Below are 227,804 nucleotides of genomic sequence, written 5' to 3'. Positions count from 1 at the left end.
TCACGCGTGTTCCCCCCGCTTTTCCCTGCTTGCTGAGTGCTTGACCCTGTTCCGCTGGACTTCGTCCCAGAGGCTGTAGGCATTGACGATGTCCCCCACGAGCCGGTGCCGGACGACGTCGGCGGCGTCCAGGACAGAGAAGTTGACGCCCTCTATGCCCTGCAGGATTTCCTCCACGATGCGCAGCCCCGACCGGGTGCCGAACGGCAGATCCACCTGGGTGACGTCCCCGGTGACCACCATTTTGGAGCCGAAACCGAGCCTCGTCAGGAACATCTTCATCTGCTCGGGCGTAGTGTTCTGAGCCTCGTCCAGGATGATAAAGGCGTCATTGAGGGTCCGTCCGCGCATGTAGGCCAGCGGTGCCACTTCGATGGTGCCGGCGGCCATCAGCCGCGGGATGGACTCCGGGTCCATCATGTCGTGGAGGGCGTCGTAGAGCGGACGCAGGTAAGGGTCGATCTTGTCGCTCAGCGTCCCCGGCAGGAAACCCAGCCGCTCCCCCGCCTCTACCGCCGGGCGGGTAAGGATGATGCGGCTGACCTCTTTTTGCTGCAGCGCCTGGACAGCTTTGGCCATGGCGAGGTAGGTCTTGCCCGTTCCGGCAGGGCCGATGCCGAAGATGACCGTGTTGGCATCGATGGAGTCGACATAGTTTTTTTGGTTCAGCGTTTTGGGACGGATGGTCCTGCCACGGCTGGAGAGGATGTCGTGGGTCAGCACGTCCACCGGGTTCTGCAGGGACTGGGTGCGCAGGAGCGCTGCGAGCTGCTGCAGGACAGCCGGGGTGATGACCGTGCCGCGGGCCACCAGCCCGCGGACTTCCTGGAGGAGCCGCATGATCCGGGGAACATCACTGCTGGGGCCGCTGATGGAAAGCTCGTTGCCGCGCGCATGGAAGTTGACGTCCGGAAACTGCTCCTCGATGAACCTCAAGGCCTCATCATGGCTGCCGAGGGATTGAACCATCTGGTCTGAGTTCTCGAAAAGGACAACTTCAGTGCGGATGCCGGGAAGGGAATGGGGAAATTCCCCCGGGCTGCCTTCGCCCGTGTTGAGCCGCCGCCTGCCGTTTGCTGATTCAGTCATGGTGCTGGCCCGCAGGCCCGTGGTCCCCTCGAAGTTCGGCATATGTTTTCGTTTGCTTCGCCGGCGGCCGCTGCACGGCGCCAAGTTCAGCGATCCATTTATCTTACGTCAGCAAGCACCGGGGGCGGATGACGCGCCGGTGTTGAAGTGCGGGAGCCCCGCGGCTCCCCGGCGGCGGACACGGACCGTCCGCTTGGCATGAGGGACGGTTTGTATCAACTTCATATCGGGCTCATATCGTTACCGTTGCAGTTGGGCGGGTACAGCCTAATCACCGCGCGGGCGCACCGGCGGCTGTGCCATGCTGGAAATCCAGCGTCTGCTGGGACACCAGGCCGTCAGGGGATCGGCCCGCCACGCCACGAAAGGACAAGGGCAAGGAAGTGCCGGAAACCTCTGCGCCCTCATGGGCTGGACGAATGGCGGGCCGGGTGCGCCCCGCCGTCCTGGCAGGAGTCCTCGTCCTCGTTCCGGTGCTGTCGGGCTGCACGGCCGAAGGGGGCCCGACGCCCTCCCGCTCGCTCGCCTCAGTGCCCGCCACGGGCGGCACCATGCCGGATGGTCCCGCCACCAGCGCGCCGCTGGAGACCACGCAGTCTTCGAACAAGGCCCCGGTGTACTGGATTGGCCGCAGCGGGGGCAACATCTTCCTGTACCGCGAGTTCCGGGACGTTCCGGAGCAGGAGAACCCGGTAACGCGTGCCCTGCGGGCCATGATGTCGGACAAGCCCCTTGACCCGGATTTCTTCACGCCGTGGCAGAACCCCGGCAAGCTCGCCACGTCGATCTCGGGCAAGGATGTCATCACCGTTGACGTCTCCGCGGACGCCTTCAATAGCAACCTCGACGCCGACATGGCCGCCCGCGCCATCCAGCAGCTGATCTATACGGCCACTGCGGCCGCCGCGAGTTCGGGGCTGATCGATACCGGACAGCAGATCCGCGTCCGGATCCTGGTGGACGGACACACGGACTATGTGGCATTCGGGCATGTGCAGCTGGGTGCCCTGATGACCCGCGCCGCCGGACTGGTGGCGCCGGTGTGGATCATCGATCCCCAGGAGGACGCGGAGGTACCCGGAGGCAGCATCAAGATCACCGGACGCAGCACCTCCCCCGGCAGCAAGCTGCACTGGCAGATCCTGCAAGCGGCGGACGGCGGCAGCAAGACACCTTTCCTGACCGGCGAGACCACCGCCGCAGCGGAGCAGGGGCAGGCGGGCGCCTTCACTCTCGCCCTCACCCTGCCTCCCGGCGATTACGAACTGCGGGTGGGGCAGGCCGGTTCCGGCGGCGAGCCGGACCGGAACGAGGACACGCGCACCTTTACGGTTCGCTAGCAGCCCACAGGCCCAGGACGTCGCTGGCAAGCACGACGGCGGCCGGGCCGGCCGTTGACGAGCGCAGGACATGGTGCCCCAGCAGGGCGGTAACGGCGCCCGCGCTGCAGAGCTTCGTTACTTCACGTGGGCTGATGCCGCCCTCGGGACCAACGATCAGCAAAACCTCCCGTGGGCCCTCGCTGCCGCGGCCAGGCCATGCTTCGAGGACGGAGCGCAGCGGCCGCACGGCGTCCTCGTGCAGGATCACCGCAAGGTCCGCCGCTTCTACGGCCGCGCGCAGCCCGGCGGACTCGACGGCGGGCCGGACATCCGGGATCCACGCCCGCCGCGCCTGCTTTGCCGCCGCGGCTACGGAGGACTGCCACTTGGCGTGGGCGCGGGCTGCCCGGTCGCCTTTCCACCGCACGATGGACCGTTCGGACTGCCACGGTATGACGGCATCAATGCCCAGTTCGGTGGCCGTTTCGATGGCCAGTTCATCCCGGTCACCCTTCGCCAGGGCCTGGACCAGCACCAGTCGGATGTCCGGGCGGGGTTCTGCCGCCACGGTTACGCACTCCACCTCAAGGCCGGAGGGCGCGGCCGAAACGACCTTCCCCGTCATGCGGGTGCCGGCGCCGTCGACAATGTCCACGGCCTCACCCGGTGAAAGCCGTTTGACGGTGACCGCGTGCCGCGCCTCCGGCCCTTCGAGGACGAACAGTCCACCGGGGACCAAGCCGTCCAGGGCGCCTGCGGCGGTGAAGAAGACGGGGTTGCTCACCGTTACAGGTTACCGAGCCGGTCCCGAAGCTTGGCGAACATGCCGCCACTGGCAGCGAGCTTGCCCTCGGTGATCTGTTCACCGCGCAGCTTGGCAAGCTGCCGCAGGAGGTCCTCCTGCTGGGAATCCAGTTTGGCCGGGGTGTCCACCTGGAGGTGGACCTTCAGGTCGCCGCGGCCGTACCCGCGCAGGTGGGTGACCCCAAGGCCGCGCAGGGTGATGATCTCCCCCGACTGGGTCCCGGGCTTGACGTCGATCTCCTGGGTGCCGTCGAACGTTTCCAGGCTGACGTCCGTGCCCAGGGCCGCGGCCGTCATGGGGATATGCAAGGTGGCGTGCAGGTCGTCGCCTTCCCTGACGTAGGTGGCGTCGTTATTGACGCGGATTTCCACGTAGAGGTCACCGGCGGGACCGCCGGCAGGGCCCGCTTCACCCTGCCCGGCGAGCTGGATGCGGGTTCCGGTGGCCACGCCGGCGGGAACCTTGATGGTCAGCGAACGGCGGCTGCGGATGCGGCCCTGGCCGCTGCATTCGTTGCACGGGTCCTTGATGACCGTGCCGAATCCTTCGCAGGTACCGCAGGGCGCTGCCGTCATGACCTGGCCCAGGATGGAGCGGACTGCCCGCTGCACCTGGCCACTGCCGCCGCAGATGTCGCAGCGCTCCGGCTGAGTTCCGGGGCGGCAGCAGGATCCGTCGCAGGTGGGACAGACAACCGCGGTATCCACTTCAAGCTTCTTGTTGACGCCGAACACCGCGTCCCGCAGGTCGATGCGGACACTGATCAGGGCGTCCTGGCCGCGGCGTACACGGGATGCCGGGCCGGACGTGCCGCCGGCACCGAAGAAGGTGTCGAAGATATCCTGGAAGGCAAAGCCCTGGCCCGCGTAGCCGGCTCCGCCGAATCCATTGTCCGTCCCGTTCTCGTTGCCCGTGGTGTCGTAGACACGGCGCTTCTGGGGGTCGGAGAGGACCTCATAGGCGTGAGTTACTGCCTTAAAGCGCTCCGCAGCGTCCGCACCGGGGTTTACGTCCGGGTGAAGGGTGCGGGCCAGCTTGCGGTAGGCCTTCTTGATCTCTTCTCCCGTCGCCTCCGGCGAGACTCCTAGGACGTCATAGTGGCTGCTCAAAGTTCGTATCTCTTCCTTGTTGTACTGCATGTACTGGGGCTGCCCGGCCTTAGCCGGCCACCGCAACAACCAGCGGCCGACATGACGGGGTCAGGGCCCCAGAATCCTGGAAAGGTAACGCGCCACGGCCCTCACCGCGGCCATGGTGGTGGGATAGTCCATCCTTGTGGGGCCGAGGATCCCTACTTTTGCGGCACTGTCCGGCCCGTAGCCGGTGGCCACAACGGAGGCCTCGGCGAGCCCGTCATACGGGTTTTCCCTCCCGATGCTGACGGCCACACCACGGTGGTCCTGGGCCATCTCGCTCAGCAGCCGCAGCATCACCACCTGCTCCTCCAGCGCCTCAAGCACCGGGCCGATGCTGAGCGGGAAGTCCACGTTGGACCTGGCGAGGTTGGCGGTCCCGGCCATCACCATCCGGTCCTCCCGGCTGCTTTGCGCCAACGCCTCAAGGCCATGGGCCAGCGCGTGGGCCGCCTGCCGCTGGGACGGGGCGGCAGCGGCGACGACGGCGGGAAGCGCCTGGCTGAGCTGGCTCAGCGGTGTGCCGGCCAGGGCCCCGAGGAAACGCGTGCGCAGGGCCGCCAGCACGTCGTCGCCAAGGTCCTGTCCGACGTCGATGACCCGTTGCTCCACTTTGCCGCTGTTGGCGATCAGGACCACGAGGACCTTGCGCGGGGCAAGCAGGACGAATTCGATGTGGCGGACCAGGGCCCTGCTCAGGTGGGGGTACTGGACTACGGCCACCTGGTTGGTGAGCTGTGCAAGCAGACGGACGGTGCGGTCCAGCACGTCGTCGAGGTCGTCAGACCCCTCAAGCAGTGACTGGATGGCGCGGCGCTCCGCGGCGGAGAGTGGCTTGACCGCCGAAATCTGGTCCACGAACAGCCGGTAGCCCTTGTCGGTGGGGATGCGGCCGGCGCTGGTATGCGGCGCCGTAATCAGGCCCTCATCCTCCAGGGCCGCCATGTCGTTGCGGATGGTGGCGCTGGAGACCCCAAGATGATGCCGCTCCACCAGGGCCTTGGAACCGACCGGCTCGCGGGAGTGGACGTAATCCTCCACGATGGCCCGCAGTACTTCCAGTTTGCGTGGCTCGCTCACTCTCCACCTCCATCCATGGTCCGGGGCCTCCGCCCCGCCTGCATGCTGCCACCAACAAGGGTTTAGCACTCGACATGCCTCAGTGCTAACAGTCTATTATGCCGCCGCGCGTTGTTAGCATTGGTACCGCTCCGGGCGAAATTCCGGTGCTCACTACCTAGCGCTAGGCGGATCACATCCATGGATTACCAGAACTGGGCCCCCCGGGACATGTCCGCGCCGGTCCGCGCGGAGCTGCCCGAAGTTCCTGTTGAACGCGGGATGGTGCTCGAGGACGTCCAGTCGGGCTGGGTGGGTGCCGTGACCCGCGTGGAGAAGTCTGGCGGCATGCACGTGGTGGCGTTGGAGGACCGGCGCGGCAAGTCCCGTTCCTTCCGGCTGGGCTTCGGGTTCCTCCTGGACGGCCAGGCCATCCGGCTGATGCCTCCGGCGCCGCGGGCCGCTGCGGGCGTGCCCGCAGGCAGGACGGCATCGGGATCGGTGCGGGTCGAAGGCCAGCGTGCCCAGGTGGCCAAGGCGAGCCGGATCTGGGTGGAGGGCAAACACGACGCCGAACTTGTGGAGAAAGTCTGGGGCGACGACCTCCGCGTGGAGGGCATCGTCGTCGAGCCCCTGCACGGCATCGACGACCTTGCCGCGGCGGTGGCCGACTTCCGCCCCGGGCCGGCCAGGCGCCTCGGCGTCCTGGTGGACCACCTGGTGCCCAATTCGAAGGAATCCCGCATCGCGGACGCAGTGATGGCCTCGCCCGGCGCCGCCGGGAACGTGCTGATTGTCGGCCACCCCTACGTCGATGTCTGGCAGGCGATCCGGCCGGCCGTCCTGGGGATCGACCGATGGCCCGCCGTCCCCCGCGGCCAGGACTGGAAGACCGGCATCCTGAAAGCCTTTGGCTGGCCCCATGCAACCAAGGAGGACGTCGGGCTCGGATGGCAGAAGCTGTTGGGCGCCGTCCGTACCTACGCAGACCTGGAGCCCTCGCTGCTCGGCAGGGTGGAGGAAGTGATCGACTTCCTCACCGTGCCCTGAAGGCCGGACGCCGCCCCAAGAGACAGTATTCTTGGTAGTAGTCAGCAAAACTTGCACCCCCGAAGGAAACAGACTGTGGCAGAAAACGCACGTGATCACAGGGACGGCCAGGGCCGTTCCGAGTACCATGGCGTGCCGGCCAACGCCCTGCCGCTCACGGCCAGTGAAGACCGCCAGTGGGCAACCCTGGCACACTTTGGCGGCATCCTGGGATGTGTTCCCGCACTGCTGATCTACCTGATCTTCCGGGACCGCGGCCCCTTCACCGCGCAGGAATCCAAAGAGGCCCTGAACTTCAGCCTGCCGCCCACCATCGCCGCGGTACTGGCCAACATCCTGGTGTTCGTTCCCGTGGTCGGCAACATCTTCGCCGTGATCGCCACGCTGATCTGGGTCGCCCTCACCTGCTTCTCGGTAGCGGCCGGCATCCATGTGAACCGCGGCCAGCCGCACCGCTACCCCTACAACCTGCGCTGGATCAAATGACCTCAAAAGACTTTGGGGCCCACACCCGCAGGGTTCCCTGACCGAGCTTGCGAGGTTAGGGGGCGGGTGGGGATTAGTCCGGCAGGATGCGCCGCACTACCGCGTCCGCGAGGAGCCTGCCCTTCAGTGTGAGGACCAGGCGGCCGCGGAACGCGGCAGCGGGTTCCACCAGTCCGTCGGCGATGAGGCCGGCCACCTCGTGCCGCCCCGCTGCGCTGAGCGCGGAGACCTCGAGTCCGGACTGCAGGCGCGCCTCAAGCATCACCCGTTCCAGCCGCCGGGTTTCCGGATCCAGGGTCTCCCTGCCGGCGGCCGGCGACAGCCCTTGGGACAGGCGGTTGGCGTAGGCGGAGGGGTGCTTGACGTTCCACCAGCGGACCCCGCCCACATGGGAATGCGCACCGGGGCCGATCCCCCACCAGTCGTCTCCCCGCCAGTAGGCGAGATTGTGGCGGCACGCCTGCTCCGGTGTGCGTGCCCAGTTGCTGACCTCGTACCAGCCCAGGCCGGCCTCGGCGATCAGCTGGTCGGCGAGCTCATACTTGTCGGCGTGGTCGTCGTCGTCAATGCCCGGGACCTCGCCCCGGCGCATCTGCGCCGCCAGCTTGGTGCCGTCTTCAACGATCAGCGCATAAGCGCTGATGTGGTCCGGCTGGTACGACAAAGCGGTTTCAAGCGAGCACCGCCAGTCAGCCAGGGACTCCCCCGGTGTCCCATAAATGAGGTCCAGGCTGACGGCGAGGCCCGCATCGCGTGCCCACTGGACCACCTGCGGCACCCGGCTTGGGGTGTGGGTCCGGTCCAGTACCTTGAGCACATGCGGGACTGCGGACTGCATGCCGAATGACACACGGGTGAAGCCCGCGTCCTTGAGGACGCCGAGGGATTCCGGCGTGACCGAATCAGGGTTGGCCTCGGTGGTGACCTCCGCCCCATCCTCGATGCCCCATTGGTCAATGGCGGACCGCAGGATCAGAGCGAGGTCGTCAGCAGGCAGCAGGGTGGGAGTGCCGCCGCCGAAGAACACCGTGCTGAGCTTCCGTTCCGGCACGCCTGAGGCCACGAGCACCTTGCCGGCCAGCTGCACCTCGGAAACAGCCGTCCGGGCATAGGCATCCTGGGAGGCGCCGCCGCCAAGCTCTGTAGCGGTGTAGGTATTGAAGTCGCAGTATCCGCAGCGGACAGCGCAGAACGGGATGTGGACATAGAGCCCGAACGCACGGTCCCCCGCACCGTCCGCTGCCTGCGGGGGCAGGATACCGTCCGGCGGGGCGGGGTCGCCGAGGGGCAGGGTGCTAGGCATCGCAGGGGCCTCCGGTGCATCCGGACGCGGTGTTCACTACTTCTTGGCCTTGTCCTTGGACTCGTCAGTGGTCAGGGCGGCGATGAAGGCTTCCTGGGGAACCTCCACCCGGCCCACCATCTTCATACGCTTCTTGCCTTCTTTTTGCTTCTCCAGCAGCTTCCGCTTACGGGAGATGTCACCGCCGTAGCACTTGGCCAGCACGTCCTTGCGGATGGCGCGGATGCTTTCGCGGGCGATGATCCGTGAGCCGATGGCGGCCTGGATGGGCACCTCGAACTGCTGGCGCGGAATGAGTTCGCGCAGCTTGCTGGTCATCATCACGCCGTAGGCGTACGCCTTGTCCTTGTGGGTGATGGCGCTGAAGGCGTCCACCTGTTCGCCTTGGAGCAGGATGTCCACCTTGACCAGGTCGGCCACCTGTTCGCCGTCGGCTTTCCAGTCCAGCGAGGCGTAGCCGCGCGTCTTGGACTTGAGGAGGTCGAAGAAATCGAAGACGATTTCCGCCAGCGGGATCCAGTAGCGCAGCTCCACCCGGTCCTCCGAAAGGTAGTCCATGCCCTTCATTTGGCCGCGGCGGCCCTGGCACAGCTCCATGATGGCGCCCACGAACTCATTGGGCGCCAGGATGGTGGCGGACACCATGGGTTCGCGGACTTCCTTGATCTTCCCGGCGGGGAATTCGCTCGGGTTGGTGACGGTCAGGACGCTCTTGTCCTCGAGGGTCACCTCATAGACCACGTTGGGGGCCGTGGAAATCAGGTCCAGGTTGAACTCGCGCTCCAGGCGTTCCCGGACGATCTCCAGGTGCAGCAGGCCCAGGAAGCCGACGCGGAAGCCAAAGCCCAGCGCGGCGGACGTCTCGGGCTCGTAGACCAGGGCGGCGTCGTTGAGCTTGAGCTTGTCCAGGGCGTCCCGCAGGACCGGGTAGTCCGTACCGTCCAGGGGGTAGAGGCCGGAGAACACCATCGGCTTGGGGTCCGCGTAGCCGCCCAGGGATTCCGACGCCGGCTTGGCCAGGTTCGTGACCGTGTCACCGACCTTGGACTGGCGCACGTCCTTCACACCCGTGATCAGGTAGCCCACCTCGCCGACGCCGAGCCCCTTGGACGGGGTGGGTTCCGGTGAGCTGACGCCGATCTCCAGGAGTTCGTGGGACGCCTTGGTGGACATCATCTGGATGCGTTCGCGGGGGTGCAGCATGCCGTCCACCACCCGCACGTAGGTCACCACGCCGCGGTAGGTGTCATAGACGGAGTCGAAGATCATGGCGCGGGCGGGTGCGTCAGCATCGCCGACCGGCGCGGGCAGGTCCGTGACGATCTTGTCCAGCAGGGCCTCAACCCCGACGCCGGTCTTGCCGGATACCAGGAGGACGTCCTCGGGGTTGCCGCCGATCAGGTTGGCAAGTTCCGCGGCGTACTTTTCCGGCTGCGCGGCAGGAAGGTCGATCTTGTTCAGCACCGGAATGATGGTGAGATCGTTTTCCATGGCGAGGTAGAGGTTGGCGAGAGTCTGGGCTTCGATGCCCTGGGCAGCATCCACCAGCAGGACCGCTCCCTCGCAGGCCGCCAGGGACCTGGACACTTCGTAGGTGAAGTCCACGTGGCCCGGGGTGTCGATCATGTTCAGTGCGTAGCTGACGCCGTCCACTTCCCAGGGCATGCGCACGGCCTGGGATTTGATGGTGATGCCGCGTTCGCGCTCGATGTCCATCCGGTCCAGGTACTGTGCCTTCATATCGCGTGCCTGCACCACTCCGGTGGACTGCAGCATGCGGTCGGCCAGGGTGGACTTGCCGTGGTCGATGTGCGCGATGATGCAGAAGTTCCGAATAATGGCCGGATCTGTCGCGGCGGGCACCGGTGCGGTGCGGGCCATGGGAGACACGCAGGGTCCTTACTGTTGGATTTTCCGCGGCCCTCCGCCACGCACCCCAAAGGGCGCCCGCGCATGAACCGCTTTTCTTCAACCTCCAGTGTCCCACGTCCTGGCCGCTTGCACCGCATCATCGGCCAGCACCGTCGGGTGGATGCCACGGCTATAGGCTGACGGGATGGCGATCAATCTGCGCACCCTGGGAAACGCCGTCCGGGCAGGCCTGCGGCTGCTGGCCAAGCCCGCTCGGCCGGAGACAGCATCCAAGGCCCGGCGGCCCTCATCCAGCACCTCCCCGCCCAGTCCCGCACCGTCCCGTCCTGCAACGTCCCCGGCCGGTTCCTCCTATCCCGGGGATTTCAGCGGCAGCGCCACCATCAGGTACGCGCCCAGGCCCGATGGTGATCCGGACCCGGGTGAAGTGGTGTGGACCTGGGTTCCGTACGAAGAGGACCACACCAGGGGCAAGGACCGCCCGGTGCTCATCGTGGGGCATAACGGCCCGTACCTGCTGGCGCTCATGCTCACCAGCAGGGACCGGGTTCCCGCTGCATCCACAAGCAGCGATTACGTCGACCTCGGCGCGGGCGGCTGGGACCGGCAGGACAGGCCCAGCGAGGTCCGGCTGGACCGCGTCCTGCAGATCCGGGCGGACAGCATCCGCCGCGAGGGGGCGGTGCTGGACCGGGAGCGGTTCGAAGCCGTCGCCGCCGGACTGCGCCGCCGACACGGCTGGACCGGCAGCCAGAATGGCCACGCACGCGGCTGACCTGCTATTCTTTACAGCTGTGTGTCCGTGCAGGTCGACGGTCACTGATGGTTGGCCGCCATAGGTATCCCCACGCCGCTCAGTCAAGGCCAGCCTGAAAGCCCTCTAGACCATTTCCGCATTACAAAGAGAGTTCACACGTGGCGAATATCAAGTCCCAGAAGAAGCGCATCCTGACCAACGAGAAGGCTCGCCTGCGCAACAACGCAGTCAAGTCCGAGCTGAAGACTGCCATCCGCGCCGTCAACACCGCCGTTGAGTCCGCTGACAAGGAAGCTGCTACTACTGCGCTCGTTGCTGCCAGCCGCAAGCTGGACAAGGCTGTCAGCAAGGGTGTTCTGCACAAGAACAACGCAGCGAACCGCAAGTCGGCGATCTCCAAGAAGGTCAACGCACTGTAAGGTTTCCAGTTCCCACGAACTGATGGATGTGGCCGGTACCCGCGGGTACCGGCCACACGCCTTTAAACCGTTCTTGAGGTTCCTGGGCGGGACTGCGCCGGTGGCTTACCTGCCCTGGACGGACATGGCGATCACCGTCACGGCGTGTTCGACGGCGTACACGGGGTCGCGGGAGAGCCCCTTCACCTGCGCGTCGGCTTCGGCCGTGGCCTGGATGGCGCGTACCAGGCCTTCGGGCGTCCAGCGGCGGACGTCCCGCTGCGCCTGCTCCACCAGCCAGGGCTGCATCCCGAGGTCCGCCGCGATCTGGGCGGAGGAACCGGATGCCCCGGCCACCCTTGCCACGGTCCGCAGCTTTGCCGCGAGGGCAGCCACCAGGGGGACCGGGTCTGCTCCTGTGGCGAGGGCGTGCCGAAGGGTGGACAACGCCAGAGGCGCGTTTCCCGCCATCGCCGCATCGGCCACCTTGAAGGCTGTGGCTTCGATCCGTCCCCCGTAGTACCGGTCCACCACTTCGGCAGTGACGGTGCTTCCGGCGTCCGCGATCAGTTGGCTGCAGGCGGCAGCGAGTTCCGAAAGATCGGCCCCTACTGCGTTGACCAGCGCCTGGACGGCGTCCTGGTTGATGCGCCGGCCCTCGGCCTTGAATTCTGCCATCACGAAGGCGGCTTTGTCGGAATCCTTCTTCAGGGGCTGGCAGTCGACCACCGGCCAACCGCCCTTCCTGATGGCGTCGAGGAGCTTCTTGCCCCGTGCTCCCCCCGCATGGCGGAGCACCACCACTGCGTCCGGCTCGGGATGCTGCAGGTAGTCCAGGGCATCGGCCAGGAAGGCATCGTTCATGCCTTCCACGGCCTCGATTTCGATCAGCTTGCTCTCGCCGAAAAGCGATGGGCTGACCCGCATGGCCAACGCTCCGGGTTCATACGCCGCGGCGTTGATCCGGCTGAGTTCCACGTCAGGCGCCGTTGTCCGGACCTGGGCCCGGACTTTGTCCATGGCGCGGATCCCCAGGTAGTCTTCCGGGCCGCTGACGAGCACCACGGCTGCGGGGACTACATCGCGCCAGGAGGCGGTATTCGACGCCGGGGCGCGGGTTGCCCGCTTTTGCGCGGCGGCCATCGCAGGGTCCTTTCGGAAGATTTAGTGGAGTATCCCAGCCTGCCATGTCCCGGGCCGCCGTCCAAGCTGCCGGGGCTGCCGGGGTCACGGGTGCTGGCAAGCCGGTCCTCCAGCAGCCCGATCCCCGCCTCAATCCATGCGTGGACAGCAAGGACCCGGGCAAGCGACCGGCGCGGCCGGGTGGCCGCCCAGAGCGCGGCAAACGTCAAGAGCGACAGGAGTGCCATGGAGAGCAGCCCAGGAACTCCTTCCGGCCATGGCAGCGACGAACCCGGCAGTTGTGCCGCAGCCCTGGCAGTGGCGGCTACCCCCGCGCTGAAAGTCCCCGCCACGGCTATCAGTGCGGCGGCAAGCCAGGGCAGCAGGACCACCAACGGAACTGCCGCAGTTCCGAGCAGGGTTACCGGCGCCACCAGCGGCGAAGCCACCACATTGGCCAGGAGGGCATACGTGGCAAATTGCGGTTGCAGGAGGACGATGACCGGGCCGCAGAGCAGCTGGGCCGAGAGCGGCACCGCAAGCGCGGCCGCCGCCCACCGGGGAACCGCCCCGGGAATCCAGGCGATGATCCGCCGCCCCAGGACGATGATCCCCAGCGTGGCCAGCACGGACAGCAGGAATCCGAAGCTGGCGCCGAGCGCGGGATCGGCCAGCAGGAGCCCAATGACCGCAAGGCACAGGAAGCTCAGGCCCCGCCCGGACCGGCCACCAGCCAGCGAGGCAACCCCTATGGCCCCCATCAGGGCGGCGCGCAGGACACTTGCGTCCGGACCTACCAGCACCACGAACAGCCCAAGCCCGCCGAGGGCAGCGGCGGCCGCCGGGGCGCGGGGCAACCGGCACCTCCGGCACGCGAGCAGCAATGCGCCCAGGACCAGGGAACAGTTGGCGCCGCTGACGGCCGTCAGATGCGTCATGCCTACAACCTTCATGGCACTTTCCAGCCCCTCGTCCAGTGCACTGGTGTCGCCGGTGACCATTCCGGGCAGAAGCCCCCGGGCGTCCGGGCCGAGGAAGGCTGCGGCGGCTACGAATCGGGCCCGCAGGTCGCTGGCGGCACCGTCGAGCCACGAACCGCCGCTGGCCTTGCCGGGTGCCGACGAGGCGGCAAGGGTCCCGGCTTCCGGGCTCCCGGGCCCGGCGTGGTGCAGCTTACCGGTGGCACGCAGGGTTTGCCCTGGCAGCACCGCGCCCCAGCCGCGGCCGCCCATGACCAGCAGCTGCGCCCGCGTGCGCACGAGCACGCCGCCAGTGGCCACTTCGCGGGTCCAGACCGGGACCGCCCACCGCTGGGCTGTACCACCGGGCCCGGGTAGAGCGCGCGGGCTGCCTGCCACTTCGACGACGGCAACGGCTGACTTGCCGGACGCTACTGCTTCGGCGAGGGGCCCATCCGACCTTTGGCTGGAGGCTGTTGCAGAATGGGCGGCGGCGGCAGCGGCCAGCGCGAGGGAAACGCCCACGGCCGCGGAAAAGCTTCGGCGCCGAATCCGCCGGCTTCCGGGCTGTGTTCCGGGGGCGACGGCGGGACGCGCCCTTCGTTTCCATCTGTATTTCGCGGCGACGGCCAGGAAGAGGCCGCCGAGGGCTGCCAGTATGCAGCACAGGGCGGCCAGGTCCTTGGGCGGCAGCCAAAGACCTGCCACGGAGGCACTCCACACCAGCACGGCCGGCAGGGCGAGCCGCAGGTCGGTGCGGCGCCGCGGACCGGGTTCAGTGGCTTCCTGCGCTTTGCCGCCCTCGGCGATCCGCTCCCGGATCTGTTCCTTGACCCGCGCCCGGTATCCCTGCACTACCTGTCGGGGACGTGTAGACAGGCCGAACATTCGTGGGGGCCCCGCCGCAGGTGCAGGAGACGGAGCTCCGGGAGATGCCGGCGTTCCTGAGGAAGCTGCTGTCCCGGACGAAGCTGGTTTTACTGTGGCTTGCGGAGCCTTGGACCCTGCGCCCCCACCCCGGACGGCGGACTCAATGTACCGGCCCCACGGGCTGTTATGGCCCTTGGGGGTGTTGGGTTTGGAACCCAGGATGGACCTCGCCTGCCCGCCATCCCTGCCCCTCCTGCCCGGTTGCGTTGCCACGGTGGCCGCCTTAGACCGTGACCAGCGGCAGTAACGCCTCAAGCATTTTGGGCCCCACGCCATCCACTGCGTCGAGCTCTTCGACGGTTTTGAACGCGCCGTGCTCCTTGCGCCAGTCAACGATCCGCTGGGCCAGCACCGGGCCGACTTTTGGCAGCGTGTCCAACTCGGAGGCGTCCGCGGTATTGAGGTTGATCTTTCCGCCCGCAGCGCCTGCTGGTCCCCCGGAGGAACCTGAGCCACCCGCCGCTGAGGCACCCGAGCCGGAGGGATCCGCCGCCGCGGGGTCCCCTTGCTGCGGGACATGGATCTTCTGGCCGTCCTCCACCACGAGCGCAAGGTTGAGCCGGTTCACGTCCGCGTCCGGCGTGGCACCACCGGCGGCCACGATGGCGTCGTTGATGCGGCTGCCCTGCTGCAACCGGATGACACCGGGCTTGGCCACGGCTCCGGCCACGTGGACCACGACCAGTGCAGCAGCCGGCGTGGGCTGCCCGGGACCAGGATCAGAGGGAGGTCCGCCGGCGTCCTCCCCGGGTGCGACGCCTCCGGGCGGGCCGCTGCTGTTTTCCGGGCTGACGCTGCCCAAGGGCAGGACTTTCGGGTCAGCCGCGCCGGCCTGCCACCAGAACCAGGCGCCAGCCGCCACCGCCAGGGCAGCCAGAAGCATGGCAGCGCGGAACCCCACCCGCCACCTCAGCGCAGGCGACCCACCCGATCCGCCTGCGGAGCCGGCACCGGTACCTGCTCCGTCCGGTTCCACGCCTCCCCCGTATTCGAAACCGCCAAGGGCCAGGCCCTCCTCCGGCGCACCGGCACTGGAATCCCCCAGTGCCGCCTGAAGCCGCTCCCTCGCATGCCGCGCCTGGCGACCTGCTGCTCGAGCATCCCGGCGTGACATGGCTCCACCGTAGGGAGACCTGAGGTCATCAGGGAGGCCCCGGAGGCCCTATGTGGAAAAGCGCGAGCCACCCGGCCCACGTCCCGGCTGCTGCCGCCCATCTCCCTCGCGGGTCAGGCCTGCCGCTGGGCGGCAGGATCGACGTGATGGCAGGTGCTACTGCTTCTTCGTCTCCTCGACAAACTGCTGCGCGATCTGCGACATCAGGTTCAGCGCCTCTTCCTCAGTTATCGCCGCCCCTGTGTTCGATCCCATGTCGTGGGACACCGTTCCGGCCAGGACGCGGAGCCCGACCCCAACACCATTTCCGTCAAAGGATTCCTTGGTCACGTAGGCCTTGTCCCCGATGTCCGGCCCAGGGAGGAGCTGGATCGTGAACGTCCGGGGCCCGTTGGCTGAGGGGATTGCCTGGTCAAACGTGGCGCAGCGAACCATCAGCTCCTGGCTGTAGTCAAAATCGGCTTTGACGAGCGCCTCCCTGGGAGCGCTTCGCGCATCGAAGACGATCATGCCGACTCCGTGTTCGCCCAGGGTGGAAATCTCGGCCAGCGCGAAGCCCATGGAGGGATCCAATAACGCCTCGTGCTGCCACGACCTGTGGAATACATTGCACTCAGCCGGTTCGGTGGGGCCCAGTATGGACGAAGGTGAAGCAGACGCTGGCGGCTGGGTCATTAGGGTATAAGACTTCCGGGCCATGGCGGTGTCCCCGACGCTTCCTCCGTGCGGTTCCAGCACTCTGCTGCTGAGTGCCATGAGCTCTTGGTCGGTGAAGACCTTCTGCGGCGTGGCGGTGGCCTCAGCTGACGGCGAGGTGGTGCCGCTGGCAGGTACGGGCGGGCTGGAATCGGTGCGTGACGCGGTGCCGCCCGGCGTCCCGGATCCGCACGCCGTGAGGATCAGCAGTCCCGCGGCCAACAACACGGCTTTGTCAAAAATGCCGGCACGCGTGGGCTTCCGCACGGCTCTCCCGGCTTGTCGATGCATCTGGATCCTCATCCGTTATGTGGGCCTTCCACGGCTTTTTGGGGCGGGATAGGCTGGCTCAGAAGTTAATCCCCCTAACCAGGGTGATGAACTGGTCTTTCGTCTGCTCTTCCGTGGGCCCGCTAGGCGAGATCAGGATCTGCGCGGTGAAGATGGCCATGTTCTGTCCACGGGCGACCATCAGCGACATGATCGTGACCGGTACATCGCTCGGTGGCCGCAGGGCTTTTGGTCCCCCGGGGTCTGACCGGACAATCAGGATGGCTTTGTCGCCAACACCTTCAATGCTTTCGCCGTCCGGCGGCAGGCCCCTTGAGAGCAGGGAAGCCCCGCCCTCATGGAACTCGATGGAGAACATCAGTGAGTCCGGTCCAGGCGTGCCCGGCGCGCCGAAGTGGTAACGGCAGTTGCCCTCACCCGGGAGGACCTGCGCCTGGGTTGTGGTGCCAAAGGCCTGCCGGAGCGCATCGGCACTGACCAGGGCACAGACGGGGCTGTTCGTAGAAGTCTTCGGACCGACAGGGGGCGCAGGCGGAACACGAAGTTCAGCCCCGTTGCCCCACCCGCCCTCCACAAGCGCCTGCGCAAGTGCCCGCGCCGTAGCGTCACCGTCAGGCACCGGGATTGCCGGGGACATGGGCGGCATGGCCACAACGCGCAGGTCGAGGGACTCGTTGCCCCGGACAGCCTTGAGCACCGTGTTTGCTGACGCCCCTCCGGCTTCTCCTTGGAACCATCCCGTCCACTGCATGCAGGCGAAGTCACCGAGGCCCTCCACAACAGAGCAGTCCGGTGTCTTTTTCGTTTCGTCGATCTCCGCCGCCGATGCGGGCGAGGTCAAGGAGACGCTGAGCGCAAGTACCTTGTCGGCCTTGCTCATGTAGCTGCACAAATACGCCGGGCTTCCCGGCGGCTTTCCACCCGTACCCATTTGAGCCAAGCCAGGATCAATTCTTGCAGCGATTTCCGGCGTGATCAGGTCACAGGCCGGACTGCCGGACCCGGCTGAGGCAGTTTGCTTTGGTCTGTTCGAGGAAGACTGCCCCGCTTCGGCGGAGGGCGGCCGTGTTGGTGACGAGGGCGCACCGCCTTGCCCGCAACCCCCGAGTAGAAGGGCAAGCGCTGCGCAAAGCACGAGACCTCGCCGAGGTGCGGGATTCCGGTCAGCGCACATTGCTTTCGCCTCGATTCGCTCAAAGCCGCCAACTACCCGACGGTACCGATGCGCTGATGCTATGGGCGTGGAGGATGCGTCAGAAGAGGCTAAGGACCCACGGAAAAGAAAACGACGTCAACTGCTGAAAACACCGCGAACGGCAACCTAAACACCGCCACCAAGGGGCGGCACCAAGCGAATGGCGAAAGCCTTAGCTGGAAAGGCCGGCGGCGTCCCAGGCAGGATCAGGGTGTTTACCCACGATGACGGCCAGGACTCCCAGCCCGGCATGGGCGGCCAGCACCGCGGGAAGGGAGCTGATCTGGGCGGGAGGGCAGTCAGGCAGAGCTGCCGCCAGCCTGGCGGCAAGGCCTTCCGCTTCGGCGCTGTTGCCGAAGTGGTGGACAGCCAGGCGCACGGACTGGCCTGGGAGCGGGGCAGCCTCCGCGGCGACGATCTCCTCAAGGCGCGCAACCGCCTTGGCTGCGGAACGCACCTTTTCCAGCGGAACTATCCGGCCGCCGTCGACCGCCAGCAGTGGCTTGATGGCAAGCATGGTGCCCAGCAGCGAGGCTGCCGCTCCGATCCGTCCGCCGCGGCGCAGCTGCTCCAGGCTGGGAACGTAGAAGTAGACCCTGGTCTGTGCTGCCTGGGCCCGGGCCGCAGCAGCAACCGTGGCAGCGTCGGCGCCGGCAAGGGCAGCCGACACGGCAGCCTGGACGGCCATGCCCTGTGCCATGCCTACGGTCTGGGAATCGACGACTTCCACCGGGATCCCGACTTTTGCGGCCCCAAGGCGTGCGGCGTCCGCCGTTCCGGACAGCCCGGAAGAGATATGCACCGATACGACAGCTTCGAAGCCCCGCCGTTCGGCGGCCCGGTACGCCTGCTCGAACTGTCCGGGCGACGGCCGGGACGTTTTCACCGCGGTCCCGGCGGCGAGGGCTACGGCGATGGTGTCCAGGATGTCGTCCTCACCCTCGCCGTAAATTTCCGATCCCACCATGACGGGCATGGGTACCACGGACAGCACGCCGTCGCCGGCAAGCCCGGCCAGCCATTCCGCCGGCAGGGCAGCCGCGGAGTCGGTCACCACGGCCGTGCGTACCTGGACCGGGGCGCGGGAGGTTTGCCGCAACGCGGCCACCCGTGCCCGGAACCACGCCCAGGCTGCGGCATTACTGTCTGGCAAAAGGGGCCTCCCGGATGTGGAGACCGGCCACCGGAGCAGGTCCGGTGGCCGGTGATTCCTTACTGCGAACCGGCTGCTAGGCCGGGACGATGTTCACCAGCTTAGGGGCCCGCACGATGACAGTCCGGATGCCGCGGCCGTCCAGGGCACGCTGCACGTTTTCTGAGGCCAGGGCCAGTTCGCGCAGCTCGTCCTCGGATACCTGCGGGGATACCTCCAGCCGGTCGCGGACCTTGCCCTGGACCTGGACCACGGCGGTGACCGTGTCCTGGACCAGCAGGGCCGGATCGTGCGCGGGCCAGCCCGCGTTGGCCACCGAGGCGGGGTGGCCCAGGATGCTCCACATGTCCTCGGCGGTGTAGGGCGCGAACAGGCTCAGGATGACGGCGACGGCCTCAACGGCTTCGCGGACGGCAGGGTCCGCCCCGCCGGCACCGGAGTCGATGGCCTTGCGGGTGGCGTTGACCAGCTCCATCAGCTTGGCCACCACCACGTTGAACTTGTTGGCGTCCAGGAGTTCGGCGGCATCGGCAATGGTGCGGTGCGTAACCGAGCGCAGGGCGCGGTCACCGGCGGCGAAGTCCGCCCCGGGGCCGCTGCTGACGTCCTGCGCCAGGCGCCAGGCGCGGGCCAGGAACTTGGCGGAGCCGGACGGGGAAACGTCGGCCCAGTCGACGTCGTCCTCGGGCGGGGAGGCGAAGATCATGGTCAGGCGGACGGCGTCCACACCGTACTTGTCCAGTTGTTCGCCGAGGTCCACGCCGTTGCCCAGCGACTTGCTCATGGCCTTGCCGCCGTTGAGCACCTGGCCCTGGTTCAGGAGGGCGCTGAACGGCTCGTTGGCCTCGATCATGCCGAGGTCGTTGATGACCTTTGTGAAGAACCGCGCGTAGAGCAGGTGCAGGATGGCGTGCTCTACACCGCCGACGTACTGGCCCACCGGCATCCAGTCGTTGATCTTCTGCGGATCGAAGGGGCCCTCGGTGTACTGGGGCGAGACGAAGCGCAGGAAGTACCAGGAGGAGTCCACGAAGGTGTCCATCGTGTCCGTATCCCGCTTTGCGGGGCCATGGCAGGAGGGGCACTCAACGTTGACCCAGGACTCCGCGGCTGCAAGCGGCGAGGTTCCCTTGGGCGCCAGGTCTTCGCCGCGCAGGTCCGACGGCAGCGTCACGGGAAGCTGCTCGTCGGGCACGGGCACTTCGCCGCAGGCGGGGCAGTGGATGATGGGGATCGGGGTGCCCCAGAAACGCTGGCGGCTCAGCAGCCAGTCCCGCAGCCGGAAGTTCACGAACTTCTCGCCGGTTCCCTGCCGCTCGAGCATCGCGATGGCGGCGGGGATCGCCTCAGCCTTGGGCAGGCCGTCCAGCTCGCCCGAGTTGATCAGGGTGCCCTCCCCCGCTGTCGCCGTGCCGGAGACTGCGGGGTCCTCTTCGCCGGTGTCCAGGACGGCGCGTACCGGCAGGTCGAACGTGCGGGCGAAGTCCAGGTCGCGCTGGTCGTGGGCGGGCACGGCCATGATGGCGCCCGTGCCGTAGTCCGCGAGCACGTAGTCGGCAGCCCAGACCGGCAGCTTCTCGCCGTTCAGCGGGTTGATGGCGTAGCGGCCGGTGAAGACACCGGTCTTTTCCCGCTCCGTGGACTGGCGCTCGATTTCCGACAGCGCCTTGACCTGCTCGCGGTACGCGTCCAGGGCTGCGGCGTGCTCATCGGTGACGAGTTCGACGGCGAGCGGCGCGTCGGCAGCCACCACGAAGAACGTTGCCCCGTACAGGGTGTCCGGGCGGGTGGTGAAGACCGTGACGTCCTTGGCCGGCTTGCCGCCGTCGGCCTCGATCACGAAGTTCACGTGCGCACCCTCGGACCGGCCGATCCAGTTCTTCTGCATGGCCAGGACGCGTTCGGGCCAGTGGCCGCGCAGCTGCTCCATGTCGTCCAGCAGCCGGTCGGCGTAGTCGGTGATCTTGAAGTACCACTGGTTCAGCGACTTCTTGGTGACAGTGGTTCCACAGCGCTCGCAGGCACCGTTGACGACCTGCTCGTTGGCGAGCACCGTCTGGTCCTTGGGGCACCAGTTGACCGGGGAGTTCTTCCGGTATGCCAGGCCCCGCTCGTAGAAGCGCTTGAACAGCCACTGCGTCCAGCGGTAGTACTCGGGGTCGGAGGTGTGCAGCCGGCGGGACCAGTCAGCCGAAATGGCGTACCGCTTGAAGGAGGCGGCCTGGGTGTCGATGTTGGCGTAGGTCCACTCGCTGGGGTGGGCGTTGCGCTTGATGGCTGCGTTTTCCGCGGGCAGGCCGAAGGAGTCCCAGCCGATGGGGTGCAGCACGTCGTACCCCTTTTGGCGCAGGTAGCGTGCCACCACGTCGCCCATGGCGAACGCCTCGGCGTGGCCCATGTGCAGGTCGCCGGACGGGTACGGGAACATGTCGAGCACGTAGCGGCGTTCCCGGGAGCCGTCGTCCACCGGCGTGAAGACCTTGAGGTCCTCCCACACCTGCGGCCATTTGGCTTCCATCGCGGCGAAACTGTAGGTGCCCTCTTCAGGCACTTCCGCCGACACTGTTGTTGCTGTTCCGGTCTCTGTCTCCGGCTGAACGCCCACTGCTGCCCTCTTCTGTTCTGTTACGGCATCTGTGCTGCCATAACGGCCTGATCCTCCTGCTGCGGGCCCGGCGGTATACCCCGGACACACAAAAGCCCCTCGCCATGGAGGGGCTGCCGCTCAGCTATCCGTAATCTGGGACGCCGGGCGGCTAGCTAAGCAGAAGGATCGCACGCATAAATCTACTTTAGCGCACCTGCACACCCCCTCAGCGTAAGTCGCAAACGAGCGGCTGAGGTGGGCGGGTGCACAAGAAGAGGGGCCGGTGACTCCCCGCCATGGTGTGGTGGGCACCGCGAAGCGGGCGGGCGGGAGTCACCGGCCCCTCTCAGGGCCAGCTACGGGCTACCGAACGTCCTCGTCGACCCAATCCATGGACTTGGTGACCGCCTTCTTCCAGAGCCGCAGCTGGCGGTCCTGTTCGGCCTGGTCCATCTGGGGTTCCCAGCGCTTGTCCTCGGACCAGTTGGCCGAGCACTCGCCCAGGTCCTTCCAGAAACCGACGGCGAGGCCTGCAGCGTAGGCGGCGCCCAGGGCCGTGGTTTCGATGACCTTCGGGCGGATCACCGGGACCCCGAGGATGTCCGCCTGGAACTGCATCAAGGCGTCGTTGGCGACCATGCCGCCGTCGACCTTCAGTTCGGTGAGCGGGACGCCGGAGTCCGCGTTGACGGCATCAAGCACCTCGCGGGTCTGGAAGGCGGTGGCTTCCAGCGCGGCCCGGGCGATGTGGTTCTTGTTGACGAAGCGGGTCAGGCCCACGATGGCACCGCGCGCGTCGGAGCGCCAGTAGGGGGCGAAGAGGCCGGAGAACGCCGGGACGATGTAGACGCCGCCGTTGTCCTTGACCGAGGCCGCCAGGGTCTCCACCTCCGGGGCGCTGCTGATCATGCCCAGGTTGTCACGCAGCCACTGGACGAGCGAGCCGGTGACGGCGATGGAGCCTTCCAGGGCGTAGTGGGGCTTGGCGTCGCCCAGCTTGTAGCCCACCGTGGTCAGCAGCCCGTTCTTCGAGTGGACGATCTCCTCACCGGTGTTGAAGATCAGGAAGCAGCCGGTGCCGTAGGTGTTCTTGGCCTCGCCCGCGTCGAAGGCGGCCTGGCCGAACGTGGCCGCCTGCTGGTCGCCCAGGATGCCCGCCACAGGCGTTTCCCGGAGCAGCTGCGAGCTGTGGACGGTGCCGTACACCTCGGAGGAGGACTTGATCTCCGGCATCATGCTGCGCGGCACGCCGAAGATGCCCAGGATCTCCTCGTCCCACTGCAGCGTGTCAAGGTCCATGAACAGGGTCCTGGAAGCGTTGGTGACGTCGGTGACGTGGACACCGCCGTCCACGCCGCCGGTCAGGTTCCACAGGACCCAGGCATCGGTGTTGCCGAAGACCAGGTCGCCTGCTTCTGCCTTCTCGCGCGCGCCGTCCACGTTGTCCAGGATCCATTTGATCTTGGTGCCGGAGAAGTAGGTCGCCAGCGGCAGGCCCACTTTTTGCTTGAAGCGGTCAGCGCCGCCGTCCTTTGACAGCTCGTCCACGATGTCCTGCGTCCGGGTGTCCTGCCAGACAATCGCGTTGTACACCGGCTTGCCAGTGGTCTTGTCCCACACCACGGCAGTTTCGCGCTGGTTGGTAATGCCGACGGCGGCAATGTCGTGCCGTGTCAGGTTTGCCTTCGACAGGGCCGAGCCGATGACCTCGCGGGTGTTGTTCCAGATCTCCGACGCGTCGTGTTCCACCCAGCCCGCCTGGGGGAAGATCTGCTCGTGTTCCATTTGGCCGGAGGAGACAATGGCGCCGCTGTGGTCGAAGATGATGGCGCGGGTGCTGGTGGTGCCCTGGTCGATGGCGATTACGTACTGGTTCATGATGACGTCCTTGTCTTGGTTGTTTGTCTGGTTGTGGTTCAGGCGGCTGCGGTGACGATGATCGGTGCGATCCTGGCAACAAGGCCGCCCAAGGCTCCGCCGACAAGCGGGCCGACCACCGGGATCCAGGAGTAGGCCCAGTCACTGGAGCCCTTGCCTTTGATGGGAAGTACTGCGTGGGCGATGCGCGGTCCGAGGTCACGGGCGGGGTTGATGGCGTAACCGGTGGGTCCGCCCAGCGAGACGCCAATGCCCACGACGAGCAGCGCTACCGCCAGCGGGCCGAGGCCCGAGGGGGTGCCGCCGAAAGTAAGGATGACGAAAACGAGGACGAAAGTGCCGATGATCTCGGTTATGAGGTTCCATGGGGTGGAGCGGATGGCGGGGCCGGTGGAGAAGGTTCCGAGTTTGCCGGCAGGTTCCGGTTCGTCATCGAAGTGCTGCTTGTACGCCAGCCAGCAGACGACCGCGCCGAGGAAGGCCCCCAGCAGTTCGCCGCCGAAGTAGGTCACGGTTGATGCGAAATCCACGGCGACGCCCGGGGCGTATTCGGGCTTGCCGTTGATCAGCAGGCCGAGGGTGACGGCGGGGTTCAGGTGTGCGCCCGACTTGGCGGCGACGAAGACACCCGCGAAGACGGCGATTCCCCACCCCCATGTGACCATCAGGAACCCACCGCTGTTGCCTTTTGTCCCCCTCAAGGCCACATTGGCAACGACGCCGCAACCCAGGAGGGTCAGCATGGCCGTGCCAAAGACTTCGGAGAGGAAGACTATTCCTAGAGACATCTTTGACTCCTTCTTTGTTTAGTTGTCGGTCCTCCGCGGGTGAAGGACCGTTGGCCGGGGACGCTGGTGCGCCCCGGCCCGCTGCCCGGCCTTAAGCGACCAGGCTGTGCGTTTCCACGCGGTGGAAACGCTGCAGCACGTCCTGGGCGTGCTTGATCTCAGCAGCGCGTGCTGCGGCGTCCCATTTGAGCGGGACGGACAGCACTTCTGCTACTTCGTTCAGGAGTTCGCCGGTGACGAGCCCCCGGAAGGCCAGGGAGGTGCGCCGGATGAACACATCCACCAGGTGCCCTACCTGTTCGTTCGCCGCCATGAACTCCAGTTCACGGACACTGAGTTCCCGGGTGGACCGCAGTGCCTGGTCGGGTTCGGCGTCGAGGTAGGCGATGACGTCTTCGGCCCTGGTTCCGTAGCGGGTGAGCAGCCCGGCGGTGCGGTCCGCGTCGCGCCCGTCAGCCATGTGCGCCTTGATCCATTTCTGTTCCGCCGCCTCGTCGGCCGGGAAGCCGGCGCCGCCGCCGATGGGGAGCTGGGCAGTGGACACCTTCCGCTGGACGCCGAGTTCTGCCAGGACTTCGTTGGTCAGGTGCTCGGCCAGCGCGCGGAAGGTGGTCCATTTGCCGCCCACGAGGCTCAGGACGACGGCGCCGCTTCCGTCGGGTGCCGGGCCCCGGCGTTCGATGCGGTAGTCGCGGGAGACGAAGCCGGGCTGGGTGGCGTCATGCCGGGGCAGGGGCCGGACACCGGAGAACGTGTAGACGATCTGGTCCCGGTCCACCGCGATGTTCGGGAACACGTGGCCGATCAGGTCAAAGAAGTAGTCGATCTCCTCGTCAGTGCAGACAGCATCGTGCCTCATGTCTGCGTCCACATCGGTGGTCCCCACCAGGACCCGGTCACCCATGGGGTAGATCAGGACGATGCGGCCGTCCGTGTGCTCGAAGAAGATCTCCCGCCCCCGGCAGGCTGCCAGGAGGCCGGGGTGGTCCAGCACGATGTGGGAACCCTTGGTGCCGCCCATGAAGGAGGAGGCAGCCCCCATGGCCTCATTCGTCAGATCCACCCATGCTCCGGTGGTGTTAACTATGATGTCGGCCGTGAAGTCGAACTCCCCGCCCGTCAGTTCGTCCCGGAGCCGAACGGTGCCGCCACGCCCCGTGCCCGCGTTGGGCTGCGGCGTCAAGGACTGCAGCGAGAGGTAGTTGCTCGCCCGGGCTGTGCTGGCCTGGCCCAGGCCTGCTGCCTCTGCCCGGCCTGCTTTTTCCCCGTCCTGCAGGACGTCGAGGGTCAGGCGCTCCGGGTTGTGGACGGATGCATCGAAGTAGGTGGCGGTGTATTTGACGTCGGGGCGCAGGGCGGGCAGTTCCTGGAGCGCGCGCTTGTGGGTCCGGAACTGGTGCCGGGGAACGGTCCCGCCGTCCCTGGAGAACGCGTCGTACAGGCTGAGCCCGACTTTGATGAGGAACGCGCCACGCTCCTTAGGCTTGCCCTGCTGCTTGTGGGTGAGGAACCGCAGCGGCGCGGACAGGATTCCCGAGAACGTGCTGAAGATGGGAATGGTGGTCTGCAGGGGTTTGACGTAGTGCGGGGCGATGCGCAGCAGGCGGTTGCGCTCCACCACGGACTCGCGGACCAGCCGGAACTCGCCGTTTTCCAGGTAGCGGATTCCGCCGTGGATCATGTGGGAGGAAGCGCCGCTTGCTCCCTGGCAGTAGTCACCGCGCTCCACCAGCGCAACGTCGACGCCCTGCAGTGCGAGGTCCCGGAAGGTGCCTACTCCGTTGATGCCGCCGCCGACCACCAGCACCTTCGCGTGCGGGCGGCGGCGCAGGTTGTGGACTGAAGAACGTTCGGTTCCGGATTCCGGCGCAGTGGTGGACGGTTGGACAGTTGGATCCTTGGGTCCCAAAACAACTCCCTTGGGGCTTTGTGTGATGCGGCCGCCTGTAGGGGCGCACCGCCGTTCTGCTCTATTGTTTGGAGTAATGGAAAATGGAGTCAAGCACTATGCACAAACGTGCAGGAAGGAATGATGATGGCACTTTCCCGGGACGCTGATGCGCTCCGAGCTGCACAGATGTATTACCTGCAGGACCTCACCATGGACGCCATCGCGCGCGAGCTGCGTACGTCCCGCTCCACCGTTTCGCGGCTGCTGTCCTCTGCGCGCGAGTCGGGCCTGGTGCAGATCCAGATCCGCAACCCGCTCGATACCGGGCCCGAACTGGAGGGGATGATCCGCCGCCGCTACAACGTGGATGTCCACGTTGTCCCGGTGATCGGCACGCTTAATGAAGCCGAGACTTTGGACCGCGTGGCAATGCAGGCGGCGCGGACCATCGGGCCGATCGTGGACTCAAGCGCCATCATCGGCGTCGCGTGGGGCTCCACCCTCAGCGCTGTCAGCCGGCACCTCACCAGGAAGATCACCCATGACAGCGTGATCGTCCAGCTGAACGGTGCAGGGAACATGCACACCACCGGCATCACCTACGCGAGCGACATCATGCGGCGGTTCGGAAACGCGTACGGTGCGCGGGTGGAACAGTTCCCGGTTCCGGCATTCTTCGACCATGCAGCCACCAAGACCGCCATGTGGAATGAACGCAGTGTGCAGCGGGTCCTCGAACTGCAGGCAAAGATGAGCATCGCCATCTTCGGCGTTGGCTCGGTGCACGCGGACTTTCCGAGCCACGTCTACGCCGGCGGCTACCTCGACGAGGAGGACCTGAACGCGCTGGCAAATTCGGATGTCGTGGGCGACGTCGCCACCGTGTTTTTCCGGGGTGACGGGTCCTCCGACGGCATTGTCCTGAACGAAAGGTCCACGGGCCCGGCGCTTTCCCAGCTCCGCCAGGTGCGGCGCAGGATCTGCGTGGTCTCGGGGGTTTCCAAGATCAACGGCCTGCGTGGTGCACTGGCGGCCCGGCTCGCCACAGACCTGATCGTGGACGAGGCCACCGCGCGGCGCCTGGTGGATTACGAAGGACTCACCAGCTGAAGTAGGTAGAGTCGTTCCCATGAGAACCTCTCCCCGGCTCAGCCTGAACAACGGCGTGCTGATCGACCAGCTCGGGTTCGGGCTGTACAAAGTGCCGCCCGCCGATGCCGAAGGACTCGTGGCCACGGCCCTCGCCGCCGGCTACCGCCATTTCGACACCGCCGCCATGTACGGCAACGAAACCGGCGTGGCACGCGGCATCAGCTCCCAGCTCGGCGACGGTACCGGCAGCGGCGGGTCCGGGGAACTCTTTCCCCCGCTGTCCCGGGAAGACGTGTTCATCACCACCAAGGTGTGGAACGACCACCACGGCTATGACGCCACCCTCCGGGCGTTCGATGACTCCATGGTCAACCTCGGCCTGGACTATGTGGACATGTACCTGATCCATTGGCCCTGCCCGCGGCGGGGCCTGTTTCCGGAAACCTACCGGGCCCTGGAAACGCTTTACCGGGAAGGCAGGGTCCGCGCCATCGGTGTCAGCAACTTCCAGCCGACCCACCTGGACCGGTTGCTGCAAAGCGCTGAAGTGGTCCCGGCCGTCAACCAGATCGAGCTCCACCCGTGGCTGCAGCAGGAGGAACTGCGGCGCAAGCATTCAGAGCTGGGAATCCGCACGGAAGCATGGAGTCCACTGGGCCGCGGCGAGGTCCTGGCCGACCCCGTGATCCAGGCCTGCGCCGGCGAGCACCGCAGGACCCCCGCCCAGGTCATCCTGCGCTGGCACATGCAGCTGGGAAACATCGCCATTCCCAAGGCAAGCTCCGAGGCCCGGATCCGGGAGAACCTCGATGTCTTCGGCTTCCAGCTTTCCGACCGTGACATGGCAGCCATCAATGCCCTGGACCGCGGACACCGCACCGGGTCCCACCCGGACAACGTCAACTAGGCGGGACCGTGAACACCTCGAAGCAGGCCGGCCCTGCCGCGCCCGCCTACTTGAGCGCCGACCTCGATGCCCGCACCTCCGCGTCCGAGGTAACCCTCGGCGGCGGCACCGTTGCCTACTGGACGTACGAACCGCTGGAGACCACGCCCCAGACCCGCACCATCCTGGTGGTCCACGGCTTCCGCGGCGACCACCACGGGCTCCTGCGCGTGGCCGACCACCTGCCCGAGATGCGGATCATCATGCCCGACCTTCCCGGTTTCGGCAGTTCGGATGCGTTTGGCCAGGACCAGCACTCGGTGGAGCGGTACGGCCAGTTCGTTGCGGACTTCATGGCAGCCCTGGACCTCGGGCCGGACACCGTGCTGCTCGGGCATTCGTTCGGCTCCATCGTGGCCGCGCACTTCGTGGCCAGCCATCCGGCAGCCGTGCATCCGCTCATCCTGGTCAACCCCATCGCCGCTCCGGCGCTTGAGGGGCCGAAAGGGGTAATGACGCGCCTGGCAGTGCTCTATTACCGGCTCGCCGCGCGCCTCCCCCGCGGGCTTGGCCTGGCGCTGCTGCGCAACCGGGTGATCGTCCGCGTCATGAGCGAAACCATGGCCAAGACGCGCGACCCGGCCCTCCGCGGCTTCATCCACGGCCAGCACCATGCCTACTTCAGTTCCTTCGCCGACCGCGACAGCCTGCTGGAGTCGTTCACCGCGTCAGTCAGCCACCACGTGGCTGAGGTGGCCGGGGAACTGAAGCTTCCCGTGCTGCTGATTGCCGGGGAAAAGGACGAGATCGCCACCCTCCCCGACCAGCACCGCCTCGCGGCGCTCCTGCCGGACGGCAACCTCAAGGTGATCCCCGGCGTCGGGCACCTCATCCACTACGAAACGCCGGAACCGGCCGCCGGCCACATCCGCAGCTTCCTGAAGGACCACCCCGCGTGAAGATCGTCATCGATGCACGTTTCACCCGCACCGACCACCATGACGGCATCAGCCGCTACGGAGCCAGCCTCATCGCCGCCGCGGCGAAGATTGCCGATGTCTCCATGCTGGTCTCGGACGAGCGGCAGCTCGCCCTGCTGCCGGACGTGCCGTACACGCTGATCAACAGCCCGCTTTCGCCACTCGAGCTGTTCGTGGCCCGCAAGGTCAACGCGCTGAAGCCGGACGTGGTGGTGTGCCCGATGCAAACCATGGGCACCTGGGGCCGGAAGTACGGGCTGGTGCTGACGCTGCACGACCTCATCTACTACGAGCACCCCGCTCCCCCAGGCTTCCTGCCGGCACCGGTCCGAGTGTTGTGGCGGCTTTACCACAAAGCGTTCTGGCCCCAGCGGCTGCTCCTGAACCGTGCCGATACCGTGGCCACCATCAGCCGCACCACCGAAGCCCTGATCGCCAAATACCGCCTGACCCGGCGTCCCGTGCGCATTATCGCCAACGCCCCCCAGCCTGCGCAGGAGCCGCGGCGGCCGGAAGCCGGCGCGGACAAGACAATTGTCTACATGGGCTCGTTCATGCCCTACAAGAACGTGGAAACCATGGTGGCCGGCATGTCCGGGCTGCCTGGCTACACCCTCCACCTCCTCAGCCGGATCACCCCGCAACGGCGGGCTGAGCTCGAAAAGATCGTCCCGGCCGGCGCGTCCGTGGTCTTCCACAACGGCGTCACCGATGAGCAGTATGACGCCCTGCTGCGACGGGCCACAGCACTTGTCAGCCTGTCACGCGCCGAGGGGTACGGCCTTCCCTTGGTGGAGGCTATGGCGCTGGGTACCCCCGTCATCGCCAGCGACATTCCGATCTTCCGCGAAGTGGGTGCGGACGCCGCCAGCTACGTTGATCCGTCATCCCCGGGGCAGTTTGCGGCCGCCGTGACTGCGCTCCAGGACGAGGCCCGGTGGCAGGACATCTCCCGCCGGTCAGTGGAGCGGGCCCGGGAGTTCAGCTGGGATGAGTCCGCCCGCCAGCTGGTCGACGTCGCGCACGAAATCATGGCGAAGCGGCGGCGCTAAGGGGTTTCCCCTAGAGCACGTCCACACCGTCCAGGCGCACCTGCACCGGTTCCGTGGTGCGCTTGGCGGCCACGGCTGCCCGGGTGGCCCGCAGGATACGGACGACGGCGGCCCCTTGGCTGTAGGGGAAGAACAGCAGGGTCCGGACATCCTCAGCCTGGCGCCGCCCGGAAGGGGGCCCGGCCAGGAGCAGGGGCGCGGGGCCGGCGCTGCGCACCACAAGGCCCGCTGTTCCAAGTTCGGCTTCCACGGCACCCGTGTAATGCTCGACGGCGGGGCGCGGCCCGGTGACGGACGCGATGCGGACTGCTGGTGGCAGCCCGAGCTCCGTCCGCAGCGCCAGTTCCCGCTCCGCGTAGCCCGCAGGGTCCCAGCGCAGCAAGGCACCCGTTGCGGCGGCGTCCGTTGCCGTGACCACCACCAGGCCGCCCTCCGGGCCAGGCCGTACCAGGGCGGCGGCGTTGAACCAGCGGCGCACCGTGTCCTCGGCCGCGCGCAGGGTTTCGCGGCGCAGCAGCGAGTCCCCGTCCAGCAGGAGTGCGGCCGCATAGCCGCCCTCGGCAACAGGTTCGGCACCGACCGTTGCCACCACCAGTGCCTTGCCGGATCCGACGCGGGCCTTCACCTGGTCCCCCGACGACGTGACGACAGTTGCGCCGGGGAAGGCGCGGCCGAGCTCTTCGGCCGTGCGCAGCACCCCCGTTGCTCCCTTCCGGAGCCGCTTAGCGCCGCAGTGGGTGCACCGCCAGTCGGGTGCCGGCGTGGAACACCACCGGCACTGGGGCGGAGCCGAGGTGCCGGCCAGCGCCAGGGGGCCCTGGCACGCATTGCACCGGGCGGGCTCACGGCAGGTGTCGCAGACCAGTGAAGGCGCGTAGCCGGCCCTGGCCACCTGGACCAGGACAGGGCCGCGGTCCAGCCCCTCCTTGGCAGCTTTCCAGGCCGCACCCGGCAGCCGGGCTATGGTTGCCAGCGGGTCCCGGCCCTGCTCGAAGCTGTCAGCGGTGTTCACCACCCGGGGAACTGTCGTGCGCAGTCCAGGACGGTCGGAGCCGATCGGGGCTGCCCAGCCTGCGTCGACCAGGCGCTGCACCTCGGTGCTGCGGGCGTGCCCTGCCAGGAGGCAGGCGGTGCCTTCCTGTTCGGCGCGCAGCAGCAGGACTTCCCGCGTGTGGGCGTACGGTGCGCGTTGCTCTATGTGGAGGTCGTCGCCGTCGTCCCAGCAGGCTACGAGCCCCAGGTCCTGCACCGGAGCGAATGCGGCCGACCGGGTGCCGATGGCGACTTTGGCGGTTCCGGACAGCAGCCGCAGGAAGTTCCGGTAGCGGGGCGTCGGCCCGTCGTCAGCGGCGAGCCTTGCCACCGCCTGCTCCGGCAGCAGCATTTTGAGTGCTTCCTCGAGCCGGTCAAGATCCCGGTAGTCCGGAACTACCAGCAGCGCGCCGCGGCCGGAAGCATGGGCAGCGGCGGCAGCTTCCGCCAGCAGCTGCGGCCAGCCGGCGGGGCCATAGCCCTGCAGGGGGTTGAGGACGGCCCGCGGCGATCCGCCGGCGGCCAGGTGCCGGAGGAAGGCAGGCCCGGCACGGTAGCCGGTCCATGCGGAAGCGGCGGCGTCAACGGCACGCGGATGCCCGCCTGCGTCTGTTGCTTCCGTCGCCCCGGGCGCGGCCAAAGGCATGTCCTTTTCCAGTTTCGCAACCCGCGGCGGGACGGCGAGGCGCAGGACGTCGCTGACCGTGCCGGCGTAGCGGGCCGCGACGGCCTCCGCTAGGTTGCGCACGGCGGGTGTGAGGACCGGCACCGGTGACACGACTTTCGCCAGCGGCACCAGCGCGTGGCCGGCGTCGGACTCCGCCAGCCGTTCGAGCAGGAATCCGCTGAGGTCCTGGCCGTTGAACTTGACCTTCACCCTGACGCCAGGCTGCGCGGCCTCGTCGAGGGCCGCCGGCACGGCATAGTCGAAGGGGCGGTCCAGATGGGGCAGCGACGACTCCACGAGCACCCGGGCAACCGGAAGGTGCGCGGCGGCGGCAACCCCACCTGCCACCGGGCGGGCCGGGAAGCCCTGCAGCAGGGACGGCTGGACGGCGCTTTCAGCAGCCACCGTGGTTACCTCCGTTCAGCTGCGGGGCGGACACAGACAGCCAAACACCAGGCACTGACATCGCAGCTGCCGCCTTGGGAAGGAGCAGGTCAGGCGTTGAAGTATGCCTTCAGGTCGTCCACCCGGTCCAGCCGCTCCCAGGTGAAGTCGGGCTCGTCCCTGCCGAAGTGGCCGTGCGCGGCCGTCTTGGCGTAAATCGGGCGCTTGAGGTCAAGGGCATCGATAATAGCCCGGGGCCGGAGGTCGAAGATTTCCGCGATGGCCGCACTGATCCGCGCCGGGTCCACCGTCTCGGTGCCGAAGGTCTCCACGTAGGTGCCGACGGGACGGGCCTGGCCGATGGCGTAGGCAATCTGGATCTCCGCGCGCTTGGCCAGTCCGGCCGCCACGACGTTCTTGGCAACCCAGCGCATGGCATAGGCGGCGGAGCGGTCCACCTTGGACGGATCCTTGCCGGAGAAGGCGCCGCCGCCGTGGCGGGCCATGCCGCCGTAGGTGTCGACGATGATCTTGCGGCCGGTCAGGCCGGCGTCCCCGACGGGGCCGCCGATGACGAACTCACCGGCAGGATTAAGGATGTTGGCGGCGCGCGAGATGTCCAGGTTCGCGGCGGCGAGCACCGGCCCGATGACGACGGCGGCGAGGTCCGCACGGAGCTGCTCCAGGCTGGCGCCTTCCGCATGCTGGCTGGAAATCACCACGGTCTCCACGGAGACGGGTACGTCCTTGTCGTAGCCCACGGTGACCTGGGTTTTGCCGTCCGGACGCAGGTACGGGAGCTGGCCGGTCTTGCGGACATCGGTGAGGCGCTCGGAGAGCCGGTGCGCCAGCCAGATGGGGGTCGGCATGTAGGACGGGGTCTCGTCGCTGGCATAGCCGAACATGAGGCCCTGGTCGCCCGCGCCCTGGAGGTCGTAATCGTCCTCCTGGCGGCCTTCGCGCGCTTCCAGCGAGTTGAAGACGCCGCCGGCGATGTCGTTGGACTGCTGGCCGATGGAGACGGACACACCGCAGCGGGCACCGTCGAAGCCGTTGGCTGAGGAGTCGTACCCGATCCCAAGGATAGTCTCGCGGACGATCTGTGGGATTTCGACGTAGGCGTCGGTAGTGACTTCGCCGGCCACGTGGACCAGGCCGGTGGTGGCCATGGTTTCGACGGCTACCCGGGATTCGGGGTCGGCAGCCAGCAAGGCATCCAGGATGGCGTCACTGATCTGGTCGCAGATCTTGTCCGGGTGGCCTTCGGTGACCGATTCGGACGTGAACAGCCGGAGCGCGGAGGGCGTAGCCCCATGGGTCTGGGGAAGGTGCAGCGGTAAAGTCACTCAACTACCTTACTGGTTGGAGTCCGTTCACCCGTCAGGGAGAAGTCTCTAGATGTCCCTGTGCTAAGTGAACGTGGCGGGAAACACTTGGGCCGGGGGCGGAACAGGATCAGTTCACTGACAGACGGTTCAGTTCAAGGCTGATGCGGCTGATGATGGCATCGGAGACCTCAGCCTTGGTTCCCGACGCTTCCTGTGGTTCGGAGCCGGCACGCGAGAGGATGACCACGGAATTGGAGTCCTGCCCGAAGACCTTGTCCGTTCCGACATGGTTGACCACCAGCAGGTCGCAGCCCTTGCGTTGCAGTTTGGCTTCGCCATAGGCCAGGACGTCGCCCTCGCTGTCGCCGGTCTCGGCCGCGAAGCCCACGATGAGCTGGCCGGCGGCGACGGCGGCCGGCTGGCTGTTGCGCCGTTCCACCAGCTCCTGCAGGATGTCGGGGTTCCGCACAAGGGTGATGACGGGATCGGCGGTGTCGTCCCGCTTCTTGATTTTGGTGTCCGACACATCGGCAGGCCTGAAGTCGGCGACGGCGGCGGACATGATGAAGACGTCCGAGTCCGCGGCGGCCTCAAGCGCGGCGGCGCGAAGCTGCAGGGCGGTTTCCACCCGCACCACTTCCACGCCGGATGGTGCGGGGACGTCCATGTGGGCTGCCAGCAGGCGGACGGTGGCGCCGGCGTTGCGCGCCGCTACAGCCAGGGCAACACCCTGCTTGCCTGAGGACCTGTTGCCAAGGAAACGGACGGGGTCCAGCGGCTCGCGGGTACCCCCGGCGCTGATGGTGACGGTGCGTCCGGCCAGCGGGAGCTGGTAATCGGTCCGGCCCTGGACCAGGGCCATGGCGGCTTCGAAGATTGCCTCGGGCTCGGGCAGCCTGCCCGGGCCGGAGTCGGCACCCGTCAGCCTGCCGGAAGCGGGTTCCAGGACTGCTGCCCCGCGGGTGCGAAGGGTTTCGACGTTGGCGCGGGTGGCAGGGTGCTGCCACATTTCCGTGTGCATCGCCGGCGCGAACAGCACAGGACCATGCGCCATCAGCAGGGTGTTGGTGAGAAGGTCGGCAGCCTGTCCGGTGGCGGCCTTGGCCAGGAGGTCGGCCGTGGCCGGCGCGACCACCACCAAATCTGCCTCGTGGCCCAGGCGGACGTGGTTGACCAGGTGGACGTCGTCGAAAACGCTGTTGCTGACCGGATTGCCGGAGAGGGCTTCCCAGGTGGCGGTGCCCACGAAGCGGGTGGACGCCTCCGTGGGGATGACCGTGACGTCATGGCCGGCTTCAGTAAAAAGCCGGAGGAGCGATGCCACCTTGTAGGCGGCGATCCCTCCCCCGACTCCGAGGACTATGCGCACGTGACCTCCGTCAACAGCGAGTCAGGTAAGCGGCAGGATTACTCTGCGGCTTCGATCGGCGTGGAAACCAGCTTGCCTTCGTTGATCTCGCGCAGGGCGATCGAGAGCGACTTTTCGTTCAGCTTGGTGTCAACCAGCGGGCCGACGTATTCGAAGAGGCCCTCGTGCAGCTGGGCGTAGTAGGCGTTGATCTGACGAGCACGCTTGGCACCGAAGATCACCAGGCCGTACTTGGAGTCGGCTGCCTCGAGCAGCGAGTCGATCGGCGGGTTGATGATGCCTTCAAGGTTCGTGGACACGAATTTCTCCAAATTCCTAGCGGGCTGACGGTTCCGGCAGGTGTGGATGCGGTGTCAGCCCCATGAGTGAAACAAGCTCGTCCGCTGCCCGGCGGACGTCGTCGTTGATGACGGTGTGGTCGAACTCCGGTTCAGCAGCAAGTTCAAGTTTAGCGGTTTCCAGCCGCCGCTGCTGTTCTTCGGGTGTTTCGGTGCCCCGGCCCACCAGCCGGCGGACCATTTCGTCCCAGCTGGGAGGGGCCAGGAAGACGAACTGGGCGTCCGGGACGGCAGCCTTGACCTGGCGTGCGCCCTGCAGGTCGATTTCCAGCAGCACCGACCGGCCTTCAGCAATGGCCCGGTTCACCGTGCTCTTGAGCGTGCCGTAGGTGTTCTGCCCGTGGACGACTGCCCACTCCAGGAGCTCGCCGTCGGCGATGAGCTGCTCGAACTCCTCCCTGGACTTGAAGAAATAGTGGACTCCGTCCACCTCGCCCGGCCGGGGTGCGCGGGTGGTGGCTGAAACGGAGAGCCAGACCTCGGGGTAGTTGTCACGGATGTAGGTGGACACGGTGCCTTTGCCAACAGCCGTCGGACCTGCGAGGACTGTCAGTCCCGGTTTCTTGCTCACGTATTCCTTTGCCGGAGGTTGGGAGGGCAGGCGCCTGGCCTGCCCTAATGCTCGTCTATAAAATCTACCAGCGCCCGGCGCTGGTGGACGCCCAGGCCCCGGACCCGGCGGGAGGCGGCGATCCCGAGCTGCTGCATGATGGCCGCCGCACGGACCTTTCCGATGCCCGGAAGGGCTTCCAGCAATTCGGAGACCCGCATCCGGGCCAGGGCGTCGTCCTGCAAGGCGGAGTTGATGATGTCCGCTGCGGACCTGTCGCCGTTCTTGAGGCTCTCCTTGGCTGCCGCCCGGGTGGCCCTGGCGGCAGCAGCCTTGCCCAGGGCCTCCGCCCGTTCCGACGCTGATAAAGGTCGCAGGACCATCAAGGACACCCCCGGGGATCGCCGGACTTGCTCCAAGGGCGGCCGCCCTTGGACCTGTCCTGAAACTACCCTCTGGTGCTGCCCGAATCAATGGATGGGGTGAAACGGGCAGCTATTGCCCGGCCAGCCCGTCGAGGGTCCGCCGGGCAGCTTCCCGCAGTTCCCGCAGGCCCGGGCCGGTCCGAAGGATGTCCCGGCTTGAGGTACCCAGGACTTGGGGATAGGCCGCACCGAAGGTGGCCCGCAGATCGGCGGGAGTGGCCCCTTGGGCGCCCAGCCCCGGCGCCAGGATGGGCCCATGGACCGCGGGCAGGTCGAGGCCGAGGTTTTTCAGGGCATCTCCCACGGTGGCGCCCACCACGAGGCCCACGGAGCCCAGGGATCCCGTGTAGCGGGAGTTCTCCGCCGCCGCGGCTGCGCAGATCCTGCGGGCCACGGAGTCAGCGCCTCCCACATGCTGCACGGACGCGCCCTCGGGGTTGGACGTCAGTGCCAGCACGAACACGCCGCGCCCGGTTTCCGCGGCGAGATCCAGCGCGGGCCGCAGCGATTCGAAGCCGAGGTAAGGGCTCAGCGTGACGGAGTCCGCCGCGAGCGGAGACTCATCCCGAAGCCACGCGTCTGCGTAGGCGGCCATGGTGGATCCGATGTCGCCGCGCTTGGCGTCGGCGATGGTGAGGACGGACTCGTCCCGGGCGCTGGCCAGCACCTCTTCCAGCACCGCCATTCCGGCAGAACCGTGGCGTTCGTAAAGTGCCACCTGGGGCTTCACGGCGGCAGCCAGCGAAGCCACTGCCTCCAGGACCGTCAGCGAGAATCGCCGAAGCCCCGCCGCGTCGTCGTCCAGCCCCCAGCTCTTCAAGAGCGCCGGGTGCGGGTCGATGCCGACGCAGAGCGGGCCGCGCGCTGCCATGGCCGCGCCGAGCCGGGAGCCGAACGGCTCCCGGCCGGGAGTGGAGACCTGCTCAGGCATGCTGCAGGGCCGCTTTCTGGGACTCGGCCAGCGCCGCGGCGTGCTCCTGCAGGCTGGTGACGGACCACTCGTACGTCCGCATGGCCTCGATGGCCTGGACCGCGGCATTGAACTCGGCCACCGTGGTGATGCACGGGATGCCGATGGACGTTGCCGCGGCACGCAGCTCATAGCCGTCGCTGCGCGCTTCGCCGCCGGAAGGCGTATTGAAGACCATGTCGATCTCGCCGGCCACGATCAGGTCGGCGATGGTGCCTTCGCCTTCGGCACTGCTGCCCTCGGCGACCTTCCGGACCGGTGTGGCCTGGATGCCGTTGCGGCGCAGGACATCGGCGGTGCCGCCGGTGGAGACGATCTCGAAGCCGAGGTCCGAGAGCCGCTTGACGCCCATGATCACGGAGCGCTTGTCCCGGTTGGCCACGGAGACGAAGACCTTGCCCTCGGTGGGCAGGGCGTTGTTGGCACCGGCTTGGCTCTTGGCGAAGGCGGTGTCGAAGTGCTTGTCAATGCCCATGACCTCGCCGGTGGAACGCATCTCGGGGCCGAGCAGCGAGTCCACCACCTTGCCTTCGAGGGTGCGGAACCGGCTGAACGGCAGCACTGCTTCCTTGACGGCCACAGGGGCGTCCAGCGGCAGGGTGGAGCCGTCACCGGTTTCCGGCAGCATCTTGTACGCGCTGCGCAGCTGGTTGATGGTCACGCCGGTGCCGATCAGGGCAGCGGCCTTGGCCATCTGGACACCGGTCGCCTTGGACACGAACGGTACGGTGCGGGAGGCGCGGGGGTTGGCCTCCAGGACGTAGAGGACGTCAGAGGCCAGCGCGAACTGGATGTTGATCAGGCCGCGCACGCCCACGCCCTCGGCAATGGCGCGGGTCGCCACTCGGACGCGTTCGACGACGTTGCTCCCCAGGGTGATGGGCGGCAGGACGCAGGCGGAGTCGCCGGAGTGGATGCCGGCTTCCTCGATGTGCTCCATGATGCCGCCCAGGTACAGGTCGGTGCCGTCGTAGAGGGCGTCGACGTCGATTTCGACGGCGTCCTCGAGGAACCGGTCGATCAGGACCGGATGGTCCGGGGTGATCTCGGTGGCGTTGGCGATGTAGCGGGACAGGTTGGGCTCGTCGTAGACGATCTCCATGCCGCGGCCGCCCAGCACGTAGGACGGGCGGACCAGCACCGGGTAGCCGATCTCGTCGGCGATCTTCTTGGCGTCCTCGAAGGACACGGCGGTGCCGTTCTTGGGCGAGACGAGGCCGGCCTTGTCCAGCACGCGGGAGAACGCGCCGCGGTGCTCGGCGAGGTCGATGGCTTCCGGAGAGGTGCCAAGGATGGGCACGCCGGCGTCGGCGAGCTGCTGGGCGAGCTTCAGCGGGGTCTGGCCGCCAAGCTGGACGAACACGCCCATGACGCCGCCGGTGCGTTCCTCGGCCGCGATGACCTCCAGCACGTCCTCAAGCGTCAGCGGCTCGAAGTACAGGCGGGTGGAGACGTCGTAGTCGGTGGAGACGGTCTCCGGGTTGCAGTTGACCATCACGGTCTCGTAGCCGGCCTTGCGCAAGGCCATGGAGGCGTGCACGCAGGAGTAGTCGAACTCGATGCCCTGGCCGATGCGGTTGGGTCCTGAGCCGAGGATCAGGATGGACGGCTTGGAGTGCAGCGCAACCTCGTCCTCCTCGTCGTATGCCGAATAGTGGTACGGGGTGTACGCGGCGAATTCGGCGGCACAGGTGTCCACGGTCTTGTAGACGGGACGGATGCCGAGGGCCTGGCGCACGCCACGGACCACTGCCTCGGAGTTGTGGGTCAGGGCGCCGATCTGTTCGTCGGAGAAGCCGTGGCGCTTGGCGCGCTTGAGCATGTCCGCAGTCAGGGCACCGGCCTCGCGGATCTCGCGGGAGACCTCGTTGAGGAGTTCGAGCTGGTCGAGGAACCAGGGGTCGATCTTGGTGGCTTCGAAGAGCTGCTCCACGGTGGCGCCGCCCAGCAGGGCACGCTGGACCTGGTGCAGGCGCTCGGTGGTGGGCCGCTTGGCCTTTTCGATCAGTTCGGCGACCTCCCACTCGGGGACGCTGCTAAAGTCCAGCTGCGAGCCCTTCTGCTCCAGGGACCGCAGGGCCTTCTGCAGTGCCTCCGTGAAGTTGCGGCCCATGGCCATCGCTTCGCCCACGGACTTCATGGTGGTGGTGAGGGTGTTGTCCGCAGCCGGGAACTTCTCGAACGCGAACCGCGGGACCTTGACCACCACGTAGTCGAGGGTGGGCTCGAAGGACGCAGGAGTCTTCTGGGTGATGTCGTTGGGGATCTCGTCCAGGGTGTAGCCCAGGGAGAGCTTGGTGGCGATCTTGGCAATGGCGAAGCCGGTGGCCTTCGATGCCAGCGCCGAGGAGCGGGAGACGCGCGGGTTCATCTCGATGACCACCACGCGGCCGGTCTTGGGATCGATGGCGAACTGGATGTTGCAGCCGCCGGTGTCCACGCCAACCTCGCGGATGACGGCGATGGCCACGTCGCGCAGCTTCTGGTACTCGCGGTCGGTGAGGGTCAGCGCCGGCGCCACCGTGATGGAGTCACCGGTGTGCACGCCGACGGGATCGAAGTTCTCGATGGAGCAGACGACAACCACGTTGTCGTTCTTGTCGCGCATCATCTCGAGCTCGTATTCCTTCCAGCCGAGGATGCTCTCTTCGAGCAGCACCTCGCTGGTGGGGCTGTACTGCAGGCCCTGGCCGACGATGCGGCGCAGGTCCTCTTCGTTGTAGGCCAGGCCGGAGCCCAGGCCGCCCATGGTGAAGGAGGGCCGGACCACCATGGGGTAGCCCAGGTCAGTGGCAGCTTTGAGGGCCTCGTCCATGGTGTGGATGATGTGGCTGCGGGCGGATTCGGCGCCGCAGCGCTCCACGACGCCCTTGAACTTCTCGCGGTCCTCGCCGAGTTCGATCGCGGCGATGTTCGCCCCGATCAGCTCCACGTTGTACTTCTCCAGCACGCCGTTCTTGTCCAGGGCGATGGCCGTGTTCAGTGCGGTCTGGCCGCCCAGCGTGGGCAGCACGGCGTCAGGGCGCTCCTTGGCGATGATTTTCTCCACCACCTCAGGGGTGATGGGCTCCACGTAGGTGGCGTCGGCGAACTCGGGGTCGGTCATGATGGTGGCCGGATTGGAGTTCACGAGGATGACGCGCAGGCCCTCCTCCTTGAGGACACGCAGGGCCTGGGTGCCGGAGTAGTCGAACTCGGCGGCCTGGCCGATGACGATCGGGCCGGAACCAATGACGAGGACGCTCTTGAGATCTGTACGTTTCGGCATTACTTCTTGTCCTCAGTCTTGTTGTCGGAATTTTTCGGCGTTGCCGATTCGGCGCCGGCGGAGTGGGCGGAGTCAACCGGATCCTTGGAGAGGTTGGCGGTGCGGCCGTCCCGCGTGCCTTCCATCAGGTCGATGAAGCGGTCGAAGAGGTACGCGGCATCGTGCGGGCCGGCGGCCGCCTCGGGGTGGTACTGCACGGAAAACGCGGGGATGTCCAGGCAGGCGAGGCCTTCCACGACGTCGTCGTTCAGGCTGACGTGGCTGACCTCCACCCGGCCGTAGCGTGACTCCGGAGCCTGGGTGGCGCCGTCGAGCGGTGCGTCCACGGCAAAGCCGTGGTTCTGGGAGGTGATTTCCACCTTGCCGGTACGCCGGTCCATGACCGGCTGGTTGATGCCGCGGTGGCCGTAGCGGAGCTTGTAGGTGCCAAAGCCCAGTGCGCGGCCCAGGATCTGGTTGCCGAAGCAGATGCCGAAGTACGGCAGCTTCTCGTCCAGGACTGAGCGCAGCAGCTTGACCTGCGCATCGGCGGTGGCGGGGTCGCCCGGGCCGTTGGACATGAAGAAGCCGTCCGGGTTCACTGCCTTGACGTCCTCGAGCGTGGCGGTGGCCGGCAGCACGTGGACGCGGACTCCGCGCTCGGCGAACCGGACGGGGGTCATGGCCTTGATGCCGAGGTCGATGGCCGCGATGCTGAAGCGGGGCTCTCCGTCCCAGCCGTGGTCCTTCGGTTCCACGACGTAGGCCTCGTCCACGCTGACTTCCTCCGCCAGGCGGGCGCCCTCCATGGGAGCGCTGGCCAGGACGGCGTCGAGCAGTTCCTTGTCCGTGGCCTCGGCGGCCCCACCGGAGAAGATGCCGGCCCGCATGGTCTTGTGTTCGCGCAGGTGCCGGGTGATGGCGCGGGTGTCCACGCCCTGGATACCCACGATTCCCTGCGCCACCAGCTCTTCGTCCAGGGAGCGCTCCGAGCGCCAGTTGGAGGGCCGGCGGGCGGCGTCCCGGACGATGTCGCCGGCCACCCAGATCCGCCGCGACTCGGCGTCTTCGCTGTTCACGCCGGTGTTGCCGATGTGCGGGGCCGTCTGGACCACCAGCTGGCGGGCGTAGGACGGGTCCGTGATGGTTTCCTGGTAGCCGGTCATACCGGTGGCGAAGACTGCCTCGCCGAGAGCGGTGCCGGTGGCTCCGTAGCTGGTCCCGCGGAAAATGCGCCCGTCTTCGAGGACCAGCGCTGCCGGGGTGGAGGTGGTTGCTGTCACTGTATTCGCTTTCACTGTCTTACTTTCCACTGGTGGCACCAGCCGCGGGGGCTGACGAAATCAATTCCTGAAGGGCCTGGTAGAGAACATCCTTGTCGGCGGCGCGGCGGGTGCGGAACCCGGTGTCCAGCGCGTGTGCGCCGAGCGTCCAGGCCAGCACCAGCAGGCCGTCCTTTTCCACGAACTTGCCCGCCATGCCGCTGTCCTGCCGGACGCCGGTAAGCGACGCAGCCGGAATGTAGAGGGCAGCCGCCCCCGACCGGTCGTACATGACGCCGTGCGGGTAGACCGCAAGGGTTGCGTTGGTGCGGATACCGAGGCCGTGCACGGCGACCCGGTCGAGCCAGTCGCCGCCGGTGGTAGTGGCCACGTACTGCCCCTCGGCGACGGCGAGGGGCTCCCCGGGTGCCGCGGGCACCTGGGGCAGTTGTTCGACGTCGGACTGGCGCTTCAGGCGGTTGCGCCAGCCAGCCCACATCATCACCAGCACGACGGCGATGATCGCCGCGGTGACGACCGCAGAGAGAAGCTTGGTGTCCATCAGGCCGCGCCAGCCGGGGTTGCGGCGGCGTCGGGGTGCGGGGTGTTGAGGGCGCCGTCCAGGACCGTGGGGTGTCCCCGGAAGAACGTGGCAACGACCTTGCCGGGCAGTTCGCGGCCCTTGAACGGTGAGTTGCGGCCCATCGTTGCCATCCGGCTGGGGTCGACGGTCCAGCGTGCCGCCGGATCCACCAGGATGAGGTTGGCCGGTTCCCCGGCCTCGATCGGCCGGCCCTGGTCGGTGAGGCGGCCGATCCTGGCGGCGGTGGTGGACGTAACCCTGGCGAAGTCGGCCCAGGTCATCAGCCCGGTGTCGATCATGGCGTGCTGCACCACGGACAGGGCGGTTTCCAGCCCGGTCATGCCCATGGCGGCCTGCGCCCACTCGCATTCCTTGTGCTCGCTGGGGTGCGGCGCATGGTCGGTCCCCACCACGTCGATCGTCCCGTCCGCCAGGCCGGCGCGCAATGCCTGGACGTCGGCGTCGGTGCGCAGCGGCGGGTTGACCTTGAAGACGGGGTCGTAGCTGCGCACCAGGTCGTCGGTGAGGAGCAGGTGGTGGGGGGTGACCTCGGCGGTGACGTCGATGCCGCGTTCCTTGGCCCAGCGGATGATCTCCACGGAACCCGCCGTGGAGACGTGGCACACGTGCAGCCGCGAGCCGACGTGCTGTGCCAGCAGGACGTCGCGGGCGATGATGCTCTCTTCGGCGACAGCCGGCCAGCCGGTGAGGCCGAGGACCGCCGACACGTCGCCCTCATTCATCTGTGCGCCGGCGGTAAGGCGGGGCTCCTGCGCATGCTGGGCCACGACGCCGTCGAACGCCTTGACGTACTCCAGGGCGCGGCGCATCAGCACGGGATCGTGGACGCAGATGCCGTCGTCGGAGAACATCCGCACCCGGGCGCGGGAATCGGCCATGGCGCCCAGCTCAGCCAACTGCTCCCCTGCCAGGCCGACGGTGACGGCACCCACCGGGCGGACGTCCACCCAGCCTGCCGCCTGCCCAAGCGTGTAGACCTGCTCCACGACGCCGGCGGTGTCCGCTACCGGGGTGCTGTTGGCCATCGCGTGGACGGCAGTGTAGCCGCCCAGTGCAGCGGCCCGGGTGCCGGTCTCGACGGTCTCGGCGTCTTCACGGCCGGGTTCGCGGAGGTGGGTGTGGACGTCCACCATCCCTGGGAGCGCCACCAGGCCGGCGGCGTCGATGACAGTGGCGCCGTGGTCCTGCCCTTCAGGCGACAGTCCGGTACCGATCTCGGCGATGATGCCGTCGCGGATCAGCAGGTCAGCGGGGTCGCCGCCGAGGACAGCGGCGCCCTGGATCAGGTAGGTTCCGGTGTTCGCTGCCATCAGTTGCTCTCCTTGCTGGATTGGGCGGCGGCATAGGCCGGGGCCCGGTTAATGGCTGTTTCCCGGGTGTCCCCGGAGAGCAGCAGGTACAGTGCGGCCATCCGCACGGACACGCCGTTGCGGACCTGCGCCAGGACGGTGGACCGGGGTGAGTCGGCGGCCGCTGCGCTGATTTCCAGGCCACGGTTCATGGGCCCGGGGTGCATGATGATCGTATCCGTCATGCCGAGGTCATCGAGGGCCCGGAGCCTGTTGTCGTCGAAGCCCCACCGGCGTGAGTATTCCCGGGTGCTGGGGAAGAACGAGGCGTTCATGCGTTCGCCCTGGACGCGCAGCATCATCACGGCGTCCACTCCGTTGAAGAGCGTCTCGTCCAGGTTGTAGCTGACGCTGCAGGGCCATTTGTCGACGCCGACCGGCAGCAGGGTGGGCGGCGCCACCAGCGTGACCTCCGCGCCGAGGGTACGCAGCAGCCAGACGTTGGACCGGGCGACGCGCGAATGCAGGACGTCACCGGCGATGGCCACGCGCATGCCTTTCAGGTCCGTCCCCTCGGAGCCGGTCCCGGACAAGCGGGCCCAGTGCCGGCGCATGGTGAAGGCGTCCAGGAGGGCCTGCGTGGGGTGCTCGTGGGTACCGTCCCCGGCGTTGATGACGGCGGCGTCGATCCAGTCGGTCGCGGCGAGCCGGTGGGGTGCACCGGAGGCCCAGTGGCGGATGACGACGGCGTCCGCGCCCATGGCGGACAGCGTCTGGGCGGTGTCCTTGAGGGATTCGCCCTTGGATACCGACGAGCCCTTGGCAGCGAAGTTGATGACGTCGGCCGAGAGCCGCTTGGCCGCGGCTTCAAAGGAGATGCGGGTGCGGGTGGAGTCTTCGAAGAAAAGGTTGACGACCGTGCGTCCGCGCAGCGCCGGAAGCTTCTTCACTTCCCGCTCCCCCACCGCCGACATCTCCTCGGCGGTGTCCAGGATGCGAATGGCGTTCGAAAGGCTGAGGTCCTCGGTGGACAGGAGGTGTTTCATGCGCCGCCCTCAATCACGACTTCGTTGACGGGCGCCCCGCCGTCGGGGGTGTCCGTCTCTTCGAGCCGGACCCGGACCTTTTCGGCTGAGGAGGTGGGGAGGTTCTTCCCCACATGGTCCGCCCGGATGGGCAGTTCGCGGTGGCCGCGGTCTATCAGCACGGCGAGCCGCACAATGCGGGGGCGGCCGAGGTCCACGAGGGCGTCCAGGGCTGCGCGGATGGTGCGGCCGGAGTACAGGACGTCATCAATAAGCACCACCACTTTGTTGTCGATCCCGGTGCGGGGCAGCCGGGTGGGGTACGGCGGCCGGGTGCCCTGGTGGGAGAGGTCGTCGCGGAACATCGTGACGTCGAGCTGTCCGACAATGGCGGAGGCATCAACGGAGTTGTCTGCGGCGGCGATTTTCCGGGCCAGCCGGACCGCCAGCGGGTAGCCGCGGCGCGGGATCCCCAGCAGGACAAGGTCCCGGGAACCCTTGTTGGCCTCGAGGATCTCATGGGCGATACGAGTCAGGGCCCGGTCGATGTCCGCCTGGCTGAGGACAACCCTGGCTGGAACCGGTGCGCTGGTGACAGAAGTCAACGCTCGTCTCCCCTTTCCCCGCCTCACAGGACGGAATTAAAAAAGGATCATGTGCTGTTCAAAATTACCACACGGCCTGCGCCGTCCCGGCGGGTGGGCGATGCGTTGATGGTCACACCGGCACGTGCGCGCCGCTCGTTGGCCGGCGCCATCCTTGGAGCCATGCCGGAGCGCGCTTAGGCTTTCGGGTATGCCAACCTATCCCCAGCAGCCCCCGCCCGGAACACCCGACGATCCCTACCGGGGGCCGGGCGGTTATATTCCGGGCCGGGCCAACCCCAGCTGGATGGGCCATGTGCAGCCCGGCAACTACCGTGCGGCGCCCGGCCACCAGGGCAGCCCGGTGGCGCCCGTGGTTCCACCGCAGGTGCAGGGAAACCTCGTACGGGCCGCCCGGACCCGCGGCGGACTGGTGGGAGTGACGGTGGCCGGCAGCGCCCTGGCGTTCCTGAGCCTGTTCCTTGTAGTGCCGTTCCTCCTCTCCAACACGGGAGCGGCGGGTTTCCTGATTGGTTTCGTGGCCTCCTTGATCCCGTTGTCGGTGGTCCTGTTGGCGGTCCACATCATCGACCGGTGGGAGCCCGAGCCCAAGCGGCTGCTGTTCTTCGCGTTTACCTGGGGCGCGGCCGTGTCCGTGGCCGTGACCCTGCTGATCCAGCCGTTCTTCGTCATCGCCTTCCAGTTTTCGGATGTGCCCGACCTGCAGACCTACATGGCCACCGTCCAGGCTCCCGTCGTCGAGGAATTTGCCAAATCACTGGGCCTGCTGATCCTGCTCCTGGCCGCCCGAAGGCACTTCGACGGACCGGTGGACGGAGTGGTCTTTGCCTTCACCATCGCCGGTGGATTCGCCTTCACCGAAAACATCCTCTATTTCGGCAGGGCCATCGCCGAATCGTCCAGCCCGGCCAGCGACTTTGCCCAGGTATTCTTCCTCCGGGGCGTCATGTCGCCGTTCGCGCACGCAATCTTCACGGGCACCACCGGACTCATCATGGGGTTTGCCGCACGGCGCTGGCACACCGGCGCCTCCGTGGGAGCCTTCTTCGTGGGCCTGCTGCCCGCCATGTTCCTACACAACCGATGGAACAGCATGGGCCAGGGCTTCCTGTTGGATTACATCTTTGTCCAGGTGCCCATCTTCGTGCTGGCAGTGGGCGGCATCATCCTCCTGCGGGTGGCCGAAAAGCGCCTCACCCGCCAGCGGCTGCTGGAGTACTCCGCCGCAGGGTGGTTCACGCCTGCCGAAGTCCAACTCCTGGCCACCCGGGCGGGACGGCGGACCGCCCTGGCGTGGGCAGCCAACTCCGGCAGGAAGCGGCAGATGAAGGAATTCCTGAAGGCGGCGACTCACCTTGCCAACACCAGGCAGCGCATCCTGAGCGGACGCGACGTACCGTTGCACCAGGCCGAAGAGAGGCAACAGCTGCAGAGGATCGTCACGCTCCGCGAATCGGTGACGGCGTAAGCGGCTCCCCGGCCCCGGTCAGCCGCGCTTCCTGGTCTTGTTCGCGGGCCCGTGCCTTCAAGGCCCGGACTAGCGAACAACACTAGGTTCTACGGCGGCTGCACCATTAACGCAGGAAGGCCGCGCCCGGGTGGGGCGCGACCTTCATTGCTTGTGTCCAGGCAGCTATGCGAGCAGCGAGGGCTTCAGCTGCTGCAGGCGGCCCAGGAGGCCGTTGATGAACTGCGGGGACTCGTCCGTGGACAGTGTCTTGGCCAGCGCAACAGCCTCGCTGACCGCCACACCGTCGGGAACGTCGTCGTTGTACAGAAGCTCCCAGGTGCCGATGCGCAGGATGATCCGGTCCACCGACGGCATGCGCTCCAGGCTCCAGCCCTGTGAGTAGGTCTCGAGGAATTCGTCGATGGCAGCCTGCTGGGACAGCACGCCCTCGACGATTTCCACCGTGTAAGGGTTGACTACCTGGTCGGTCTTTTCCCGGCGTGCGCGAAGCACGTCGAACGCCGAAACGGAGCGCTGCTCCGCCTCGAAAAGAACATCCAGAGCCCTGCTGCGGGCTTTACCGCGGGCGCTCACTACTCGGTGACCCGGCCCAGGTAGCTGCCGTCGCGGGTGTCCACCTTGACCTTGGTGTTGTTCTCGATGAACAGCGGGACCTGGATCTCGTAACCCGTTTCCAGGGTGGCCGGCTTGGTGCCCGCGGAGGAGCGGTCGCCCTGCAGGCCCGGCTCGGTGTAGGTGATTTCGAGGACAACGCTCGGCGGCAGTTCGATGTAGAGGGGGGTGCCGTCGTGGATGGCGATGTTGACCATCTGGTTCTCGAGCATGAAGTTGGTGGCGTCGCCCACCGTCGCACCGGAGACGGTGATCTGGTCGTAGTCGGAAGTGTCCATGAACACGAAGTCCGCACCGTCCTGGTACAGGTACTGGTAGTCGCGGCGGTCCACAGTGGCCGTCTCGATCTTGAGGCCGGCGTTGAAGGTCTTGTCCACAACCTTCCCGGACATAACGTTGCGCATCTTCGTCCGGACAAAGGCGCCGCCCTTGCCGGGCTTGACGTGCTGGAATTCGATGATGTTCCAGAGCTGGCCCTCAAGCTTCAGGACCGTTCCGTTCTTGATGTCGTTAGTGGTTGCCACTGGTTTCCTCTGGTTTCCGTGTCTGGCCGTGCGGTCAGATGCTGTATGCCGGGCGGGCACGCCTGACGGCCTGCCTGCTCGTGTTTGTCAAAAATCGCGGGGTCGCAAAAATCCCACATCCATTCTACCGGCAAATGCCGGGTGCCCCTCACGGGTCCGTGCGACCCGCTTCAGCAGGCGAGCTCAAGGACGTCACGTGCCCGTTGAAGGGCCACGGTTGAGGAGTAGATCATCGCTGCGTCGGCTGATTGTGCCACGCGCAGGTCCAGGGAGCGGGTGAAGGATTCCACCGCCGCCGCAATCTGGCCGGCGGTGTACTGCGCCTTGCCGAGGAAGTGCAGTGCCACGGCCTCGCGGGGCGTGCCGTGCACTTCGGCGAGGAGCTGCCGGAACAGCTCAATGGCGCGGTCCGTGCGGTGCGTTACGCGCAGCACTTCGGCTTCGAAGACACGCAACCGGAACGATTCGGGATCCTTGAACCGGGCTTCGGCAAGCAATTCGGCGGCCTCCGAAGGGTGGCCCTCCACAAGCAAGACGAAAATGTGGTCCGCGGGGTCGGTGGAGGCGGCAAGGGCAGCGTGGCAGGCGTCCTCGTTGACCACCTGCGGCAGCAGGGTCTCGGGGTTGATGCGGATGCCCGGGAAACCTGCCTCCGGCCAGTCCGCTGTTCCGTTGATGTCGCCCTGCATCAGGAAGCGATCTCCTGGTAGGCCGCGAACAGCAGCGAGGTGTCCGGGACGTCCAGGATGCCCGGTTTGGCGATTCCGTCGAGCACCACGAACCGCAGCAGGTCCCCGCGGGACTTCTTGTCGCGGCGCATGCCGTCCAGCAGCCCCTGCCAGCGGTCCCGGCGGTAGGTGACCGGGAGCCCAAGTCCGTCCAGGATGCTGCGGTGCCGGTCGGCGTCGGCATCGCTGAGCCGGCCAACGCTGCGGGCGAGCTCGGCGGCGAACATCATGCCCACCGAGACGGCGGCGCCATGCCGCCAGGAGTAGCGCTCCACCAGTTCGATGGCGTGGCCCAGGGTGTGGCCGTAATTGAGGATCTCCCGCAGGCCCGATTCCTTCAGGTCTTCGGAGACCACCTTCGCCTTGACGGCAATGGCCCGCTCGATGAGTTCCCGCAGCACGTCCGAGCGGGGGTCCACCACGGCTGCGGTGTCCTTTTCGACCAGGTCAAGGATGGCGGGGTCGGCAATGAAGCCGCACTTGATGACCTCGGCCATGCCGGAGATGATCTCGTTCTTCGGCAGCGTGTCCAGGGTGTCCAGGTCTGCCAGCACGGCGGCCGGCGGGTGGAAGGAGCCCACCAGGTTCTTGCCTTCGGCAGTATTGATACCGGTCTTGCCGCCCACGGAGGCGTCCACCATGGCCAGGAGGCTGGTGGGCATGTGGATGACCTTGACGCCGCGCAGCCAGGTGGCCGCCACGAAGCCGGCGAGGTCGGTGACCGCTCCCCCGCCGACAGCAACGATGGCATCGGAGCGGGTGAAGTCGTTCTGGCCCAGGACCTGCCAGCAGAACGCCGCGACCTGGATGTGCTTGCCTTCCTCGGCGTCCGGAATTTCCGCAGTCAGCGAGGTGAAGCCTGCGGCCGCGAGTTCGTCGCGGACGGCGTCGCCGGTGAGGCGCAGCGCGCGGGGGTGGATCACCAGCACGCGGCGGACCCGCTCACCGAGCAGCGCGGGAAGTCCGTCCAGCAGGCCGCGCCCGACGACAACGTCGTAATTGTTGCCGGCGCCTTCGCCGTTCACTTTGATGACGGTTGATTGCGTGTTCACTTTTCAACTTCCTGTTTGGCAGCTGCGTGATGCCGCAGTGCTGCTTCCAGCCGTTCACCGAGCTCGGATATCGAGCCGTGGCGGACGTCCAGGGTGATGTCGGCGAGCCGCTCGTAGATGGGCCGCCGGGTGGCAAACATTGCTGTCCAGCGGGCCATCGCGTCACCGGCCAGGAGCGGACGGCCCGAGTTCCGGGCGATCCTGTCGGCCACGGTATCGGCGTCGCACTCCAGGTAGACCACGGTGCAGCGGCTGATCAGCTGCTGCGTCCCGGAATCGAGCACCGCCCCGCCACCCAGCGAGATGACGGTGGTTGTGCCCTGGGCCCCTTCGACGGCGTTGGCCACGGTCCGGGCCTCGATCTCCCTGAACGCGCGCTCACCGCGTCCGGCGAAGATGCCGGCAATGGAGCCGTGGCCCGAGACGATGACGCCGTCGGTGTCGATGAACGGGACCCCGAGCTGCTGCGCAAGCTGCTGGCCGATGGCTGACTTGCCGACGGCCATGGGACCGATCAGGACGATCGGCCGCCCGCAGGCGGGTCCGGTTTTGCTGCCGTGGAGCACTACTGCCCGATCGAGTCCAGGGATGCCGGGATGCTTTCCAGGTAGCCCTTGATGTTACGGGCGGTTTCCGTCACGGAGTCACCGCCGAACTTTTCCATGACAGCCTCGGCCAGGACCAGGGCCACCATGGCTTCGGCCACGACGCCGGCGGCCGGGACCGCGCAGACGTCGGAGCGCTGGTGGTGGGCCTTGGCCGGTTCGCCGGTGCTGACGTCGATGGTCCGCAGCGCCCGGGGAACGGTGGCAATGGGTTTCATGGCGGCGCGCACGCGCAGGACGTCACCGATGCTCATGCCGCCCTCGATGCCGCCGGCACGGTTGCTGGCGCGGACAATCCGGCCTTCGGCGTCGCGGACGATCTCGTCATGGGCGGCCGAACCACGGCGCGCTGCGGTCAGGAAGCCGTCGCCGACCTCCACACCCTTGATGGCCTGGATGCCCATCAGGGCTGCGGCGAGCCGGGCATCCAGCCGGCGGTCCCAGTGCACGTAGCTGCCCAGTCCCGGCGGGAGCCCGTAGGCGAGGACTTCCACCACGCCGCCGAGGGTTTCGCCCTCTTTGTGCGCGGCGTCCACTTCGGCCACCATGGCGTCGGAGGTTTCGCGGTCGAAGCAGCGCAGCGGGTCGGTGTCCAGGGCGATGACGTCAGACGGAACGGGCAGCGGCCGGCCCTCCGGAACGGTGACGCTGGCGATGGACACGGTGTGGCTGACAAGCTCGATGCCGAGGTGGTGGAGGAAGCGCGCGGCCACCGTGCCCAGGGCAACCCGGGTGGCGGTTTCGCGGGCGCTGGCCCGCTCCAGCACCGGACGCGCCTCGTCGAAGCCGTACTTCTGCATGCCGGTGAAGTCTGCGTGGCCGGGCCGGGGCCGGGTCAGCGGTGCGTTGCGGGCCTGGTCGGCGAGGAGTTCGGGGTCCACGGGGTCGGCAGACATGATCTGCTCCCATTTGGGCCATTCGGTGTTGCCCACCTGGATGGCAACGGGGCCGCCCTGGGTGCGGCCGTGCCGTACGCCGCCGGTGATGGTGACGACGTCCTGCTCGAATTTCATCCGGGCGCCGCGTCCGTATCCGAGCCGGCGGCGGGCCAGGGAGTCAGCGATGTGCCCGCTGGTGATTTCGACACCGGCGGGGACGCCCTCAATAATTCCCATCAGAGCCGGGCCATGGGATTCACCGGCAGTCAACCAACGCATAATTTCCATCCTGCCACGTAGGGCGGTCACAACGCCCGCCGGGCAAGGCCGACTGCGTCACACATCACATCTATGACAGCTGCGTTAACGTCTTCCCCACGCCGGGAGAAGAGGCGCACCTGCTCCACTGCCTGGTACAGCAGCATCTCAAGTCCGGGCACCACGCGGCCGCCGCCGGCCTGCCACACCGAGGCCAAGAGGCTGGGCCACGGGTCATACGCCACATCCAGCAGGACGCCCGGAGTCGGCGTCTTGAGCGCGGCGACTTCGGCGGCGAGTCCGTCTGCCGCGCGTGGCGGCAGGGTGGAAATAACGACGTCGGCTTCCGCTGTCGGGCGGGCGGCGGCGGCCAGGGGGCCGATTTCGAGGGCAACGCCCAGGCTCTCCGCTGCCGTGCGGACATCGGCCGTACGGGAAGCGTCGCGAACAAAGATCCTGACGCTGGTGGTCCCGAGTTCCCGCAAGGCCGCGACGGCTGACGCAGCAGTTCCCCCGCCACCCAGGATGACGGCAGATGGAGCCATCCGGGTACCGGCATGCCGAAGGGCGTTGACAATCCCGGCGACGTCCGTGTTGGAACCGACGGCGCGGGGACCGTTCGCAGTGTCCTCGAAAGACACCGTATTGACCACGCCCAGGGTCCGCGCCACTCCCCGCACTTCATCGACATGGTCCAGCATGGCCGTCTTCAGCGGCATGGTCACCGACAGCCCGCGCCAGCCGGGCTGGTTCCGGATCTGGCGCATGAAGGACGGCAGCAGTTCCTCGGTGACGTCGATGGCTGTGTAGCTGATACCGGCGTCCAGCCGCCCATACGCCGCAAGGTGCAGGGCCGGGGATTTCGAGTGGCTGATGGGATGGCCCAGGACGGCAGCCCGCAGGCTCATGTGCAGCGGCCCGCGTTGGCCTTGCACCAGGCGTTGTACTGCTCAACGTAGGCGTTGTGCTCGGCCAGCGTCTTGGCGAACTTGGTTTCCTTGGTGTCCAGGTTGATGGTCACCCAGTACAGGTAATCGTTGGACTTGGGCCTGGCGGCAGCGTCGATGGCAGTCTTGCCCGGCGATCCGATCGGTCCCGGCGGCAGGCCGGGGTTCGCATAGGTGTTGTACGGGTTCGATTTGTCCTGGCGCTGCTCATCCGTGAAGTTGAAGCTCCTGGTACCGAGGCCGTAGGTCACCGCGGAGTCCACCTGCAGGAAGCCGCCGGTCTGGTCGTTGGGCTTGAGCCGGTTGTAGATGGCCCCGGCGACGTCGCCGTAGTCGGCCTGGCCGCCTTCGGCCTGGACGATGCTTGCCACGATGACGGCCTCGTACTGTTTGGCGGGGTCGGTGATGCCCTGGGAGACCAGTTCGTCAACGGTGGCCTTGACCAGCGACTGGAGGATGTCCTTGGCGGGGGTCCCCAGTGGGAAGCGGTACTCGCCCGGGGCCAGGTAGCCCTCGAGGTTCTTGGCCTTGGCGGGCAGGCCAAACTGCGTGGGCTGGTCGCTGAGCGCCTGGAGTTGCTGTATGGACACCCCAGAGCCTTCGGAAATAGCCTGCAGGGACTCGCCGATGCGAAGACCGGCGCTGAGCGCAAAGTAAATGACCTTGGTCTTGTCCTTGCCGAGCAGCACGTTGACTGCGTCAGCGTTCTTCATCTCGGTCTTGAAGGTGTAGTCACCCGGCGACAAGGTTCCGCCGGAGGCGTGGAACGCCTGCAGGAACGTGTCCGCGTTGGCGATCACATGCTGGTTTTCCAGGTCTGTGGCGACCGAGCGGGTACCTTCCCCATTGTCCACCGTCACACGGACTTCACCCGTACCCGGACCCGGGTAGTCGGAGGGCTTGCCGCCGCCCAGGAGGGGCTTAAGGAACTGCGCGCCCACGGCCACGGCCGTGACGAAGACGGCCAGGGTGAGGAAGAGCGCCAGCAGTCGACGGCGGCGGCGGACCTTCTTGGATGGGCGGGGCACTGCCTGGGCTGCCGAAGAACCGGGGAGCAGATGGTGGCCTGCGTCGCTGTGGTCCGGCTCCGGGTGTGCGTCGTCGTGGTAGCCGGCGGGGGCATATGCCTGGTCATCGTGCACGTCTTCCTGGTAGTCGTGCCTGTCCGCGTAGTGGACGTCGTCGGCGTAGTTCGCGTCAGCCGCATACCGGTGTCCGGCCATCATTGGGACGGCCTGGGCAGCGTGCGGTTCGCCAGGGGCCGGGACCTCGTGGCCAGGATGCATGTCTTCGTGCTGCGGGCTGTCGACGCGGGGCCCGGCGGCGGGCTGTTCCTCCTGGATGGAGGGCGGCGCCTCGGGAGCCGCCGGAACGGTACCTGCGCCGGGAAGCGGGGCGAAGGAAGGCTCCGGTGCGGCAGAAGCAGCGGGCGGCGCCGCCGGCGGCGGAGGGACCTCGCCCGTTTCGTACGCCTGCGGGGGGACGGCGTCGTGGCCACCCGTGTTGAGGCTCTTCTCGCGCGCCCGAAGCTCCTTGCGGGTCAGCGGCCGCCCCAGCGCGGGGTCCACCGGACCGGAAGTGTCGTCAATGTTGGCAGGGCTCACTGTTGCCTTCCATTATCTGAAGATCGGGCCGTGTCCCCCGGGGTGCCGCGGACAGGCTCGTCCTTGGCGCTGACCCCCAGGTCCACGGCAGGGGGAGGCGGCGTCACGCGTGAGCCGACATCCGCTCCCCTGGCTTTCTGCATGTCGATGGCGTGCTGCAGGATACCCGCCGCCGCGACCTGATCAACTACTTTACGGTGGTTCCTGCTGCTCATGCCAGCTTCGTGCAGGTCGCGGTGCGCCGAGACGCTGCTGAGCCGCTCATCCACGAGGTTCACAGGGACCGCCAGGCCGCGGCCGGCAAGCTCAGCCGCAAGCAGTTCCGCGTAGTCCCTGGCCATGGTCGCGGAGGTCCGTTCCTCGCCCTTCATGGTCCGGGGCAGGCCCACAATGACCTGGACGGCGCCGAGTTCCTCCGCGAGCTTGGCGATGACGCGCACGTCGGAGTTTTTCCGGGCGTTCCGGTCAAGGGTTTTGTAAGGGGTTGCGAGGATCGCGTCGCGGTCGCAGATGGCCACCCCGACCCGGACGGTGCCGACGTCCACCCCCAGTTTGACGCCCTGGGGGTAGCCGCCGGCAGCAACAGCACTGGTCATGGCGGGTCTAGCGCCTTGAGATGGCGTCGACGACAGCGGCCAGGGCAGCGCCGACCTTCAGGGCGTCGGTTCCGCCGCCCTGGGCGACGTCGTCCTTGCCACCGCCGCCACCACCCAGGACACCGGCCGCAATACGCACCAGGGCGCCGGCCTTCACGCCGGCCTCACGGGCCGCCTCGTTGGTGGCTACGAGAATGAGCGGACGGTCGTTGGCGACGCCGGCGACGGCCACGGCAGCGGCCTGCGAACCGAGACGGTTCCGCAGGTCCAGCGCCAGGCCACGGAGGTTGTCCGCGCCACTGACCGTTCCGGCGTCGTGCGCGATGACGCGAACGCCTGCTGCGTCCGTGGCGGTGTCCACAAGCTGTCCGGCGGCTGCTGCCAGCTGTTCCTTGCGGAGCCGGTCGAGTTCCTTCTCGGTCGCCTTGAGCTTGGCCAGGGTGGCCGAAATCCTGTCGGCGAGCTGCCCGGACGGAACCTTAAGGAGGTCGGTCAGTTCGGTGACCAGCGCCCGCTCGGCTGCCAGGTGGCGGAAGGCTTCCATACCCACGAACGCCTCCACGCGCCGGTTGCCCGAGCCCACGGACTGCTCGCCCAGGAGCGAAAGGCTGCCGATCAGTGACGTGTTGGCCACGTGGGTTCCGCCGCACAGCTCACGGGACCAGGCGCCGTCGATCTCCACCACGCGTACTTCGCTGCCGTAGTTCTCGCCGAAGAGCGCCATGGCGCCCATGGCTTTGGCCTCGGCCAGCCCCATGATCTTGGTTTCCACCGTGTAGTTGTTGCGGATGGCCAGGTTGGAGACTTCCTCGATTTCGGATCGCGTCGCCGTGCTCAGGCCCTCGCCCCAGGCGAAGTCGAACCGCAGGTAGCCGGCCTTGTTGAAGGATCCGCGCTGGGTAGCTTCGGGTCCAAGGATCTGGTGCAGCGCGGCGTGCACGATGTGGGTTCCGGTGTGCGCCTGCTCGGCGGCATGGCGGCGTTCACGGTCGACGGCGGCGCGCACCAGGGAATCGGCCCCGATCTCGCCCTCGCGGACGATCGCCTTGTGCACGCTCAGGCCCTTGAGCGGGCGCTGGACGTCCAGGACCTCGACGACGAACCCGTCGCCGGTGATCAGGCCGGTGTCCGCGGCCTGGCCGCCGGCTTCGGCGTAGAACGGCGTCTCGGCCAGCACGAGCTCGATCTCGTCGCCGGTGGAGGCCTGCTGCACCTGACGCCCGCCGGTGAGCAGGCCGCGGACGCGGGACTCGCCGTCGAGTTCGGTGTAGCCGGTGAAGACTGTCTCACCCTGGGCCAGGATGTCCTGGAAGACGGTGAGGTCTGCGTGGCCGCCCTTCTTGGACTTGGCATCGGCCTGGGCACGCTGGCGCTGTTCCTGCATGAGGCTGCGGAAGGCGGCCTCATCCACTTTCAGCCCGGCCTCTTCGGCCATTTCCAGCGTGAGGTCGATCGGGAAGCCGTAGGTGTCGTGCAGCGTGAAGGCGTCGTCGCCGGACAGCGGCTTGCCCGCAGCCTTGGAAGCCACAACGGCTTCCTCCAGGCGTGCCGTTCCGGAGGCGATGGTACGCAGGAAGGCCTTCTCTTCGGCGTAGGCAATCCGGCTGATCCGGTCGAAGTCGGTTTCAACCACAGGGTAGACGCCCTTCATGGCGTCGCGGGAGGCGGGCAGCAGCTCCGGCAGGCAGGCCTGCTCGACGCCGAGGAGCCGCATGGCGCGGACAGCCCGGCGAATGAGGCGGCGCAGCACGTACCCGCGGCCCTCGTTGGACGGAACCACGCCGTCGGCGATCAGCATCAGCGCGGAGCGGATGTGGTCGGCCACGACGCGCATCCGGACATCATCGGTGTGGTGCGGGTCGTCGTCGGACTCCGCGGAGGTGTATTCCTTGCCGGACAGTTCGGCCGCCTTGTCGATCACGGGGCGGACCTGGTCGGTCTCGTACATGTTCTCGACGCCCTGCAGGATCATCGCAAGGCGTTCCATGCCCAGGCCGGTGTCGATGTTCTTCTTGGGCAGCTCACCCACGATGTCGAAGTCCACCTTGGAGCGGACGTTGTCGATCTGGTACTGCATGAACACGAGGTTCCAGATTTCGACATAGCGGTTGTCGTCGGCTTCCGGGCCGCCCTCGACGCCGTAGGCGGGACCACGGTCGTAGTAGATTTCCGAGCAGGGGCCGGCGGGGCCGGGCTGGCCCGTGGACCAGTAGTTGTCCGACTTGCCCATCTTCTGGATGCGGCTGGCGGGGACGCCGGTGTTCTTCAGCCAAAGGTCCCTGGCTTCGTCGTCCTCTTCGTACACGGTGACCCAGAGCCGCTCCGGCTCGAGGCCGTAGCCGCCGTCGTCAACGCCCTTGGTGAGCAGCTCCCAGGCGAACTTGATGGCGTCTTCCTTGAAGTAGTCGCCGAAGGAGAAGTTGCCGCACATCTGGAAGAACGTGCCGTGCCGGGCGGTCTTGCCCACTTCCTCGATATCGCCGGTGCGGATGCACTTCTGCACGCTGGTGGCGCGGGAGTACGGCGCCTCTTCGCGGGCCGTCAGGTAGGGGATGAACGGGACCATGCCGGCCACCGTGAACAGCAGCGAGGGGTCGCTGGAGACCAGTGAGGCGGAAGGAACCGCGGTGTGGCCTTTGCTGACAAAAAAGTCCACCCAGCGCTTGGTGATCTCCTGCGACTTCATGAGCTGTTTCTTACCCTTCGTGGTCCGCCCCGCCAGGCGGCGCGGAAAGTTCGTTCAGATGGCTGGTTCCTTGGGGTGGTCCCTGCCGTTTGGTTCTGGTGCGGGCCGGGCCCGCGGGTTCAGCGGCGGACTACGTCTGCCGCGTCGACGCCGAGGGCGCTGCGCAGGTCCGTTTCACGTTCGCGCATCCCCGCGCGGACGGCGTCGGCGAAGTCGTAGACCCCGTCGGCAAGCCTGCCCACGGCGCGGTTGAGGCCTTCCGGGCCGAGGCTGGACTGGGCTTGGGTCACTTTGCGGAAGGCGATGACACCGATGGCCACGCCGATTCCCATCCAGACAAGTCGTTTCATTCTCGTTCTTTCCGAATCTAGCGGCTGCGGCGCCCGGCTGCGGGCTTCCGGCGGTTGGCGAGGGCCGTGCGGACCCCGTAACTGAAAGCGGCGACCTTGATGAGCGGGGAACCGACCGTGGCGGCAACCAGGGAGGACAGGGCCGAAATGTTGGCGGACGCATCCGAGACATTGGATGCGATGCCGTCCACCTTCTTCAGCTGCTGGTTGGTGGTGGAGACGGTGGCGGTGACCTCGTCCATCAGGGGCGTGGCGCCGTCACTGATGGATTTGATGGCGGTGCGGACCTCGTCAAAGACCTTCCCCAGCTTCAGGATGGGCACCGCGAGCAGCAGCACCAGGAGTGCGAAGACTCCGGCAGCGATCAGGCCGGCAATATCGCCACCAGACATAGACGTTTCATCTCCTCGAAATTCTGTGGTTGGGTGCCATCGCGCGGGGCCCCGGAGGGGCGCGTTGCGCATATGTCCCCCAAGTACCTTACATACAAAGAAGCCCGCGGCGCTTGCCACGGGCTTCTTTGGATACGCTGCTGGGGTTTAGCGTGCGTAGAATTCGACGACGAGCTGCTCTTCGCAGGTCACCGGGATTTCGGAGCGCTTCGGGCGGCGGACCAGGCGGGCCTGGAGTGCCTCGAGCTTGACGTCCAGGTAGGCCGGAACGGCAGGCAGGACGTCGCGGTGGGCGCCGGCTGCGGCAACCTGGAGCGGGACCATGGTCTCGCTGCGGCTGTGGACGTGGACCAGCTGGCCCTCGCCGACGCGGAACGACGGACGGTCAACGCGGATGCCGTCAACCATGATGTGGCGGTGCACAACCAGCTGGCGGGCCTGGGCGATGGTGCGGGCGAAACCGGCACGCAGGACCAGGGCGTCAAGGCGCATTTCGAGCAGTTCGATGAGGTTTTCACCGGTCAGGCCCTTGGTGCGGCGGGCCTCTTCGAAGGCACGGGTCATCTGTGCTTCGCGGATGCCGTACTGGGCGCGCAGGCGCTGCTTTTCACGCAGGCGGACTGCGTAGTCGGAGTCCTGCTTCTTGCGGGCACGGCCATGCTCACCGGGGCCGTACGGGCGGCGCTCCATGTACTTGGCGGCCTTGGGGGTCAGAGCGATGCCGAGGGACCGCGAGAGGCGGGCCTGACGGCGAGCACGAGTGTTGTTAGCCACTTGTGTCCTTCCAATATCTGCGGTGTGTCAGTGTTACTGGCCTCCACGATGGAGAGCATCGGCCAACCGCTGCCTTTTGCTACTGGGCGCAGGGCATAACCTTCCCCACGTGAAAGTGGGGAGATTGTGCGTCCGAGCCTTGCCAGACGAAGATCCAGCCTACCACGGGCTCACTTGCCGCGGACAATCCTGCGCAGCCGCTCCAGCCGCTGGGCAATGTCGCGTTCGGCGCCGTTGCCGGTGGGCTGGTAGTAGTCGCGGCCCACGAGGTCATCCGGCGGGTATTGCTGGGTGGCGACGGCGTGGGGTGCGTCGTGGGCGTACTTGTAGCCCACGCCATGGCCCAGCTGCTTGGACCCGGGGTAGTGCGCATCGCGCAGGTGTGCGGGGATCCCGACGCCGAGTCCGGCCCTGACGTCCGCGATGGCCTTGTTGATGCCCATGTAGGCCGCGTTCGACTTTGGTGCCGTTGCCAGGTGGACCACCGCCTCGGCGAGGATGATCCGGCCCTCGGGCATCCCGATGAGCTGGACCGCCTGCGCCGCCGCGACGGCCGTTTGCAGGGCGCTGGGATCCGCCATGCCCACGTCCTCCGCCGCGGAAATGACGATCCGCCGGGCCACGAAGCGCGGGTCCTCCCCCGCCTCGAGCATGCGGGCGAGGTAGTGCAGCGCCGCGTCAACGTCCGAGCCCCTGATGGACTTGATGAAGGCACTGGCCACGTCATAGTGCTGGTCCCCGGCGCGGTCGTAGCGGACGGCCGCGACGTCCAGGGCGCGTTCGGTGTGGCGCAGGTCCACGGTGACCGGCTCTGCGGTGACCGGCTCCCCGGCCGCACCGTCCTCCCCTGCGGAACGTTCGACGTCGTCCGCGTCACCGAAAGCGACGCCGGCGGCGGCTTCCAGCGCAGTCAGGGCCCGGCGGGCGTCACCGCCGGACAACCGCACGAGGTGCTCCAGCGCTTCATCGCTAAGCTGCACCTTCCCGCCCAGGCCCCGGGGATCCGCCACGGCCCGCACCAGCAGGCCCTCGATGTCGGCGTCCGTCAGCGGCTTGAGCGTGAGGAGCAGGGAACGGGACAGCAGCGGCGACACCACCGAGAACGACGGGTTTTCGGTGGTGGCTGCCACCAGGACCACCCAGCGGTTTTCTACGCCGGGCAGCAGGGCGTCCTGCTGGGCCTTGTTGAAGCGGTGGATCTCGTCCAGGAACAGGACGGTGGTGGTCTTGTACAGGTCGCGGGCGGTGAGGGCATCATCCATGACGCGGCGCACGTCCTTAACGCCGGCGGTGATGGCGGACAGTTCCACGAACTTGCGCCCCGGTCCCCGGGCGATCACGTGAGCGAGCGTGGTCTTGCCGGTGCCGGGCGGCCCCCACAGGATCAGCGAACTGGGACCTGCCGGCCCCGCGGCATCGGCGCCTGCCGCCAGCTGGCGCAGCGGCGAACCCTGGCCCAGGAGGTGCTGCTGGCCCACCACTTCGTCCAGCGTGCGCGGCCGCATCCGCACGGCGAGCGGGCTGCGCGGCGCCTTGGCTCCGGTGCCCGCCCCGGGGCTGCCCGCGGCGACCGGACCATCGTCGTCGTCGTTGTCGGGGCCGTGCCCGAAGAGATCATCCACCTAGATAGGCTACTTCCATTGCCCACCTGCGCCGCCCGCGTTCCGCCACGGAAGGAATCCCCATGCCAACCCCTGCTGCCGCCGGCGGTACGCCGTCTGTCCGGACAACCTTCGTTTCCGGGCCCCGGCTGGCGGGCTGGGCCGAGCGGTTCGGGGCCGCCCACGGCGGCTACCGGCTGCAGGACGGCGACGACGGCCTCCACCTGGTGGCAGCCGACGGTGCCACGGCGCTGCTGCAGGCACCCTGGCCGGACGACGGCCGGCCCGGACGGGGCGCAGGCCCCCTGGAACGGCTCGCGGCCCTGGCCTCCCAGCCGCGGCGGGTCGGACTGCTGCTGGTGCGGCGCGGCGGCTACGGGATCGGTGTGGCCAGCGAGGGACTGCTGCTGGCGTCCAAGGCGGGCACCCGCTACGTGCAGTCACGAACTGCCGCGGGCGGCCAGTCCCAGCAGCGATTCGCCCGGCGCCGGTCCAACCAGGCGGACGCCCTGGTGGCCGCCGTGGCGGAACAGGCTGCGCAGGTGTTCCGCGCTGCCCCGTTCGAGTACGTGGTGCCCGGCGGCGACAGGACCCTGGCCGGCCTCGTCCTTGCGGACCCGGCCCTGCGGGAGTATGCCCGGCTCCCCCGCCTTGGCTACCTGGATGTGGCAGATCCCCGGGCCGCCGTTGTGAAGAAAGCCGCTGCGGACGCGTGCTCGGTGCGGGTCACGGTGACGGATCCGGCCGGGTAGGCGGCGCTTCTTCCTGCCGCTGCCGGGCGTCGTTCAGCAACCCGTCAGAGCGCGGGCGGGGACGCTCCTGCCTGTACCGGTAGCGCCCCGCTTCCGTGAACCCGGCAGTGGCATACAGGGCTTGCGCCGCGTGGTTGGGCGCCGTCACCAGCAGCCAGTAGCCGGACAGCCCCTGTTCCGCCCTGGCGTGCAGCAGGGCCCGCAACACGGCGGCGCCATGGCCCCGGCGGCGTGCCTCCGCCCGGGTGGCCATGCAGTACACACCCCCGTGGGCGCCATCGGCCGGAATGGCCAGGCGCCCGACGGCGGCCGGCAGCCCGTGCCCGTCGCGCACCAGTGCATAGATGGACGGACAGCCCAGCAGGATGTCCCGCGCCGTGGCCAGGGCGTCCGCACCGCTGCGTCCGTCCACCTCCCACCAGGCTTCCAGCCAGTCGGCAGACGGCTCCCGGGAGATTTCCACCCCAGCCTGCTCCGATGTTCCGGTCAACGGCCCGCGCGTCATGACGAGGGTTTCGGACTGCCAGGTAAAGCCCTCGGCATCAAGCAGGCCGTTGAGTGCGGCAGCGTGCTGCCCGTCGAAGACCTGGAAGATCACCGGCAGCCGCCGGCTGCGGTACCAGGACCGGGCTTCGCGGAGCTGGGCCTGCTGCAGGTCCGGATCCCCGCTTATGGTTCGCGGCCAGATGGAGTTGGCTCGCTGGGTCACGCCGCCGGCAGCCCGCAGCACCCACCCGCCGGCCTCGTGCCGGTCGAGGGCCGGCCACGCGGCGTCCATTGCGGTTTCCAGGTCCATCGGGGCGCGCTCCAGGGGCTGTGTTGCGGTCACGGACTGCTCCTTTTGGATCAGGGCCGTTAAACCCGGAGGCTCCCCGGTTGCACGGGGAGCCTCCAGGTGGCCGGGCCTGCTGCGGCCGTTCCCTGTACTGCTACTTGGTGTCTTCGGGCTTCTTGACTTCGGATTTCTTGACCTCGGGCTTTTTGGCCTCGGGCTTGAAGTCCACGCCGGCTTCCTTGCGCTGCTGCGGGGTGATGGGCGCCGGGGCCTCCGTCAGGGGGTCGTGGCCGCCACCGGACTTCGGGAAGGCGATGACGTCCCGGATGGACTCGACGCCCGCCAGCAGCGAGACCACGCGGTCCCAGCCGAAGGCGATACCGCCGTGCGGCGGGGCGCCGTACTTGAAGCCCTCAAGCAGGAAGCCGAACTTGGTCTGGGCGTCCTCCTTGTCCAGGCCCATCAGTTCGAAGACACGCTCCTGCACGTCCCGCTGGTGGATACGGATGGAGCCGCCGCCGATTTCGTTGCCGTTGCACACGATGTCGTAGGCGTAGGAGAGCGCCGATTCCGGGTCCTTGTCGAACGTGTCAAGGAATTCGGGCTTGGGCGAGGTGAAGGCGTGGTGCACCGCAGTCCACTGGCCTGCTCCCACGGCCACGTCGCCGGAGGCAACGGCGGCAGCTGCGGGCTCGAACATGGGCGCGTCGACCACCCAGCAGAATGCCCAGTCGGTGGGATCGATCAGGCCGGTGCGGTGGCCGATCTCCACGCGGGCCGCGCCGAGGAGGGCACGCGAAGGGGTCTTCTCGCCGGCGGCAAAGAAGATGCAGTCGCCGGGTTTTGCGCCCACGGCGTCGGCCAGGCCGGCGCGTTCGATGTCCGTGAGGTTCTTGGCGACCGGTCCGGCCAGCTCGCCGTCCTCCTTGTAGAGGACGTAGGCCAGGCCCTTGGCGCCGCGCTGCTTGGCCCATTCCTGCCAGGCATCCAGGGCGCGGCGTGCCTGGGAGGCGCCACCGGGCATGACGACGGCACCGACGTAGGGCGCCTTGAAGACGCCGAAGTTGGTGTCCTTGAAGAAGTCGGTCAGCTCGGTCAGCTCCTGGCCGAAGCGCAGGTCCGGCTTGTCCGAGCCGTACCGCGCCATGGCGTCGGCGTACGTGATCCGCTGGATGGGCGTGGGGATGTCGACGCCGATGAGCTGCCACACAGCCTTGACGATGTTTTCGCCGAGCCTGATGATGTCGTCCTGGTCCACGAAGCTGGCCTCGATGTCCAGCTGGGTGAATTCCGGCTGGCGGTCCGCGCGGAAGTCCTCGTCGCGGTAGCAGCGGGCGATCTGGTAGTACTTCTCGAAGCCGCCCACCTGCAGCAGCTGCTTGAACAGCTGCGGGGACTGCGGAAGGGCGTACCAGGAACCGGGCGCCAGGCGTGCCGGAACCAGGAAGTCACGGGCGCCTTCCGGGGTGGAACGGGTCAGCGTGGGCGTCTCAATCTCCACGAAGCCCTCGTGGTGGAGCAGTTCGCGGGCCACCCGGTTGGCCTCGGAACGCAGGCGAAGGTTCCGGCTGGGGCCGGGACGGCGGAGGTCCAGGTAGCGGTGCTTGAGCCGGGCTTCCTCGCCCACTTCGACGTGCTCGTCGATCTGGAACGGCAGCGGGTCCGAGGTGTTAAGGATGGTGACTTCCTCGGCGATGACCTCGATTTCGCCGGTGGCCAGGGCCGGGTTTTCGTTGCCTTCGGGCCGCTTGGACACTGTGCCCTTGACCTGCAGGACGTATTCGTTGCGCAGCCCGTGGAAGACCTCTTCCTCCCGCACCACCACCTGGGAGACGCCCGAGGCATCGCGCAGGTCCACGAAGGCCACACCACCGTGATCACGGCGGCGGCCCACCCAGCCGGCCAGGGTTACGGTTTGTCCAATGTGCTCGGAGCGAAGGGATCCGAGGTCATGTGTGCGCAGCACAGCACGCCTTTCTGCGGGGTAACAGCGGGAAGCTAACAGCGAAGTTCAATATGATCGTTCCAGGAACGATCCCGTCCGAGTTTACCCGTTGGAAGGGGACTGCCGCCGCATGAGCGCCCAGCAGCAGCTGCAACGACGGCTTGGTACGTTCGATGCCACCGCCATCGGCCTCGGTTCCATGCTGGGTGCCGGCGTCTTTGCCGTGTTCGCCCCGGCCGCCGGGCTGGCGGGGAACCTGCTGGTGCTCTCCGTTGCCATCGCCGGGGTGGTGGCGTACTGCAACGCAGTGGCGTCAGCCGCCCTTGCAGCGAAATACCCCACCAGCGGCGGAACCTACGTGTACGGCCGCAGGCAGCTGGGCGAGTGGCCGGGCTTTTTGGCCGGCTGGGGCTTCGTCACCGGCAAAACGGCCTCCTGCGCTGCGATGGCGCTGACGTTTGGCAACTACGTGGCACACGGCTTCGCAGTGCCCGTGGCAATCGCCGCCGTGCTGGCCCTCACCGGCGTCAACCTGATGGGGATCACACGGACCGCCCTGCTCACCCGCATCCTGCTGTGCATGGTCCTGGCCGCCCTGGTCTTCGTGGCCCTTGCCGCGGCACTCGGCCCGCATCCGGCAGCAGCGGAACCGGCCGGACCGGCAAACGGCGCCTGGGGCGTCCTCCCCGCCGCCGGGCTGATGTTCTTCGCCTTCGCCGGCTACGCACGGATTGCCACCCTTGGTGAAGAGGTCAAGGACCCTGCGCGTTCCATCCCCCGGGCCATCCTCGCCGCCCTGGCTGCGGCTTTCGCGATTTACCTGGCGCTCGCGCTGCTCCTGCTGAACCATCTTGGCGGAGCTCTGGCCACGACCGGCACACCTTTGCTGGACGCCGTCCTTCAGTCGCAGCTGGCCGGCGGATCACCGGTGGTGCAGGCAGGAGCCGCTGCCGCCTGCCTGGGCGCCCTCCTCGCGCTCATCACCGGAGTTGGGCGGACCACACTGGCCATGGCGCGGGAACGGGACCTGCCCGGCTTCCTCGCCAGGGTGGGCGGGCGGCACACGGTCCCGGTTGCCGCTGAATTGGCTGTGGCCGCCGTCGTCATCCTGCTCCTGCTGACGACCGACGTGATGACGGTGGTGGGTTTCTCAAGCTTCGGCGTGCTGGTCTACTACGCCGTGGCGAACGCCTCCGCGTTCACCCTCGTGGTCCGTCCCGGCTATGCGCCCCGCTGGCTGAACGCCGCCGGGTTTGTTGGTTGCGTGGTCCTGGCCTTCACACTGCCGCCCGCGCCGGTGCTGACCATGGCCGCGGTCCTGGCCGCCGGCGTTGCCGGGCGCTGGCTGGTGCTGCGTTTCAGGCAGCACCGGGCAGCCGCCTAAACTGCGGCCGCAGCCTGCTCAGTGGTCGCCACCTGCACGGTGAGGTCTTCCACCGGCGGCATCCAGGTCTCCGGGGCAGCCAGCACCTGCTCACCGGTACGGATGTCCTTGACCTGGTGCGTGCCGTCGTCGTCCGTGAACCAGACAAACGGAATGCCCCGCCGGTCCGCGAATTTGATCTGCTTGCCGAATTTGTCCGCCTTCGCCGCCACTTCCGTGGGGATGCCCCTGCTGCGCAGCAGGGCCGCCACGTCCTGGGCCGCGCCCCAGCTGTCATCGTGGGTCAGGGCCACCAGCACCGCAGTGGGAACCGACCGGGACGCCCTCGCCAGGTCCTGGCTGAGGATCCGGGACACCAGGCGGGTGACGCCGATGGAGAGCCCGACCCCGGGGAACTTCCGGTTGCCCTTCGATGCCAGGGCGTCATACCGGCCGCCGGAGCAAATCGAGCCAAGCTGTTCGTGGCCCACCAGCACCGTCTCCACCACGGTGCCCGTGTAGTAGTCCAGGCCGCGGGCAATGCTGAGGTCGGCCAGGACCTTGCCGGGGGCGCGCTGGACTGCGGCGTCGATGACCTGCTCGAGCTCGTCAAGGCCTTCGTCGAGAAGGTCGTCACTGACCCCCAGTGCCCGGACCTGTGCCACGAAAGAGGTGTCCTCGGTGCGGATTGCCGCCAGCTGGAGTGCCTTCTCCGCCTGCCCGTCGGTTGCGCCGAGTTCGGACTTGAGCAGCTCCGCCACCTTCGCGGGGCCGATCTTTTCGAGCTTATCGATGCTGCGCAGCACCCCGGCGGTGTCCTCAAGTCCAATGCCGCGGTAGAAGCCTTCAGCGAGTTTCCGGTTGTTGACCCGGAGCCGGAAGTCCGGGATGGGCAGCGCGCTGAGCGCTTCGGCGATCACCAGGGCGATCTCCACGTCGTAACGGAACGGCAGTTCGCCGTCACCCACCACGTCGATGTCGGCCTGGGTGAATTCACGGGCCCGGCCTTCCTGCGGCCGCTCGCCCCGCCAGACCTTCTGGATCTGGTAGCGGCGGAAGGGGAATGCAAGGTAGCCGGCGTTCTCCACGACGTACCGGGCGAAGGGGACGGTGAGGTCAAAGTGCAGGGCGAGTGCGTGCGGATCGGCCTTGCCGCCCTTGACCGGGTTGTCGCTGTCGTCCTCCTGGAGGCGGCTGAGTCCGTAAACTTCCTTGTCGATTTCGCCTTTGCGCAGCAACTGGCCCACTGTCTCCACGGCGCGGGTTTCGATCGAGGCGAACCCGTGCAGTTCAAAGACCCGGCGCAGGGTATCCAGCACATGCAGCTCCACCAGCCGCTCCTCGGGAAGCCACTCGGGGAATCCGGACAGGGAGGCGGTGCGTGCCATGGGGAAGGTTCTCCTTTGGGTGGAAAGGTGCGCTGGAGCTGCCGCGGCCGCCGTTGTCGGCGCCTTGGGGCTGCAGCCCGGCCAGTCATGCATAAACTATGTGCGGCAGCCAGTTTATGCGTCATCCGTGTGCATCTCTAATACGGCGGACCGGCGGATCCTGGCGGCCGATCACCTGCGCCTGGCTGCCTGCCCGGGCCATGCGCAGCCCGACGAGAAGGAGGACCCTTGGCGGCCAGTTCACGCAGTGCCCGCGAGACGAAACGGCGCATCCAGCAAATGGAGGCCAAGCGCGAGCTGCGGCGTGAGCAGGAGAAACGGCGCAAGCGCGACAACCTTGTGGCCGCCGGCGCCGGAACCGCCGCCGTGCTGCTCGCCGTCGTCCTTCAGCTCACAGCCTTTGCAGGGAACCCTACCGAGGACGAATACGCTGCCGCGCAGGCAGGCCTGACCGAGCCATCCGCCTCGGCAAGCCCTTCCGCCACTCCCTCCGCACAGGCCAGCAATGGACCCAACATCCCGGCCGCCGACACCGCGGCCGGGAAGACCTTCACTGGTGAGCTGCTCCTGAACGGCAGCCCGCTCGGCGTGGAGCTGGACGGGACCAAAGCTCCGCAGGCGGCCGCCGTCTTCAAATCCCTCAGCGACGAAGGCTACTTCAACGGCAAAACCTGCCACCGGCTGACCACTGCCGAAGCATTCGCCGTGCTGCAGTGCGGCTCCCCCGGCGGAGACGGCCAGGGCGACCCCAACTACACCTGGGGGCCGCTGGAGAACACCCCGGCCGACAACACCTATCCCGCCGGGACCATTGCCGTGGCCCGCACCGGAAATAACGCCTACGGAAACGGGACGCAGTTCTTCGTCGTCTACAAGGACACCGTCATCAGTCCCGACACGGCGGGCGGCTACACCGTGGTGGGCAAGGTGACCTCAGGCCTGGACGTGGTGTCCAACATTGCCGCCGCCGGCATCACCCCGGGCAGCAGCGACACGGACGGCGCGCCAAAACAACCAGTCACGATAGACTCGTTTTCTCTGAAGTAGGAAGCCGGGCCGCTTGCGGCCGGTGCAGAACCTGAGCAGTTCCCTCCAAGCGAAAGACTTTTAGCGGTGACAGACAGTCAGCAATCCGACGAAATAGCAACAGACCTGACCGAAACGGCGGCGCCGGCCGCTGACGGTGCAGGAATCGATGCCGCAGGCGCCCAGGAACCTGCAGCTCGGGAAGAGGCCGCCGCGGCGGAAACTCCGGCCCCGGAACCCGCTGCTGCCCCCGCGCCCGCTCCTGCTCCCGCACCGGGGCCGCGGCCGTCAGCGCCCTCCCCCGCAGCCTTCGCCTCCCGTCCCAAGCCTGCGGCTGCAGCGCCCGTTGCCGCCCCCGTACCCGCTGCGCCCAGCACCTCCGTCGCCGAGGCCGCAAAGTGGGCTCGCGTGGAGGGTGACGGCCACGTCTTCCTGAAGATCGACGACGGCGAGCACCTCGTGGGACAGTACCCCGGGGTCAGCGACGACGAGGCGCTGGCCTACTTCGCCAGGAAATATGACGACGTCCTGGCCCAGATCGTGCTCCTGGAACAGCGGGTCAGCTCCAAGGCGCCGAGCACGGACATGCAGAAGACCGTCACTCACCTGCGCGAACAGCTTGCCGAACGGAACATAGTGGGCGACCTCCGCGCCGCCGAGGCCCGGCTGGACAAGCTGGCCGGCCAGATCACCGAACTGGAGAAGGCCGAAAAGGCTGAGCACGACGCCGTGCGTGCCTCTGAACTTGCTGCCCGCGAGGCCATCGTGGCCGAGGCCGAACAGATCTCCGGCCAGGACCCCGCCCAAACGCAGTGGAAGACCTCCAGTGCCCGCATGAACGAGCTCTTCGAGAACTGGAAGGCCGCGCAGAAGAGCGGCGTCAGGCTCGGCCGCTCCAATGAAGACGCGCTCTGGAAGCGCTTCCGGGCTGCCCGCACCGTCTTTGACCGCCACCGCCGCGCATATTTCTCCCAGCTGGACAGCAACAACTCCGCTGCCAAGGCTGCGAAGGAAAAGCTGATCGCAGAGGCCGAAGCACTGTCCACGTCGACGGACTGGGGATTCGCCGCGGGCGAGTACCGCCGGCTCATGGACCAGTGGAAGGCATCACCGCGGGCCAGCCGCAAGGACGACGACGCCCTCTGGGCCCGGTTCCGCGCTGCCCAGGACGTGTTCTTCACGAACCGCCAGGCCGCCAACGACGAGATCGACCAGGAATACGCTGCCAACCTGACCGTCAAGGAGGCACTCCTCGTCGAGGCCAACGAAATCCTGCCGGTCAAGGACCTGGCCGCCGCCAAGAAGGCGCTGCAGTCCATCCGCGACCGCTGGGAAGAGGCCGGCAAGGTGCCGCGCGCCGATATGGGCCGCGTCGAGGCCGGCCTGCGGAAGGTTGAAGATGCCGTGCGCCACGCCGAGGAGGAGCAGTGGCAGCGGTCCAACCCGGAACGCAAAGCCCGCACCAACAGCGCGCTGTCGCAGCTGGAGTCCGCCATTGCGGGACTGCAGGAAGACCTCGCCAAGGCAGAGCAGAGCGGCGACCAGCGCAAGATCAAGGCAGCCCGTGAAGCCCTCGAAGCCCGCCAGGCCTGGCTGGACCAGATCCAGCGCTCAGCGAGCGAATTGGCGTAAGCTTCCTGCCCCTTAGGTGCGGCAACAGGCCCGGTTCCGGTTATCCACATAACCGGAACCGGGCCTGTTTCTGTTTACGGGATCCGCGGCAGGATGGGGTGATGGCAACACCCTCAGCTTCCCCCGCCGCCGGCGCGGGCAGGGGCCCGCATCCTTCCGCTTCCGGCGGTCCGGTAGCAGGACCCGGGGCTGCTCCTGCCCCGCGTTTTCCCGAGCTGTATGCGCCGGGCAGCCCCTTCGCCGGCCCTGAACTCCAGTCCCTCGCCGCTGACGGCCTGCTGGCCCGCTTCCACCAGCACGGCTACATCCTCCCCGGCCTTGGCGCCTCCCCGCAGCTGCGGGCGCGGGCGGCGGCGGGCGTGGTGCCGGCCGCCATCCGGCAGCGGGTTGTTGCCGGCCGGATGACCGCGGCCTGGATCTACGGTTGCGCGGCGGAACCCGACCGGCTGGCGCTGCTGGTGGATGCGAAGCGGAGAGTGTCAAGCCTGCGCAGCACCCGGGGCTGCACCCTGCATGAGGTGAGGCTCGGCCCGTTTGATGTGGTCAGTCTGGGCGGCCTGATGGTCTCCAGTCCCCTGCGGACGGCGTTGGACATCGCACTGCATGTCGAGCCGGAGCGGGCGGTGCCCGCCCTTACGGCATTGCTGTCACGACCGGAGCAGGATGTCCGCCTGCGCCTCCTGGTCAGGGCAATCGAGGCATCGCCGCGGATGCCGCACAAGCGGGCCGCCCTGGAGAAGCTCGGCGGGTTAGCTTCGGCGCTTGTTGCCGGTGGTGCGGTAGACGTCGAAGACGCCGTCGATCCGGCGGACGGCGCTGAGGACGTGGCTCAGGTACTTGGGATCGCCCATCTCGAAGGCAAACCGTGAAATCGCCACCCGGTCGGTGGAGGTGTGCACGCTGGCCGCCAGGATGTTGACGTGATTGTCCGAGAGGACACGCGTTACGTCGGACAGCAGCGATTTCCGGTCCAGTGCCTCCACCTGGATTTCCACCAGGAAGACGCTGGACTGCGTCGGCGCCCAGTCGACGTCCACGATCCGGTCCGGCTGGTCCTTCAGGTCCGAGATGTTGGTGCAGTCCGTTCGGTGCACCGAGACGCCCGACCCCCTGGTCACGAAGCCCAGGATCGGATCCGGCGGCACGGGAGTGCAGCAGCGGGCCAGCTTCACCCAGACGTCGCCCACGCCCCGGACGACAACGCCGGAATCGGAGAAGCGGGCCTTTGTGACCTGCGTGGGAATACTGACTTCGGCGACGTCATCGTCGGCGCTTTCGTTGGCGCCAAGGCTTTCGATCAGCTTTTCCATCACCGACTGGGCGGACGTGTGCCCGTCTCCCACGCCGGCGTAGAGCCCGGAGATGTCGGCGTACTTGAACTCTTCGGCGACGGCGGCCAGGGCTTCGTGGGTCATCAGGCGCTGCAGGGGCAGGTTCTGCTTGCGCATGGCGCGCGTCAGCAGTTCCTTGCCGCGGTCGATCGCCTCCTCGCGGCGCTCCTTGCTGAACCACTGGCGGATCTTGTTGCGCGCCCGGGCGCTCTTGACGAAGTGCTGCCAGTCCTGGCTCGGCCCGGCCCCCTCGGCTTTGGAGGTGAAGATCTCCACCCAATCGCCATGGTTCAGTTCGCTGTTGAGCGGGACCAGCTTGCCGTTGACCCGTGCGCCGATGGTGCGGTGCCCCACCTCGGTGTGCACGGCATAGGCGAAGTCCACGGGGGTGGACCCTGCCGGGAGCGCCATGACTTCACCCTTGGGTGTGAACACAAAGACTTCGCGGGCGTTGATCTCAAACCGGAGCGAATCGAGGAACTCGCCGGGATCCGAGGTTTCCTGCTGCCAGTCCACCAGGGAACGGAGCCATCCCATGTCACCGTCGCGGGGGCTTCCCGGGCCGACTGCGGTGCGGTTGGGCTGGTCCTTGTACTTCCAGTGCGCCGCCACGCCATATTCGGCGCGACGGTGCATTTCGTGGGTCCGGATCTGGATTTCCACAGGCTTGCCGCCGGGGCCAATCACCGTGGTGTGCAGGGACTGGTACATGTTGAACTTGGGCATCGCGATGTAGTCCTTGAACCTGCCGGGCAGCGGGTTCCAGCGCGAATGCATCGTTCCCAGGGCGGCGTAGCAGTCCCGGACGGAGTCCACCAGGACGCGGACGCCCATGAGGTCGTTGATGTCGTCGAAGTCCTTGTCGCGGACGATCATCTTTTGGTAGATGGAGTAGTAGTGCTTGGGCCTGCCCGTAATGGTGGCCTTGATGCGCGCGGCCCGCAGGTCCTCCGTGATCTGGTCGCGGATGACGGCCAGGCTCTTTTCCCGCTCCGGGGTCCGGTCCCCCACCATGCGGACGATCTCTTCATACACCTTGGGGTAGAGCGCGGCGAAGGACAGGTCCTCGAGTTCCCACTTGATGGTGTTCATGCCGAGCCTGTGGGCCAGCGGCGCGAAGATCTCCAGGGTTTCCCGGGCTTTGCGGGCTGAGGATTCGGGTGAGACGAAACGCCAGGTGCGGGCGTTGTGCAGGCGGTCCGCGAGCTTGATCATCAGCACACGGATGTCCTTGGCCATGGCGACGACCATCTTGCGGACGGTTTCGGACTGGGCTGCCTCACCGAAACTGACTTTGTCCAGCTTGGTCACGCCGTCCACCAGCATGGCGACTTCGGGTCCGAAGTCCCGCTTCAGGTCGGCCAGGGTGTAGGGGGTGTCTTCGACGGTGTCGTGCAGCAGTGCTGCTGCAAGCGTGGTGCCGCTGAGTCCAAGTTCGGCAAGGATGGTGGCCACGGCCACCGGGTGGGTGATGTAGGGGTCCCCGCTCTTGCGCTTCTGCCCGCGGTGGCTGCGCTCTGCCACATCGAAGGCGCGCTGGATGAGGTCGAAGTCCTCTTTGGGGTTATTGGCGCGGACCGTGCGGAGCAGTGGTTCAAGGATGGGAGAGTACGTGGCGGTGCCGCGCCCGGTCAGCCTGGCAAGGCGGGACCGGGTGCGTTCCCTGCGGCCGGGGAACGTGGGGCGTGTGCCCGAGTTGTCGACAGGGACCAGCGAACCGGAACGCGCGGACGACGCAACACCGGTTTGTGCACCGGCAGGACTGTTTACACCCTCTGCCGCTGGCGCCGACGCCGAACGTTCTTCCAATGAAGCACCCCTCACCACCGTTTTAATTACTCCAGTCTATTCCCCACGGCTGCGACTTTTGTAACCGGCTCAAATGCGACGAGGGACCGGCCCGCGCAGGATCTGCGTGGGCCGGCCCCTCCCGGAACAATACTGCCGGTGCTGCTGCACCGGCCCGGATCAGGCCTTCGCCGGCGCCGCGGGAGCCCCGCGTTCCGTGCTGCCTGCGCGGCGCTGCTGCACGCGCCTGGCCTGCTTGACCAGCTCCGGTTCGTTCTGCCGCAGCCAGGCGTACATCGGGGCGGCGACGAAGATCGTCGCCGCGGTACCGATGAGGATGCCCACGAACAGGGCCAGGGACAGGTCGCGCAGCGTACCGGCGCCCAGCAGGCCGGCACCGATGAAGAGGATGGCGCCAACCGGAAGGATGGCCACCATCATGGTGTTGATGGAGCGGACCAGCGTCTGGTTTACCGCAAGGTTGACCTCTTCACCGAAGGTGCGGCGGGTGGAGGCGTCAATCCCGGAGGTGTTTTCCCGGATCTTGTCGAACACCACCACGGTGTCATACAGCGAGTAGCTCAGGACGGTCAGGAAGCCGATGATGGCCGAGGGTGTCACCTCAAAGTCACTGAGGGCATAGACCCCCGCGGTGATGAACATCGTGACCGCCATGCCGGCAATCGCCGACAGGGACATCTTCCAGGTGCGGAAGTACAGGGCCATCAGCAAGGCTGCCAGGAGCACGAACACCACCAGGCCGATCAGTGCCTGCTTGGTCACGTCGGCTCCCCAGGTGGGACCGACGAACGTGGAAGTCACCTCGTTGTCCGTCACCCCATAGGCGCTGGTGAGGCCCTGCTTGATCCGGAGCGTCTCGTCGTCCGTGAGCTTGTCGGTCTGGATCCGCATGGTGTTCCCGGCGACGTTCGCCACACGGGGAACGCTGCCTTCCACGACGTCAGTGACGGCGTGCTCCCCCACCGTGGGATCGGTGGTCTTGACGTTTGAGACCGTGAATTCGGACCCGCCGCGGAACTCGATGCCGAGGTTGAAACCACCCTTGGCAATGGGCAGGAGGATGGACAGGGCCACCGCTACCGCGGCGATGATGAACCAGATCTTCTTGGCACCCACGAAATCGTAGGAGCGCTTTCCGGTGTAGAGCTCGTTGCCGAAGCTCGCGAAGCCTGACATTACTTGTTCTCCTTCGCAGAGGTTTTCGAAGAGCCTGCGAGCTGTTCCTGTTTCTCCGCCAGCCGCCGTTCGGCGATGGTCATCCGGCGCTCGGCTTCTGCCGCCGCTCCGGTGTTCTTCGCGCGGACTGCCACCGGCCGGTCCTCAGGCGTCCGGACGCGGCCGGCGCCACGGTACAGCGGGACAGCGCCCAGGCGCTCCGGGTCGAGGCCCGAGAACTTGTGGCCTTCCCCGAAGAACTTGGTGCGTGCCAGGAGCTGCAGCGTGGGGTGCGTGAACATGAACACGACGATGAGGTCGGCGATTGCGGTCAGGCCGAGGGTGAAGGCGAATCCGCGGACGTTGCCGACAGCCACGAAGTACAGGACCAGGGCGGCGAGCAGGTTGACGGCCTTGGATGCCAGGACCGTGCGCTTGGCACGCTTCCAACCGTTCTCGACGGCGGACACGAGCCCGCGCCCCTCACGGAGTTCATCGCGGATGCGCTCGAAGTAGACGATGAACGAGTCCGCGGTCTGGCCGATCGCGACGATGATGCCTGCGACACCGGCCAGGGACAGCCGGTAGTTTTCCGTCCAGCCGAGGATGGCGATGGCCAGGTACGTCAGGGCTCCTGCCACGACAAGCGACGCGATGGTGACGAAGCCCAGGGCGCGGTACTGGAACAGGGAGTAGACCACCACGAGCAGGAGGCCGATCAGGCCTGCCAACAGGCCCATGCGCAGCTGTTCGCCACCGAGGGTGGCTGAGATCTGCTGCTCGCTTTGGATGTCGAAGCTGATGGGAAGGGCGCCGAAGCGCAACTGGTCCGACAGGGCCTTCGCCGTCTGCTCGGTGAATCCGCCGGTGATCTGCGGACGTCCGTCGGTGATGACGGCCAGGGAACGCGGAGCGGAAATGACCTGGTCGTCCAGCACGATGGCGAACTGCGACTTGGGGTCGGTGCCGGACTCGCCGCCGGCAGCCACGTAGAACTGGTGCAGCCGCTCGGTGACCTCTTTGAACTTGGCTGTACCTTCGGCGTCGAACTGGATGTTGACGGCCCAGTCATTGGTGACCGCGCCCTGCGCACCCTGCTGCAGCTGGAAAGAGGACGTGACGATGTTGCTGCCCTTCACCTCCACCGGACCCAGGATGTACTTGATCGCCGGCGTCTTGGCGGTGGCGGGCTCGCAGGTGACCAGTGGCTTGGTGGGGTCTGAACGCTCTGGTTTCTCGGCGTCGGCGCTGTTGCAGTCAAGGGCCTCGAACTGCTTGTAGACGTCCGCGGTGATCCAGTTGGTGTCACTGCTGTTTGCCGGTTCGGCCGTCGGTTTGGGCAGCTGGTCCTCGGGTACCCGGGATTCGGCCGGCACCGCTGCGCCGTCGCCGTTCAGCAGGACGGGTCGGAAGTTCATGTCGGCGGATGCCTGGATCAGGTCACGGGTCTGCGCAGAAGGCGTACCGGGAAGGCTGACCACCACGTTGCGCCCGGACTGGGTGCTGATTTCGGCTTCGGCGACGCCGGAGCCGTCCACGCGCTGGCGGATGATCGCCACTGCCTGGTTGAGCTGTTCCTCGTTGATGTTCGACCCGCCCTCGACCTTCGGGGCCAGGATCATCTGGGTCCCGCCCTCGAGGTCAAGTGCCAGTTTGGGTGCCCAGCTGGCCTGTCCGGCAATTGTGCCCCCGGCCAGGACGGCCGTCAGCGCTGCCAGTAGTACACCAAGCCAGACCAGGACGCGCAGCCCTGGTTTCTTGCGGCCAGTTCGTGCCATTGTCGATCTTTCTCTTAGTCGCGGAGAAACCGCCGGTGCGGGTTGCAGCCCGCGCCGGCGGTTTTCCACAGCGGTAGAGGGTAAAAGGGGGGCAGCGGGCCTAGCTGTCCTTTTTGCCCTCGTCGTTGAGGCGCTTCAGGGTTTCCTCGGGAGTCTCGATTCCGGTGGCGGTGCTTCCGCTTTCCGGCGCGGTGAGAGAAGAGGCGTCATCGGGGACGGCCGGTGCGGCTGCCGCAGGCTCTGCCGCGGACTCGACGATCTTGGTGACGGCCTGGCGGTGGACGGTGGCGGTGTTGCCGGGGGAAAGCTCAAGGGTGACCTTGTTCTCGGCTTCGTCGATGTCCACGATCCGGCCGAACAGGCCGAAGCTGGTCATGACCTCCACGCCGGGACCGAACTTCGACTGGAGCTCCGCCTGCTGCTGCTGCGTCTTCTTGTTGCGGCGGAACATCATGAACATGAACACGCCCAGCATGACGAACAGGAGAATTGACATTAGATCCAAGGGGAATTCCATTCCTTTACGTGCCTGGCTGATTTTTCCGGCGGCGCCGGCTTCGTTTCGGCCGGGGCGGGACAGGCACGCAGGCAGGAGCCTGCCTTCCCCAGCAGCGGAAACGGCAGGGCCACCCGCGAAACAAAGACCCGAACGTGCCGAGCGTCATACCAGTCTAAAGGGAAAAGCTGAAGGGAGCCTGTTATTGGCTTCGCGGGGCCTGGCCCGCTCCTTCAGCGGCCTCTTCCCCGGGGTCGAAAAGGTCCAGCTGCTCCTGCGCGAAGACTCCGGCAGGGATTGCGTACCCCAGGTGCGTCCATGCGGGCGCCAAAGCGATGCGGCCGCGCGGGGTGCGGCCCAGCAGCCCCTCCCGGACCAGGAAGGGTTCCGCCACCGTTTCCACCGTTTCGGTCTCTTCGCCGACGGCAATCGCCAGGGTGGACAGCCCGACCGGACCGCCGCCGAACTTGGTGATGAGGGCGTCCAGGACTGCCCGGTCCAAGCGGTCGAGGCCCTTCTTGTCCACCTCATACATGTCCAATGCTGCCGAGGCCGACCGGGCATCGATCTGCTCCACTCCGTGTACCAGCGCCCAGTCCCGCACGCGGCGCAGGAGGCGGTTCGCGATACGGGGCGTGCCCCGGGAACGCCCGGCGATCTCGGCGAACCCGGCCGAATTCACTTTCAGGTCCAGCAGGCCGGCGGATCGCCGCAGGACCAGTTCGAGCTCCGGGACGGAGTAGAACTCCAGGTGCCCGGTGAAGCCGAACCGGTCGCGCAGCGGGCCGGGCAGCAGGCCTGCCCGCGTCGTGGCGCCCACCAGGGTGAAAGGGGGAAGCTCCAGCGGAATGGCTGTGGCCCCCGCCCCTTTGCCCACCACGATGTCGACCCGGAAGTCCTCCATGGCCATGTACAGCATTTCTTCGGCGGGCCGGGACATGCGGTGGATTTCGTCGAGGAACAGGACTTCGCCCTCGGACAGGGAGGAGAGGATGGCGGCGAGGTCGCCGGCGTGCTGGATGGCCGGTCCGCTGCTGAGCCGCAGCGGCGCGTTCATCTCCGCGGCCACGATCATGGCAAGGGTGGTCTTGCCCAGGCCGGGCGGGCCGGAAAACAGCACGTGGTCCGCGGTGCGCCCGCGCATTTTCGACGCCTGCAGGACCAGCGACAGCTGCTTGCGCACCCGGTGCTGTCCGACAAAGTCGTCCAGGTTCTTGGGGCGGAGGGCGGCCTCGATGGCGCGCTCCTCCGGCTCCTCCCCCGCGGTCACCAGTGACGGTTCAGCCACGGCTGCCTACGCGGTTGCCCGCACGGGCACCATCCTGGCCGAGCCACCGGAGCGTGGTCCGCAGGATCTCGGGAACGTTGCCGCGGAAGGACACCTCGGGTTCGTCCGCCAGGGCCTTGTCGATGCTGGACGAGGCGTCCTTCTCGGACCAGCCCAGGCTCGTCATCGCGGCCACCACCTGGGGCTTCCAGGCCGTCTCCGCGGACGTCGAGGCAGCCGCAGCGGCAGCGGTGCCGTGCGGGACGAGCTTTCCTGCCAGTTCCAGCACAATCCGGCCGGCCACCTTGGGACCGATTCCGGGCACCTTGGTGAAGGTCTTGCTGTCGCCGGTGTGGGCCGCCACGCGGATCGCTTCGGGATCGTGGACGGCCAGCACGGCAAGCGCCAGGCGCGGCCCAACCCCGCTCACACTCAGCAGGACCTCGAAAACCTCACGCTCGTCGTCGTCCGCGAAACCGAACAGCGTCAGTGAGTCCTCCCGGACAATCAGGGAGGTGAAGACCTTGCCCTCTTCGCCGATCCGCAGCCGGCTGAGGGTCTGCGGGGTGGCGTAAACGCTCATGCCCGCGCCGTTCAGGTCGATGACGGCCGTGGACAGGCCAACGTGGGCTACGGTTCCGCGAAGGAAACTGATCAAGGCCGGGCTCCCGATGTACCGCCGGCCCCATGGAGGGCCCGGCTATCCGAACATATCTACGAACACCCTAGCAACCGACAGGGGCATTCAGCGCGCGCGGCGCGCCTTGGCCTCTGCCTCGGCCCACGCGCGCTGGGCAGGCGTCAGGGATGAACTGCCCGGCCCGGTGGTGGCGACGGCTGCTCCGCTGCCCGCACGCCAGGCATGCGTGATGGCCAGGGCAAGCGCGTCCGCCGCGTCGGCGGGACGGGGCGGGGCATCCAGCCGGAGGATCTTGGTGACCAGCTTGGTCACTGCGTCCTTGTTGGACGAACCGCTCCCGGTGACCGCGGCCTTAACCTCCGACGGTGTGTGCAGCGCCACCGGAATTCCGCGGCGGGCCGCCGCGGCGATCACTACGCCGGACGCCTGGGCCACGCCCATCACGGTGCTGACGTTCAGCTGCGAGAAAACGCGCTCGACGGCGAGCACCTCGGGTTCGAAGCGGTCCAGCCATTCGTCGATGGCGGTGGCGATGACCAGCAGCCGCCGGTCCAGGGTTTCGTCCGGCGACGTGCCCACCACGCCGACCGCCACCATGGTGGCCCGCCGGTTCCGTTCAACGTCCACCACGCCAATACCGCACCGGGTCAGGCCGGGGTCAACCCCCAGGACACGGAGCGTCACAGGTTTCCCGCTCCGGTACGAGCCCGGGGCATGGGCCCGAAGGCCGGTTCAGCAGGCAAGGCCGGACATCACTCGGATTCCAGGGCTGCCTGGACCTCGTCGCTGAAGTCGGCGTTGCTGTAGACGTTCTGGACGTCGTCGAGCTCTTCCAGTGCATCGGCGAGCTTCATGAACTTGCGGGCACCCTCGACGTCAAGCTCCACCTGCATGGACGGGACGAATTCCACCTCGTCGGTGTCGTATTCGATGCCGGCTTCCTTGAGCGCTTCCCGGATGGCCGGCAGGTCGCCAGGCTCCGAGTGGATCTCGAAGGTTTCGCCGTTGTCCTTGACTTCCTCGGCGCCCGCGTCCAGGACGGCCATCAGGACGTCGTCCTCGCCCAGGCCGTTCTTGGGCAGGTTCACCACGCCCTTGCGGGTGAAGAGGTAGCTGACGGAACCCGGATCCGCGATGGTGCCGCCGTTGCGGGAGATGGCCAGGCGCACTTCGGATGCTGCCCGGTTCTTGTTGTCCGTGAGGCACTCGATCAGCAGGGCAGAGCCCTGGGGGCCGCGGGCCTCGTACATGATCTCGGTGTAGTCGATCACTTCACCGGTGAGGCCGGCGCCGCGCTTGATGGCTCGGTCGATGTTGTCGTTGGGGACCGAGGTCTTCTTGGCCTTGGTCACCGCCAGTTCCAGGCCGGGGTTGCCTGCGAGGTCCGGTCCGCCCATCCGGGCGGCAACTTCGATGTTCTTGATCAGCTTGGCGAACGACTTTGCACGCCTGGCGTCAATGACGGCTTTCTTGTGCTTGGTCGTCGCCCATTTGGAGTGGCCTGACATGCTTTACGCTTCTCCTCTGATCATTCGGATAAAAAGTTCGTGTACGCGTTTCTCGCCGGTCACTTCCGGATGGAAGGAGGTGGCCAGCAGCTGGCCCGAACGCACTGCGACAATTCTAGCCGCCCCGGGCAGCGGGACAGCGTGGGACGCGTGTTCGGGATCAGCCGGCTCCACCTGCGCGAGGACCTCCACGCCCGGCCCCACCCGCTCAACCCACGGGCCGCGGATGAAGACGGCGTGGACCGGCGCGACACCCGATTCCGTGGCGCTGAACTCAAGTCCCTTGAAATCCAGGTCCGTTTCGAAGGACTCGCGCTGGCGGCCAAAGGCGTTGCGGCGCACGGTGATGTCCAGCCCGCCGAAGGTCTGCTGCGGGGCGCCCGACAGGTCCGTCGCCGGATCTGCAATGTCCTGCGCGAGCAGGATCATGCCCGCGCAGGAGCCGAAAACCGGCAGGCCCTCATGGATGCGCTTGCGCAGCGGATCGGCGAGGTCGAAGGCGCGGGCCAGCTTGTCGATGGCCGTGGATTCGCCGCCGGGAATGATGAGCCCGTCGATTGCGTCCAGCTCCGCGGGCCGCCGCACTCCCACGGCCTGGGCACCCGTGGCCTCCGCCGCCCGGAGGTGTTCGCGGAAATCGCCCTGGAGTGCCAGGACGCCGATCCGCAGGCCTGAGCCCGGGCGTGCAGGAGCAGCTGAAGGGGAGTTCGTCATCTATCCAGCATACGTGCGGCATCGCCGCCCCGGGTCCGCCTGCCACGGCCCGGCAGGGGTTGCATGCCGTTGCTGGGATATATTCAAAACATGGTCTTCTTCAGTGTTCCGCTCGGCAAGCTGGTCCGCCGGGTGTCCCGGCTCCGGGGTGGCGGATCCGCCCTGCCCGGGCTGGTGGTTGAAAAAATCGACCCCGGCTTCATGCGGCGCACCCTCACCACGCTCCCCCACGGCGTGGCCGTAGTGAGCGGCACAAACGGCAAGACCACCACGACGAAAATGGTGGTGGAGCTGCTGGAGAGCCAGGGCCTGAAGGTCTTCACCAACCGCACCGGCAGCAACTTCACCAGGGGTGTGGCCGCGGCCCTCCTCGGCGAGGTGGACTGGCGCGGAAAACTTGATGCGGACGTCGCAGTCCTGGAACTTGATGAAGCCCACGCCGTGCACTTCGTCAACAGTGTCCCGCCACGGTACTGCCTGCTCCTGAACGTCCTCCGCGACCAGCTGGACCGGTTTGGTGAGATCGACAAGACCGCACAGCTGCTGCAGCATATCGCCGCCAAGACCACCGGCACGGTGGTCCTGAACCGCGAGGACCCGCGGGTGGCCAGGATCGCCGACACCCTCACCGGCCAGGAGGTCAAGTACTTCGGCCTCGACGAGTCCTTGCTCGGCACCTTCCCCAACGACGACGACCTGCGTGCCGCTCCCGGCAGCCCCGCCCCGGCGAACCTGCCGGAAAAGCCGCGGGCCGACGTCGTGCTCCGCAAAGTGGGCGCGGACAGCGCCGAGTTTGAGTACGACGGCGGCACGGTCACCACCCCGATGAAGCTGCGCGGCGTGTACAACATCTTCAACGCCGCGGCTGCGCTGACACTGGCGCGGAGCATTTGCGGCGCAGGCGCCGCCACCGCCGACCACGAGACCCTGCTCCAGGCCCTGTCGCAGGTGGCGCCGGCGTTCGGGCGCGGTGAGAGCCTCACGGTGGAGGGCCAGCCGCTGGACCTGGTACTGGTGAAGAACCCCAGCGGCTTCCGCCTGGGCCTGAAGTCCTTCCCCGCCGCCGGCTACGCCACCATGATTGCCATCAACGACAACTACGCCGACGGCCGGGACATGTCCTGGCTCTGGGACGTGGAATTCGATTCCCTGCGCGACGGCGGCGTTGACGTGCTGACCGGCTCACGGGCTTATGACATGGCGCTGCGGCTGCAGTACGACGACGTGCGGGTCGGCGCCGTGGAGCCGGAGATCGCACCAGCCTTGGCGGCTTTCATCCGGGAGGGCCAAGGCAAGCCGAAGCGGATCTTCTGCACCTACACCGCCATGCTGGCCATCCGCCGCGAACTGTCCAAGATCACCACCGTGGAGGTTGTCTCGTGAACCCGGCAGAAGCCGCTGCGGCTGAGCAGTCCAAGGGCACCCTCCGCGTGGTGCAGCTGTATCCGCGCGACATGAACATCTACGGCGACTGGGGCAACGCCCTGGTCCTGCAGCGAAGGATCGCCTGGCACGGCTATACGCCGGAACTGCTCGAGTACAACGTGGGCGACCCGTTCCCGGACAACGTGGACATCATTGTCGGCGGCGGCGGCCAGGACAGCGGTCAATTGGTGATCCAGGACGACCTGCAGGCACGGGCCGGCGTCCTGACGGATCTCGCCGAGAACGGCACCCCAATGCTGCTCATCTGCGGGCTGTACCAGCTCTTCGGCCGTTTCTTCAAGACCCGCACCGGCGCAGTCATCCCGGGGATCGGGGTTTTGGATGTGGAAACCCATGGCGGCGACGAGCGCCTGATCGGCAACGTCAAGGTGGCCACCTCCGAGTTCGGCGAAGTTCTTGGCTACGAGAACCACAGCGGGCAGACCACCCTGGGCAGCGGCGTGCGACCGCTGGGGACCACTGCCAAGGGGACCGGCAACAACAGCAACGACGGCCATGAGGGTGCCCGCTACCGGAACATCGTGGCCAGCTACCTGCACGGCTCGCTGCTGCCCAAGAACCCGGCCATTGCGGACTTCCTGATCCGGACCGCGGCCGAGCGCAGGTTTGGCAGCTTTACCCCCGGCACCCCCGACGACTCCTTCGCCGTCCTGGCGCGCGAACACGCTGCCAGGCGCCCGCGCTAAGAGCTGCTTCATCCGCGCGGGTCCGGCCAAAGAACTGCCAGCCAGCTAAACGCTCAGCGCCATTGGAAGTATTCGCGGTGGATATTGGCACGGCGGACGCCGGCGGCCCGGAAATCCTTCCGGAACTGCCGCAGCATGGCATCGGGGCCGCCCATGAACACCGACAGCCGGCGCGGATCAGTGCCCACCGCGGCCAGTATCCGCTCCGGTGTCAGCCGGCCGTCGACCTCCGTGTCCACCAGATGCACCTTCAGCCGGGGCTGCGTTCCGGCGACGGCGGCAATCTCTTCGGCGAAAGGCGAAGGTCCGGCGGATGTGACGAAGAAGTCGATGTTTTCCTGCACTTCCCCGTCCAGTGACCGCAGCCAGCTGAGGAACGGCGTGATTCCCACGCCGGCCGCGATCCAGACCTGGTCTGCCGTACCGCCGTGCCGGTCAAACCGCCCGTAGGGTCCGCCGACGACGGCCGGCATTCCCGTCTGGACGACGTCGGGAAGCTTCGTGGTGTGGTCACCCAGCGCCTTGACCGTGATCCCGATGGTGTCGCCGTGGGCGGCCCCCGACATGGAGAAGGGGTGCCGCTGCCAGCCATCCGCCGTCTCCAGGTAAACCATGGCGAATTGGCCCGGCTTGAATTTCAGCGGCTTGCCCAGGGGCCGGAGGGTGACCTCGACAAGGTCCGCCGCCAACGGACGCACTCCTGCCACCTGATAGTCATGGTGGGGCAGGAAATGCCGCGCGAGGAGTTCCCGGTAGGCATAGAACGCCAGCCCGGTGCCACCGATCGCGACGTAGCTCCAGCGCAGCCCGGGCACGGCGGCGAAGGAACTGGCATCCAGCAGGCCGTGCACGAACCCGGCCGCAACGAAGAGGCCGGTCAGGCGGTGGAAGCCGCGCCACCGCTCATAGCCGCCCAGCAGCCGTGCCGCCAATTGCAGGGGACGGGCTTGAAGTGCCGCAAGCACCAGGCGGCGGACGGGCGCGGGAAGCATGGTCCGCCAGCGGGGCAGGATGGCCCACACCACCAGGGCGGCCAGGCCGCTCGCCGCGATCACGGCGAGCGTCTTTCCGGCACTCGTTGCCGCCGGGTTGGCCGCAAGTTCGATATGCGGCAGCAGCAGCACCGTGGCCGTGATTGCAGCCCTCCGGTGCCAGATGGCCGCGTGGTCGATGCCGCCGAACAGTGGTTCCACGTGCGGGAGGGTGCTGATCAGGACCAGGGCGATCGAGAATAACAGGACCGATTCACCGCCGAAGAGCTGCCCCACGTGCCCCAGGAGCGGCTCCCCTGCCGGGCGCTCCAGGAACCAGAACACGCCGTACAGCGCAAAGAGGAACGCGATGGCGCCCGGCCCCATCCATCGGACGGGCACGCCCAGCAGGGCTGTCCTCGGCCGGGAACCGGCCCGCGAAATGTCCATGGTTCAAGGCTCCTTCGTGATCAGGAGTTCGTGGGCGCCGGCCGCGGCGGCCCCCATGGACTCCACAACACCCGCGGTGCGCTGGCGGGTTGCAGCGTCTGCTTCGGCGCCTGCACAGGGCCCCTGCGGCGTGTCCGAGGCGACGGAACACCATCTGTAGGGACCACGGACGATGACAGAGGGCGCCCAGGCCAGATCGCTCGCGGCCCATCTGCCGGTGGCGTCCTGGCTGAACTGGACGCGGACCAGGAGGCCTTCGTTGTTGACGACGTACCAGGGCGACAGTTCGGTGACGCCGTTGCCCAGGCCGTACACGATCCAGGCGTCCTTGTACTTCTCGATGGGCTGCACGGAATGGGTGTGGTGGCCATAGACCAGGTTGAACTGGCCGCTGTCCACCAGGGCGTGGGCCACGTCCTGCTGCTGGCCGTTGGGGGCACTGGAATATTCGTCGCCTGCGTGCATGACCCCCAGGACGATGTCCGCCCCCAGGCTCCGTGCCTTTGCGGCTTTGGCGATCATGGCAGCCGGGTCCAGCATGTCCACTTGCCAGGGGTGGTCCGGGGTCAGGCCGTTGAGTCCATAGGTTCCTTCAATGACGGCGACCTTGGCGGCCGGTGTCTGCAGGAGCAGGACGGACTGGGATTCGCTTTCCGTGCGGTAGGAGCCGGTGTGTTTCAGTCCGACGGCGTCCATCCGGTCCAGGGTGCGCAGCAGGCCGTCCGTACCGCGGTCGATGGTGTGGTTGCTGGCGGTTGTGCACGCCTGGTAGCCCACCTCCTTGGCGGCTGTGATGATCTGGGGCGGCACGTTAAAGGAAGGGTAGGCGGAGAAGGGGCCGTCCGGTCCCGCCACCGGCGTTTCCTGGTGGCAGATAGCGAGATCGCTGTTGTTGAGGTAGCGGCGCTGCCCTTCGAGGAGGGGAAGGAAGTCAAGGCCGGGCTTTCCCGCCGCGACTGCATCCTGCTGCGCCTGCTCCCACAGCTGGGCATGGACCAGCATGTCCCCGGTGACCATGACGGTGGTGCACCGGAGGGTTGGACAGGCCGGTCCCTTCCCCGGAGTCGGGGTGGGAGTGGGCGTGGGCGTGGGGGAAGGCAAGGGTGCCGGGGATCCAGTGGCGCCGGCCGCGGTGGCATCGTGTACTGCATACGTGCTGGAGTCCGGCCGTGACGACGCTGCCCCTTGTTCCGCGACGAGGCCGCAGCCTGCCAACGCGGCGCCGGAAGCAAGGCCCGCGGCACACGCCAGGCCCAGGACCGCCGCCCGGCCGCGCCTGAAAAGCCTGCCCGAAATGGTCCCCATAGCGGCAATTGTAGGGATGCTGCCTGGACCGTGGTGATATTTGCGGCAATTGAGAAGCGTGGCCTGCCGTGAAAGATTTACCCCATGACGAACCCCCTCCTTGCGGGCAGTCCGCTGCCCTATGGTCTGCCACCGTTCACTGCCCTCAAACCCGGCGACTACCGGGAAGCCATAGAAGCCGGACTGTCCGCACACCTGGACGAGATCCGGGCCATCACGGACAGTCCGGAGGCAGCCACTTTCGAGAACACGGCCCTGGCCATGGAACGCTCGGGACAGCTTTTGAACCGGGCATCGGCGGCGTTCTTCACCCTGGTCTCCGCCGATGCGTCCCAGGAAATCCGTGACCTCGAAACGGAACTGTCGCCGGTTTTCTCTGCCCACCAGGACGGGATCTACCTGAACTACGCCCTGTACGAGCGGTTCTCCGCCATTGACACCGCCGCCTGCGACCCGGAATCCGTCCGGCTGGTGGAGGACTACCTTAAGGAGTTCCGCCAGTCCGGCATCCAGCTCGACGCGGCCGGCCAGGAGCGGCTGCGTGCCATCAACGCAGAACTGGCCCGGCTTGGCACCGAGTTCGGCCAGCGGGTCAAGGAGGGCATGAAGTCCGCGGCACTGCTGGTCGGGGACGCCGCTGAACTGGCCGGGCTGACAGCCGACGACATCGCCGGCGCCGCGGAGGCCGCCCGCGCCGCCGGACATGACGGCCAGTTCCTGCTCACTCTGGTCCAGCCCGGCAACCAGCCTGCCCTGGCCGCGCTCGAAAACCGGGACGTCCGCCGTCGCCTGTTTGAAGCATCGGTGGCCAGGGGCAGCGATGGAGGCAGCCTCGACGTCCTGGACCTGGCAAGGACCATGGCCGCACTGCGGGCGGAGAAGGCCCAGTTGCTGGGTTTCGCCAACTACGCCGGGCTCGTCGTTGACCGCCAGACGGTGCCGGACTTCGAAGCGGTCCAGGCCATGCTGAACCGGATGGCGCCGGCAGCGATGCGCAACGCGGACGCCGAAGCTGCCGCGCTGGCAGAAGTCGCCGGCCACCGCCTGGAGCCCTGGGACTGGGCCTACTACTCGGCGAAAGTGCGCCGGGAGAAGTACGACGTCGACGAGCAGGCCCTGCGTCCCTACTTCGAGCTGGACCGGGTGATCACCGACGGAGTCTTCTTTGCAGCCACTTCCCTGTACGGCATTACCTTCCACCAGCGGCCAGACCTGCAGGCATACCATCCCGACGTGCGGATCTGGGAGGTCCGCGACGGGGACGGGACCGGGCTGGGACTGTTCCTCGGCGACTACTACGCCCGTGAATCGAAGCGGGGCGGTGCCTGGATGAACTCGCTGGTCGACCAGTCGGAGCTGCTGGGCACCCGGCCCGTCGTGATCAATACCCTCAACATCTCCAAGCCGGCCCCCGGTGAACCGACCCTCCTCACCCTGGACGAGCTGCGGACGTTGTTCCACGAGTTCGGGCATGCCCTGCACGGGCTGTTGTCCAGCGTGACCTATCCGCGGTTCTCGGGAACGGCGGTCCCCCGGGACTTCGTCGAGTACCCGTCGCAGGTGAACGAAATGTGGATCATGTGGCCGGAAATGCTCGCCAACTACGCGCGCCACCACGCCACCGAGGAGCTGCTGCCCCGGGACATCATCGACCGGCTTGAGGAGTCGCGGCTTTGGGGCGAAGGCTTCGCCACGACGGAATACCTGGGCGCAGCCCTGCTGGATCTCGCGTGGCACACGCTGGAACCGGACGGGGTACCGGACGACGCGCTCGCCTTCGAAGCCAAGGCCCTCGCCGCTGCAGGGATAGCCCACCCCCTCATCCCGCCCCGGTACCGGACCGGGTACTTCCAGCACATCTTCGCGGGTGCCGGATACGCTGCCGGCTACTACTCCTACATCTGGAGCGAGGTGCTGGACGCCGAAACCGTGGACTGGTTCAAGGAGAATGGCGGCTTCACCCGCGCCAACGGCAAACGGTTCCGGAAGGAACTGCTGTCCCGCGGCAACAGCAGGGACCCCCTGGAGTCCTTCAGGACCCTGAGGGGCCGCGACGCGGAGCTGGGCCCGCTGCTAAAGCGCCGCGGCCTCGACTAGCCCCCATCGAGGGCTCCGTAGACGCCGTTTTGAGCCTGGAAAGTCAAGTGGTGGTTGCAACGGTTAGGCTGCTGCGGCGAGGAGGAGTTCGTTGAATTTCTGCTTGGGGGTTGCGAGGCCGAGGGTGGGGCGTGGCCGGTTGTTGAGGCTGTCCTGAACCCGTTTGAGGTCCTTTGCCGTGTGGACGGACAGGTCCGTGCTTTTTGCGAACCAGTGCCGTAGGAGTCTGTTGGTGTTCTCGTTGGTACCTCGTTGCCAGGGCGAGTGGGGGTCGCAGAAGTAGACGTCCGCGTCGATCACTATCTGGATTTGGGCGTAGCGGGCCATCTCGATGCCGCGGTCGTAGGTCAGGGTTTTGCGCAGGTCCGCCGGCAGTTCCGCAAACGCGGTGATCATGGCTCTGGCGACCTCGTCTGCGCTGTGGCCGTTGGGCAGGTGCAGCAGCATGGTGTACCGGGTCGAGCGTTCAACACAGGTTCCGATCGCTGAGTTGCTGGCGACCGAACCAAGGATCAAGTCGCATTCCCAGTGTCCGGGTACGGCCCGGTCCGCGGCTTCGGCCGGGCGTTCGGAGATTTTCAGCGCGTCCTTGAACGGGCTGTTGTTCCGGCCCCGGCCGCGTCCGTCGCTGACCCGTTTGGCCCGGCCGGTGCTCAACTGCCGGTACAGGTCCTGGCGGACATGTCCACGGCCCTGGACGTAAATGGCCTGATAGATCGTCTCGTGGCTGATCTGCATCCTCTCATCGTCCGGGAAAGCACGGGCCAGAACCAGCGAGCACAGCTGCGGGGACCAGCCCTCGTCCATGGCGGACTCCACGAACCGGGCCAGCGGCTTATGGGCGAGTTTACGCTCCTTGGGCCGGCGGGCATTCTGCCCGGCCTTCAACTGCGCGACGTCGGACTGGTATGTGCCGTCCTCGCAGCAGTTCCGCCTGGCCTCGCGCCAGATCACCGATCGGTCCCGGCCCAGTTCCCTGCCGATCGCCGCGTAGGACCAGCCATCGCGCAGGCGGACCATGATCACCGCCCGTTCCGACAGGCTCAACCTGCCCGAGCCAGGGGCGCCGTCCGGAAACGGCGCCCCTACCGGTCCTCCACGTTTGCCTCTCGACATCTCCACAGGGCCCATCCTCCGGACCCAATGTCGCACCGTAGAGGACCACAGGCCCGACACGCGGCACGCCTCACTGATCGAGGCCCCTTGCCGCAAAAGCGCAAAGAACCCGTCCCTGACCGCATCCCCAAAAACGTACCCCGCCGGCATCGCAACACCCCTTCAACGGCTTCGTTGCAACGACCATATGAATCCGCCGCCTCCAAAAGGGCAGTTACGGAGCATTCGATGAGAAAAGAAAAAGAAACGGACGACGCCGGTCCCCCACCGAGAGAGGTGAGGAACCGGCGTCGTGACAAGCCAAGCAGGGCGACGAACGGTGCGGTCCGGCAGCGTGCGTAAAAGGGGCCCCGCGCCCCGGCCAGTGACAAAGCCGCCAACGGGGCGCGGGGAATAGCACGCAGAGGATCGCGCCGTTCGGCGCCCTACGGAGGGCGGAAGTTACCAGCCGCGCTCGGCCAGGCGGTGCGGCTGGGGGATCTCGTCGACGTTGATGCCCACCATGGCTTCGCCCAGGCCGCGGGAGGCCTTGGCGATGACGTCGGGGTCGTCGTAGAAGGTGGTGGCCTTCACGACGGCGGCGGCGCGCTGGGCGGGGTTGCCGGACTTGAAGATGCCGGAGCCGACGAACACGCCGTCGGCGCCGAGCTGCATCATCATCGCGGCGTCAGCGGGCGTGGCGATGCCGCCGGCGGTGAACAGGACCACCGGGAGCTTGCCGGCGGCGGCAACTTCCTTGACCAGTTCGTACGGGGCCTGCAGTTCCTTGGCCGCGACGTAGAGCTCGTCCTCGGGCAGCGCGGAGAGCTTGGCGATCTCGGCGCGGATCTGGCGCATGTGTCCCGTGGCGTTGGAGACGTCGCCGGTGCCGGCCTCGCCCTTGGACCGGATCATGGCCGCGCCCTCGTTGATGCGGCGCAGGGCCTCACCGAGGTTGGTGGCGCCACAGACGAAGGGGACCTTGAAGTTCCACTTGTCGATGTGGTTGACGTAGTCGGCCGGGGTCAGGACCTCGGACTCGTCGATGTAGTCGACGCCGAGGGACTGCAGGACCTGGGCCTCGACGAAGTGGCCGATGCGGGCCTTGGCCATGACCGGGATGGACACGGCGTCGATGATCTGGTCGATCATGTCGGGATCGGACATGCGGGACACGCCGCCCTGGGCGCGGATATCGGCAGGAACACGCTCCAGTGCCATGACGGCCACGGCACCGGCGTCTTCGGCGATGCGGGCCTGCTCGACGTTGACGACGTCCATGATGACGCCGCCCTTGAGCATCTCAGCCATGCCACGCTTCACGCGGCTGCTGCCCGTGACGCTGTTCGCGGACGAACCGGCCTCGTTGCTTACATCAGGTGTAGACACAAAAACCCCTATGGGTAGACAGATGATCTTCGCCGGGCATGCGGCGGCAACTGCCGGAGGTGCACGCACGGGTTGCCGGGTCCCTTGACCGGGCACTTATATACTAGTCCCCCGGCGCCCGGCCGGCTTAATCATGCTTAATCGGCGGGCGAAGGGGCCTGCAGCGACTGCCGCCGCACGGAAACCATGCGCTGCACCACGGTAACAAAACTGGCCAGGGCCAGCAGCACCAGCGTCACCAGCAGAACTGCCGGAGGCAGTCCAAGCCCGGTCAGGCCGGTGACCACCAGCACCGATACCAGCCGTTCTGCACGTTCTGCGATACCCACGTTGGCGCTGAAGCCTAGCGACTCGGCCTTGGCACGGGCGTACGAAACCACCATGCCCAGCACGAGGCAGAGCAGCGCCGCGACGGCGATGGTGCTGTTGGCCCCGCCGGTGAAGAACCAGATGGCCAGCCCGGCAAAGAGTGCACCGTCCGCGATCCGGTCCAGGGTGGAGTCCAGGAAGTTGCCCCACGGACTTTTCACGTCCTGCATCCTGGCCATGATGCCGTCCAGGACGTCGGAGAAAATGAAGGCCGTGATGAAGACGGTGCCCCAGAAGAGTTGGCCCAGCGGGTAGAACACAAGCGCGCCCGCTGCCACGCCCGCGGTACCCAGGATGGTTACCGCGTCGGGGGAAACGCCCATTCGGAGAAGCCACCGGGCCAGCGGGGTGAACAACGCGGTGAAGAAGCCGCGGGCATGCCTATTCAGCATCCGACTCCCCGGGCCAGGCGTCGGCCACCTGCTGGCGGACCTCGTCAAGGGTCTGGGTAATGGCCTTGGTCTGGGCGATGATGGGAAAGAAGTTCCCGTCGCCGCCCCACCGCGGAACGATGTGCTGGTGCAGGTGCCCTGCAATCCCGGCACCGCCCACCACGCCCTGGTTCATGCCCAGGTTGAACCCGCCAGGGTTCGAAACCTTCCGCAGGACCCGCATCGCAGTCTGGGTAAGGTCGGCAAATTCGGCGGTTTCCTCCAGTGTGAGGTCCGTATAGTCCGGAACATGCCGGTACGGGCAGACCAGCAGGTGCCCCGGATTGTACGGGAAGAGGTTCAGCACCACGTAGCAGGTTTTCCCGCGGTAGACGATGAGCGCTTCCTCGTCGCTGCGGGCGGGACCTACGCAGAACGGACAGTCGTCTTCGTTCTTGAACTGGTGCTGTCCGCCCTTGATATAGGCCATGCGGTGCGGAGTCCACAGGCGCTGGAAGGCGTCCGGGACACCGGCGAGGGCGAAGTCGTCGGTAACGCCGGCATCCCCTGGATACCCCGCGCCTGTGTTCTCCTGCACTGTCTGCTTCCGTTCCGCTAGCTGGTCCGGTTCCGGACGGCCTCGGTGATCCGCTTGACGGCTTCGGACACCGGCACGCCGTTGTCCTGGCTGCCGTCGCGGAACCGGAACGAAACGGCACCCGCCTCGGCATCGTCACCGCCGGCAATCAGCACGAACGGGATCTTGTCCTTGCTGGCGGTGCGGATCTTCTTGGGGAACCTGTCCGAGGAGGTGTCCACCTCGGCACGGATGCCGGCCGCCTTCAGCTGGTCGACGACGTCGAACATGTACTCATTGAAGGCCTCCGCCACGGGGATGCCCACCACCTGGACCGGTGCCAGCCACGCAGGGAAGGCGCCGGCGTAGTGCTCGGTGAGGACGCCCATGAACCGCTCCACGGACCCGAAGAGGGCGCGGTGGATCATGACGGGACGCTGGCGTGAGCCGTCCGCGGCCTGGAATTCCAGTTCGAAGCGCTCAGGCAGGTTGAAGTCCAGCTGGATGGTGGACATCTGCCAGGTACGTCCAAGCGCATCCTTGGCCTGGACGGAGATTTTGGGTCCGTAGAAGGCGGCTCCGCCCGGGTCCGGCACCAGCTCCAGCCCGGACTCCTGGGCCACCTCGGCCAGTGTCCTGGTGGCTTCCTCCCAGGCCGCGTCCTCGCCGACGTACTTTTCCGGGTCCTTGGTGGACAGTTCCAGGTAGAAGTCGTTCAGGCCGTAGTCCTTGAGCAGGTCCAGGACGAAGGTGAGGGTTTTGGTGAGCTCATCCTTCATCTGCTCGCGGGTGCAGTAGATGTGGGCGTCGTCCTGTGTCATGCCCCGCACGCGGGTCAGGCCGTGCACTACGCCGGACTTCTCGTAGCGGTAGACGGACCCGAACTCGAACAGGCGCAGGGGCAGTTCGCGGTAGGACCGGCCGCGGGAACGGAAGATGAGGTTGTGCATGGGGCAGTTCATCGGCTTCAGGTAGTAGTCCTGGCCGGGCTTGCGGACTGTGCCGTCCTCGTTGAGTTCGGCGTCCACGTGCATCGCGGGGAACATGCCCTCCTTGTACCAGTCCAGGTGTCCCGAGACCTCGTACAGGTGGCCCTTGGTGATGTGCGGTGTGTAGACGAACTCATAGCCGGCTTCAACGTGGCGCTGCCGGGAGTAGTCTTCCATTTCCTTGCGGATGATGCCGCCCTTGGGGTGGAAGACGGGGAGGCCGGAGCCCAGTTCGTCGGGGAAGGAGAACAGGTCCAGCTCGGAGCCAAGCTTGCGGTGGTCGCGGCGCTCGGCCTCGGCAATGCGTTCCTGGTAGGCCTTCAGGGCCTCCTTGGTGGGCCAGGCGATGCCGTAGATGCGCTGCAGCTGCTGGTTCTTCTGGTTGCCCAGCCAATAGGCCGACGACGAGCGCGTCAGGGCGAACGCGTTGGAGATCAGCTTGGTGTTGGGCAGGTGGGGGCCGCGGCAGAGGTCGCACCAGACGGTGGTGCCTTCCTTGCGCTCGACGTTGTCGTAAATGGTGATGTCGCCGGCGCCGACCTCGACGTTGACGCCCTCGCCGGCTTCGGCGGCGTCGTTCTTCCTGCCCAGCAGTTCGAGCTTGTAGGGCTCGTTCTTCATGGCCTCGCGGGCCTCGTCCTCGCTGACCACGCGGCGAACGAACTTCTGGTTCTGGTTGATGATCTTCTGCATCATCTTTTCGAGGGTCTTGAGGTCCTCGGGGGTGAAGGGCTCGGCGACGTCGAAATCGAAGTAGAAGCCGTCGGTGATGTAAGGGCCGATGCCCAGCTTGGCGTCGGGGCGCAGCTGCTGCACGGCCTGGGCCATGACGTGGGCCGTGGAGTGGCGCAGGACGTTCAGTCCGTCCGGGGAATCGATGGTGACGCCTTCCACCTCGGCGCCTTCGGGCAGTTCCTGGTCCAGGTCCTTCAGTTCACCGTTGACGCGGGCTACGACGACGTCGCGGCGCTCAAAGAAGAGTTCCGCACCGGTTGTCCCGGTAGTCACCTTGGTCTCTTCGCCATCGACGACGAGGGTGATCTGCTGGGCATCTGACACGGGTGTCTCCTATTCAAAGTTGAGGCTTCATAGCTTGTGGCATACGGGGACCACAGCCAGCCATCGTCAATGCTATCGGTTCACCCAAAGGCCGACCAACGCGGCACACGGGCGGCTCAGCCGTTGAAACCGGTAATGGCCAGGGTCCTGCTGATCCCGTCCAGGGGATGCGGACCATCAGGGGCAGGCGTGGGGACGGCATCAGGGAACGGCAGGGTTTCGGTCCTGCTGAGGTCCCATGCCATGCTCGCGCTGAGGCTGATGCCGCGCGGACCGGTCCTTCGGGTGGTCCCGCGGATCAGCAGGAGGCGGGTTCCGAACAGGAGCGGACCGGCACTTTCCTGGGCCTCATGGAAGAAGACGGAATCGACGCACCCTGTGCCGTCGTCGATGCTGATGAACACCACCCTCCTGCCTCCGCGCATCGGAGGTGTCTGGGTGGCCACACGCACCCCCGCCACCAGAACTTCGGTGCCATTGCGCAGGCTTAGGAGTTTGTCGGCAGTGGTGACGCCGAGCCTGTCCAGCAGGGGGCGGTGGCTGTCCATCAGGTGGGTGCTGACATCGACTGCCATCAGGTCGAGTTCGGCCCGGACATTGTCCACCAGGGTGGGTGCCGGCAGCCCCGGCTTGATGTTCCGCAGTTCGACATCGCCCAGGGGCAGGGACAGTTGGCCCTCCAGGACTTCCCTGCCTTTCCGGGTGCTGCTTGAAGACTGCAGCTTTTGCAGGTGCTGCACGAGGTCGGCACGGTTTGCGGGGCCACCTGCATTTCGGTGCAGGGAATCAAAGGCACCGAGCTGTGCCAGGCGCCGTATGCTGGGCTTGCTGAGCCTGGAGCGTTCCCGGAGGTCTGCCAGGGAGTCATAGGGCTGTCCGGCCACAATCCTCTTCAACTCCGCGGCGGACAGGCCATAGATGCCGTTGAGGCTGAGCCGGATCCCCAGCTTGCCAGGCGTCCGGACCGGACAGCACGCGTTCCACCCGGTATTCGGCTTTGCTGAGGTTGATGTCCAGCGGAAGGATGGGGATCTTCAACCTGCGGGCTTCCGAGACCAGCAGCCGCTTGGGGTACATCCCGGGGTCGTGCTCCCACAGGCCGGCGAGGAAGGCCTCGGGATGGTGGGCCTTAAGCCAGGCCGACTGGTAGGTGGGGACTGCGAAAGCAGCACCGTGGGCTTTACAGAAGCCGAAACTGGCGAAGGACTTCAAGGTCCCCCACACTTTGTCCACGACGTCGGGCGGGTACCCCTTGGCTTTCGCTTCACGCCTGAAGAATGCCTCTACGTGCGCTTCACCTGTTTCGCTGCTCAACGCCCTGCGGAACTCGTCGGCTTTCGCCAGTCCGCATCCCGTCATGATGTCGAAGGTCTTCAGGATCTGTTCGTGGAAGACCGTCACCCCGTGGGTTTCCTGCAGGACAGGCTTAAGGTCCGGGTGGGGGTACACCTCCGGGGCGAAGCCATGACGGTGTTCCAGGAAGGGACGCACCATGTCGGACTTCATGGGCCCGGGACGGAACAGCGAGATATCGATGATGAGGTCGTTAAATTCCCGGGGAGCCATCTTGCCGATGAGTTCACGTTGCCCGGGGGATTCGATCTGGAAGCAGCCGAGGGTATGCGTGCTCCTGATCAGTTCGTAGGTTGCTTCGTCGTCGAGGGGGACGGCGTTGAGGTCGATCCTCCCGTCGGCTGCAATATAGTCCGGGCCGGAACCGTCGGGACCGGGCTGGTGGCCGCCGGCCTCGACCACCTCCTTCTTGCCGGGATGGATCCGAATAATTTCCCGGACGGCAAAGGCCATGGCGCTTTGCATCCGGACACCCAGGACATCGAGCTTAAGCATGCCCATGGGATCCATGTCGTGCTTATCGAACTGGCTCATGGGCAGGCCCAGGCCGCTGGGCTGGACCGGGGTGCGGTCCAGCAGGGTGGCGTCACCCAGGATCACGCCGCAGGGATGCATGGAGATATGGCGCGGCAGGCGGTCCAGGCGCTCGGTCAGGTCCACCAAAAGATCCAGTTGCTGGTTCCCTTCGGCGTCGCGCTGCTCCACACGGCCGGCGAACTCCCGCAGCTCGGGTTTTTCCTGCAGCGCTTCCCGGAACTTTCGTGCGGAGAAGCGCCACAACTGTTTGGCAATCTCCCCCACCTCGCCGTCGTCCATGCCCAGGGCCATCCCGGCGTCGCGCACCGCTCCCCTGGCCCGGTACCCGTTCTGCATGCTCATGAGGGTGACCCGTTCGGAGCCGAAGCGTTCAAAGATCCGGTGGTAGACATTGTGTCGTTCTGCACTTTCGACATCGATGTCGATGTCGGGAAGCGTTGCGCGGTCATTGGAGAGGAAGCGTTCGAAGATGAGGTCGTGCTGCAGGGGGTTCACATGGCTGACCTCCATGAGGTAATTGACCAGGCTGGAGGCCCCGGATCCCCGTGCCGCTGCCCGGACCCCCATGTCCTGGATCATCCGCGACACCTCCGCCACGGTAAGGAAGTAGGAGGAGAAGCCCAGGTTGCTGATGATGCCCAGCTCGTGGTCCAGCCGGGACAGCATGGCGGTTTCGCCCGCGCCGGTGATTCCCGGGAACCGTTTGCCGATTCCTGCATGGCAGCGCTGGACCAGTTCAACGTGCGGGTCCTGGCTGATGCCTATGACTGAAGCCTCGGGCACCACCGGCTGTTTCCATCCCATGTCCGTGATGGGATCGATCCGGCAGAGATCGGCGAGCGCCTCGGTTTGGGCCATCAGCTGCTTGAGGTCTGCCGCGCCATAGCCGGCTGCGGAAATGATCTCCCTGCCAAGGCCCAGCATCTGGTCCGCGGTCTTCAGCCACCCCTGGCCGGTTGGCTGCAGGAGGGGCTCCACTGCCAGTTCCGGCAGGGACTTCAGGGTCCTTGCCGAGTCCAGGACGTCGGCAGTGGGCGCGCCGTCAGCCGCACAGTACCTCACGGCGTTGGTGAGGATCGCCGGCACATGGTGTTCCTCGGCGAGCCTCAGCATGCGGACTGCATGGGAAGTGCTGAAGGGTGATCCCGGTGCGCTGAGCTGCGAGACGATTTCGGCCACTATGGTCCCGCGTGGCATGGCGTCCAGCCATTGCTTGAACAGGGTCCTGGGCCGCAGGTACCTCCGGCCTCCCATGGCACGGCCGACGTCGGAATCAGGTCCCAGCAGGACAGCCAGCACCGGCTTGAGGGTGTGGGGGTCAAGGGTGCGGGATGCCAGTTCGGCGCGGGTGACTGCTGCCGGCACCGCTCCCCCGGCTTTTCCAGAGGTCCTGGCATGGGCATCGGACACCAGCCTGCAGAGGGCCCGGTACCCCGCGCCGTTGTTGTGCCCGCGGGCCAGCACCACCACCCGGCCTGCCACTTGGGTGCGGTGGTCGCCGTCGTCGTCAAAGACCGCAAGGTCCACCCCCACAATGGGGTCGATGCCCGCGGCCATGCATGCCTTGAGGTGCTTGATGGTGCCGTAGAGTCCGTCGCGGTCGGTGCAGGCTAGCGCCGTGGCACCGTCAGCGGCCGCTGCTGCTGCCAGCTCCTCCGGCCAGGAGACCCCATAGTGGGCGCTGAAGGCAGTGGAAACGTGAAGATGGGTGAAGCTCATGCTGTTCTGGTCAGGCAGTTCTGGGGCGCAGGCCGTCATGGATCCGCAGCAGCCGCCAGCGGCCACTGCGGATATGGCGCGTGAGGTCAAGGGTGAGGGGTTCATCAGCTGTAGCGGCGGAAGCCGGCAGCACCTGGACCCGCCAGATTTCGTGGTCCACCACTCCCGGACCGCCACCCAGGGGCGCCCGGGTGTCTTCCACCCACCATTGGCGCCGTTCATACCAGCGCAGGGGTTCGGCGCAGACCGTATAGTCCACCCCTGCCCAGGTAAGGGATTCCGGCTGCCCGGCGGCAGAACACACCACATCAACGGACTCGCTGAACATGCCCATGTGCACCTCCCCGGACGTACTCTTGCCGAACCTTCTATTCGAAGATGTGTTCGAATTGAATCAGTCTACGCCGGGCTGGAGGTTAAACCTAGGCAGGGGTGGACGGACCGTCCGCCAGGGAGCAGGATGATGGCATGGATACCGATGAAGCACTCCTGAAGCAGGCAAGCATCAAAACCCAGGACTCCACCCTTGTGGCCACGTTTGACATCGACGGGACAATTCCCGGCTCCGGCGCCTACGTGGTGGGGTTGATGGGGGCTGCACCGGACTATTCGTCGCAACGGCGACTATGCATCGAGTTCATGAACGGGAAGGCGATCGCCTGCTACTCGTTCAACCGGGACCAGGGAATCGAGGAAGACTACGATCTTTCAGGCGTGACCCATTCCGGTTCCACCATCACGGGCAGCTTTCCCCGGTCAGCCCTGAACGGACTCGGCAAGGGACATGTTCTGTCTGCCTTCAGCGAGGCCGACGGCCGGGAGTTCCAGCACGGAGTCCCGGTGGAGGAAGCGCTGTAGCCTCAGCTGCTTTCCTTGTGGATCCGCATTTCAAGTTCGATGAAAGCGGAGATCATGGCCCGGTAGGTCGATTCAACGATGTCCGGGTCGATGTCCTTTTTCTCCGCAGCTGACCGGACATTCTCGATGATCCGCTCCACGCGTCCGGGCGCCCGCACTTCGGCGTCGTCGCCCTTGAGCGTCCCGGCAATCCGGATCAGCCGTTCGCGGCGTGCGATGAGGGTGACAATCTGCTCGTCCACCTCGTCCACGGCGATCCGAACGGCAGCGAGCTGTTCCCTGTCGGCCCGGGCATCCCTATCGTTTCCTTGAATTGTCGCCATCATCTGACACTATCGAAGCATGGAGCCCAGAGTCGACTTTATCTCCCTCGGCGTCCGCAGCGTTTCCCGCTCGCGGGCCTTCTATGTTGACGGCCTTGGCTGGCCGGTGCACCGCGAAGTAGCCGATGAAGTCCTGTTCATCCAGGTGAACCATGGCCTGGTGCTGTCGCTGTGGGACGTGCGCCAGATGCGGGCCGAGGCCGGGGTCAGCCCGCCGGACGGGATTCCCCCCATCACCCTCAGCCACAATCTCTCCAGCGCCGCAGACGTGGACCGTGTGATGGAAGAGGCCGCCGAAGCCGGCGCCGCCATCATCGCGGAGCCGGTCACCCAGCCGTGGGGAGGCTATACGGGCTACTTTGCCGATCCGGACGGGTTCCGCTGGGAGGTCGCCTACAACCCCAACTGGACAGTGGACGACGCCGGCACGGTCACCGTGTGATGGCACGGGCCGCCATCGGCAGCGGCTGCTGGAACATGGCCTCCATTGGAACAGGGCTTCAACTAGAACAGGGCTTCAACCGGGCGGATCAGTTCAGGCCCGTTGTTGCGCACGTTGCCCACCTCTTTGCCCACTGAGTCCACCTGCCAGTCCGCGGCCGCGTCCTTGACTCCTGCCCGCACCAGGTCCACCAAAGCGGCGGCGTCGTCCGCCTGCGGATCCAGCCAGGCCTCCATCGTGGCTTTGTCCATGGGCAGCGGCACCCGGTCATGCAACGCCGTCAACTTTCCGAAAACCGTGGATTCCGTCCCTGGCGGCGGTGTGTCCGCCGTCAGGATGGACGTCGAGAGCAGCCAGCGTCCAGGCTCACCCTCGGGCACGGACGGGTCCTTCCACCATTCGTACAGGCCGGCGAAGACCAGGCCGTGGCCCTGCCCGGGATGCACGTAGTAGGGCTGCTTCGCCTTCCCGGGACCCTGTTTCCATTCGTAGTATCCATCAGCCGGCACGGCGCAGCGCCGGGACTGCGCTGCCTTCCGGAACGCCGGCTTCTCCAGTACTGTCTCGCTGCGGGCATTGATCATGCGCGAACCGATTCCGGGATCCTTGGCCCAGGACGGAACCAGACCCCAGCGGGCGACGTGCAACTGGCGGACTTCATGGTCGTCCTTGACCCGCTCCAGGACGATGGGGACGGCATCCGTGGGGGCCACATTCCAGGAGGGCGGAATGCTGACCTCGTCTTCCAGTTCGGCGTCGAATTCGGCCAGCAGATCCCCTACGGCCCGTGCCATTACGTAGCGTCCACACATGGCACCAGCATGCCACCGGCGCCACATACTGTCATGCAGGCGGCACACCGCGCCGCCGGGGACGGGGAATACGCCTGTGCACGCTACCGTTGACGGTAAGGAAACCTTTCAATCGACGCTAGGAGAGCCCTGTGGACTTCACTCCCGAATCCGGCACCATCACCATGTTCTCGACCACCTGGTGCGGCTACTGCAACCGGCTGAAGAAGCAGCTCGACGCCCAGGGCATCGGCTACACCGAGATCAACATCGAAGAGGTGGACGGTACCGCCGAACTCGTGGAGCAGCTCAACGGAGGCAACCGCACCGTCCCCACGGTCCTCTTCCCGGACGGCACGGCGGCCACCAACCCGTCGGCAGCCGAGGTCAGGGACCGGCTGGCCGCCTAAGCGCCTGCCGGGACTTTTCTGATGCGGGTCATGCCCCCAGGCTGCTGAATGGAGCAGATTCCAGGGTGGCATGGCCCGCATAGGTCTTAAGGAGGGCCTGCTCCACGTCATCCACGGCAAGGCCCGGCACGAGGTCGTTGGCGGCGCCGGCGGTGGCGGGGTCCCAGTCCAGCCCGAGTGCGGCGTAACTGTCCGTGAGCACTTTGCGGATTGGTGCAGAGTCTTCCACCACGATCACGGAGCTGAAGAGCCAGCCGCCGGAGACCACCCGCTGTGCGGTGCCCACAAGTTTCACGCGGCGTGAGCTGTCGGCGGGGTCGGTCCCGTGAACGCTGAACTCCCCGGGACAGTACTCCCCCGGGATTTCCCCTACGTCCGCCTGCACCCCCACGAGGCGCAGGGCCTGGGCGAACAGTTCGCCAAAGTAGCCGAACCGCGTCTTGGATCCGGCAATGGCGTCCGCGTCCGGCTCGATGTGGTCCACCACCAACGTTCCCTGATGGTACGCAGCGGCGCGTCCCCCGGCCCGGCGGACCAGTGGTTCGAAGCCGTCGTCGCGGCAGGCCTGGGCCGCGGCTTCAAATCCGGGCAGCCGGGTGTCCCGCTGGCCGAAGGCAACGGTCGGCTCCGGGCGGTACAGCCGCAGGGTGGGGCCGATCCCGCCGTTTTTTGCCCGCGCCAGCAGTTCCAGCCCGAATTCAAGGTCGCGGCCTGCGCCGAGGGACACGTCTTGCCGTACCACGGTCAAAGTGCGCGGCGCGTTCATGTGGCCAGTCCCGTTCCGGCGTCGTGCATCTTGCCTTGCTCCCTGTGTCCCGCGGTCAGTGCCAGTCCTGGCGGACGGCCACCCCTAGGTTACGCCGTGCCACTGCCTGTCCCTGACACGGCAGGGAAGCCTGCGGAGGTCAGTGCCGGCGGCCCACCCACAGCCCGTGGAGCAGCGGAAGCACAGACGCGATCATCAGCACGCTGCCCAGGACGGGGTCCGCGCCCCGGAGCACGGCACCTGAGACGAGGAGGGCGCCGAAGACCATGGCCGACGCCGAACGCCTGGCCACGCGGTCCAGCCGGGCCACCTGCCGCTCCAGCCGCGGGACCGCCAGGGGCAGCGATCCCTCTTCGAGCCGGGCAGCCAGGGCGTCCAGCCGCCCGGGCAGGCCGAGGGCTATTCCGGCGGCGTCCACCGCCTGCCGGGCAACATCCTGGACGAAGTTGCCGCGCTCGTCCCGCAGCAGCTGCGCCGCATAGGGTTCCACCGAATCCCACAGGTTGAACCGCTCGTCCAGCGAACTGCACACCCCGGAGGTCAGGGACATGGCGCGGATGATCAGCAGGAAGTTCTCCGGCAGCTGGAAGGGCAGCGAACGGACCACATCGCCGAACTCCACAGCGAAGTCACGGAATTCGCGCGGATCCACTTCGCGCAGTTCGGCGAAGCCCATCCCGCCGAAGCGGGCAAAGAGGTGTGTCATGGCGCGCTCGAGCTCCACGGTGTCCGCGGTGGGCACCAGCACGCCTACTTCCCGGATGGCGGCCACGAGTCCCTTGCCATCGCGGGCGGCGGCCGCAATCAGCAGTTTCCGCAGGCCTTTGCGTGTCGAGGCGGGAACTTCGCCCATCATGCCGAAGTCGATGAATGTCAGTTTCCACGGGCGCCCGTCGCCGCCGGCCGGGACAGGGGTGACGAAGATGTTGCCGGGGTGCGGGTCGGCGTGGAAGAAGCCGTTCGTGAACAGCTGGTCGAACATGACGGCCGCGAAGACGGGGGCCACCTCGGCGGGGTCGATTCCAATCGCCCGGAGCCCGGCCTTATCGGTGATCTTGACGGCCGTCACGTCCTCGAGGGTGAGGACCCGGCGGGTGCACCGCTCCCAGACGACGCCGGGCACGGCCACCTTGGCGTCCCGGGCAAAGTCCTCCGCGAACCGCTCGCAGTTGGCTGCCTCGTGCAGGTAGTCGATCTCCTCGAAGCTTGTCTGCGCGAATTCCTCCACGAGGGCGGGCACGTCGGCACGTTCGGCGACCACCCGGAACCGCTTGAGCCATCCGCCCACCCTGCGCAGGGCGGCGAGGTCGACGTCGACGATGGCGCCGATGCCTGGCCGCTGCACCTTCACCACCACCCTGTCCAGCCCGGTGTCCGCACCGTCGAGCGGATTGAGGCGGGCCAGGTGTGCCTGTCCGAGCGACGCTGCCGCGATCGGAACCTCCTCCAGGGCGGCAAAGACCTCTGCGAGGGGCGCGCCAAGTTCCTTCTCGGCCAGGCGCCGGATCTGCGAAAAGGGAACGGGCGGCACCTCGTCCTGCAGCCCTTCGAGCTCCTTGGTGATCTCGGGGGGAAGGACGTCGAGCCTGGAGGACAGGAACTGGCCCACCTTGATCATCAGGCCGCCAAGTTCCACGGCAAGGTCATGGAAACGCCGGGCGAACTGCCGCATCCTGCGCGAGCGGGTCCGTTCTGCAAGCCGGCCCAGCCCGGTCCTGGGGAGGAACAGCTCAAACCACCAGATGGCTGCCAGGTTCCAGGCGGCGAAGCGCAGGATGCGGCGGTAACGGGCACGGGTGCTTCCGGCCCGGACTTCTCCGTCCTGGCCGTCCCCGGCGCTGCTGTTTACGGCACCGCCATCTCCAGCGCCGGGCAGGGGCCCGCCGCGGTCCTGGACGCTTGGCGCCACCCGCGTCAGTTCCGCGCGAGGATCGCGTACATCCGGCGGCGCGCCTCATCGAGCACTGCCACCGCCTCCTGCACCTGCTCCGGCGAGCCCGTGCGCCCCACCTGGGCTGTAGCCTGGGCGAGCTCGACGGCGGCCCTGGGCAGGGAGCCCGAGCCGGCGGCCGCGGCGTCCCAGGGCGCGGGACCGTGATGGGCAGCTGCCTCTTCGCGGCCCGATTCCGTCAGGGAGTAGATTTTGCGGCCATTGGATTCCTCGGCCTTGATGGAACCTTCGTCGGCCAGGAGCTGCAGCGTGGGGTACACGGAACCCGCGCTGGGTTTCCAGGCGCCGCCGCTGCGGTCTTCGATCTCGCGGATAATCTGGTAGCCGTGCATGGGACGCTCCGCCAGCAGTGCCAGCACCGCCGCACGCACTTCACCTTTGCCTGCACGGGTGCTCCCGTGTTTTTCAAAGCGTGAGCGGAGCTCCTCGACGGCCTGCCACATGGCGTCGATGTTGTTGCCGCCGAATCCGCCTGCCGGGAATGAACCACGCATGGTGATCTCCTCTGTGAAACGCCAACGATATACAACGATACATCCGGCACGTTGCCTACCGCCTGCCTCCACGGACCTGCCCCGGACGGCCGTCCCCTGCGCGTTCACGGGGGCGCGGGCTGGTCAGGTCCTGCGGAGCGTCAGGATCTGCTCGGCCCGGCCGAAGGGCCCCTGACGGTCGTGCAGCACCGTTGAGGTGAGTCCGATCCCGTCGCGGCCGAACGAGACGGCGTTGTCCAGCCCCAGCCACTCGCCCCCTGGCCTGCGGTACATGTGGATCTGGAGGTCCAGGTTGGGAAAGGCGTAGCTGTCCTTGCCGGGCGGGACGCGGGCGGCGATGCCGTTTGCGGTGTCCACCAGGCCCATGAGCCGGGCTGTGTCGCCGCTGTCGGCCTGGTCCGTCAAGGGGTGCTCCGTGCGCAGCCACACCTTGCCTGCTCCCGGCCGGTGGCCTTCAGCCACCCGCATCTCCAGCGAACGGATAAAGCCGCCGGGCCAGACGGCGGAGCCGTCATACGGCTTGCATTCGTCGGGGCCCGGAATCGTCTGATCCTCGACGGCGGCCACGCCACTGGTGTCGCTGGTGACCATCCGCCACGCGGTGCCACGGATCGCCGTGCGGCCGCCGGCCACGAGTTCGGCCTGGACCAGTTCTATGGTCTTCCCGGGCCGAAGCGTGGTGGTCTCAATCTGGAATTCGCCCCCTGGAATCAGCCCCAGGATCTCGTAGCTGAGCCGGGCCATCCGCAGGTCTGCGCGCGGCTCGTGCCGCTCCAGGGCCTCGGCCATCAGTCCGGAGGCGGGAGCCATGTGCTGTTCGTGGGCATTCCAGGCGCCCTGGGCGTGGATGGTCGACCGGAAACGGCCGCCACCGAGCGCCTGGTAGTAAAAGTTGCCTTCGGCGAGTTCGGGCAGATCTGCAGTCAACGCTGGCCCCTTCAGGGATTTCGGTGAATTGGCCCTAACTCTATCCCGTGCCGGGACGGCACGCCGGGCAGCGGGCGAAATGTTGGGGTGTCCGTGCAGGCATCGGACTAGACTCAGGAACTGGTCCTGTCAGCAACCTCAAAAGAGGTATTTCATGCGCGTCATCAGCTACAACCTCCGCAAGCACAAGGCGAGCGGCGAACTTCTCGCCCTGGCACGGAATCACGACATCGATGCGCTCTGCCTCCAGGAGGTGGATGCCAGCGACCTGCCCGAGACGCTGGGCCCGTTGCACCTGGCAGACGTCACCAAGGGCAACCGGCTGGGCCTGGCCATCTATTACCGCACCAGCCGGTTCACCGCCCTGGACACGCAGTCCTTTGCGTTGAAGAAATCCATGCACGACCGCGTGCTGGCCCCCGCGCACGAGCGCCTCATCGGGACGCGTGTCATGGACAACGAGACCCAGCACGAACTGGTCATAGGCTCGTTCCACGCGGCGCCGCTCACTGCCTCCAACTCCCTGCGGCGCAAGCAGATCCATGCAGCGCACGCCGAACTGCTGAGCATGGGCAGGGGCTTGATGACGCTGATGGTAGGGGATTTCAACTACCCGTTCTTCACCAAGAACCTGGACATGCACATGAAGAACTCCGGGTACGCGCTCTCCCTCAGCAACCGCCGCACCTACACCCGCTACAAGGTGTTCAAGGGCCACTTCGACTTCGCCACCTCGCTGGGCCTGGACATCGCAAGCGTGGAAACACTTCCGCGCGGCAACTCCGACCACCTGCCCATCCTGGTGACGGCCGAATACGGCGAGGGGTACTAGGCCCGTCCGCCAAGTCGGTCCAAGAGGCCGGGCCAGGATGCCGCGAACCCTGGGTGGAGGTCCAGGCCGTCCACCTCGGACAGCGGAATCCACAGCAATGCGATGCTTTCCGGGTCGCTGATTACGGGGTCGAAGGATTCCCGTACCCGCACCACCACGGTGGTATAGGACCAGTAGCCGTGGTCCAGCACCGAGGTGAAGAGCACCTCCACGCTCTCCGATGGGACCGCAGCCTCTTCGTAGGCCTCGCGGAGTGCGCCGTCGACGGCTTCCTCGCCCTCGTGCAGCGCCCCGCCGGGCAGCCCCCAGGTTCCGCCGTTGTGGCTCCACACGGCGCGGTGCTGGAGGAGGACGCCCTTGGCGGGGTCGTACGCCAGGACACCGGCCGCGCCGAACCTGCCCCAGTAGCGGCCGCGGTCACCCTCCACCCAGGCATCACCCGGGTCGCGCGGACCTGTGCGCTGCGGAGGCCGTGAGGACGAAGCGGAGGCCGGAAAATGTTCCATTGCTCCAGTCTGACAGGTGCTTCCGGCTTACAGCGGAACTGCGTTACAGGGGCAATGCGCCGGCGGGACGTCAGGTACCGGCGGGTGTCAGGTTGCGTGGCCGCGTTCGACGGCGAAATCGCCGCCGGGGTACATGACAGTCTCGTGCCCGTCGTCGAAGCGGACAACATAGGGCGGGGCCCCGCCCTGGCCACGGACTTCCAGGATCACCCCGTGCCGGTCTGCGGATCCGACGGTCCGTCCGCGCACCACGATGCGGTCGCCTTGGGCTGCCTCCATGGCAATCACCTCCCAGCCCCCAGATTACGACTCGGCGGCCTGCGGGAACAGGGCAGGCATGGCAGGATTCCGGTATGCCGCTGAAACTGGTTTTTCTCGCCGACACCCACGTGCCCAAGCGCGCCAGGAACCTGCCGGAACGGGTGTGGGCCGCCGTCGAAAGCGCCGACGTGGTGTTCCATGCCGGCGACTGGGTGGAGCCGGCATTGCTGGATGAGTTCGAGGAACGCAGCACGTTGCTGCTGGGTGTCCACGGCAACAATGACGGCCCGGAACTGCGCCGGCGGCTCCCGGAGACGGCACGCATCACCCTGGACGGCGTCCGGTTTGCGATGGTCCACGAGACGGGGCCGGCCAGGGGCCGCGACCTGCGCTGCGAGTCGTTGTACCCGGACGCGGACGTCCTGGTGTTCGGACACAGCCACATCCCGTGGGACACCACCTCGCCCGGGGGGCTCCGGCTGCTGAATCCCGGCTCCCCCACCGACCGGCGCCGGCAGCCGGCCTGCACCTACATGGAAGCGGCCGTTGACGGCGGGCGGCTGGCGGAGGTCAGGCTGGTGGAGGTTCCCCGCGCCTGAGCGGGTTGGCAGGGGCGGCATGATTGCCTAGGTGTATTGACCACGGAGGTTAGGAACATGCGGCGTGGTTAGGTGACAAAAAGAAGACCTCCAAGTGGAGTGGGGCTTGTCTAAGAGTCCGATCCACAAGGAGGTCTTCAATGTCCCATGCTAACGCGCTTCTGACGCCGAAGGGACGGCTCCGGCTGGCCCGGTGCATCGTCGATGACGGGTGGCCGCTGCGCCGTGCTGCTGAGCGATTCCAGGTGTCCGTGACGACCGCAGCGCGGTGGGCGGCCCGTTACCGGGAGCACGGGGAGCACGGGATGGGTGATCGCTCCAGCCGGCCCATCAACTCCCCGCGTCGGACCTCCACGCGGCGGGAGCGGCGGATCGTCGCGATCAGGGTCAACCGGCGCTGGGGCCCGGCACGGATCGGCTATCTGCTGGGCATTCACCCCTCCACGGTGCACCGGGTGCTGTCCCGGTTTGGGCTGGCGAGGCTGGCGTGGATGGACCGGGCCACGGGCCGGGTGGTTCGCCGGTACGAGCACCACAGCCCCGGGGACCTGGTCCACGTCGACATCAAGAAACTTGGACGGATCCCTGACGGCGGCGGACACCGCAGTGTCGGCAGGGCCGCCGGAAACCGGAACAAGACCGGTACCGCGGCGAACCGGAGACCGGGTCACGCCTTCTTGCACAACGCCGTCGATGATCACTCCAGGCTCGCCTACACGGAGATCCTGACCGATGAGAAAAAGGACACTGCGGCCGGATTCTGGGAACGCGCCAATGCCTACTTCGAGTCCCACGGGATCACTGTCAAACGGGTCCTGACCGATAACGGATCCTGCTACCGCTCCTACGCATTCAAAGACGCTCTGGGCCCGGACATCAAGCACAAACGCACCCGACCCTACAGGCCTCAGACAAACGGCAAAGTCGAGCGCTACAACCGCACCATGCTCGACGAATGGGCCTACGCCCGTCCCTACGCCTCAGAGGCCGAGCGTGTTGCCGCTTTCGCCGACTGGCTCCATCATTACAATCATCATCGAGGCCACACCTCACTCAACGGTCAGCCACCGGCCAGCCGCGTCACCAACCTCTCAGGTCAATACACCTAGGCTGGGAAACATAAGCATGCTTAGTTTTTGTGCGCGATGAGGAGGACCGCATGACCGACCAGTACACGTTCCGCAACCCCGTGACCGCCTACGGGAAGATCTCCCCGCCAGAGCAGCACCAGCCCGAACCGGGCCTGGACGCGGAACTGGAGCCCAAGGCCGACCTGGGCGAAGAGACCTACCGCGGCACAGGGCGGCTGGAAGGCCGGCGCGCCATCATTACCGGGGCGGACTCCGGCATCGGGGCGGCAACGGCGATTGCCTTCGCCCGTGAGGGGTCCGACGTCGTCCTGTCCTACCTTCCGCAGGAAGAAGAAGACGCATCGCGGATCGCTGGAATCATCGAGGCCGCGGGACGCAAGGCGGTGAAAGTCCCCGGCGACCTCAAGGACGCTGCGGCCTGCAGGGACCTGGTGGACACCGCCGTGGCCGTCCTGGGCGGCGTGGATATCCTGGTCAACAACGCCGGCAAGCAGGTGGCCCAGAAGGACCTGCAGGACATCACTGACGAGCAGTTCGACCACACGCTGAAGACCAACGTCTACGCCATGTTCTGGCTGACCAAGGCTGCGGTGCCGCACATGCCTCCGGGCTCCACCATCATCAACACCACCTCGATCCAGGCGTACAACCCGTCACCCACGCTGGTGGACTACGCCACCACCAAGGCCAGCATCAACAACTTCACGAAGGGCCTTGCGCAGCAGCTGGCACCGAAGGGGATCCGGGTGAACGCGGTGGCTCCGGGCCCCATCTGGACCCCGCTGCAGGTGAGCAGCGGCCAGCCGAAGGAGGAACTGCCGGAGTTCGGGCAGTCCACTCCCCTGGGCCGGGCCGGGCAGCCCGCCGAACTGGCGCCTGCGTATGTCTTCCTCGCCTCGCCGGAGTCCAGCTACGTGGTGGGCGAAACGCTCAACGTCAACGGCGGCAGCCCCACGCCGTAGCAGTTGCCGCTATCCGGCAGCTTCCTGTTCGGCAAGCAGCGCGTCGGTGGCCTCGTCCGGCTGGCCGTCGAAGAACTGGGCCAGGACGGTCTTGAACACTGTTTCTCCGGGCGCCGCCCGGAGGAACAGTGTCATGGAGGACCGCAGTTTCTGCGCGTCGATGCCGCCCAGGATATCCTCGGCGGACCGGTCGGGGTGGTTGGTCAGTGCCTGCGCGCATTCGAGCAGCCGGGGGCCGAGGACGTCGTGGTCCAGGTACGCCCGGGCTTCGGCCAGCGACGCGATGGCATAGGTGCGGGACGTGGCACTGCGCCCCAGTCCGGCGATCTGCGGAAAGATGAACCACATCCAGTGGCCGGTCTTGTTGCCGACCTGCAGCTCCCCCAGCGCCTGTTCATAGGTTCCACCGCGGTTTTGGGCGGTGACAAAACGGTCGAGGTCAAACGGTTCGTTCATTGGATCTCCCAGGTGCGTTTCTCAGGGTCAGGTCCTTTTCAAGGGCGTCCGCGGCCGTCTGCAACTGCGGGTCCGGGTCTTCCCGCCACCTTGCCAGGACAACGTCGGCGCGCTGCCGTTCGCGTTCCCCCAGTCCGGCCAGCAGCGGCACCAGGACATGGGCGAGCATCGGTTCCGCCAGTTCCTGCGCCAGCGCGGTACGGAGGAACCCCTCAAGGCGGGTCAGGTCCGAATGCCTGAGGATGCGGACCTTTGACTGCAGCAGCACGACGGCGGCCAGGCGCCGCTCAAAAACGGGCCGGGCACCGGGTCTGGGCTGGCCCCAGAGCGCGGAAGCGAGCATGACCGTGCCGTCGTGGTCAAGGGCCTTGAATTTGCGCAAGGCATCGCGCACGGTACCGCGGACCGCCCCCACGGACGAGCCGTAGGAGGCAAGGGCCCCGCCCAGCCTGCTGCCGACGTCGTCCGCCCGGTACCAGGCGCCCTCGTTCTGGAGGGTCCGGTCGATGAACTCCGCCGCAGCAGCCACCGTATCCGTGGCACCGGTCATTGTCCCCGCCCCGCCGCGGCATGCCGGATGCAATAAGGGGTCCACGGCCGGGCTTCCAGCCGGCCCTCGGCGATGGGCTCCCCGCACACGGCACAGATACCGTAGGTGCCGGCGGCGATCCGGTCCAGGGCCGCCACCACCTGGTCCAGGCCCGTGGAACTCTGCTTCAGGAGGGCCGACGCCTGGGAGAGCTCAAAGGCAATCGTGGCGCCCTCGGGGTCGTGCTCGTCGTCGACGTTCGAGTCCTGGCGCGCCGAATTCGCCGCCGCGATATCTGCCCGGAGCGCGGGCAGCAACGCCGACCTCCGTTCCCGCTCCTGCTCGAGCAGCACCCGGAACCGTTCAACGTCTGGCATAGGGAAAGCCTAGCGCCCCCTCAGTAACAGTTCCCGGATACGAGTGGTTCCAGACGCCGCACGGGGAGTCATCGTTGGCACCGCCGTTACCGGTGATGCGCCGGGCACCGACGGGGGCCGGGCTGGCGCGGCTTCCGGGAGCCTTGATCCTGGTCACGGTGAGGGGCATAGTGCCGAAACTCACGTGGGTGCTTACCCGGCCTTGGCGGAGGTTGCTGCTGAAGAGTTACCAAACTATCCCAGGCACGCAGCAGCAGCAGGCCAAAGTGGGGCATCAAGACGATTGCTGAATTCGAGAGGACAGCATCGCATGTTATCCAAATGTGACAATTGGCCCGAGCGCGGGTTATGGTCGGATGGTGTCCCTCCCAGACGGGACATTCCCATCAGCTTGCCGAGCCCTGCCGCTGACCCGGGATTCGATCGTTTCCAGCTGGCAGGGACGGGGGAACCACATTTCCATGGCCTCTTGAGGCCTTGGGGTTAAGTCGAATAGCGCCTCCGTCCGTCGCGGGTGCTTTCGGCCGGGCATCTCCAGCCCGAACCCGACAGCTCACCCCGCAGGCATGGGAGAGGCGATCAACCGTGTCAAAAATTTCCAATGCAGCCCGTCACCGCGCGACTCCGGCCCGCTCAATTGTGCTCGAGGGCCTCGCCGCGACAGCAAAGTCCCAGGCCCGCTCGCTGGGCCGCCCGGCGCTCGCAGTGGCAGCAGCATCCGGTATTGCCTTCGGGGTCGGTGCGCCGGCCCACGCAGGTGTAACCGCCCCGGACACCACAGGGCAGACTAACGTCGAAGCCGCCGCCGCGCCCGCCGCGCAGGTGGCAGCACCGGCCGCCGCTGCCGCCACCGTCCACACGGTGGTCTCCGGCGATACCCTGGGCGCCATCGCGGCAGCCTACGGTGTTGGCCTGAACGACGTCCTGTCCGCCAACGGGCTGGGACTGTCCTCGATCATCTACCCGGGTGACCAGATCCAGATTCCGGGTGCCGGCTACGTTGCGGCAGCCCCGGCACCTGCTCCGGCACCCGCTGCCGCCCCGGCCCCCGTGACGGCGGCTGCGGCGTCCACCCCGGTGAACACCGGGATGAACATGTCCTACGCGTCGGCCACCCCGGCCTCCACCGGTACCGGTACGGGAGCCGCGATCCTCGCTTCGGCCTACGGCCAGCTGGGTGTCCAGCAGGACTGCACCGCCATGGTGGAGAAGGCCCTGCGCTCCGTGGGCAAGTCTGTGGGCGATCTGGCCCCCACCCAGTTCTTCCAGTACGGCAGTGTGGTGGGCAGCCCGGCCCCCGGTGACCTCATCATCACCTCCGGCCACGTTGGCGTGTACGCCGGCAACGGCCAGGTGGTCAGTGGCGGCGTCAACGGCTACACCACCGAGGTACACTCCATCAGCTGGCTCGGCGGCTACTCCGCGGTCCGCGTAGCCTAACCACCGCGCGGTTTAAAGAAGGGCGGCGGCCGGGACTCCCGGCCGCCGCCCTTCTGTGTTCAGGTCCCGCAGAAGGTCATGTAACTCCCGAAGTCTTCGGGCGCTCCCTCGGCGTAGCGTTCCAGCCCGGGCCGCTCGGTGAAGGGTTCAGTGACCGCTTCCAGCAGCCGGCGCAGGGGACCCAGGTCTCCCCCGGTGGCGGCCGCAAGGGCCTCTTCCACCAGGTGGTTGCGCGGAATGTACGCCGGGTTCACGCTGTCCATCAGCTCCTGGTCGGGACCCAGGGCCTGCCACCGCCCAACCCAGGCATCAAAGGCCGCCAGGTCAAGGACCATGCCGCGGGCGGGCCGGAGGTCGCCGCCGGCAGCCTTCCCGAGGTTCCGGAAGAACAGGGTGTAGTCGACGGGGCCATCCTTGAGGATGGCGATAGCCCCGTCCACCACGAATGAGGCTTCCTCATCGCCGGCCGCGGCCTCGGGAATGCCCAGCTTGGCCCTCATGCCGCTGGACCACGCGGCGCTGTATTGCCCGCGGAATGCTCCAAGCGCCTCCACCGCCGGCGTTACCGCCTTCTCCTGGTCCTCGTCGATCAGCGGCAGCATCGCCTCGGCCAGCCTGGCGAGATTCCATTCGGCAAGAACGGGCTGGTTGGCGTAGGCATAGCGTCCGCTGACGTCGATGGAACTGTAGACCGCACCAGGGTTGAACGCGTCCATGAAAGCGCACGGGCCGTAGTCGATCGTCTCCCCGGAGATGGTCATGTTGTCCGTGTTCATCACCCCGTGCACGAACCCGACCAGCATCCACCGGGCCACCAGGGAAGCCTGGGCCGAGACCACGGACCGGAACAGTTCCAGGTAGGGGTTTTCCGCCTCCGCAGCGCCCGGGTAATGGCGGGCAATGGCGTGGTCCGCCAACCTCCGCAGCAGGCCGGTATTCTCCGTTGCCCGCGCGTACTGGAAGCTGCCGACACGCAGGTGGCTTCCTGCCACCCTGGCCAGGACGGCCCCGGGCAGCATCCCGTCGCGCCGCACCTGCCGCCCGGTGGCCACGACGGCAAGGGAGCGGGTGGTGGGGATCCCGAGGGCATGCATGGCCTCGCTGACCAGGTACTCCCGCAGCATGGGCCCGACGACGGCACGGCCGTCCCCGGCGCGCGCGAACGGAGTGCGGCCGGAGCCTTTGAGGTGGATATCGCGAATGCGTCCGCTGCGGTCGGCCACCTCACCCAGCAACAGGGCGCGGCCGTCACCGAGCAGGGGCGAGTACCCGCCGAACTGGTGCCCGGCATACGCCTGTGCCACCGGTGTGGCACCCTCCGGGACATGGTTGCCCACCAGGAGCCGGACGCCTTCGCGGCTGCGGAGGTAGCCCGGGTCCAGGCCCAGATCATTGGCCAGCGCCTCGTTCAGCACCAGCAGTTCCGGAGCCGGGGCTTCCTCGGCCTGCCAGGGAACGGCGAGTTCGGCCAGTTCGCGGGCGAACTTGCCGTCGAGCGTGACCATCGATTCAGCTGCTGCCGTCATGTTACAACCCTATCTCCGTGGTTCGTCCTGGGGGGTGCGGGGCGTGAATCCGGACCGGACCGTAAATCCCGGCGCAGTGCGCCTCGGGGGAACGGCGATGCGCTGCAGGTCGTCCGCCGCCACCACCGCCACAGCGGGGGCGCGCGCCTTCGCCTGGGCCGCCAGCAGTGAGACGTCGTCGCCGTACCGCGCCGAGAAGTGCGTCAGCACCAGGATGCGCGCGTCCGCGGCCGCCGCCAACTGCCCCGCCTGCCCGGCGGTGAGGTGGCGGTATTGCTCAGCCAGCCCGCCGTCGTCGTCGCTGAACGTTGATTCCGTGACCAGCAGGTCCGCCCCGGAGGCGAGTTCGTCGGCGCCGGCGCAAGGCGCCGTGTCCATGATGAAGGCGAAGCGCTGGCCCGGCCGCGGAATGCTCACTTCCTCGAGCGGCACCCCCTCAAGGCTGCCCCCGCGCTGCAGCCGCCCGATGTCCGGGCCGGCGACGCCGGCGGCGCGAAGCCGCTCCGGCAGGAAAGTGCGGCCGTCCGGTTCGGTGAGCCGGTAACCGAACGTCTCGATCCGGTGCTTGAGTGGCCGGACCTCCAGGCCCTCGGCCACGGTTCCGGCTGAACCATGGGGGTGCAGCCGCAGGTCTACGCCTGGCGAACTGACGGAAAGAAGGGCCCGAACGATCTCCTCGCCGGCCGCCGGATAATGCAGGTGCACCGGGTGGGACACGCCGTCCAGGGCCATCCGCGACAGCACTCCCGGCAGGCCGAAACAGTGGTCGCCGTGCACGTGGGTCAGGCAGATCCTGGTGATCCGGGTGGCAGAGACGCCGGCGTGGATCATCTGTCGCTGGGTGCCTTCACCGGGGTCGAAGAGCAGTCCTTCTCCGTCCCAGCCCAGGAAGTAGCCGTTGTGGTTCCTGGCCCGCGTGGGCACCTGCGAGGCGGTGCCCAGGACCACCAGCTCACGCACCGGCCCGGTCCGCCTCCCCTCCGTGCAGCCCCTTGGCGTAGGCGGCCTGGCCGGCATGCTGGAGGCAGTCGGCAAGGATGCTCACCAGCCGCACCCCGTAGGTGACCGGTGGGTCCCAGTTCCTGTCGACAACGCGGTCAAGGTCGGCGTCCCGGAGCCCTGACAGGACGGTGGCTGTTTGCCGGTGCACGGCGTCGTAGTATTCCTGCAGGAGTTCCCGGGGCGCATGCACCGCGTCCACCTGGCCGCTGGTATGGCCATAGCCGGTGTCCTGCCGGGTGAGCGGCAGCCCGAAGCGGGACACGAAATCCTGCGCCGTCCAGACCTGTTCCAGCCCGGCAGCCGGAGCCACCTGCGCATCCTCCCCCCGGGCAAGGTGCCAGATTAGCCACGCGATGGAATTGCCGGTGCCCGCCGGCCGCCGCCGCAGGGCGGCCTCATCGAGGCCGTCGAGGGTTTGCGTTACCACTGCCTGGATCCGCCCGAAGGCGTCAGCCAGCAGTTCGTTGGTCTTCATGGCGTCTCCTCCCCTGCCTGCCGCGGCCGCGCCGGCTGGGCTGTCAGTGCTCCAGGTCCTCGGGTTCGAACTCGCTGAGCGGGGAGCCGCCGAAGTTCTCCTCGTCGTCGCTGCCGTCCGCTTCCAGGCCGGTGGGCACTTCGCCGAAGTCGACGTCTGCCGCTGCCTCTCCGAGCGCGGGCGCATCCGGCGGCACCTGCTCGTCGCCGGCTTCATACCGCGCCCGGGCGGTCTCATCACGGAGGGTTTGCTCACTAAGGAAGTCTTCCTCTTCGCCGGATACCGCTTCGTCCTGCAGCAGCGGGTCCTCCTGCCAGCGGTCCGGGTTGTTCTCCGCGGCCCCCGGGTAGCTGTCGGGCTCCCCCGATACCGGATCAAGTTCAAGGGAAGAGGCGGCACCGGGCGCCTGGTCGAGCAGCACGTCGTCTTCCTGGACTACTTCCAGTTGGTCGTCGGGGAGGTTCTGTTCAGTCATGATGGTGCCTTTCTCTTCGGAGGACATTAGTAAGCATACTGACGAATCGTGCCCCGTGGGAACCGCCCGGCGGCAAATTTGACCACACGGGGGCACCGGGCGGGCCGGACGCCCCTTGCCGGATTATCCAGTCCCGTGACTTTTGGCCCTACAGCGCCGCCGCGCCCGGAGCCAGTCTTGAAGGGCAGGACCACGGCATGGCTGGGCTGCGGTCCGGGCGCCTGGCGGCGCCCTGCTCATTACTGGAACTTTCGAAAAGATCAGGAAGTGCGGCCATGACAACCCGTAAACCAATCGCTGTGGCCACTAATGATTCGGCCCAGAGCCAGGCCGCGGTCCTCTGGGCGGCCGCCCGGGCCAAACGCGCCGGCCTGCCGCTGGTCCTCCTCCATGTCGTGGACGACCGCTGGGTAGCGGAGCCGTACCCCTGGTTCGGCACCCTCCAGGAAGTTGGCCAGGAACTCCTGCAGAAAGCTGCCGCCCGCCTGGACGGAGTTGAGCCGGCGGTCAGCACCGAACTCCTCACGGGCAGCGTGGGCGGATCATTGGCCAAGTACTCCAAAAGGACGTCGATGATGGTGGTCGGCTCCGGCAGCGGCCACCTCGGCGGCACGCTGGCCGACCGGGCGCTGCAGGTCGCCACGGGCGCGAAGGTCCCGGTCGCCGTCGTCGGAACCCAGGACCTTGAGGGCAGGACGGGCGTCGTGGTCGGCGTGGACGGGTCCCCCGAAGCAACCCAGGCCGTTGCGTTCGCCGCAGCGGAAGCGGACCGGGACGGCGACGAACTGACGGTTGTCTACGCCATCAGCGTCCCCAACCCCGTTATCGATGCCGGCCTGTCGACAGCCACCCTGGCAAGCCTGGCCGTCGATGAAGAACGGATTGTGCTCTCCGAAACCGTCGCCGGGCTCAAGGAGGACTACCCGGACCTCACGGTTCACCAGCGGCTCGAGACCGAGCGCGGACCGGTGGATGCGCTGGTGGATGCCGCCTCCGGTGCGCGGCTGCTGGTGGTGGGCAGCCGCGGCCGGGGCGCCTTCAAGCGCCTTCTCCTCGGTTCGACCGCCCACGGTGTCCTGAGGCACCTCCCCTGCCCCACCATCATCACCAGGACCGAGGCCGGCGTGAGCCAGATCTAGTACGCAGCGCTGCGCCCTGTCCCACCAGCTCCTCTTCCACGCCGAGTTTCCCAGGTGCAAGGAACCACACCATGAAAAAGCCCGCCGCCATCATCATGCTCATTCTCGGGATCCTGCTGGCTGTGCCGGGCCTGGCCGCCCTGGCGGGCGGTGCCGTGGCGTCAGCCGTGGGAGCCGCCCAGGGCGACGGGTACCTGACGTCCAGTACCAACCGCTTTTCCGTCAGCTCCTATGCAATCACGTCACCACGGATGGAGACTTTCCGCGAAGACGTGCCGGGCAGGGTTCCCTTCGACATCGGGACGCTGCGGTTGCGGGCGGAATCCGCATCACCGGGCAAGGAGGTGTTCATCGGCATCGGCCCGCAGGCGGACGTCGAGCGTTACCTCTCAGGCGTCCATCGTTCGGAGCTGCTCAATGCCTTCCGGCGAGGCGACCGTGCGGAGTACCGGGACATCCCCGGGGACACGCCCGCCACGCCGCCTGCCGGGCAGGGTTTCTGGACCACCTCGGTGTCAGGTCCGGGGCAGCAGGAGCTGACCTGGGACCTCGCGGCCGGCACCTGGGAAATCGTGGTGATGAACGCTGACGCCTCCTCCGGGGTGGACGTCCGGATGCAGGCCGGTTTCCGGTCCGAGCTGATCGGGCCGGCAGCCACCGGCCTGCTGGTGGGCGGAACCATCGCCCTCCTGATCGGGATCCCCCTGATTGTGTTCGGGGCCATGGGGCTCGGGCGGCACGCGGGTCCGCCGGCCAGGCCGCCAGCAGGCGGTCCCTACACCGGCAGCACCTACCCCGGAGGGCCCTACCAGGGCGGTCCGTATGCCAGCGGCGGCCCCTATCCCGGCAGTGCGTATCCCGGCAGTGCGTATCCAGGCAGCGCCCCTCCCGGCAGCCCCTACCCCGCCGGTCCGGCGGGGCCAGGGGCAACGCCGGCGGGAGCGGCCCCACCCGGTTCGCCCGGCGCTGCAGTGCCGCCCGGACCAATTCCACCCGGAGCAGTCCCGCCCGGAGCAATTCCACCCGGAGTTGTCCCGCCAGAATCCGTCCAGCCAGGAGCCGTCCCGCCCCCGCCCGGCAGCTTATCGGCTGACTACGCGCCCTACCCGGCACGGCTCCACGGGGAACTCGATCCCCGCCTCTCCCGCTGGATGTGGCTCGTGAAGTGGTTCCTGGCCATCCCGCATTTCATCATTCTGTTCTTCCTGTGGTTTGCATTCATCGTCACCACCATCGTGGCTGGCTTCGCCATCCTGTTCACCGGCCGGTATCCGCGGGCGCTGTTCGACTTCAACGTCGGCGTGCTCCGCTGGAACTGGCGGGTGGCCTTCTACGCCTATGCCGCCGTCGGTACTGACGTCTACCCGCCCTTCACCCTGGCCCGCACCAACTATCCGGCCGACTTCGAGGTGGACTACCCACAGCGTCTCTCCCGGGGCCTGGTCCTCATCAAGTGGTGGCTGCTCGCCATTCCGCACCTGCTCCTGGTGGCCGCTTGCGCAGGCACCACCTGGCGATGGGAAGCCGAACAGAACTTTTTTGGGACTACGTACGAGCGGGGCTCAGGCCTGTCGCTGCTGGGACTGCTGGTCCTGGTCGCGGCCGTTGCCCTGCTGTTTACGGGCCGGTACCTGCGCCCCCTGTTCGACCTGATCCTTGGGATCAACCGCTGGATCTACCGGGTCATCGTCTACACCGCGCTGATGCGCGACGAATACCCGCCGTTCCGGCTGGACCTGGGCGCCGCGGAGCCTCCCATGACCTTCGGCCCTAGCCCCGGCGGCCCTGGCCCGGCATGATTGCGGTGACCGGACCGGACAAACGAGGGAGCTGACATGAGTGTTGCCGGAGCACCAATTGCCCGGATCCTGGTGGGCGTGGATGGATCGGAGCCGTCAGTTGAGGCGCTTCGGCAGGCCCAGCGCTTTGCCACCTCCCTGGGTGCCAAGGTGGAAGCCATGGGCTGCTGGGAGTACCCGCAGATGTACGCCGGCTACGTCATGATGGGCATCGAGCACTTCGAAGAGGGGGCCAAGGCAATCCTCGATGAGGCGGTGAAGACGGCCTTCGGCGACGAAACGCCGGCGAACGTCACGGTCAGGCTGGTGCGCGGGCATCCCCGCGAGACACTCATCGAGGCCAGCCGCGACGCCGACATGATGGTGGTGGGACGCCGCGGGCACGGCGGATTCGGCGGCCTGCTGCTCGGCTCGGTCAGCTCGGCCCTCGTGGCCCACGCCCATTGCCCGGTGCTGGTGGTCCATACTCCCGAGAAAGCGCACAGGGCTTCCTGAGGAAGCCGTGGGCACCACCACCGGGACAGCGCGCCGGGGTCCGTAATGGCAGCGTCGGGCAAGGAAGTACGACGTCGGGCCGTCGCCGTCGTGGTGGTGCTCGCGTTGGCGCTCCTGGCCGCAGTCCTTGCCGTCCTGCTGCGGCCGGGCGGCGGCAGCCCGCCGCCGGCTTCGCCCACCGAACCGTCCTCACCGGGCCCCAGCGGCTCCGCCACGGTCACTGCGCCCCAGGAAACCGGGACGCCGGAGGCCGGCCAGACTCCGGTTGAGCCGCCCGTCACGGTACCTCCGGAGCCTCCGGCCACCGCAGAGCCGGCACCCGCCGCGCCCTTCCCCGGATCGCTGCTAGGCCAGGACCTCACCGTGATCCCCGGGGCGGGGCGTGTTGTTGCGCTGACGTTCGACGCGGGAGCGAACGCAGCGGGGCTGCCCAAAATCCTTTCCGCCCTGTCCACCAAAGGCGCCACGGGCACGTTCTTCCTGACCGGCAACTGGGCCGCCAACAATCCACAGGGCGTGGCGCAGATCGCGGCGGCCGGGCACCGGGTGGGAAACCACTCCATGACCCACCCCGGCTTCACCGGCCTCACCGACGGCGCCATTGCCGAACAGGTGCGCGGGGCGGAGCAGGCCATCCTTGCGGCGGGCGCGGATCCACGGCCGTTCCTCCGGTTCCCCTACGGCGAGCGTGACAGCCGGACCATCACGACAGTCAACGGCCTGGGCTACGTGGCGGTCCGGTGGACGGTGGACACGCTGGGCTGGAAGGGCACCAGCGGTGGCGCCAGCGTCCAGTCCGTGGTGGACAGGACCGTGGCGGGGCTGCAGCCAGGCGAAATCGTCCTGATGCACATCGGCTCCAATCCTGACGACGCCACGACGCTGGACGCCGACGCGCTGCCGCAGGCCATCGACCGGATCAGGGCCGCAGGTTACGGCTTCACCACCCTCGATGCCCTGCTGGGAAGCTGATCCCGGCACCATGGCGAAGATCAGGCAAACCAAGGCCGGCCAGGCAACCGCCGGCAGGCACCAGGGCCACAAGGGGCCGCGCCCTGGCGGTGCCGTGGCCGGCGATGCAGCACAAACCAACGCTCCGGAGCCCGCCCACCACGGGTTGCCTTTCCATGAAGTCGTCCTGCTGCTCGGAAGTGATGCCGTCCGCGGCCTGGACCAGGAACAGGTCAGCCAGCGACGGGCCCAGTTCGGCGAAAACGTGCTGCCGAGGTCCCGCAGCGGCAGCGTCCTGCGGAAGCTGGCGCGGCAGTTCAATAACCCGCTGGTCTATGTACTGCTGGCCGCCGCCACCGTCACCGCAATCCTGGGCGAGTTCCTGGACACCAGCGTCATCCTTGCGGTGGTCCTGGTCAACACACTGGTGGGGTTCATCCAGGAGGTGCGGGCGGAAGCGGCCCTGGATGCCCTTCATTCGCTGGTCCGCACCAAAGCCGTGGTGATGCGAAGCGGCAGCAGGCACCAGATCCCCTCGGAGGACCTGGTTCCCGGGGACCTCGTGCTGCTGGAAGCAGGCGACAAAGTACCGGCTGACCTGCGCCTGGTCCGGCTGTCCGCGTTGCGCGTGGACGAGTCCGCCCTGACCGGCGAATCGGAACCGGTGTCCAAGGACGAAGTGGTGCTTCCCCGGGCCACGCCGGTGGCTGACCGGAGGAACATGCTCTACAGCGGCACACTGGTGACCGCAGGCACCGGGGCGGGGATCGTCGTCGCCATCGGCGGCGAAACGGAGCTCGGCGAGATCCACCGGCTCATGGGGGCCGTCCAGCCTGTGGCCACGCCGCTGACGCAGAAGCTGGCACGGTTCAGCGGGACCCTGACGATTGCCATCCTGGCCTTGGCTGCCGTGGCCTTCCTCGCCGGGGTGGCACGCGGCGAGCAGCCTGCGCAGATGTTTACTGCCGCCGTCGCCCTCGCTGTGGGGGCGATCCCCGAAGGCCTTCCCGCCGCCGTCACGGTGACGCTGGCCATCGGCGTCCGCCGGATGGCCCGACGCCGGGCCGTGGTCCGCCGCCTGCCGGTGGTGGAGACCCTGGGGAGCACCACAGTGATCTGCTCGGACAAGACCGGCACCTTCACTGAAAACCAGATGACGGTCCGGGCAATCTGGACCCCGGAGCGCAGCTACCGGGTCACCGGTTCCGGATACGGCCCCGAGGGGCACATCCACCCCGCGGGCCAGCCGGAGAAGGGTGCCCAACCGGTGGCAACGGCCGACAACATGGCACTCTACTGGTCCCTCCTCGCCGGAGGCGCCTGCAACGACGCCAGCGTCTTCCCGGAGGGAACCACCTGGGGAGCCCGCGGCGACCCCACCGAGGCGGCAATGCTTGTGGCAGCGGGGAAAGGCGGTGTGGACGTTGCAGGGTTCCTGGCGGCGCGCCCCCGCCAGGCCGCCATGCCCTTCGCCTCCGAGCACCAGTTCATGGCCACGCTGCATCCGCCAGGTCCCCCGGACGGCCGCAGCATCGTCCTGGTCAAAGGCTCCGCGGAACGCGTCCTGGACCTCTGCGCGTTCCAGATGGACGCAACAGGCGGCACGGCACCGGTGCACCGCCACGCTGCACTCACTGCGGCACACGCGCTCGCGGACACCGGGCTGCGGGTGCTCGCCACAGCCATCCTGTACCTGCCCGTGCCAGGCAGCCCCCTGACCGCGACGGCTCTGCGCGGCAGGATGACCCTCACCGGACTCCAAGCGATGCTCGATCCCCCGCGTGAAGCGGCCGCCTCAGCTGTCCACGCCTGCCAGCGCGCCGGCGTCGCGGTGAAGATGATTACGGGTGACCATGTCCGGACTGCCATGACCATCGCCGCGGCCGTCGGCCTGGCTTCCGATCACGGCAACGGGACCGCCTTGACCGGCGCGGAGCTGGACGCCATCCCGGCTGACCGCTTGCCGGACGCCGTCGAACGTGCCACGGTGTTCGCCCGCGTTTCGCCGGAGCAGAAGCTCCGCCTCATCGGGGCGCTGCAGTCGCGCGGACACGTTGCTGCAATGACGGGCGACGGCGTGAACGACGCCCCGGCACTGCGGCAGGCGGACGTGGGAATCTCCATGGGACGTTCGGGAACGGACGTGGCCAAGGAGGCGGCGGACATCGTCCTGACCGATGACGACTTCGCCACGATCGAAGCAGCCGTCGAGGAAGGACGGAACGTCTTCGACAACCTGACCAAGTTCATCGTCTGGACCCTTCCCACCAACATGGCAGAAGGGCTGGTGATCCTGGTGGCCATCCTGGTGGGCGGGGCGCTGCCCATCCTGCCCACCCAGATCCTGTGGATCAACATGACCACTGCGGTGGCTCTCGGGTTGATGCTCGCTTTCGAGCCCAAGGAGCCGGGACTGATGTCCCGTCCGCCCAGGGCACCGGACCGTCCCCTCCTGACCTGGACCCTCACGCTCCGGATCCTGCTGGTTTCCGCCCTCATGGTTGCCGGAGCCTGGTGGCTCTTTGAACATGAACTCAGCGTTGGCGCGTCCGTTGCCGAAGCCCGGAGCGCCGCCTTGAACCTCTTCGTGGCCGTTGAAGTGTTCTACCTCTTCAGCTGCCGCTCCCTGTCCCGGCCGGCGTGGCGGATCGGGCCCTTCAGCAACCGGTGGGTGATCCTCGGCGTCCTGGTCCAGGCGGCCGCGCAGCTGGTCCTCACCTACACACCAGTAATGAACGACCTCTTCCACACTGCCCCGATCGACGGCGGAGCCTGGCTGCGCATCCTGGGCCTCGCAGTGCTCGCGTCCCTGGTCGTCGCGGTGGAGAAGCGCTTCCGGCGCCGCGGCTTCTAGCACCGCAGCCCCTGGCGCCTGAGCTTTCAAAGCCGGTGGCCCGGGGGCCGGTCCTCGGTGAGGAGGCGGACCAGGACCAGTCCGCTCACCAACCCCATGGCGACCGCCGCCCCCGCGCCGATGACGGCGGTCAGCCATGCCGCCTGCCCCGGCTCCCACAAGGGGGTGGCAACCGCCATGAAGACCGCCAGTCCCGCCGCCCAGGCGGCCGCGCTTCCGGCGATCCAGCGCCACGCCCGCGGCACATGGTGCCGCAGTTCGATCCATTGGGCCGACCCGATCGAGCCAAGCAACAGGACTGCTGCCAGCGCCCCGGCCGCAATCCGGGCCGGAACCGGCCAGTCCTGCCATGCCGGCCAGGCCGACGGCAGCAACCCGACAGCCCAGGCTACGGCGGCAGCAACGGACGTGAGCAGCACCCATCGGCGGGAGGCGAGGGCGGGCAGGCGGGTCCGCAGGAGCCGCACCTGGAACCAGCCCAGGACCGCCCCCTCGGCAAAGCCTGCCAGTACGAGGAGCAACGGCACGCCATCAGGCCAGGCGTTGGCCCGATGTACTCGGCGAGGACCGGGGCAAGGAAGCCCAGGCTCTCGCCAAGGGTGACCCACCCGATCCAACGGGCAAGGAAGCCCGTTCGGGGAAGCGCAGTGGCACGGGCCTTCCCCTTGTCCTCCATGGGCGTTCCTCCTGGTTCTCCTCCCCAGACTGGCGGAGCCGGCCGTACCGTGCCAGTGCCAAAAGCCCCCGCGGCGGCCGGCCAGACCCGGGGGTGGGTGCTTTGGAAGGGGGACCAATGGCTCTGCCGCGGTGGCCGCGCTCCTGCCGATACTGGAGTCAGCGGATGGCCGGCATCCGTTCTACAGTGACCGGAGGTCAGGGAAGTGTACGGCTGGAACGACGGCATGGGCCTGTGGGGCTATGTCCTGATGAGCATCAGCATGGTGGTGGTCTGGGGAGCTGTCATCACCGGCATCGTGCTGCTGGCCCGCTCGCTGCGGGCACCCTATCCGCACAACACCCAGTCCCCGTCGATGCGAACAGCGGAGGACCTACTCGGTGAGCGGTTTGCCCGCGGGGAAATCGACGTTGCGGAATACCAAAACAGGCTGGCAGTGCTGCGCGGCCAGCCAGGCAGCTAGCAACCACGGAATGGATATTGGGGGCAGTCGTGCCACTCTCGGAATTTGAGCGACGGGAGCTTGACAGCATCGCCCAGGGCCTGGAACAGGATGACCCCCGGCTCGCCGCGCTGCTCAACAGGAATGGTCCCCCGTCTTCGCTGCGGACCCGTCTGGGCCGCGGCCTGGTCTTTTTCATGGCCGGCCTCTGCGTCCTGGTATTGGGCCTGGTGATCCGGGCGCCCTTCATTGGGGTCACCGGATTCGCCGTGATGAGCGTGGCCGGCTACTGGGCAACAAAGGACCTCCGATGGCCGTTTGGGCGCTCCAAACGGCAGGTTCCACAACTGGAAGGCAACAACGAATGAATGCCGTACCGGCCACAGGAAAAGAGGCATCCAACGAGGCACGGGCGCTGAAGGCGGTGGAAACGCACCACGCCGATATGCTTCGGCAGCTGAACGGCATGGCCGGACTGCTGACAGAGGCCGTCGAGGGCGGAGACGCGAACGCCGAGCAGGGCACCCAGGCTGCGTTGCTGGACTGGTGCGACCGGGAACTGGTCCCCCATGCCCTCGCCGAGGAGGGCCCGCTGTACAGCGGGCCGCGCGGCAAGCCTGGTGCGAAGCTCCTGGTGGAGGGCATGCTCGCCGAGCACAAAGTCATCGTCGACCTGGTCGAGGAGCTCCGGACCTCCAGCGGGGTGGCCGCCGCCGTGGCGGCCGGGGCCATCCAGCGGATCTTCGCCCTGCACCTGGACAAGGAGAACCGCCTGCTGATGCCGTTCGTCGTCGAATCCCCGGATTTGTCGCTTGCCGACGCAGTGGCAGGACTCCACGAACTGGTGGGAGCAGACGAAGGGCAACGTGTCCATCACCACCACGACCACCGCGCGGAAGAGCACCGTCACCACGCACAGGGATAGCGGGCACAGGGTTAGCGGGCCTTCCTACGGCTGGCCTTCCTGCGGCCGTCCTTCTTCCGGGGCGTGGACCACCAGGACGGGACAGTGCGCATGGCTTACGCAGGCTGAACTCACCGAACCGGGGACGAAGCTCCCATGTCCCCGGCGACCCACAATGAGCAGCAGCGCATTGCGGCTGCCGTCGATCAACAGCGGGCTTGGTTTACCGCGCACCAGCCTGGGATGCACGAAGGCCGGCTGCTCGTCGAAGGCGTCTTTCAGGGCCTGCTGCAGCACCTGTTCCGCCGCGTATTTGAATCCTTCGATTCCGACGGCCAGGTAGACGCCGTAGCCTGCCGGGACGTCCCAGCACGCCCACGCTTCGACTCTCGCCGAGAGGGGTTCCGCCAATGCGCGGGCAACCCGGAGGGCGGCCACGGAAGCCTCTGACCCATCCACTCCCACGATAATTCTCGGGTGCGTTTCCGCGGCTGCCATCGCCATTTCCGTTCTCCCTCATGGTGCGGTCCGTCCCAGCGTGGACTGCCCGCGGCAAGCGGGGTAGGGCCAAAGGTCATCAGGGTGGCGGCGTTGCCCGCACCGGGCAGCCGGCTGCCCGCCACCTGCCGGCGGCCCCGGCCTGCGCGGGGCGCTGTGGACTTTGGTCCCTTCCCGCCGATCCGTCCGCAGGGAACAATGGGACTAGTCCCTCGAGGGGACTGCCCTTCCGCAAGAAGGGCCTGGTCCGATGTTGGGAGCATGAGGTGCAAAACCATGAAGCGGGGACCGAGCACGCAGCAGCTTCTTCCGGGGCGATGCGCGTGTTCATCCTCGATGACCACGAGCTGGTCCGGCAGGGGCTGAGGGACCTGCTGGAGGGTGAAGGGTTCCTGGTGGTTGGCGAGAGCGGCTCCGCCGCCGAGGCCACACGGCGCATCCCCGCACTGCAACCTGACATCGCCATCCTGGACGGGCGCCTTCCCGACGGCACGGGCATAGAAGTCTGCCGCGACGTTCGTTCCCTCGACCCCCGGCTGCGCTGCCTCATCCTGACCAGCTACGACGACGAACAGGCCCTTCGCGGTGCTGTCCTGGCCGGCGCATCCGGCTACATCCTGAAGCAGATCCGGAGCGATGACCTTCTGACCGGGATCCGCAGGGCCGCGGCCGGTGAGTCGTTGTTCGAGCCCGGGGTGGAGCAGCGGATCATCGAGGGCCTGTCCAGGGCCCCGGTTGACCCGCGCCTGGAGGCCCTCAGCGCGCAGGAAAAGAAGGTCCTCGCCTTGATCGGGAAGGGACTGACCAACCGGCAAATCGGTGACGACCTGTTCCTGGCGGAAAAGACCGTCAAGAACTATGTCTCGTCGATCCTGGCAAAACTTGGCTTTGAGCGCCGGACCCAGGCTGCGGTGTACGTCACCCGGAATGCCACGGATGAATCCTGACATCCAGGCTGGACCGTCCCGCCCCGATTAAGAGAGCCGCGCCGTCCACTGAACGGCGGTGCCTTTTCCGGGCGCGCTCTCGATGACGCAGGTGCCGCCCAGCAGCCCCGCCCGGTAGCGCATGTTTGCCAGGCCGCTGACCTCGGCAGGCTCCGTAAACCCCCGCCCGTTGTCGCTGATGAACAGCTGGACCAGGGTCCGGCCCACCGTGACGGCAACCTGGATCTCGTCGCCTCCGGAGTGCCTGAGGGCGTTGCTGAGCGCTTCCGAGACGACTGACAGCAAGTGGACGGCCACCTCTTCCGGGACCGAGTCCACGGGCCCGTCCAGCGCAACCTTGGGAGTGACAGCGTAGCTGCGGGAGTTCTCCCGGACTACCCGCAAAATCCGGCCCGTCAGGGCTTCCCGCTCCTCCTCCCCGGTCCGGAGGGAGTAGATCGTGTCCCGCAATTTGCGGATGGTGTCGTCCAGTTCCCTGGTGACCGCGCCGATCCGCTCGTGTGCCACGGGGTCCGGCGTGTAGCGCCGCAAGGTCTGGATGCTCAGGCCGGCGGCGAACAGCCGCTGGATGACAAGGTCGTGCAGGTCGCGGGCTATCCGCTCCCGGTCAGTGAAAAGGAGGTTCTGTTCCCGCAGCGCGTTGACGCGGGCCAGGTCCAGTGCCAGCCCGATCCGGCTCCCGAACGTGGCGCTGGATTCGACATCCGACTGGTTGAACACCGGGGCCCCCTGGGCACGCGCCACCAACAGCACGCCGTTGTCGCTGTTGCCGTGCCCGAGCGAAAACACCAGTACGGAACCAAGCTTCTTGGCCACCTCATCCTCGAACACCTGGCCCGGCTCGCGGACCACCAACGATTCGCCCGAATCAATGACAGAGGAGATCGTGGCGGAGACAGTGATCTCCTGCCCGGCCTGCAGGCCCTGTACCCCCAGGGAGGACTGGCAGCGGAGGACGCCCTCACCGGCCGGAACCGCCACCACCGCCAGCGCGGAATCCGAGACTTTCAACGCGGTTTCAGCAATCAGGTCGAATCCGTCCGCATCGCGGGGATGGGACGCCATGATCAGCCGGCTGCTCAGCTCCATGCCTGCTTCCAGCCATCTTTGCCGGCGGGCGCTGTCCTCGAAGAGGCGGGCATTCTGGATGGCGACTCCCGCCGCGGCAGCCAATGCCACGGCCAGGTCCTCGTCCTCCGGGGTGAAGTCCTTTCCGCCGAACTTCTCGGTGAGGTACAGGTTTCCAAACACCTCGTCGCGCACGCGTACCGGGACGCCCAGGAACGTCTTCATTGGCGGATGGTTCCGGGGGAAGCCGGAGGTGATGGGATGCCGGCCAAGATCGTGCAGGCGCAAAGGCTTCGGCTCCCGGATCAACAGGCCCAGGACGCCGTGTCCCGTCGGCAGGTCGCCGATGGAACGGATGCCCTCCTCATCGATACCCACGGTAATGAAGTGGCTGAGCCTGCGGTCCTCGCCAATGACGCCCAGGGCGCCATATTTTGCGCCCACCAACGCGCAGGCAGAGCGGACAAGGCGGTCAAGGACGGCTTCCAGGCTCAGGTCCTCGGCAAGGGCGACGACGGCGGCCAGCAGCCCGTTGATCCGTTCCTGGGTATCCAGGAGCTCGTCTCCCCGGACGGTCAAATCCCGCAGGAGGTCCTCAACCCTGTTCCTCATGGGAGAGTTCCACTGCCGCTCTGTGCCCACGCTCCACCTCCTGCGGCAAGCACCTGCGTCCTTGCAGGCCCCTGGCGCGATTCAAACGCCCGGAACGGAGTACGTCCCCGTTCCTGAATGCGCCTCCCCCGAGCACGAAGGCATGTCCTGGAACCATTCTAGAAGACCCCGGCGACGACAGACATAGCCGGGCCTGTTACGAATGCAATTCATCGGTCACGGGCGTTGTCACCGGCGGGACCTTCTTCCCTAGCCGCGGCTGCTTCCCAGCCCTAGGCTACGGCCATGAACACAGCAGCAACAGAACCCGGAATCCAGCATCTCGGCGTCCATGATTGTTGGAAATACCTTCGCTCCGCTTCCCTGTGCCGGGTGGCCTTTGCGGACGGTGAGACCGTGGAGAACTTCCCCGTCAATTACGTCCCCACCAACGGCACCTTGCTGATCCGGACGGGCGACAACACCAAGCTCGCCTCCCTTGCCGGCCGGAAATCCGTGGCAGTCGAGGCGGACGGGATGAACCAGTACGGGACCATCGCCTGGAGCGTCATCATCAAGGGCCACGCTGCTGTCGTCTCGGACGCGGAGGAAGTCCAGGACGCCATGGACGCCGGGCTCTCGCCGTGGCAACCCGGACAAAAGAACGTCCTGCTTCGGATCACACCGGAGGACATCAGCGGCCGGCGGTTTGTCATTGCGGCACCAACACACTGGTGGCCGCCCCGGGAGCCCACAGCCGACTAATCCTGCTGCGGGCAACTGCCCACCCCTCAAGCCTTCCAACCCCACCACCCGCCCCACCAGACCCACCAGACCCACAAGGATGGCCACCATGGCACCAAGCCAGCCCATCGCCGTCGGCATCACCGACTCGCCCGCCTCAAACGCCGCCCTGTACTGGGCAGCGGCCCGTGCCAACCGGCTCAAAGTGCCCTTGGCCGTACTGCATGTCCTGGATGACCGGTGGATGGCCGCTGAGGTACTGCCCTACGTCGAGGTGCTCCGCGAAAGGGGCCTGGACCTGCTCAAGGAGGTCGGCGAGAAGGCGCGCGCCGCCGAGCCGGGCCTTCAGGTCACGCTGGAACTGCTTGAAGGAGGGGTGGGAGCGGCACTGGGGGACTATTCCAGGAACGCGTCCATGCTGGTCCTGGGTACCAGCGGCCATTCCCGCGGGGCCTTGACCGACCGCGCCCTGCAGGCCGCTGCCACTGCCGAATGCCCGGTGGCGGTCATCGGCATCGGCCAGGAGGACGGGCGGGGGGTCTTCGTCGGCGTGGATGGATCGCGCGAGTCTACCCAGGCGGTTGCCTTTGCGGCGGCGGAGGCCGATGTCCTGGGTGAAGAACTAACGGTCCTCTACGCCTTCACCGGCCCCAACCGCTGGATCGCCGCAGGGCTCCCCTCCACCAGTTTCGCCGGCCACGTGGTTGAGGAAGAACAATTGGTGCTGTCCGAGACGCTGGCAGGCCTCCGCCAGGAGTACCCCGACCTTGTGGTCCACAGCGTCCTGGAGACAGTCCTGGAGCCCGCGGACGCCCTGGTCCGGGCGGCTGCCGGGGCGCGGCTGCTGGTCCTCGGCAGCCTGGGCAGGGGCGGGTTCGGGCGGCTCCTCCTCGGCTCGACAGCGCACGCGGTCCTGACCCAGCCCCCATGCCCCACCGTCATTACCCGCATGCACAAGAGCCAGCACAAGGAGTAACGGCGGAAGCTGTTGCTGGTCGCGCCATGTCCACAGCCGGGCAGAACAGAAGCGTCTCGGGCCCCGCCGCGGGCCATCGCGGGGCGCCCGAAGGCCTCTCCACGGCTGAAGTACTGGAACGGACCGACAGTGGGCAGGTCAACAGCGTTCCGGCAGCCACGAGCCGCAGCGTCTGGGACATCGTGCGGGCCAACGTCTTCACCCTGTTCAACGCCATCGTCGGCGGGAGTTTCCTCCTGCTGTTGGTGCTGGGCCAGTGGCGGGATGCCCTCTTTGGCCTGTCCGCCATCAGCAACGCGCTGATGGGCATCATCCAGGAGTACCGTGCCAAGCGTTCCCTCGATCAGTTGGCTATCCTGCACGCCGCGACATGCCGGGTCATCCGCAACGGTGCCAGGACAGAGATACCCTCGGGGGAACTGGTAGCGGATGACCTGGTGGTGCTGAGCGCAGGAGACGAGGTCACCGCGGACCTTCAGCTTCTGGACGGTGCTTTCCTCGAAGTGGACGAATCCCTGCTGACCGGGGAGTCGGAGCCCGTGCCCAAGCTGCCGGGCGCCGTGCTTCTCTCGGGCTCATTGGTCCTGGGAGGCACCGGCTACGCCCGGGTCCTGCGCGTCGGACCGGAGACGTTCGCCTCCGGGCTGGCGGCAGAAGCCAGGCGCTTTTCCCTGGTCACGTCGGAGATCCGCCGGGGCCTGGACAGGGTCTTCCGCGTGATCTCATGGCTGCTGCTGCCCACCGCCGCGCTGCTGGTGAATGCCCAGATGCTGGAACAGGGCGGGTGGTCGGCCGCCTTCACCACATGGAGGTGGGTTCCAGCGGCTGTGGGGACAATTGCGGGCATCATGGCCATGATCCCGCTCGGCCTGGTCCTGATGACCAGCGTGGCCTTCGCCGTGGGCGGCCTCCGGCTCGCCGGCCAGAAGGTCCTGGTCCAGGAACTTGCGGCCGTGGAGGTGCTGGCGAGGGTGGACGTCCTGTGCCTGGACAAGACGGGGACGCTCTCCTCCGGCCCCATCGAGTTTGACGCAGTCCATGGCACCGGAAGGCGCCCGGAGGACGGGTGGCGGGCTGCCGTGGAATGGTTCGGGGCGGCATCGGATGCCAGCAGCACAGCCGCCGCCATCGGTGCAGCATTCCCCACCACCGTTCCGCTCCCGGAGGTGGCATCCGTCCCGTTCTCATCGGCGCGCAAGTGGAGTTCCGTCACGTTCGGTCCCGAATCCGGGGCAGCCGGGACCTGGATCCTGGGGGCGCCGGACGCGGTGCTCGGCGGGTCCCCCGGCAGTTCGCGGGCACGCGCCCAGGCAGCGGCGCTCGCCTCAACCGGGCTCCGCACGCTGGCGCTGGCGCACATGCCGGCCCCCTGCCGCCTGGGGCCGCGGAATCCGGCTTGCCGGCGGACCTTTCCCCGGTGTTCCTCCTGACCTTCCGGGAGAGCATCAGGACGGACGCCCCCCGGACCCTCGACTACTTCCGGCGCCAGGGCGTCACCGTGAAAATCATTTCCGGCGATGATCCCCGGACTGTTTCGGCCCTGGCCCGCGGCCTGGGCTTCGGATCCGGTCCGGCCTACGATGCGAGGAACCTCCCCGAAGAGCCGCTCCTGCAGGATGGGATCGTGGAGTCCCAGGACCTCTTCGGCGGGGTCACGCCGTCGCAAAAGAGGGAACTGATCCAGTCATTGAAACGGCAGGGACACACCGTGGCCATGACCGGAGACGGGGTCAACGATGTCCTGGCACTCAAGGAGGCCGACCTGGGCATTGCCATGGATTCCGCGGCACCGGCAACCAAGGCCGTAGCCCGCCTCGTCCTCCTGGACGGGCGCTTCGACAGGTTGCCGGCAGTGGTTGACGAAGGGCGCCGGGCCATCAGCAACATCGAGCGGGTGTCCCTGGTTTTCCTTAGCAAGACGGTGTACGCAACGGTCATCTCGGTCATGGCCGGCATCCTGCTGCTGGCGTTCCCTTTCCTGCCCCGGCAACTGTCCGCCCTCGACGGCCTGACCATCGGCCTGCCGGCCTTCTTCCTGGCCCTGCAGCCGGGAGCGCGGCGTTATGAATCCGGCTTCCTCCGCCGCTCACTGGCTTTCGCCGTACCCGCCGGGATCTCTGCCGCGGCATGCGTACTGGCCGTCGCCGCCTACGCCCAGTCCTCGGGCGGGAGGGACACTGAAGAGGCCCAGTCGGCCTCCGCCGTGACCCTCGCGCTCGTGGCGGCATGGATCCTGGTGATCGCATCACGGCCCCTCACCACACCCAAGCTCCTGATCCTGGCCGGCATGTACGCGGGACTGGCCCTGCTCTTCACTGTCCCTTTGACCCAGGACTTCTTTCGCCTCGGACTTCCGCGTGCGGAACTCCTGGCCGTCGCCGTCGCAGCTGCCCTGGCGGGGTGCCTGGCCGTCGAAGCCGCCGCACATTTTGCCCGGCGGACAGGCGCCCGCACCGGCGGGAGCAGGCTGGGACCTTTGACTCTGGAACCTGCTTCCCGGGAAGCGGATGGTGGAACTGCCGGGCAACCCGATGATCCGGCGTCCAGATGAGCAGGAGGCAAGAATGACAGACCTGATGAAATGGTTCGACACCCGCCGCTCCCCCATGGATCTGATCGAAAGACTCTTCGAGGGCGAGACGGGGTCTTCCGCCATTCGGGTTGAAGAGATGGTGGATGGCAACACGCTGGTGGTGCGGGCCGAACTGCCCGGCATTGATCCCGACAAGGACGTGGACGTGACAGTCGCCGACGGCGTGCTGTCGATCAAGGCCGAGCGGCAGGAGAAGAAAGAGCATAAGGACAAGGACAGCTACAGGTCTGAATTCCGCTACGGCTCGTTCATGCGCCGGATCCCGCTGCCCAGCGGCGTCCAGCAGGACGACGTTTCCGCGTCCTACAAGGACGGCGTCCTGGAAGTCCGCGCCCCGATGCCGGACCAGGGGCAGGTGGCAGCTTCCGCAAAGATCCCCATCAGCAGGGGCTGAGGCCCACCAGCAGCCGACGGCGGTGCCTGGCCTGCGTGCAGGCCAGGCACTTTGCTGCCCCTGAAGTTTGGCTGCCCCTTGGCTTTGCTTGCCCGGGCGGCCGGGGCTCTGCCAGCTACCCTTTGGCGGCAGCCTCGGCGGCGGCGATGATGGGAAGGGTCTTCAGGAACGTGTCCGGGTTCAGCGACACCGAATCGATGCCCTGGGCCACCAGGAACTCGGCGAGGTCGGGGTGGTTGCTGGGCCCTTGCCCGCAGATGCCGATCTTGATACCGGCGGCGTGTGCCTTGCTGATTGCCTGGGCAATCATGGACGTGACGGCGGGGTCGCGTTCGTCGAACAGCCCAGCGAGTTCCTCCGAGTCGCGGTCCACGCCCAGCACCAGCTGCGTTAGGTCGTTGGAGCCGATGGAGAACCCGTCAAAGCGGCGCGCGAAGTCCTCCGCCAGGACCACGTTGGAGGGGATTTCGCACATCATGTACAGCTGCAGTCCCGCCGCGCCACGGACCAGGCCGTGTTCTTCCATCGCCTGGATGACCAGGTCGGCTTCATTGACGGTCCGGCAGAACGGGACCATGACGATGACGTTGGAAAAACCGATCTGCTCACGGACCCGCTTGAGGGCACGGCACTCGAGGGCGAACCCTTCCCGGTAATGGCCGCTGTAATACCGTGAAGCGCCGCGGAACCCCAGCATGGGGTTTTCTTCCGGGCGCTCAAAGTAGCTGCCGCCCACCAGGTGGCTGTATTCGTTGCTCTTGAAGTCGCTGAGCCGGACGATCACCGGCTTCGGGTGGAAGGGGGCTGCAATCTTCGCGATGCCGGTGGCAAGGACGTCGACGAAGTATTCCTGCGGGTCGCCATAACCGCTGGTGAGTTCCCGGATCAGCCCGGCCTCGCCGGGATCCGTGACCCGTTCCGGGTGGACCAGGGCCATGGGGTGGATACGGATGAGGTTGTTGATGATGAACTCCATCCGGGCCAGGCCTACGCCCGCCGCCGGAAGACGCCACCATTTGAAGGCAGCGGCCGGGCTGGCGATGTTGACCATGACGCCGGTGCGGGTGGCCGGAAGGGCCTGCATGTCCACGTCGTCCACCGAGTAGTCCAGCAGCCCCTCGTAGACGCGGCCTTCTTCCCCTTCAGCGCAGGACAAGGTGACCGGGCCGCCGTCGGACAGGACATCCGTTGCATTGCGCGTCCCGACGACGGCCGGCACCCCGAGTTCCCTGCTGACAATCGCCGCGTGGCTGGTGGGGCCGCCGTGGTCGGTGACGATGCCGGCAGCGCGTTTCATCACCGGAACCCAGTCCGGGTCCGTCATCCGGGTAACCAGCACGGAACCGTCGACAAAGGACTCGATGTCCTTCGCATCCGTGATCACGCACGCCTGCCCGCGGGCGATGGAATCGCCGATGGCGGCACCGGTTGCCAGTACCCGCCCCGTCCCTGCAAGCCGGTAGGTGCGGAAGGTGGAAATGTCCCGCCGGGCCTGGACCGTTTCCGGCCGTGCCTGCACCATGAACAGTTCGCCTGTCAGCCCGTCCTTTGCCCATTCCATGTCCATGGGGCGCCCATAGTGGTCCTCGACGGCCGCCGCCCAGCGCGCCAGGAGGACAATCTCCGGGTCCGCGAGCACCAGCGAGCGCCGTTCCCGTTCGCTGGTCTCAACCGTCCGGGTCCGGGCATCCCCGCCCTGGCTGTAGACCATCTTGCGCTCCTTGGCGCCCAGCTCCCGCTCGATGATGGGGCTGAACCGCTGGTCCGCCAGCAGGGGCTTGAACACCTGGTACTTGTCCGGGTTGATGGTTCCCTGGACCACCGTTTCCCCGAGCCCCCACGCCGCGCTGATCACCACCACCTGGGGAAAGCCGGACTCCGTGTCGATCGAGAACATCACGCCCGAAGCGCCCAGGTCCGAGCGCACCATCCGCTGCACGCCGACGGACAATGCAACGTCCAGGTGGTCGAACCCCTTTATCTCCCGGTAGCTGATGGCCCGGTCGGTGAAGAGCGAGGCGTAACAGCGCCGGCAGGCGTCCAAAACGGCGCGGCCGCCGGCAACGTTGAGGTAGGTTTCCTGCTGTCCGGCGAAGCTGGCGTCCGGCAGGTCCTCGGCCGTGGCGCTGCTGCGGACGGCAACGGCTGCCTGGTCCTGCCCGGCGCGTTGGCACAGTGCCCGGTAGTGCTCCTGGATGTCCTTTGCGGTGTCTTCGGGGAAACTGGCCTGCAGGAACAGTTCGCGGATGGCCGCCCCCGCCTGCCGCAGCGTGGAACGTCCCGCCCGGTAGTCCTCAATGCGGCTCCTAATGCCCGGCTCCAGGTTGTTGGCGTCGAGGAAGGCCCGGTAGGCGGTGGCGGTGGTGGCGAATCCCTCCGGAACCCGCACTCCGGCGGACCGCAGGGCACGGCTTAGCTCACCCAGGGAAGCGTTCTTCCCACCAACGGAGGGGATGTCAGCGATTCCGGTCTCTTCGATCCACGTGACGTGGACGCCGGCCAGCGATGTTTCGGCGGCTGAGGTCATGGCTCGATTCTGGCGTTCCCCGGCCTGGACACGGCAGAGTCTTAGGTCCCTGCCGCGCCCTGGCCGCGCCGGGCACGTCCCCGGATGGCTTTATGGGTCCAGTCCGCCAGCAACACCGCCGGCACGGCCAGCAGTGCCAGCAGCAGGCCCAGGGGCGGCGGCGGAGCCTGGCCCAGCAGGGCTGCGAGGTATGGCACGTACAGGCATACGGCAAGGATCCCCAGCTCGGCCAGCACAGCACTGGCGAGGAGCCTGTTCGTGCCCCAGCCAAGCCGCCAGGGCGGGACCGTGGCGCTCCGGCAGGCGTAGGCGTTGGCCAGCTGTCCCAGCACCACGGCAGTGAAGGCGGCACCTGATGCAGCCATCAGCAGGCCTGCCTCCGGGGCGGTGCCGCGGGTCCAGCCGCCCTCGGCAAGGACAGCGGAAAACACCGCCATCTCGATTGCCGCTTCTACCGGCCCAAGCACGCAGAACACCCTCACGATCAGCCGCCGGTCCATGAGGTGCCGCCGCTCGGCGCGACGGGCCAGGACATGTTTGGCGGGCGGCTCAGCGCCCAGGGCCAGGGCGGGAAGCAGGTCGGTGCCGATGTCCAGCGCCAGGATCTGCAGGACACCGAGGGCCAGCGGGAACCTGCCGCCGGACAGCGCCCAAATGACGAAGGGGGTCAGTTCCGCGACGTTGTCGGTGAGGTGGTAGGTCAGGAACCGGTGGATGTTCGAATAGGTGGCGCGGCCCTGTTCGATGGCCGAGACAATGGTGCCGAAATGGTCGTCGAGCAGGACAAGGTCCGCGGCTTCGCGCGCAACGTCGGTTCCACTCCGGCCCATGGCCACGCCGATATCCGCTTCACGCAGGGCCGGCCCGTCGTTGACGCCGTCGCCGGTCATGGCCACCACGTGCCCGCGGGCCTGCAGCGCCTTGGCCACGCGGAGCTTCTGCTCCGGGGACACCCGGCTGACCACCACCCCGTCACGGTCAAGGAGCGCACCCAGCAGTTGGTCGTCGTCGGGCAGGTCCGATCCCTCGTAAATGCGTTCCGGCGACCCTATCAGCCCAATCTGGCGGGCGATGGCTGCCGCAGTGGCGGGGTGGTCGCCGGTGATCATTGCGATCTTCAGGCCGGCCTGGCGGGCCGTCCGGATCACCTCGCCCACGTCCGGCCGGGGCGGATCCTGCAGCCCGATCAACCCCAGCAGCTCGAGGCCGGTTTCCAGGTCTCCCGCGGTGCTTGACTGCCACTCCCCGGATGGCCCCGCCAGCCGCCGTCGTGCCACCGCGATAACCCGCAGGCCGCGCGATGCCATCACCTCCACCTGTTCCTTTACGTGCCCGGGCACGGACCCGCACAGGGGAAGCACTGTCTCGGGAGCCCCCTTGCAGAAGAGCTCCGCCCCCATGACCACCGACTCGCGGCGCCGCACGGGGTCGAAAGGCAGGCGCCTGGCAGGCACCATGGTGGCTTCGGTGCCGGTCAGCCTGCGGGCGAGGACATCCATGGCCGCTTCCATCGGGTCCCCCTGGGCGTGCCATTGCCCGCCGCGCAGCTCGGCCCGGCCCTGGGAAGCCGCCCGGGCCGCCACTGCGGCCTCCGCGGCCTTTTCCGTGCCCTGCCCGTGGACCACGGCCACGGGGGCATATCCCTCCCCCGCGACCTGGACGGATCCTTCCGCCGTATAGACCTCGACGGCGTTCATCCGGTTCTGCGTCAGGGTCCCCGTTTTGTCAGTGCAGATGAAAGTGGTGGATCCCAGGGTCTCCACCGCCTCCAGGTTGCGCACCAGGGCGTCCCGGGAGGCCATCCGCTGGGCGCCCATCGCCAGTGACAGGGTGACGGTGGGCAGGAGCCCCTCAGGGACCAGCGCCACAGCAACGCCAATAGCGAAGAGGAACGAATCCCGCCACTGGAAGCCCACCAGCAGCGACACCAGGAAAAAGAGGCCGGCAATGGCCAGGGCCACCCCCGCGATGACCCTGACGATCCGGCGAAGTTCCAGGGACAGCGGCGTGGGAGGCGGCACCGCGCCGCTGGTCAGGGCCGCGATGCCGGCCAGCCGGGTCCCGGCGCCCGTCGCGGTCACGGCGGCTTCGGCCTCGCCATTGACCAGGAACGTGCCTCCCCACCCGGAGTCGCCGGCAGTTTTTGCCACCGGTTCGCTTTCTCCGGTGAGCATCGATTCGTCCACGGCACAGGCCGAGGCGGAGAGCATGGCAACATCGGCGGGGATGCGGTCACCGGCGGTGAGCAGCACGACGTCGCCCGTCACCAGTTCGCTGGCGTGCACTTTGCGGACCCGGCCGTCCCGGCGCACCACGACGTCGGCCGGCAGCAGTCCGCGCAGCCGGGCGGCTGCATGCTGGGCCCGCTCCTGCTGGATATGGGCAAAAACGCCGTTGACAATGACGACGACGATGATCGCCACAGCGAGCTGGGGCATGTTTGCGAGGAAGGCCAGCCCGGCGGCGCACCACAGCATCAGCGCGAAGAAGTGCGTCATCTCCCCCCAGAGCTTTCGCCACTGCGGGACCGGTTTCTCCGCCGGAAGCAGGTTGGGTCCCGACTCCTTCAGGAGTGCGGCCGCCCGCTCCGAGGTCAGGCCCTCGGCAGCCCTCACACGGCGTCCGCCTCCTGCCCCACCAACAGCACGGGGCACGCCGAATGCGCGGCGCATGCCTTGCTGACGGAGCCCATGGACGTTCCCAGCAGGCCGCCCTCGCCGTGCCTGCCAACCACCAGCATCTGGGCCCGTTTGCTTTCCTCCACCAGCACCTTCGCCGGTGGCCCGAACTTAACCGCAACTTCCATCTCTCCGGGCCGGTCCCCGGAGAATGCCCGGCCCAGGGCTTCCTCGACCAGGCGGCGGGCTGCGTCCTCCAGCCTCGCCGTGAACTGCCGGTCGGCGCCCTCAAGGCGGGACAGCACCAGGTAGTCCGGCATACCGACGCACGTGATCACCTCCAGCCGGGTGCCCAGCCGCGCCGCCAGCGTGCCCGCATACCGCAGGGCGGCGGAGGAGTATTCGGAACCATCGACACCGACGATCACGGGCTTCGGGGCTGTTTCTGCATTCATAGACACCACGTTCCCGGCCCGGGCAGGCCGGGGGAAGGGCCGAAAGTCATGCCCGGCCGGCTGTGTCAGGGTTTCCGGTCGCGCCGTGGAGTGCCCGAAGGCCATTCAGGATTGTTGCCAGGTCCACCAGTTCCTGCAGCAGGGCCCCGGTGACGGCAGGGATGTAGCCCGTCATGGCCACTGCCATCAGCCCGATGCTCAGTCCAATGCCCGTCCAGATGCTCACCAGTGCCACCGCGACGGTCCGCTTCCCGATGGCAACCGCCTGGGCGACCTTGGAAAGATCATCCAGCATCACCACCACGTCCGCGGATTCGCTGGCCGCTGTGGCGCCCTTGGCTCCCATCGCGATGCCCACGTCCGCTGCGGCCAGGACGGGTGCATCGTTCACCCCGTCACCGACCATCAGCACCGGCCGGTCCGCAATGGCCGCCACTGCCTGGACTTTGTCCTCCGGAAGGCACTCCGCCTGGACTGTGCCGATGCCGGCCTCCTCCGCAATGTGGGCAGCGGTCGCTTGGGCATCACCGGTCAGCAGCATCGTGTTCCGCACGCCAAGCCCCTGCAGCCGCGCGAGCGTGGCGACGGCGTCGTGGCGCAGCGGGTCCTTCATCACCAGGGCACCCGCGTACACCCCGTCGATCGCCACGTGCACGGCGAGCTGGCCGCTCTGGAGCGCCGAATCCCGGAAGCCCGTTGACACACTGCGCACAAGGCCCGCTTTGCCCACCACCACCCGGCGTCCACAGCACAGGGCCTCCACGCCCTGCGTTGCCGATTCGGTGGCGTTCTGGACGGGCAGCAGTTCGAGCCTGGCTGCTGCGGCGGCCTCGATGACGGAGGCTGCCAGGACATGCGAGGAATACTGCTCGGCGGACGCCGCGAGCTGCAGGATCCGCTCCGGACTGGCGGCGGCGCCCGCGCCGTCATCGCGTACCCGGATGTGGTCCAGGACGGGCCGCCCTGAGGTGAGGGTCCCGGTCTTGTCGAACACCGCTGTGCGCGCCCTGGCCAGTTGTTCCAGCGTCTTGGTGTTCTTGATGATGATGCCTTTGTGGGCGGCCTGGCTGGTGCCGGCGAGGAACGCCACGGGCGCCGCGATCAGGAGCGGGCAGGGGGTGGCCACCACCAGCACCTGCGCGAAGCGCAGCGGATCGCCGGCCAGGAACCAGGCGGTGCCTGCCATCGCGAAGGCGAGGAAGGTGAAGGGGACGGCATAGCGGTCGGCGAGCCGGACCACCGGGGCCCGGCTGCTGGAGGCCTCCTCCACCAGGGCGATGATGCGGCTGTACTGGGACTCCGCTGCCGTGGCAGTGGCCCGCATCCTGATGGCCGCCTCGCCGTTCACCGAGCCGCTGAGCAGAAGCTCTCCCCGGGACCGCTCCACGGGCAGGCTCTCCCCCGTCAAGGATGATTCGTCCAGGCTGGCGGAGCCGGACAGGAGCTCGCCGTCAACGGGTACCAGCTCGGAGGGGCGCACCACGAGCACATCCCCGGGGGCCACGTCGCCGATCGGGACGTCGTCGAGGACTGCGGCCGCGCTTTCGCGGTGCGCGAAGCGCGGGGCCCTGTCCAGCAGTGACCTCAATTCGCGGGCGGCACGGCCCTGGGCGAAGTTTTCCAGCGCTTCCCCGCCGGTGAGCATCAGGATGACGACCAGCGCGGCAAGGTACTCGCCTACCGCGATGGTGCTGGCAACGGCCATGAGGGCCAGCAGGTCTATCCCCCAGCGCCCCTCACGCAGGGCACGCACCATTTTCGGCACGCGCGCCAGCACCACCACGCCGGCATAGGCAGAACCGAGCACCCTCACCTGCGGTTCCAGGCCGGCCCGCAGCAACAGCAGCACGGCCAGCAACACCAGGCAGGTGAGCGCGACGACGGGATACAGCCGGATGAAGCGAACCAGCCGGTTCCCGGCGGGGAGTCCCGGTTCGCCGGTATCAGCAGCCGGGGCTGTCTTTCCGGGAGACACCCCGGGATGGGGCGCCTGCTTCCTCATCCCGGGCACCCGGGCCGGGAGCGGTCACGACGCATAACCCGAGCCTACGGCCCTGCCGTTTCCTGCGGTAGGGCACTTCGCCCTGCCGCCACCATGGGCGGGCGGTCATGACTTTCGGCCCTCCCGACAAGTCCCGGCAGGGCGCATCGTGGAGGGGAGCTACCTGGACATCGTCGATTTCCGGGAAAGGACCGACATGACAACGATTGTTTTGTACGACTCCGCCTACGGCAACACCCGGACCATTGCGGAGGAGGTGGCATCGCACCTGGGCGGCGCAGCCGCTGTTCCTGTGGACGGATTCGACGCCGGCGCGCTGCACCCGGGTGACCTCCTCGTCGTCGGCAGTCCCATCAACGGCTGGCGACCGACCCCGAAGATCAGCAAGGTGCTGGATGACCTGGCGGGACGGGGCTCGCGGGTGTGAAGGCGGCCGCCTTCGATACCAGGGTCAAGCTCTTCATCCACGGTGACGCCGCAGGGAAGATGACCAAGGCCCTCAAGAGTGCCGGCGCCAGCATCGTGGGCGGCCCCATGGCCTTCTACGTCAAGGGCAGCGAGGGCCCGCTGCTCAGCGGTGAGGTGGAGCGCGCCGCTGCCTGGGCCGCCGACCTCGAAGCAGCGCAGGCGGCGGAGCCCCGCGAGCCCGAACCTTGATGACCCGCCCCGACAGCCCGCCTCCCGCCATGCAGCCGTGGGCAGTGGAGCGGTTCTTCGAGGGCGCAGCACCCGCGTATGCGCTCTACCAGGCGGTGAAGCGGATGGCGGACAGCCTGGGGCCGATGGAAGTCCGTGTTTCCAAGAGCCAGGTGGCGTTCCGGCGCCGCCGGGGCTTCGCGTATCTCTGGCGCCCCGGCATGTACGTCAAGTCCACGGTCCCGCTTGTCCTGTCACTGCCCCTGCCGAGGAATACCGCGTCACCCCGCTTCAAGGAAACAGTCCAGCCGTCCCCGGGAATCTGGATGCACCACCTGGAGCTTCGGGACAGTTCCCAACTGGACGACGAGGTGCTCCAGTGGATGCGCGAAGCGTACGAAGCGGCCGGCTGACCTGCGACCCCTTCCGGCCGGCCCTGCCCTCTGCCCTCTGGAAATTAGAGTCCTAATGCCCTGTCGCAGGACGGGGTCATGGCTGAGCCTTGTGGGATGAATGGGAACAGCCAGGAGCCCCGAAGGATCCACCTGACCGGCCAGCCGGTTGCCGTGGTGCGTGAAATAGTCCGCATGGACTCACTCCCCGGCTTCTTCGAGCGGGCCTTCGGCGCCGTCATGGCCGCCGTCCAGACACAGGGCGCCAGCCCGGCCGGTCCGCCCTTTGCGCTGTACCGCGGCATGCCCACCGAAACTGTCGACGTGGAAGCGGGTTTTCCGGTCGCCGGGCACTTCACGGGGACGGATGACGTGGTGGCCGCGGCGCTTCCGGAAACCGATGCGTTCGAAGCGATCCACACCGGCCCCTATGACACGCTGACCGCTACTTACGACGCCATCAGGCAGCGCATGGAAGCCGACGGCGCCGTCCCTGCGGACGTGATGTGGGAGTACTACCTCAGTGATCCCCGGGAGCAGCCTGACCCGGCAACGTGGCAGACCAGGGTGGTCTGGCCGGTCGCTTGAGGCCCCTGCCCCGCCATTCATTGCACGCCATTCCATGAGTGGCATCTCCCGGTCTGTTATCCCCCCGACCCGGGCTTCCCCCGACGGAACCGTCCCGGCCCTATCGGGCGGGGCGGCGGGTGAATGTCAGCTCCCAGGGCTGTGTGCCGCGGCCCGTCTCAAGCCACCCGTCACGCGCTATCTCCCCGCGCAACTGCGCCAGGCCTGCCTCCAGGCCCGGCGCCCACTTCTCCTCAGGCGGGGTCGCGTTCAGCGGTGGCCCGGGAAATGTGTCGCTGGCATAAAGCCTGCGCCCCTCCGGAGTCCTGCCAACAAAGCGCAGCTGCGTCCTGCCGTACTGCGAGCCCAGGGTGTACAGGATGCGGGCCCACCATTTGCTGGAGGCGGCATCCTCAAGTTCTATGCGGAGTCGTTCCTCTGCCGCCATGTGTCTACCTCCGGAGTGCGGACTTTTGGACGGAGGCCCGTTGTCACGGCCCACTGCACTGCCAAGAGTAGGATCGCCGAACCGGTCCGCACCAGGGCCGAAGGTCGCCACCGGTGCACCGTGCGAAAGGAGCAGAAACAGGAAGGAGCAGAAGCAGGAAGGAGCACGGGACAAAGGGCACTACCGGGTGCGGTGGCGGGATGGAACAGTGCAGGCATGACCGGCCCAGGCACGACGGCTTCCGGCCCCTCAGCCCAGCATGGCGCACAGGGCTGGCAGCCTCTCTACCTCCTCGCAGGCGTGGGAGCGCTTCTCTTTGTCTTCCTCCTGGTGGCGGCGCTGGTGCTGGACCTTCTTGCCCCTCCCCCGGTCCATGGCGGCGAAGCCACCCTCCTCTTCATAGCCGACAACAAGCCGGGCTACGTGGCCGAGCAAATCCTGTGGATCCTGCCCAATATCCTTCCGGTACTGGTCTTCACGGCGCTTTTCGTGGCTCTCTTCACCGTCCAGAAGAGCCTCGCCCTCACAGCGCTGATCTTCGGCGGCCTGCCCTGGGCACTGCTGCTGGCCGTCCCGGTCAGCAGCCGGGGCTCACTGAACCTCGTCTACCTCAGCGACCGGTACGTCGCGGCGGCGACGGATGAAGAGCGGCAGGTCTATGCCACGGCCGCTGAGGCAATCATTGCCGAGAACAACACGCCGGCCATCGTGGGAGCCCTTTCCCCGGTGGGAATCCTGCTCGCGGGAGCAGCGATGCTCAAGGGGCACCAGGCTGATTTTCCGCGATTCCTGGCCTGGTTGGGCATCGCCACAGGAGTCCTGGGCGTCCTGTCCGAAGTCCTGCGGCAAGCGCTGCCGGAATTCTACGGGGGCTACGGGGTCCTCCTCTGGGCGTGGTTCGCCGCAACCGGAATCGCCCTGGTCCGGCTGTCCCGGTCAGCTCCCCTAACACCGGCCGGCCGGAGGATCAGGGACTTTGGTCCCTAATCCGCGGGACTGTCCTCTGGGACGGTGGATGGAGGCCGAAAAACGCACAGTGGCTGGGACTTGCGTGGCCTGCTGGACCGCTTGCGGACCACTGGAGCCTCCACATTCAGGGGAGGCGGGACGTTGAGGAGAACAAAGGCTTATGGCGGGTACGTTCGAACTGTTTGTCGATGAAGACGCGCAGATCCGTTTCCGGCTGGTTGCAGCCAACGGCAAGGTGCTGGCGGTGTCCGGGCAATTCAGCGATAAATGGGCGGCTGCCGCTGCCATCGAAGATGTCAGGGAGTGCGCGGGAATGGGCCTGATCGAGGACGTCGCCGCACCGCGTGCCGCGACACCGCCTAGCCTCGTCCTCGCCGCGGCACCAGGGCGCGACGTCCGGCGAGCACGCCCGGGCACCCTCGGATCCCGGGGTGCTGCCTAACCGCCGTTTCCGGGCGCGGTACCGGAAGGATTGTGCCCGTGCTGCATGCGGGAGGGCAGCGCTAGAAGCCCGAGGAACTGCCTGAGCCCGAGAAGCTTCCTCCGCTGCTCCCGTACCCGGTAGTACTTCCGCCCCCGCCCCGTGCCGAGTTGACGCTGCTGACCCCGGAATTGAGGCCCGAGTTAAAAGTGGCCACCGAGAAGAAATAGTAGGACGGATAGACCGTGCCCAGGATGCTCGGCTCGTAGGTCCGCTGCCGGCGGTGGTCCGCGCCTTCCTGGGCGCCCTCCATCTGTTCGCGCATCAGGCGCGCCTCCCGATCGTTTTTCGCGAACGCGTGAATGACGGTTTCGGCGTGCTCCTGCAACAGTACTGACAGCCGGGAACGGGCGTCATACAAATGGTCGAGGGCATCTTCCGGTGTCATCCGCCCCTCCGCCAGCTCGGCCGTCCAGCGTTCGATGTCACGCAGGCTGTGGTCGCGGAAGGAGCGCAGCGCGGTGGCCGTGGCCGAATCGCCCTGCCCATGCCGCTTCGCCAGCAGCTGCTCCAGGCCGGCGAGGTCGTTCCGGAAGGGCGCGAGCTGCCGGTCCCACGCCGTGGGCCAGGTCCCGGCCCGGTTCAGCAACGCGTTGCTGTCGGCTATGACGTCGTCGAGAGCGTCAAGCTCTGCGGCGGCATCGGCGTATTCCCGGACGAGTTTCAGGTTCTTGCGGCTGCCGAGCGATCGCCCGCCCAGCGCGTGTACGCGGTTGGACAGCTCGCTCGCGGCGTTGTAGCGGTTCAGGAATGAGCGGTGCTTCTCCAGCACCTGGTTGCCGTACTTCGACGATGCGGGGATGGTGCCGGCGTTCAGCTCCGTAACCTCCAGGTCCATGCTGACGTTGGCATAGCTGCGGTCTCCGCGTTCCAGCTGCTTGCGGCAGGAAGCCCTGGTCACGACCCGGACAATCACCCAGGCTGCGGCGCCCAGGGCGGCGAGGCCACCCGCCACCCAGGCGGTGACAACAAAGGCGGCGGAGCGGTACCACGGCTGGTTGATCAGTTCGGCTGCGCGCCGCACGCCGGCTATGGTTCCCTCGGTCCACTGGGCGTCGCGCAGCAGGTCCTTTGCCGCGTCCTGGATGTCGCTGCGCTGTTCGAGGGACACTTTCCGGTCTTCGCCCATGTAGGTGCCCACGTGGCGGCCGACGGGATCGAGCGCGAAGATGAACAGCCCGTCAGCCCATTTCTGCCCGTCCGGACTGATCCATTCCGGGTGTCGGGTCCTGGCGAACCTCAGCACCTCCTCGTTGAGGTTGTCCGCTTCCCGGCCGTTATAGGTGTAGACGACGACCCTGGTCGGTTCATGGAAGTCGAGCCGTTCAAGGGCGGGCACCAGCGAGTTCCGGTCAAGTACCCCTGCCGTGTCCTGGATGTCGACGCTGACCGGCGGAACGGCGAGCGCGACGGCGGCGCCGCCCAGCAGGAACGCCGTCAGCGCCAGGAAGATGGCAGCAACTCCGGCTACCGTTCTGCGGAACCTCACACCGCATTCCACCCGTTGTCGGAGGCCAGCACCACGCCATTGATGTTCGTACCGTCCCTGCTGAGCAGGAACGTGATTCCGGCAGCAAGTTCACCCGCTTCGGCGATGGGAGGCACGTTCACCTGCATGAAGGGTCCCAGCACCTCAGTGGCCAGCTGGGATTTGAATTCCGCGTGGATGTTGGTCCGGGTGCCGCCGGGAGCCACTGCGTTGACCCGGATTCCCCTGCGTGCGTACATCACTGCGGAGCTGCGGGTGAGGCCAATGACAGCATGCTTTGACACGGTGTACGCGGCACCTGCGGCGGATCCCCGCAGCCCGGCCTCGGAGGAGATGTTCACAATGGAGCCGTAGCCTGCCGTAAGCATTGCCGGCACCACGGCACGCATCAGCCGCATCATGGATGTCAGGTTGATGTTCAATACCCGGTCCCAGGTGTCGTCGTCGACCTCGTGCACCGGCTGGAAGCTGTCCATGATGCCGGCGACGTTGGCGAGCCCGTCTATCCTGGCGCCCGCAGCCGCGACCACCTGCTGCACCACGTCTTCCTGGCTGATGTCTCCGGCGACCGGCACGAAGTCCAGCTCCCCGTTCCCTGCCACCAGTCTGTCCAGGCCCTCCCGGCTGAGGTCGCTGGCAACCACCCGGCCGCCTTCCCGGGCGACGCGCATCGCCGTCGCCAATCCAATGCCGGAGGCTGCCCCGGTGACGATGACTGTCTGGCCGTCAAACCGGCCGGGGGTGATGATTTCCTGCCAGGCGGACATGCGCTGCTCCTCGCTACGTAGAATCAGGATGGAGCCAGGAAACGGGCCCGTCACAGGGCCTAAGGTCCCCTGATGAGGAGCGCGGTGACCCATGCAGGATCCCAGAGCCATAGTCGCCGGCTTTGACGGTTCGGCCGAGGCGGCGGCTGCTGTGCGTTGGGCTGTCCGCCAGGCCCGGGCCGCCCGTTGTCCCCTCCACGTGGTGCACTGTTCGCTGTGGCCACTCCTGACCAGGCATCTGGGACCAGTCCCTGGAGTTTCCGGCAGCGGCCTGGAACAGTCTGCCCAGTCCATCCTCGAGGAGGGGGTTGCGTGCGCCAGGGCGGAAGGCCCGGGCCTGGACATCAGGGGCACCCTGCTGCACGGGCTTCCTGCGCAGCTCCTGGCCGAGGCCGCAGCAGGCGGGAGGATGCTGGTGGTCGGCAGCCGCGGCCTGGGCGGCTTCCTGGGCCTGCTCGTCGGTTCCGTCAGCCTGGAACTGGCCGCAACTGCGGCCTGCCCGGTTGCCGTCATCCGGGAGGATCTGCACCCGGCCGGTCCCGTCGTCGTTGCGGTCAACGGGTCAGGCTCCCGGGCCGCGCTGGAGGATGCAAGCCATCTGGCCGCCGGCGCAGGGGCAAAACTCATCGTTGTCCATGTCCGTCAAACCCACGCACGGCCCAAGCACGGAGGACCGGACGCGGAAGCCGCCGGGGACGACGTCCTGCAGGCGGCGGTCCGGGCCGCAGCCGCCCTTGCGCCCGCCGTCGACGTGCAGGGAAAGCTCCTGTCCGGCAAGTCCGTGGCGGCAGCCCTTCTCGAGGCGTCTGAAGGCGCCGCCGTGCTGGTTGTGGGAACCAAAGGCTACGGGGCGGTCAAGGAAACCCTGGGGTCCACCGCCCACGCTGTCCTCCACCATGCCCGCGGGCCGGTCCTCGTCTCCCGCCGCGGGGGCTGATGGGACGAAGGCACTGAAGGTCATCATCTCTGCCTGGGCGGTTGCGGGGTGTCCGCCGGCCTGTGGCCGCAGCCGGGGCCTAAGCTGGCTGGATGAGCCCTGCCCCCTCCCCCGCCCCGCTGGACGTCATGGTCCATTCAGGGCCGGCCGACTGGTGGGTGATCCTCGCCGGGCTGGGCCCTTTGGCGGTGCTCATCGCTGCCCTGCTTGCCTTCTACATCAACTGGCGAACGCTGAAGCAACGCACCACGGCTGACAGGACGGCCCTGGAGCAAAAGACCGAGGCGGACAGCCGGGCGGAATGGTGGCGGCGGACGCAGTGGGCCCTGGACCGCGCGCTGGACGGTGATGAAGGAACCAAGGCTTTGGGCCTGGCCACCCTGGAAGTCCTGGCCCGCAGCGAGCTTGCCCGCACCGAGGAACTCGAATTGTTCGACATTGCCTGGCAGAGCGTCTCCGGCGAAGACAACGGGGACGGTTATGACCAGGAGGGCGGCCCGGCCTTCATGGACGGCGATGCGAACTTGGGCGAGAATGGAACAACGGATGAAAACAACACCAGGGAGGTTGGACCATGAGCGCGGCATCTCCTGAGCACCGGTTTGTGTACACTTCCCGGAATTCCGCCGCCAAGCCGGCGAAGAAGAAGACCACCCCGGCCGAGCACCGGGTCCAGGTGGCTGCGGCCAGGCTGCGCGTCACGCTCGATGAGCGCCTGGGACGTGAGACACCGGCCAGGACCAAAGCGCTGGCCAAGGAACCCATCTGAGTTCCGGGCGTGCGCAGGTGGTTCGTGTGCGCAGTCCGCGGTTTCGTGCGCAATCCCGTTGGTGCGCTGCCGGCCTGTGCGGGCTGAGGTGAGCAGGTGGCTGCACTGATTCTCGGTTGGGACATCAGGGCGTGGAACCGCTGGAACTATGACGCCGTCGTCGATCACGTAGCGGTGACCGGGCAATACCTTGACCGCTGGAACATCGGTCCGCGCTGGAACGCCGGGCCCGGGACGGAAGCGTGGCTCCTGCTGCAGGGCACCAGTGACACGGATACCGGGCTCATAGGGCATGGAGTGGTGATGTCCGAACCGTTCCGGCCCGTCGCCGACAGCCCGTCCGGCGCCGGGGCCTGGTTTGTCACGGTCGTTTTCGACGCGCTGCTCCCGCTTGGCGAACAGATAGGCGCCGAGACGCTCCGCGCAGCTGTCCCCGGTGTGCCGTGGGACAACGCAAGCGGCCGGGCCGCCATGGCCCTGACCCCGTCAGCCGAGCCTGGCCTTCGCCGCTTGTGGCGGGAGCAGGGCCCGACGGCGGCCGGCTGGGAAGAGCTGGTTTCCGGCACCCTTCCGCCGCAAGCAGTCAGCCGGACCGGGGTGAACCGGTACGAACGGGACGCCGACGCACGCCGGGTGTGCCTGGCCTTCCACGGAACCTCCTGCGCGGCCTGCGGCCTGTCGCTCGAAACAGCCTACGGTGAGGCCGGCAGCGATGTGCTGGACGTTCACCACGTGGTGCCGCCGGAGATAGTGGGAAGCGGGTACCAGCTCGATCCCATCACCGATCTCGTACCGCTGTGCCCCAATTGCCACGCCATGGCGCACCACCAGGTGGCAGTACCGCGGACCGTCCCGGAACTGCGGAGCCTGATCGCCGCCGCCGGCCACCTGAAGGGCGAGCCGGTCAGCGACAAAGCCCTCGAAGCCCAGGAGGATGCGCGGCGCATCCTTGAGGCCGGCCGCGACTGACGCTTACGGCCCGGTAATATTGGGGAATGACCGCGGTGGCCCCGCCTTCCGGCAGCGCCTTTTCCTTTGCCCGCAGTGCCCGGGGAGTATTGCGCCGTGTTCCTGTATGGACATGGCGCCTGCTGATGCTGGCTGTAGGCCCGCGGGAACGCGCAAGATTCAACACAGATCCAATCACCGAGGTCGAATACACGCACGACGTCGACTACGCGGGGAAGGGCCTGCGCGCCCAGCAGCTGGATGTGCTCACTCCCTTGGACGCAACGGGTTCCTGCGCCGGGGAGGCGGGAACGGGAGGACCCCTTCCCGTCTACGTCTATTTCCACGGCGGGGGCTGGACGTCCGGGGACAAGGCGGCCGTCACCAAGTACTGTGCCAGCCAGGCGCTTGGCGGGATGGTAGTGGTCAACGTCAACTACCGCCTGTCACCCCGCTTCCATCTGGGCCATGTCCTTCATGACGCGAATGCTGCGCTGGCCTGGGTGGCTGAAAATATCGGCGATTTTGGGGGCGATCCGCAGCGTGTGGTCCTGGGCGGTGATTCCGCCGGCGGCCAGATCGCGGCCCTGCTTACCGCCGCAAGCCTGCGGCCGGAACTGGCCGCGCACTATGCGCTGCGGCCCGCCCTCGACCGGGAGCACCTCAGAGGACTGGTGCAGCATTGCAGCGCGGTCGATTTCTCCGTGTTCTTCGAGCGCGGCTTCGTGCTGAGCCTGGACTTTGTGCGGATGCTGCTGCCGTCCGCTGCTGCGCCGTCGCGCCGTTTCAAAAGGCCGGCGACGTCCGGCTTTGCCGTTGAACGGCTGAAGGCCGCTGCCGCTTTCATGTCCCCGATCGAATGGCTCGACGCCGGGCACCCGCCAGTGTTCGTCAGTACGTCGGAGCGTGACTTCTTCTACCGCGCGAACCTCAATTTCATCGAGCGGCTCCGGCAGCATGCCGTGCCGGTGGACACCCTGGTCTACGACTGGAGCAGCACCAACACCGAACACACCTGGCAGCAGGACTACCGTTACCCGGAATCGCAGGAAGTGTACCGGCGCCTGCATGCCTTCGTGCGGAAGGTGACGCGGCAGGCTGCGGCCCCGGCGGCTGACTAAGCCCCCTCCGCTGGGCTATTTTTGAAGCATGCTGGAGCCGGAGCCGCGGGACTATGGAATCGACCCGGAGGAATTCGGTTCCGCCCGGGTGGATGCGGCCGCCCTGCTGGACGTGGAACTGGGCGATGTCGATTGGTCCGTCCTTCCCCCGGGATCGGTCCGCTGCAGCATCACCGCTCCCAGCGGCACCCTTGCAGGCCTTGCCCTGGGCAATCCCGGGGATCCCGCCGTCGTGCTGGTGCCAGGCGCCACCGGCTCCAAGGAGGACTTCTCGCTCATGATGCCCAGCCTCGCCGCCGCCGGGTATTTTGTGCTCAGCTATGACCTCGCCGGCCAGTATGAATCCGCAGGGGCGGGACCGCAGAACCTCGTTCCGCCCAGGAAACACTACGACTACGCCCTGTTCGTCGACGACTTCCTGGCGGTCCTGCAGACAACAGCTACGCCCGCCCACGTGGTGGGGTATTCCTTCGCCGGCATTGTCGCCCAGCTCGCCTACGCCCAGCGCCCCGAACTGTTCCGGTCCCTGACCCTGCTCAGCTGCCCGCCTGAACCGGGTGCCAGTTTCCGGGGGGTGAGCCGGATCGGCCGCTTCAGCACCTGGGTGAACGGCCGGGTCGGCGCCGCCCTGCTGATCTGGGGCATCCGCAGCAGCAGGGTGGTGCGGGTTCCGCCGGGCAGACGCCGGTTCGTCAGCTACCGGTTCCGCTTTACCCGGCGGGCCTCCGTGCGCGACATCTACACACTGATGCAGAACGCCCCGGATCTTCGGCAGACCCTGGCTGCGGCGTCCCTGCCGAAGTTTGTCGCGGTTGGAGAGCACGACCTGTGGCCGCTCAGGCTCCACCGTCTGTTCGCACAGTCAATCCAGGCGCGCATCGGGGTCTACCGGGGTGGCCACAGCCCGTGTGAGACCTCGCCCCACGAGTTCAGCCGGGACCTCCTGGCGCTCTATGCCAAGGCGGACCGGCCCTCCTAGCCGGAGTCCTGCCTGTGGGAGCGGCGCCAGCGCATGCGCTCCAGCCTCCGCCGCAGCGGCGGCTCATGGTGGAACTCGACGTCGAAGGTCACCACGGACATCACAACGCGCCGCCGGAATGCCGCCCAGCTGGCGAAGGGCCGGGCGGAGACCCCTACCCTGAGGGTGGGGTCGTAGATGACCTCCATGTCCGGCCGCAGACGGTAGGAGATGTCCAGATCGTCGTGGACCAGGGCGTTGTCCCGGACGACGGCGTCGCGGATGCCCGCCCAGACCTCCCGGCGGAGGGCGAAGTTGGAGCCGTAAACCGGACGGTGGCCGAGCAGGAACGCAACGATCCTGAAGTAGCCGTCCAGGAGCAGGTGCCTGCCGGCCCAGCCCGCGAGCCGGTTCCCGCCGTAGAAATCGCCCGGCCCGGTTACGGCGGTCAGCGGGCCGGCAGCGCTGAGCGTACGCTCTATGCGTTCGAGCCAGTCCTGCGGCGGACGTGAATCGGTGTCAAGCCGGGCGATGATCCCACCCGAAGCGGTATCGAATCCGGCGGCCGCGGTGGCCGGGATGCCCGGCAGGTCCACCACAATCCGACGGACACCAGCCGCGGCGCACACGCCAGCGGTGTCATCGGTGCTCGAGTTGTCCACCACGATGATCTCGTCGGCAGGCCTGGTCTGCCGGGCAAGCAAGGCCAGGCATGTCCTCAGCTGCGGGGCGTCATCCCGCGTGGGGATGACGACTGAGACGGCGGTGGCGGCATCCATAGCGAGAGCCTACCCGTTGCTTGCTCCGCAGCCCGCCAGGACGTGGGCGGGGAAAATGACGTGGGCGGGAAAATACGGGTCCGTCCAGTGCATCCATGGACCGGGCCGCCAGGAGAGGCTCTTGACGCGGGCAAAACGTTTTGCATATAGTGATGCAGGCAACATACAAAACGTTTTGCAAAGGACGAAGTCGATGGCGACAAAGGTGAACATCCGGGACGTGGCAAAGGCCGCAGGCGTCTCCGTCACCACCGTGTCACACGCCCTCAGCGAAACGCACAGCTCCAGGGTCAACGCCCAAACTGTGGAACACATCAAAGCCGTGGCCGGCGAACTCGGCTACGCACCCAACCGGCTGGCCAGCGGCCTGCGCAACCAGCGCTCCCGGATCCTCGGCCTGGTCAGTGACGAGATCACCACCACTCCCTTTGCCGGCGCCATGATCCAGGGTGCACAGGATGCGGCCTCCGAACACGGGCACCTGCTGATGGTGGTCAACTCCGGGCTCGACAACGAACTGGAGCGGCAGGAAATCCGCGCACTGCAGCAGCACCAGGTGGACGGCGTGGTGTATGCCCGCATGTTCAACCAGCTGGTATCCGTTCCTGCGGAGCTGCAGGGCCTGCCCACCATCGTGCTGGACGCTACCTCGGACAACACGGCACTGTCCTCGGTGGTTCCGGACGAGTTCGGCGCCGGAGAAGCCGCCGCCGAACTCTTGGTCACGGCAGGCCACCGCCGCATCGCCATGATCAACAATGAAGACGATATTCCCGCCGCCCACGGACGTCTCCAGGGCTTCCGCGCCGGGCTGGCCCGCCACGGCGTGGAGTTGCCGGCGGACCGCCTGGTCACCGGCCATCCCAGCACCGCCGGCGGCCGGCAGGCGGCCCTCGGGCTCCTGGTCGCCCCGGAACGGCCCACCGCGCTGTTCTGCTTCAACGACCAGATGGCCATGGGTGCCTACCAGGCAGCCGGCCACCTGGGCCTGAAGATCCCCGCCGACGTGTCTGTCGTGGGCGTGGACAACCTCGAACTCATCGCCGACGCACTGTGGCCGGGACTGTCCACCATGGCCCTCCCCCACTACGAGATGGGCCGGTGGGCCGTCGTGAAACTCCTCAGCGAACTCGAGAACCCCGGCGCGTCCCCTGCGCACGAAAAGGTACCCTGCCCGCTGGTCGAGCGGGGTTCCGTGGCCCCGCCCCAAAACTGACCTGACGCCACAAACCGACCCGAACGGCAGCCGCCAAGGCTGCCCGGAATCAAACCTGTCATCCCCACAAAAAAGGGGAACGCAGCCGTTGCAGCGGCCGCGCTCCCAGCAGGACCCCGCAATCCCCCCACCCTGTCGAAGCAGAAAGACTGACCATGAACACGAAGCTCACCAAGGTCCTTGCGACCAGCATAGCCGCCGTCGCCCTCACTGCCACCCTCGCCGGCTGCGGCAAGGGCAGCGCCTCCTCCTCCACTGAAGGGTCCGGCGAGATTGCCCTCTGGACCCACAACGCCGGCAACCCCGACGAACTGGCCGCCGTCCAGAAGATCGTGGACTCCTACAACAGCAGCCAGGACAAAGTGAAAATCAAAGTCCAGGCCTTCCCCCAGGACTCCTACAACGACTCGGTAGTCTCCGCCGCTGCCGCAGGCAACCTCCCCTGCATCGTGGACATCGACGGCCCCAACGTGCCCAACTGGGCCTGGGCCGGCTACCTCAAGCCGCTTGAACTGAAGGCGGACCTCTCCAAGCAACTGCCCAGCACGGTGGCTGAATGGGACGGAAAGCCCTACGCGGTGGGCTACTACGACGTCGCCCTGGCCATGATGGCGCGCACCTCCGACCTGAAGGCAGCGGGCGTGCGGGTTGCCACCATGGAAAAGCCCTGGACCAAGGAGGAGTTCCAGGACGCCCTCACCAAGCTCAAGGCCCTGGGCAAGTGGGAGTACCCGCTGGACCTGGGCACCGCCGGAACCGGCGAATGGCTTCCGTACGCCTACTCCCCCTTCCTGCAGTCCTTCGGCGGTGACCTGGTCAACCGGGACGGCTTCCAGAGCGCGGACGGTGCGCTGAACGGAGACAAGGCAGTCCAGTGGGCAGAGTGGTTCCGCGGCCTCGCCGACCAGGGCTTCATGGCCAAGAAGAGCGGCAAGGACTCCACCCAGGACTTCCTGAACAACAAGAGCGCCATCGTCTACACGGGTTCGTGGGCTGCGGACAAGGCCAAGGCCGCGCTCGGCGAAGACCTGGTGGTCATGCCGCCCGTCGACCTCGGCGAAGGCCCCAAGATCGGCGGCGCGTCCTGGCAGTGGGGCGTCACCAACAAGTGCAGCAACTCCGAGGCTGCCATGGACTACCTCTCCTACTCCCTGAAGCCGGAGAACGTCGCAGCGGTGGCCAAGGCCACCGGCGCCATACCTGCCAGCAATGAGGCAGCAGCCCAGATCCCGGCGTTCGCCGAAGGCGGTGCCAACCGGATCTTCATGGACTTCTCCCGCAAATATGCCGTGATGCGCCCGGAGACGCCCGCCTACCCCTTCATCGCCACCGAGTACGGCAAGGCTGTGCAGGACATCCTCAACGGCGCCGATGCCAAGTCCACCCTGGACAACGCCGTGAAGGCGATCGACGCCAACATCAAGTCCAACGGCGGCTACAAGAACTAGCCGGAGCCGCTGGAGGCCTGCCGCGCCGCACGGCACGGCAGGCCCTCCGGCAGCCTGATCCACGAAAGACTCCCATGGCAACTGCTCCCCTTCCCACCCGCCCCCGCATCCCTTCCGGCACCCACGCCGCCGCCCCGCCGTCGCACGCCAAGCCCGCACCGCACCGCCGGCCCGGCTTCCGCCGCGAGCAGCTCAGCGGCTGGGGCATGATCGCCCCGGCAGCGGTGCTCCTGCTGGCCTTCATCTTCATCCCGGCGATCCTCGGCTTCGGCCTGGCCTTCACGAACGCGCGCCTCATCTCGCCGCGACCCATCGAGTTCGTCGGCGTGGACAACTTCGCCCGCTTGTTCACGGACCCCACGTTCTACCGCGCACTGCTCAACGTCGCCTACTTCACCGTGGTGATCGTCCCGGTGCAGTCCGGCCTGGCCCTGGTCATGGCGCTGCTGATCAACAAGAAGTTCCGCGGCGTGAACTTCTTCCGCACCGTGTACTTCCTGCCCGTGGTCACCTCCATGGTGGTGGTCTCGCTGCTCTGGCTGTTCATGTACCGCAAGGACGGCCTGGTCAACGAGATCCTCTCCGCCGTCAGCTTCGGCCTGATCAACGGCCCGGACTGGCTGGGCGATCCCAACACCGCGATGCCGGCCATCATCATCCTGTCCATCTGGCAGGCGGCCGGCTTCCACATGATCATCTGGCTCGCCGGGCTGCAGGGCATCTCCGGCGAACTCTACGAGGCGTCCCAACTGGACGGCACCAGCCGCTGGCAGCAGTTCCGCTACGTCACCTGGCCGGGCCTGTTCCACACCCGCAGCCTGGTGCTCGTCACCATCACCATCCAAGCCCTTGGCCTGTTCGACCAGATCAGTGTGATGACCCAGGGCGGGCCCATGGATTCCACCACCACCATCATTTACGAGGCGGTCCAGTCCGGCTACCGGCAGCAGGAAACCTCCTATGCCTCCGCCATTTCGCTGGTGTTCTTCGTCCTGGTACTGATCGTCTCCGCGGTGCAGCGCTACCTCACCCGGGAGAAAGACTGACATGAAAAACCAACTCCTCCTGCGCAGCGCCGGTACCATGCTGGTGCGCATCCTCTTCGCCGTCGTCGCCGCGTTCCCCATCGTGTTCATGCTCGTGTCCTCGCTGAAGCCTGACCAGCAGATCTTCGGCGACATGTCCTCCCTGGCCGCGTTCCTGCCGGTGGGCAACATCTCCTTCGACAACTACACGGCCGTCTTCGACCGCGTCCCAGCCGCGCGGTTCCTGCTCAACTCGGTGGGCGTCTCCGCCGTGACCGTTATCCTGGGCATCTTCGTGAACAGCCTTTGCGCCTTCGCCCTGTCCCGCATGCAGGTCCGCGGCAAGAAGATCGTGTTCACCGCCATCCTGGCCACGCTGATCGTGCCCTTCCAGACGCTGGCCCTGCCGCTGGTGTGGTGGGTCAACCAGCTTCCCTACTTTGAGCTGAACGGCTTTAGCCTTGAATTCTCCAAGGGCTGGCTGGACACCTACCAGGTGCAGATCATTCCCTTCATCGCCAACGCCTTCTCCATCTACCTGTTCCACCAGTACTTCGAGTCCATCCCCAAGGAACTGGACGAGGCAGCGCGGATCGACGGCGCCGGCTGGTTCAAGATCTACCGCCAGGTGGTGATGCCCCTGGCCGGACCCGCCACGGCAACCGTGGCGATCCTGACCTTCCTGCCCGCCTGGAACTCCTACCTCTGGCCGCTCATGGTGGTCCAGTCCGAGGAGCTGCGGCCGGTGATGATCGGCATCCAGTACTTCTTCCAGCTGAACGTCTCCTGGGGTGAAGTGATGGCGTATGCCTCCCTCATCACCGTTCCGGTGGTGGTGCTGTTCATCGCCTTCCAGCGTTCCTTCGTCAACAGCATCGCCTCCAGCGGCGTGAAGGGCTGACCATGAAGACAATATCGACGGCGCTTCCCACTGTGGCCGGCACGGACCGTTACCGGCCGGAGTTCCACTACACTGCCGACCGCAACTGGCTCAACGATCCCAACGGGCTGGTCTACCTCAACGGCACGTACCACCTCTTCTACCAGCATAATCCCTTTGGCCCGGACTGGGGCAACATGTCCTGGGGCCACGCCACGTCACGCGACCTGCTCCACTGGGAGGAACAGCCGGTGGCCATCCCCTGCGATGAGCATGAGGCCATCTTCTCCGGCTCTGCTGTGGTCGATGAACACAACACCACCGGTTTCGGTACGCCGGCCAATCCCCCGCTGGTGGCCATCTACACCAGCGCCTACAGTGACGCCTCGCCGCTGGCGGGCCGGCAGGCCCAGTCCCTGGCCTACAGCCTGGACGAGGGCCGGACATGGACGAAGTACCAGGGCAATCCCGTGCTGGACCGTGCGTCAGCCGACTTCCGGGACCCCAAGGTCTTTTGGTACGACGGCGATGCCGGCAGTTACTGGGTGATGGTCGCCGTTGAGGCGGTGCAGCGCCAGGTGGTGCTCTACAAGTCCGCCGACCTGAAGGCGTGGGAGCACCTGAGCACCTTCGGGCCCGCCAACGCCACCGGCGGCGTCTGGGAGTGCCCCGACCTGTTCGAGCTGCCCGTGGACGGGGATCCGCGGGACACCCGGTGGGTCCTGATCGTGAACATCAACCCGGGCGGTATCGCCGGCGGCTCGGCGGGGCAGTACTTCCTGGGAGAGTTCGACGGCGTGACGTTCCGGTCCGAAACAACCGTCACCGAGGGCCTCCAACAGGACGACAGCCGGATGCGGGACTACCGCTGGCTGGACTGGGGCCGCGACTACTACGCCGCTGTCTCGTTCAGCAACATGCCGGACGGCCGGCGGATCATGATCGGCTGGATGAACAACTGGGACTATGCCCGCGAGACGCCCACCGGGGCGTGGCGCAGCGCGATGTCCCTGCCGCGGGAGGTGTCGCTGACCCGTTCCGGCGGCCAGCTGACGCTGCGGCAGGAAGCCATTGATCCGTTGGCCGCGCTGGACCCAGTGGCCTTCCGCCTTGACGCGCAGCCCCTGGCACCGGGCGAGGTGGAACTCCCGACGGCGGCGTCCGTGGCCCGCATCGATGTCGAATTCCGGCCGGGTCCGGCGGCCGGCGTTGGGCTGGTGCTGCGCGGCGGCGATGACCAGCGCACGCTCATCCGCTACGACACCGCTGACGGGATGCTGCGGCTGGACCGGCGGGAGTCGGGGCACGTGGACTTCCACGAAACCTTCCCGTCCGTGGAATCCGTGGCGGTGCCGCTGCAGGACGGCCGTCTTCGGCTCCGGATCTACCTGGACCGGTGCTCCGTGGAGGTCTTCGCCCAGGACGGGCTCGCCACCATCACGGACCTGGTGTTCCCCGTAGAGCCGGGCGCGGGGATGGCGGTCTTCGCCGAAGGTGAGGGCGCGCACCTCGTGGCGCTCGACGTCGTCGGCCTCTGAGCCCCCGGGCCCTGTACGCCTGAGGGGCGACGGCGGGCCTTGTTCCGGCTGGCAGCAGGACCGCCTTCAGGATCTTCCGTCAATGCTTTGGCAAAGGCTGGCCCGCACGGGCGTGGCCCGGTGGTACGCTCCGAAAAGATAGCGGCCCGGATGTGAAGCCAACGCACCGGCGCGGCCCGCCAGAGAAGGAGCGTCCTTGACGGCTTCCGAACAGTTCCCGGTCCCCACCATCGTCCCCAACCCCGAGAAGGAGGCGCCGCCGCACAACGCCTTCGTCCGTTGGCTGCTCGAACACCGCGTCCACCAGCCCGTGGGGCCTGAGACGGTGGAGGACCATGGCCCGCAGCAGAGCTGGTGGAAGGTCATGTGCCTGACAGGTGTGGACTACTTCTCCACCCTGTCCTACCTGCCAGGCATCGCCGCCCTGGCCGCGGGGGCCCTGTCACCGCTGGCCACGCTGCTGATCGTCGCCCTGACGCTCCTGGGGATGCTGCCGATGTACCGCCGCGTTGCCCGCGAAAGCCCGCACGGGCAGGGCTCGGTGGCCATGTTGGAACGGTTGCTCCCCTTCTGGCGGGGCAAGGTCTTCGTCCTGGTCCTGCTGGGCTTCGTCGCCACCTCCTGGATCATCACCATCACGCTTTCGGCCGCGGACGCCACAGTGCACCTGCTCGAAAACCCCTTCCTTCCGCCGGCTTTGAACGGACAAGCGGTGCCCATCACCGTGGTGCTGCTGCTGATCCTGGGCGGAGTGTTCCTGCTCGGCTTCTCAGAGGCGGTGGCCGTCGCCATTCCGCTGGTGGCGGTGTTCCTCGTCCTGAACGGCATCATCATCGGGGCGGGGCTGGTGGAAGCCTTTTCCACGCCGGGCCTCATCACCGACTGGACCTCGGCATTGGCCCGGCCTGGAGCGGGCATTACGGGCATCATCGGTCCGGCGCTCATAGCCTTCCCCCTGTTGGTGCTGGGGTTGTCCGGATTCGAGACGGGCGTCAGCATGATGCCGCTGGTCGCCGCGAAAGGCACGACGCCGGAGGAGAAGCTGGACAGCAAAGTCCGGAACACCCGCAAGCTCCTCACGGTGGCCGCCCTGATCATGAGCGTCTACCTGATCGGCAGCAGCTTCGTGACCACTGTGCTGATTCCGGCCGGGGAGTTCCAGGAAGGCGGCGCAGCCAATGGGCGCGCACTGGCGTACCTGGCGCACGAACACCTGGGGAACGGCTTCGGTTCCGTTTACGACATCAGCAGCATCCTGATCCTGTGGTTTGCCGGCGCATCAGCCATGGCGGGGCTCATCAACATCGTGCCCCGGTACCTGCCGTCCTACGGCATGGCCCCGGACTGGGCCCGCGCGGTCCGGCCCGTGGTCCTGGTGTACACGGCCATCAGCGTCCTGATCACCATCGCGTTCAGGGCGGACGTCAACGCGCAGGCCGGCGCCTACGCTACAGGGATCCTGGCGATGATGGTTTCCGGTGCCATCGCGGTCACCATCTCCGCGATTGCCAAGAAGCAGCGTGGGGCGGCCATCGGTTTTACGGTCCTGTCACTGGTCATCCTTTACGCCCTGGTGGCGAACGTCGTCGAGAAACCTGACGGCATCACGATCTCCGGCTTCTTTGTCCTCGGCATCATTGCCATCTCCCTAGTGTCCCGGGTAAGCCGAACCACCGAACTGCGCGTCCACAGCATCGAGTTCGACGACGCCGCCCGCCAGTTCATCAGCGATTCCCTCGCCTACGACGGGCGGCTGAACCTGATCGCCAACCGGCCCCAGGCACGTGACGAGGCAGAGTACCTTGGCAAGGAGGTCGACCAGCGGGAAAACAACCCCGTGCCTGGCACAGCGGACGTCATCTTCCTTGAAATCGACGTCACCGATCCTTCCGGATTCAGCGATGTGCTGCACGTGAGCGGCGTCGAAGTGGGGCGCCACCGCGTCCTGCGCGCCGAAAGCCCCGCTGCGCCGAACGCCATAGCGGCCATCCTGCTGGCGCTGCGCGATGCCACCGGCGTCAAACCGCACGCCTATTTCGAATGGTCCGAAGGCAATCCCGTGGCGCACCTCATGCGCTACCTGCTCCTCGGGCGCGGCGATACCGCCCCGGTGGTCCGCGAAATCGTCCGTGAAAACGAGCCCGACCCGGAGCGCCGGCCCGGCATCCACGTCGGGTAGGCGGAAGACTGGGGCGGCGGGTCTGCGATCGCCCGGCAGATGTTGGGGCAGGAGGCCGGGGCAGCGGCGGAAAGGCGGTTGACGTGGGCGGAGACAGAGGGATGACCGGCCTGCACTGGCGGCGCGTCATTGCGGCGCTGGGGAACAGCGACGCCCGCACGGCCTATGCGCAGATCGTTCTCGGCACCGCTCTGCCCGACGTGCTTCCCGATGTAAAGGAACAACGGCGCAACCGGGCAATCTCCAATCTCCTGGAGTCCGGGCTGGTGGAACAGCGACCCTCCGGTGGGCTGGAGGCATCTGGGCTGGTCTTCCGGAACCTGCTCGAACAGCAGCCGCGGCGGCAGCCCAAGACCGGGCTGGACAGGTTCATGCATCTGGGGCGGATTGAGAGGTACCCGGCGAACCAGGCCGAACGTCGTGAGCTCCTTGCCAGGATTGCCGGTGAGATCGCCGCACCCGGTGAACGGCTCTCCGAACGCCAGGTCAACGAGCGGCTCCTCAGCTACACGGACGACGTTGTGCTCCTGCGCCGTTACATGGTGGACTTCGGGCTTCTTGAGCGGACGCCCTCGGGCTCTTCCTACGCGCTGGGCCGGGGAGAGCCGCAGGACGGCGAACTCAGGCAGTTGTAGCCCGGGCCACCCCCGGGCCGGAAAGTGCAAGTGCCCAGCCCCCGGCGAGGCCGATGGCGAGCAGGACGGTTACGAAGCCGATGGCCGGTGCGCCCGGCCATGCCAGGGCGCCGCCATACCGAAGCAGGGCAAGCACCTGCAGAACGAAGAACGCGACAGAGGTCAGCGCCACGGGGCGCACCGTGTGGGGGTCCCGGCTGAACTGGCCCTGCGCGGCCGACCACCCAAGACCCACCAGCCACGCTCCGACAGCCCTCGCCGTGAGCTCGGAGAGTGGCCACGGCCACCACGTTGCGGCGGCCATGGGTATGGCCAGGAGCGCCGCGCCGTACAACAGCAGTACCGCGGCGATTCCCATCAGGAGCAGCCGGAGTGCAAGGGGCAGCACTGCCCCTCCACGCGGTACGGAGGTTGGGACGTCACGCGGGGACCGGATCTGCATCCAGCTGATGAGGAGCATCGCGATGGGCACTACAGCATAGATTGCCAGCCATGCCCAGGTGGCTGCCTGGGCAACGGGGCCGTTGGCCGGCGAGAGGTGGAAGCGGTCGAGATGGACCAGGGTGACTGCCAGCGTCAGCGTCGTGAAGATGAACACCGGCATGACCGCCAGCCTCGCCGCACCCCAGCTTGCCGAGCGGGCCCCCGTCAGCTCCAGCCCGGCGCTGGCCCAGTAAGCCGCCCCGAGGAAGACCGCGGTCATGGGCGGATTGACTGTCCACGCGAACCACTCAGCCGTCCTGAGCGGAAACACGAACAGCACGAGCCCGGCAAGGAACACGAGGAAGGCAGCCACGTAGAGCAGCCACCGCATCGGCGGTATCAATGGTCTGGCCTCAGTTGAAGCGGACATCCCCTGAATGCTCCTCGGATGGGGCTGCCTCCCCGGTAGCAGGAGTCGGTTGAGGCAGTGGGTTCTCGGCCAGGTAGGTGTGCAGCATCGAGACTACGGTGGCGCCATCCCCCACAGCGGTCGCCACCCTCTTGATCGAACCGGCCCGCACGTCGCCAATCGCGAAAATACCCGGCATGCTGGTTTCCAGCGCCAATGGCGGCCTGCCCGCCCTCATGGATCGAGGCCCGTTGGCATCCCGGCTGGTGCCCGTGCGCAGGAATCCGGCCGGGTCACGCTCTACGGTCCCGGGCAGCCAGGAGGTCCGCGGCACCGAGCCGATCAGCACGAACAGGCCGCCCGCTTCGATCTCCTCGCTTGAGGATGGCCCGGCAGTGCCGGATGCGGCGACCGTGACGGCGGCAAGGAACCCGTCCCGGTCCCGGGCCCCCACTACGGCGGTGCTGCAGCGGATCGCAACGTTCCGGGTGGCCTCGAGTTGGGAGATGAGGTAATCCGACATGCTGGCCGACAGCGTCCGTCCGCGCACCAGCAGCGTCACTTTTTTCGCGTACTTCGCAAGGTGCAGAACAGCTTGACCGGCCGAGTTTCCGCCACCCACCACACAGACCTGCTTTCCGGCCATCGATGGGGCCTCGGACACTGTGGCACCGTAGAAGACGCCCCTGCCGACCAGGGCCTCCAGCTGAGGTATGTCGAGGCGGCGGTAGTCCACGCCGGTGGCCACCACCACTGTGCGGCAGCGGACGACGCTGCCGTCGGAGATCGACACGGCGTACAGGTCTCCGTCCGCTTCGAGGCCGTTCACCTTCCGCAGGAAAAGGAAGTCGGTGCCCAAAGTCCAGGCCTGGTGGAATGAGCGGTAGGCCAGGTGGGCGCCGCTCACGCCGCGGGAGAAGCCAGGATAGTTGCGGATCAACGAACTGGTGCCGGCCTGGCCTCCCACGGCTTCCCCCTCCACCACCATCGTGGAGAGGCCTTCGGAGGAGGCATAGACGGCAGTCGCGAGACCGGAGGGACCGGCTCCCACGACCACCACATCGAAGATTTTGTCCGCCGGTGGAGGCCGCGTCACCCCTATCGCTTCGGCGATCTCCAGGTCGCTGGGGTTCTCGAGGACAATGGGTGGGGCGGTGAATTGCAGCACCATGACCGGCAGCTTGGGGTCGCGCAGGCCCAGGCCCTGGAGCGTCCGGTCCGCCGTTTCGGAACCAACAGCGTAAAAGCCCACGGGGATGTGGTTGCGGCTCAGGGAGTCACGCAGGGAGTGGGTCCTTTCGTCGCCGACGTCCCCGATCAGCCGAACCGCCTCGAAACCGACCCCCTGGGCCAGGTGCCAGTCGTCCAGGGCGTCGGTGATCGCTCCGTGGAATTCCTCGTCGCGCGGGCGTTCGGGACGTATGATCAGCAGCTCGGCATATCCCTGCGCGATCGCCCGGAACACTGTGGGGGCGCTGGCGAAGTCGCCCCAGGTCACCACAACGGCCCGCTTGGCGGCCGGGTGGAAGCCGTAGGCGCGCCGCAGGAAATCGAGTCCCCCACGGTCAGCAGGCCCATAGCACCCAAGGACGAGTGCTACCGGGCGATCCCATCGCCGCAGCCCTTCCAACACCGCCCGGCCATGGGCGTGGCCGGAACACACCACCACCTCGTAGTCGGCGCCGTACCGCCGGCGCAACTCGTCTCCGAGAATGCGCCGGGAGGTCGGGTCTGTGGTAGCAATCAGCATGACCGGAACCGAGTCATCCATGGCCGCCGTCTTTCCGGTTCAAGGGTTCGGTGGCGCTCACGATACCCGCGCTGGAACATCGGGGACAAGGGGTGCCCGGGCGTGAAGATTCTGCCACAATAACTCCCGACGTGGGCAAGCGCGATGGCCTGAGCAGTGTGAATCGAGGACCCATGGACGAGCGACCTACCCCGGGAATCAATCTCTCCGCCACCCCCAGTGGAACCGGGTGCCGGGAGTGCCTCAGCGGAGACGGCCCCGGATGGTGGTTTCATCTGCGCCGCTGCGCGGAATGCGGCCACATTGGATGCTGCGATTCATCGCCTTCCCAACATGCCAGTGCCCACTCGCTAGCGGTGGGACACCCCGTCATGAGGTCCTTTGAACCCGGGGAGGAATGGTTCTACGACATCACGACGAAGAAGTTCTTCCGCGGTCCGCGACTTCCGGATCCGCAGTCCAGGCCACCGGAGCAGCCCTCCCCGGCACCGGAGGACAAAGTGCCGGCGGACTGGCGTGAGCACCTGCACCGCTGAAACCGCGGCCGGAACCAACCGTTGCAAGCCACTTCACCTCGGCAAAGGCCTCGGCGGAACTCTTGAGGAAAACCTGCGGGGAACGTGGGCTGGCGTTCAGGATGAGCCCCTAGCGTAGACGCATGGCCCCACTGCTGGTGGGAGGGGCCTGGAAGAAGGGACAGGGCCGGCGGCCGTGGCATCCCCGTGAGACCGGATGCCGCCCCCCAACCGCCGCCGGCCCGGCCCCTCCACGCGCGGCCAACGCCCCTTCGGCTGGGGGTCAGACGCGCACGGCCCCCGGTCGCCCGTTCTTGACGGCGAAGGAAGCATCCACGACGGCCGGTGAAGTGGTGTCTGCAGCTGAGGGCACGACGAGGTAGTCGCTGCGGAACTCGTCAGCGTTCACGGTGCAGCGGGTCCAGCCGCGCTTATCGGGGTTGATGTAGCGGGTGTGCGGGTTCGCTGGCAGCCCATCCTTGATGGCCTGGGCCCAGCCGCAGCCGGAACTGATGGAGGTCCCAACGAATTCAGTGGTGACGACCCTCGATGCCGGATCCGAGTGGTCGAGCAGGACATCGTTGACGAAGGCTGCGTGCCAATCTCCGCTCAAGATCACGGGATTGGCAGGGTTCTGCTGGTTGATGAAGTTGGTCAGGCGGTTGCGGGACACGACGTAGCCGTCCCACTGGTCGTGGTTCACGGAGAGAGTCTCCGTGGGATCGTAGTCGTACTGGGCCATCATCGTCTGCTGGGCGATGACGTTCCAGCGTGCAGTCGAGGATGAGAGACCGTTGAAGAGCCATTGTTCCTGCGCGTCGCCCATGAGGGTGCGCGAAGGGTCGTAAACATCGGGATGCTGCGGACCGCCGGGAAAGTTCTCGGTCAGCTGGTCGGAACGGTACTGGCGGGTGTCCAGGACATGGAACTTTGCCAGGCTGCCGTAGTCCAGTCCGCGGTACAGGACCATGTCGGGACCGGTGGGGCGCTGCGGCCGGCGCAGCGGAAGGTGCTCGTAGTAGGCCTGGAACGCATTGGCGCGCAGCTGCAGAAACCGCTGGGGTTCGTTGGAAGCTTCGTTGTCGGGCTGGGATATACCGCCCGCCCAGTTGTTTTCAATTTCGTGGTCGTCGAACGTCACGACGAAAGGGAACCGGGCATGCGCTGCCTGCAGGTCGGGTGAGCTCTTGTATTTGGCGTGGTTGTTGCGGAAGTCGGCGAGGGTTTCGTGGTTCCGGCCCTCGTAGGTGTAGTCGCCCACGTGCACAACAAGGTCGAGGTCTTCCTGCGCCATGGTGCGGTAGGCGGCGTATCGGCCACCTGCCCATGACTGACAGGACGCCAGGCCGAAGGTGATCTTCCCGGGATCCGATCCGGGGGCCGGCGCGGTCCGGGTGTGTCCGACGGGGCTTTCCTCGCTCCCGACCCGGAATCGGTACCAGTAGTCCGAGGAGGGGTTGAGCCCTGCGACTTCTGCGTGCACGGAGTGGGCGAGCTCAGGTGCCGCGGTCTCCGTTCCAGCCTTGACGACGGTGCGGAAATCGGGGTCGGTGGCGACCTGCCAGACGACCTGGACCTGGTAGGGCGGCATGCCACCGAGTCCGTCCGCTGCCTGGGGTTCCGGCGCGAGGCGCGTCCACAACACGACGCCATCCCCGGTGGGATCACCGGACGCAACGCCCAAGGTGAACGGGTTCCGGGGGAAACGGGGTTCTGCCCACGCGGGTGCAGCGGAGAAGCCGTAGATGGCAGCGGTGGCGGCTGCACCTCCGGTCAGCGCGAGGAAGCTGCGGCGGGATGTGCCGGGGGAACGTGACATGGTGTCTCCTGAAGGTAGGTGGGATGTCACCGGCCATTCAGCCAAGGGAAACCGTGGGAGGGATGAACCTGATGTGAACGGACCCCGAACCTTGCCGGAGCACTGCCGTATCAACAGGAACACCGGTGCAGGGACCTTCCGGCAGAACCAGGTCCAGTGGAAACATTCACCGCCCAGCGCGTGAATGTTCGGCAAACTCGCGCCTGTCGAGGCTGGACGGTGCGGATACTGGAAAGCATGCGTTTTGTTACCCACCAGTACGTTTCCTCGCCCACGAGGCGCCAAGTCCTTCGATCTGCCGGAATTGCCGCTGTTGCCACTGGGGCCGCAACTCTTGCCGCCTATCCGGCGCACGCAGCAGATCCAGTGTTCGCCCACGGCGTTGCCTCCGGTGATCCGTATCCGGACAGTGTGCTGCTCTGGACCCGCGTGACCCCCAGCGATGACGCCACGCCTGGCTCCGGACTCGGCCCGGCGGTGACAGTGAATTGGGAGGTGGCCACCGACCCTGCCTTCAGCAGGGTTGTCTCAAAGGGCTCTGCGAAGACCGGTCCGGAACGCGACCATACCGTGAAGGTGATCGCCGGCCGGTTGGAGCCGGGCACGCCCTACTGGTACCGCTTCTCGGTCGGCCGCGCCGTGTCCGGCGTCGGCCGGACCAGGACCGCGCCGGCCACCGGTGCTCCGGTGGATCACCTCCGCTTCGGCGTCGTCTCCTGCACCAACTACCAAGCCGGCTACTTCAGCTCTTACCGCCACCTGGCAGAACGCGGGGACCTCGACGCCGTGCTCCACCTGGGCGATTACCTCTACGAGTACGCACCCGGGGAATACCAGGCGAGGGACGCCGTCGTACGTCCTCACGATCCCGCCGTCGAAATGACCACCCTGGCCCATTACCGGCGCCGGCACGCACAGTACAAAACCGATCCTGACCTGCAGGCCCTGCACTTGGCAGCCCCGTTCATCGTCACCTGGGACGACCACGAGGCGGCCAATGATGCGTGGAGCGGAGGTGCGGAGAACCATACCGAGGGCGCAGAAGGGCTTTGGAGCGAACGCCGCGCCGCTGCCAACCAGGCCTATGCAGAGTGGATGCCCGTGCGCTACGAGCCCGGCGGTCCGCTGTTCCGCCGCCTGGATTTCGGCGCCTTGGCCAGCCTGTCCATGCTGGATCTGCGCTCCTACCGGAGCCAGCAGGCGGCAAACGGCGTCGACCCTGCGGTGGACAGCCCGGAACGGACCATCACGGGAGCGGCCCAAATGGACTGGCTGCTCGGCAACCTCACCTCCGGCGGCCCCCAATGGAAGCTGGTGGGCAACCCCGTGATGATTGCCCCCGTCCGCCTTCCATCCACACTCAGCCTTGCCGAGGTCGCGGGGGTCCAGAATCTCATGGGCGGCACCACCGTCGACGGAGTCCCCTACAACGTGGACCAGTGGGACGGCTACGAGGCGGACCGGAGCCGGGTGGTCCGGCACCTGCGGGACCAAGGGATCAAGGACACCGTCTTCCTTACCGGCGACATCCACTCCGGGTGGGCCTGCGACCTCCCCGCCGACCCCCTCACCTACCCCACGACGGGCGACTCGGTGGCGGCGGAACTGGTCTGCACGTCGGTGACCAGCGACAACCTCGACGACATACTTAACGCTCCGCCGCGGACCTCCTCGCTGGCGGTGGAGGCAGCCATCAGGACGGCCAACCCGCACGTGAAGTACCTCGACTTCGACTCGCACGGCTACTCCGTCCTGGACGTCACCCCTGCAGGAGTGCGGATGGACTGGTACGTCCTTGCCGACCGGACCGTGCAAGCGTCAGCGGCCACGCTGGCCACCTCGTTCACGGTCGGTGCCGGCACCGGCAAGGCAGTCCCGGCAACCGGCGGCGTGCTGTGAACCCGGACCGCCGCCAGTTCCTGCGCCTGGCCGGCGCCGGAAGTGCCGCCGTCGTCCTGTCAGCAGCGCCCGGTACCTCCTGGGCCAGCCAGGCGACGAATCCCGGTAACGCACGGACCCGCACGTATGTCCTTGTCATTGACGGCTGCCGGCCCGACGAGATCACCCCCGGGCTGACCCCGCGGCTCGCCGCCCTCCGGGCGGAGGGCACCAACTTTCCTGCCGCACGGTCACTGCCGGTGATGGAGACTATTCCGAATCACGTCATGATGATGACGGGCGTGCGGCCGGACCGGTCGGGGGTTCCGGCCAACTCGGTCTTCGACCCTGCCGAGGGGGCGGTCCGGGACATGGACCGCAGCACCGATCTTCGCTGTCCCACGCTGCTGGAGCGCCTGGGTACGTCCGGCCTCACCACGGCCTCTGTGCTCAGCAAGAAGTATCTGTACGGAATCTTCGGGACCCGGGCGAGCTACCGCTGGGAGCCCTCCCCCTTGCTGCCGGTGACCGGTCATGCCCCTGACGCCGCCACCATGGATGCCCTGCTGGCCATCGTCAGCGGCCCCGACCCGGACTTCACGTTCACCAACCTTGGCGACGTTGACCGTCTGGGCCACTCCGACCTGTCCGGCACCACCCTGCAGGCGGCCCGCAATACTGCCCTTGCAGATACTGACCTTCAGGTGGGCCGGTTCGTGGACCATCTTGTGGGCACCGGCAAGTGGGACTCCAGCGTCCTGATGGTGCTGGCGGACCACTCCATGGACTGGTCATTGCCCAGCAATGTGATTTCGATAGACCTGGTCCTCCGGGGCCGGCCGGATCTGCAGAACTCGGTCACGCTCGCACAAAACGGTGGTGCCGACCTCTTGTACTGGACCGGACCTTCTGACCAGAAGGCTGCCGGGCTCGAGTCCGTGCGCTCCCTGGTCCAGTCACACCCGGGTGTGCTGTCGGTGCACGATCCTGCCGAACTGAGGCTGGGGGTGGAGGCCGGGGACATGGTGGTCTTTTGCCGCGCCGGCTGGCGGTTCTCGGACCCGTACGTCGTCTCGAACCCCATTCCGGGCAACCACGGCCATCCGGCCACCGAGCCCATCCCGTTCTTCATCTCCGGCGGCAGCCCCAAGGTAGCCCGCGGCGGCACGTCCTCCGAACCGGCGCGGACAGTGGATGTGGCACCCACCATCGGTGCCCTCTACGGCCTCGAGGCACCCAGGGGCGGATATGACGGCGTTGCCAGGACATCGGGGTTCGTCCCCTGATACAGCAGTCCTCATGCGGGACCAGGTCGAAAGGGCATTAGGCAACAAGGAGGGGTTCCAGCCCCTCCTTGTTTCCTTTTCCTGCAATTCCGCACCACGCGGGCACCGCCGGAGAACGTTTCATCGATAGTGACGCATACCGCCCTGTCCCCCTTCTTGCACGGCGGCCGCCGGGCTACGATCCCCTTAGACCACCGCGCACAGAGTGCGGTGAGAAATTGGGGCAAAGATGGACCACCCGGGGAGCTGCGGCAACACCGGCGGGGGTGCGGAAGCAGGCAGCTGGAAGCCGTTGCGGGCTCCTCGGACGGGAGCGCTCACCGCCGTCTGGGTCGGTGTCCTGATGGCTCTGTCGGGTTGCACGTCGGCGTCCTCGCTCCAGTCAGGCGTGCAGCGAAATGCAGCGCCGGCCAACCCAGTCCCGGTCTTCAGCGTCCTCGGTGCTGTATCGGCGGTGGTCATGATCGTGCTGGCCATCCTGGCGACCTACGCCCTGGTCCTGGCCATCATCTACCTCCGGCTGCGGATCGCCGAGCTGAAGCGGACCGCTCCCCCGCAGAACCGGCCGCCGGCCCCATGACCAGACCAAATGCCAGGCCCCGAGTGGGTGCTGATGTACAAGACCAACACGGCAGAGCAGTCATCAGCGGCAAGAACCGGCATCGAATGACCATGGACGCCGAATTCAACGTCTTCACCGACTTCAACCAGTTCACCGTCTCCGACCAGAGCGCAAACTTCGAAGACCTCGCTCAGAAGTGGACTGACGAAACAGTCGAGGCAATGTTCGTCCAGGGTGACCGGTACATCGCCGTAGGCACGATGCGCAATTTCTATGCACCCGTCCTGGTCCGGCTCAACTCGGAGCGCTCCTTCACTGGCAAGGTCGACAAAACAGCGACAGGCATCCTGCATGTTCCGACCGGAGTCCTGGAGGTGTCAGGGCCCACGGACAACGGACTCAGCGGTGGGACAATAGGGGTTCCGCCCGGCACCTACCGCGTCGAGGTGCAGTACCTCAATCTCGGATCAGTGGACGCGGACGGCATCGAGGGCGAAGACCGCTACATGATCACACTCACCGAGGCCGCCACGTAGACCCTCACGCCCCTTGGCGCAGGCCCATCCTCAGCCGCTCCGCCAGGTCGTCAAGGGATTCGCGCCATTCCGGTTCGTCGGCGTCGTCCCACAGCTCAGCCAGCTCTGACTCCTCCCCCGCGACCCGTTCGACCGCTTCCACGGCCATCTCCACATCCTCGGCGGTGATCTCCGCCCCGTGGGCGGTCACCCAGTCGGTGACGTTCTTCGGCAGGTCGCCCAGCGGGTTGCCCTGGCTGGCCGCGGTGACCTCGGCGGCGGCGAGGGCAATGGCCCCCTCCGGCGCTTCCACATACCTGAGGCCCGCCTTTGCCAGCGCCTTGCGCACGACATCCGCCCCGCCGGCTTCGAGTTCCTCCAGCCAGTCCAGTGCGTCGTCGTTCTCGAACGGCAGGTAGCCCCAAGCGCCCATCAATCGCCCCTCCGGTTGGTGTGTCGGCACCACTATGGCAGATCCTGCCCGAGGCGCACAGCATCTTCCGAGGTCCAATCAGCCGGGATGCTACAAACAGTAGACGGCAACCTCTGGATCTCTAGGCGGCCGGTTGGTAATTTGAGGCTCCGCTCATATCCGGTGGATGCGAGGCAATCATGATCAAAAGGCTGACCAGCTGGCAGGTCAAAGGCGGGCTGGACCATGAAGAGGCAGTTCAACGATGGCTGACGCAGCATGTCCCCCTGGTGCTGGCAGTTCCCGGGGTGCGGGCATACGTTCAGAATCGCTGCGTCCCAGCACTCGATGGAGGAAGTCCACCTTACGCAGGCCTGGGCGAAGTCTGGTTCGATAGTCGTGAGTCTGCATTGGCAGCGACGCAGTCCCCGGAATGGTCGGCTGTGATTGCCGATGCCCGCGAGTTCATGGACATGTCATCGATTGTCGTGGCTTGGGCGGATGAGCATCCGGCTGCAAGCTAAACATCGGAATCCTCCTGAGCGGAAGTCGAGATGCCCGTGAGCTGTTGCCGGCTCGGCCACGTCTTGGGAGTGGACGACGGTGTAGCGGGTGGGTCCGTCCAGCCAGGAGTGGATGCCGGTGTATTCCTCGACGAACAACCCATCACCGAGCAGTCCCCGCTGCTCGAGCAGGTCGTAGACAACTTTCCAGGCGAGATCCATCAGCTCGTGGATCGCCGCCTCCACCGTTGGAGCCGTCATAGCTCCATGGTGCTCCCGGGCACCGACATCCTCAGGGAGGCGCGGGGGCGTGTCAGGCCCGGCAGGACGCGGAGGCCTTGACGACCTCGATGATCCGGTCCACTGCCCCCGTGGGACTGCTGCGGCAGGGTCTCCGTTCTTGACGAAGATCGTAACGAGGCTGACCGACGACAGAGTTCCAGAACAAGCACCATCCAGTTGGTAGCGCGTCCAGCAACTAGATGGTGCTTGTTTATCAGATCCCACCGAATGACGAGTCAATCTGCCCTGACTCTGGCTCCTGGTGGTAAAGCCGAATCGAACTAGAAGTCCCAGTCCTCGTCTTCGGTGTTGACGGCCTTGCCGATCACGTAGGAGGATCCGGACCCCGAGAAGAAGTCGTGGTTCTCGTCCGCGTTCGGGGAGAGTGCCGAGAGGATGGCCGGGTTCACGTCGGTGACGGACGCCGGGAACATCGCCTCGTAGCCCAGGTTCATCAGCGCCTTGTTGGCGTTGTAGTGCAGGAACTTCTTGACGTCCTCGGCCAGGCCCACGCCGTCGTACAGGTCGTGGGTGTACTGGACCTCGTTCTCGTACAGCTCGAAGAGCAGCTCGAACGTGTAGTCCTTGATCTCCTGGCGGCGCTCCTCGGACACGGTCTCCAGTCCGCGCTGGAACTTGTAGCCGATGTAGTAGCCGTGCACGGCCTCGTCGCGGATGATCAGGCGGATCAGGTCGGCCGTGTTCGTCAGCTTGGCGCGCGAGGACCAGTACATGGGCAGGTAGAAGCCCGAGTAGAACAGGAAGCTCTCGAGCAGCGTGGACGCCACCTTGCGCTTCAGGGGGTCGTCGCCCTGGTAGTAGTCCATGACGATCTGCGCCTTCTTTTGAAGGTTCTCGTTCTCGGTGGACCAGCGGAACGCCTCGTCGATCTCCTTGGTGGAGGCCAGCGTGGAGAAGATGGAGGAGTAGCTCTTGGCGTGGACCGACTCCATGAACGCGATGTTCGTGTAGACGGCTTCCTCGTGCGGGGTCAGCGCATCCGGGATCAGCGAAACCGCGCCCACGGTGCCCTGGATGGTGTCCAGCAGGGTCAGGCCGGTGAACACGCGCATGGTGAGCTGCTGCTCAACCGGCGTCAGCGTGTTCCAGGACTGGACGTCGTTGGACAGCGGCACCTTCTCCGGCAGCCAGAAGTTGTTGACCAGGCGGTTCCAGACCTCCACGTCCTTGTCGTCCTGGATGCGGTTCCAGTTGATGGCCTCGACGTGGCTCAGAAGCTTGACCTTCTCGGTCATGTCATCCCCTCAATGTTGGGTGGTTCTCTAAGTTAAAGCGTACGACGGCGGGCGGTCGCCCGCCGTCGTACAGGCAAGATTTAGTTGAAGATTAAAGTGCGCAGGAGACGCAACCCTCAACCTCGGTCCCTTCCAGCGCAAGCTGGCGGAGGCGGATGTAGTAGAGGGTCTTGATGCCCTTGCGCCACGCGTAGATCTGGGCCTTGTTGATGTCGCGGGTGGTGGCGGTGTCCTTGAAGAACAGCGTCAGGGACAGGCCCTGGTCCACGTGCTGGGTGGCAGCGGCGTAGGTGTCGATGATCTTCTCGTAGCCGATCTCGTACGCGTCCTGGTAGTAGTCCAGGTTGTCGTTGGTGAGGTATGGCGCCGGGTAGTAGACGCGGCCGATCTTGCCTTCCTTGCGGATCTCGATCTTGGCCGCCACCGGGTGGATGGAGGACGTCGAGTTGTTGATGTAGGAGATCGAGCCCGTGGGCGGCACGGCCTGCAGGTTCTGGTTGTAGATGCCGTGCTCCATGACGGAGGCCTTCAGCTCGCGCCAGTCATCCTGGGTGGGGATGTGGTGGCCGGCGAACAGTTCGCGGACGCGCTCGGTCTCGGGGAGCCACTCCTGCTCGGTGTACTTGTCGAAGAACTCCCCCGACGCATACTTCGAGTGCTCGAAGCCGCCGAACGTCTGGCCGGTTTCGATCGCGAGCCTGTTCGAAGCACGCAGGGCGTGGAACAGCACGGTGTAGAAGTAGATGTTGGTGAAGTCCAGGCCCTCTTCGGAACCGTAGTGGACCCGCTCCCGGGCCAGGTAGCCGTGCAGGTTCATCTGGCCCAGGCCGATGGCGTGGGACTTCGCATTGCCCTCGGCCACGGACGGCACCGAGTTGATGTAGGACATGTCCGACACCGCGCTCAGCGCGCGGATGGCCGTCTCAATGGAAGCACCGAAGTTCGGCGAATCCATCGTCTTGGCAATGTTCATGGACCCGAGGTTGCAGGAGATGTCCTTGCCAACGGTCTGGTAGGTAAGGTCCTCGTTGTAGATCGAGGGCGTGGAAACCTGCAGGATCTCCGAGCACAGGTTGCTCATGGTGATCTTGCCGGCAATCGGGTTGGCCCGGTTCACGGTGTCCTCGAACATGATGTACGGGTAGCCGGACTCGAACTGGATCTCCGCGAGGGTCTGGAAGAACTCGCGGGCGCTGATCTTGGTCTTCTTGATCCGGGAATCGTCCACCATCTCGTAGTACTTCTCGGTGACCGAGACGTCAGAGAACGGCATGCCATAGACGCGTTCGACGTCGTACGGCGAGAAGAGGTACATGTCCTCGTTCTTCTTGGCCAGCTCGAACGTGATGTCCGGGATGACGACGCCCAGGGAGAGCGTCTTGATGCGGATCTTCTCGTCGGCGTTCTCCCGCTTGGTGTCCAGGAACCGGTAGATGTCCGGGTGGTGGGCGTGCAGGTACACGGCACCGGCGCCCTGGCGGGCACCGAGCTGGTTGGCGTAGGAGAAGCTGTCTTCGAGGAGCTTCATCACGGGGATGACGCCGGAGGACTGGTTCTCGATCTGCTTGATCGGAGCGCCGTGCTCGCGGATGTTGGTCAGCGACAGGGCAACACCACCGCCGCGCTTGGAGAGCTGCAGCGCGGAGTTGATGCCGCGGGCGATCGACTCCATGTTGTCTTCGATGCGGAGCAGGAAGCACGAGACGAGTTCGCCGCGCTGGGCCTTTCCGGCGTTGAGGAACGTGGGCGTTGCCGGCTGGAAGCGGCCGTCGATGATCTCGTCCACCAGGTGGGTGGCAAGCTCCTCGTTGCCGCGGGCCAGGTGCATGGCCACCATGCAGACGCGGTCCTCGTAGCGCTCCAGGTAGCGCTTGCCGTCAAACGTCTTCAGCGTGTAGGAGGTGTAGAACTTGAAGGCGCCCAGGAAGGTCTCGAACCGGAACTTCTTTTTGTAGGCGCGGTTGAACAGGTCACGGATGAAGTTCATCGTGTACTGGTCCAGCGTCTCGCGCTCGTAGTACTGGTTCTTCACCAGGTAGTCGAGCTTCTCCTCCAGGTCGTGGAAGAACACGGTGTTGTTGTTCACGTGCTGCAGGAAGTACTGGTGGGCTGCCTCGCGGTCGGCGCCGAACTGGATCTCGCCGTTGGGACCGTACAGGTTCAGCATGGCGTTCAGCTCATGGTAGCCAAGGCCCTTGAAGGCGGCCGGCATCTCGGGCTTCTGGGCCCTGGTTACTTCTGTGTCTGCGACAGTCGTGTCCAAAACGTGTCCAATCCCTTGTTTACGCGGGCCACGTCTTCTGGCGTGCCCATTAGTTCAAATCGATAAAGGTGGGGCACCTGGCATTTGGCGGCGATGATGTCCGCTGCCAGGCAGTAGTTGTCCCCGAAATTCGTGTTCCCGGCCCCGATGACCCCGCGGAGCAACTCCCTGTTCTGCGGGTTGTTCAGGAACCGGATGACCTGCTTGGGAACGGACCCCTCTCCCCCGGTGCCGCCATACGTCGGCACCACCAGCACGAACGGCCGGGTGGCAAGAAGGGGTGCGTCCTTCGCATAGAGCGGGATCCGGGCCACCTCGCGGCCCAGCTTCGAGACGAAGCGGCTGGTGTTCTCGGATGCCGAGGAAAAGTAGATGAGCCGGCTGCTGGTTCGGACCGGTTCCGGGTCACTTTGCGGACCGGCCGGCTGTGACACACCCACGCGCTGAGCCGCGTGTAGTGAAGCCGCGTGTAGTGAAGCCACGTGGTCCTGCTGCGCTGTGGGTGATGCCATGGGAGTCACCTCAGCTGGTTGACGGTTGCCGGTTGGAAAGATGTGGCTCCTAGGCCACGGAGGTGACAGCGGAGAGGGCAAGTTCCTCGATCTTGTCGGGGCGGAAGCCTGACCAGTGGTCCTGGTCCGTGACCACAACGGGTGCCTGCATGTAGCCAAGTGCCTTCAGGCGCTCGAGGGCCTCGGCGTCCTGGGAGATGTCCACGCTCTGGTAGGTGATGCCCTTTTTGTCGAGAGCACGGTAGGTGGCGTTGCACTGAACACAAGCAGGCTTCGTGTAAACCGTTACGGTCATTGTCGCTGTCCCCTTAGTCGAAATCTTCGCTGGTTCGGTGTCCCCGTCCAAGCTGTATGTAGATACTACATGTAGTGCAGGCGCCTCTTCGGAACCCCAAGATGATGTATTACAAGTATGTCATTTAATGCACCTTTAATCCACAGGGAGGAGCCTTCAAAATGTCCGGAATCCCGGCGTTTTTGCGGACGGAATCCACATCCTGTGGAGTACTTAGCCACATTTAACGGCCAGCGTGTCGCGGAAAAGACGGCGTGTCGCGCCCCCGGCCTGGGCGCCCCGCAGGCACCAAAAAGGGGCCCCGGAGTGACCTCCGGAACCCCCATGGGTGACTAAACGCACGCCCGGGCGAGGATGCCTGGGCGGCGGGGCCCGCTAGAGCGGGGCGGGCCTGCTGCAGAGGATCTGCTCCACCCCCATCCGCCCCTCGGCAAAGCTCCGGAGGGCACCCACCAGGTACAGCCGCCACACCCGGACGACTTCCGGACCCATCATGGCCTCGGCGCGTTCCTGGTTTTCCTCGAACGTGGCGTACCAGGCTTCCAGGGTGTGCACGTAGTGCCTGCGCATTCCCTCGACGCTCTCCACCTCAAGGCCTGCGCCTTCCAGGAAGTCCAGTGTCTCCCCCACGGGACGCATGTGCATGTCCGGGGCAATGAAGGACTCGATGAAGGGGCCGCCGCCGGGGTGCCGGCCGCGGCGCGACATTTGCTGGACCAGGACCCTGCCGCCCGGCACCAGGTTGTCGAACAGCGCCCTGGCATAGATGGGGTAGTTCTTCTGCCCCACGTGTTCCCCCATTTCCAGGGAGGCGACGGCGTCGAAGGGCCCGTCCGGGATCTCGCGGTAATCCTGCACCCGGATCTCCACCCGGTCCTCCAGTCCGTGCTCCCGGATCCGGCCGTCAATGAAGGCCTTCTGTTCCACGGACAGCGTGACACCCACAACTCTGGCGCCGTAGTGCCGTGCGGCATGCAGGCTCAGGGAACCCCAGCCGCAGCCGACATCCAGCATCCGCATGCCGGGTGTGAGGCCGATCTTCCGGCACACCAGGTCCAGCTTGTCGCGCTGGGCATCCTCGACGCCGTATCCAGGCCCCGGAGCCTCGGTCCAGTAGCCGCTGGAGTAGGCCATCTGCGGGTCCAGGATCAATCCGTAGAAATCGTTGCTGAGGTCATAGTGGTGGCTGATCGCCGCACGGTCGCGGATCAGGCTGTGCAGGCGTCCGGAGACTTTGGCCTGCGTGGCCGGCGGCGCGGGCGGGGTGCCCAGCGCGCCGGCCGCCCGGGCGATCCTTCCGATGCCGGCGATCACAGCGGGGGTGGGCCGGATCCCGGACAGGCGGCGCCGGCGCACCACCTCCCACAGCTGCTGCAGGGCCGAATTGAGGTCGCCGTCGATGTCCAGCTCACCGGTAACGTACGCCTGGGCTGCGCCCAGTTCCCCCGGGGCCCACAGGAGGCGCCGGATGGCGTCGGGGCTGTTGAGCCGGACCACGGGAGCGTCGGCGGGTCCTGCCTCGGAGCCGTCCCAGACCTTCAGGCGGACGGGCAGGTCCCCGCCGACCACGGGCCGGAGGGCATCGGCGATGGTCTCCGCCAGGGCAGCCGTCACAGCGCGGCCCCGCGCCCGGGTGCGCTTCTCTTCCGGTCCAGCACGATCTGCTGGACATCCAGGTAGCCGGATGCGAAACCTGCCCTGGAGTAGCAGAGGTAGAACAGCCACATGCGCTGGAAGACTGCATCGAAGCCCAGCTCCGAAACCTCTTCCTGCCTCTCCATGAAGCGCTCCTCCCACAGCCGCAGGGTCTCGGCGTAATGCTCGCCGAAGGCCAGCCGTTCGCGCACCTGCAGCCCGGTCTGCTGCTCGGTGACTTCCTCGATGGCCCGCACCGAGGGGATCACCCCGCCCGGGAAGATGTACTTGTGCACCCAGGTGTATCCGGTGCGGGTGGCCAGGAGGCGGTCGTGGGCGATGGTGATGGCCTGGATGGCCACCTTGCCGCCCGGCGCCAGGAGCCGCTCGATGGTCTGGAAATAGGTGGCCCAGTACTGGTAGCCCACCGCTTCGATCATTTCGACCGAGACCACGGCGTCGTACTCGCCTTCAACCGCGCGGTAGTCCTTAAGCTCGATCGTGACGGCGTCGGTATACCCGGCCTCGGCGACCCGTTTCCGGGCGAGTTCCTGCTGTTCGCTGGACAGCGTCACCGAATAGACGGTGGCGCCGCGGGCGGCGGCGCGCAGGGCCAGCTCGCCCCAGCCGGTGCCGATCTCCAGGAGCCGGGTTCCGGGCCCGACGGCGGCCTTGTCCAGCAGGCGGTCGATCTTCGCCTGCTGGGCGGCGGCGAAGCCGTCCCGGCCGGAGTTGCGGACGGCACCTTCCGCGGACGGGAACAGTGCGCTGGAGTACGACATGGTGGGGTCGAGGAACGTGGCGAACAGTTCGTTGGAGAGGTCGTAGTGCCTGGAGATGTTGGAACGCGTGTTCTCCAGGGAATTGCGTTCGCTGCGTGGCTGGCGCGGCAGGAACAGAGCGCGCAGTTTCTGCAGCGGCTCCGGGACCAGGGTCCCGGCCCGGGCAGCAAAGACTTCAAGGACAGCGGTGAGGTTGTCCGCGTCCCAGTCGCCTGCCATATAGGACTCGCCGAATCCGATCAGGCCGCCGTCGCCCAGGCGGCGGGCGAAGTCACCGGGCCGGTGGATGGTCATAACGGGCGCGCCGGCGGGCGCGGATCCCAGGACCTCGCCGTCGGGGTACCTTACCTCCAGCGGAAGATGGCGGACCGCGGCCTTGAAGATGCCGGCGGCAATGCGCGCCGCAACGTCGGCCCTGAATCCGGCCGGAAGCGCTGCGATGCCCGGCCAGACCGCAGCATCGATGACCGCGGGAGGGCGCGGCACTGTGTACGGGACGCTCCCGGAGGCGGCCGCCGTCGTGGTTCCGTTGTCGTCCGTCATTGTCATTGAACTGCCTCCTGTGAAGGGTGGTGTGGTCTTGCGACGACGGGCAGGCGCCGTGCCCAGAGTTTAACGCCCTGCACCCTGATCAGGGCGGATACCAGCAGTGGCGCGGCCGGCACGGCGCATGCCGCAGCCAGGATGTTGCGGACCGTTGCCGGCCGGCGCGTGCCATCCATGGTGGCGACGAACGGCCGGTGCCCAACACGTTCCAGGACGATCGAGACGGCGAGCCGTTCGCCGGGGGCGGGCAGCTTCATCCGGTAGTGCCCGTCCACGTCGTTGAAGGGCGACACGTAGAACGCTTTCGGAACGGAGGCGCGCCCCGCGGGGTCCGTCTGCAGCAGGTAGCAGTGCCGCTCGCCGTAGGTGTTGTGGACCTCGGCCACCACACACTGGAGCTCGCCGCTGGAGCGGTAGCACCAGAACAGGGTCAGCGGGTTGAAGACGTAGCCGAACACCCGTGCGCTGGCCAGCATGTGGATGGGACCGCCGTCGGGCTCGATGCCCTGGGTTTGCAGGTATCGCTCCACGTTGGACCGGATGCTGGCGTCCGGATCGCCGAGATGGTCGGCGGCGCGGAAGACCGCCAGGGGCCGGAGCGGGAGCGGCAGGCGCGGCAGGCGGTCGACGTCGACAAACCAGCTGTAGCTGCGGTAGGTGAAGGCGTTCTTCAGCGGGGAGTGCCGCACGTGGGAGATCGAGGTGCGGTAGATGGCTGCACTGGTGGACATGGTGCGCCCGCTGCTCATGCAGCCTCCGCCGCGGACAACAGTTCCCGTTCGCCGTCACCGGAGCTGTGCTGCGGGCCTTGCGGCCTGGCGGCCGGCCAGGTGCGTCCAAGCTTTTCGGCCGCCCGGACACCGGAGAGCGCGCCGTCCTCATGGAAACCCCAGCCCAGGTAGGCCCCCGCGTACGCGATCCGGCCGTCGCTGAGGGCGGTGATGGCCTGCTGGGCCTTCAGTGATTCCGGGGTGTACTGCGGGTGCTCGTACACCATCCTTTCGAGGACAGCGTCATCGGAGATCAGTTCCGACTCCCCCAGGCTCACCAAATAGCGCCGGCCGTCACCGGGTACCAGCCGTTGCAGCCGGGTCAGGTCGTAGCTGACCAGGACCTTGTCCGGGCGGGCGTCGCAGGATGGCAGCCGGTAGTTCCACGAGGCCTTGGCGTTATCCGCTGCGGGCAGGACAGCCGGGTCCTGGTGGAACACCGTGTGGTTCACCGAGTACGGCATCCCGCCGAGCGCTTCCTTCTCTCCGGGCGTCGCGTCGGCCAGGAACCCGAGTGCCTGGGCGGGATGGGTGGCAATCACGACGGCGTCAAAGTGTTCCAGCCCGTCCGCGGTTGCCAGCTCCACTCCTTCGGGCAGCCGCCGGATGGCGGTAACGGAAGCGTTGAGCCGGACGTCGTTCAGCGTTGCGGCGAGCTTCTCCACGTACCGGGCCGAGCCGCCGGTGACTGTGCGCCACTGGGGAGAGCCCTTGATGCCCAGCAGGCCGTGGTGGCCGAGGAACGTGAAAAGGTAACGGGCCGGATAGGCCAGGGCGGTGGTGGGATCGCAGGACCAGACCGCACTCACCACGGGGGTCATGAAGTGGGAGATGAAGTACGGGCTGAATTTTTCCCGTTCCAGGAACTCGCCAAGCGTCAGTTCCGGGACCTCCACCTCAGTGCTGATGGCCGACGGCGGCGCCGCCTTGAGCAGTTCGCGCGCCTTGCGGTAGAAACGGGTGACTTCCAGCAGCATCAGCAGGTAGCGGCCACGCAGCAGGCTGGACGGCCGGGCGATGATCCCGCGGGCGCCCCCTCGTGCACCGGCGTACTCCAGCCCGCAGCCGTCGCAGCGGATGGACATGCTCATCTCGGAGTCCTGGGTCTCCACGCCGAGCTCGGCAAACAGCCGCAGCAGGGTGGGGTACGTGCGCTCGTTGTGCACGATAAAACCGGTGTCGACGCCGAGGACAGTCCCGTCAGGCTGCGGCATGTCGTGCGTGTGGGCATGGCCGCCCAGCCGGGAATCGGCTTCGAAAAGGGTGACGTCGTCCTCCCGGTTGAGCACGTAGGCCGCCGTGAGTCCTGCCACGCCGCTGCCGATCACGGCGATGCGCCGGCGTCCTCCTGCACTTGCTGCTGGATTGGATGACAACTGATGCTCCTCTGCTGAACATTTGCCCGTGATGGGTATACAGAGGGCAATTCGGCACGCGGTGGCCACCGGATGGGTGCGCGTTGCAGCTTCTTCGCCGGAAGGCGGCGGAGTACTGTGGGCTGGTGGTGAATCCGGTGCATCTGAAAACCCTGCTGGAAGTGACACGGCTGGGATCGTTCGCGGCGGCGGCTGCGACGCTTGGTTACACGGCCTCCGCTGTTTCCCAACAGATGACGGCGCTGGAACGGGAGACGGGCGTAACCCTCTTCCAGCGTTCGGCGCGCAGCGTGGTCCCCACGGAAGCCGCCGTCGTCATGACCCGCCATGCCGCCAAAGTGCTCACGGACATCGAGGCGCTGATGGCCGCCGCGTCCAGGGCGAAGGACACCGAAAGCCAGGAACTGCGGCTGGGGATCTTTCCCAGCCTGGCCACCTACGTCCTGCCCCGCATTTTGAAGAACCCCGCGTGGAAGAACCTGGGCATCGACCTGCGGGTGTCAGTGGCAGAGCCCGGCCAGACCATCCAGGGCCTCCGCACGGGCGGTGACCTGGACCTGGCCGTCGTGTTCCAGGTGGGGCAGACCGGGTTCGCCTGGCCCAACACCATCAACCGGCAATGGATCGGCGACGACGATTTCCGGGTGGTGCTGCCCGCGGGCTGGGGCTTCCGCGCCGATGCGAAGGTGGCCGCGGACCACCTCTCGGAGATGCCCTGGATCATGCACCACCCCGGCACCAGCGACGCGATGGTCATCGAACGGCTCTTCGCCGGCTGCAACCTGCATCCGCGGGTGGTGGCGCACAGCGACGATTTCCACGCGAGCCTGGAGATGGCCGCCGCGGGCCTGGGTGCCGCCCTTGTCCCGGAACTGGCCCTGCGGAACAAACCGCAGGGAATCGTGGTGCTGGACGTGCCGGAAATCCGGTTGGCACGCAACGTCTTTGCCCTGCTGATCAACGACAGGAAGACGGCCAGGGTACAGCTGTTCGTGGATCTGCTGGCAGAAACACTCGCCGGGATGCGCACGTCGGTGAATTAGGCCGGAACGCTGGAATGGTCTGCACTTCGGGTCTATGTTGAGACTATGAACAAGGTAGCGAGCCAGCACTTTGGAGAGATCGAGCTCAACCACGGCCGGGATCACTTCATCGCCGCCAAGCACGAGCTGCGCGGCCACCCGCTGGAACTCGACCTGAACATCACCGCCCACGACCACTTCGATGAAGCCGCACTCCGCAAGGTGGACTACCGGCTGCGGTTCCTGCCCGAACTGGTGGACGAGGTGCGCGACATGATCGCCGAGGAACTGGAACAGGAAGGCACCAGCCCCCAGGAGTACCTGCACTTCCACTGCAATGCCCTCAAGGACGAGCACCTGCAAAAGGTGTTCGGTGTCCAGGACCGCAGCCAGCTCACCAACGAGGTCTTCCTGAAGGCACTGAAGCTGGGCCACGTGGGGATCTACCCGGGCCAGCCGGAGCGCTACTTCGTCATGGACTTCACCCTGGGCGAGCACTTTACGGATGAGGTGCTGGTGGCGTCGGCGGATGAAGACGGCGTGGTGGACGACGAAATCGTCTGGGAGTCCTGAACCCGCCCTTTAAAACGCAACGCCCGGCTGGTCACCGAGGTGACCAGCCGGCGTTCGTTTCTCTGCCTGCTTACTTCGCTGCTTCCAGCAGGCCCGCGCGGACCGCCTCGGTTGCCTTGACCAGGTTGCGCAGCGATTCTTCCGTCTCGGCGTAGCCGCGGGTCTTCAGGCCGCAGTCCGGGTTGACCCAGAGCTGGCGGGACGGGACATGCTTCACCGCGGTGGCGAGCAGTTCCGTGACCTCGGCTTCGCCGGGCACACGCGGTGAGTGGATGTCGTAGACGCCCGGGCCGACGCCGCGGCCGAAGCCGTGGGACTCGAGGTCGTGGACGACCTCCATGCGGGACCGGGCCGCTTCGATCGAGGTCACGTCGGCGTCCAGGCCGTCGATCGCGTCGATGATCACGCCGAACTCCGAGTAGCAGAGGTGCGTGTGGATCTGGGTGGCGTCGGCGGCTCCGGCGGTGGCCAGGCGGAAGGAGTCCACGGACCACTTCAGGTAGTCGGCGTGGTCTGCCTTGCGCAGCGGGAGCAGTTCACGCAGGGCGGGCTCGTCCACCTGGATGATCCTGATGCCGGCGGCTTCGAGGTCGGCGATCTCGTCACGCAGGGCCAGGCCAACCTGGTTCGCGGTCTCGCGCAGCGGCTGGTCGTCGCGGACGAAGGACCAGGCAAGGATCGTGACCGGACCGGTGAGCATGCCCTTCATCGGCTTGGCGGTCAGCGACTGTGCGTATTCTGCCCACTTGACCGTGATGGGGGCGCTGCGGGTCACGTCACCCCAGAGGATGGACGGACGCGTGCAGCGGGAGCCGTAGGACTGCACCCAGCCGTGGACGGTGACGTCGAAGCCTTCCAGGTTCTCGGCGAAGTACTGGACCATGTCGTTGCGCTCGGGCTCGCCATGCACCAGGACGTCGTAGCCCAGCTCCTCCTGCAGGTCCACGACGCGCTTGATCTCGTCCTTCATGAGCTGCTCGTACTGTTCGTCGCTGAGCTCGCCCTTCGTGTTGCGGGCACGGGCGGAGCGGATCCCAGAGGTCTGCGGGAAGGAGCCGATGGTGGTGGTGGGCAGCGGCGGCAGGTGCAGTGCTTCCTCCTGCGCGGCTTCACGGACCGCGTACTCGGAGCGGGTGAAGTCGGCGGCGGTCAGGGCTTCGGTGCGGGCGCGCACGTCGGCCCGGCGCACGCCGTCGGCCGTGGCACGGGAAGCGATCACGGCGGTCACCTCGTCGATGGCAGCCTTAGCGGAGGCAGGGTCCGCCAGGTAGGACGCCAGGGTCCTGACCTCAACGGCCTTCTGGTCCGAGAACGCCAGCCAGCTGCGGAGCTGCCCAGGCAGCTGGGTCTCCTCGGCGACGTCGTGCGGCACGTGCTGGGTTGAGGTGGAGGTGGAGACGGCGAGGTTGCCGACCGCAGCTTTCAGGTGGTCCAGCTTGGCGGCGGAGGCTGCCAGGTCATTGCGCCAGATGTTGTGGCCGTCCACGACGCCGGCGACGAGGGTCTTGTTGCCCAGCCCCGCCAGTGCTGCAGCGGAGGGAATGGCGCCCTTGAAGACGTCAATGTGCAGGGCGTCGATATTGGTGGCGGCGAGGGTGCCCAGCTGCGCGTCGAGGGAACCGTACGGCGTGGAGACGAGGATCTGCGGGCGGTTGGCCGTGCCGGCCAGGACCTCGTAGGCCCGGGCAACGGCGGCTTCGATGTCCGTTGCCGGGGTGTCCTGGTCAACAACCAGGGCCGGCTCATCGAGCTGGATCCAGCCGGCGCCGGCGGCGGCGAGCCTTTCGAGCAGCTGGACGTAGACGGGCAGGATGTCCTCGAGGCGGGACAGCGGCGCGAAACCGGCGGGGGCGTCGTCGGAAGCCTTGGACAGCAGCAGGTAGGTGACCGGGCCGACGATGTAGGGGCGGGTCTCGATGCCGTTTTCCAGGGCGAACGAGAACTCGTCGACCTTGGCGGTGGAGGCCAGGGAGAACTCCGTCTCCGGGCCGATCTCGGGGACGAGGTAGTGGTAGTTGGTGTCGAACCACTTGGTCATTTCCAGCGGCTGCTGTTCGTCGGTGCCGCGGGCCAGGGTGAAGTAGCCGTCGATGTCCAGCTGTCCGTCAGCGTTGAGGAGCTTTCCGAACCGGGCCGGTACGGCGCCCAGGTGGGCTGTGGTGTCGAGGACCTGGTCGTAGTAGGAAAACGTGCCGGGCACGGCGGCCGCTTCGGTCAGGCCGAGTTCCTGCAGGCGCCTGGCGGTGGCCAGCTGGATGTCCTTGGCGGCGGCATCGAGTTCGGCAGCGTCGATCCTGCCGGCCCAGTAGGCCTCGACGGCCTTCTTGAGTTCGCGGCGGCGGCCGATGCGGGGGTAGCCGAGGAGTGAGGCGGACGGGAACGGGGTGTTTTTGGGTGCAGTCAGTTCAGGCATGGAAGATTCCTAGGTTTTTGGGCAGCCCTGACGTCGGGCTGGCGTGATGAGTACGGGCAGCTGGCGGGACAGTGCTTAGCTGGCCAGCTGGGGGGACGCGATGTCCCGGCGGGCGCTGGACCGGTGGTGCCGCGGGAGGGCGAGCTTGTCCAGCACCTCCAGCGCGCTCTGGTGCTCATTGAAGGTGTAGATGTGGATGCCGGGTGCGCCGGCGTCCAGGGCCGCGTTCGAAAGGTCGACGGTGGCGTTGACGCCGATGCGCAGGCGTTCCAGGTCGGAGTCGGCGGCAGCCAGTTTGGCCATCAGTTCCGGCGCGGGCTCCACACCGGTCAGCTCACCCAGGCGGTTGAGCCGGCGGAGGCTGGTCAGGGGCATCACGCCGGGAATGATGGGGATGGTGACCCCGGCCCGTCGTGCCCTGGTGAGGAGGTCGGCGTACTGGTCCGCGTGGAAGAACACCTGCGTGATGGCGAAGTCGGCGCCGGAACGCTGCTTGGCCAGCAGCACCTCGACGTCGTGCTCCTCGCTCGGCGATTCGGGATGCCGTGCAGGGTAGGCCGCGACGCCGACGGCGATTTTTCCCGCACACAGCAGTGCCGAACGCCGCTGCTCAACCCGGCGGATGAGCTCGATGAGGTCCTGGGCATAGCGGAGCGAGCCGTCGGTGACCTGGCCGTCCTTCGGCAGGTCACCGCGGAGGGCAAGGATGCCGCGCACCCCGGTGTCCAGCAGCTGGCCGATGATCCCCGCCAGTTCCTGCGGCGTGTTGCCGACACAGGTCAGGTGGGCCAATGGCCGGAGCGTGGTTTCGAGCAGGAGCCGGTTGATGAGTTCGACGGCGGTGTCCCGGTTGGACCCGCTGGCGCCGTAAGTGATGGAGACATAGTCCGGCTCGGTGGTCTCGAGTTCACGGATGGTGGTCCACAGTGTCTCGGCGGCAGCCGGGGAACGGGGTGGGAACAACTCGTAGGACAGCGCCACGGGGGCGGCGTCGGAAAGATTTGGATGTGTCTCAATAAGGCTTGGTGGTGACATTTGCGTCCTTGGCTTTGGGCCATTGGGGTGCTGCCTGCCACGAAAGTGGCGCCAGCCCGGCAATGAATTTGAGTTTGGGGAACACGGAAGAACTCCACAGGACGCAGCCGCGACTGTTACGCCTGGAACGAAGTTTTCCGTGAGCAAATGTCAGGCCCACATGGGGGCACCCACACCCTCCGTAACGGAGGATCGCTGACACGTTACCGCGGTAACTTGTATAAGACTCTATGGGCAGTGGCAGGCGGTGTCCAACTCGGTTGCCGAATTAAGACACAGTTTTACGGCCTGTTTTACCTGCACCGCAGAATTTTGTTCGCCCGGCGTGCCCTCACCATGGGCGTTCCGGCGCGGGGGCCGGATCCCTGTCCAGGTATTCCTCCCTTTCACGGCCACTGTTCCGCTGCCGCTCCGCCTGCCGCGCGCTGTCCTGAAGCTGTTCCAGCTGGGCCTGGTTGGCCTCCTTCGAAGGATCGCCGGGCGCCGGTTCCGCCGGCGGCGCCTGCTTCGGGGCAGTTGCCTGCCCGGCGGCGTCGAGCTTGCCCGCCAGCCGTTGGCTGGCATCCGCAAGGCGTCCGCCCGCCCCGGCAGGTGCGCCGGGGGCAAGGCAGCCCTCCGGGGACTGCCCGGCGACATCCAGCGCTTCCCGGAAGAGGGCAGCGGCCGACGCCGGATCCTCCGCCCGGAGCTTGTCGTCGCCGAGGCGTTCAATCACCAGGACCAGGTTGACCCGGACCAGGCATTCGTCCCCGGAACCCCGGGGAGCGCCGGCGAGCGCCTGCTCGAATCCCGCGCGGGCGGTGCCGAAATCCCCCGCGAGGACAGCGGCGTCCCCCGCGGCGAACGGCGCCTTGTACGGTTCGAGGACGTTGACGACGCCGAGCCCCGCCGCTGCGGAACCGACGGCGGCCGCGTCCCCGGCAGCAAAGGCCTGCGCCGCACGGTCGGCCAGGATACCCGTGCTGAGGAGCTTGGCCGCCGCGCACAGGACCAGGAGCACCGGCAGCAGCGACCACAGCAGCAGGCGGCGCCGGCGGACTGGAGGCTTCACCGGAGGACCTCCCTGGCACGTCCGGGATCGATGGCCGCGTTGCCCCGGGCGGCCGGCCCGGGCACGGCGGCTCCGGGCCGCGGGAGCCTGCGAAGCTGGCGGACGATGACCACGCCTTCCAGCAGGGCCAGCAGGAAGGCGCCGGCCGCAAGAATCCAGTAGAGCTCGGTATCCGTTACGAGCGAACCGTCCTCCTGGGTGTGCACGGCAGCGGCGGGGTGCGCCTGCTGCATCATGGGCGATACGGGGTCTCCGGCGGCACGGTGGACGTAGGGCACGTTGAGCTGCCCGGCGATGGTCCGCAGCCTGCCTTCGTCGATGACGGACACGGCGGCCCCTCCCCCGGTGTCCTGCACGTACTGGCCGTCCCCGCCGTCCGACGCGCCGGCGTCGTCCTCCATTCCAGTGTTCACCTTCATCCGGCCGCCGGAGGCGGTGCCGTAACCAAGCACTGCTCCCCCGTCCACCAGGCCGCCGCCGGGGTTGAGGGCCTCCGGTTCCCTGCCGCTGGTCTGTTCGCCGTCGCCCAGGTAGTAGACCAGCCGGGGCCTGCCGGGGTGGCTGTCGCGGGCTGCGGTCAGCCGTTCGGCCAGCACCTGGCGGGCTGCGGTGATGCTGCTCCCCTTTGCATAGGCGGTCACCTGCGGCTCAAGGACGTCCGTGATCGTTTGCAGCGCCAGGGTGTCGGTGCTGAGCGGCATCCGGACATGCGCGCTGGTGTCGAAGGTGATCACGGAGAAGCGCGCTCCCGGCAGCTCTTTGGCAATGTCCATGATGTCCTTCCGGACGCCGTCCAGCCGCGGGGCGCCGGTGCCGTAGTCCTCGGCCACCATGCTGGTGGTGGTGTCCACCACGAAGAACACGTTAAGGTCCCTGCTGGCGGCCTCGGCGGTACCGCCGGGAAGGCCTGGGCGCAGGGCTGCCGCCAGGACCAGCAGGACAATGGCCGCACGGCGGGGCCAACTGAAATCCTTCGGCACCCGGGGCCTGCGCGGCTGGCGGAGCGAACGCGGGAAGCGCGCCCGTGCAGGATGCAGCCGCCAGGACGCCAGGCACAGCGCCAGGGCGGACAGGAGCGCAGTTACCAGCAGGACACCGGGCACGTCCGAGACGACGGCCCGCGGGGCGCCCTGGATGCCGGCAGTTTCGGTGTCCTCGACGGCGGCCACGATCCCGGCCACAGCGTCGGGACTGTCGAGGGAGTAGTACCGGCCGCCCGTGCCCTCCACGGCGGCCCGCAGCTGCGCGCCGGGCTGGTCCGGGTCGCGGCCGTAATCCAGGTCGCCCGGGTTCAGCGCGTAGACCCGGACAGCACGGTCCCTGGCCAGCCTGGCTGCCTGGTCCAGCGTCATGATCGGCTCACCGGAGAGGAGGTTGTCGGTGGCCAGCACTACGGACCGCGAGCGCTGGTGCTGGTCGCTGCTTTGCCCACTGCCCGGGCCGGTGCGCCGTGCCGCAGCGCCCGGAAAGATGTTGAGGCACGAGGCCAGGCCGTCTCCGATCAGGGAGGAGCCGCGGCCGCTCCTGGTTCCGTCCAGGAAACCCGAGCTGCCGGGTTTGCCGTCGAAGGCGTCCCATGCGAGCTTCAGCTGTTCCTGCGCATAGGCGTAGTCATCGGTCAGGGGGAAGACCTGGATGGCGGTGCTGTCGAAGACCGTCAGGCCGATCCGTTCGCCGTCGAACTTCCGGGCAAGTTCAGCAAAGGTGTCCACCACGGCGGCGTCGGCGCTGCTCATGGAACCGGAGGCGTCCAGGCAGAGCATGATGTCGCGGTTGTGCAGCCCGGGCGTGACGGTGGAGACGTCCACTGGGCGCGCGGCTGCCACAGCCGTGGTCACGAGCAGGACGGCACAGGCTGTGCCAGCCGCGGCCAGCCATGCCCGGTGCCGCCGCAGGGCCGCCTGGTATTCCGGCAGCGCGGTGAGCCGGTCGGCGTGTGCCACGGGCCGGCGTCGTTCGTTCCACGCCCGGCGCCGCAGCGCCGCCCACGCCGCGGCCGCTGCGGCGATGGCTGCCAGTGGCAGCATCCACCAGAACATCAGGTCCATGCCCGCACCGCCTCGCAGGCCAGTGCGGCGGAGGTTCCAACGTGGGGCAGCGGGTCCGGGCCGAACTCGGCCGGGTAGAGGACGGCTACGACGGCGGCCGCCGCCGGGAGGGGATGCCGCGCCAGGTCCTGCTGGGTCATGCTGGTGGCGTCCACCCCTGTGGCGTCCCGGACGAAGCCGCGCAGCAGGAGGCTCAGTTCCTGGTGTGCTTCGCGGGCAGTGAGGTGTCCCCCGGCCGCATCCACTTCCACGTCGTTGATCCGCTGCAGGTAGGCCGCTTTGAGCGCGGGCAGGTCTGTCAACGCGGTGTGGGTGCGCTTCGGTTTCGGATCCGGCCGGGTGGTGGCGAACACGAAGACGAACCAGCCTGCCACCAGGGCCAGCAGGGCAGCGCCGCACCACATCCACAGCGGGCTGTACGGGAGCGGGCCGTAGTAGGCCGGGTCAGCCTGCACGGCGGTGCCTTTCCAGGAGCGCGAACAGCGCACTGATGACATCATGGCTGCCGGCCACTTCGCCCTCGGTAATCCCGGCGCTGCGGAGCATTGTCTTCCGGCCTGCGTCGCGCAGTGCAGTGGCGTGTGCATAGGCGGCCGCAACAGCATCGGACAACGCTGGCTCCCCGACAAGCAGGGAGGAGTCGGCCACGCTGTAGGACTCCGTCCCCGGCGCGAGGTGCGCTGGTGCCAGCTTGGCGTCACGGATGGTCAGCCACAGGACCTCATGCTGCGCCCGGAGCCTGCGGAGGATCTGGGCCGTGGCGGCTGTGGCAGGAATTTCGTCCGCGACCACGAACAGGAGGTGGCGGCCCTTGATGGTGCGCGCCAGGAAGTCGAGCTGGTCGTCGATGCTGCTCGGGGGCGCGTCCAGCCGGGTGTGGGAGTCGATGTGCCGAAGTAGCCGCTCCAGGTGTGCTTCGCCTCCCTTGGCGGGCAGCGTGCGCGTGCCGGAGGCGTCGCCGCAGACCAGCCCCACGGCGTCGCCGTGCCGGTGCGCCAGGTAGCCCAGGACGCCAAGGGCGAGGACGGCGATGTCCTTCTTCGTCTCCCCCGACCGGGAATGGGCGGCCATGTTCCGCCCCGTGTCTGTCACCAGGAGGACCGTCTGCCGGCGGACGGCCACGTAGCGCCTGATCAGGGGTGAGCCGTGGCGGGCCGTGGCCTTCCAGTCGATGTCACGGACTTCGTCGCCGGGCACGTAGGCGCGCAGGTCGTCGAAGTCGAGGCTGCGGCCCCGGAAGACCGAAGCGTACTCGCCGTCGAGCATGCCGCGGGCTTTGCGGTGCGCGAAGATCGCCATGTTCGACTTCACGCGTTGGAGGAGGCTGGCCATTGGCGGCCTAGGGGGTCTGGACGGCGCCGACGACGGCGTCGATCACCGACTCGACCGGCACCTGTTCCGCCACGGCGTCGAAATTAAGGATCATCCGGTGCCGCAGCACCCGGTGCGCCAGGGACCTGACGTCCTCCGGGATGACGTGGTCGCGGCCGTTGAGCAGGGCCACTGCGCGGGCGGCCTGGCTGAAGGCGATGCTGGCACGGGGGCTGGCACCGAATTCGATGAACCCGGCCAGCCTGGCGTCAATGTACTGGTGGGCATTGCGGGTCACGTACACCAGCCCCACGATGTAGTTCACCACCGCGGGGTCGATGTAGATACGGCGGACCAGTTCCTGGATTTCGGTGATGGCGTCCAGTGATGCGGCCGCCGGGGGCTTCAGCCCTGGGTCGTACACCCCGGCATCGATCCGCCGGATGATCTCCGCTTCCTCCGCCGGTGAAGGGTAGTCCAGCACGTCCTTGAGCATGAAGCGGTCCATCTGGGCTTCGGGAAGCTGGTAGGTGCCCTCCTGCTCGATCGGGTTCTGGGTGGCAAGGACCAGGAACGGCGAGGGCAGCCGGTAGTCCTGGCCGCCGATGGAGGTCTGGCGCTCCTGCATCGCCTCAAGCATGGCGCTCTGCGTCTTGGCGCTGGACCGGTTGATTTCGTCCAGCAGCACGATGTTGGCGTGCACCGGTCCCAGCTGGGTCTGGAAGGTCCCTGTGGCGGCGTCGTAGATCTGGGTGCCGACGATGTCGCTGGGCAGCAGGTCCGGGGTGCACTGGATCCGGCGGAACTCGGCACTGACGGCCTCCGCCACGGTTTGCGCCGCCGTGGTCTTGGCCAGTCCCGGGACGCTTTCGAGCAGGATGTGGCCGCCGGTGAGCAGGCCTACCAGGAGTGACTCCCGCAGCCTGGCCTGGCCCACCACCTTGGCGTCAAAGCTGCGCGAAATGTTGCCGACCACCTGCTGTGCCCGGGCCAGCTCCGCTGGTGTGATTCGTGCGGGCACGCTGGTCGAAAGCACTGTATTCCCCCTGGTGATGGTGATGGGCGCACGGGCCGGGTCCCGCCGCCATCCTATCCAAGCCGGGGACCGTCCGGTCCTGCAATGGGGACCCCTCCCCCTGCGGGGCCCGCAGGTCTATCCTTTTGCCATGATTGAGCTTCCAGCCAGCTACAAGGAGTTTCTCGCCGACAAGAGCCAGCTGTTCATCGACACGGTCAGGCCCGTGCTGATGCAGTCCGCGGCGGAAAAACTGCACGGCGTCCGGGTGGTCTACAACCCCGGGGCCACCGGCCACCAGGCCCACCTGGACGACAGCATTCCCTTTGGAGTGGTCGTCGAGGACATCGACTAGCCCCTGACCGCGCCGGACAAGGCCAGGGCAGCGCCGGAACCCCTCCCCACAATGACGTAGAGGGCCAGGACCGGCACTGAATACAGGATCGAAAATGCGGCCAGTTGTCCGTACGCAACTGCTCCATGCTGTCCAAAGAAGCTGAAGATGGACACGGCTGCCGGTTGCCGGGCCTCGGACAGGAGAAGAACGAAGGGAACGAAGAAGTTCCCCCAGGCCTGGATGAACACGAAGATGAACACCACGCCCAGGCCGGGCCGCATGAGCGGCAGCACGATGGTGCGCAGGGCGGCCATTCTCGAGGCACCGTCCATCCAGGCTGCCTCCTCCAGCGCCAGCGGCACTGCGTCCATGAAATTCCGGGTCATCCAGATCGCCATGGGCAGGCTGGTGGCGGCGAGGAAGAGCACCGTGGCGGGCAGGGAGTCCAGGAGCTGCAACTGGACGAAGAGCCCGTACACCGGCACCATGATGGCCGTGACCGGCAGGCACGTGCCGAACAGGACGCCGTACATGAACGGGCTGTTGAACCGGGAACGGTACCGCGAAAGCGGGTAGGCGGCCAGCACGGCGGCGGCCAGGGTCACCGTCCCGGTGCCCGCGGACAGCAGCACGCTGTTCCACAGCGGACGGAACAGCAGGTCCGGGGTGAGGACGGCAGCGAAATTGTCCAGGACGGGTTGCTGTGGAACCCTGGTCCCGTGCCCGGCCGCCGCATCCAGGGAGCCGAAAACCAGCCACAGGAGCGGCAACAGGAAGCACGCACCTATGAGCAGCAGTACCGCGTCCGCCATGGCACTGCCGCGCTGCCGGGCTCCGCGCGCCCTGGCCACCTGCGGGAAGACCTGTACGGGGGCGGTCACGGCCGCTGTTCCCGCAGCAGGCGCAGGTAGGCCAACCCGAACACCGCGCCGAGAAGGAGCAGCACAACGGCCACTGCGGTTCCGTACCCGATGTCGCCGAACCTGAAGGCCTCCTGGTAGGCCAGCACGGGCAGGGTGGTGCTGGCATTGGCCGGTCCGCCCGCCGTCATGACCCAGACCAGGGTGAAGACTGCCAGGGTCTGCAGCGTGACCAGCATCAGGTTCGTGGCAATGCTTCCCCTGATCACCGGCAGCGTGATGAACACCAGCCGCTGCCACGGGCCGGCGCCGTCCATGTGCGCGGCTTCGCTCAGTTCGGCCGGGACACCGCCCAGCGCCGCCCTGTAGACGAGCATCGAAAAGGCCGTGCCGCGCCAGACATTTGCCAGGACCAGGGCCACCATGGGGACCGCATACAGCCAGTCGGTTCCCGGCTGCCCCATGGCGCCCAGCAGCTGGTTCAGCGTCCCGTCCCGGCTGAAGAAGGCGTAGGCGGCAAATGCCGCCACGATTTCCGGCAGGACCCAGGCGGCCACGACGGCGGTGCCCACGGTTGCGGCCACGGCAGGACGCGCGCGGCGCATCAGCACGGCCAGCGCCAGCCCCAGCAGGTTCTGGCCGAGTATCGCCGACCCGGCAACGAACACGACGGTCAGCCCCACCGAGAACGGGAAGACCGGGTCCTGCAGCAGCCGCTGGTAGTTCTCCAGCCCCACCCATTGCGGGTTCCTGGCGTTCCGGCCGGTGAGCCCCGCGTTGGTCAGCGACGCATGGAAGGCCCACAGCACGGGCCCCGCAAGGAACACGGCCAGCAGCAGGATGGCGGGGATGACCGGCAGGTAGCGGGCCACCTGCCGTGCCCGGTGCGTTGCCGGCACCGGCTACTTCCGGACGGTTTTCTCGCCGCCCACGATTCCTGCGACCGCGGCATCGTAGTCAGCGGCTGCCTGTTCGGGGGTCTTGCTGCCCGTGATGACGGCCTCGGTGGCTTCCTGGACGGCGGCCGAGATCCGCGGATAGTCGCTCGTCGCGGGACGGTAGTGGGTGACGGAGACCAGGGCTGAGACGTCCTTCACGAACGGGTTGGCGGACTGGTAGCCGGCATCGGCGGCGACGTCATTGCGAACGGCGATCTGCGAGCTTGCCACGGTGAAGTCCAGCGAGTTCTTTGCATTCAGCGCGGTGGTGAGGAAGCTGAAGGCAAGGTCCGCCTGCTTGGTTTCGGCACCAACCGCCAGCGTCCAGCCGCCGGACATGCTCACAGCTCCCGGAGCCTGCCCCTTCTGCGTGGGGAACGGGGCAACACCCATCTCCTCCGCATAGCCGGGCCACTCGTAGCTGCCGCCCTTTTGCCAGAACGACGGCGAGTAGGACCCTTCCACGGTGGCTCCCAGTTTCCCTTGCGGGAACCATTCACCGAAGACTTTCTTCCAGACGTTCGGGTCCAGGGCGTCCGCCGGGGCAACGGCAAGGTTCTCGCTGTACAGCGTCTTGAGGAACGTCAGCGAGTCCGTGAAGCCGGTGGAACCGACCACCCACTTCTTCGAGTCCTGGTCGTAGAGGCTGGCGCCGGTGCCGTACAGCAGCTCATAGAAACCCTGCATGACCGTTCCCTCGCCGGTGCCCTTGCCGGCGTACATGTTGAACGGGATGACGGAGGGGTTACTGGCCTTGACCTTCCTGGCCGTGTCCAGGATGTCCTGCCAGGTGGCTGGACGCCAGGGCAGGGCGACGCCGGCCGCCTGCAGGACCTTCTTGTTGTACCAGATGGCCCGTGTGTCGGTGCCCAGCGGGACCGCGTACGTGCCGCCGTCGTCCGCCTTGCCCGCTTCCTTGGCCGCGTCGTCGAACTTGCCCCAGTCCGCCCAGGCGTCAAGCCGGCTGTCCAGTTTCAGGAGGTAGCCGGCGTCGACGTCGGAACGCACCTTGAAGGTGTCCTCGTAGAAGACGTCGGGCGCGGTGGACGGCGAACGCAGGGCCAGAGCCAGCTTGGTGCCGTAGTCCTCGTCGTTGGCCTGGATTGGCTGGAGCTCGACCGTGACGCCCTGGTGGGCGGCCTCAAACTCTTTCTTGGCCGACTGGAACATGGTGTCCAGCGCAGTGAAGGCGTCCGTCTTCTGGTAGGCCACCTTGATGGTCTTTGGTCCCTCCGCCGGATTCCCGGGCGTGCAGGAGGCCAGGGCCAGCACGGCGGCGGCCAGCAGGGACAGTGTGGTCAGGGGCCTGCGTGCCATGGCGTCCTCAGCTTTCCAGGAGGAGCCGCTGGGCCCGCGGCGCGAGGGTGTGTTCCAGGACCAGGGAGGCTGCGCCGATGGCTCCGACGTCCTCCCCCACCCCGGTGCCCACTACTTCGATGGGGTGGATCAGCCGGACGTCGCTGTTGGCGTCCAGCAGCGGGGGAACCATCTCCAGGTAGCGTTCCGCCAGCCCGCCCCAGAAGGGGCCGCCGAAGACGACCCGTTCGACGTCCAGGGCGTTGGTGACCACCGATGCCGCCCGGGCCACCAGGACGGCCGACCTGTCCAGGATGGCGGCCGCCTGTTCGTTGCCGGCGTCGGCGAGTTCGCACAGCCGGGAGAAGCTTTGCTGTACCTCGGCGCCGCTGCCTTCAGAGCCGGAGCCGTCAAGGATTCCGGCGGCCTCGGCCTGGGCGACCAGGACCTGCGGGATGGCGGAGGATTTGACGCAGCCGCGCTGGCCGCAGTCGCAGGGCGGGCCGTCCGGGTCCACGATGATGTGGCCGATCTCGCCCGCGTTGCCGGAGGTGCCGCGGACAACCTCGTCATTAAGCACGATGCCGCAGCCGATGCCGGTGCCCATGTACATGAACACGAAGCTGCCGGCGCCACTGGGGCCGCCGGCCCACGTTTCGGCGACGGCGGCGCTGGTCACGTCCTTGTCCACCAGCACGGAGTAGCCGGTGGCCCGGGCCAGGGCGTCGCGCAGTTCCACCCGGTCCCAGCCGGGCAGCAGCGGCGGATCCACCACGGTGCCGTTGTCCAGGTCGATGGGCCCGGGGGCGGCGACGCCGAGGCCGGCGATCCGGTGGTGGTCCACTCCCGATTCCGCCACGAGTTGGGCGATTTCGGTGGCAATCGTGGTGATCACCGCGGACGGGTCGTTTCCGCCAGGGGTCTTGATCCGGGAATGCCGCACCACCGCGCCAACGAGGTCAAGGACCACAAAGGTGGTCACCGCGGGATCGAGGTGGACGCCCAGGGCGTACATGCCTCCGGGATTCAGGCGGAGGATGGTGCGCGGCTTGCCGGGGCCGCTGCCTTCCTTGCCGGCTTCGACGATCAGGTTCTGGTCCAGCAGGCGGCGGGAGATATTGGAGATGGTTTGCGGGGACAGGCCCACGATCTGCGCGAGCTCCACCCGGCTCAGGCCACCGGAGGTCCGGCGGATCGCATCCAGGATGACCGTGAGGTTGAAGTCCCCCATCCTGGGCAAGTTGGTTCCGCGCCTCGGAGAGGATTGGCGGATCTCAGTCACGGTGTCCCCTAAACGTCTTCGGCTACCTTTTACGGTGATGCTTTGAATCGTACGTTAAGGGTGCGCGCAGGCACACACATGTGCCGGAGGCGGCGCGGCGGTGTTTTCCCTGTTGGGTCCGCTTTCCGTGCCGGGGCGGCAGTGCCCGTCCCGGCCCGCGCTTGGCGGGCCGGCGCTCAGGCTCCGGGTCCCCGGCGCGTGCTGCGGGTGACGACGAATTTGGGGTTTTGTCCCTCCACCACGGTCGGGCCCACGTGCCGCTCCAATGCCTCCCGGTACTGCAGGTGCCGGTTGAAGACAGTCCACAGCTCGCCGCCGGGGGCCAGGACGCGGCCCGCGGCCTCGATCATCTTCAGTCCTGCCCCGGCGTGGACGCCGGCACCAACGTGGAAGGGCGGGTTGAGCAGCACGACATCTGCCGCCCCGCCGGGGAAGGTGCTGAGTGCGTCGTCCTGCATTACGCTGATCCGCCCTTCCAGCCCGTTCGCCTGCGCGGTGGCCAGCGCGGACTGCACGGCAGCGGCCGACTGGTCCGTGGCCGTGACCGCCGAGCCCGGAAACTGCCGGGCGTACATCGCGGCGAGGATCCCGGTGCCGCAGCCAAGGTCGACGGCGTGCCTCGCCGGCTTCATCGCGGGCAGGAACGTCAGCAGGAACCTGGTGCCGATGTCCAGCCTGGCCCCGGCGAACACCGCGCCGTGGGCGGCTACGTCAAGGTCCAGTTCCGCGAGGTGTTCCACCACAGGAAATCGGGCCGGGACCGTTCCGGGCCTGATGCCCCGGGCCAGGACCACCCGGGACTTCTGCCGGGCAAGCTGCGGCTGGACCGAGCGGAAGTACCGCTCCAGGACCGCGTTCATGCCCAGGGACATGTGCTTCACCCGGCCGCCGGCCACCAGCAGGACGTCGGGCGAGGCGTACTGGGCGATGGCGGCCGCAATCTCCTCCAGTTCGGCAAGGGTCTTGGGCAGCTGCAGGAGGATGGCATCTGCCCCGGACAGGAGTTCTGTCCCCAGGGGCAGCTGCACGAATCCGGCCGTGCCTTCCGCTGGCCCCGGGCCGGCCAGCCCGGCGGCGTTGAGCCGCAGCGCGCGTTCCCCGGTCACGAGGTCCTGGTGGACGCGCAGCGTTGCCGGGGCGAGCACGGCGAGGGCGCCCAGGGTCAGGGCCCCGTAGCGGTCGCCGATCACTGCGAGGCTGCGTCCCTGCACTCCCAGTCCAGCGGCCGTTTCCAGCAGCAGCCGGTCCGTGGCGTCCCAGGCCTGCAGGTTGGGCGCTTCGACATCGGGGCGCCGGCGCAGGACGCGGAAAACGTCCTCAAGGGTGTTTGCTGCCACCGGTGTCCTGCCGCCTTCTGTTGTCGTTCTTTGCCCGCCCGGATCAAACGGGTCAGCCCCACGTTACCGTTTCCGCCGCCGTCGCCATTCCCGGCAGTTCCAGCAGCGCGGCAACCGCCGCCCGCCCGGCCCGGTTGGCGCCAATGGTGGACGAGGACGGCCCGTAACCCACCAGGTGCACGCGCGGCTCGGCGGCCACCCGGGTACCCTCCATCGCGATTCCGCCGCCGGGACCCCGTAGGTGGAGCGGCGCCAGGTGCTTGAGTTCGGCCCGGAATCCGGTGGCCCAGAGGATGGCGTCGGCCGCCAGGAAGCTCCCGTCCGCCCGCCGGACGCCGTCCGGTTCAATGGCGGTGAACATGGGCTGCCGCTCGAGGACGCCCCGCTCCTTGGCGGCCCGCAGGGCGGGAGTCCAGATGAGCCCGGTCACCGACACCACGCTTTGCGGCGGAAGCCCCTGGCGCACGCGTTCCTCCACCAGGGCCACGGCGTCATGCCCCGCCTTGGCGTCAAAGGGTTCGTCCCGCCACACCGGCTCCCTGCGGGTGAACCAGCTGGTGGACGTGACGCGGGAGATTTCATCCAGCAGGCCGACGGCGGAGATGCCGCCGCCCACCACGATGACATGGCTGCCCCTGAACTCATCAGCGGAGACGTAGTCAGCAACGTGCAGCTGCCGGCCGCGGAACGAGGACTGGCCCGGGTAGATGGGCCAGAACGGGCGCGTCCACGTGCCGGTGGCGTTGATGACCGCCTTGGCGCTCCAGGCACCGGCCGACGTGGTGATCCTCAACCGCCCGGCCGGGTTGTTGTCCTCCCGGCTGACGGCCCGGGCTTTGACCGGCCGGTGGATGGGAAGGCGCAGTTCCGCCTCGTAGGTTCCGAAGTAGCGGGTGAGGAATTCGGAGCTGGCTTCCGCAGGGTCAACGTCAGGCTTGGCGATGCCGGGCAGGTCGCTGATCCCGTTGACGGTGCCCATGCGCAGGCTCTTCCAGCGGTGCCGCCACGCACCTCCGGGACCTTTCTCGGCGTCGAGCACGGCGAAATCCAGGCCGCGGCGCCGCAAATGGTAGGCGGCCGACAAACCTGCCTGGCCCGCACCGATGACCACGACGTCGGCCAGCTCAGGATTCACTCCCCCATGATAGTCGCGGAGGGCCCCGCGGCTTTAGTGTTGGCGCATGGATACAGCGGAAGATTCACGGGCGGAACCGGGAACCACGGGACATGCGGCACGCCTGGCCAGGGCGCTGGCCGTCGTACTCGGGACCCCGCAGATACCCCTGCGGCTGCGGGCGTGGGACGGCTCCGAAGCCGGGCCCCCGGACGCACCGGTCCTGGAGTTCCGGTCCCGGAAGGCGCTGCGGCGGATGCTGTGGTCGCCGGGACAGCTGGGCCTGAGCCGCGCCTATGTAGCCGGCGAGATTGACGCGCCCGGAGACATTTTCGCCGCCTTTACGGCCCTGAGCTCGGCCGGCAAGTTCGCGGAACCGGGTCCCTTCCGGCCGCCTGCGGCCGGGGAACTGTGGCTGCTGCTGCGAACCGCGGTACGGCTCGGGGCCGTGGGCCCCAATCCCGTTCCGCCGCCGGAGGAGTCCCGGGTCACGCGCAAGGGCAAGGTGCATTCCCGCCGCCGGGATGCCGCGGCGATCTCGCATCATTACGACGTCGGCAACGACTTCTATGCGCTGGTGCTGGGCCCGTCCATGGTCTATTCCTGCGCGGTGTGGCCCGGTGCCGCGGACGGCAATCCCGCTGAAGATGATGGACTGCCTGCCGGCCTCGATGCCGCGCAGGAAGCCAAGCTGGACCTCGTGTGCCGCAAGCTGGGCCTGGAACCGGGCATGCGCATCCTGGACGTCGGCTGTGGTTGGGGCAGCTTTGCGCTCCACGCTGCCGCCAGGTACGGCGCCACGGTGGTGGGTGTCACCCTTTCGGCGGAGCAGGCCGCACTGGCCCGGAAACGGGCGGCCGACGCCGGCCTGACGGACAAGGTGGAGATCCGCGTGCAGGACTACCGGGACGTGCAGGACGGGCCGTTCGACGCCATCAGCTCTATCGGCATGTCCGAACATGTGGGCCGCGAGCAGACCCCGGCGTATGCTGCGGCGCTTTTCGGGCTGCTCCGGCCCGGCGGCCGGCTGCTCAACCATGCCATCTCCTGGAACGCCGGCCCCACCAGCCCGGACCCCGATTCGTTCATCCCCCGGTACGTCTTCCCCGACGGCGAAATGATCAGCCTCGGTGAAATGGTGGTGGCGCTGGAAACCGCAGGCTTCGAAGTCCTCGACGTCGAGGCCCTGCGGCGCCACTACGCCCTCACGCTTCGCGCCTGGGTGAGCCGGCTGGAGGAGAACTGGGAGCGCGCCGTCCGCCTTGCCGGCGAGGGCCGCGCCCGGGTCTGGCGGTTGTACATGGCGTCCAGCGCACTGGGCTTCGAGACCGGGCTGACCGGTGTCAACCAGGTCCTGGTGCGGCGCCCCGGCCCCGGGGACCCACCGCTGCGCCGTACGGGATGGTTGTAAGGTGAGCGCCCTCCTGCCGGGACGTAACCCGGCAGGAGGGCGGCATAACCCGGGAGCTGCCCGGGGTGGTCAGGCTATCGGTGCAGGTCCGCCCGGCTGGGTGTAGTGCTGGGTCTTCTCGATCTGCACAACCTTTGGGTCCGTCTCGTCGGCGGCGTAATCGGTGGGCCGGGTAAGGTCCTCGCCCGTCCGGACCTTCAGTGCCCGCAGCACCAGGGTCAGGACGGCTGCGACCACCAGGTTCAGCGCGAATGCCGAGACGGCAATATAGACGCTGAAGTCCGTGCCGGGGATCGGTGCCACGGACCCGCCGAAGTGGGCTTTGGTCACGGGGTTGATCACGTTGTAGGCCGACACTGTCCCGAAGACGATGCCCGCGGCCCAGCCGGCCAGCAGCGCCCAGCGGTCGAACCACCGGGTGTACAGGCCTGCGACGACGGCCGGGAATGTCTGCAGGATCCAGATGCCGCCCAGCAGCTGCATATTGATGGCTGCGGACTGGTCCATGGCAATCACAAAGACCAGCGCGCCGACCTTCACCACCAGGGAGACGATCTTGGATACTTTCGCCTCGGTCTTGGGGTCAGCGTCAGGCCGGATGAAGTCGCGGTAGATGTTGCGGGTGAACATGTTGGCCGCGGCGATGGACATGATGGCTGCCGGCACCAGGGCGCCGATGGCGATGGCCGCCAGCGCGACCCCGGCAAACCATGCCGGGAAGTGGTCCAGGAACAGCTGCGGAACCACCAGCTGGGGGTTGACGGAGCCGTCCAGGTCAATAGGCTTGGTGCCTGCCTTGATGGCTGCGAATCCCAGCAGCGCCAGGAACCCGAGCATCAGCGAATACAGCGGCAGGATGGCCGCGTTCCGGCGAATGGTGTTGCGGGCCTTCGAGGCGAGCACTGCCGTCACCGAATGCGGATACATGAACAGGGCCATGGCCGAGCCCAGGGCCAGCGACCAGTAGGCGGAAAAGTTGGCTGCACCGGGAATGAAGACGCCGGCCGGTTTGCCCGTGGCCTGGTTCACGGTGCCCAGCTTCTGCTGCGCGGCACCGAAGATCGTGTCCCAGCCGCCGAATTTGATGGGCAGGTAGATGATGGCCACAATCACGGCGAGGTAGATCAGCAGGTCCTTGACGACGGCGATCATCGCCGGGGCCCGCAGCCCCGAGGTGTAGGTATAGGCGGCCAGCACCACGAACGCCAGGATCAGCGGCAGGTCGGTCAGCAGCACATTGTCCGGGCTGCCGAGGCCGAGGACGGTCAGTACGGCCTTGATGCCCACCAGCTGCAGGGCGATGTAGGGCATGGTGGCCACGATCCCCGTGACAGCGACGGCCAGGGACAGCCACCGGCTTCCGTAACGGCCGCCCACGAAATCCGCCGACGTCACGTAGCCGTGCCGGTGGGACACCGACCAGAGGCGGCTCATGATGATGAAGATGATGGGGTACAGCACGATGGTGTATGGCACGGCGAAGAAGCCGCTGACTGCGCCCGTGGCCCACATGGCCGCTGGCACCGCGACAAACGTGTACGCGGTGTAAAGATCGCCGCCCAGCAGGAACCAGGTGATCCAGGTCCCGAACCCGCGGCCGCCCAGCCCCCACTCGTCGAGGCTGTGGAGGCCTTCCTCGCCGGTTCGCCGCCACTTGGCCGCCAGGAATCCCATCACGGCCACCACGACGAAGAGCAGCACCACGATAACCAGCGCAATCCAGTTGATCTCGCGTCCGTTCACGGCCGGTCGCCTCCCTGCCCTGCCTCGGCGGAGCCTTCACCTGTCCACGGCGGGCCGCCTGCGCGGGCTGCCGCCCGCCGTCGTCGGTCCTCCTTGGTGACAAGCCAATAGGCGGTGCCTGTCAATGCGGCGGAAACCGGCACCCAGAGCAGCTGGTACCAGTAGAAGAACGGCATCCCGCCTAGCCTCGGCGCATCAAAGGAGTACAGCTGCGGCATCAGGGGGAACAGGATCGCGGCGGCCAGCAGGATGCCGGCGCCGACATAGGGGGCAGGCCTGGCCGGACCGCGGATGGCGGTATCGCGTGTCAGCGGCGATCCGTTGGGGGAAGCTGCACCGTTCGGGCTGTAGCCGGAACCATCTGCGTGGGACATCTGCGACCTCCTCGTCAGCACGTCCCGCGGCAGCCGCTTTGGGTGAAAGCGGTCCGGAGGCGGGACGTAAGTGCCCTCAGTCACAGTTGTACCGCGCTTTGACCTGCGTCGGAAGGGTTTTGGCCCCTAACAGTTGCTGGCGGCAACAACAAAGGGAACCATCACGCGTGATGGTTCCCTTTGTCTACTACGGTGGAGCTGAGGGGACTCGAACCCCTGACCCCCTGCATGCCATGCAGGTGCGCTACCAGCTGCGCCACAGCCCCGTACTCTTGTTTCTTCCGGTCGAATTCCCCGGAGCAACCTGACCAGAGTAATGCACTTTTGTCCGGGACGCCAATCGGCGCAGTGCAGCCTCAAACACGACGCCCCATCACCTCCGGTGACGTCCGATCCGGGGCCTGCCGCGGCAGGGCGCTTGCGCGCCGGCCGTGCAGCAGGACGGGATGGGGCGTCTGGGTAGCTGCGTCGCGGGGTTCCAAAAAGGGAAACAAAAAAGTCCGCCGGAATCTCACGATTCCGGCGGACTATCCGGTGGAGCTGAGGGGACTCGAACCCCTGACCCCCTGCATGCCATGCAGGTGCGCTACCAGCTGCGCCACAGCCCCGGATTGTTGCTGCCCTTTCGAGCCTTCTTCGCGGTCTCCCCCGAAGCAACTCAAATATCTTAGAACAGCAATTCCGAAAATTCCAAATCGGGAATATTCCCTGCCGGCTACTCGGCTTCCGCAGCAGCGCCGGCCTTGGCCGGGGCGTCGTCGGGCAGCTGCAGGTCCACCACAGGGCAGTCCTTCCAGAGCCGCTCCAGGGCGTAGAAGACGCGGTCTTCCTCGTGCTGGACATGGATGACGATGTCCGAGTAGTCCAGCAGGACCCAGCGGCCCCCGGAGCGGCCTTCGCGGCGCACCGGGTGGAGGCCTTGCTTGCCGAGTTCTTCCTCGATGCCGTCAACGATGGCGTTGACCTGGCGTTCACTCGGTGCTGAGGCGATCAGGAAGACGTCGGCGAGGGCGAGTCGTTCGCTGACGTCAAGGGCAACTATGTCCTGGGCAATTTTGTCCGCGGCGGCCTTGGCGGCCGCCCGGGCGAGGCTGATGGACGATTCTGATGCGGTCACGGGACTCCTTAGTGGGATTTAAGTATTGGTGGCTCGTTGAGCCGGTCAGCGGGACATGCCGCTGATGATCAGGATGATGCCCGAGACGAGGGCGACGATCCCGAAGGCGAGGATGCAGAATTGCAGGATCCGGTTCCGCCGGGCGCGCGCCAGTCCTGCCGTGGCTGCATCCAGAGGGTCGAGGCCGTGGGCGTCCCTCGCAGGGATCCGGGGCAGCTCCTCGAAAAGGTCGTCGGACCGGTCATCCGCCAGCACCACGGGCTTCGGCCGGCGCGCGGCCTTGGCGGCGGCCTCTGCCCGCGCAATCACCTGCGACCGGCCGTTGCCGGGATCGGCGGGGGTTGTCCCCGGTCTCGCGGCAGGCTTCCGCTTGCCGGCCCCGGGCGGAACTTTTGTCCCGGGCCGGGTGGTAACCGGCACATGCGAGGTTGCCGGCGGTTTCATCACGGGGCGGTCGACGCCCGGCACCTGGACGAATTCCAGCGGCGTCACCATGGCGAGGTTGTTCGCGGTGGACGGCCCGGGTGTGTCCTTGGCGGCGGATTCCTTGGGCGGGCTGGCAGTGCCGCCCGCCTGTTCTGCAAGTTTCTGCCGGGCCATGGCCCGGCGGTTCATGACGGCGGCACGCTCAGCCAACGCGATCTGCTCGGCCAGGATCTCCGGATCCACCGCTTCCGGATCCAGGGAGGCGATGTGCTCCATCTTGGCGATCTGGTTCTTCGCCTGCTCGGCAATCAGTGCCCGCGCCGCGAGGGCCTGTTCAACCGTCATGCCCTGCGGTGTGGACGAAGCAGGAGGCTGCGCGCCGGCGGTGCCCGGCCCGCCCTGGCCGGATTCCTTGGGCTTTGGGGCGGCCGGGGCTTGTGCAGCCGCTGCGGGGCTCCCGGCGGGGGGAACCACGGGGTTGGCAGCTGTCAGCGTCTGTTCCTTGAGCTGCTGCAGCCGCAGCTGGCGCCTGGTGGGCGGTCCACCGGCATTCAGCTGCCCCTCTTTTTCCTCCAGTTCCTTGATGGCGCGCAGGGCGGCGCGGTCCCTCGCCCGGATCTGGGAGGAGCGCTGGGTGGCGGGCGCGGCATCGACAGCGGGCCGGGGTTCCGCGGCAGGAGCGGCGACGGCAGCGGGCGGCGCCTCAACGGCAGAGGTTGGGCGGGCAGGAGCATTCCCGGGGCGGGCGGGAGCAACCGCGCCTACTGAAGGCCGATCCGCCGCCGGGGGACGCTGCTCCGTGGCGGGCAGGGCTGCCTGCTGGGCGTCCCTGGCCTTCCGGAGTTCCCGGCGGCTGCGGATGGGGGGCTGTTCCTGACTCATTGAGAACTCATTCGGTACTGGCTGGTTCGCGTGCTTCGGAAGTTGGACCGTTGCCGTTGGCTGGCACCTCGGAGTAAAGGCCGTATTTGGCGATGTACTGGACCACCCCGTCCGGGACGAGGTACCAGACGGGGTCGTTGGCAGCCACCCGGGTTCGGCAGTCCGTCGATGAGATGGCCATGGCCGGGACTTCGAGGAGGCTGACGTCGTCGCGGCCCATGCCGTCCAGGACGTGGCCGGGCCGGGTGACCCCCACGAAGTGGGCCAGCGACCACAGTTCGTCGATGTCCTTCCACGACAGGATCTGCGCCAGGGCGTCCGCTCCCGTGATGAAGAACAGGTCGGCTTCGGGCCGTTGCGCCCGAAGGTCGCGCAGGGTGTCGATGGTGTAGGTGGGACCGGGGCGGTCCACATCGACGCGGCTGACGGTGAACCGGGGGTTGGAGGCCGTGGCGATGACGGTCATGAGGTACCGGTGCTCGGGCTCGCTGACCTGTTTATGGGACTTCTGCCATGGCTGCCCGGTAGGAACGAAGACCACCTCGTCGAGGTCGAATTCGGCCGCGACTTCGCTGGCAGCCACCAGGTGGCCGTGGTGGATGGGATCGAAAGTCCCGCCCATCACGCCCAGCCGCAGCCGCCCCCGGGCACCATTGCGGCGCAGATTGTGGGAAATCTTAGTGGCCCTGCCCGCGATCGTGCTTGTTCGGGTGCTGGCGGTGCGGATCCGCGTGCTCCTCGGTGGCAGCGTGGCGGTTGCCCAGGTTGGTGTAGGAGAGCGTGATAAACATCAGCACCACGAAGATGGCGAACATGCTGACTCCGAAGACCCACGGTTCGGCCCAGAGCGGAGCGAGCTCTTCGTGGCCTGCTTCACCTGCGGCGGCGACGGACGTGGCAATCTGCTGGAGCATTTTCTCCCCTATGGTCAATGATTACGGGGCAGCGGAACCTTCCGCTGCCTATGAGGTTCTGGTCTATGTTACCGCGTCGCTACCCGCGGACCTGGCCTTCGCCCTGGACGATCCACTTGGTGGTGGTGAGTTCCGTCAGCCCCATGGGACCGCGGGCGTGCAGCTTCTGGGTGGAGATGCCCACCTCCGCCCCCAGGCCGAGCTCCCCGCCGTCGGTGAACCGGGTGGAAGCGTTGACGATCACGGCCGCCGAATCCACCTCCGCGATGAACCTCTCGGCGTTGGCAAGACTGTTGGTGAGGATCGCCTCCGTGTGCCCCGTGGACCAGGTGCGGATGTGCTGGATCGCTTCATCCATGCTGTCCACCATGCCCACCGCCAGGTCCAGGTCCATGTACTCCGTGCCCCAGTCCTCGTCCGTGGCCGGCTGCGCCTCGATGCCGGCGGGCAGGGCGGCCCGGACGCGGTCGTCAGCGTGGAGCCGGACACCTGCGGCACCCAGGGCAGCAGCGACGGCGGGCAGCACGCTGGAGCCCGAGTGGACCAGCAGCGTCTCCACGGTGTTGCAGACACTGGGGCGCTGAGTTTTGGCGTTGAGCAGGATCTCCACGGCCATGTTTTCGTCGGCGGATTCGTCGATGAAGATGTGCACGTTCCCCTCCCCCGTCTCGATGACCGGCACGGCGGAGTTGGTGACCACGGTCTGGATCAGCTCCCGGCCGCCGCGGGGAATCAGGACGTCCACGCGGCCGCGGGCCTTCATGAGGACGTTGGCGCCCGCACGGCCGTACTGGTCAATAGTCTGCACCGCGTCCGCGGGAAGTCCCACCGATTCCAGGGCTTCGCGGAGCACCCGGACCAGGACCTGGTTGGTTGCCTCCGCGGCGCTGCCCCCGCGCAGGATCACGGCGTTGCCGCTCTTGAGCGCCAACCCGGCGATGTCCACCGTGACGTTGGGCCGTGCCTCGTAGATGGCGGCCACCACGCCCATGGGCACGTTGACCTGCCGCAGGCGGAGCCCGTTGGGGAGGGTCTGGCCGCGCACCACGTTGCCCACGGGGTCGGGGAGGCCGGCCAGGTTTTCCAGCGCGGCTACCAGGCCGGCGATGCGGGCTTCGTTCAGGGTGAGCCGGTCCAGGAGCGCCGCAGAGGTTCCGTTGGCTTTTCCGGCGGCAACATCCTGCGCGTTCGCGGTAAGGACCGCCTGGGTATTCTCCCGGAGCGCGGCTCCCACAGCCCGTAGCGCGCGGTCCTTCCATGCCCGGTTGGCCATGGCCATCCGGCGCGCTGCGTGGCGCGAACGGTCGGCGATGGCGTGGACTGCTGCCTCCACGCCGGCACCGGACGCCTCGGCTGATGCCTGGGCTGCGGAAGCCGCCGGTTGCGGCTGTGCCTCGGCGGCAGCGTCTCCGGAGTTTTCAGCAGTGTGGTGGATCAGGGCTTCAGTCATGGTCCAAGTTTAGGCGAGCCCCAGGCTCAGACCAGCACCAGGTCGTCAACATGAACAACTTCGCGGTCATAGCCGCTGCCAAGTTCCTCGGCCAGCTCGTGCGTGGACCGCCCCAGCATCCTGGGCAGTTCCTCGGATGAGTAGTTCACCAGTCCGCGGGCAATGACGGTTCCGTCGGCAGCAGCGAGCTCGACGGCGTCGCCCGCCTCGAAGTCGCCGTGCACCGCGGAGATTCCGGCCGGCAGCAGGGATGTGCGGTGGTGCCGCACGGCGCGCACGGCACCGTCGTCGAGGACCAGGCGCCCCTGGACCGAGGCGACATGGGCCAGCCACAGCAACCGGACGGGCTTGCGGGACCCGTTGACGGTGAACCAGGTGCCCACGTCCTCACCGTTCAGTGCTGCGGCCGCGTTCGGAGTGGATGTCACCAGGGCGTGAATCCCGGAGCCTGCAGCCATGCTGGCCGCCTCCACCTTGGTGAGCATGCCTCCGGTACCGACGCCGGCCTTCCCGGCCTTGCCGATGGACACGCCCTCAAGGTCGTGCGCCCCGGTGACCAGGGGGATGCGCTTGGCACCCTGGGAGGGCGGCCCGTCGTACAGGGAGTCGACGTCGGACAGCAGCACAAGTGCATCCGCGCGGACCAGGTGGGCCACCAGCGCAGCAAGCCGGTCATTGTCGCCGAAGCGGATCTCGTGGGTTGCCACGGTGTCGTTCTCGTTGACCACCGGAACCACGCCGAGGTTGAGCAGCCGGTCCATGGCGCGCAGCGCGTTGCTGTGCTGGCTGCGGCGCATCAGGTCCTCGGCGGTGAGCAGCACCTGGCTGACGGTGACGCCGTGCGCGCCGAAAGCCTGGGTGTACCGGGCCATCAGCAGGCCCTGGCCCACGCTGGCGGCGGCCTGCTGGGTGGCGAGGTCGCGCGGCCGCTTGGCAAGGCCCAGCGGAGCGAGGCCGGCGGCGATGGCGCCCGAGGAGACCAGGATGATTTCGGTGCCTGCGTTGCGCTTGGCAGCCAACGCATCCGCGAGGGCGGTCAGGGCTTCCTCCGAAATTCCGCCCTTGATGCTGGTCAGCGACGACGAACCGACCTTCACCACGATGCGGCGGGCCCCTGCCAGCACGCTTCTGTCGGTGGGCACCAGCGGTTCGGCCGCCATGGCCCTAGAAGTCATCGTCCGCTTCCGCTCCGCTCTCCCTGAGGGGCTGGGCGGCGCGGCGTCCACTGACGGACTCCGTCCAGATCCCGGCCTTCCGCTCCGCCTCAAGCTCGGCGCGGGCGGCAGCCTTGGCCTCGCGGCGCTCCAGCTGCTCCTCGCGCTTCTGGCTGCGGGTGGGGCGGTCGCCGATATCGGCAAACCGGACGTCGGTGCCGCGCGGCGAGGCCAGGAGCTCAGCCCCTGCCATCATGGTGGGCTCCCAGTCGAAGACGACGCCGTCATCCTCACCGATGACCACAGTGTCGCCCGGCTTGGCGCCCTGCTTGAAGAGTTCTGTTTCCACGCCCAGCTTAGCCAGCCGGTCGGCCAGGTAGCCGATGGCTTCCTCGTTGGTGAAGTCGGTCTGCTTGACCCAGCGCTCAGGCTTCTCGCCCAGGACGCGGAACAGCGGCTCCAGATTCTTTTCCTCGCGCCGGATCTTGAACCCGGTTTCATTGACGGCGCGCGGCCGCAGCACTGCCGGCTGGACCTTGGGCGGTGCAGCTTCGACAGCGTCGCGCGCGGCCTTGACGATCTCGGCCATGGCAAAGCCCAGCTGGCGCAGGCCCTCGTGGCTTGTGGCCGACACCTCGAAGACGCGGTAACCGCGGGACTCAAGCTCCGGACGGACGAATTCGGCCATGTCCTTGCCGTCCGGCAGGTCCACCTTGTTCAAGGCCACCAGGCGGGGGCGGTGGTTCAGGGGAACCACCTTGCCGTCCTGGCCCGCGTAGCTCATGTCCACGGCGTACTTCTCCAGCTCGGCCTCGATGATGGCAAGGTCCGAAAGGGGGTCCCGGTCCGATTCCAGGGTGCCGCAGTCGAGCACGTGGACCAGGGCCGCGCAGCGCTCGACATGGCGGAGGAAGTTGTGCCCCAGGCCCTTGCCTTCGCTGGCGCCTTCGATGAGGCCCGGAACGTCGGCGATGGTGAACCGGACGTCGCCGGCCTGCACGACGCCAAGGTTGGGGATCAGCGTGGTGAACGGGTAGTCCGCGATCTTGGGCCTGGCGGCGGACATGGCGGCGATCAGGCTGGACTTGCCCGCGGACGGGAAACCCACCAGCGCGATATCCGCGATGGACTTCAGTTCCAGCACGATGTCCCGGGAGTCGCCTTCGATTCCCAGGAGCGCGAAACCGGGTGCGCGGCGCTTCTGCGAGGAGAGGGCGGCGTTGCCCAGGCCGCCCAGGCCGCCGGCGGCCGCAACGTACTCGGTACCTTCGCCGACGAGGTCCGCCAGGACAGTGCCGTCCTTGGATTTGACCACTGTGCCGTCCGGGACGGGCAGGACAAGGGTCTCGCCGTTCTTCCCGCCGCGCCAGTCCCCCATGCCCGGGCCGCCGTTGCTGGCGTGCCGGTGAGGTGCGTGGTGGTAGTCAAGGAGGGTGGTGGTCTGGTGGTCGACGCGCAGGATCACGTCGCCGCCGTTGCCGCCGTTGCCGCCGTCGGGCCCGCCCAGCGGCTTGAACTTCTCACGGTGGACGGAGACGCATCCATGGCCGCCGGTACCGCCGGATACGTGCAGGACTACCCGGTCTACAAAGCTGGCCACGTGGATCTCCTCAAAGCTGTTTATGCGGCGCCCGTGGACGCCACATCGATTGTAATGCGGTTAAAAGAACAGTGGAGCGGACCAACAGGCCCGCTCCACCACTTCAGAACTGGTTGTTACTCTGCAGCTGCAGCAGCAACGATGTTGACGACGCGGCGACCGCGGCGGGTGCCGAATTCAACGGCGCCCGGGGTCAGGGCGAACAGGGTGTCGTCGCCGCCACGGCCAACGCCGGCGCCCGGGTGGAAGTGGGTGCCACGCTGGCGGACGATGATCTCGCCTGCGGAAACTACCTGGCCGCCGAAGCGCTTCACACCGAGGTACTGAGCGTTGGAGTCGCGGCCGTTGCGAGTGGAGCTCGCGCCCTTTTTATGTGCCATCTGAAATGCCTGCCTTTAAATTCTGGGGAATCTGTTGAAATACCTGAACAGTAACCGGAGGTTACTTGATGCCAGTGATCTTGACCTTGGTCAGTTCCTGGCGGTGACCCTGGCGCTTCTTGTAGCCGGTCTTGTTCTTGAACTTCTGGATGACAATCTTCGGACCGCGGAGGTCCTGGAGGATTTCAGCCGTAACAGTAACCTTGGCCAGGTCGGCGGCGGCGGAGGTGACCTTGTCACCGTCAACCAGGAGCAGGGCGGGCAGCTCAATGGTGCTGCCGGCTCCACCGGCGACGCGGTTCAGGGTAACGAAGTCTCCAACGGAAACCTTCTCTTGGCGGCCGCCTGCGCGGACAATCGCGTACACCACTTGGGAACTCACTTCTCTCGACGTTTATAACAAAATTGCGTGCGGTACCGGCCACATAAGCCTGGCTTCTCGCTGTGCCTCAACGCCGTGGGGTCAGAAACCCAAGTGTTGGCGTAAGCACCGAAGATCAAGAATACGCTAGGTTCGTCTCCGGCCGCAAATGAGGCTGGTTCCGGCGGGTGGGTTGTGATAGCAACCACAAGCCCACGGCTGCGCCGTTACCGTGCCGTTCCATACTACCGGCGCCGCAGCCGGCGGAGTGTCAGGAATAGAGTCGCGGCGCGTCGAAGAAGTCGACTTCGAGCCGGCAGGACTGCCTGAAGGCCGTTACCATCGCGTCCCTCTCGTGCTCCGGGGCCGCCCGGCCGGCACCATCAACGATCGAAATGGCGTGGCGCGTGGCTTCGGCGAAGCCCTCGTCGGCGTAAGTGCGCAGCCAGTCCGCATAGGGGTGCCCGGCAGGCTCCCCTGCTGCAAGGAACTGCGCGTGCAGCTTTTCGCCCACCTCGGCGTAGAGCCAGAAGCAGGGCAGGACGGCCGCGGCCAGCACCGCGTAGCTGCCCGACGCCGAGGCAGCGGTGAGGTGGTCAACGTAGGACTTGGTCACGGGGCCGAGTCCGTCCTGCGCCGGTCGGGTGCTGAGCCACGACCGGTGCAGTTCCGACTCCACTTCGAGGCACTGCCGGGCCGATCCCGCCCAGAACAATTGCTCCGCCTCGGATGGGGCCAGTGCACTGGCCCGCGCAAGGACCCGCGAGTAGCCGTTCAGGTAGATCGCATCCTGGGCGAGGTAGTAGGCGAACTCCTTTTCGGGAAGGTGGCCGCCGGCAAGGCCGCGGATGAATTCGAGCCCGTAGATCTCCGCCAGGTACTGTTCGGATTCCGCCCACAGCCGGGCAGCGAAGCCACCCTCCGGCAGTGCAGGCCGGATGTGGTGGAAGTGGTGGACCGGACCGTTTCCCTGGCCCACATCCAACTGTCCTGAGTTTTCGAGCGCGCCGGCCAGCCAGGGCTTGACCGTGCGCAGGGATGCTTCCCAGTCGCCCAGGCGCGCCTGTACCGTGGCCATCGCGGATGACAGCGAGCAGCCGGTCCCGTGGCTGTTGCGGGTGGGCACCCGGTGTCCGGGCACCTCCACCACCTCGCTGGAGAGCTGGCCGGAGGTGTTGACCAGCGCGTCAGGGCACGCCGTTCCCCTCAGGTGCCCGCCCTTCACCAGGACGGTTGCGCCGGTTGCATCCGCCAGGTGCCGCCCCTGGTCCAGTGCCGCCTCCCACGTTTGCGCCTGCTCGCCGCCCACCAGCATTGCGAGTTCGGGAAGGTTCGGTGTGATGAGGTGCGCCAGGGGTAGCAGTTCCCGGAGCGCAGCTTCTGCGGACTCCTTCAGCAGGCGGTCACCGCTGGTGGCCACCATCACCGGGTCAAGGACCACGACGGCGGGACGCACCGTGGCGAGCCATTCGCGGACAGTACGGATGACGGCGTCGTCACCGAGCATGCCAATCTTCACTGCGTCGATGCAGATGTCATCACTGACCGCATCAAGCTGCTGCGCCACGAAGGCGGCAGGCGGAACGTGCACAGCCTGGACGCCGCGGGTGTTCTGCGCGGTGAGAGCGGTGATGGCCGCCATGCCATACCCGCCGTGCGCGGCGATGCTCTTGAGGTCGGCCTGGATGCCAGCGCCGCCGGAGGGATCAGACCCCGCGATGGAGAGGACCCGGGGAACAGCACGGCCCACGGTGGAAGCAACGGGCGCAGCAGGCAGGGGCAAGGAAAGGGTGGAAGACAACAGACATCCCTTCGCCGGTACTAGCCGGACAGGTTCAACGGGTGTGGATCTCAGCCGGCCCTGTGCGCGGCACCCCGTGTCGGTTCCCCAGCCTAGCTGCCCGGGTGCACCCGGGGGAAAGGTGACAGGGCCGGGCACGCAGAAAGTCCCCGCCATGTGGACAGTTCCCCCGCACTTCGCGGGGGAAACGTCCACGCAACGGGGACTTCCAGTGGCCGTGTTGGCCATGCCTTACGGGAGCTCCGGGGTTAGAGCTCCGAGGCCGGGACTCCGACGCCGAGGATGATGGGCTCCCCGGCAACCTTGCCCGGCTCCGCTGTGGCCGCCTGTGCCTTCACCGTATCCGGGGCCTTGGCCTCGTGCGAGTGGCCCCCGGCGGACGCCGGCGCGTTCTCGTGGTGCTGGACGGTGGTCTCGTTGGCAGCACCCTGGGCACGGCTGGCACCGCGGTGGCGCCGCGGCCGCCGCTGGCGGGACTGGTCCGGCGCCGCCTGTTCCGTTTCCGGTACGGCGGCGACAGGCTCCGGCTCCCGCAGCACGTCCGCAGGCTTGGCTTCCTGCGCTGCTTCCACCGGCTGGGCCGCTGCGGCTTCCGCCGCAGGAGCTGGCTGCCCGAGGTGCGCGAACGCTTCCGCGAGCCGGTCCAGCGTGAAGGCGGGCTGTGCCTGCTGCTCCCCCGCGTGCTCCACGAACGGCAGTGGCACCGTCTCGCCGCCGAAGGTGAGGACGGCAGCGGGCCGGGTGCCGGCGTCGTGCTTGTCGGCTTCAGCCGGGGCAGGCTGCTCCACCGCCGGCGGCGCGGGCGGCGCCTGGCGGGCGGCAGCGACCTCGTCGTCGTGCAGGTGCGCCGCATGGGCCGCTGCGGCGATGTTCGCCAGGGCCAGCCTTGTGGCTTCCGCCTTGGCGTGCCGCTCAGCGTCGGCGGGGTCCGGATGGACAGTGTGCACATGGACGGCCGGTGCCGGGGCGGGCTCCGGCTGCTGGCCGCCGCGTCCGCGCCGCCGCTTGCGCTCGGAACGTCCGGCGGGCTGGCTGTTGTCGGTCCGCTGGCCTTCGCTCCGGGAGGCTTCCCCCCGGCCCTCGGGCCGGCTCTCTGACCGCTGCACGTGGTGCTCAGCCGCCACGATGTTGGCACGGCGGTGCTCCACAGGATCGTCGTAGGTGACCACGCCGCGGCCGGCACACGCTTCACACTGTTCGCCGAAGACCTCGAGCAGCCCGGTACCCATGCGCTTGCGGGTCATCTGGACCAGGCCCAATGACGTGACCTCGGCAACCTGGTGCTTGGTGCGGTCCCGGCCAAGGCATTCCACCAGGCGGCGCAGGACCAGGTCGCGGTTGGATTCCAGGACCATGTCGATGAAGTCGATGACGATGATGCCGCCGATGTCGCGCAGGCGGAGCTGGCGCACCACTTCCTCGGCAGCTTCGAGGTTGTTCTTGGTCACCGTTTCTTCGAGGTTGCCGCCGCTGCCGGTGAACTTGCCGGTGTTGACGTCCACCACGGTCATGGCTTCGGTCCGGTCGATCACCAGCGAGCCGCCGGAGGGCAGGAAGACCTTGCGCTCCAGGGCTTTGTGGATCTGCTCATCGATCCGCCAGGCTGAGAAGATGTCCTGGTCCTTGGTCCACTTCTCCAGGCGCCCCACAAGGTCCGGAGCAACATAGGTGACGTAGGCCTCGATGGTGTCCCAGGCCTCTTCCCCGGACACGATCAGCTTGGAGAAGTCCTCGTTGAAGACGTCGCGGACCACCTTGATGGTCAGGTCCGGTTCGCCGTACAGCAGTTCGGGAGCGAGGATCTTGGTGGACTTCGACTGGCTTTCGATGCCCTCCCACTGGGCCCGCAGCCGGTTGATGTCGTGCGTCAGCTCTTCCTCGGATGCCCCTTCGGCGGCGGTCCGGACGATGACGCCGGCCTGCTCGGGGAGCCGGTCCTTGAGGATGCGCTTGAGCCGGTTGCGTTCGACGTCGGGCAGCTTGCGCGAAATGCCGGTCATGGAACCGCCGGGGACGTAGACCAGGTACCGGCCCGGCAGCGAGATCTGGCTGGTCAGGCGGGCACCCTTGTGGCCCACGGGGTCCTTGGTCACCTGGACCAGGACCGTGTCGCCGGACTTCAGGGCGTTTTCGATGCGCCGCTGCTTGCCCTCGAGGTTGACGGCCTCCCAGTTCACTTCACCGGCGTACAGCACGGCGTTGCGGCCGCGGCCGATGTCCACGAACGCAGCTTCCATGGACGGCAGCACATTCTGCACCTTGCCCAGGTACACGTTGCCGATGAGGGAGTCCTGCTGGGTCTTCGAGACAAAGTGCTCGGCCAGCACGCCGTCTTCGAGGACGGCGATCTGGATCCTGTCGTCGCGCTGGCGGACGATCATCTGCCGGTCAACGGACTCCCGGCGCGCCAGGAACTCCGCCTCCGTGATGACGGTGCGGCGGCGTCCGGTGTCTCGTGACTCACGGCGGCGCTGCTTCTTGGCTTCCAGGCGCGTGGAACCCTTCACGCTGGCTACCCGGTTGCTGGCCGGCGCCTCGCTCACGGGACGCGGGGCGCGCACCCTCGTCACGGTGTTGGGCGGGTCATCATCCCCGCCGCCGGTCAGTTCAAGGTCCTGGTCGCCACGGCGGCGGCGACGACGGCGACGGGACGTTACGCCGTCCTCCAGCTGTCCCCCGGCGTCCTCGTCGGTATCTTCAGCGCCTTCGGCGTCCGTGCCGGCGCCGCCCTCGGTGTCATCTTCGGTTCCGCCCAGGCGGCTGCGCCCGCGGCGGCCACGGCTGCGCCGCCGGCGGCGGCCTGAGGCGTCGTCCGTTTCGGCCTCTTCCTCGTCCTCTTCCGGCTCGGCCGCGGCGGCCGCGGGGCGCTGCACAGCACTGAGGTCCGGGGCCTGGAAGAGTACCGACGTCGGCGAGCCAGGCTCCATGAAAAGGGAAGCAAAGGGGCTGGCAGCCTCGGCGGCGGGCTTTCCTTCCTCCGCGGCTTCTGCTTCGTCCGCTGCCTGCGGAGCGTCGGCTTCGGCGGCCTGGGCATCGGAGGCCTGGGCATCGGCGGCATGGGCTTCCGTGCCCTGGACACCAGGGCTTTGGGCCCCGGCCGCCTGGTTGCCGGCGGCCCGGTCTTCGACCGTTTGGGCGTCGTTCCCCTGCTCCTGTGCAGGCTGCGTTTGGGCTGCGTCCTGAACGGCCGCCTCCTGGGCCGGGGCCGGAGCCGCTGCCTTGCGGGTGGCTACCCGGCGGCGGCGGACGGGCTTCGCCTCGCCTTCTGCCTCAGGGGCCGGTGCGGCGACGGGACCGGCACCAGTTGGGGCCTCCGGCGTTGCTGCATCCTGCATGGCGACGCCCTGCGTGGCGCCGTCGAGTGCGGCGACAGGGGAAGCCGCCGTGTCCGGCGCGGCTGCAGCGGAGTCAGCGTCGCCGGCAGCGAAGGCCGGCAAGGGTTCGGTGGCGTCCGCCTTCTTCCGTGCCCGGGTCCGGCGCGCCGGGGCCTTGGGCTCGGCTGCCTGGGGCTCGGCTCCTTCAACACCGTCCACAGCGGCAGTTCCTTCCGGCGCAGCAACAGTGCCTTCCGGCGTGGCAACAGTGTCTTCCGGTGCAGCGGCAGCGGCCGCCGCACCCTTGGGCGCCGCCTTGCGGCGGGTGCGCGTGGCCCTCTTCGGCGCCGCTGCGGCTTCTGTAGCCGCCGCATCTTCGTTAACGGCCAGTTCCAGCTCATTGTCCATATGTGGCAACACTCCTGCCCCTGACGTACCGCCACATCCGGCACCCATTGGGGCACATATTGTCAAAACCCGCAGGCGTTGACAGAAGTCAAGTGGATACTCCCAGGTTCGCACCGGCATGGAGGGTGCGGCAGCCCGTAGGAGCCGGTGATTGTTTCGAAAACCCGTTGTTCTACGTGCCACAACCAGGTGCCGCGCAATGGAGTCGCGGGAGTTGTCGGAAGCTTCCGAAGCCTGCCCTGCTCATCATTGGCGGTCTTGGGAACAAACCACCGGACCGGAGTCCGAATGTGGATCGGCTTCCAGCCACGTTCATTCTCTCATACCCGGGCTAAATCACGGCGGAAGCTGTGAGCCTGCTCCGCCGGCTGGGAAAGGCCTCCAGCCGCCGGCGTTACAATCAGGCACAGGAGCACCGGACGAAAAGGACGCCACACCCATGCCCAGCATCTCCCCCGTCAGCGGCAGCCAGGCGCAGGAACGCGCCGCCGATTCCGTGAGCAGTGCTGCACGGACCGCCCCGGCCATGACCCGGAACCGCCCGTTCGGCTGGCTGTTGGTCGTTACCGGCGTGGTGGGCTGGCTTGCCTCCGGAACCCTGGTCCTGGAAAAGCTCGAAGTGCTCAAGGACCCCAACCACACCACCATGTGCGATGTGAACCCGTGGATTTCCTGCGGGCAGGTGATGCAGACCTGGCAGAGCTCGTTGTTCGGCTTCCCCAACATGTTTATCGGCATCGTGGCCTTCGCCATCACCATCACCGTGGGCATGGCGCTGTTGTCCGGCGCCACCTTCGCCCGCTGGTACTGGCTGGGACTGCAGGCAGGCGTCACGCTTGGCTTCGCCTTCGTGGTGTGGCTGTGGTCCCAGGCCCTCTACGCCATCCACATCCTGTGCCCGTTCTGCATGATCGTGTGGGCGGCCATGATCCCGCTTTTCGTCTGGACCACCATCAGGAACATTTCCGCAGGCGTCATCCCCATGCCGACGGGCGCGGCCCGCGTCCTGTCCGATTCCGGCTGGATCATTACGGCGCTGCTCTACGTGGCCGTCATCGCCACCATCTTCTTTGCCTTCATTCAGGTCTTCGTGGGGACCTCCGGCTTCTAGCGTTTCCGCGCCGGGCCAAATAGTTTCCGCGCCTGCCAAATAATGGATAAGGCCAATGTTCACGACGAACATTGGCCTTATCCATCACCCCGCACCCAAAGACGCGGGGCGGAGACGGGTTACTTGAACCAGATCTTGATCTCGCGCTCGGCGGAATCGGTGGAGTCGGACCCGTGCACCAGGTTCTGCTGCACCTTCAGGCCCCAGTCGCGGCCGAAGTCACCGCGGATGGTTCCGGGAGCCGCCGTCGTGGGATCGGTGGTGCCGGCCAGGGACCGGAAGCCCTCAATGACGCGGTGGCCTTCAAAGATGGCCGCAACCACCGGTCCGCTGAGCATGAACTCCACCAGCGGCTCGTAGAACGGCTTGCCTACGTGCTCTTCGTAGTGCTGCTCCAACAGCTCGCGGGTGGCATCAACCTTTTTCAGTTCGGCAAGGCTGTAGCCCTTGGCTTCGATCCGGGCCAGGATGGCGCCGGTGAGGTTGCGGGCGACGCCGTCGGGCTTGATCAGGACGAGGGTGCGCTCAGTAGTCACAACTGCTCCAATGCGTTGGTGGGGGTTTGGGATAAGTCTACGGGGGCTGGCCTAGGGAGACTGCGGCTGGGGCCCGGCCGCCTGGTCCGGGTGGGCTGCTTCCCATGCGGCCTGTTCGCGTTCGCGCTGGGCTGCTTCGCGGTCCAGCCGGATGCCGGTGCGGATTCCGTACCACCAGGCCAGCGCGAACAACGCGCCCACCAGGAACATGGCCGGCTCGAAGATGCCCGTGAGGACCAGGACAACCTGCAGGATCCAGCCCAACGCCAGGCCCCAGGGTTTGTTCAGGACCGCGCAGGCCAGGACCATCACCACGCTGAGGGCTATGCCGACGCCGAGGATCAGGGCGGGCGGGAACTCCCCGCGGCGCAGGCCGAAGACCACCAGGGTTGCGAAGAACATCACGAACGCTTCCAGCAGCAGCACCGTGGAGGCGAACATGACCTTGGTGGAGCGGCGCTTCTTTGGCATGCCCGGGCGCCATTCGCGCTGGGCTTTGGTCAGTCGTGCCACGGGCTACGCCTCCGTCTTTCCGAGGAGGATGCGCGCTTCGGCAACAAGTGTGATGGAGCCCGTGACCAGCACTCCGCCGGACAGGTCCTCGTTCGCCTCGGCGCGCTCCACAGCCCATTCCAGTGCATCGTCAAGCTTTTCGGCGATGTGGACGTTGTCTTCGCCGAAGCCCAGGTCGATCGCGAGCTCGGCCAGCTCCGCGGCCGGGACGGCACGGGGCGAGTTGGACTGCGTGAAGCAGTACTCCTCGGCAACGCCGCCCAGGGATTCCTTGAGCTGGCGGAGGATCTCCTCGGCATCCTTCTCCTTGAGGACGCCCACGACGGGAACGAGCTTGGTGAAGGTGAACGCCTCCTGCAGGGCGGCGGCGGAAGCCTGGATGCCGCCGGGGTTGTGAGCAGCATCCACGATGATGGTGGGCGCGGTCCGGACCACTTCGAGCCGCCCCGGGGACGTCACGGCGGCGAAGCCTTCCTGCAGGACGTCGAACGACAGTTCCTTGTCACCGCCGAAGAAGGCTTCCAGCGCAGCCACCGCCACAGCGGCGTTCTGCGCCTGGTGGGCACCGTGCAGCGGCACCAGCAGGTCCGGGTAGCGCCCGGCGATCCCCTGGATGGTGACCATCTGGCCGCCCACGGCGACGGCCCGGGATTCGACGCCGAACTCCACTCCTTCGAAGCGGAAGGGAACCCCCACCTCCCTGGCTTTCTCCAGCAGCACCTGCGCCGCGTCCACCGGCTGGGCGGCACTGATGAGGTAGCCGCCGGGCTTGATGATGCCTGCCTTCTCGTGGGCGATGTCCGCGGTGGTGTCCCCAAGCAGGTCCGTGTGGTCCAGCGAGATCGGGGTGATCACCGATACCTGCCCGTCCCCGACGTTGGTGGCATCGGTGATACCGCCCAGGCCCACCTCGATGATGGCCACGTTGACGGGCTGGTCCGCGAAGATGGCGAAGCCCAGGATGGTGAGGCATTCGAAGTACGTCAGGCGGGGCTGCCCCTCCGCCTCCAGTTCGGCGTCCACGATCTGCAGGTACGGCCGGATCTCGTCCCAGATCCGGACGAAGGTCTCGTCGGAGACCGGGTGGCCGTCAATGCTGATCCGCTCGGTGACCTTGGACAGGTGGGGGCTGGTGTAGCGTCCGGTGCTCAGGCCCTGGGCGCGCAGGACCGATTCGATCATGCGCGCCGTGGACGTCTTGCCGTTGGTTCCGGTGACGTGGATGATCGGGTACGCCTTGTTCGGCTCGCCGAGCACGTCCATTGCACGGAACAGCGGGGCCAGCCGGGGCTCCATTTTGTTCTCAGGCGCCCGGCCCAGGAGCTCGGCGTAGACGCTTTCCACGGAAAATTCGTCGGTCATGTCCTAGGCCTCCACTTTTTCGACCACGACGGCGGGCTCGGACACATCGGCAGGGTCAGCGGCCAGGTCGACAGTCAGCGTCTCGCCCTTGACCAGTTCAGCGTTGGCCAGCAGCGCGTCCACCACGTTCCGGGGTGCGGTCACGGTGGTACGGATCCGGTCGCTCACGTTGAGCCCGGCATCCTTGCGGGCCTGCTGGATGGCACGGACCATGTCGCGCGCCAGGCCTTCGGCCTCAAGCTCCGGCGTGACCTCGGTGTTGAGCACAACGAAGCCGCCGCCTGGCAGAACTGCCACGGCCTTCGATGCCCCTTCCCCGCCGTCGGAATCCGCCACGACGGTCTCCAGGGTGTACTCCTGGGGCTCCAGCTGCAGCCCCCCGGCGGTGACCACGCCGGCGTCGTCCACGCTCCAGTCACCGGACTTGGACCCCTTGATGGCAACCTGCACGTTCTTGCCCAGCCGGGGTCCGGCGGCGCGCGCGTTGACCACCAGCTTCTGCTGGATTCCGAACTCCCCGGGTGAGGCGCTTTCGGCGTCCAGCAGGCGCACGCTGCGGAGGTTGAGTTCATCGGCGACGACGGCGGCGAAGCCTTCCAGCGCACCGGCACCGGGTGCCACCACGGTGAGTTCCTGCAGGGGCAGGCGGACACGCAGGTTGGCTGCCTTCCGCAGCGACGAGCCGGTGGAGCAAATCTGCTGCACCCGGTCCATGGCTTCGACCAGGGACGGGTTCGCCGGGAAGAGGTCCACGTCCGGCCAATCGGCAAGGTGGACGGAGCGGCCGCCGGTCAGCCCGCGCCAGATCTCCTCGGTCACCAAAGGCAGCAGCGAGGCCGAGGCACGGGTGACCGCCTCAAGCGCGGTGAACAGCGCGTCGAACGCGTCCTGGTCTTCGTCGAAGAAACGCTGGCGGCTGCGGCGGACGTACCAGTTGGTGAGCATGTCCAGGTAGCTGCGAAGGGAGTCGCAGGCGCCGGAGATGTCATAGGTGTCCAGCTGCGCGGTCATGTCGCGGACCAGCTCGCCGGTGTTGGCGAGCAGGTACTGGTCCAGGGTGTCCCTGTAGCCGTCGTAGCGCAGTTTCGCGTCATAACCCGAACCGCTGTTTGCGGCGTTCGTGTACAGCGTGAAGAAGCTGTACACATTCCAGAGCGGCAGGATCACTTGGCGGACGCCGTCGCGGATGCCCTGTTCGGTGACGATCAGGTTGCCGCCGCGCAGGATAGGGCTGGACATCAGGAACCAGCGCATCGCGTCGGACCCGTCGCGGTCCAGGACCTCGGAGACGTCCGGGTAGTTGCGCAGGCTCTTGGACATCTTCTGCCCGTCGGAGCCCAGCACGATGCCGTGGCTGATCACGTTCCGGAACGCGGGCCGGTCGAACAGCGCGGTGGACAGGATGTGCAGCATGTAGAACCAGCCGCGGGTCTGGCCGATGTACTCCACGATGAAGTCGGCCGGGTTGTGGGTGTTGAACCACGCCTCGTTCTCGAACGGGTAGTGCACCTGGCCGTAGGGCATGGAGCCGGAGTCGAACCAGACGTCCAGGACGTCCTCCACCCGGCGCATCACGGACTGGCCCTCTTCGGGGGTCCGCGGATCGTCGGGGTTGGGCCGGGTGAGTTCATCGATGAACGGGCGGTGCAGGTCCACCTGGCCGTCCTTGTTCAGGGGCAGCCGGCCGAAGTCGGCCTCGATCTCCGCGAGGGAGCCGTACACGTCGGTGCGGGGGTACTCGGGATCGCTGGACTGCCACACCGGGATGGGGCTGCCCCAGAAGCGGTTGCGGCTGATGGACCAGTCGCGGGCGTTCTCGAGCCACTTGCCGAACTGGCCGTCCTTGACGTTGCCGGGGATCCAGTTGATCTCCTGGTTCAGCTCGGACATGCGGTCCTTGAACTTGGTGACCTCCACATACCAGGAGGAGACAGCGCGGTAGATCAGCGGATTGCGGCAGCGCCAGCAGTGCGGGTAGCTGTGCTCGTAGCTGGCCTGGCGGACCAGGCGGCCCTGGGCGCGGAGCACCTGGGTGATGGGCTTGTTGGCTTCAAACACCTGCAGGCCGGCGATGTCGTGCAGGTCGCCGTGCTTGAACAGGGGCAGGAACTTGGCGCCCTCGTCCACGGACAGCACCACGGGGATGCCGGCCTCCTCGCAGACCTTCTGGTCATCCTCACCGTAGGCGGGTGCCTGGTGCACAATGCCAGTGCCGTCGGTGGTGGTGACGTAGTCGGCAACCACGAACCGCCAGGCGTTCTCCATGCCGTACTTCTCGTTGTCGGCGAAGTCGTCCCAGAGCCGCTGGTACTCCAGGCCCTCCAGTTCGGCGCCGGTGTGGGTGGATACGACGGCGGCTTCGGCTTCCTCGAAGCTGTCGTACCCGAGGTCCTTGGCGTAGCCCGCTACCAGGTCGGCGGCGAGCAGGAAGCTGCCCGTCACGGGGGCGTCGGCCGAAGCCGCCTTGATGCCGTTGGGCCCGGCGGGCAGCACGGCATACGTGATGGAAGGCCCGACGGCGAGCGCGGCGTTGGTGGGCAGCGTCCAGGGGGTGGTGGTCCAGGCAAGCGCCTGCACCCCTGCCAGCTGCGTCGACAGTTCCGACTCCCCCGCCAGGATGGGGAACGTCACCGTGACGGTTTGGTCCTGGCGGTTCTTGTAGACGTCGTCGTCCATGCGCAGCTCATGGTTGGACAGCGGCGTCTCGTCCTTCCAGCAATAGGGCAGGACGCGGTAGCCGTTGTAGGTCAGGCCCTTGTCGTGGAGCTGCTTGAACGCCCAGAGGACCGATTCCATGTACTCGACGTTGAGCGTCTTGTAGTCGTTGTCGAAGTCCACCCAGCGGGCCTGGCGGGTAACGTAGCTGCGCCATTCGTCGGCGTACTTCATAACGGATGCGCGGCAGGCGTCGTTGAACTTGTCGATGCCCATGGCTTCGATCTGGGTCTTGTCCGTCATGCCCAGCTGCTTCATGGCTTCGAGCTCGGCGGGCAGGCCGTGGGTGTCCCAGCCGAAGCGGCGCTCGACACGCCTGCCGCGCTGGGTCTGGTAGCGCCCCACCAGGTCCTTGGCGTAGCCGGTGAGCAGGTGGCCGTAGTGCGGCAGGCCGTTGGCGAAGGGAGGGCCGTCGTAGAACACGAACTCGTTGCTGCCCGGCTCCCCGCCGGGGACGTCGGCGCTGCGCTGGTCGATACTGGCCTGGAAAGTGCCGTCCTGGTCCCAGTACTTCAGGATGCGCTCTTCGATCTCCGGAAACTTCACGGAGGCGGAAACGCCTGCACTGCCGCTGGTGGAGGCTGAGGCCTTGGGGTAAAACGTCATTTTCGACATCCTGGGTTGAGCGTGGTGAGCCTCCGGCAGGGGCCGAAGATTCCGTTCAGGATGCGAGGACGGCGTCCGTGCCGTCCCTGGACTGCACGCTCACCGCGGTACCACCTCACTTACCGGCGCTGCGTGTTCCGTTAGGAACGGGCGCTGCCCCGGCCTCTCATTACTGCTGTGACGGGCTTACCCGTCCGGTTCTACTGACGCCCCCTGCCCTGCAGGCGGGGTGGCGCGTTCTTCCGGAAGCTCACCGGTGATAGCCGGGTCATAGCCACTCCCGAGTCTACTATTGCGGCAGCGCCAGTGCCATTCAGGCGGCCCCTTGCCTAGACTCGCTTCATGGCAGCTTCCGCGGCACCCGGGACGGGGCGGCGCGCTGCCCGGATCTGCAGGTGGCTGTTCGTTCCCGTCGCCGCTCCGGTTGCCCTGGTGTCCACGTTCCGTGCCCTGCCGGTGGAGTGGCCCGTGCTTGCGGTGCAGCTGGTGGCCTTTACGCCGTGGCTGGTGGCACCTGCCGCCGGTGCACTGCTGCTGGCCTTCCTGGGGCGGAGCCGTTGGCAGCAGGTCGTGGCAGCAGGACTGTTGGGATGCCAGGTGTTCTGGCTTTACCCGCTGGGCGTGAGGGAACCGACCGCTGAAGCAGCCGGCACACCCGTCAGCCTGGTTGCCATGACGATCAATGCCGAGGTGGGCCGCGCGGATGCCGAAGAGATTGTGGCGCTGGTCCGGGGGCGGCGGGTGGACCTGCTGGCAGTGGAGGAGCTCACGCCGGAACTGGAGGGCAGGCTTACGGCGGTGGGACTGGATGCGCTGCTGCCCCACCGGATTTCCCATGCCCGGGACGGGGCCGGCGGCAGCGCCATCTACTCCGCGCGCAACCTCACGGCGTCAGGCGTCATCCCGGACACCCGCTTCAGCATGCCTGTTGCCCGCCTCGACCTCGGCGACGGCAATGGCGCGGCACTGCGTGTCGTTGCCGTGCACGCCCTGGCGCCTGCGGGCGAGGCCGTGGACCAATGGCGCAGAGACCTTGATTCGGTGGCCGGGGCAGACAATGGCTCCGGGCCGCTGTTGCTGGCCGGGGACTTCAACGCGACGTACGACCACCGGGAGTTCCGGGCACTCCTGGCGGGGACGGGCGGCCGCCGCGCCCTCGTGGACGTGGCGGCGTCGCAGGGCAGCAGGCTGGTGCCCACCTGGCCGATGCGGGACTACCGGCTGCCGGGCATAGCCCTCGACCATCTGGTCACCAGCCCCGACATCAGCAGCTCCGGATACTCAGTGCACCGGATCGAAGGCAGCGACCACGCAGCCGTGGTGGCCGCCTTGCAGATCCACGTCCCCTAGCCCTTCCTGATGAGCTTGTGGGTGGCGGCCTGCGCCACGGGCCGGATCACGATCTGGTCCAGGTTGACGTGGTGGGGCGCGGTGACGGCGTAGCGGACCACGTCTGCCACGTCCTCCGCTGTCAGCGGCTCCGCCACGCCCTGGTAGACCTTCTCCGCGGCCTGCGCATTACCCAGCCGGTTGAGGGCGAACTCCTCGGTCTGGACCAGGCCCGGCGCCACCTCAATGACACGGATGTTGTTCTCCGCCTCCTCCAGGCGGAGCGCGTTGGTCATGGCGTGCTGGGCGAACTTGGCTGCGTTGTAGCCGCCGCCGCCTTCGTAGGCGTCCAGGCCGGCAGTGGAGGTCAGGTTGAGCACCGTCCCCTTGCCGTTGGCCCGCAGCATGGGCAGGAAGGCGCGGGTCAGCTTCATGGTGCCCAGGACGTTGACGCGGTACATCCACTCCCAGTCCTCGGTGCTGGCGTCCCCCACCTTGTCGGCGCCGCGGGCACCGCCGGCGATGTTGATGAGCGTGTCAATCCCACCCGCCGCGGTGACCTGGGCAAGGAGCCGGGACACGTCGTCGTCCTCTGCAATGTCGGCAGGAATGGCGACGGCGCCCGTCCCGCTTTCGAGCGCAGCGAGGCGCTCAGCGCGGCGCGCCACGGCGAACACCGTCCATCCGCCGGCGCGCAGCGCGCGGACCGTTGCCTCCCCGATTCCGCTGCTCGCCCCGGTCACCAGTGCTGCCTTGTTCTGCAAGTCCTCAGTCATGGCACCACCCTAACGGTGTCACCCGGTGCGGCGTCCCCGGACGTAGTCGAGCAGGACACGCGCGTGGTTGGCCTCCGTGTCCCGGGCTGCGTACAGCAGGGTGACACGCCGATGGCCGGCGGCGAGTTCCAACAGGGTTTCCACGGCGGGATTGGAGTCCAGTTCCTGCGTGTAGCGTTCGCTGAAATCGGCAAAACGTTCGGGCCGGTGGTTGAACTCCTCGCGGAGCCCGGTGGAAGGCGCCACGTCCTTCAGCCACAGGTCGACGGCGGCGCCGGCCTTGGCGAGGCCCCGCGGCCAGAGCCGGTCCACCAGCACCCGGCAGCCGTCGTCGTCCTCCGGCGGCACGTAGATGCGCTTGACGGCAAAGGTTCCCCGCAACTCTCCCATGGGCGCATGCTACCCGTCCCCAGCCCCTGCCGGGCGCTGGTTCGGCGGGATGGAAGCGGTCATGAAAGAATTGCCCAATGGCTGAAGACACGCAGGGTACAGACACGCCCACCACCGCCCCCATCAACGTTCCGGACAAGCCGGCCCTCGAAGGCCTCGAGACAGCGCTCACCCAGCGCTGGCTGGCCGAGGGAACCTACAAGTTCAACCCCGACACCACCCGGGAGCAGGTCTACTCGATCGACACTCCCCCGCCCACCGCATCGGGGTCCCTGCATGTGGGGCACATGTTCTCCTTCACCCAGACGGACGTCCAGGCGCGCTACATGCGCATGACCGGCAAGAACGTCTTCTACCCCATGGGCTGGGACGACAACGGCCTGCCGACGGAGCGCCGTGTCCAGAACTACTACGGTGTCCGCTGCGATCCCGCCATCCCCTACAACGCCGACTACCGGCCGCCGGCCCAGCCGGCCAAGAACCAGCGGGACTTCGACGTCGTTTCCCGCCAGAACTTCATTGAGCTGTGCGAGGAACTCGCTGTCGAGGACGAAAAGGTCTTCGAGAACCTGTTCCAGACCCTGGGCCTGTCCGTGGACTGGGACCTGACCTACCGCACCATTGATGACACTTCCCGCGCGGTGTCCCAGCGCGCCTTCCTCGCCAACCTGGCCGCCGGCGACGCGTACATGGCCGAGGCACCCACGCTGTGGGACGTCACCTTCCGCACGGCGGTTGCGCAGGCCGAGCTGGAGGACCGCGAAGTGCCCGGCGCGTACTACCGGTACCCCTTCTTCACCGAAGAGGGCGACAAGGTCTTTATCGAAACCACGCGTCCGGAACTGCTGGCCGCGTGTGCCGCGCTGGTGGCAAACCCCGACGACGAACGGTACCAGCCGCTGTTCGGCAAGACCGTGCGGTCCCCGCTGTTCGACGTCGAGCTGGAGGTCAAGGCCCACCCGCTGGCCAAGGCCGACAAGGGCTCGGGCATCGCGATGGTCTGTACTTTCGGTGACCTGACCGATGTCACCTGGTGGCGGGAACTCCAGCTGCCCACCCGGGCCATCATGGGCCGCGACGGCCGCATCATCGCCGAGACCCCGGAGTGGATCACCACCGCGGCAGGCAAGGAAGCGTACGCCGCAATTGCCGGCAAGACGGCTTTCTCGGCGAAAGAGGCCGTGGTGGAGCTGCTCCAGGAAGCGGACCTGCTGGACGGCGAACCGAAGAAGATCACCCACCCGGTCAACTTCTTCGAAAAGGGCGACAAGCCCCTGGAAGTGGTCACGTCCCGCCAGTGGTACATCCGCAACGGCGGCCGCGACGAGGACCGCCGCGAACGCCTCATCGGCCGCGGCAAGGAGATCGACTTCCACCCGTCGTTCATGCGCTCCCGCTACGAGAACTGGATCGCCGGCCTGAACGGTGACTGGCTGGTCTCCCGCCAGCGGTTCTTCGGCGTGCCCATCCCCGTCTGGTACCCGCTCGATGCGCAGGGAAACCCGGACTACGACAACCCCATCCTGCCTTCCGACGAGCTGCTGCCCGTGGACCCCGCCGCGGACGCCGCCCCGGGCTTCGACGAAACCCAGCGGGACCAGCCCAACGGCTTCACGGGTGACGCCGACGTGCTGGATACCTGGGCAACGTCCTCACTGACCCCCCAGATCGTCGGCGGCTGGAGCCGGGACGAGGACCTGTTCGGCAAGGTCTTCCCGTTCGACCTCCGACCCCAGGGCCATGACATCATCCGCACCTGGCTGTTCTCGTCCGCGGTACGTGCCGATGCTCTGCAGGACTGCGCTCCCTGGAAGCACGCTGCCATCTCGGGCTGGATCCTGGACCCGGACCGGAAGAAGATGTCCAAGTCCAAGGGCAACGTGGTGGTCCCCACGGATGTGCTGAACGAGTTCGGTTCGGACGCGGTCCGCTACTGGGCCGCCTCGGCACGGCTTGGTGCCGACACCGCCTACGAGATCGCCCAGATGAAGATCGGCCGCCGCCTGGCCATCAAGCTGCTGAACGCGTCCAAGTTCGTGCTGAACCTCGGTGCCACCGAGAACTCAGTGCTTTCCGGTGACCTTTCCGTCCTGACCAACCCCTTGGACCGTGCGCTGCTGGCGCAGTTGGCCGACGTCGTGGCACAGTCCACCAAGGCGTTCGACAACTACGACTACGCCCGCGCCCTGCAGCTCACGGAAACCTTCTTCTGGCAGTTCACTGACGACTACGTTGAGCTGATCAAGGACCGTGCCTACGGCGCCGCCGGCGAAGCGGAGCAGGCATCCGTGCTGGCTGCCCTGGCCACCACCTTGGACACCTTGCTGCGGCTCTTCGCCCCGTTCCTGCCCTTCGCCACCGAAGAGGTCTGGAGCTGGTGGCGGACTGGCTCCGTGCACCGTGCCGCATGGCCGGCTGCGCTGGCGATTCCGGGCGGGGACACCACCATGCTCGCGACGGTGGGCGTTGCGCTGAGCGGTGTCCGCAAGGCCAAGTCCGAGGCCAAGGTCAAGCAGCGCACCGAAGTGTTGTCCGCCACCATCACCGCACCGGAGGGGCTTACCGCCCAGCTGCAGGCCGGGTTGGCCGACCTGAAGGCAGCCTCCAACGCCAGGGACATCACCCTGGTGGTTGGCGACGGCGACCTGGCCGTGACCGACGTGGCCCTGGCCCCGAGCGACGAGCCGGCGAAGGCCTGATACCGGCGAAGCCCTGATGCCGGACCGGCCCCCGGGCATGGTGGTATCAGGGCAAAGGGGAAGCCCCATCAGCGTTTTGCCGTTGGTGGGGCTTCGACTTTTCGGCCATCCGGTGACGTGCTCTGATGGTCTGGCAGGATCCGCTGATTTTCAGGTCTTACTACCCCGTCACTGGTAGCTTGCATTCAACTTTGCCGATGGCTGCGTCAAACTACATATCACTGAATCTTTGGTTCCTGCGTCCCGCTTCTTTCGAAGTGGGTAAGAACCATTCTGGTCCTGCCCCGCGGCACGCGCAAGGGCCCCGGGGAAACTACAAACGCGTAGTTCCCCCGGGGCCCTTGGATGTGCTTCCGGCAGCCGCAGCGCGGCTGCTCAGCCGAATTCCGGGCGCTCTGTGCGGCTCCTCTTCAGCTCGAAAAAGTGCGGGTAGGCCGCAATTGCGGTGGTCGCGTCCCACAGCCTTCCGGCCTCCTCGCCGCGGGGAATGCGGGTGAGGACGGGCCCGAAGAACGCTGTTCCGTTGAAGGCCACCACAGGCGTTCCAACATCCTGGCCGACCAGGGAGATGCCTTCCCCGTGGCTGGCGCGAAGCTTGTCGTCATACGCGTCCGTGGCGGCTGCCTCGGCGAGTGATGCCGGCAGACCGCACTCCGCAAGGGCCTTGGTGATCACCAGGGAGCGGTCCTTTTCGCCCCCGTCATGGATCAGGGTTCCCATGGCGTCGTAGAGAGCCTTGACGGTCTGGTTGCCGTGCTCCTGCTGGGCAGCGATGATCACGCGGACCATGCCCCAGGCGTCATCCATGGACTTCCGGTAGTCAGGGTCCAGGTCGCGGCCCTCATTGAGGACGGCCAGGCTCATGACGTGCCACTCCGTCTCGATGTCGCGCACGGACTCCACCTCGCCGATCCAGCGGGAGGTGATCCAGGCAAAAGGGCACAGGGGGTCGAACCAAAAATCGGCCTTGTTTCCGGCACGTGCAGTCATGGAGGTCCTCCTCTGATGGTGGCCGCCCTCACGGGGGCGGTCCTGGTGGGGCGGGCAGCGCAATGTCAGGCCGCCGGGATCGGGCAGCCGCTGTGGGGGGACGCCGGTCAGGCCGACTTACGGCGCTTGGTCTCGTGCGGGATCATGGTGGGTTCGGCACCTCGGAGGACAACGTCCTCGGTGATGACCACGCTGGCTACATCCTCGCGGCTCGGCAAATCGAACATGACGGGAAGCAGGACTTCCTCAAGGATGGCACGGAGACCACGGGCACCGGTGCCCCGTTCGAGGGCTTGGTCGGCAATGGCATCAAGGGCGGCGGGATCGAACACCAGCTCGACGCCGTCGATCTGGAACATCTTCTGGTACTGCTTGACCAGCGCGTTCTTGGGCGTGGAGAGGATCTGGATCAGGGCGTCACGGTCCAGGTTCGACACGGTGGTGATCACGGGGAGCCGGCCGATAAATTCGGGGATCAGGCCGAACTTGAGCAGGTCCTCCGGCATGACCTCGCCGTAGGAGTCCACCTTCTTGCTGGCCTCGTTGAGCGGGGCACCGAAGCCGATGCCCTTGCGGCCCGAGCGGGAGCCGATGATTTCCTCGAGCCCGGCAAAGGCGCCTGCCACGATGAACAGGACGTTCGTGGTGTCGATCTGGATGAATTCCTGGTGCGGGTGTTTCCTGCCGCCCTGCGGCGGAACCGACGCAACCGTGCCTTCCAGGATTTTCAGGAGGGCCTGCTGGACGCCCTCGCCTGAGACGTCCCTGGTGATGGAAGGATTCTCGCTCTTCCGGGAGATCTTGTCGATCTCGTCAATGTAGATGATGCCCTGCTCGGCCTTCTTGACGTCGTAGTCCGCGGCCTGGATGAGCTTGAGCAGGATGTTCTCCACATCCTCGCCCACATAGCCGGCCTCGGTCAGGGCAGTGGCATCAGCCACGGCGAACGGAACGTTGAGGCGCCGGGCGAGGGTCTGGGCGAGGTAGGTCTTGCCGCACCCGGTGGGGCCGATCAGGAGGATGTTCGACTTGGCGATCTCGACGTCGTCGTGGTGCCCGCCGTCGCCCAGGCTGCCGGACTTCGGTGCATGGCCGGCCTGGATGCGCTTGTAATGGTTGTAGACGGCGACGGCGAGGGACCGCTTGGCGGGTTCCTGGCCGATGACGTATTCCTGCAGGAAGTCGAAGATTTCGCGGGGCTTGGGAAGTTCGAAGCTTCCGAGGTCAGCTACTTCCGCGAGTTCCTCTTCGATGATTTCGTTGCACAGCTCGATGCATTCATCGCAGATGTAGACTCCCGGCCCGGCAATGAGCTTGCGCACCTGCTTCTGGCTCTTTCCGCAGAAAGAGCACTTCAGCAGATCCGTGCTCTCGCCAATCCGAGCCATATGTGAACCCCTTAGTATCCTGCTGCCATGCAGCCTTGCACCGTTGCTGAAATCGTTGCCGGCCAGCGGGACCGGTTTGTGACATCTTCCACTCTAGGTCACATTCGCTCCCAAGGGTGGAAAGAAAAGGCCGGTGCGGCCAAATGAACTGGGCCGCACCGGCTTTCCGTACTGCTACCTCGTGATTGCCTGGGGCTTGATCTTCCGTGAATCCAGGACCTGGTCGATGAGG

At 67.1% G+C, this 227,804-nt stretch carries 210 protein-coding genes, 2 tRNA genes, 1 pseudogene and 2 riboswitches (2 of these 215 running past the window's edge); of the genes and pseudogenes, 72 read left to right on the top strand and 141 right to left on the bottom strand.

The window, feature by feature from the left end; all coding sequences use genetic code 11:
- On the bottom strand, window positions 1-4 hold the beginning of the coding sequence (gene ybeY / locus AC2JAJ_RS17690) for an rRNA maturation RNase YbeY (protein WP_221384949.1). Its footprint begins 470 nt before the window's first position; only the first 4 of its 474 coding nucleotides appear in the window; its start codon is at window positions 2-4; its stop codon lies beyond the left edge, outside the window.
- Complete coding sequence (locus AC2JAJ_RS17685; RefSeq protein ID WP_221384942.1) at window positions 1-1,089, bottom strand: PhoH family protein; 1,089 nt, start codon at window positions 1,087-1,089, stop codon at window positions 1-3. Before AC2JAJ_RS17685 ends, ybeY begins: the two co-directional genes overlap by 4 nt.
- 419 nt (window positions 1,090-1,508) lie before the next feature.
- On the opposite strand from AC2JAJ_RS17685, the gene AC2JAJ_RS17680 reads away from it, so the two are divergent.
- Window positions 1,509-2,429, top strand: a complete 921-nt coding sequence (locus AC2JAJ_RS17680; RefSeq protein WP_486415015.1) for a GerMN domain-containing protein — start codon at window positions 1,509-1,511, stop codon at window positions 2,427-2,429.
- Here the strand turns inward: AC2JAJ_RS17680 and AC2JAJ_RS17675 are convergent.
- From AC2JAJ_RS17675 to hrcA, 3 genes are all read right to left on the bottom strand, one after another.
- Window positions 2,416-3,195, bottom strand: a complete 780-nt coding sequence (locus AC2JAJ_RS17675; RefSeq protein ID WP_221384938.1) for a 16S rRNA (uracil(1498)-N(3))-methyltransferase — start codon at window positions 3,193-3,195, stop codon at window positions 2,416-2,418. The two genes, AC2JAJ_RS17680 and AC2JAJ_RS17675, sit on opposite strands and share 14 nt — an antisense overlap.
- A gap of 2 nt (window positions 3,196-3,197) precedes the next feature.
- Window positions 3,198-4,325, bottom strand: a complete 1,128-nt coding sequence (gene dnaJ / locus AC2JAJ_RS17670) for a molecular chaperone DnaJ (RefSeq protein ID WP_221384937.1) — start codon at window positions 4,323-4,325, stop codon at window positions 3,198-3,200.
- A 90-nt stretch (window positions 4,326-4,415) separates the two neighbouring features.
- Complete coding sequence (gene hrcA / locus AC2JAJ_RS17665; protein WP_221384935.1) at window positions 4,416-5,429, bottom strand: heat-inducible transcriptional repressor HrcA; 1,014 nt, start codon at window positions 5,427-5,429, stop codon at window positions 4,416-4,418.
- A gap of 180 nt (window positions 5,430-5,609) precedes the next feature.
- On the opposite strand from hrcA, the gene AC2JAJ_RS17660 reads away from it, so the two are divergent.
- Window positions 5,610-6,458 carry a DUF3097 domain-containing protein gene (locus AC2JAJ_RS17660; RefSeq protein WP_486415016.1) on the top strand — a complete coding sequence of 283 codons (849 nt, stop codon included), beginning with the start codon at window positions 5,610-5,612 and terminating at the stop codon, window positions 6,456-6,458.
- A gap of 75 nt (window positions 6,459-6,533) precedes the next feature.
- The gene (locus tag AC2JAJ_RS17655; protein ID WP_221384931.1) at window positions 6,534-6,944 is read left to right on the top strand and encodes a DUF4870 domain-containing protein; all 411 of its coding nucleotides are present in this window, start codon (window positions 6,534-6,536) and stop codon (window positions 6,942-6,944) included.
- A 73-nt stretch (window positions 6,945-7,017) separates the two neighbouring features.
- On the opposite strand, the gene hemW is transcribed toward AC2JAJ_RS17655, so the two are convergent.
- Both hemW and lepA read right to left on the bottom strand, forming a co-directional pair.
- Window positions 7,018-8,247, bottom strand: coding sequence for a radical SAM family heme chaperone HemW (gene hemW / locus AC2JAJ_RS17650; RefSeq protein ID WP_221384929.1), 1,230 nt, complete (start codon window positions 8,245-8,247; stop codon window positions 7,018-7,020).
- A gap of 36 nt (window positions 8,248-8,283) precedes the next feature.
- Window positions 8,284-10,137: a translation elongation factor 4 gene (lepA, locus tag AC2JAJ_RS17645; RefSeq protein WP_221384927.1), complete on the bottom strand. Its 1,854-nt coding sequence runs from the start codon at window positions 10,135-10,137 to the stop codon at window positions 8,284-8,286.
- A gap of 166 nt (window positions 10,138-10,303) precedes the next feature.
- On the opposite strand from lepA, the gene AC2JAJ_RS17640 reads away from it, so the two are divergent.
- Together AC2JAJ_RS17640 and rpsT are read left to right on the top strand one after the other, a co-directional pair.
- A complete protein-coding gene (locus AC2JAJ_RS17640; protein ID WP_486415017.1) occupies window positions 10,304-10,894 on the top strand; it encodes a type II toxin-antitoxin system PemK/MazF family toxin in 591 nt (196 codons plus the stop codon).
- A 140-nt stretch (window positions 10,895-11,034) separates the two neighbouring features.
- On the top strand, window positions 11,035-11,295 hold the full coding sequence (gene rpsT, locus AC2JAJ_RS17635; protein ID WP_221384918.1) for a 30S ribosomal protein S20: 261 nt from the start codon (window positions 11,035-11,037) through the stop codon (window positions 11,293-11,295).
- Window positions 11,296-11,400: 105 nt separating this feature from the next.
- On the opposite strand, the gene holA is transcribed toward rpsT, so the two are convergent.
- The 10 genes from holA to AC2JAJ_RS17585 all read right to left on the bottom strand — a co-directional run bounded on the left by holA (window position 11,401) and on the right by AC2JAJ_RS17585 (window position 25,896).
- Window positions 11,401-12,417, bottom strand: a complete 1,017-nt coding sequence (holA, locus tag AC2JAJ_RS17630) for a DNA polymerase III subunit delta (RefSeq protein ID WP_221384916.1) — start codon at window positions 12,415-12,417, stop codon at window positions 11,401-11,403.
- Entirely contained in the window at window positions 12,351-14,210 is a 1,860-nt protein-coding gene (locus tag AC2JAJ_RS17625; RefSeq protein WP_486415018.1) for a ComEC/Rec2 family competence protein, read from the bottom strand. Before AC2JAJ_RS17625 ends, holA begins: the two co-directional genes overlap by 67 nt.
- 298 nt (window positions 14,211-14,508) lie before the next feature.
- Window positions 14,509-15,399, bottom strand: a complete 891-nt coding sequence (locus AC2JAJ_RS17620; RefSeq protein WP_486415019.1) for a ComEA family DNA-binding protein — start codon at window positions 15,397-15,399, stop codon at window positions 14,509-14,511.
- A 156-nt stretch (window positions 15,400-15,555) separates the two neighbouring features.
- The gene (locus tag AC2JAJ_RS17615; RefSeq protein ID WP_486415020.1) at window positions 15,556-16,362 is read right to left on the bottom strand and encodes a hypothetical protein; all 807 of its coding nucleotides are present in this window, start codon (window positions 16,360-16,362) and stop codon (window positions 15,556-15,558) included.
- Between the two features lie 82 nt (window positions 16,363-16,444).
- Complete coding sequence (locus tag AC2JAJ_RS17610) at window positions 16,445-17,266, bottom strand: hypothetical protein (RefSeq protein ID WP_486415021.1); 822 nt, start codon at window positions 17,264-17,266, stop codon at window positions 16,445-16,447.
- Window positions 17,267-17,753: 487 nt separating this feature from the next.
- Complete coding sequence (locus tag AC2JAJ_RS17605) at window positions 17,754-18,734, bottom strand: DegV family protein (protein WP_221384907.1); 981 nt, start codon at window positions 18,732-18,734, stop codon at window positions 17,754-17,756.
- Window positions 18,735-18,810: 76 nt separating this feature from the next.
- Window positions 18,811-21,339 carry a leucine--tRNA ligase gene (gene leuS / locus AC2JAJ_RS17600; protein ID WP_501053227.1) on the bottom strand — a complete coding sequence of 843 codons (2,529 nt, stop codon included), beginning with the start codon at window positions 21,337-21,339 and terminating at the stop codon, window positions 18,811-18,813.
- A gap of 345 nt (window positions 21,340-21,684) precedes the next feature.
- On the bottom strand, window positions 21,685-23,199 hold the full coding sequence (glpK, locus tag AC2JAJ_RS17595) for a glycerol kinase GlpK (RefSeq protein WP_221384903.1): 1,515 nt from the start codon (window positions 23,197-23,199) through the stop codon (window positions 21,685-21,687).
- Between the two features lie 38 nt (window positions 23,200-23,237).
- Window positions 23,238-23,987, bottom strand: coding sequence for an MIP/aquaporin family protein (locus AC2JAJ_RS17590; RefSeq protein WP_221384901.1), 750 nt, complete (start codon window positions 23,985-23,987; stop codon window positions 23,238-23,240).
- A 91-nt stretch (window positions 23,988-24,078) separates the two neighbouring features.
- Complete coding sequence (locus AC2JAJ_RS17585; protein WP_221384899.1) at window positions 24,079-25,896, bottom strand: glycerol-3-phosphate dehydrogenase/oxidase; 1,818 nt, start codon at window positions 25,894-25,896, stop codon at window positions 24,079-24,081.
- A gap of 126 nt (window positions 25,897-26,022) precedes the next feature.
- Here AC2JAJ_RS17585 and AC2JAJ_RS17580 point away from each other — a divergent pair, with 126 nt between their 5' ends.
- The 4 genes from AC2JAJ_RS17580 to AC2JAJ_RS17565 are packed head-to-tail and all read left to right on the top strand — an operon-like array spanning window position 26,023 to window position 29,888.
- On the top strand, window positions 26,023-26,988 hold the full coding sequence (locus AC2JAJ_RS17580; RefSeq protein ID WP_221384897.1) for a sugar-binding transcriptional regulator: 966 nt from the start codon (window positions 26,023-26,025) through the stop codon (window positions 26,986-26,988).
- Between the two features lie 19 nt (window positions 26,989-27,007).
- Window positions 27,008-27,877: an aldo/keto reductase gene (locus AC2JAJ_RS17575; RefSeq protein WP_473697149.1), complete on the top strand. Its 870-nt coding sequence runs from the start codon at window positions 27,008-27,010 to the stop codon at window positions 27,875-27,877.
- A gap of 8 nt (window positions 27,878-27,885) precedes the next feature.
- Window positions 27,886-28,815, top strand: coding sequence for an alpha/beta fold hydrolase (locus AC2JAJ_RS17570; RefSeq protein ID WP_486415024.1), 930 nt, complete (start codon window positions 27,886-27,888; stop codon window positions 28,813-28,815).
- Complete coding sequence (locus tag AC2JAJ_RS17565) at window positions 28,812-29,888, top strand: glycosyltransferase family 4 protein (RefSeq protein ID WP_473697147.1); 1,077 nt, start codon at window positions 28,812-28,814, stop codon at window positions 29,886-29,888. Before AC2JAJ_RS17570 ends, AC2JAJ_RS17565 begins: the two co-directional genes overlap by 4 nt.
- A 10-nt stretch (window positions 29,889-29,898) precedes the next feature.
- Here the strand turns inward: AC2JAJ_RS17565 and AC2JAJ_RS17560 are convergent, their stop codons facing one another.
- The 13 genes from AC2JAJ_RS17560 to pyrR all read right to left on the bottom strand — a co-directional run bounded on the left by AC2JAJ_RS17560 (window position 29,899) and on the right by pyrR (window position 44,983).
- Window positions 29,899-31,992: a primosomal protein N' family DNA-binding protein gene (locus AC2JAJ_RS17560; protein ID WP_501053225.1), complete on the bottom strand. Its 2,094-nt coding sequence runs from the start codon at window positions 31,990-31,992 to the stop codon at window positions 29,899-29,901.
- Between the two features lie 89 nt (window positions 31,993-32,081).
- The gene (metK, locus tag AC2JAJ_RS17555; protein WP_486415025.1) at window positions 32,082-33,317 is read right to left on the bottom strand and encodes a methionine adenosyltransferase; all 1,236 of its coding nucleotides are present in this window, start codon (window positions 33,315-33,317) and stop codon (window positions 32,082-32,084) included.
- A gap of 109 nt (window positions 33,318-33,426) precedes the next feature.
- Window positions 33,427-34,668, bottom strand: a complete 1,242-nt coding sequence (gene coaBC, locus AC2JAJ_RS17550; RefSeq protein WP_221384886.1) for a bifunctional phosphopantothenoylcysteine decarboxylase/phosphopantothenate--cysteine ligase CoaBC — start codon at window positions 34,666-34,668, stop codon at window positions 33,427-33,429.
- A gap of 38 nt (window positions 34,669-34,706) precedes the next feature.
- On the bottom strand, window positions 34,707-34,967 hold the full coding sequence (gene rpoZ / locus AC2JAJ_RS17545; RefSeq protein ID WP_003800778.1) for a DNA-directed RNA polymerase subunit omega: 261 nt from the start codon (window positions 34,965-34,967) through the stop codon (window positions 34,707-34,709).
- A 16-nt stretch (window positions 34,968-34,983) separates the two neighbouring features.
- Window positions 34,984-35,577, bottom strand: a complete 594-nt coding sequence (gene gmk, locus AC2JAJ_RS17540; protein ID WP_221384884.1) for a guanylate kinase — start codon at window positions 35,575-35,577, stop codon at window positions 34,984-34,986.
- 44 nt (window positions 35,578-35,621) lie between these two features.
- On the bottom strand, window positions 35,622-35,939 hold the full coding sequence (mihF, locus tag AC2JAJ_RS17535; protein WP_221384882.1) for an integration host factor, actinobacterial type: 318 nt from the start codon (window positions 35,937-35,939) through the stop codon (window positions 35,622-35,624).
- 112 nt (window positions 35,940-36,051) lie between these two features.
- Complete coding sequence (gene pyrF, locus AC2JAJ_RS17530) at window positions 36,052-36,912, bottom strand: orotidine-5'-phosphate decarboxylase (RefSeq protein WP_486415026.1); 861 nt, start codon at window positions 36,910-36,912, stop codon at window positions 36,052-36,054.
- Window positions 36,905-40,219, bottom strand: a complete 3,315-nt coding sequence (gene carB, locus AC2JAJ_RS17525) for a carbamoyl-phosphate synthase large subunit (RefSeq protein WP_486415027.1) — start codon at window positions 40,217-40,219, stop codon at window positions 36,905-36,907. The genes pyrF and carB overlap by 8 nt, the downstream gene beginning before the upstream one ends.
- Window positions 40,219-41,520, bottom strand: coding sequence for a glutamine-hydrolyzing carbamoyl-phosphate synthase small subunit (gene carA, locus AC2JAJ_RS17520; RefSeq protein ID WP_486415028.1), 1,302 nt, complete (start codon window positions 41,518-41,520; stop codon window positions 40,219-40,221). The genes carB and carA overlap by 1 nt, the downstream gene beginning before the upstream one ends.
- Window positions 41,501-42,022 (bottom strand): PH-like domain-containing protein, encoded by a 522-nt coding sequence (locus tag AC2JAJ_RS17515; protein WP_486415029.1) that lies wholly within the window; start codon window positions 42,020-42,022, stop codon window positions 41,501-41,503. Before AC2JAJ_RS17515 ends, carA begins: the two co-directional genes overlap by 20 nt.
- Window positions 42,022-43,374, bottom strand: a complete 1,353-nt coding sequence (locus AC2JAJ_RS17510) for a dihydroorotase (protein WP_473697141.1) — start codon at window positions 43,372-43,374, stop codon at window positions 42,022-42,024. Before AC2JAJ_RS17510 ends, AC2JAJ_RS17515 begins: the two co-directional genes overlap by 1 nt.
- On the bottom strand, window positions 43,374-44,399 hold the full coding sequence (locus tag AC2JAJ_RS17505) for an aspartate carbamoyltransferase catalytic subunit (RefSeq protein WP_486415030.1): 1,026 nt from the start codon (window positions 44,397-44,399) through the stop codon (window positions 43,374-43,376). The genes AC2JAJ_RS17510 and AC2JAJ_RS17505 overlap by 1 nt, the downstream gene beginning before the upstream one ends.
- A complete protein-coding gene (pyrR, locus tag AC2JAJ_RS17500; protein WP_221384870.1) occupies window positions 44,396-44,983 on the bottom strand; it encodes a bifunctional pyr operon transcriptional regulator/uracil phosphoribosyltransferase PyrR in 588 nt (195 codons plus the stop codon). Before pyrR ends, AC2JAJ_RS17505 begins: the two co-directional genes overlap by 4 nt.
- Window positions 44,984-45,173: 190 nt before the next feature.
- Between pyrR and AC2JAJ_RS17495 the strand changes: the two genes are divergently transcribed.
- Entirely contained in the window at window positions 45,174-46,451 is a 1,278-nt protein-coding gene (locus tag AC2JAJ_RS17495) for a PrsW family intramembrane metalloprotease (RefSeq protein WP_486415031.1), read from the top strand.
- A gap of 165 nt (window positions 46,452-46,616) precedes the next feature.
- Here AC2JAJ_RS17495 and nusB read toward each other — a convergent pair whose 3' ends face one another.
- The 14 genes from nusB to AC2JAJ_RS17425 form a co-directional block, all read right to left on the bottom strand.
- On the bottom strand, window positions 46,617-47,027 hold the full coding sequence (gene nusB, locus AC2JAJ_RS17490; RefSeq protein WP_221384865.1) for a transcription antitermination factor NusB: 411 nt from the start codon (window positions 47,025-47,027) through the stop codon (window positions 46,617-46,619).
- Window positions 47,027-47,590 carry an elongation factor P gene (gene efp / locus AC2JAJ_RS17485; RefSeq protein WP_141941547.1) on the bottom strand — a complete coding sequence of 188 codons (564 nt, stop codon included), beginning with the start codon at window positions 47,588-47,590 and terminating at the stop codon, window positions 47,027-47,029. The genes nusB and efp overlap by 1 nt, the downstream gene beginning before the upstream one ends.
- 170 nt (window positions 47,591-47,760) lie before the next feature.
- Window positions 47,761-48,279: a tetratricopeptide repeat protein gene (locus AC2JAJ_RS17480; protein WP_221384863.1), complete on the bottom strand. Its 519-nt coding sequence runs from the start codon at window positions 48,277-48,279 to the stop codon at window positions 47,761-47,763.
- Entirely contained in the window at window positions 48,279-49,370 is a 1,092-nt protein-coding gene (gene aroB / locus AC2JAJ_RS17475; protein ID WP_501053224.1) for a 3-dehydroquinate synthase, read from the bottom strand. The genes AC2JAJ_RS17480 and aroB overlap by 1 nt, the downstream gene beginning before the upstream one ends.
- On the bottom strand, window positions 49,367-49,936 hold the full coding sequence (locus tag AC2JAJ_RS17470; protein ID WP_486415032.1) for a shikimate kinase: 570 nt from the start codon (window positions 49,934-49,936) through the stop codon (window positions 49,367-49,369). The genes aroB and AC2JAJ_RS17470 overlap by 4 nt, the downstream gene beginning before the upstream one ends.
- On the bottom strand, window positions 49,936-51,135 hold the full coding sequence (gene aroC, locus AC2JAJ_RS17465; RefSeq protein WP_486416774.1) for a chorismate synthase: 1,200 nt from the start codon (window positions 51,133-51,135) through the stop codon (window positions 49,936-49,938). The genes AC2JAJ_RS17470 and aroC overlap by 1 nt, the downstream gene beginning before the upstream one ends.
- A 23-nt stretch (window positions 51,136-51,158) precedes the next feature.
- On the bottom strand, window positions 51,159-52,019 hold the full coding sequence (locus AC2JAJ_RS17460) for a shikimate dehydrogenase (protein WP_486415033.1): 861 nt from the start codon (window positions 52,017-52,019) through the stop codon (window positions 51,159-51,161).
- Entirely contained in the window at window positions 52,016-53,662 is a 1,647-nt protein-coding gene (mltG, locus tag AC2JAJ_RS17455; protein WP_486415034.1) for an endolytic transglycosylase MltG, read from the bottom strand. Before mltG ends, AC2JAJ_RS17460 begins: the two co-directional genes overlap by 4 nt.
- On the bottom strand, window positions 53,659-54,258 hold the full coding sequence (gene ruvX / locus AC2JAJ_RS17450) for a Holliday junction resolvase RuvX (RefSeq protein ID WP_221384855.1): 600 nt from the start codon (window positions 54,256-54,258) through the stop codon (window positions 53,659-53,661). Before ruvX ends, mltG begins: the two co-directional genes overlap by 4 nt.
- A gap of 7 nt (window positions 54,259-54,265) precedes the next feature.
- Entirely contained in the window at window positions 54,266-56,944 is a 2,679-nt protein-coding gene (gene alaS / locus AC2JAJ_RS17445) for an alanine--tRNA ligase (RefSeq protein ID WP_486415035.1), read from the bottom strand.
- A 119-nt stretch (window positions 56,945-57,063) separates the two neighbouring features.
- Window positions 57,064-57,294: a DUF6167 family protein gene (locus AC2JAJ_RS17440; protein WP_221384851.1), complete on the bottom strand. Its 231-nt coding sequence runs from the start codon at window positions 57,292-57,294 to the stop codon at window positions 57,064-57,066.
- 17 nt (window positions 57,295-57,311) lie between these two features.
- Window positions 57,312-57,686, bottom strand: coding sequence for a DUF948 domain-containing protein (locus tag AC2JAJ_RS17435; RefSeq protein WP_221384849.1), 375 nt, complete (start codon window positions 57,684-57,686; stop codon window positions 57,312-57,314).
- Window positions 57,687-57,833: 147 nt separating this feature from the next.
- Complete coding sequence (rpsD, locus tag AC2JAJ_RS17430) at window positions 57,834-58,460, bottom strand: 30S ribosomal protein S4 (protein WP_043454433.1); 627 nt, start codon at window positions 58,458-58,460, stop codon at window positions 57,834-57,836.
- Between the two features lie 170 nt (window positions 58,461-58,630).
- Window positions 58,631-60,082: a replication-associated recombination protein A gene (locus AC2JAJ_RS17425; protein ID WP_486415036.1), complete on the bottom strand. Its 1,452-nt coding sequence runs from the start codon at window positions 60,080-60,082 to the stop codon at window positions 58,631-58,633.
- Between the two features lie 62 nt (window positions 60,083-60,144).
- Here AC2JAJ_RS17425 and AC2JAJ_RS17420 point away from each other — a divergent pair, with 62 nt between their 5' ends.
- On the top strand, window positions 60,145-60,813 hold the full coding sequence (locus AC2JAJ_RS17420; protein WP_486415037.1) for an acVLRF1 family peptidyl-tRNA hydrolase: 669 nt from the start codon (window positions 60,145-60,147) through the stop codon (window positions 60,811-60,813).
- On the opposite strand, the gene AC2JAJ_RS17415 is transcribed toward AC2JAJ_RS17420, so the two are convergent.
- Window positions 60,788-61,642 carry a GNAT family N-acetyltransferase gene (locus AC2JAJ_RS17415; RefSeq protein ID WP_486415038.1) on the bottom strand — a complete coding sequence of 285 codons (855 nt, stop codon included), beginning with the start codon at window positions 61,640-61,642 and terminating at the stop codon, window positions 60,788-60,790. The two genes, AC2JAJ_RS17420 and AC2JAJ_RS17415, sit on opposite strands and share 26 nt — an antisense overlap.
- A 100-nt stretch (window positions 61,643-61,742) precedes the next feature.
- Complete coding sequence (aspS, locus tag AC2JAJ_RS17410; protein WP_221384844.1) at window positions 61,743-63,554, bottom strand: aspartate--tRNA ligase; 1,812 nt, start codon at window positions 63,552-63,554, stop codon at window positions 61,743-61,745.
- A 109-nt stretch (window positions 63,555-63,663) separates the two neighbouring features.
- Between aspS and AC2JAJ_RS17405 the strand changes: the two genes are divergently transcribed.
- Entirely contained in the window at window positions 63,664-64,917 is a 1,254-nt protein-coding gene (locus AC2JAJ_RS17405; protein WP_501053222.1) for an amino acid permease, read from the top strand.
- On the opposite strand, the gene hisS is transcribed toward AC2JAJ_RS17405, so the two are convergent.
- On the bottom strand, window positions 64,914-66,284 hold the full coding sequence (hisS, locus tag AC2JAJ_RS17400; protein ID WP_486415039.1) for a histidine--tRNA ligase: 1,371 nt from the start codon (window positions 66,282-66,284) through the stop codon (window positions 64,914-64,916). The genes AC2JAJ_RS17405 and hisS overlap by 4 nt on opposite strands.
- Window positions 66,285-66,512: 228 nt before the next feature.
- Here hisS and AC2JAJ_RS17395 point away from each other — a divergent pair, with 228 nt between their 5' ends.
- From AC2JAJ_RS17395 to AC2JAJ_RS17385, 3 genes are all read left to right on the top strand, one after another.
- Window positions 66,513-67,331, top strand: a complete 819-nt coding sequence (locus AC2JAJ_RS17395) for a peptidylprolyl isomerase (protein ID WP_486415040.1) — start codon at window positions 66,513-66,515, stop codon at window positions 67,329-67,331.
- 66 nt (window positions 67,332-67,397) lie between these two features.
- Window positions 67,398-68,942, top strand: a complete 1,545-nt coding sequence (locus AC2JAJ_RS17390) for a DUF349 domain-containing protein (protein WP_486415041.1) — start codon at window positions 67,398-67,400, stop codon at window positions 68,940-68,942.
- Window positions 68,943-69,043: 101 nt separating this feature from the next.
- Window positions 69,044-69,811: a type IV toxin-antitoxin system AbiEi family antitoxin gene (locus AC2JAJ_RS17385; RefSeq protein WP_486415042.1), complete on the top strand. Its 768-nt coding sequence runs from the start codon at window positions 69,044-69,046 to the stop codon at window positions 69,809-69,811.
- On the opposite strand, the gene AC2JAJ_RS17380 is transcribed toward AC2JAJ_RS17385, so the two are convergent.
- The 9 genes from AC2JAJ_RS17380 to pdxT all read right to left on the bottom strand — a co-directional run bounded on the left by AC2JAJ_RS17380 (window position 69,692) and on the right by pdxT (window position 79,640).
- The gene (locus AC2JAJ_RS17380) at window positions 69,692-72,082 is read right to left on the bottom strand and encodes a RelA/SpoT family protein (protein WP_221384832.1); all 2,391 of its coding nucleotides are present in this window, start codon (window positions 72,080-72,082) and stop codon (window positions 69,692-69,694) included. The genes AC2JAJ_RS17385 and AC2JAJ_RS17380 overlap by 120 nt on opposite strands.
- Before the next feature lie 159 nt (window positions 72,083-72,241).
- Window positions 72,242-73,258 (bottom strand): protein translocase subunit SecF, encoded by a 1,017-nt coding sequence (secF, locus tag AC2JAJ_RS17375; RefSeq protein WP_486415043.1) that lies wholly within the window; start codon window positions 73,256-73,258, stop codon window positions 72,242-72,244.
- Window positions 73,258-75,015, bottom strand: coding sequence for a protein translocase subunit SecD (secD, locus tag AC2JAJ_RS17370; RefSeq protein WP_486415044.1), 1,758 nt, complete (start codon window positions 75,013-75,015; stop codon window positions 73,258-73,260). The genes secF and secD overlap by 1 nt, the downstream gene beginning before the upstream one ends.
- Before the next feature lie 100 nt (window positions 75,016-75,115).
- Complete coding sequence (gene yajC / locus AC2JAJ_RS17365) at window positions 75,116-75,511, bottom strand: preprotein translocase subunit YajC (RefSeq protein ID WP_486415045.1); 396 nt, start codon at window positions 75,509-75,511, stop codon at window positions 75,116-75,118.
- 202 nt (window positions 75,512-75,713) lie between these two features.
- A complete protein-coding gene (gene ruvB, locus AC2JAJ_RS17360) occupies window positions 75,714-76,799 on the bottom strand; it encodes a Holliday junction branch migration DNA helicase RuvB (protein ID WP_221384825.1) in 1,086 nt (361 codons plus the stop codon).
- Window positions 76,792-77,436, bottom strand: coding sequence for a Holliday junction branch migration protein RuvA (gene ruvA / locus AC2JAJ_RS17355; protein WP_486415046.1), 645 nt, complete (start codon window positions 77,434-77,436; stop codon window positions 76,792-76,794). Before ruvA ends, ruvB begins: the two co-directional genes overlap by 8 nt.
- Before the next feature lie 87 nt (window positions 77,437-77,523).
- A complete protein-coding gene (gene ruvC, locus AC2JAJ_RS17350; RefSeq protein WP_221384820.1) occupies window positions 77,524-78,102 on the bottom strand; it encodes a crossover junction endodeoxyribonuclease RuvC in 579 nt (192 codons plus the stop codon).
- Window positions 78,103-78,170: 68 nt separating this feature from the next.
- The gene (locus AC2JAJ_RS17345) at window positions 78,171-78,926 is read right to left on the bottom strand and encodes a YebC/PmpR family DNA-binding transcriptional regulator (RefSeq protein WP_473697126.1); all 756 of its coding nucleotides are present in this window, start codon (window positions 78,924-78,926) and stop codon (window positions 78,171-78,173) included.
- A gap of 3 nt (window positions 78,927-78,929) precedes the next feature.
- Window positions 78,930-79,640, bottom strand: a complete 711-nt coding sequence (gene pdxT, locus AC2JAJ_RS17340; RefSeq protein ID WP_486415047.1) for a pyridoxal 5'-phosphate synthase glutaminase subunit PdxT — start codon at window positions 79,638-79,640, stop codon at window positions 78,930-78,932.
- Window positions 79,641-79,730: 90 nt separating this feature from the next.
- On the opposite strand from pdxT, the gene AC2JAJ_RS17335 reads away from it, so the two are divergent.
- Together AC2JAJ_RS17335 and AC2JAJ_RS17330 are read left to right on the top strand one after the other, a co-directional pair.
- Complete coding sequence (locus tag AC2JAJ_RS17335; protein ID WP_501053221.1) at window positions 79,731-81,023, top strand: MurT ligase domain-containing protein; 1,293 nt, start codon at window positions 79,731-79,733, stop codon at window positions 81,021-81,023.
- Entirely contained in the window at window positions 81,020-81,772 is a 753-nt protein-coding gene (locus AC2JAJ_RS17330) for a type 1 glutamine amidotransferase (RefSeq protein ID WP_486416775.1), read from the top strand. Before AC2JAJ_RS17335 ends, AC2JAJ_RS17330 begins: the two co-directional genes overlap by 4 nt.
- 53 nt (window positions 81,773-81,825) lie before the next feature.
- On the opposite strand, the gene AC2JAJ_RS17325 is transcribed toward AC2JAJ_RS17330, so the two are convergent.
- On the bottom strand, window positions 81,826-83,193 hold the full coding sequence (locus tag AC2JAJ_RS17325; protein ID WP_486415048.1) for a ferredoxin reductase family protein: 1,368 nt from the start codon (window positions 83,191-83,193) through the stop codon (window positions 81,826-81,828).
- Between the two features lie 3 nt (window positions 83,194-83,196).
- Window positions 83,197-84,498 (bottom strand): CapA family protein, encoded by a 1,302-nt coding sequence (locus AC2JAJ_RS17320; protein WP_486415049.1) that lies wholly within the window; start codon window positions 84,496-84,498, stop codon window positions 83,197-83,199.
- An 84-nt stretch (window positions 84,499-84,582) separates the two neighbouring features.
- On the opposite strand from AC2JAJ_RS17320, the gene AC2JAJ_RS17315 reads away from it, so the two are divergent.
- Window positions 84,583-86,595: a M3 family metallopeptidase gene (locus AC2JAJ_RS17315; RefSeq protein ID WP_486415050.1), complete on the top strand. Its 2,013-nt coding sequence runs from the start codon at window positions 84,583-84,585 to the stop codon at window positions 86,593-86,595.
- A gap of 63 nt (window positions 86,596-86,658) precedes the next feature.
- On the opposite strand, the gene AC2JAJ_RS17310 is transcribed toward AC2JAJ_RS17315, so the two are convergent.
- The 7 genes and pseudogenes from AC2JAJ_RS17310 to AC2JAJ_RS17280 all read right to left on the bottom strand — a co-directional run bounded on the left by AC2JAJ_RS17310 (window position 86,659) and on the right by AC2JAJ_RS17280 (window position 96,387).
- The gene (locus tag AC2JAJ_RS17310; protein WP_486415051.1) at window positions 86,659-87,861 is read right to left on the bottom strand and encodes an IS30-like element ISAcl1 family transposase; all 1,203 of its coding nucleotides are present in this window, start codon (window positions 87,859-87,861) and stop codon (window positions 86,659-86,661) included.
- A 291-nt stretch (window positions 87,862-88,152) separates the two neighbouring features.
- Complete coding sequence (gene pdxS, locus AC2JAJ_RS17305; RefSeq protein ID WP_473697119.1) at window positions 88,153-89,079, bottom strand: pyridoxal 5'-phosphate synthase lyase subunit PdxS; 927 nt, start codon at window positions 89,077-89,079, stop codon at window positions 88,153-88,155.
- 137 nt (window positions 89,080-89,216) lie between these two features.
- On the bottom strand, window positions 89,217-89,840 hold the full coding sequence (pgsA, locus tag AC2JAJ_RS17300; RefSeq protein ID WP_486415052.1) for a phosphatidylinositol phosphate synthase: 624 nt from the start codon (window positions 89,838-89,840) through the stop codon (window positions 89,217-89,219).
- Entirely contained in the window at window positions 89,830-90,417 is a 588-nt protein-coding gene (locus AC2JAJ_RS17295; protein ID WP_454485290.1) for an HIT family protein, read from the bottom strand. The genes pgsA and AC2JAJ_RS17295 overlap by 11 nt, the downstream gene beginning before the upstream one ends.
- Window positions 90,418-90,434: 17 nt before the next feature.
- Window positions 90,435-92,444 (bottom strand): threonine--tRNA ligase, encoded by a 2,010-nt coding sequence (thrS, locus tag AC2JAJ_RS17290; protein ID WP_486415053.1) that lies wholly within the window; start codon window positions 92,442-92,444, stop codon window positions 90,435-90,437.
- A gap of 116 nt (window positions 92,445-92,560) precedes the next feature.
- Window positions 92,561-96,053 (bottom strand): annotated as a pseudogene (locus AC2JAJ_RS17285) (DNA polymerase III subunit alpha).
- Window positions 96,054-96,063: 10 nt separating this feature from the next.
- Window positions 96,064-96,387, bottom strand: a complete 324-nt coding sequence (locus AC2JAJ_RS17280; protein WP_221385940.1) for a DUF6504 family protein — start codon at window positions 96,385-96,387, stop codon at window positions 96,064-96,066.
- A gap of 134 nt (window positions 96,388-96,521) precedes the next feature.
- On the opposite strand from AC2JAJ_RS17280, the gene AC2JAJ_RS17275 reads away from it, so the two are divergent.
- Complete coding sequence (locus tag AC2JAJ_RS17275) at window positions 96,522-96,911, top strand: hypothetical protein (RefSeq protein WP_221385939.1); 390 nt, start codon at window positions 96,522-96,524, stop codon at window positions 96,909-96,911.
- A 2-nt stretch (window positions 96,912-96,913) separates the two neighbouring features.
- On the opposite strand, the gene AC2JAJ_RS17270 is transcribed toward AC2JAJ_RS17275, so the two are convergent.
- Window positions 96,914-97,237 carry a chorismate mutase gene (locus AC2JAJ_RS17270; protein WP_221385938.1) on the bottom strand — a complete coding sequence of 108 codons (324 nt, stop codon included), beginning with the start codon at window positions 97,235-97,237 and terminating at the stop codon, window positions 96,914-96,916.
- A 16-nt stretch (window positions 97,238-97,253) separates the two neighbouring features.
- On the opposite strand from AC2JAJ_RS17270, the gene AC2JAJ_RS17265 reads away from it, so the two are divergent.
- Window positions 97,254-97,676, top strand: coding sequence for a VOC family protein (locus AC2JAJ_RS17265; RefSeq protein WP_486415055.1), 423 nt, complete (start codon window positions 97,254-97,256; stop codon window positions 97,674-97,676).
- 62 nt (window positions 97,677-97,738) lie between these two features.
- On the opposite strand, the gene AC2JAJ_RS17260 is transcribed toward AC2JAJ_RS17265, so the two are convergent.
- A complete protein-coding gene (locus AC2JAJ_RS17260; RefSeq protein WP_221385936.1) occupies window positions 97,739-98,488 on the bottom strand; it encodes an SOS response-associated peptidase in 750 nt (249 codons plus the stop codon).
- Between the two features lie 131 nt (window positions 98,489-98,619).
- On the opposite strand from AC2JAJ_RS17260, the gene AC2JAJ_RS17255 reads away from it, so the two are divergent.
- Entirely contained in the window at window positions 98,620-98,877 is a 258-nt protein-coding gene (locus AC2JAJ_RS17255; protein ID WP_221385935.1) for a mycoredoxin, read from the top strand.
- 28 nt (window positions 98,878-98,905) lie between these two features.
- Here AC2JAJ_RS17255 and AC2JAJ_RS17250 read toward each other — a convergent pair whose 3' ends face one another.
- The 4 genes from AC2JAJ_RS17250 to AC2JAJ_RS17235 all read right to left on the bottom strand — a co-directional run bounded on the left by AC2JAJ_RS17250 (window position 98,906) and on the right by AC2JAJ_RS17235 (window position 103,015).
- On the bottom strand, window positions 98,906-99,643 hold the full coding sequence (locus tag AC2JAJ_RS17250; RefSeq protein ID WP_486415056.1) for a lipoate--protein ligase family protein: 738 nt from the start codon (window positions 99,641-99,643) through the stop codon (window positions 98,906-98,908).
- Between the two features lie 139 nt (window positions 99,644-99,782).
- Window positions 99,783-101,315, bottom strand: a complete 1,533-nt coding sequence (locus tag AC2JAJ_RS17245; protein ID WP_486416776.1) for an ABC1 kinase family protein — start codon at window positions 101,313-101,315, stop codon at window positions 99,783-99,785.
- Window positions 101,316-101,557: 242 nt separating this feature from the next.
- Window positions 101,558-102,088 (bottom strand): PadR family transcriptional regulator, encoded by a 531-nt coding sequence (locus AC2JAJ_RS17240; protein ID WP_221385933.1) that lies wholly within the window; start codon window positions 102,086-102,088, stop codon window positions 101,558-101,560.
- Between the two features lie 123 nt (window positions 102,089-102,211).
- A complete protein-coding gene (locus AC2JAJ_RS17235; RefSeq protein WP_221385932.1) occupies window positions 102,212-103,015 on the bottom strand; it encodes a thioesterase family protein in 804 nt (267 codons plus the stop codon).
- 154 nt (window positions 103,016-103,169) lie between these two features.
- Between AC2JAJ_RS17235 and AC2JAJ_RS17230 the strand changes: the two genes are divergently transcribed.
- Window positions 103,170-103,847: an endonuclease/exonuclease/phosphatase family protein gene (locus AC2JAJ_RS17230; RefSeq protein ID WP_221385931.1), complete on the top strand. Its 678-nt coding sequence runs from the start codon at window positions 103,170-103,172 to the stop codon at window positions 103,845-103,847.
- Here the strand turns inward: AC2JAJ_RS17230 and AC2JAJ_RS17225 are convergent.
- Together AC2JAJ_RS17225 and AC2JAJ_RS17220 are read right to left on the bottom strand one after the other, a co-directional pair.
- Window positions 103,844-104,353: an NUDIX domain-containing protein gene (locus AC2JAJ_RS17225; protein ID WP_221385930.1), complete on the bottom strand. Its 510-nt coding sequence runs from the start codon at window positions 104,351-104,353 to the stop codon at window positions 103,844-103,846. The genes AC2JAJ_RS17230 and AC2JAJ_RS17225 overlap by 4 nt on opposite strands.
- 87 nt (window positions 104,354-104,440) lie before the next feature.
- Window positions 104,441-104,632, bottom strand: coding sequence for a DUF1918 domain-containing protein (locus AC2JAJ_RS17220; RefSeq protein ID WP_221385929.1), 192 nt, complete (start codon window positions 104,630-104,632; stop codon window positions 104,441-104,443).
- A 74-nt stretch (window positions 104,633-104,706) separates the two neighbouring features.
- Between AC2JAJ_RS17220 and AC2JAJ_RS17215 the strand changes: the two genes are divergently transcribed.
- From AC2JAJ_RS17215 to AC2JAJ_RS17205, 3 genes are all read left to right on the top strand, one after another.
- Complete coding sequence (locus tag AC2JAJ_RS17215; protein ID WP_486415057.1) at window positions 104,707-105,213, top strand: metallophosphoesterase family protein; 507 nt, start codon at window positions 104,707-104,709, stop codon at window positions 105,211-105,213.
- Window positions 105,214-105,353: 140 nt separating this feature from the next.
- Window positions 105,354-106,322: an IS481 family transposase gene (locus tag AC2JAJ_RS17210; RefSeq protein ID WP_486415058.1), complete on the top strand. Its 969-nt coding sequence runs from the start codon at window positions 105,354-105,356 to the stop codon at window positions 106,320-106,322.
- A 50-nt stretch (window positions 106,323-106,372) separates the two neighbouring features.
- Window positions 106,373-107,266, top strand: a complete 894-nt coding sequence (locus AC2JAJ_RS17205) for a glucose 1-dehydrogenase (RefSeq protein WP_221385927.1) — start codon at window positions 106,373-106,375, stop codon at window positions 107,264-107,266.
- 9 nt (window positions 107,267-107,275) lie between these two features.
- Here AC2JAJ_RS17205 and AC2JAJ_RS17200 read toward each other — a convergent pair whose 3' ends face one another.
- Genes AC2JAJ_RS17200 through AC2JAJ_RS17190 form a run of 3 tightly spaced genes read right to left on the bottom strand, consistent with a single transcriptional unit; the run spans window position 107,276 to window position 108,628 of the window.
- Window positions 107,276-107,722, bottom strand: a complete 447-nt coding sequence (locus tag AC2JAJ_RS17200; RefSeq protein WP_221385926.1) for a DUF1810 domain-containing protein — start codon at window positions 107,720-107,722, stop codon at window positions 107,276-107,278.
- The gene (locus AC2JAJ_RS17195) at window positions 107,706-108,272 is read right to left on the bottom strand and encodes a DNA alkylation repair protein (RefSeq protein WP_486415059.1); all 567 of its coding nucleotides are present in this window, start codon (window positions 108,270-108,272) and stop codon (window positions 107,706-107,708) included. Before AC2JAJ_RS17195 ends, AC2JAJ_RS17200 begins: the two co-directional genes overlap by 17 nt.
- Complete coding sequence (locus AC2JAJ_RS17190) at window positions 108,269-108,628, bottom strand: TraR/DksA family transcriptional regulator (RefSeq protein WP_486415060.1); 360 nt, start codon at window positions 108,626-108,628, stop codon at window positions 108,269-108,271. Before AC2JAJ_RS17190 ends, AC2JAJ_RS17195 begins: the two co-directional genes overlap by 4 nt.
- Before the next feature lie 392 nt (window positions 108,629-109,020).
- Window positions 109,021-109,210: riboswitch (cyclic di-AMP (ydaO/yuaA leader) on the top strand.
- Window positions 109,211-109,213: 3 nt separating this feature from the next.
- On the opposite strand from AC2JAJ_RS17190, the gene AC2JAJ_RS17185 reads away from it, so the two are divergent.
- Window positions 109,214-110,068: a LysM peptidoglycan-binding domain-containing protein gene (locus AC2JAJ_RS17185; protein WP_486415061.1), complete on the top strand. Its 855-nt coding sequence runs from the start codon at window positions 109,214-109,216 to the stop codon at window positions 110,066-110,068.
- 59 nt (window positions 110,069-110,127) lie between these two features.
- Here AC2JAJ_RS17185 and AC2JAJ_RS17180 read toward each other — a convergent pair whose 3' ends face one another.
- Genes AC2JAJ_RS17180 through AC2JAJ_RS17165 form a run of 4 tightly spaced genes read right to left on the bottom strand, consistent with a single transcriptional unit; the run spans window position 110,128 to window position 113,546 of the window.
- Window positions 110,128-111,594, bottom strand: coding sequence for a protein adenylyltransferase SelO (locus AC2JAJ_RS17180; RefSeq protein ID WP_486415062.1), 1,467 nt, complete (start codon window positions 111,592-111,594; stop codon window positions 110,128-110,130).
- 9 nt (window positions 111,595-111,603) lie between these two features.
- Window positions 111,604-112,554: a ribonuclease Z gene (locus AC2JAJ_RS17175; protein ID WP_473697106.1), complete on the bottom strand. Its 951-nt coding sequence runs from the start codon at window positions 112,552-112,554 to the stop codon at window positions 111,604-111,606.
- On the bottom strand, window positions 112,547-113,071 hold the full coding sequence (locus AC2JAJ_RS17170; RefSeq protein WP_501053220.1) for a mycothiol transferase: 525 nt from the start codon (window positions 113,069-113,071) through the stop codon (window positions 112,547-112,549). The genes AC2JAJ_RS17175 and AC2JAJ_RS17170 overlap by 8 nt, the downstream gene beginning before the upstream one ends.
- Before the next feature lie 43 nt (window positions 113,072-113,114).
- Window positions 113,115-113,546 (bottom strand): hypothetical protein, encoded by a 432-nt coding sequence (locus tag AC2JAJ_RS17165; protein ID WP_486415065.1) that lies wholly within the window; start codon window positions 113,544-113,546, stop codon window positions 113,115-113,117.
- Window positions 113,547-113,821: 275 nt separating this feature from the next.
- Here AC2JAJ_RS17165 and AC2JAJ_RS17160 point away from each other — a divergent pair, with 275 nt between their 5' ends.
- The 5 genes from AC2JAJ_RS17160 to AC2JAJ_RS17140 all read left to right on the top strand — a co-directional run bounded on the left by AC2JAJ_RS17160 (window position 113,822) and on the right by AC2JAJ_RS17140 (window position 120,784).
- On the top strand, window positions 113,822-114,685 hold the full coding sequence (locus AC2JAJ_RS17160; RefSeq protein WP_473697105.1) for a universal stress protein: 864 nt from the start codon (window positions 113,822-113,824) through the stop codon (window positions 114,683-114,685).
- A gap of 71 nt (window positions 114,686-114,756) precedes the next feature.
- Window positions 114,757-116,484, top strand: a complete 1,728-nt coding sequence (locus AC2JAJ_RS17155; RefSeq protein ID WP_486415066.1) for a DUF4389 domain-containing protein — start codon at window positions 114,757-114,759, stop codon at window positions 116,482-116,484.
- A gap of 36 nt (window positions 116,485-116,520) precedes the next feature.
- A complete protein-coding gene (locus tag AC2JAJ_RS17150) occupies window positions 116,521-116,979 on the top strand; it encodes a universal stress protein (protein ID WP_473697103.1) in 459 nt (152 codons plus the stop codon).
- Between the two features lie 45 nt (window positions 116,980-117,024).
- On the top strand, window positions 117,025-117,951 hold the full coding sequence (locus tag AC2JAJ_RS17145; RefSeq protein WP_501053219.1) for a polysaccharide deacetylase family protein: 927 nt from the start codon (window positions 117,025-117,027) through the stop codon (window positions 117,949-117,951).
- 10 nt (window positions 117,952-117,961) lie between these two features.
- A complete protein-coding gene (locus AC2JAJ_RS17140; protein ID WP_486415069.1) occupies window positions 117,962-120,784 on the top strand; it encodes an HAD-IC family P-type ATPase in 2,823 nt (940 codons plus the stop codon).
- A 26-nt stretch (window positions 120,785-120,810) separates the two neighbouring features.
- Here the strand turns inward: AC2JAJ_RS17140 and AC2JAJ_RS17135 are convergent, their stop codons facing one another.
- A complete protein-coding gene (locus AC2JAJ_RS17135) occupies window positions 120,811-121,311 on the bottom strand; it encodes a hypothetical protein (RefSeq protein ID WP_486415070.1) in 501 nt (166 codons plus the stop codon).
- A gap of 354 nt (window positions 121,312-121,665) precedes the next feature.
- Between AC2JAJ_RS17135 and AC2JAJ_RS17130 the strand changes: the two genes are divergently transcribed.
- Genes AC2JAJ_RS17130 through AC2JAJ_RS17120 form a run of 3 tightly spaced genes read left to right on the top strand, consistent with a single transcriptional unit; the run spans window position 121,666 to window position 122,827 of the window.
- A complete protein-coding gene (locus tag AC2JAJ_RS17130) occupies window positions 121,666-121,923 on the top strand; it encodes an SHOCT domain-containing protein (protein WP_221385912.1) in 258 nt (85 codons plus the stop codon).
- Between the two features lie 29 nt (window positions 121,924-121,952).
- A complete protein-coding gene (locus tag AC2JAJ_RS17125; RefSeq protein WP_486415071.1) occupies window positions 121,953-122,270 on the top strand; it encodes a DUF3040 domain-containing protein in 318 nt (105 codons plus the stop codon).
- Window positions 122,267-122,827: a hemerythrin domain-containing protein gene (locus tag AC2JAJ_RS17120; protein WP_486415072.1), complete on the top strand. Its 561-nt coding sequence runs from the start codon at window positions 122,267-122,269 to the stop codon at window positions 122,825-122,827. Before AC2JAJ_RS17125 ends, AC2JAJ_RS17120 begins: the two co-directional genes overlap by 4 nt.
- Window positions 122,828-122,851: 24 nt before the next feature.
- Here AC2JAJ_RS17120 and AC2JAJ_RS17115 read toward each other — a convergent pair whose 3' ends face one another.
- Window positions 122,852-123,304 (bottom strand): universal stress protein, encoded by a 453-nt coding sequence (locus AC2JAJ_RS17115; RefSeq protein WP_486416777.1) that lies wholly within the window; start codon window positions 123,302-123,304, stop codon window positions 122,852-122,854.
- 317 nt (window positions 123,305-123,621) lie between these two features.
- Between AC2JAJ_RS17115 and AC2JAJ_RS17110 the strand changes: the two genes are divergently transcribed.
- The gene (locus tag AC2JAJ_RS17110; protein ID WP_221385960.1) at window positions 123,622-124,251 is read left to right on the top strand and encodes a response regulator; all 630 of its coding nucleotides are present in this window, start codon (window positions 123,622-123,624) and stop codon (window positions 124,249-124,251) included.
- A 27-nt stretch (window positions 124,252-124,278) separates the two neighbouring features.
- Here the strand turns inward: AC2JAJ_RS17110 and AC2JAJ_RS17105 are convergent, their stop codons facing one another.
- Window positions 124,279-125,931: a GAF domain-containing sensor histidine kinase gene (locus tag AC2JAJ_RS17105; RefSeq protein WP_473697097.1), complete on the bottom strand. Its 1,653-nt coding sequence runs from the start codon at window positions 125,929-125,931 to the stop codon at window positions 124,279-124,281.
- Window positions 125,932-126,216: 285 nt separating this feature from the next.
- On the opposite strand from AC2JAJ_RS17105, the gene AC2JAJ_RS17100 reads away from it, so the two are divergent.
- From AC2JAJ_RS17100 to AC2JAJ_RS17080, 5 genes are all read left to right on the top strand, one after another.
- The gene (locus tag AC2JAJ_RS17100) at window positions 126,217-126,675 is read left to right on the top strand and encodes a pyridoxamine 5'-phosphate oxidase family protein (RefSeq protein ID WP_486415073.1); all 459 of its coding nucleotides are present in this window, start codon (window positions 126,217-126,219) and stop codon (window positions 126,673-126,675) included.
- A gap of 88 nt (window positions 126,676-126,763) precedes the next feature.
- On the top strand, window positions 126,764-127,630 hold the full coding sequence (locus tag AC2JAJ_RS17095) for a universal stress protein (RefSeq protein WP_486415074.1): 867 nt from the start codon (window positions 126,764-126,766) through the stop codon (window positions 127,628-127,630).
- A 26-nt stretch (window positions 127,631-127,656) separates the two neighbouring features.
- On the top strand, window positions 127,657-129,060 hold the full coding sequence (locus tag AC2JAJ_RS17090) for an HAD-IC family P-type ATPase (RefSeq protein WP_486415075.1): 1,404 nt from the start codon (window positions 127,657-127,659) through the stop codon (window positions 129,058-129,060).
- On the top strand, window positions 129,027-130,181 hold the full coding sequence (locus tag AC2JAJ_RS17085) for an HAD-IC family P-type ATPase (RefSeq protein ID WP_486415076.1): 1,155 nt from the start codon (window positions 129,027-129,029) through the stop codon (window positions 130,179-130,181). Before AC2JAJ_RS17090 ends, AC2JAJ_RS17085 begins: the two co-directional genes overlap by 34 nt.
- Window positions 130,182-130,194: 13 nt before the next feature.
- Window positions 130,195-130,617, top strand: coding sequence for an Hsp20/alpha crystallin family protein (locus AC2JAJ_RS17080; RefSeq protein ID WP_221385905.1), 423 nt, complete (start codon window positions 130,195-130,197; stop codon window positions 130,615-130,617).
- A gap of 115 nt (window positions 130,618-130,732) precedes the next feature.
- On the opposite strand, the gene ppsA is transcribed toward AC2JAJ_RS17080, so the two are convergent.
- The 4 genes from ppsA to AC2JAJ_RS17060 are packed head-to-tail and all read right to left on the bottom strand — an operon-like array spanning window position 130,733 to window position 138,219.
- Window positions 130,733-133,144 carry a phosphoenolpyruvate synthase gene (ppsA, locus tag AC2JAJ_RS17075; protein WP_473697093.1) on the bottom strand — a complete coding sequence of 804 codons (2,412 nt, stop codon included), beginning with the start codon at window positions 133,142-133,144 and terminating at the stop codon, window positions 130,733-130,735.
- Between the two features lie 41 nt (window positions 133,145-133,185).
- Window positions 133,186-135,759: a cation-translocating P-type ATPase gene (locus tag AC2JAJ_RS17070; protein ID WP_486415077.1), complete on the bottom strand. Its 2,574-nt coding sequence runs from the start codon at window positions 135,757-135,759 to the stop codon at window positions 133,186-133,188.
- The gene (locus AC2JAJ_RS17065) at window positions 135,756-136,217 is read right to left on the bottom strand and encodes a universal stress protein (RefSeq protein ID WP_221385902.1); all 462 of its coding nucleotides are present in this window, start codon (window positions 136,215-136,217) and stop codon (window positions 135,756-135,758) included. Before AC2JAJ_RS17065 ends, AC2JAJ_RS17070 begins: the two co-directional genes overlap by 4 nt.
- A 46-nt stretch (window positions 136,218-136,263) precedes the next feature.
- Complete coding sequence (locus tag AC2JAJ_RS17060; protein WP_486415078.1) at window positions 136,264-138,219, bottom strand: heavy metal translocating P-type ATPase; 1,956 nt, start codon at window positions 138,217-138,219, stop codon at window positions 136,264-136,266.
- Between the two features lie 196 nt (window positions 138,220-138,415).
- Here AC2JAJ_RS17060 and AC2JAJ_RS17055 point away from each other — a divergent pair, with 196 nt between their 5' ends.
- The 4 genes from AC2JAJ_RS17055 (at window position 138,416) to AC2JAJ_RS17040 (ending at window position 139,835) form a co-directional block, all read left to right on the top strand.
- Window positions 138,416-138,646: a flavodoxin family protein gene (locus tag AC2JAJ_RS17055; protein ID WP_486415079.1), complete on the top strand. Its 231-nt coding sequence runs from the start codon at window positions 138,416-138,418 to the stop codon at window positions 138,644-138,646.
- Window positions 138,643-138,876 carry a hypothetical protein gene (locus tag AC2JAJ_RS17050; RefSeq protein WP_486415080.1) on the top strand — a complete coding sequence of 78 codons (234 nt, stop codon included), beginning with the start codon at window positions 138,643-138,645 and terminating at the stop codon, window positions 138,874-138,876. The genes AC2JAJ_RS17055 and AC2JAJ_RS17050 overlap by 4 nt, the downstream gene beginning before the upstream one ends.
- Window positions 138,876-139,268: a DUF5655 domain-containing protein gene (locus AC2JAJ_RS17045; protein WP_501053218.1), complete on the top strand. Its 393-nt coding sequence runs from the start codon at window positions 138,876-138,878 to the stop codon at window positions 139,266-139,268. Before AC2JAJ_RS17050 ends, AC2JAJ_RS17045 begins: the two co-directional genes overlap by 1 nt.
- 96 nt (window positions 139,269-139,364) lie before the next feature.
- Window positions 139,365-139,835, top strand: coding sequence for a GyrI-like domain-containing protein (locus tag AC2JAJ_RS17040; RefSeq protein WP_486415082.1), 471 nt, complete (start codon window positions 139,365-139,367; stop codon window positions 139,833-139,835).
- A gap of 100 nt (window positions 139,836-139,935) precedes the next feature.
- On the opposite strand, the gene AC2JAJ_RS17035 is transcribed toward AC2JAJ_RS17040, so the two are convergent.
- Entirely contained in the window at window positions 139,936-140,262 is a 327-nt protein-coding gene (locus tag AC2JAJ_RS17035) for a hypothetical protein (protein ID WP_486415083.1), read from the bottom strand.
- A gap of 216 nt (window positions 140,263-140,478) precedes the next feature.
- Between AC2JAJ_RS17035 and AC2JAJ_RS17030 the strand changes: the two genes are divergently transcribed.
- Complete coding sequence (locus AC2JAJ_RS17030; RefSeq protein WP_486415084.1) at window positions 140,479-141,249, top strand: DUF4386 family protein; 771 nt, start codon at window positions 140,479-140,481, stop codon at window positions 141,247-141,249.
- Window positions 141,250-141,391: 142 nt separating this feature from the next.
- Entirely contained in the window at window positions 141,392-141,673 is a 282-nt protein-coding gene (locus tag AC2JAJ_RS17025; protein WP_486415085.1) for a YegP family protein, read from the top strand.
- Window positions 141,674-141,734: 61 nt separating this feature from the next.
- On the opposite strand, the gene AC2JAJ_RS17020 is transcribed toward AC2JAJ_RS17025, so the two are convergent.
- On the bottom strand, window positions 141,735-143,201 hold the full coding sequence (locus AC2JAJ_RS17020; RefSeq protein WP_486415086.1) for a DUF5129 domain-containing protein: 1,467 nt from the start codon (window positions 143,199-143,201) through the stop codon (window positions 141,735-141,737).
- Window positions 143,198-143,968 carry an SDR family NAD(P)-dependent oxidoreductase gene (locus AC2JAJ_RS17015; RefSeq protein WP_486415087.1) on the bottom strand — a complete coding sequence of 257 codons (771 nt, stop codon included), beginning with the start codon at window positions 143,966-143,968 and terminating at the stop codon, window positions 143,198-143,200. The genes AC2JAJ_RS17020 and AC2JAJ_RS17015 overlap by 4 nt, the downstream gene beginning before the upstream one ends.
- Before the next feature lie 91 nt (window positions 143,969-144,059).
- On the opposite strand from AC2JAJ_RS17015, the gene AC2JAJ_RS17010 reads away from it, so the two are divergent.
- From AC2JAJ_RS17010 to AC2JAJ_RS16985, 6 genes are all read left to right on the top strand, one after another.
- Window positions 144,060-144,905: a universal stress protein gene (locus tag AC2JAJ_RS17010; RefSeq protein ID WP_486415088.1), complete on the top strand. Its 846-nt coding sequence runs from the start codon at window positions 144,060-144,062 to the stop codon at window positions 144,903-144,905.
- A gap of 92 nt (window positions 144,906-144,997) precedes the next feature.
- Complete coding sequence (locus AC2JAJ_RS17005) at window positions 144,998-145,483, top strand: hypothetical protein (RefSeq protein WP_486415089.1); 486 nt, start codon at window positions 144,998-145,000, stop codon at window positions 145,481-145,483.
- The gene (locus AC2JAJ_RS17000) at window positions 145,480-145,674 is read left to right on the top strand and encodes a hypothetical protein (RefSeq protein WP_473697087.1); all 195 of its coding nucleotides are present in this window, start codon (window positions 145,480-145,482) and stop codon (window positions 145,672-145,674) included. The genes AC2JAJ_RS17005 and AC2JAJ_RS17000 overlap by 4 nt, the downstream gene beginning before the upstream one ends.
- A 96-nt stretch (window positions 145,675-145,770) precedes the next feature.
- Window positions 145,771-146,643, top strand: coding sequence for an HNH endonuclease (locus AC2JAJ_RS16995; protein ID WP_501053217.1), 873 nt, complete (start codon window positions 145,771-145,773; stop codon window positions 146,641-146,643).
- A 26-nt stretch (window positions 146,644-146,669) separates the two neighbouring features.
- The gene (locus AC2JAJ_RS16990) at window positions 146,670-147,743 is read left to right on the top strand and encodes an alpha/beta hydrolase (RefSeq protein WP_486415092.1); all 1,074 of its coding nucleotides are present in this window, start codon (window positions 146,670-146,672) and stop codon (window positions 147,741-147,743) included.
- 28 nt (window positions 147,744-147,771) lie between these two features.
- Window positions 147,772-148,722, top strand: coding sequence for an alpha/beta fold hydrolase (locus AC2JAJ_RS16985; RefSeq protein WP_486415093.1), 951 nt, complete (start codon window positions 147,772-147,774; stop codon window positions 148,720-148,722).
- On the opposite strand, the gene AC2JAJ_RS16980 is transcribed toward AC2JAJ_RS16985, so the two are convergent.
- Window positions 148,719-149,480, bottom strand: coding sequence for a glycosyltransferase family 2 protein (locus AC2JAJ_RS16980; protein WP_486415094.1), 762 nt, complete (start codon window positions 149,478-149,480; stop codon window positions 148,719-148,721). The genes AC2JAJ_RS16985 and AC2JAJ_RS16980 overlap by 4 nt on opposite strands.
- Before the next feature lie 193 nt (window positions 149,481-149,673).
- Here AC2JAJ_RS16980 and AC2JAJ_RS16975 point away from each other — a divergent pair, with 193 nt between their 5' ends.
- From AC2JAJ_RS16975 to AC2JAJ_RS16945, 7 genes are all read left to right on the top strand, one after another.
- A complete protein-coding gene (locus AC2JAJ_RS16975) occupies window positions 149,674-150,696 on the top strand; it encodes a LacI family DNA-binding transcriptional regulator (RefSeq protein WP_486415095.1) in 1,023 nt (340 codons plus the stop codon).
- Window positions 150,697-150,851: 155 nt separating this feature from the next.
- Window positions 150,852-152,144, top strand: coding sequence for an ABC transporter substrate-binding protein (locus AC2JAJ_RS16970; protein ID WP_486415096.1), 1,293 nt, complete (start codon window positions 150,852-150,854; stop codon window positions 152,142-152,144).
- A 74-nt stretch (window positions 152,145-152,218) separates the two neighbouring features.
- Entirely contained in the window at window positions 152,219-153,190 is a 972-nt protein-coding gene (locus AC2JAJ_RS16965) for a carbohydrate ABC transporter permease (RefSeq protein WP_486415097.1), read from the top strand.
- Between the two features lies 1 nt (window position 153,191).
- Window positions 153,192-154,070: a carbohydrate ABC transporter permease gene (locus AC2JAJ_RS16960; protein ID WP_221385886.1), complete on the top strand. Its 879-nt coding sequence runs from the start codon at window positions 153,192-153,194 to the stop codon at window positions 154,068-154,070.
- A gap of 2 nt (window positions 154,071-154,072) precedes the next feature.
- Window positions 154,073-155,587, top strand: a complete 1,515-nt coding sequence (locus AC2JAJ_RS16955; protein ID WP_501053216.1) for a GH32 C-terminal domain-containing protein — start codon at window positions 154,073-154,075, stop codon at window positions 155,585-155,587.
- 196 nt (window positions 155,588-155,783) lie between these two features.
- A complete protein-coding gene (locus tag AC2JAJ_RS16950) occupies window positions 155,784-157,766 on the top strand; it encodes an APC family permease (protein ID WP_501053215.1) in 1,983 nt (660 codons plus the stop codon).
- 83 nt (window positions 157,767-157,849) lie between these two features.
- Window positions 157,850-158,401 (top strand): DUF2087 domain-containing protein, encoded by a 552-nt coding sequence (locus AC2JAJ_RS16945; RefSeq protein ID WP_486415099.1) that lies wholly within the window; start codon window positions 157,850-157,852, stop codon window positions 158,399-158,401.
- Here the strand turns inward: AC2JAJ_RS16945 and AC2JAJ_RS16940 are convergent.
- Both AC2JAJ_RS16940 and AC2JAJ_RS16935 read right to left on the bottom strand, forming a co-directional pair.
- Window positions 158,388-159,254: a hypothetical protein gene (locus AC2JAJ_RS16940; RefSeq protein WP_486415100.1), complete on the bottom strand. Its 867-nt coding sequence runs from the start codon at window positions 159,252-159,254 to the stop codon at window positions 158,388-158,390. The genes AC2JAJ_RS16945 and AC2JAJ_RS16940 overlap by 14 nt on opposite strands.
- Window positions 159,238-161,004, bottom strand: coding sequence for an FAD-dependent oxidoreductase (locus AC2JAJ_RS16935; protein ID WP_501053214.1), 1,767 nt, complete (start codon window positions 161,002-161,004; stop codon window positions 159,238-159,240). The genes AC2JAJ_RS16940 and AC2JAJ_RS16935 overlap by 17 nt, the downstream gene beginning before the upstream one ends.
- 152 nt (window positions 161,005-161,156) lie before the next feature.
- Here AC2JAJ_RS16935 and AC2JAJ_RS16930 point away from each other — a divergent pair, with 152 nt between their 5' ends.
- Window positions 161,157-161,519: a UBP-type zinc finger domain-containing protein gene (locus AC2JAJ_RS16930; protein WP_486415102.1), complete on the top strand. Its 363-nt coding sequence runs from the start codon at window positions 161,157-161,159 to the stop codon at window positions 161,517-161,519.
- Window positions 161,520-161,781: 262 nt separating this feature from the next.
- On the opposite strand, the gene AC2JAJ_RS16925 is transcribed toward AC2JAJ_RS16930, so the two are convergent.
- On the bottom strand, window positions 161,782-163,317 hold the full coding sequence (locus AC2JAJ_RS16925) for an alkaline phosphatase D family protein (protein WP_486415103.1): 1,536 nt from the start codon (window positions 163,315-163,317) through the stop codon (window positions 161,782-161,784).
- A gap of 237 nt (window positions 163,318-163,554) precedes the next feature.
- Here AC2JAJ_RS16925 and AC2JAJ_RS16920 point away from each other — a divergent pair, with 237 nt between their 5' ends.
- From AC2JAJ_RS16920 to comJ, 4 genes are all read left to right on the top strand, one after another.
- On the top strand, window positions 163,555-165,216 hold the full coding sequence (locus AC2JAJ_RS16920) for an alkaline phosphatase D family protein (protein WP_486415104.1): 1,662 nt from the start codon (window positions 163,555-163,557) through the stop codon (window positions 165,214-165,216).
- Window positions 165,213-166,481, top strand: coding sequence for an alkaline phosphatase family protein (locus AC2JAJ_RS16915; RefSeq protein ID WP_486415105.1), 1,269 nt, complete (start codon window positions 165,213-165,215; stop codon window positions 166,479-166,481). Before AC2JAJ_RS16920 ends, AC2JAJ_RS16915 begins: the two co-directional genes overlap by 4 nt.
- Window positions 166,482-166,710: 229 nt before the next feature.
- A complete protein-coding gene (locus tag AC2JAJ_RS16910) occupies window positions 166,711-167,061 on the top strand; it encodes a hypothetical protein (RefSeq protein ID WP_501053213.1) in 351 nt (116 codons plus the stop codon).
- A gap of 92 nt (window positions 167,062-167,153) precedes the next feature.
- Window positions 167,154-167,579: a competence protein ComJ gene (gene comJ / locus AC2JAJ_RS16905; RefSeq protein ID WP_486415107.1), complete on the top strand. Its 426-nt coding sequence runs from the start codon at window positions 167,154-167,156 to the stop codon at window positions 167,577-167,579.
- A gap of 4 nt (window positions 167,580-167,583) precedes the next feature.
- Here comJ and AC2JAJ_RS16900 read toward each other — a convergent pair whose 3' ends face one another.
- Window positions 167,584-167,991, bottom strand: coding sequence for a DUF4259 domain-containing protein (locus AC2JAJ_RS16900; RefSeq protein ID WP_486415108.1), 408 nt, complete (start codon window positions 167,989-167,991; stop codon window positions 167,584-167,586).
- Window positions 167,992-168,170: 179 nt separating this feature from the next.
- On the opposite strand from AC2JAJ_RS16900, the gene AC2JAJ_RS16895 reads away from it, so the two are divergent.
- Window positions 168,171-168,494 (top strand): EthD family reductase, encoded by a 324-nt coding sequence (locus tag AC2JAJ_RS16895; protein ID WP_486415109.1) that lies wholly within the window; start codon window positions 168,171-168,173, stop codon window positions 168,492-168,494.
- Here the strand turns inward: AC2JAJ_RS16895 and AC2JAJ_RS16890 are convergent.
- The 9 genes from AC2JAJ_RS16890 to AC2JAJ_RS16850 form a co-directional block, all read right to left on the bottom strand.
- Window positions 168,447-168,734, bottom strand: coding sequence for a hypothetical protein (locus AC2JAJ_RS16890; RefSeq protein WP_486415110.1), 288 nt, complete (start codon window positions 168,732-168,734; stop codon window positions 168,447-168,449). The genes AC2JAJ_RS16895 and AC2JAJ_RS16890 overlap by 48 nt on opposite strands.
- 302 nt (window positions 168,735-169,036) lie before the next feature.
- Entirely contained in the window at window positions 169,037-170,011 is a 975-nt protein-coding gene (gene nrdF, locus AC2JAJ_RS16885; protein WP_486415111.1) for a class 1b ribonucleoside-diphosphate reductase subunit beta, read from the bottom strand.
- A gap of 91 nt (window positions 170,012-170,102) precedes the next feature.
- Window positions 170,103-172,223, bottom strand: a complete 2,121-nt coding sequence (gene nrdE, locus AC2JAJ_RS16880; RefSeq protein WP_486415112.1) for a class 1b ribonucleoside-diphosphate reductase subunit alpha — start codon at window positions 172,221-172,223, stop codon at window positions 170,103-170,105.
- Window positions 172,224-172,243: 20 nt separating this feature from the next.
- Window positions 172,244-172,714 (bottom strand): class Ib ribonucleoside-diphosphate reductase assembly flavoprotein NrdI, encoded by a 471-nt coding sequence (gene nrdI, locus AC2JAJ_RS16875; RefSeq protein ID WP_486416778.1) that lies wholly within the window; start codon window positions 172,712-172,714, stop codon window positions 172,244-172,246.
- A 121-nt stretch (window positions 172,715-172,835) separates the two neighbouring features.
- Window positions 172,836-173,081 carry a glutaredoxin-like protein NrdH gene (gene nrdH, locus AC2JAJ_RS16870; RefSeq protein WP_043451057.1) on the bottom strand — a complete coding sequence of 82 codons (246 nt, stop codon included), beginning with the start codon at window positions 173,079-173,081 and terminating at the stop codon, window positions 172,836-172,838.
- Window positions 173,082-173,456: 375 nt separating this feature from the next.
- Complete coding sequence (locus AC2JAJ_RS16865; protein ID WP_486415113.1) at window positions 173,457-174,695, bottom strand: class I SAM-dependent methyltransferase; 1,239 nt, start codon at window positions 174,693-174,695, stop codon at window positions 173,457-173,459.
- Window positions 174,692-176,047 (bottom strand): class I SAM-dependent methyltransferase, encoded by a 1,356-nt coding sequence (locus tag AC2JAJ_RS16860; RefSeq protein ID WP_486415114.1) that lies wholly within the window; start codon window positions 176,045-176,047, stop codon window positions 174,692-174,694. Before AC2JAJ_RS16860 ends, AC2JAJ_RS16865 begins: the two co-directional genes overlap by 4 nt.
- Window positions 176,044-176,775, bottom strand: coding sequence for a DUF1365 family protein (locus AC2JAJ_RS16855; RefSeq protein ID WP_501053481.1), 732 nt, complete (start codon window positions 176,773-176,775; stop codon window positions 176,044-176,046). The genes AC2JAJ_RS16860 and AC2JAJ_RS16855 overlap by 4 nt, the downstream gene beginning before the upstream one ends.
- A gap of 14 nt (window positions 176,776-176,789) precedes the next feature.
- On the bottom strand, window positions 176,790-178,190 hold the full coding sequence (locus tag AC2JAJ_RS16850; protein WP_486415115.1) for an NAD(P)/FAD-dependent oxidoreductase: 1,401 nt from the start codon (window positions 178,188-178,190) through the stop codon (window positions 176,790-176,792).
- Between the two features lie 125 nt (window positions 178,191-178,315).
- On the opposite strand from AC2JAJ_RS16850, the gene AC2JAJ_RS16845 reads away from it, so the two are divergent.
- Window positions 178,316-179,233, top strand: a complete 918-nt coding sequence (locus AC2JAJ_RS16845; RefSeq protein ID WP_486415116.1) for a LysR family transcriptional regulator — start codon at window positions 178,316-178,318, stop codon at window positions 179,231-179,233.
- A gap of 45 nt (window positions 179,234-179,278) precedes the next feature.
- Window positions 179,279-179,785 (top strand): DUF2004 domain-containing protein, encoded by a 507-nt coding sequence (locus tag AC2JAJ_RS16840; RefSeq protein ID WP_221385861.1) that lies wholly within the window; start codon window positions 179,279-179,281, stop codon window positions 179,783-179,785.
- Window positions 179,786-179,855: 70 nt separating this feature from the next.
- Here AC2JAJ_RS16840 and metE read toward each other — a convergent pair whose 3' ends face one another.
- The 7 genes from metE to AC2JAJ_RS16805 form a co-directional block, all read right to left on the bottom strand.
- The gene (metE, locus tag AC2JAJ_RS16835; RefSeq protein WP_486415117.1) at window positions 179,856-182,198 is read right to left on the bottom strand and encodes a 5-methyltetrahydropteroyltriglutamate--homocysteine S-methyltransferase; all 2,343 of its coding nucleotides are present in this window, start codon (window positions 182,196-182,198) and stop codon (window positions 179,856-179,858) included.
- A 75-nt stretch (window positions 182,199-182,273) separates the two neighbouring features.
- Window positions 182,274-183,233, bottom strand: coding sequence for a methylenetetrahydrofolate reductase (locus AC2JAJ_RS16830; RefSeq protein WP_501053212.1), 960 nt, complete (start codon window positions 183,231-183,233; stop codon window positions 182,274-182,276).
- A 331-nt stretch (window positions 183,234-183,564) separates the two neighbouring features.
- A complete protein-coding gene (locus AC2JAJ_RS16825; RefSeq protein WP_486415118.1) occupies window positions 183,565-184,284 on the bottom strand; it encodes a hypothetical protein in 720 nt (239 codons plus the stop codon).
- Entirely contained in the window at window positions 184,281-186,332 is a 2,052-nt protein-coding gene (locus tag AC2JAJ_RS16820) for a VWA domain-containing protein (protein WP_501053210.1), read from the bottom strand. Before AC2JAJ_RS16820 ends, AC2JAJ_RS16825 begins: the two co-directional genes overlap by 4 nt.
- The gene (locus AC2JAJ_RS16815) at window positions 186,323-186,787 is read right to left on the bottom strand and encodes a hypothetical protein (protein ID WP_486415120.1); all 465 of its coding nucleotides are present in this window, start codon (window positions 186,785-186,787) and stop codon (window positions 186,323-186,325) included. The genes AC2JAJ_RS16820 and AC2JAJ_RS16815 overlap by 10 nt, the downstream gene beginning before the upstream one ends.
- Window positions 186,777-187,664: a DUF58 domain-containing protein gene (locus tag AC2JAJ_RS16810; RefSeq protein ID WP_486415121.1), complete on the bottom strand. Its 888-nt coding sequence runs from the start codon at window positions 187,662-187,664 to the stop codon at window positions 186,777-186,779. Before AC2JAJ_RS16810 ends, AC2JAJ_RS16815 begins: the two co-directional genes overlap by 11 nt.
- 7 nt (window positions 187,665-187,671) lie before the next feature.
- The gene (locus AC2JAJ_RS16805; RefSeq protein WP_486415122.1) at window positions 187,672-188,679 is read right to left on the bottom strand and encodes an AAA family ATPase; all 1,008 of its coding nucleotides are present in this window, start codon (window positions 188,677-188,679) and stop codon (window positions 187,672-187,674) included.
- Window positions 188,680-188,809: 130 nt separating this feature from the next.
- Between AC2JAJ_RS16805 and AC2JAJ_RS16800 the strand changes: the two genes are divergently transcribed.
- Window positions 188,810-189,013, top strand: coding sequence for a hypothetical protein (locus AC2JAJ_RS16800; protein WP_221385854.1), 204 nt, complete (start codon window positions 188,810-188,812; stop codon window positions 189,011-189,013).
- Here AC2JAJ_RS16800 and AC2JAJ_RS16795 read toward each other — a convergent pair.
- The 6 genes from AC2JAJ_RS16795 to AC2JAJ_RS16770 form a co-directional block, all read right to left on the bottom strand.
- Complete coding sequence (locus AC2JAJ_RS16795) at window positions 189,010-189,807, bottom strand: carbohydrate ABC transporter permease (RefSeq protein ID WP_473697563.1); 798 nt, start codon at window positions 189,805-189,807, stop codon at window positions 189,010-189,012. The genes AC2JAJ_RS16800 and AC2JAJ_RS16795 overlap by 4 nt on opposite strands.
- A 65-nt stretch (window positions 189,808-189,872) precedes the next feature.
- Window positions 189,873-190,754, bottom strand: coding sequence for an ABC transporter permease subunit (locus AC2JAJ_RS16790; protein WP_501053209.1), 882 nt, complete (start codon window positions 190,752-190,754; stop codon window positions 189,873-189,875).
- A gap of 3 nt (window positions 190,755-190,757) precedes the next feature.
- Complete coding sequence (locus AC2JAJ_RS16785) at window positions 190,758-192,110, bottom strand: extracellular solute-binding protein (RefSeq protein WP_486415124.1); 1,353 nt, start codon at window positions 192,108-192,110, stop codon at window positions 190,758-190,760.
- A gap of 7 nt (window positions 192,111-192,117) precedes the next feature.
- Window positions 192,118-193,320, bottom strand: a complete 1,203-nt coding sequence (locus tag AC2JAJ_RS16780; RefSeq protein ID WP_486416780.1) for an ROK family transcriptional regulator — start codon at window positions 193,318-193,320, stop codon at window positions 192,118-192,120.
- A 227-nt stretch (window positions 193,321-193,547) separates the two neighbouring features.
- Window positions 193,548-194,708, bottom strand: coding sequence for a class I SAM-dependent methyltransferase (locus AC2JAJ_RS16775; RefSeq protein ID WP_486415125.1), 1,161 nt, complete (start codon window positions 194,706-194,708; stop codon window positions 193,548-193,550).
- Between the two features lie 52 nt (window positions 194,709-194,760).
- Window positions 194,761-195,843: an FAD-dependent oxidoreductase gene (locus AC2JAJ_RS16770; RefSeq protein WP_486415126.1), complete on the bottom strand. Its 1,083-nt coding sequence runs from the start codon at window positions 195,841-195,843 to the stop codon at window positions 194,761-194,763.
- A 46-nt stretch (window positions 195,844-195,889) separates the two neighbouring features.
- Here AC2JAJ_RS16770 and AC2JAJ_RS16765 point away from each other — a divergent pair, with 46 nt between their 5' ends.
- A complete protein-coding gene (locus AC2JAJ_RS16765; RefSeq protein WP_486415127.1) occupies window positions 195,890-197,233 on the top strand; it encodes a class I SAM-dependent methyltransferase in 1,344 nt (447 codons plus the stop codon).
- A 69-nt stretch (window positions 197,234-197,302) separates the two neighbouring features.
- Here the strand turns inward: AC2JAJ_RS16765 and mctP are convergent, their stop codons facing one another.
- The 15 genes from mctP to AC2JAJ_RS16690 form a co-directional block, all read right to left on the bottom strand.
- Window positions 197,303-198,976, bottom strand: coding sequence for a monocarboxylate uptake permease MctP (mctP, locus tag AC2JAJ_RS16760; RefSeq protein ID WP_501053208.1), 1,674 nt, complete (start codon window positions 198,974-198,976; stop codon window positions 197,303-197,305).
- On the bottom strand, window positions 198,973-199,350 hold the full coding sequence (locus AC2JAJ_RS16755; protein WP_501053206.1) for a DUF3311 domain-containing protein: 378 nt from the start codon (window positions 199,348-199,350) through the stop codon (window positions 198,973-198,975). Before AC2JAJ_RS16755 ends, mctP begins: the two co-directional genes overlap by 4 nt.
- 193 nt (window positions 199,351-199,543) lie before the next feature.
- Window positions 199,544-199,616 (bottom strand) — tRNA-Ala (locus AC2JAJ_RS16750).
- A gap of 269 nt (window positions 199,617-199,885) precedes the next feature.
- Window positions 199,886-199,958: transfer RNA gene (locus tag AC2JAJ_RS16745), tRNA-Ala, on the bottom strand.
- A gap of 107 nt (window positions 199,959-200,065) precedes the next feature.
- A complete protein-coding gene (gene rsfS / locus AC2JAJ_RS16740; RefSeq protein ID WP_486415130.1) occupies window positions 200,066-200,467 on the bottom strand; it encodes a ribosome silencing factor in 402 nt (133 codons plus the stop codon).
- Window positions 200,468-200,512: 45 nt separating this feature from the next.
- Window positions 200,513-201,775, bottom strand: coding sequence for a hypothetical protein (locus AC2JAJ_RS16735; protein ID WP_501053205.1), 1,263 nt, complete (start codon window positions 201,773-201,775; stop codon window positions 200,513-200,515).
- 7 nt (window positions 201,776-201,782) lie between these two features.
- The gene (gene nadD / locus AC2JAJ_RS16730) at window positions 201,783-202,412 is read right to left on the bottom strand and encodes a nicotinate-nucleotide adenylyltransferase (RefSeq protein ID WP_260323556.1); all 630 of its coding nucleotides are present in this window, start codon (window positions 202,410-202,412) and stop codon (window positions 201,783-201,785) included.
- Between the two features lie 40 nt (window positions 202,413-202,452).
- Entirely contained in the window at window positions 202,453-202,689 is a 237-nt protein-coding gene (locus AC2JAJ_RS16725) for a hypothetical protein (RefSeq protein WP_221385842.1), read from the bottom strand.
- Between the two features lie 79 nt (window positions 202,690-202,768).
- Window positions 202,769-204,139, bottom strand: a complete 1,371-nt coding sequence (locus AC2JAJ_RS16720) for a glutamate-5-semialdehyde dehydrogenase (protein ID WP_473697048.1) — start codon at window positions 204,137-204,139, stop codon at window positions 202,769-202,771.
- A gap of 26 nt (window positions 204,140-204,165) precedes the next feature.
- Complete coding sequence (proB, locus tag AC2JAJ_RS16715) at window positions 204,166-205,299, bottom strand: glutamate 5-kinase (protein WP_501053204.1); 1,134 nt, start codon at window positions 205,297-205,299, stop codon at window positions 204,166-204,168.
- A gap of 4 nt (window positions 205,300-205,303) precedes the next feature.
- Window positions 205,304-206,893, bottom strand: a complete 1,590-nt coding sequence (gene obgE, locus AC2JAJ_RS16710) for a GTPase ObgE (protein ID WP_221385840.1) — start codon at window positions 206,891-206,893, stop codon at window positions 205,304-205,306.
- 116 nt (window positions 206,894-207,009) lie between these two features.
- Window positions 207,010-207,273: a 50S ribosomal protein L27 gene (gene rpmA, locus AC2JAJ_RS16705; RefSeq protein WP_009372867.1), complete on the bottom strand. Its 264-nt coding sequence runs from the start codon at window positions 207,271-207,273 to the stop codon at window positions 207,010-207,012.
- Between the two features lie 61 nt (window positions 207,274-207,334).
- Window positions 207,335-207,643: a 50S ribosomal protein L21 gene (gene rplU, locus AC2JAJ_RS16700; protein WP_003803420.1), complete on the bottom strand. Its 309-nt coding sequence runs from the start codon at window positions 207,641-207,643 to the stop codon at window positions 207,335-207,337.
- 262 nt (window positions 207,644-207,905) lie between these two features.
- Complete coding sequence (gene thiD, locus AC2JAJ_RS16695) at window positions 207,906-209,435, bottom strand: bifunctional hydroxymethylpyrimidine kinase/phosphomethylpyrimidine kinase (RefSeq protein WP_486415134.1); 1,530 nt, start codon at window positions 209,433-209,435, stop codon at window positions 207,906-207,908.
- Window positions 209,425-209,522: riboswitch (TPP riboswitch) on the bottom strand. It overlaps the preceding gene by 11 nt.
- A gap of 161 nt (window positions 209,523-209,683) precedes the next feature.
- Entirely contained in the window at window positions 209,684-213,157 is a 3,474-nt protein-coding gene (locus AC2JAJ_RS16690) for an Rne/Rng family ribonuclease (protein WP_486415135.1), read from the bottom strand.
- Window positions 213,158-213,596: 439 nt separating this feature from the next.
- On the opposite strand from AC2JAJ_RS16690, the gene AC2JAJ_RS16685 reads away from it, so the two are divergent.
- A complete protein-coding gene (locus AC2JAJ_RS16685; RefSeq protein WP_486415136.1) occupies window positions 213,597-214,268 on the top strand; it encodes a vitamin K epoxide reductase family protein in 672 nt (223 codons plus the stop codon).
- A 119-nt stretch (window positions 214,269-214,387) separates the two neighbouring features.
- Here the strand turns inward: AC2JAJ_RS16685 and ndk are convergent, their stop codons facing one another.
- The 4 genes from ndk to ileS are packed head-to-tail and all read right to left on the bottom strand — an operon-like array spanning window position 214,388 to window position 220,000.
- Complete coding sequence (gene ndk / locus AC2JAJ_RS16680; RefSeq protein WP_221385837.1) at window positions 214,388-214,804, bottom strand: nucleoside-diphosphate kinase; 417 nt, start codon at window positions 214,802-214,804, stop codon at window positions 214,388-214,390.
- Window positions 214,805-214,855: 51 nt separating this feature from the next.
- Entirely contained in the window at window positions 214,856-215,317 is a 462-nt protein-coding gene (locus AC2JAJ_RS16675; RefSeq protein WP_473697044.1) for a DUF4233 domain-containing protein, read from the bottom strand.
- A gap of 3 nt (window positions 215,318-215,320) precedes the next feature.
- On the bottom strand, window positions 215,321-216,679 hold the full coding sequence (locus AC2JAJ_RS16670) for a bifunctional folylpolyglutamate synthase/dihydrofolate synthase (RefSeq protein ID WP_486415137.1): 1,359 nt from the start codon (window positions 216,677-216,679) through the stop codon (window positions 215,321-215,323).
- 3 nt (window positions 216,680-216,682) lie between these two features.
- On the bottom strand, window positions 216,683-220,000 hold the full coding sequence (gene ileS, locus AC2JAJ_RS16665) for an isoleucine--tRNA ligase (RefSeq protein WP_501053203.1): 3,318 nt from the start codon (window positions 219,998-220,000) through the stop codon (window positions 216,683-216,685).
- Between the two features lie 342 nt (window positions 220,001-220,342).
- Here ileS and AC2JAJ_RS16660 point away from each other — a divergent pair, with 342 nt between their 5' ends.
- The gene (locus AC2JAJ_RS16660) at window positions 220,343-221,350 is read left to right on the top strand and encodes an endonuclease/exonuclease/phosphatase family protein (RefSeq protein ID WP_486415138.1); all 1,008 of its coding nucleotides are present in this window, start codon (window positions 220,343-220,345) and stop codon (window positions 221,348-221,350) included.
- Here AC2JAJ_RS16660 and AC2JAJ_RS16655 read toward each other — a convergent pair.
- Both AC2JAJ_RS16655 and AC2JAJ_RS16650 read right to left on the bottom strand, forming a co-directional pair.
- Window positions 221,347-222,105 (bottom strand): SDR family oxidoreductase, encoded by a 759-nt coding sequence (locus AC2JAJ_RS16655; protein WP_221385832.1) that lies wholly within the window; start codon window positions 222,103-222,105, stop codon window positions 221,347-221,349. The genes AC2JAJ_RS16660 and AC2JAJ_RS16655 overlap by 4 nt on opposite strands.
- A gap of 18 nt (window positions 222,106-222,123) precedes the next feature.
- Window positions 222,124-222,495 carry a DUF488 domain-containing protein gene (locus tag AC2JAJ_RS16650; RefSeq protein WP_486415139.1) on the bottom strand — a complete coding sequence of 124 codons (372 nt, stop codon included), beginning with the start codon at window positions 222,493-222,495 and terminating at the stop codon, window positions 222,124-222,126.
- 77 nt (window positions 222,496-222,572) lie between these two features.
- Here AC2JAJ_RS16650 and valS point away from each other — a divergent pair, with 77 nt between their 5' ends.
- Entirely contained in the window at window positions 222,573-225,194 is a 2,622-nt protein-coding gene (gene valS, locus AC2JAJ_RS16645; protein WP_486415140.1) for a valine--tRNA ligase, read from the top strand.
- Window positions 225,195-225,569: 375 nt separating this feature from the next.
- Here valS and AC2JAJ_RS16640 read toward each other — a convergent pair whose 3' ends face one another.
- The 3 genes from AC2JAJ_RS16640 to AC2JAJ_RS16630 form a co-directional block, all read right to left on the bottom strand.
- Window positions 225,570-226,184, bottom strand: a complete 615-nt coding sequence (locus AC2JAJ_RS16640) for a mycothiol-dependent nitroreductase Rv2466c family protein (protein ID WP_473697038.1) — start codon at window positions 226,182-226,184, stop codon at window positions 225,570-225,572.
- 107 nt (window positions 226,185-226,291) lie between these two features.
- A complete protein-coding gene (gene clpX, locus AC2JAJ_RS16635) occupies window positions 226,292-227,572 on the bottom strand; it encodes an ATP-dependent Clp protease ATP-binding subunit ClpX (RefSeq protein ID WP_221385828.1) in 1,281 nt (426 codons plus the stop codon).
- A 174-nt stretch (window positions 227,573-227,746) separates the two neighbouring features.
- Window positions 227,747-227,804: the final stretch of an ATP-dependent Clp protease proteolytic subunit gene (locus tag AC2JAJ_RS16630; protein WP_138606612.1), read on the bottom strand. 602 nt of this gene lie beyond the right edge of the window; the window shows 58 of its 660 coding nt (coding positions 603-660); its start codon lies beyond the right edge, outside the window — the gene reads right to left on this strand; it ends in the stop codon at window positions 227,747-227,749.

Source organism: Arthrobacter sp. MOO21 (assembly GCF_057369995.2).
Note: the sequence above shows the minus strand (reverse complement) of the source record. Positions and strands in the feature narration are given on the sequence as shown.

Bases quoted from the DNA above. Each gene is read 5' to 3' on its own strand.
- AC2JAJ_RS17685 (WP_221384942.1), bottom strand. From the start codon at position 1,089: ATGACTGAATCAGCAAACGGCAGGCGGCGGCTCAACACGGGCGAAGGC.
- AC2JAJ_RS17680 (WP_486415015.1), top strand. From the start codon at position 1,509: ATGGCGGGCCGGGTGCGCCCCGCCGTCCTGGCAGGAGTCCTCGTCCTC.
- AC2JAJ_RS17660 (WP_486415016.1), top strand. From the start codon at position 5,610: ATGGATTACCAGAACTGGGCCCCCCGGGACATGTCCGCGCCGGTCCGC.
- hemW (WP_221384929.1), bottom strand. From the start codon at position 8,247: ATGCCTAGCACCCTGCCCCTCGGCGACCCCGCCCCGCCGGACGGTATC.
- AC2JAJ_RS17640 (WP_486415017.1), top strand. From the start codon at position 10,304: ATGGCGATCAATCTGCGCACCCTGGGAAACGCCGTCCGGGCAGGCCTG.
- holA (WP_221384916.1), bottom strand. From the start codon at position 12,417: ATGGCCGCCGCGCAAAAGCGGGCAACCCGCGCCCCGGCGTCGAATACC.
- AC2JAJ_RS17620 (WP_486415019.1), bottom strand. From the start codon at position 15,399: ATGTCACGCCGGGATGCTCGAGCAGCAGGTCGCCAGGCGCGGCATGCG.
- AC2JAJ_RS17610 (WP_486415021.1), bottom strand. From the start codon at position 17,266: ATGAGCAAGGCCGACAAGGTACTTGCGCTCAGCGTCTCCTTGACCTCG.
- glpK (WP_221384903.1), bottom strand. From the start codon at position 23,199: ATGAACCAGTACGTAATCGCCATCGACCAGGGCACCACCAGCACCCGC.
- AC2JAJ_RS17590 (WP_221384901.1), bottom strand. From the start codon at position 23,987: ATGTCTCTAGGAATAGTCTTCCTCTCCGAAGTCTTTGGCACGGCCATG.
- AC2JAJ_RS17580 (WP_221384897.1), top strand. From the start codon at position 26,023: ATGGCACTTTCCCGGGACGCTGATGCGCTCCGAGCTGCACAGATGTAT.
- AC2JAJ_RS17575 (WP_473697149.1), top strand. From the start codon at position 27,008: ATGAGAACCTCTCCCCGGCTCAGCCTGAACAACGGCGTGCTGATCGAC.
- mihF (WP_221384882.1), bottom strand. From the start codon at position 35,939: ATGGTCCTGCGACCTTTATCAGCGTCGGAACGGGCGGAGGCCCTGGGC.
- pyrF (WP_486415026.1), bottom strand. From the start codon at position 36,912: ATGCCTGAGCAGGTCTCCACTCCCGGCCGGGAGCCGTTCGGCTCCCGG.
- carB (WP_486415027.1), bottom strand. From the start codon at position 40,219: ATGCCGAAACGTACAGATCTCAAGAGCGTCCTCGTCATTGGTTCCGGC.
- AC2JAJ_RS17515 (WP_486415029.1), bottom strand. From the start codon at position 42,022: ATGGACACCAAGCTTCTCTCTGCGGTCGTCACCGCGGCGATCATCGCC.
- AC2JAJ_RS17510 (WP_473697141.1), bottom strand. From the start codon at position 43,374: ATGGCAGCGAACACCGGAACCTACCTGATCCAGGGCGCCGCTGTCCTC.
- AC2JAJ_RS17505 (WP_486415030.1), bottom strand. From the start codon at position 44,399: ATGAAACACCTCCTGTCCACCGAGGACCTCAGCCTTTCGAACGCCATT.
- AC2JAJ_RS17495 (WP_486415031.1), top strand. From the start codon at position 45,174: ATGCCAACCTATCCCCAGCAGCCCCCGCCCGGAACACCCGACGATCCC.
- AC2JAJ_RS17480 (WP_221384863.1), bottom strand. From the start codon at position 48,279: ATGCAGGGCGACATCAACGGAACAGCGGACTGGCCGGAGGCAGGTTTC.
- AC2JAJ_RS17460 (WP_486415033.1), bottom strand. From the start codon at position 52,019: ATGAGCCTGCGGGCTGCCGTCCTGGGCCATCCCATCAGCCACTCGAAA.
- ruvX (WP_221384855.1), bottom strand. From the start codon at position 54,258: ATGACCAGTGCTGTTGCTGCCGGCGGCTACCCCCAGGGCGTCAAACTG.
- alaS (WP_486415035.1), bottom strand. From the start codon at position 56,944: ATGAAGTCGCAGGAGATCACCAAGCGCTGGGTGGACTTTTTTGTCAGC.
- AC2JAJ_RS17440 (WP_221384851.1), bottom strand. From the start codon at position 57,294: ATGAAACGACTTGTCTGGATGGGAATCGGCGTGGCCATCGGTGTCATC.
- AC2JAJ_RS17435 (WP_221384849.1), bottom strand. From the start codon at position 57,686: ATGTCTGGTGGCGATATTGCCGGCCTGATCGCTGCCGGAGTCTTCGCA.
- AC2JAJ_RS17420 (WP_486415037.1), top strand. From the start codon at position 60,145: ATGCCAACCCCTGCTGCCGCCGGCGGTACGCCGTCTGTCCGGACAACC.
- AC2JAJ_RS17405 (WP_501053222.1), top strand. From the start codon at position 63,664: ATGAGCGCCCAGCAGCAGCTGCAACGACGGCTTGGTACGTTCGATGCC.
- hisS (WP_486415039.1), bottom strand. From the start codon at position 66,284: ATGGCACGCACCGCCTCCCTGTCCGGATTCCCCGAGTGGCTTCCCGAG.
- AC2JAJ_RS17385 (WP_486415042.1), top strand. From the start codon at position 69,044: ATGGCAACACCCTCAGCTTCCCCCGCCGCCGGCGCGGGCAGGGGCCCG.
- secF (WP_486415043.1), bottom strand. From the start codon at position 73,258: ATGTCAGGCTTCGCGAGCTTCGGCAACGAGCTCTACACCGGAAAGCGC.
- secD (WP_486415044.1), bottom strand. From the start codon at position 75,015: ATGGCACGAACTGGCCGCAAGAAACCAGGGCTGCGCGTCCTGGTCTGG.
- yajC (WP_486415045.1), bottom strand. From the start codon at position 75,511: ATGTCAATTCTCCTGTTCGTCATGCTGGGCGTGTTCATGTTCATGATG.
- AC2JAJ_RS17345 (WP_473697126.1), bottom strand. From the start codon at position 78,926: ATGTCAGGCCACTCCAAATGGGCGACGACCAAGCACAAGAAAGCCGTC.
- pdxT (WP_486415047.1), bottom strand. From the start codon at position 79,640: ATGACGAACTCCCCTTCAGCTGCTCCTGCACGCCCGGGCTCAGGCCTG.
- AC2JAJ_RS17335 (WP_501053221.1), top strand. From the start codon at position 79,731: ATGGTCTTCTTCAGTGTTCCGCTCGGCAAGCTGGTCCGCCGGGTGTCC.
- AC2JAJ_RS17325 (WP_486415048.1), bottom strand. From the start codon at position 83,193: ATGGACATTTCGCGGGCCGGTTCCCGGCCGAGGACAGCCCTGCTGGGC.
- AC2JAJ_RS17320 (WP_486415049.1), bottom strand. From the start codon at position 84,498: ATGGGGACCATTTCGGGCAGGCTTTTCAGGCGCGGCCGGGCGGCGGTC.
- AC2JAJ_RS17315 (WP_486415050.1), top strand. From the start codon at position 84,583: ATGACGAACCCCCTCCTTGCGGGCAGTCCGCTGCCCTATGGTCTGCCA.
- AC2JAJ_RS17310 (WP_486415051.1), bottom strand. From the start codon at position 87,861: ATGCCGGCGGGGTACGTTTTTGGGGATGCGGTCAGGGACGGGTTCTTT.
- pgsA (WP_486415052.1), bottom strand. From the start codon at position 89,840: ATGCTGAATAGGCATGCCCGCGGCTTCTTCACCGCGTTGTTCACCCCG.
- AC2JAJ_RS17280 (WP_221385940.1), bottom strand. From the start codon at position 96,387: ATGGGCATGTTCAGCGAGTCCGTTGATGTGGTGTGTTCTGCCGCCGGG.
- AC2JAJ_RS17275 (WP_221385939.1), top strand. From the start codon at position 96,522: ATGGATACCGATGAAGCACTCCTGAAGCAGGCAAGCATCAAAACCCAG.
- AC2JAJ_RS17270 (WP_221385938.1), bottom strand. From the start codon at position 97,237: ATGATGGCGACAATTCAAGGAAACGATAGGGATGCCCGGGCCGACAGG.
- AC2JAJ_RS17265 (WP_486415055.1), top strand. From the start codon at position 97,254: ATGGAGCCCAGAGTCGACTTTATCTCCCTCGGCGTCCGCAGCGTTTCC.
- AC2JAJ_RS17260 (WP_221385936.1), bottom strand. From the start codon at position 98,488: ATGTGTGGACGCTACGTAATGGCACGGGCCGTAGGGGATCTGCTGGCC.
- AC2JAJ_RS17250 (WP_486415056.1), bottom strand. From the start codon at position 99,643: ATGAACGCGCCGCGCACTTTGACCGTGGTACGGCAAGACGTGTCCCTC.
- AC2JAJ_RS17245 (WP_486416776.1), bottom strand. From the start codon at position 101,315: ATGCGGCAGTTCGCCCGGCGTTTCCATGACCTTGCCGTGGAACTTGGC.
- AC2JAJ_RS17240 (WP_221385933.1), bottom strand. From the start codon at position 102,088: ATGCGTGGTTCATTCCCGGCAGGCGGATTCGGCGGCAACAACATCGAC.
- AC2JAJ_RS17230 (WP_221385931.1), top strand. From the start codon at position 103,170: ATGCGCGTCATCAGCTACAACCTCCGCAAGCACAAGGCGAGCGGCGAA.
- AC2JAJ_RS17225 (WP_221385930.1), bottom strand. From the start codon at position 104,353: ATGGAACATTTTCCGGCCTCCGCTTCGTCCTCACGGCCTCCGCAGCGC.
- AC2JAJ_RS17220 (WP_221385929.1), bottom strand. From the start codon at position 104,632: ATGGAGGCAGCCCAAGGCGACCGCATCGTGGTGCGCGGACGGACCGTC.
- AC2JAJ_RS17215 (WP_486415057.1), top strand. From the start codon at position 104,707: ATGCCGCTGAAACTGGTTTTTCTCGCCGACACCCACGTGCCCAAGCGC.
- AC2JAJ_RS17210 (WP_486415058.1), top strand. From the start codon at position 105,354: ATGTCCCATGCTAACGCGCTTCTGACGCCGAAGGGACGGCTCCGGCTG.
- AC2JAJ_RS17205 (WP_221385927.1), top strand. From the start codon at position 106,373: ATGACCGACCAGTACACGTTCCGCAACCCCGTGACCGCCTACGGGAAG.
- AC2JAJ_RS17200 (WP_221385926.1), bottom strand. From the start codon at position 107,722: ATGAACGAACCGTTTGACCTCGACCGTTTTGTCACCGCCCAAAACCGC.
- AC2JAJ_RS17195 (WP_486415059.1), bottom strand. From the start codon at position 108,272: ATGACCGGTGCCACGGATACGGTGGCTGCTGCGGCGGAGTTCATCGAC.
- AC2JAJ_RS17190 (WP_486415060.1), bottom strand. From the start codon at position 108,628: ATGCCAGACGTTGAACGGTTCCGGGTGCTGCTCGAGCAGGAGCGGGAA.
- AC2JAJ_RS17180 (WP_486415062.1), bottom strand. From the start codon at position 111,594: ATGACGGCAGCAGCTGAATCGATGGTCACGCTCGACGGCAAGTTCGCC.
- AC2JAJ_RS17170 (WP_501053220.1), bottom strand. From the start codon at position 113,071: ATGAAGACCAACGAACTGCTGGCTGACGCCTTCGGGCGGATCCAGGCA.
- AC2JAJ_RS17165 (WP_486415065.1), bottom strand. From the start codon at position 113,546: ATGACTGAACAGAACCTCCCCGACGACCAACTGGAAGTAGTCCAGGAA.
- AC2JAJ_RS17160 (WP_473697105.1), top strand. From the start codon at position 113,822: ATGACAACCCGTAAACCAATCGCTGTGGCCACTAATGATTCGGCCCAG.
- AC2JAJ_RS17155 (WP_486415066.1), top strand. From the start codon at position 114,757: ATGAAAAAGCCCGCCGCCATCATCATGCTCATTCTCGGGATCCTGCTG.
- AC2JAJ_RS17150 (WP_473697103.1), top strand. From the start codon at position 116,521: ATGAGTGTTGCCGGAGCACCAATTGCCCGGATCCTGGTGGGCGTGGAT.
- AC2JAJ_RS17145 (WP_501053219.1), top strand. From the start codon at position 117,025: ATGGCAGCGTCGGGCAAGGAAGTACGACGTCGGGCCGTCGCCGTCGTG.
- AC2JAJ_RS17140 (WP_486415069.1), top strand. From the start codon at position 117,962: ATGGCGAAGATCAGGCAAACCAAGGCCGGCCAGGCAACCGCCGGCAGG.
- AC2JAJ_RS17120 (WP_486415072.1), top strand. From the start codon at position 122,267: ATGAATGCCGTACCGGCCACAGGAAAAGAGGCATCCAACGAGGCACGG.
- AC2JAJ_RS17115 (WP_486416777.1), bottom strand. From the start codon at position 123,304: ATGGCAGCCGCGGAAACGCACCCGAGAATTATCGTGGGAGTGGATGGG.
- AC2JAJ_RS17110 (WP_221385960.1), top strand. From the start codon at position 123,622: ATGCGCGTGTTCATCCTCGATGACCACGAGCTGGTCCGGCAGGGGCTG.
- AC2JAJ_RS17105 (WP_473697097.1), bottom strand. From the start codon at position 125,931: ATGAGGAACAGGGTTGAGGACCTCCTGCGGGATTTGACCGTCCGGGGA.
- AC2JAJ_RS17100 (WP_486415073.1), top strand. From the start codon at position 126,217: ATGAACACAGCAGCAACAGAACCCGGAATCCAGCATCTCGGCGTCCAT.
- AC2JAJ_RS17095 (WP_486415074.1), top strand. From the start codon at position 126,764: ATGGCACCAAGCCAGCCCATCGCCGTCGGCATCACCGACTCGCCCGCC.
- AC2JAJ_RS17090 (WP_486415075.1), top strand. From the start codon at position 127,657: ATGTCCACAGCCGGGCAGAACAGAAGCGTCTCGGGCCCCGCCGCGGGC.
- AC2JAJ_RS17080 (WP_221385905.1), top strand. From the start codon at position 130,195: ATGACAGACCTGATGAAATGGTTCGACACCCGCCGCTCCCCCATGGAT.
- ppsA (WP_473697093.1), bottom strand. From the start codon at position 133,144: ATGACCTCAGCCGCCGAAACATCGCTGGCCGGCGTCCACGTCACGTGG.
- AC2JAJ_RS17065 (WP_221385902.1), bottom strand. From the start codon at position 136,217: ATGAATGCAGAAACAGCCCCGAAGCCCGTGATCGTCGGTGTCGATGGT.
- AC2JAJ_RS17060 (WP_486415078.1), bottom strand. From the start codon at position 138,219: ATGAGGAAGCAGGCGCCCCATCCCGGGGTGTCTCCCGGAAAGACAGCC.
- AC2JAJ_RS17055 (WP_486415079.1), top strand. From the start codon at position 138,416: ATGACAACGATTGTTTTGTACGACTCCGCCTACGGCAACACCCGGACC.
- AC2JAJ_RS17045 (WP_501053218.1), top strand. From the start codon at position 138,876: ATGACCCGCCCCGACAGCCCGCCTCCCGCCATGCAGCCGTGGGCAGTG.
- AC2JAJ_RS17040 (WP_486415082.1), top strand. From the start codon at position 139,365: ATGAATGGGAACAGCCAGGAGCCCCGAAGGATCCACCTGACCGGCCAG.
- AC2JAJ_RS17035 (WP_486415083.1), bottom strand. From the start codon at position 140,262: ATGGCGGCAGAGGAACGACTCCGCATAGAACTTGAGGATGCCGCCTCC.
- AC2JAJ_RS17030 (WP_486415084.1), top strand. From the start codon at position 140,479: ATGACCGGCCCAGGCACGACGGCTTCCGGCCCCTCAGCCCAGCATGGC.
- AC2JAJ_RS17025 (WP_486415085.1), top strand. From the start codon at position 141,392: ATGGCGGGTACGTTCGAACTGTTTGTCGATGAAGACGCGCAGATCCGT.
- AC2JAJ_RS17015 (WP_486415087.1), bottom strand. From the start codon at position 143,968: ATGTCCGCCTGGCAGGAAATCATCACCCCCGGCCGGTTTGACGGCCAG.
- AC2JAJ_RS17010 (WP_486415088.1), top strand. From the start codon at position 144,060: ATGCAGGATCCCAGAGCCATAGTCGCCGGCTTTGACGGTTCGGCCGAG.
- AC2JAJ_RS17005 (WP_486415089.1), top strand. From the start codon at position 144,998: ATGAGCCCTGCCCCCTCCCCCGCCCCGCTGGACGTCATGGTCCATTCA.
- AC2JAJ_RS17000 (WP_473697087.1), top strand. From the start codon at position 145,480: ATGAGCGCGGCATCTCCTGAGCACCGGTTTGTGTACACTTCCCGGAAT.
- AC2JAJ_RS16990 (WP_486415092.1), top strand. From the start codon at position 146,670: ATGACCGCGGTGGCCCCGCCTTCCGGCAGCGCCTTTTCCTTTGCCCGC.
- AC2JAJ_RS16985 (WP_486415093.1), top strand. From the start codon at position 147,772: ATGCTGGAGCCGGAGCCGCGGGACTATGGAATCGACCCGGAGGAATTC.
- AC2JAJ_RS16980 (WP_486415094.1), bottom strand. From the start codon at position 149,480: ATGGATGCCGCCACCGCCGTCTCAGTCGTCATCCCCACGCGGGATGAC.
- AC2JAJ_RS16975 (WP_486415095.1), top strand. From the start codon at position 149,674: ATGGCGACAAAGGTGAACATCCGGGACGTGGCAAAGGCCGCAGGCGTC.
- AC2JAJ_RS16970 (WP_486415096.1), top strand. From the start codon at position 150,852: ATGAACACGAAGCTCACCAAGGTCCTTGCGACCAGCATAGCCGCCGTC.
- AC2JAJ_RS16965 (WP_486415097.1), top strand. From the start codon at position 152,219: ATGGCAACTGCTCCCCTTCCCACCCGCCCCCGCATCCCTTCCGGCACC.
- AC2JAJ_RS16960 (WP_221385886.1), top strand. From the start codon at position 153,192: ATGAAAAACCAACTCCTCCTGCGCAGCGCCGGTACCATGCTGGTGCGC.
- AC2JAJ_RS16955 (WP_501053216.1), top strand. From the start codon at position 154,073: ATGAAGACAATATCGACGGCGCTTCCCACTGTGGCCGGCACGGACCGT.
- AC2JAJ_RS16940 (WP_486415100.1), bottom strand. From the start codon at position 159,254: ATGTCCGCTTCAACTGAGGCCAGACCATTGATACCGCCGATGCGGTGG.
- AC2JAJ_RS16935 (WP_501053214.1), bottom strand. From the start codon at position 161,004: ATGGATGACTCGGTTCCGGTCATGCTGATTGCTACCACAGACCCGACC.
- AC2JAJ_RS16930 (WP_486415102.1), top strand. From the start codon at position 161,157: ATGGACGAGCGACCTACCCCGGGAATCAATCTCTCCGCCACCCCCAGT.
- AC2JAJ_RS16925 (WP_486415103.1), bottom strand. From the start codon at position 163,317: ATGTCACGTTCCCCCGGCACATCCCGCCGCAGCTTCCTCGCGCTGACC.
- AC2JAJ_RS16920 (WP_486415104.1), top strand. From the start codon at position 163,555: ATGCGTTTTGTTACCCACCAGTACGTTTCCTCGCCCACGAGGCGCCAA.
- AC2JAJ_RS16910 (WP_501053213.1), top strand. From the start codon at position 166,711: ATGGACCACCCGGGGAGCTGCGGCAACACCGGCGGGGGTGCGGAAGCA.
- comJ (WP_486415107.1), top strand. From the start codon at position 167,154: ATGGACGCCGAATTCAACGTCTTCACCGACTTCAACCAGTTCACCGTC.
- AC2JAJ_RS16900 (WP_486415108.1), bottom strand. From the start codon at position 167,991: ATGGGCGCTTGGGGCTACCTGCCGTTCGAGAACGACGACGCACTGGAC.
- AC2JAJ_RS16895 (WP_486415109.1), top strand. From the start codon at position 168,171: ATGATCAAAAGGCTGACCAGCTGGCAGGTCAAAGGCGGGCTGGACCAT.
- AC2JAJ_RS16890 (WP_486415110.1), bottom strand. From the start codon at position 168,734: ATGACGGCTCCAACGGTGGAGGCGGCGATCCACGAGCTGATGGATCTC.
- nrdF (WP_486415111.1), bottom strand. From the start codon at position 170,011: ATGACCGAGAAGGTCAAGCTTCTGAGCCACGTCGAGGCCATCAACTGG.
- nrdE (WP_486415112.1), bottom strand. From the start codon at position 172,223: ATGCCGGCCGCCTTCAAGGGCCTTGGCTACCATGAGCTGAACGCCATG.
- nrdH (WP_043451057.1), bottom strand. From the start codon at position 173,081: ATGACCGTAACGGTTTACACGAAGCCTGCTTGTGTTCAGTGCAACGCC.
- AC2JAJ_RS16860 (WP_486415114.1), bottom strand. From the start codon at position 176,047: ATGACAATGACGGACGACAACGGAACCACGACGGCGGCCGCCTCCGGG.
- AC2JAJ_RS16855 (WP_501053481.1), bottom strand. From the start codon at position 176,775: ATGTCCACCAGTGCAGCCATCTACCGCACCTCGATCTCCCACGTGCGG.
- AC2JAJ_RS16840 (WP_221385861.1), top strand. From the start codon at position 179,279: ATGAACAAGGTAGCGAGCCAGCACTTTGGAGAGATCGAGCTCAACCAC.
- metE (WP_486415117.1), bottom strand. From the start codon at position 182,198: ATGCCTGAACTGACTGCACCCAAAAACACCCCGTTCCCGTCCGCCTCA.
- AC2JAJ_RS16830 (WP_501053212.1), bottom strand. From the start codon at position 183,233: ATGTCACCACCAAGCCTTATTGAGACACATCCAAATCTTTCCGACGCC.
- AC2JAJ_RS16820 (WP_501053210.1), bottom strand. From the start codon at position 186,332: ATGGACCTGATGTTCTGGTGGATGCTGCCACTGGCAGCCATCGCCGCA.
- AC2JAJ_RS16810 (WP_486415121.1), bottom strand. From the start codon at position 187,664: ATGGCCAGCCTCCTCCAACGCGTGAAGTCGAACATGGCGATCTTCGCG.
- AC2JAJ_RS16800 (WP_221385854.1), top strand. From the start codon at position 188,810: ATGATTGAGCTTCCAGCCAGCTACAAGGAGTTTCTCGCCGACAAGAGC.
- AC2JAJ_RS16795 (WP_473697563.1), bottom strand. From the start codon at position 189,807: ATGGCGGACGCGGTACTGCTGCTCATAGGTGCGTGCTTCCTGTTGCCG.
- AC2JAJ_RS16785 (WP_486415124.1), bottom strand. From the start codon at position 192,110: ATGGCACGCAGGCCCCTGACCACACTGTCCCTGCTGGCCGCCGCCGTG.
- AC2JAJ_RS16780 (WP_486416780.1), bottom strand. From the start codon at position 193,320: ATGGGGGACTTCAACCTCACGGTCATCCTGGATGCGATCCGCCGGACC.
- AC2JAJ_RS16765 (WP_486415127.1), top strand. From the start codon at position 195,890: ATGGATACAGCGGAAGATTCACGGGCGGAACCGGGAACCACGGGACAT.
- AC2JAJ_RS16755 (WP_501053206.1), bottom strand. From the start codon at position 199,350: ATGTCCCACGCAGATGGTTCCGGCTACAGCCCGAACGGTGCAGCTTCC.
- AC2JAJ_RS16735 (WP_501053205.1), bottom strand. From the start codon at position 201,775: ATGAGTCAGGAACAGCCCCCCATCCGCAGCCGCCGGGAACTCCGGAAG.
- AC2JAJ_RS16725 (WP_221385842.1), bottom strand. From the start codon at position 202,689: ATGCTCCAGCAGATTGCCACGTCCGTCGCCGCCGCAGGTGAAGCAGGC.
- AC2JAJ_RS16720 (WP_473697048.1), bottom strand. From the start codon at position 204,139: ATGACTGAAGCCCTGATCCACCACACTGCTGAAAACTCCGGAGACGCT.
- proB (WP_501053204.1), bottom strand. From the start codon at position 205,299: ATGGCGGCCGAACCGCTGGTGCCCACCGACAGAAGCGTGCTGGCAGGG.
- rpmA (WP_009372867.1), bottom strand. From the start codon at position 207,273: ATGGCACATAAAAAGGGCGCGAGCTCCACTCGCAACGGCCGCGACTCC.
- AC2JAJ_RS16690 (WP_486415135.1), bottom strand. From the start codon at position 213,157: ATGGACAATGAGCTGGAACTGGCCGTTAACGAAGATGCGGCGGCTACA.
- AC2JAJ_RS16685 (WP_486415136.1), top strand. From the start codon at position 213,597: ATGCCCAGCATCTCCCCCGTCAGCGGCAGCCAGGCGCAGGAACGCGCC.
- AC2JAJ_RS16670 (WP_486415137.1), bottom strand. From the start codon at position 216,679: ATGACCGACGAATTTTCCGTGGAAAGCGTCTACGCCGAGCTCCTGGGC.
- ileS (WP_501053203.1), bottom strand. From the start codon at position 220,000: ATGACGTTTTACCCCAAGGCCTCAGCCTCCACCAGCGGCAGTGCAGGC.
- AC2JAJ_RS16660 (WP_486415138.1), top strand. From the start codon at position 220,343: ATGGCAGCTTCCGCGGCACCCGGGACGGGGCGGCGCGCTGCCCGGATC.
- AC2JAJ_RS16655 (WP_221385832.1), bottom strand. From the start codon at position 222,105: ATGACTGAGGACTTGCAGAACAAGGCAGCACTGGTGACCGGGGCGAGC.
- AC2JAJ_RS16650 (WP_486415139.1), bottom strand. From the start codon at position 222,495: ATGGGAGAGTTGCGGGGAACCTTTGCCGTCAAGCGCATCTACGTGCCG.
- valS (WP_486415140.1), top strand. From the start codon at position 222,573: ATGGCTGAAGACACGCAGGGTACAGACACGCCCACCACCGCCCCCATC.
- AC2JAJ_RS16640 (WP_473697038.1), bottom strand. From the start codon at position 226,184: ATGACTGCACGTGCCGGAAACAAGGCCGATTTTTGGTTCGACCCCCTG.
- clpX (WP_221385828.1), bottom strand. From the start codon at position 227,572: ATGGCTCGGATTGGCGAGAGCACGGATCTGCTGAAGTGCTCTTTCTGC.